This is a genomic window from Halobacteriovorax sp. RT-2-4, assembly GCF_047085445.1.
Taxonomy (GTDB): Bacteria; Bdellovibrionota; Bacteriovoracia; order Bacteriovoracales; family Bacteriovoracaceae; genus Halobacteriovorax_A.
This window is the reverse complement of the sequence record NZ_JBKIXY010000001.1, coordinates 128,266-358,951: the sequence shown is the minus strand read 5'-3', so window position 1 is coordinate 358,951 and position 230,686 is coordinate 128,266. Positions and strand designations below refer to the sequence as shown.

201 protein-coding genes, 1 tRNA gene and 1 riboswitch are annotated in these 230,686 nt (G+C 36.8%); of the genes, 91 read left to right on the top strand and 111 right to left on the bottom strand.

Features of this window, described 5'->3' with window-relative positions:
- Positions 1-170: 170 nt before the first annotated feature.
- Genes ACMAYL_RS01635 through ACMAYL_RS01625 form a run of 3 tightly spaced genes read left to right on the top strand, consistent with a single transcriptional unit; the run spans position 171 to position 2,646 of the window.
- The gene (locus ACMAYL_RS01635) at positions 171-788 is read left to right on the top strand and encodes a hypothetical protein (protein WP_412470644.1); all 618 of its coding nucleotides are present in this window, start codon (positions 171-173) and stop codon (positions 786-788) included.
- Positions 788-1,771 carry a tyrosine-type recombinase/integrase gene (locus ACMAYL_RS01630; protein WP_412470643.1) on the top strand — a complete coding sequence of 328 codons (984 nt, stop codon included), beginning with the start codon at positions 788-790 and terminating at the stop codon, positions 1,769-1,771. Before ACMAYL_RS01635 ends, ACMAYL_RS01630 begins: the two co-directional genes overlap by 1 nt.
- Positions 1,771-2,646 carry a hypothetical protein gene (locus ACMAYL_RS01625; protein ID WP_392991931.1) on the top strand — a complete coding sequence of 292 codons (876 nt, stop codon included), beginning with the start codon at positions 1,771-1,773 and terminating at the stop codon, positions 2,644-2,646. The genes ACMAYL_RS01630 and ACMAYL_RS01625 overlap by 1 nt, the downstream gene beginning before the upstream one ends.
- A gap of 72 nt (positions 2,647-2,718) precedes the next feature.
- Here the strand turns inward: ACMAYL_RS01625 and ACMAYL_RS01620 are convergent, their stop codons facing one another.
- Positions 2,719-3,381 (bottom strand): hypothetical protein, encoded by a 663-nt coding sequence (locus ACMAYL_RS01620; protein WP_103217237.1) that lies wholly within the window; start codon positions 3,379-3,381, stop codon positions 2,719-2,721.
- 184 nt (positions 3,382-3,565) lie between these two features.
- Here ACMAYL_RS01620 and ACMAYL_RS01615 point away from each other — a divergent pair, with 184 nt between their 5' ends.
- The 4 genes from ACMAYL_RS01615 to ACMAYL_RS01600 all read left to right on the top strand — a co-directional run bounded on the left by ACMAYL_RS01615 (position 3,566) and on the right by ACMAYL_RS01600 (position 6,200).
- Positions 3,566-4,117: a hypothetical protein gene (locus ACMAYL_RS01615; RefSeq protein ID WP_103217236.1), complete on the top strand. Its 552-nt coding sequence runs from the start codon at positions 3,566-3,568 to the stop codon at positions 4,115-4,117.
- A gap of 212 nt (positions 4,118-4,329) precedes the next feature.
- Complete coding sequence (locus tag ACMAYL_RS01610; protein ID WP_412470642.1) at positions 4,330-5,106, top strand: hypothetical protein; 777 nt, start codon at positions 4,330-4,332, stop codon at positions 5,104-5,106.
- The gene (locus ACMAYL_RS01605; RefSeq protein ID WP_412470641.1) at positions 5,096-5,656 is read left to right on the top strand and encodes a hypothetical protein; all 561 of its coding nucleotides are present in this window, start codon (positions 5,096-5,098) and stop codon (positions 5,654-5,656) included. Before ACMAYL_RS01610 ends, ACMAYL_RS01605 begins: the two co-directional genes overlap by 11 nt.
- Entirely contained in the window at positions 5,637-6,200 is a 564-nt protein-coding gene (locus ACMAYL_RS01600; protein ID WP_412470640.1) for a hypothetical protein, read from the top strand. The genes ACMAYL_RS01605 and ACMAYL_RS01600 overlap by 20 nt, the downstream gene beginning before the upstream one ends.
- 32 nt (positions 6,201-6,232) lie before the next feature.
- Here the strand turns inward: ACMAYL_RS01600 and ACMAYL_RS01595 are convergent, their stop codons facing one another.
- Entirely contained in the window at positions 6,233-6,541 is a 309-nt protein-coding gene (locus ACMAYL_RS01595; protein WP_412470639.1) for a hypothetical protein, read from the bottom strand.
- Between the two features lie 197 nt (positions 6,542-6,738).
- Here ACMAYL_RS01595 and ACMAYL_RS01590 point away from each other — a divergent pair, with 197 nt between their 5' ends.
- Positions 6,739-7,077 (top strand): hypothetical protein, encoded by a 339-nt coding sequence (locus ACMAYL_RS01590; protein ID WP_392991941.1) that lies wholly within the window; start codon positions 6,739-6,741, stop codon positions 7,075-7,077.
- 33 nt (positions 7,078-7,110) lie between these two features.
- Here the strand turns inward: ACMAYL_RS01590 and ACMAYL_RS01585 are convergent, their stop codons facing one another.
- On the bottom strand, positions 7,111-7,836 hold the full coding sequence (locus ACMAYL_RS01585; RefSeq protein ID WP_412470638.1) for a hypothetical protein: 726 nt from the start codon (positions 7,834-7,836) through the stop codon (positions 7,111-7,113).
- Positions 7,837-7,993: 157 nt separating this feature from the next.
- On the opposite strand from ACMAYL_RS01585, the gene ACMAYL_RS01580 reads away from it, so the two are divergent.
- Both ACMAYL_RS01580 and ACMAYL_RS01575 read left to right on the top strand, forming a co-directional pair.
- A complete protein-coding gene (locus ACMAYL_RS01580; protein WP_412470637.1) occupies positions 7,994-8,428 on the top strand; it encodes a thioredoxin family protein in 435 nt (144 codons plus the stop codon).
- Positions 8,429-8,500: 72 nt separating this feature from the next.
- Entirely contained in the window at positions 8,501-8,959 is a 459-nt protein-coding gene (locus ACMAYL_RS01575; protein WP_412470636.1) for a hypothetical protein, read from the top strand.
- Here the strand turns inward: ACMAYL_RS01575 and ACMAYL_RS01570 are convergent.
- The gene (locus tag ACMAYL_RS01570) at positions 8,948-9,832 is read right to left on the bottom strand and encodes a LysR family transcriptional regulator (RefSeq protein ID WP_412470635.1); all 885 of its coding nucleotides are present in this window, start codon (positions 9,830-9,832) and stop codon (positions 8,948-8,950) included. The two genes, ACMAYL_RS01575 and ACMAYL_RS01570, sit on opposite strands and share 12 nt — an antisense overlap.
- 109 nt (positions 9,833-9,941) lie before the next feature.
- On the opposite strand from ACMAYL_RS01570, the gene ACMAYL_RS01565 reads away from it, so the two are divergent.
- From ACMAYL_RS01565 to ACMAYL_RS01545, 5 genes are all read left to right on the top strand, one after another.
- The gene (locus ACMAYL_RS01565) at positions 9,942-10,376 is read left to right on the top strand and encodes a hypothetical protein (RefSeq protein ID WP_412469550.1); all 435 of its coding nucleotides are present in this window, start codon (positions 9,942-9,944) and stop codon (positions 10,374-10,376) included.
- Positions 10,377-10,494: 118 nt separating this feature from the next.
- Positions 10,495-10,773, top strand: a complete 279-nt coding sequence (locus ACMAYL_RS01560) for a hypothetical protein (protein ID WP_412470634.1) — start codon at positions 10,495-10,497, stop codon at positions 10,771-10,773.
- Positions 10,774-10,957: 184 nt separating this feature from the next.
- The gene (locus ACMAYL_RS01555) at positions 10,958-11,818 is read left to right on the top strand and encodes a trypsin-like serine peptidase (protein WP_412470633.1); all 861 of its coding nucleotides are present in this window, start codon (positions 10,958-10,960) and stop codon (positions 11,816-11,818) included.
- 76 nt (positions 11,819-11,894) lie between these two features.
- Entirely contained in the window at positions 11,895-12,689 is a 795-nt protein-coding gene (locus ACMAYL_RS01550; RefSeq protein ID WP_412470632.1) for a hypothetical protein, read from the top strand.
- A complete protein-coding gene (locus tag ACMAYL_RS01545) occupies positions 12,686-13,561 on the top strand; it encodes a CPBP family intramembrane glutamic endopeptidase (RefSeq protein WP_412470631.1) in 876 nt (291 codons plus the stop codon). The genes ACMAYL_RS01550 and ACMAYL_RS01545 overlap by 4 nt, the downstream gene beginning before the upstream one ends.
- 205 nt (positions 13,562-13,766) lie before the next feature.
- Here ACMAYL_RS01545 and ACMAYL_RS01540 read toward each other — a convergent pair whose 3' ends face one another.
- From ACMAYL_RS01540 to ACMAYL_RS01530, 3 genes are all read right to left on the bottom strand, one after another.
- Entirely contained in the window at positions 13,767-14,330 is a 564-nt protein-coding gene (locus tag ACMAYL_RS01540; RefSeq protein WP_412470630.1) for a hypothetical protein, read from the bottom strand.
- Positions 14,331-14,406: 76 nt separating this feature from the next.
- Positions 14,407-14,910, bottom strand: a complete 504-nt coding sequence (locus ACMAYL_RS01535; RefSeq protein WP_103217226.1) for a hypothetical protein — start codon at positions 14,908-14,910, stop codon at positions 14,407-14,409.
- Positions 14,911-14,988: 78 nt separating this feature from the next.
- On the bottom strand, positions 14,989-15,948 hold the full coding sequence (locus ACMAYL_RS01530) for a hypothetical protein (protein WP_412470629.1): 960 nt from the start codon (positions 15,946-15,948) through the stop codon (positions 14,989-14,991).
- 225 nt (positions 15,949-16,173) lie between these two features.
- On the opposite strand from ACMAYL_RS01530, the gene ACMAYL_RS01525 reads away from it, so the two are divergent.
- Both ACMAYL_RS01525 and ACMAYL_RS01520 read left to right on the top strand, forming a co-directional pair.
- The gene (locus ACMAYL_RS01525; protein WP_412470628.1) at positions 16,174-17,298 is read left to right on the top strand and encodes a DegT/DnrJ/EryC1/StrS family aminotransferase; all 1,125 of its coding nucleotides are present in this window, start codon (positions 16,174-16,176) and stop codon (positions 17,296-17,298) included.
- The gene (locus ACMAYL_RS01520) at positions 17,253-18,086 is read left to right on the top strand and encodes a MipA/OmpV family protein (protein WP_158246817.1); all 834 of its coding nucleotides are present in this window, start codon (positions 17,253-17,255) and stop codon (positions 18,084-18,086) included. The genes ACMAYL_RS01525 and ACMAYL_RS01520 overlap by 46 nt, the downstream gene beginning before the upstream one ends.
- Before the next feature lie 13 nt (positions 18,087-18,099).
- Here the strand turns inward: ACMAYL_RS01520 and ACMAYL_RS01515 are convergent, their stop codons facing one another.
- Positions 18,100-21,468, bottom strand: coding sequence for a hypothetical protein (locus ACMAYL_RS01515; RefSeq protein ID WP_412470627.1), 3,369 nt, complete (start codon positions 21,466-21,468; stop codon positions 18,100-18,102).
- Between the two features lie 98 nt (positions 21,469-21,566).
- A complete protein-coding gene (locus ACMAYL_RS01510) occupies positions 21,567-22,439 on the bottom strand; it encodes a trypsin-like serine peptidase (protein WP_412463089.1) in 873 nt (290 codons plus the stop codon).
- Between the two features lie 141 nt (positions 22,440-22,580).
- On the opposite strand from ACMAYL_RS01510, the gene ACMAYL_RS01505 reads away from it, so the two are divergent.
- Positions 22,581-23,951 carry an alanine/glycine:cation symporter family protein gene (locus tag ACMAYL_RS01505; RefSeq protein ID WP_103217221.1) on the top strand — a complete coding sequence of 457 codons (1,371 nt, stop codon included), beginning with the start codon at positions 22,581-22,583 and terminating at the stop codon, positions 23,949-23,951.
- Between the two features lie 10 nt (positions 23,952-23,961).
- Here ACMAYL_RS01505 and ACMAYL_RS01500 read toward each other — a convergent pair whose 3' ends face one another.
- From ACMAYL_RS01500 to asd, 5 genes are all read right to left on the bottom strand, one after another.
- Positions 23,962-24,768, bottom strand: coding sequence for a hypothetical protein (locus ACMAYL_RS01500; protein WP_392991967.1), 807 nt, complete (start codon positions 24,766-24,768; stop codon positions 23,962-23,964).
- Positions 24,769-24,845: 77 nt separating this feature from the next.
- On the bottom strand, positions 24,846-25,022 hold the full coding sequence (locus ACMAYL_RS01495) for a hypothetical protein (protein WP_412462596.1): 177 nt from the start codon (positions 25,020-25,022) through the stop codon (positions 24,846-24,848).
- Between the two features lie 8 nt (positions 25,023-25,030).
- A complete protein-coding gene (locus ACMAYL_RS01490; RefSeq protein ID WP_412470626.1) occupies positions 25,031-26,593 on the bottom strand; it encodes a DUF1254 domain-containing protein in 1,563 nt (520 codons plus the stop codon).
- Positions 26,594-26,684: 91 nt separating this feature from the next.
- A complete protein-coding gene (locus tag ACMAYL_RS01485) occupies positions 26,685-27,428 on the bottom strand; it encodes a phytanoyl-CoA dioxygenase family protein (protein ID WP_103217218.1) in 744 nt (247 codons plus the stop codon).
- A 7-nt stretch (positions 27,429-27,435) separates the two neighbouring features.
- The gene (asd, locus tag ACMAYL_RS01480) at positions 27,436-28,533 is read right to left on the bottom strand and encodes an aspartate-semialdehyde dehydrogenase (protein ID WP_103217217.1); all 1,098 of its coding nucleotides are present in this window, start codon (positions 28,531-28,533) and stop codon (positions 27,436-27,438) included.
- Positions 28,534-28,623: 90 nt separating this feature from the next.
- Positions 28,624-28,836: riboswitch (Lysine riboswitch) on the top strand.
- Positions 28,837-28,941: 105 nt separating this feature from the next.
- Between asd and lysC the strand changes: the two genes are divergently transcribed.
- Genes lysC through ACMAYL_RS01455 form a run of 5 tightly spaced genes read left to right on the top strand, consistent with a single transcriptional unit; the run spans position 28,942 to position 33,888 of the window.
- Complete coding sequence (gene lysC / locus ACMAYL_RS01475; protein ID WP_103217216.1) at positions 28,942-30,312, top strand: lysine-sensitive aspartokinase 3; 1,371 nt, start codon at positions 28,942-28,944, stop codon at positions 30,310-30,312.
- Entirely contained in the window at positions 30,312-30,992 is a 681-nt protein-coding gene (locus ACMAYL_RS01470) for a 4-hydroxy-tetrahydrodipicolinate reductase (RefSeq protein ID WP_412470625.1), read from the top strand. The genes lysC and ACMAYL_RS01470 overlap by 1 nt, the downstream gene beginning before the upstream one ends.
- A gap of 29 nt (positions 30,993-31,021) precedes the next feature.
- Complete coding sequence (gene dapA / locus ACMAYL_RS01465) at positions 31,022-31,918, top strand: 4-hydroxy-tetrahydrodipicolinate synthase (RefSeq protein ID WP_412469540.1); 897 nt, start codon at positions 31,022-31,024, stop codon at positions 31,916-31,918.
- Between the two features lie 5 nt (positions 31,919-31,923).
- Positions 31,924-32,679, top strand: coding sequence for a 2,3,4,5-tetrahydropyridine-2,6-dicarboxylate N-succinyltransferase (locus ACMAYL_RS01460; RefSeq protein WP_103217568.1), 756 nt, complete (start codon positions 31,924-31,926; stop codon positions 32,677-32,679).
- 12 nt (positions 32,680-32,691) lie between these two features.
- A complete protein-coding gene (locus ACMAYL_RS01455; RefSeq protein ID WP_412470624.1) occupies positions 32,692-33,888 on the top strand; it encodes a PLP-dependent decarboxylase in 1,197 nt (398 codons plus the stop codon).
- Between the two features lie 9 nt (positions 33,889-33,897).
- Here ACMAYL_RS01455 and ACMAYL_RS01450 read toward each other — a convergent pair whose 3' ends face one another.
- Positions 33,898-38,073, bottom strand: coding sequence for a hypothetical protein (locus tag ACMAYL_RS01450; RefSeq protein ID WP_412470623.1), 4,176 nt, complete (start codon positions 38,071-38,073; stop codon positions 33,898-33,900).
- 154 nt (positions 38,074-38,227) lie between these two features.
- Between ACMAYL_RS01450 and ACMAYL_RS01445 the strand changes: the two genes are divergently transcribed.
- Entirely contained in the window at positions 38,228-39,352 is a 1,125-nt protein-coding gene (locus ACMAYL_RS01445) for a succinylglutamate desuccinylase/aspartoacylase family protein (protein WP_412469538.1), read from the top strand.
- Here the strand turns inward: ACMAYL_RS01445 and htpX are convergent.
- Complete coding sequence (htpX, locus tag ACMAYL_RS01440; RefSeq protein ID WP_103217210.1) at positions 39,349-40,233, bottom strand: protease HtpX; 885 nt, start codon at positions 40,231-40,233, stop codon at positions 39,349-39,351. The genes ACMAYL_RS01445 and htpX overlap by 4 nt on opposite strands.
- 192 nt (positions 40,234-40,425) lie before the next feature.
- Between htpX and ACMAYL_RS01435 the strand changes: the two genes are divergently transcribed.
- From ACMAYL_RS01435 to ACMAYL_RS01425, 3 genes are all read left to right on the top strand, one after another.
- Entirely contained in the window at positions 40,426-41,778 is a 1,353-nt protein-coding gene (locus ACMAYL_RS01435) for a cyclic nucleotide-gated ion channel (protein WP_103217209.1), read from the top strand.
- An 82-nt stretch (positions 41,779-41,860) separates the two neighbouring features.
- A complete protein-coding gene (locus tag ACMAYL_RS01430) occupies positions 41,861-43,246 on the top strand; it encodes a TldD/PmbA family protein (protein WP_103217567.1) in 1,386 nt (461 codons plus the stop codon).
- A complete protein-coding gene (locus ACMAYL_RS01425) occupies positions 43,246-44,598 on the top strand; it encodes a TldD/PmbA family protein (RefSeq protein ID WP_412470622.1) in 1,353 nt (450 codons plus the stop codon). Before ACMAYL_RS01430 ends, ACMAYL_RS01425 begins: the two co-directional genes overlap by 1 nt.
- 42 nt (positions 44,599-44,640) lie before the next feature.
- Here the strand turns inward: ACMAYL_RS01425 and ACMAYL_RS01420 are convergent, their stop codons facing one another.
- Both ACMAYL_RS01420 and ACMAYL_RS01415 read right to left on the bottom strand, forming a co-directional pair.
- Positions 44,641-48,900 carry a hypothetical protein gene (locus ACMAYL_RS01420; RefSeq protein ID WP_412470621.1) on the bottom strand — a complete coding sequence of 1,420 codons (4,260 nt, stop codon included), beginning with the start codon at positions 48,898-48,900 and terminating at the stop codon, positions 44,641-44,643.
- A gap of 172 nt (positions 48,901-49,072) precedes the next feature.
- Positions 49,073-50,419: a KamA family radical SAM protein gene (locus ACMAYL_RS01415; protein ID WP_412470620.1), complete on the bottom strand. Its 1,347-nt coding sequence runs from the start codon at positions 50,417-50,419 to the stop codon at positions 49,073-49,075.
- An 83-nt stretch (positions 50,420-50,502) separates the two neighbouring features.
- Between ACMAYL_RS01415 and ACMAYL_RS01410 the strand changes: the two genes are divergently transcribed.
- Both ACMAYL_RS01410 and ACMAYL_RS01405 read left to right on the top strand, forming a co-directional pair.
- Complete coding sequence (locus ACMAYL_RS01410) at positions 50,503-52,704, top strand: penicillin acylase family protein (RefSeq protein WP_412469534.1); 2,202 nt, start codon at positions 50,503-50,505, stop codon at positions 52,702-52,704.
- 75 nt (positions 52,705-52,779) lie between these two features.
- Positions 52,780-54,384 carry a hypothetical protein gene (locus ACMAYL_RS01405; RefSeq protein ID WP_412470619.1) on the top strand — a complete coding sequence of 535 codons (1,605 nt, stop codon included), beginning with the start codon at positions 52,780-52,782 and terminating at the stop codon, positions 54,382-54,384.
- Positions 54,385-54,422: 38 nt separating this feature from the next.
- On the opposite strand, the gene ACMAYL_RS01400 is transcribed toward ACMAYL_RS01405, so the two are convergent.
- Positions 54,423-55,784, bottom strand: coding sequence for a S8 family serine peptidase (locus ACMAYL_RS01400; protein ID WP_412470618.1), 1,362 nt, complete (start codon positions 55,782-55,784; stop codon positions 54,423-54,425).
- Between the two features lie 153 nt (positions 55,785-55,937).
- Here ACMAYL_RS01400 and ACMAYL_RS01395 point away from each other — a divergent pair, with 153 nt between their 5' ends.
- The 3 genes from ACMAYL_RS01395 (at position 55,938) to ACMAYL_RS01385 (ending at position 58,403) form a co-directional block, all read left to right on the top strand.
- Positions 55,938-56,909 (top strand): 2-hydroxyacid dehydrogenase, encoded by a 972-nt coding sequence (locus ACMAYL_RS01395; RefSeq protein ID WP_412469532.1) that lies wholly within the window; start codon positions 55,938-55,940, stop codon positions 56,907-56,909.
- Between the two features lie 86 nt (positions 56,910-56,995).
- Positions 56,996-57,676, top strand: a complete 681-nt coding sequence (locus ACMAYL_RS01390; protein WP_158246814.1) for a response regulator transcription factor — start codon at positions 56,996-56,998, stop codon at positions 57,674-57,676.
- Between the two features lie 109 nt (positions 57,677-57,785).
- Positions 57,786-58,403 carry a response regulator gene (locus ACMAYL_RS01385; RefSeq protein WP_103217200.1) on the top strand — a complete coding sequence of 206 codons (618 nt, stop codon included), beginning with the start codon at positions 57,786-57,788 and terminating at the stop codon, positions 58,401-58,403.
- Here ACMAYL_RS01385 and ACMAYL_RS01380 read toward each other — a convergent pair.
- From ACMAYL_RS01380 to tilS, 6 genes are all read right to left on the bottom strand, one after another.
- A complete protein-coding gene (locus ACMAYL_RS01380) occupies positions 58,390-59,790 on the bottom strand; it encodes a S8 family peptidase (RefSeq protein WP_412470617.1) in 1,401 nt (466 codons plus the stop codon). The two genes, ACMAYL_RS01385 and ACMAYL_RS01380, sit on opposite strands and share 14 nt — an antisense overlap.
- 241 nt (positions 59,791-60,031) lie before the next feature.
- Complete coding sequence (locus ACMAYL_RS01375) at positions 60,032-60,424, bottom strand: glyoxalase/bleomycin resistance/dioxygenase family protein (protein ID WP_021267033.1); 393 nt, start codon at positions 60,422-60,424, stop codon at positions 60,032-60,034.
- Positions 60,425-60,427: 3 nt separating this feature from the next.
- Positions 60,428-61,366 (bottom strand): trypsin-like serine peptidase, encoded by a 939-nt coding sequence (locus ACMAYL_RS01370; RefSeq protein ID WP_103217198.1) that lies wholly within the window; start codon positions 61,364-61,366, stop codon positions 60,428-60,430.
- Positions 61,367-61,427: 61 nt separating this feature from the next.
- Entirely contained in the window at positions 61,428-62,273 is an 846-nt protein-coding gene (locus ACMAYL_RS01365) for a dihydropteroate synthase (RefSeq protein ID WP_412470616.1), read from the bottom strand.
- A gap of 6 nt (positions 62,274-62,279) precedes the next feature.
- Entirely contained in the window at positions 62,280-64,190 is a 1,911-nt protein-coding gene (ftsH, locus tag ACMAYL_RS01360; protein ID WP_103217196.1) for an ATP-dependent zinc metalloprotease FtsH, read from the bottom strand.
- Positions 64,191-64,334: 144 nt separating this feature from the next.
- The gene (tilS, locus tag ACMAYL_RS01355; RefSeq protein WP_412470615.1) at positions 64,335-65,444 is read right to left on the bottom strand and encodes a tRNA lysidine(34) synthetase TilS; all 1,110 of its coding nucleotides are present in this window, start codon (positions 65,442-65,444) and stop codon (positions 64,335-64,337) included.
- Between the two features lie 139 nt (positions 65,445-65,583).
- Between tilS and ACMAYL_RS01350 the strand changes: the two genes are divergently transcribed.
- From ACMAYL_RS01350 to ACMAYL_RS01325, 6 genes are all read left to right on the top strand, one after another.
- Positions 65,584-65,660 (top strand) — tRNA-Met (locus ACMAYL_RS01350).
- 320 nt (positions 65,661-65,980) lie between these two features.
- Positions 65,981-66,574, top strand: a complete 594-nt coding sequence (locus ACMAYL_RS01345; protein ID WP_412470614.1) for a hypothetical protein — start codon at positions 65,981-65,983, stop codon at positions 66,572-66,574.
- Positions 66,575-66,596: 22 nt separating this feature from the next.
- Positions 66,597-67,415, top strand: a complete 819-nt coding sequence (locus tag ACMAYL_RS01340) for a TIGR02147 family protein (RefSeq protein ID WP_412470613.1) — start codon at positions 66,597-66,599, stop codon at positions 67,413-67,415.
- An 11-nt stretch (positions 67,416-67,426) separates the two neighbouring features.
- Positions 67,427-68,011 carry a hypothetical protein gene (locus ACMAYL_RS01335; RefSeq protein WP_392992005.1) on the top strand — a complete coding sequence of 195 codons (585 nt, stop codon included), beginning with the start codon at positions 67,427-67,429 and terminating at the stop codon, positions 68,009-68,011.
- A 258-nt stretch (positions 68,012-68,269) separates the two neighbouring features.
- Complete coding sequence (locus tag ACMAYL_RS01330; RefSeq protein WP_412462583.1) at positions 68,270-69,460, top strand: hypothetical protein; 1,191 nt, start codon at positions 68,270-68,272, stop codon at positions 69,458-69,460.
- Entirely contained in the window at positions 69,447-72,305 is a 2,859-nt protein-coding gene (locus tag ACMAYL_RS01325) for a hypothetical protein (protein WP_103217193.1), read from the top strand. The genes ACMAYL_RS01330 and ACMAYL_RS01325 overlap by 14 nt, the downstream gene beginning before the upstream one ends.
- Before the next feature lie 40 nt (positions 72,306-72,345).
- On the opposite strand, the gene ACMAYL_RS01320 is transcribed toward ACMAYL_RS01325, so the two are convergent.
- A complete protein-coding gene (locus ACMAYL_RS01320) occupies positions 72,346-72,861 on the bottom strand; it encodes a TetR/AcrR family transcriptional regulator (RefSeq protein WP_103217192.1) in 516 nt (171 codons plus the stop codon).
- A gap of 129 nt (positions 72,862-72,990) precedes the next feature.
- On the opposite strand from ACMAYL_RS01320, the gene ACMAYL_RS01315 reads away from it, so the two are divergent.
- Together ACMAYL_RS01315 and ACMAYL_RS01310 are read left to right on the top strand one after the other, a co-directional pair.
- A complete protein-coding gene (locus ACMAYL_RS01315; protein WP_412470612.1) occupies positions 72,991-74,613 on the top strand; it encodes a YiiX/YebB-like N1pC/P60 family cysteine hydrolase in 1,623 nt (540 codons plus the stop codon).
- A gap of 58 nt (positions 74,614-74,671) precedes the next feature.
- Positions 74,672-75,427, top strand: a complete 756-nt coding sequence (locus ACMAYL_RS01310; protein WP_412470611.1) for a DUF3050 domain-containing protein — start codon at positions 74,672-74,674, stop codon at positions 75,425-75,427.
- Here ACMAYL_RS01310 and ACMAYL_RS01305 read toward each other — a convergent pair.
- On the bottom strand, positions 75,410-76,366 hold the full coding sequence (locus ACMAYL_RS01305; RefSeq protein WP_412469524.1) for an FAD-dependent oxidoreductase: 957 nt from the start codon (positions 76,364-76,366) through the stop codon (positions 75,410-75,412). The two genes, ACMAYL_RS01310 and ACMAYL_RS01305, sit on opposite strands and share 18 nt — an antisense overlap.
- Before the next feature lie 121 nt (positions 76,367-76,487).
- Between ACMAYL_RS01305 and ACMAYL_RS01300 the strand changes: the two genes are divergently transcribed.
- Positions 76,488-78,854 (top strand): Tex family protein, encoded by a 2,367-nt coding sequence (locus ACMAYL_RS01300; RefSeq protein WP_412469523.1) that lies wholly within the window; start codon positions 76,488-76,490, stop codon positions 78,852-78,854.
- Between the two features lie 136 nt (positions 78,855-78,990).
- Here the strand turns inward: ACMAYL_RS01300 and ACMAYL_RS01295 are convergent, their stop codons facing one another.
- The 11 genes from ACMAYL_RS01295 to ACMAYL_RS01245 all read right to left on the bottom strand — a co-directional run bounded on the left by ACMAYL_RS01295 (position 78,991) and on the right by ACMAYL_RS01245 (position 90,433).
- Complete coding sequence (locus tag ACMAYL_RS01295) at positions 78,991-79,398, bottom strand: hypothetical protein (protein WP_392992016.1); 408 nt, start codon at positions 79,396-79,398, stop codon at positions 78,991-78,993.
- Between the two features lie 18 nt (positions 79,399-79,416).
- On the bottom strand, positions 79,417-79,779 hold the full coding sequence (locus ACMAYL_RS01290) for a hypothetical protein (protein ID WP_412469522.1): 363 nt from the start codon (positions 79,777-79,779) through the stop codon (positions 79,417-79,419).
- Between the two features lie 142 nt (positions 79,780-79,921).
- Positions 79,922-80,440 (bottom strand): lipocalin family protein, encoded by a 519-nt coding sequence (locus ACMAYL_RS01285; RefSeq protein ID WP_412470610.1) that lies wholly within the window; start codon positions 80,438-80,440, stop codon positions 79,922-79,924.
- A gap of 20 nt (positions 80,441-80,460) precedes the next feature.
- The gene (locus ACMAYL_RS01280; RefSeq protein WP_412470609.1) at positions 80,461-81,531 is read right to left on the bottom strand and encodes an MBL fold metallo-hydrolase; all 1,071 of its coding nucleotides are present in this window, start codon (positions 81,529-81,531) and stop codon (positions 80,461-80,463) included.
- A 56-nt stretch (positions 81,532-81,587) separates the two neighbouring features.
- Positions 81,588-82,688 (bottom strand): ABC transporter permease, encoded by a 1,101-nt coding sequence (locus ACMAYL_RS01275; protein WP_412470608.1) that lies wholly within the window; start codon positions 82,686-82,688, stop codon positions 81,588-81,590.
- Between the two features lie 77 nt (positions 82,689-82,765).
- Positions 82,766-84,883, bottom strand: coding sequence for a 3-hydroxyacyl-CoA dehydrogenase NAD-binding domain-containing protein (locus ACMAYL_RS01270; protein ID WP_392992024.1), 2,118 nt, complete (start codon positions 84,881-84,883; stop codon positions 82,766-82,768).
- Positions 84,884-84,910: 27 nt separating this feature from the next.
- Positions 84,911-86,200, bottom strand: a complete 1,290-nt coding sequence (locus tag ACMAYL_RS01265) for a thiolase family protein (RefSeq protein WP_412469517.1) — start codon at positions 86,198-86,200, stop codon at positions 84,911-84,913.
- 125 nt (positions 86,201-86,325) lie between these two features.
- Positions 86,326-87,345, bottom strand: coding sequence for a hypothetical protein (locus ACMAYL_RS01260; RefSeq protein WP_412470607.1), 1,020 nt, complete (start codon positions 87,343-87,345; stop codon positions 86,326-86,328).
- Positions 87,346-87,484: 139 nt separating this feature from the next.
- Positions 87,485-87,736, bottom strand: coding sequence for a Flp family type IVb pilin (locus tag ACMAYL_RS01255; RefSeq protein ID WP_103217176.1), 252 nt, complete (start codon positions 87,734-87,736; stop codon positions 87,485-87,487).
- A gap of 11 nt (positions 87,737-87,747) precedes the next feature.
- Positions 87,748-89,076, bottom strand: a complete 1,329-nt coding sequence (locus ACMAYL_RS01250) for a hypothetical protein (protein ID WP_412469516.1) — start codon at positions 89,074-89,076, stop codon at positions 87,748-87,750.
- 13 nt (positions 89,077-89,089) lie between these two features.
- Positions 89,090-90,433, bottom strand: coding sequence for a hypothetical protein (locus tag ACMAYL_RS01245; protein WP_412469515.1), 1,344 nt, complete (start codon positions 90,431-90,433; stop codon positions 89,090-89,092).
- 197 nt (positions 90,434-90,630) lie between these two features.
- Here ACMAYL_RS01245 and ACMAYL_RS01240 point away from each other — a divergent pair, with 197 nt between their 5' ends.
- The 5 genes from ACMAYL_RS01240 (at position 90,631) to ACMAYL_RS01220 (ending at position 96,054) form a co-directional block, all read left to right on the top strand.
- Positions 90,631-91,533 (top strand): hypothetical protein, encoded by a 903-nt coding sequence (locus ACMAYL_RS01240; protein ID WP_103217173.1) that lies wholly within the window; start codon positions 90,631-90,633, stop codon positions 91,531-91,533.
- Positions 91,534-91,671: 138 nt separating this feature from the next.
- Positions 91,672-92,922 carry a hypothetical protein gene (locus ACMAYL_RS01235; protein WP_103217172.1) on the top strand — a complete coding sequence of 417 codons (1,251 nt, stop codon included), beginning with the start codon at positions 91,672-91,674 and terminating at the stop codon, positions 92,920-92,922.
- A 68-nt stretch (positions 92,923-92,990) separates the two neighbouring features.
- Positions 92,991-93,674 carry a dTMP kinase gene (tmk, locus tag ACMAYL_RS01230; protein WP_103217171.1) on the top strand — a complete coding sequence of 228 codons (684 nt, stop codon included), beginning with the start codon at positions 92,991-92,993 and terminating at the stop codon, positions 93,672-93,674.
- Positions 93,652-94,503 (top strand): hypothetical protein, encoded by an 852-nt coding sequence (locus ACMAYL_RS01225; RefSeq protein ID WP_412470606.1) that lies wholly within the window; start codon positions 93,652-93,654, stop codon positions 94,501-94,503. The genes tmk and ACMAYL_RS01225 overlap by 23 nt, the downstream gene beginning before the upstream one ends.
- A gap of 72 nt (positions 94,504-94,575) precedes the next feature.
- Entirely contained in the window at positions 94,576-96,054 is a 1,479-nt protein-coding gene (locus ACMAYL_RS01220; protein ID WP_103217169.1) for a stage 0 sporulation family protein, read from the top strand.
- Here ACMAYL_RS01220 and ACMAYL_RS01215 read toward each other — a convergent pair.
- The 5 genes from ACMAYL_RS01215 to ACMAYL_RS01195 form a co-directional block, all read right to left on the bottom strand.
- On the bottom strand, positions 96,044-96,643 hold the full coding sequence (locus ACMAYL_RS01215) for a hypothetical protein (protein WP_412469512.1): 600 nt from the start codon (positions 96,641-96,643) through the stop codon (positions 96,044-96,046). The two genes, ACMAYL_RS01220 and ACMAYL_RS01215, sit on opposite strands and share 11 nt — an antisense overlap.
- Positions 96,633-98,045 (bottom strand): asparagine--tRNA ligase, encoded by a 1,413-nt coding sequence (gene asnS / locus ACMAYL_RS01210; RefSeq protein ID WP_103217167.1) that lies wholly within the window; start codon positions 98,043-98,045, stop codon positions 96,633-96,635. The genes ACMAYL_RS01215 and asnS overlap by 11 nt, the downstream gene beginning before the upstream one ends.
- 12 nt (positions 98,046-98,057) lie before the next feature.
- Positions 98,058-99,056: an adenosine kinase gene (locus tag ACMAYL_RS01205; protein ID WP_392992035.1), complete on the bottom strand. Its 999-nt coding sequence runs from the start codon at positions 99,054-99,056 to the stop codon at positions 98,058-98,060.
- 16 nt (positions 99,057-99,072) lie between these two features.
- A complete protein-coding gene (yaaA, locus tag ACMAYL_RS01200) occupies positions 99,073-99,849 on the bottom strand; it encodes a peroxide stress protein YaaA (protein ID WP_412470605.1) in 777 nt (258 codons plus the stop codon).
- An 86-nt stretch (positions 99,850-99,935) separates the two neighbouring features.
- The gene (locus ACMAYL_RS01195; protein WP_412470604.1) at positions 99,936-100,772 is read right to left on the bottom strand and encodes a class I SAM-dependent methyltransferase; all 837 of its coding nucleotides are present in this window, start codon (positions 100,770-100,772) and stop codon (positions 99,936-99,938) included.
- Positions 100,773-100,875: 103 nt separating this feature from the next.
- Between ACMAYL_RS01195 and gcvPB the strand changes: the two genes are divergently transcribed.
- Complete coding sequence (gene gcvPB / locus ACMAYL_RS01190) at positions 100,876-103,926, top strand: aminomethyl-transferring glycine dehydrogenase subunit GcvPB (protein WP_412469509.1); 3,051 nt, start codon at positions 100,876-100,878, stop codon at positions 103,924-103,926.
- A 328-nt stretch (positions 103,927-104,254) separates the two neighbouring features.
- Here the strand turns inward: gcvPB and ACMAYL_RS01185 are convergent, their stop codons facing one another.
- The 8 genes from ACMAYL_RS01185 to ACMAYL_RS01150 form a co-directional block, all read right to left on the bottom strand.
- Entirely contained in the window at positions 104,255-106,489 is a 2,235-nt protein-coding gene (locus tag ACMAYL_RS01185) for an ammonia-forming cytochrome c nitrite reductase subunit c552 (protein ID WP_412470603.1), read from the bottom strand.
- Positions 106,489-107,664, bottom strand: a complete 1,176-nt coding sequence (locus tag ACMAYL_RS01180) for a hypothetical protein (protein ID WP_412470602.1) — start codon at positions 107,662-107,664, stop codon at positions 106,489-106,491. Before ACMAYL_RS01180 ends, ACMAYL_RS01185 begins: the two co-directional genes overlap by 1 nt.
- 79 nt (positions 107,665-107,743) lie before the next feature.
- Positions 107,744-109,363 carry a vWA domain-containing protein gene (locus ACMAYL_RS01175; protein ID WP_412470601.1) on the bottom strand — a complete coding sequence of 540 codons (1,620 nt, stop codon included), beginning with the start codon at positions 109,361-109,363 and terminating at the stop codon, positions 107,744-107,746.
- Entirely contained in the window at positions 109,360-110,253 is an 894-nt protein-coding gene (locus tag ACMAYL_RS01170; protein WP_412469505.1) for a VWA domain-containing protein, read from the bottom strand. Before ACMAYL_RS01170 ends, ACMAYL_RS01175 begins: the two co-directional genes overlap by 4 nt.
- Before the next feature lie 73 nt (positions 110,254-110,326).
- Positions 110,327-110,797 carry a hypothetical protein gene (locus ACMAYL_RS01165; RefSeq protein ID WP_392992048.1) on the bottom strand — a complete coding sequence of 157 codons (471 nt, stop codon included), beginning with the start codon at positions 110,795-110,797 and terminating at the stop codon, positions 110,327-110,329.
- Positions 110,790-111,707 (bottom strand): DUF58 domain-containing protein, encoded by a 918-nt coding sequence (locus tag ACMAYL_RS01160; protein ID WP_392992050.1) that lies wholly within the window; start codon positions 111,705-111,707, stop codon positions 110,790-110,792. The genes ACMAYL_RS01165 and ACMAYL_RS01160 overlap by 8 nt, the downstream gene beginning before the upstream one ends.
- A 5-nt stretch (positions 111,708-111,712) precedes the next feature.
- Positions 111,713-112,675 (bottom strand): AAA family ATPase, encoded by a 963-nt coding sequence (locus ACMAYL_RS01155; protein ID WP_412470600.1) that lies wholly within the window; start codon positions 112,673-112,675, stop codon positions 111,713-111,715.
- A gap of 53 nt (positions 112,676-112,728) precedes the next feature.
- Positions 112,729-114,261, bottom strand: a complete 1,533-nt coding sequence (locus ACMAYL_RS01150; RefSeq protein ID WP_412469502.1) for an arylsulfatase — start codon at positions 114,259-114,261, stop codon at positions 112,729-112,731.
- 184 nt (positions 114,262-114,445) lie between these two features.
- Between ACMAYL_RS01150 and ACMAYL_RS01145 the strand changes: the two genes are divergently transcribed.
- Both ACMAYL_RS01145 and ACMAYL_RS01140 read left to right on the top strand, forming a co-directional pair.
- Positions 114,446-116,038 carry a peptide chain release factor 3 gene (locus ACMAYL_RS01145; RefSeq protein WP_412469501.1) on the top strand — a complete coding sequence of 531 codons (1,593 nt, stop codon included), beginning with the start codon at positions 114,446-114,448 and terminating at the stop codon, positions 116,036-116,038.
- Positions 116,039-116,136: 98 nt separating this feature from the next.
- Positions 116,137-116,490, top strand: coding sequence for a response regulator (locus tag ACMAYL_RS01140; RefSeq protein ID WP_392992057.1), 354 nt, complete (start codon positions 116,137-116,139; stop codon positions 116,488-116,490).
- 45 nt (positions 116,491-116,535) lie between these two features.
- On the opposite strand, the gene ACMAYL_RS01135 is transcribed toward ACMAYL_RS01140, so the two are convergent.
- Together ACMAYL_RS01135 and ACMAYL_RS01130 are read right to left on the bottom strand one after the other, a co-directional pair.
- Positions 116,536-119,664, bottom strand: coding sequence for a hypothetical protein (locus ACMAYL_RS01135; protein ID WP_103217161.1), 3,129 nt, complete (start codon positions 119,662-119,664; stop codon positions 116,536-116,538).
- Positions 119,665-119,697: 33 nt separating this feature from the next.
- Positions 119,698-120,630 (bottom strand): hypothetical protein, encoded by a 933-nt coding sequence (locus ACMAYL_RS01130; protein ID WP_103217160.1) that lies wholly within the window; start codon positions 120,628-120,630, stop codon positions 119,698-119,700.
- A gap of 184 nt (positions 120,631-120,814) precedes the next feature.
- On the opposite strand from ACMAYL_RS01130, the gene ACMAYL_RS01125 reads away from it, so the two are divergent.
- The 3 genes from ACMAYL_RS01125 to ACMAYL_RS01115 are packed head-to-tail and all read left to right on the top strand — an operon-like array spanning position 120,815 to position 126,599.
- Positions 120,815-121,744, top strand: a complete 930-nt coding sequence (locus ACMAYL_RS01125; protein ID WP_103217159.1) for a class I SAM-dependent methyltransferase — start codon at positions 120,815-120,817, stop codon at positions 121,742-121,744.
- A gap of 25 nt (positions 121,745-121,769) precedes the next feature.
- On the top strand, positions 121,770-122,525 hold the full coding sequence (locus ACMAYL_RS01120; RefSeq protein ID WP_103217158.1) for an N-acetylmuramoyl-L-alanine amidase family protein: 756 nt from the start codon (positions 121,770-121,772) through the stop codon (positions 122,523-122,525).
- Between the two features lie 54 nt (positions 122,526-122,579).
- Entirely contained in the window at positions 122,580-126,599 is a 4,020-nt protein-coding gene (locus ACMAYL_RS01115; RefSeq protein ID WP_412470599.1) for a hypothetical protein, read from the top strand.
- 38 nt (positions 126,600-126,637) lie between these two features.
- Here ACMAYL_RS01115 and ACMAYL_RS01110 read toward each other — a convergent pair whose 3' ends face one another.
- Entirely contained in the window at positions 126,638-127,381 is a 744-nt protein-coding gene (locus tag ACMAYL_RS01110) for a hypothetical protein (protein WP_103217156.1), read from the bottom strand.
- Between the two features lie 176 nt (positions 127,382-127,557).
- Here ACMAYL_RS01110 and lexA point away from each other — a divergent pair, with 176 nt between their 5' ends.
- The 4 genes from lexA (at position 127,558) to ACMAYL_RS01090 (ending at position 132,021) form a co-directional block, all read left to right on the top strand.
- Positions 127,558-128,214 (top strand): transcriptional repressor LexA, encoded by a 657-nt coding sequence (gene lexA, locus ACMAYL_RS01105; protein ID WP_103217155.1) that lies wholly within the window; start codon positions 127,558-127,560, stop codon positions 128,212-128,214.
- Entirely contained in the window at positions 128,207-130,309 is a 2,103-nt protein-coding gene (locus ACMAYL_RS01100) for an AMP-binding protein (RefSeq protein WP_412470598.1), read from the top strand. The genes lexA and ACMAYL_RS01100 overlap by 8 nt, the downstream gene beginning before the upstream one ends.
- 91 nt (positions 130,310-130,400) lie before the next feature.
- Positions 130,401-131,147, top strand: coding sequence for a trypsin-like serine peptidase (locus ACMAYL_RS01095; protein WP_412470597.1), 747 nt, complete (start codon positions 130,401-130,403; stop codon positions 131,145-131,147).
- A gap of 139 nt (positions 131,148-131,286) precedes the next feature.
- Positions 131,287-132,021 carry a trypsin-like serine peptidase gene (locus tag ACMAYL_RS01090; protein ID WP_103217152.1) on the top strand — a complete coding sequence of 245 codons (735 nt, stop codon included), beginning with the start codon at positions 131,287-131,289 and terminating at the stop codon, positions 132,019-132,021.
- 37 nt (positions 132,022-132,058) lie between these two features.
- Here ACMAYL_RS01090 and ACMAYL_RS01085 read toward each other — a convergent pair whose 3' ends face one another.
- The 5 genes from ACMAYL_RS01085 to ACMAYL_RS01065 all read right to left on the bottom strand — a co-directional run bounded on the left by ACMAYL_RS01085 (position 132,059) and on the right by ACMAYL_RS01065 (position 136,937).
- The gene (locus tag ACMAYL_RS01085) at positions 132,059-132,829 is read right to left on the bottom strand and encodes a hypothetical protein (protein ID WP_103217151.1); all 771 of its coding nucleotides are present in this window, start codon (positions 132,827-132,829) and stop codon (positions 132,059-132,061) included.
- Between the two features lie 83 nt (positions 132,830-132,912).
- A complete protein-coding gene (locus ACMAYL_RS01080) occupies positions 132,913-134,094 on the bottom strand; it encodes a hypothetical protein (RefSeq protein WP_412462562.1) in 1,182 nt (393 codons plus the stop codon).
- Between the two features lie 56 nt (positions 134,095-134,150).
- On the bottom strand, positions 134,151-134,777 hold the full coding sequence (locus ACMAYL_RS01075; RefSeq protein ID WP_412470596.1) for a hypothetical protein: 627 nt from the start codon (positions 134,775-134,777) through the stop codon (positions 134,151-134,153).
- Positions 134,778-134,816: 39 nt separating this feature from the next.
- On the bottom strand, positions 134,817-136,097 hold the full coding sequence (eno, locus tag ACMAYL_RS01070; RefSeq protein WP_412470595.1) for a phosphopyruvate hydratase: 1,281 nt from the start codon (positions 136,095-136,097) through the stop codon (positions 134,817-134,819).
- Between the two features lie 63 nt (positions 136,098-136,160).
- Positions 136,161-136,937 carry a glutamate racemase gene (locus ACMAYL_RS01065; protein WP_412462561.1) on the bottom strand — a complete coding sequence of 259 codons (777 nt, stop codon included), beginning with the start codon at positions 136,935-136,937 and terminating at the stop codon, positions 136,161-136,163.
- 52 nt (positions 136,938-136,989) lie between these two features.
- Here ACMAYL_RS01065 and ACMAYL_RS01060 point away from each other — a divergent pair, with 52 nt between their 5' ends.
- Positions 136,990-137,718: a hypothetical protein gene (locus ACMAYL_RS01060; protein WP_103217146.1), complete on the top strand. Its 729-nt coding sequence runs from the start codon at positions 136,990-136,992 to the stop codon at positions 137,716-137,718.
- Positions 137,719-137,720: 2 nt separating this feature from the next.
- Here the strand turns inward: ACMAYL_RS01060 and ACMAYL_RS01055 are convergent, their stop codons facing one another.
- Positions 137,721-138,596 carry a hypothetical protein gene (locus ACMAYL_RS01055; RefSeq protein WP_412469495.1) on the bottom strand — a complete coding sequence of 292 codons (876 nt, stop codon included), beginning with the start codon at positions 138,594-138,596 and terminating at the stop codon, positions 137,721-137,723.
- Between the two features lie 196 nt (positions 138,597-138,792).
- Here ACMAYL_RS01055 and ACMAYL_RS01050 point away from each other — a divergent pair, with 196 nt between their 5' ends.
- On the top strand, positions 138,793-139,041 hold the full coding sequence (locus ACMAYL_RS01050; protein WP_146037789.1) for a hypothetical protein: 249 nt from the start codon (positions 138,793-138,795) through the stop codon (positions 139,039-139,041).
- A gap of 3 nt (positions 139,042-139,044) precedes the next feature.
- Here ACMAYL_RS01050 and ACMAYL_RS01045 read toward each other — a convergent pair whose 3' ends face one another.
- Both ACMAYL_RS01045 and ACMAYL_RS01040 read right to left on the bottom strand, forming a co-directional pair.
- Complete coding sequence (locus ACMAYL_RS01045; protein WP_103217143.1) at positions 139,045-140,181, bottom strand: CpaF family protein; 1,137 nt, start codon at positions 140,179-140,181, stop codon at positions 139,045-139,047.
- Between the two features lie 30 nt (positions 140,182-140,211).
- Positions 140,212-140,667, bottom strand: coding sequence for a cupredoxin domain-containing protein (locus tag ACMAYL_RS01040; protein ID WP_103217142.1), 456 nt, complete (start codon positions 140,665-140,667; stop codon positions 140,212-140,214).
- A gap of 209 nt (positions 140,668-140,876) precedes the next feature.
- Between ACMAYL_RS01040 and ACMAYL_RS01035 the strand changes: the two genes are divergently transcribed.
- Positions 140,877-141,287, top strand: coding sequence for a response regulator (locus tag ACMAYL_RS01035; protein ID WP_103217141.1), 411 nt, complete (start codon positions 140,877-140,879; stop codon positions 141,285-141,287).
- Here ACMAYL_RS01035 and ACMAYL_RS01030 read toward each other — a convergent pair.
- Complete coding sequence (locus tag ACMAYL_RS01030; RefSeq protein WP_412469494.1) at positions 141,274-141,759, bottom strand: Hsp20/alpha crystallin family protein; 486 nt, start codon at positions 141,757-141,759, stop codon at positions 141,274-141,276. The two genes, ACMAYL_RS01035 and ACMAYL_RS01030, sit on opposite strands and share 14 nt — an antisense overlap.
- Positions 141,760-141,985: 226 nt before the next feature.
- Between ACMAYL_RS01030 and ACMAYL_RS01025 the strand changes: the two genes are divergently transcribed.
- On the top strand, positions 141,986-142,876 hold the full coding sequence (locus tag ACMAYL_RS01025; protein WP_103217139.1) for an ImmA/IrrE family metallo-endopeptidase: 891 nt from the start codon (positions 141,986-141,988) through the stop codon (positions 142,874-142,876).
- Between the two features lie 70 nt (positions 142,877-142,946).
- Here the strand turns inward: ACMAYL_RS01025 and ACMAYL_RS01020 are convergent, their stop codons facing one another.
- The 8 genes from ACMAYL_RS01020 to ACMAYL_RS00985 all read right to left on the bottom strand — a co-directional run bounded on the left by ACMAYL_RS01020 (position 142,947) and on the right by ACMAYL_RS00985 (position 151,708).
- The gene (locus ACMAYL_RS01020; RefSeq protein WP_392992075.1) at positions 142,947-145,364 is read right to left on the bottom strand and encodes a hypothetical protein; all 2,418 of its coding nucleotides are present in this window, start codon (positions 145,362-145,364) and stop codon (positions 142,947-142,949) included.
- A 28-nt stretch (positions 145,365-145,392) separates the two neighbouring features.
- Entirely contained in the window at positions 145,393-147,183 is a 1,791-nt protein-coding gene (locus ACMAYL_RS01015; protein ID WP_412469493.1) for a hypothetical protein, read from the bottom strand.
- A 189-nt stretch (positions 147,184-147,372) separates the two neighbouring features.
- Entirely contained in the window at positions 147,373-148,329 is a 957-nt protein-coding gene (locus ACMAYL_RS01010; protein ID WP_103217136.1) for an isopenicillin N synthase family dioxygenase, read from the bottom strand.
- 166 nt (positions 148,330-148,495) lie between these two features.
- Complete coding sequence (locus ACMAYL_RS01005) at positions 148,496-149,128, bottom strand: YggS family pyridoxal phosphate-dependent enzyme (protein WP_412470594.1); 633 nt, start codon at positions 149,126-149,128, stop codon at positions 148,496-148,498.
- Positions 149,125-149,448, bottom strand: coding sequence for a hypothetical protein (locus ACMAYL_RS01000; RefSeq protein ID WP_103217134.1), 324 nt, complete (start codon positions 149,446-149,448; stop codon positions 149,125-149,127). The genes ACMAYL_RS01005 and ACMAYL_RS01000 overlap by 4 nt, the downstream gene beginning before the upstream one ends.
- Before the next feature lie 10 nt (positions 149,449-149,458).
- Positions 149,459-149,887: a type II toxin-antitoxin system RatA family toxin gene (locus ACMAYL_RS00995; protein ID WP_412462557.1), complete on the bottom strand. Its 429-nt coding sequence runs from the start codon at positions 149,885-149,887 to the stop codon at positions 149,459-149,461.
- 32 nt (positions 149,888-149,919) lie between these two features.
- Positions 149,920-150,873 (bottom strand): class II fructose-bisphosphatase, encoded by a 954-nt coding sequence (glpX, locus tag ACMAYL_RS00990; protein ID WP_103217132.1) that lies wholly within the window; start codon positions 150,871-150,873, stop codon positions 149,920-149,922.
- A gap of 115 nt (positions 150,874-150,988) precedes the next feature.
- Positions 150,989-151,708, bottom strand: a complete 720-nt coding sequence (locus ACMAYL_RS00985; protein ID WP_103217131.1) for a PilZ domain-containing protein — start codon at positions 151,706-151,708, stop codon at positions 150,989-150,991.
- 111 nt (positions 151,709-151,819) lie between these two features.
- Between ACMAYL_RS00985 and pgsA the strand changes: the two genes are divergently transcribed.
- The 4 genes from pgsA to ACMAYL_RS00965 all read left to right on the top strand — a co-directional run bounded on the left by pgsA (position 151,820) and on the right by ACMAYL_RS00965 (position 154,721).
- Complete coding sequence (gene pgsA / locus ACMAYL_RS00980; RefSeq protein ID WP_103217130.1) at positions 151,820-152,482, top strand: CDP-diacylglycerol--glycerol-3-phosphate 3-phosphatidyltransferase; 663 nt, start codon at positions 151,820-151,822, stop codon at positions 152,480-152,482.
- Between the two features lie 15 nt (positions 152,483-152,497).
- Positions 152,498-153,703, top strand: a complete 1,206-nt coding sequence (gene serB / locus ACMAYL_RS00975; RefSeq protein WP_103217129.1) for a phosphoserine phosphatase SerB — start codon at positions 152,498-152,500, stop codon at positions 153,701-153,703.
- A gap of 93 nt (positions 153,704-153,796) precedes the next feature.
- Positions 153,797-154,141 carry an aspartate 1-decarboxylase gene (gene panD, locus ACMAYL_RS00970; RefSeq protein WP_021267374.1) on the top strand — a complete coding sequence of 115 codons (345 nt, stop codon included), beginning with the start codon at positions 153,797-153,799 and terminating at the stop codon, positions 154,139-154,141.
- Between the two features lie 28 nt (positions 154,142-154,169).
- Positions 154,170-154,721 carry a leucine-rich repeat domain-containing protein gene (locus ACMAYL_RS00965; protein WP_412462556.1) on the top strand — a complete coding sequence of 184 codons (552 nt, stop codon included), beginning with the start codon at positions 154,170-154,172 and terminating at the stop codon, positions 154,719-154,721.
- Here ACMAYL_RS00965 and ACMAYL_RS00960 read toward each other — a convergent pair.
- The 6 genes from ACMAYL_RS00960 to ACMAYL_RS00935 are packed head-to-tail and all read right to left on the bottom strand — an operon-like array spanning position 154,718 to position 158,873.
- Positions 154,718-155,077 (bottom strand): Crp/Fnr family transcriptional regulator, encoded by a 360-nt coding sequence (locus ACMAYL_RS00960; RefSeq protein ID WP_412470593.1) that lies wholly within the window; start codon positions 155,075-155,077, stop codon positions 154,718-154,720. The two genes, ACMAYL_RS00965 and ACMAYL_RS00960, sit on opposite strands and share 4 nt — an antisense overlap.
- Before the next feature lie 12 nt (positions 155,078-155,089).
- Positions 155,090-155,437, bottom strand: coding sequence for a Crp/Fnr family transcriptional regulator (locus tag ACMAYL_RS00955; protein ID WP_392992088.1), 348 nt, complete (start codon positions 155,435-155,437; stop codon positions 155,090-155,092).
- Positions 155,438-155,452: 15 nt separating this feature from the next.
- Complete coding sequence (locus tag ACMAYL_RS00950) at positions 155,453-156,409, bottom strand: lipoate--protein ligase (RefSeq protein ID WP_412469492.1); 957 nt, start codon at positions 156,407-156,409, stop codon at positions 155,453-155,455.
- A 12-nt stretch (positions 156,410-156,421) separates the two neighbouring features.
- Positions 156,422-156,847, bottom strand: a complete 426-nt coding sequence (locus tag ACMAYL_RS00945) for a hypothetical protein (protein ID WP_103217124.1) — start codon at positions 156,845-156,847, stop codon at positions 156,422-156,424.
- Between the two features lie 33 nt (positions 156,848-156,880).
- The gene (locus ACMAYL_RS00940; protein ID WP_412470592.1) at positions 156,881-157,834 is read right to left on the bottom strand and encodes an HAD-IIIA family hydrolase; all 954 of its coding nucleotides are present in this window, start codon (positions 157,832-157,834) and stop codon (positions 156,881-156,883) included.
- Between the two features lies 1 nt (position 157,835).
- Positions 157,836-158,873: a hypothetical protein gene (locus ACMAYL_RS00935; RefSeq protein WP_412462554.1), complete on the bottom strand. Its 1,038-nt coding sequence runs from the start codon at positions 158,871-158,873 to the stop codon at positions 157,836-157,838.
- A 113-nt stretch (positions 158,874-158,986) separates the two neighbouring features.
- On the opposite strand from ACMAYL_RS00935, the gene ACMAYL_RS00930 reads away from it, so the two are divergent.
- Genes ACMAYL_RS00930 through pyrF form a run of 3 tightly spaced genes read left to right on the top strand, consistent with a single transcriptional unit; the run spans position 158,987 to position 165,069 of the window.
- Complete coding sequence (locus ACMAYL_RS00930) at positions 158,987-159,973, top strand: aspartate carbamoyltransferase catalytic subunit (RefSeq protein ID WP_412469489.1); 987 nt, start codon at positions 158,987-158,989, stop codon at positions 159,971-159,973.
- Positions 159,954-164,402, top strand: coding sequence for a carbamoyl-phosphate synthase large subunit (gene carB / locus ACMAYL_RS00925; protein ID WP_412470591.1), 4,449 nt, complete (start codon positions 159,954-159,956; stop codon positions 164,400-164,402). The genes ACMAYL_RS00930 and carB overlap by 20 nt, the downstream gene beginning before the upstream one ends.
- Entirely contained in the window at positions 164,395-165,069 is a 675-nt protein-coding gene (gene pyrF, locus ACMAYL_RS00920) for an orotidine-5'-phosphate decarboxylase (RefSeq protein ID WP_412469487.1), read from the top strand. Before carB ends, pyrF begins: the two co-directional genes overlap by 8 nt.
- 8 nt (positions 165,070-165,077) lie before the next feature.
- Here the strand turns inward: pyrF and ACMAYL_RS00915 are convergent, their stop codons facing one another.
- Entirely contained in the window at positions 165,078-166,376 is a 1,299-nt protein-coding gene (locus ACMAYL_RS00915; protein WP_103217118.1) for an inosine/guanosine kinase, read from the bottom strand.
- Positions 166,377-166,429: 53 nt separating this feature from the next.
- On the opposite strand from ACMAYL_RS00915, the gene ACMAYL_RS00910 reads away from it, so the two are divergent.
- A complete protein-coding gene (locus ACMAYL_RS00910) occupies positions 166,430-167,275 on the top strand; it encodes a hypothetical protein (RefSeq protein WP_103217117.1) in 846 nt (281 codons plus the stop codon).
- Between the two features lie 9 nt (positions 167,276-167,284).
- On the opposite strand, the gene ACMAYL_RS00905 is transcribed toward ACMAYL_RS00910, so the two are convergent.
- Complete coding sequence (locus tag ACMAYL_RS00905; protein WP_412470590.1) at positions 167,285-167,746, bottom strand: hypothetical protein; 462 nt, start codon at positions 167,744-167,746, stop codon at positions 167,285-167,287.
- Positions 167,747-167,865: 119 nt separating this feature from the next.
- Here ACMAYL_RS00905 and ACMAYL_RS00900 point away from each other — a divergent pair, with 119 nt between their 5' ends.
- Entirely contained in the window at positions 167,866-168,672 is an 807-nt protein-coding gene (locus tag ACMAYL_RS00900) for a TIGR02147 family protein (RefSeq protein ID WP_103217115.1), read from the top strand.
- On the opposite strand, the gene ACMAYL_RS00895 is transcribed toward ACMAYL_RS00900, so the two are convergent.
- The 3 genes from ACMAYL_RS00895 to ACMAYL_RS00885 all read right to left on the bottom strand — a co-directional run bounded on the left by ACMAYL_RS00895 (position 168,665) and on the right by ACMAYL_RS00885 (position 175,618).
- Positions 168,665-171,502: a S8 family peptidase gene (locus ACMAYL_RS00895; RefSeq protein WP_412470589.1), complete on the bottom strand. Its 2,838-nt coding sequence runs from the start codon at positions 171,500-171,502 to the stop codon at positions 168,665-168,667. The genes ACMAYL_RS00900 and ACMAYL_RS00895 overlap by 8 nt on opposite strands.
- Positions 171,499-174,627, bottom strand: coding sequence for a hypothetical protein (locus tag ACMAYL_RS00890; protein ID WP_412470588.1), 3,129 nt, complete (start codon positions 174,625-174,627; stop codon positions 171,499-171,501). Before ACMAYL_RS00890 ends, ACMAYL_RS00895 begins: the two co-directional genes overlap by 4 nt.
- Positions 174,628-174,772: 145 nt before the next feature.
- Positions 174,773-175,618, bottom strand: coding sequence for a hypothetical protein (locus ACMAYL_RS00885; protein ID WP_103217112.1), 846 nt, complete (start codon positions 175,616-175,618; stop codon positions 174,773-174,775).
- Positions 175,619-175,954: 336 nt separating this feature from the next.
- Here ACMAYL_RS00885 and ACMAYL_RS00880 point away from each other — a divergent pair, with 336 nt between their 5' ends.
- The 8 genes from ACMAYL_RS00880 to ACMAYL_RS00845 are packed head-to-tail and all read left to right on the top strand — an operon-like array spanning position 175,955 to position 184,065.
- On the top strand, positions 175,955-176,617 hold the full coding sequence (locus ACMAYL_RS00880) for a GbsR/MarR family transcriptional regulator (protein ID WP_103217111.1): 663 nt from the start codon (positions 175,955-175,957) through the stop codon (positions 176,615-176,617).
- Complete coding sequence (locus ACMAYL_RS00875; RefSeq protein WP_103217110.1) at positions 176,614-177,858, top strand: beta-ketoacyl-[acyl-carrier-protein] synthase family protein; 1,245 nt, start codon at positions 176,614-176,616, stop codon at positions 177,856-177,858. Before ACMAYL_RS00880 ends, ACMAYL_RS00875 begins: the two co-directional genes overlap by 4 nt.
- A 25-nt stretch (positions 177,859-177,883) precedes the next feature.
- Positions 177,884-178,129, top strand: a complete 246-nt coding sequence (locus ACMAYL_RS00870) for an acyl carrier protein (protein ID WP_103217109.1) — start codon at positions 177,884-177,886, stop codon at positions 178,127-178,129.
- Positions 178,130-178,174: 45 nt separating this feature from the next.
- Complete coding sequence (locus tag ACMAYL_RS00865; RefSeq protein ID WP_412470587.1) at positions 178,175-179,563, top strand: phytoene desaturase family protein; 1,389 nt, start codon at positions 178,175-178,177, stop codon at positions 179,561-179,563.
- A gap of 10 nt (positions 179,564-179,573) precedes the next feature.
- Positions 179,574-180,602, top strand: a complete 1,029-nt coding sequence (locus ACMAYL_RS00860; protein ID WP_412470586.1) for a 3-oxoacyl-ACP synthase III — start codon at positions 179,574-179,576, stop codon at positions 180,600-180,602.
- Complete coding sequence (locus ACMAYL_RS00855) at positions 180,602-181,468, top strand: alpha/beta fold hydrolase (RefSeq protein ID WP_412470585.1); 867 nt, start codon at positions 180,602-180,604, stop codon at positions 181,466-181,468. Before ACMAYL_RS00860 ends, ACMAYL_RS00855 begins: the two co-directional genes overlap by 1 nt.
- The gene (locus tag ACMAYL_RS00850) at positions 181,452-183,083 is read left to right on the top strand and encodes a fatty acid CoA ligase family protein (RefSeq protein WP_412470584.1); all 1,632 of its coding nucleotides are present in this window, start codon (positions 181,452-181,454) and stop codon (positions 183,081-183,083) included. Before ACMAYL_RS00855 ends, ACMAYL_RS00850 begins: the two co-directional genes overlap by 17 nt.
- 4 nt (positions 183,084-183,087) lie before the next feature.
- A complete protein-coding gene (locus ACMAYL_RS00845; protein ID WP_412462544.1) occupies positions 183,088-184,065 on the top strand; it encodes an NAD-dependent epimerase/dehydratase family protein in 978 nt (325 codons plus the stop codon).
- On the opposite strand, the gene ACMAYL_RS00840 is transcribed toward ACMAYL_RS00845, so the two are convergent.
- Both ACMAYL_RS00840 and ACMAYL_RS00835 read right to left on the bottom strand, forming a co-directional pair.
- Positions 184,042-184,839: an undecaprenyl-diphosphate phosphatase gene (locus ACMAYL_RS00840; protein WP_412470583.1), complete on the bottom strand. Its 798-nt coding sequence runs from the start codon at positions 184,837-184,839 to the stop codon at positions 184,042-184,044. The two genes, ACMAYL_RS00845 and ACMAYL_RS00840, sit on opposite strands and share 24 nt — an antisense overlap.
- 23 nt (positions 184,840-184,862) lie before the next feature.
- Complete coding sequence (locus ACMAYL_RS00835) at positions 184,863-186,524, bottom strand: hypothetical protein (RefSeq protein WP_412470582.1); 1,662 nt, start codon at positions 186,522-186,524, stop codon at positions 184,863-184,865.
- A 236-nt stretch (positions 186,525-186,760) separates the two neighbouring features.
- Here ACMAYL_RS00835 and ACMAYL_RS00830 point away from each other — a divergent pair, with 236 nt between their 5' ends.
- The 3 genes from ACMAYL_RS00830 to ACMAYL_RS00820 are packed head-to-tail and all read left to right on the top strand — an operon-like array spanning position 186,761 to position 192,873.
- The gene (locus ACMAYL_RS00830) at positions 186,761-189,943 is read left to right on the top strand and encodes a hypothetical protein (protein WP_412469480.1); all 3,183 of its coding nucleotides are present in this window, start codon (positions 186,761-186,763) and stop codon (positions 189,941-189,943) included.
- 49 nt (positions 189,944-189,992) lie between these two features.
- Entirely contained in the window at positions 189,993-192,341 is a 2,349-nt protein-coding gene (locus ACMAYL_RS00825) for a hypothetical protein (protein ID WP_412462541.1), read from the top strand.
- A 22-nt stretch (positions 192,342-192,363) separates the two neighbouring features.
- The gene (locus ACMAYL_RS00820; protein ID WP_412469479.1) at positions 192,364-192,873 is read left to right on the top strand and encodes a hypothetical protein; all 510 of its coding nucleotides are present in this window, start codon (positions 192,364-192,366) and stop codon (positions 192,871-192,873) included.
- On the opposite strand, the gene ACMAYL_RS00815 is transcribed toward ACMAYL_RS00820, so the two are convergent.
- From ACMAYL_RS00815 to ACMAYL_RS00805, 3 genes are all read right to left on the bottom strand, one after another.
- A complete protein-coding gene (locus tag ACMAYL_RS00815) occupies positions 192,863-193,330 on the bottom strand; it encodes a hypothetical protein (RefSeq protein WP_103217098.1) in 468 nt (155 codons plus the stop codon). The genes ACMAYL_RS00820 and ACMAYL_RS00815 overlap by 11 nt on opposite strands.
- 49 nt (positions 193,331-193,379) lie before the next feature.
- On the bottom strand, positions 193,380-193,682 hold the full coding sequence (locus tag ACMAYL_RS00810; protein ID WP_021267353.1) for a c-type cytochrome: 303 nt from the start codon (positions 193,680-193,682) through the stop codon (positions 193,380-193,382).
- A 76-nt stretch (positions 193,683-193,758) separates the two neighbouring features.
- Positions 193,759-194,373 carry a hypothetical protein gene (locus ACMAYL_RS00805; protein ID WP_103217097.1) on the bottom strand — a complete coding sequence of 205 codons (615 nt, stop codon included), beginning with the start codon at positions 194,371-194,373 and terminating at the stop codon, positions 193,759-193,761.
- Between the two features lie 81 nt (positions 194,374-194,454).
- On the opposite strand from ACMAYL_RS00805, the gene ACMAYL_RS00800 reads away from it, so the two are divergent.
- The 3 genes from ACMAYL_RS00800 to ACMAYL_RS00790 all read left to right on the top strand — a co-directional run bounded on the left by ACMAYL_RS00800 (position 194,455) and on the right by ACMAYL_RS00790 (position 198,419).
- Positions 194,455-195,159: a heparan-alpha-glucosaminide N-acetyltransferase gene (locus tag ACMAYL_RS00800; RefSeq protein WP_412470581.1), complete on the top strand. Its 705-nt coding sequence runs from the start codon at positions 194,455-194,457 to the stop codon at positions 195,157-195,159.
- 84 nt (positions 195,160-195,243) lie between these two features.
- Positions 195,244-196,911, top strand: a complete 1,668-nt coding sequence (locus ACMAYL_RS00795; RefSeq protein ID WP_412470580.1) for a cytochrome c biogenesis protein ResB — start codon at positions 195,244-195,246, stop codon at positions 196,909-196,911.
- Positions 196,908-198,419, top strand: a complete 1,512-nt coding sequence (locus ACMAYL_RS00790; protein WP_103217094.1) for a cytochrome c biogenesis protein — start codon at positions 196,908-196,910, stop codon at positions 198,417-198,419. Before ACMAYL_RS00795 ends, ACMAYL_RS00790 begins: the two co-directional genes overlap by 4 nt.
- Before the next feature lie 30 nt (positions 198,420-198,449).
- Here ACMAYL_RS00790 and ACMAYL_RS00785 read toward each other — a convergent pair whose 3' ends face one another.
- From ACMAYL_RS00785 to ACMAYL_RS00760, 6 genes are all read right to left on the bottom strand, one after another.
- On the bottom strand, positions 198,450-199,670 hold the full coding sequence (locus ACMAYL_RS00785; RefSeq protein ID WP_412470579.1) for a hypothetical protein: 1,221 nt from the start codon (positions 199,668-199,670) through the stop codon (positions 198,450-198,452).
- A 111-nt stretch (positions 199,671-199,781) separates the two neighbouring features.
- Complete coding sequence (locus ACMAYL_RS00780) at positions 199,782-201,644, bottom strand: hypothetical protein (RefSeq protein WP_412470578.1); 1,863 nt, start codon at positions 201,642-201,644, stop codon at positions 199,782-199,784.
- 101 nt (positions 201,645-201,745) lie between these two features.
- Positions 201,746-202,165 (bottom strand): hypothetical protein, encoded by a 420-nt coding sequence (locus ACMAYL_RS00775; RefSeq protein WP_103217091.1) that lies wholly within the window; start codon positions 202,163-202,165, stop codon positions 201,746-201,748.
- Positions 202,166-202,230: 65 nt separating this feature from the next.
- Positions 202,231-203,325, bottom strand: coding sequence for a hypothetical protein (locus tag ACMAYL_RS00770; protein WP_412470577.1), 1,095 nt, complete (start codon positions 203,323-203,325; stop codon positions 202,231-202,233).
- Positions 203,326-203,333: 8 nt separating this feature from the next.
- Positions 203,334-204,233 (bottom strand): LysR family transcriptional regulator, encoded by a 900-nt coding sequence (locus ACMAYL_RS00765; protein ID WP_103217089.1) that lies wholly within the window; start codon positions 204,231-204,233, stop codon positions 203,334-203,336.
- An 85-nt stretch (positions 204,234-204,318) separates the two neighbouring features.
- Positions 204,319-204,834 carry a hypothetical protein gene (locus tag ACMAYL_RS00760; protein WP_412470576.1) on the bottom strand — a complete coding sequence of 172 codons (516 nt, stop codon included), beginning with the start codon at positions 204,832-204,834 and terminating at the stop codon, positions 204,319-204,321.
- Positions 204,835-205,048: 214 nt separating this feature from the next.
- On the opposite strand from ACMAYL_RS00760, the gene ACMAYL_RS00755 reads away from it, so the two are divergent.
- Positions 205,049-206,140, top strand: coding sequence for a hypothetical protein (locus ACMAYL_RS00755; protein WP_103217087.1), 1,092 nt, complete (start codon positions 205,049-205,051; stop codon positions 206,138-206,140).
- A gap of 58 nt (positions 206,141-206,198) precedes the next feature.
- Here the strand turns inward: ACMAYL_RS00755 and fusA are convergent, their stop codons facing one another.
- Positions 206,199-208,364 carry an elongation factor G gene (gene fusA / locus ACMAYL_RS00750; protein ID WP_103217086.1) on the bottom strand — a complete coding sequence of 722 codons (2,166 nt, stop codon included), beginning with the start codon at positions 208,362-208,364 and terminating at the stop codon, positions 206,199-206,201.
- 258 nt (positions 208,365-208,622) lie between these two features.
- Here fusA and ACMAYL_RS00745 point away from each other — a divergent pair, with 258 nt between their 5' ends.
- Complete coding sequence (locus ACMAYL_RS00745; RefSeq protein WP_103217085.1) at positions 208,623-209,312, top strand: hypothetical protein; 690 nt, start codon at positions 208,623-208,625, stop codon at positions 209,310-209,312.
- Positions 209,313-209,585: 273 nt separating this feature from the next.
- Here the strand turns inward: ACMAYL_RS00745 and ACMAYL_RS00740 are convergent, their stop codons facing one another.
- On the bottom strand, positions 209,586-211,172 hold the full coding sequence (locus ACMAYL_RS00740) for a hypothetical protein (protein ID WP_412469474.1): 1,587 nt from the start codon (positions 211,170-211,172) through the stop codon (positions 209,586-209,588).
- Between the two features lie 414 nt (positions 211,173-211,586).
- On the opposite strand from ACMAYL_RS00740, the gene ACMAYL_RS00735 reads away from it, so the two are divergent.
- The 3 genes from ACMAYL_RS00735 (at position 211,587) to ACMAYL_RS00725 (ending at position 214,102) form a co-directional block, all read left to right on the top strand.
- The gene (locus ACMAYL_RS00735) at positions 211,587-212,222 is read left to right on the top strand and encodes a MarC family protein (protein ID WP_103217083.1); all 636 of its coding nucleotides are present in this window, start codon (positions 211,587-211,589) and stop codon (positions 212,220-212,222) included.
- Between the two features lie 68 nt (positions 212,223-212,290).
- Complete coding sequence (locus ACMAYL_RS00730) at positions 212,291-213,628, top strand: D-alanyl-D-alanine carboxypeptidase (protein ID WP_412469473.1); 1,338 nt, start codon at positions 212,291-212,293, stop codon at positions 213,626-213,628.
- Complete coding sequence (locus ACMAYL_RS00725) at positions 213,629-214,102, top strand: ankyrin repeat domain-containing protein (protein ID WP_412470575.1); 474 nt, start codon at positions 213,629-213,631, stop codon at positions 214,100-214,102. It abuts the gene before it with no gap.
- A 336-nt stretch (positions 214,103-214,438) separates the two neighbouring features.
- Here the strand turns inward: ACMAYL_RS00725 and ACMAYL_RS00720 are convergent, their stop codons facing one another.
- From ACMAYL_RS00720 to cdaA, 7 genes are all read right to left on the bottom strand, one after another.
- Entirely contained in the window at positions 214,439-215,593 is a 1,155-nt protein-coding gene (locus ACMAYL_RS00720) for a cysteine desulfurase family protein (RefSeq protein WP_412470574.1), read from the bottom strand.
- Complete coding sequence (locus ACMAYL_RS00715; RefSeq protein ID WP_392992130.1) at positions 215,577-216,137, bottom strand: Rrf2 family transcriptional regulator; 561 nt, start codon at positions 216,135-216,137, stop codon at positions 215,577-215,579. The genes ACMAYL_RS00720 and ACMAYL_RS00715 overlap by 17 nt, the downstream gene beginning before the upstream one ends.
- Before the next feature lie 338 nt (positions 216,138-216,475).
- Entirely contained in the window at positions 216,476-216,931 is a 456-nt protein-coding gene (gene tsaE / locus ACMAYL_RS00710) for a tRNA (adenosine(37)-N6)-threonylcarbamoyltransferase complex ATPase subunit type 1 TsaE (protein WP_158246807.1), read from the bottom strand.
- 80 nt (positions 216,932-217,011) lie between these two features.
- On the bottom strand, positions 217,012-217,776 hold the full coding sequence (locus ACMAYL_RS00705; RefSeq protein ID WP_103217077.1) for a pyridoxine 5'-phosphate synthase: 765 nt from the start codon (positions 217,774-217,776) through the stop codon (positions 217,012-217,014).
- On the bottom strand, positions 217,776-219,140 hold the full coding sequence (glmM, locus tag ACMAYL_RS00700; protein WP_103217076.1) for a phosphoglucosamine mutase: 1,365 nt from the start codon (positions 219,138-219,140) through the stop codon (positions 217,776-217,778). The genes ACMAYL_RS00705 and glmM overlap by 1 nt, the downstream gene beginning before the upstream one ends.
- Positions 219,140-220,072 (bottom strand): YbbR-like domain-containing protein, encoded by a 933-nt coding sequence (locus ACMAYL_RS00695; RefSeq protein ID WP_103217075.1) that lies wholly within the window; start codon positions 220,070-220,072, stop codon positions 219,140-219,142. The genes glmM and ACMAYL_RS00695 overlap by 1 nt, the downstream gene beginning before the upstream one ends.
- A gap of 1 nt (position 220,073) precedes the next feature.
- Positions 220,074-220,877 carry a diadenylate cyclase CdaA gene (gene cdaA / locus ACMAYL_RS00690; protein ID WP_103217074.1) on the bottom strand — a complete coding sequence of 268 codons (804 nt, stop codon included), beginning with the start codon at positions 220,875-220,877 and terminating at the stop codon, positions 220,074-220,076.
- Positions 220,878-220,920: 43 nt separating this feature from the next.
- Here cdaA and ACMAYL_RS00685 point away from each other — a divergent pair, with 43 nt between their 5' ends.
- Positions 220,921-221,340 (top strand): secondary thiamine-phosphate synthase enzyme YjbQ, encoded by a 420-nt coding sequence (locus ACMAYL_RS00685; protein ID WP_412469470.1) that lies wholly within the window; start codon positions 220,921-220,923, stop codon positions 221,338-221,340.
- Between the two features lie 85 nt (positions 221,341-221,425).
- Here ACMAYL_RS00685 and rplT read toward each other — a convergent pair whose 3' ends face one another.
- The 9 genes from rplT to ACMAYL_RS00640 form a co-directional block, all read right to left on the bottom strand.
- Positions 221,426-221,770 (bottom strand): 50S ribosomal protein L20, encoded by a 345-nt coding sequence (gene rplT / locus ACMAYL_RS00680; RefSeq protein WP_103217072.1) that lies wholly within the window; start codon positions 221,768-221,770, stop codon positions 221,426-221,428.
- Positions 221,771-221,908: 138 nt separating this feature from the next.
- On the bottom strand, positions 221,909-222,106 hold the full coding sequence (gene rpmI / locus ACMAYL_RS00675; RefSeq protein ID WP_021267185.1) for a 50S ribosomal protein L35: 198 nt from the start codon (positions 222,104-222,106) through the stop codon (positions 221,909-221,911).
- 198 nt (positions 222,107-222,304) lie between these two features.
- On the bottom strand, positions 222,305-222,856 hold the full coding sequence (gene infC, locus ACMAYL_RS00670; protein ID WP_103217071.1) for a translation initiation factor IF-3: 552 nt from the start codon (positions 222,854-222,856) through the stop codon (positions 222,305-222,307).
- Positions 222,857-222,972: 116 nt separating this feature from the next.
- The gene (locus ACMAYL_RS00665) at positions 222,973-223,386 is read right to left on the bottom strand and encodes a hypothetical protein (protein WP_103217070.1); all 414 of its coding nucleotides are present in this window, start codon (positions 223,384-223,386) and stop codon (positions 222,973-222,975) included.
- A gap of 3 nt (positions 223,387-223,389) precedes the next feature.
- Complete coding sequence (locus ACMAYL_RS00660; protein ID WP_392992134.1) at positions 223,390-224,292, bottom strand: cation diffusion facilitator family transporter; 903 nt, start codon at positions 224,290-224,292, stop codon at positions 223,390-223,392.
- Between the two features lie 12 nt (positions 224,293-224,304).
- Positions 224,305-226,089 (bottom strand): glycerol-3-phosphate acyltransferase, encoded by a 1,785-nt coding sequence (locus tag ACMAYL_RS00655; protein WP_103217068.1) that lies wholly within the window; start codon positions 226,087-226,089, stop codon positions 224,305-224,307.
- A gap of 32 nt (positions 226,090-226,121) precedes the next feature.
- Positions 226,122-227,183, bottom strand: coding sequence for a guanosine monophosphate reductase (locus tag ACMAYL_RS00650; RefSeq protein WP_392992136.1), 1,062 nt, complete (start codon positions 227,181-227,183; stop codon positions 226,122-226,124).
- Between the two features lie 103 nt (positions 227,184-227,286).
- Positions 227,287-228,408, bottom strand: coding sequence for a PQQ-binding-like beta-propeller repeat protein (locus ACMAYL_RS00645; RefSeq protein ID WP_412470573.1), 1,122 nt, complete (start codon positions 228,406-228,408; stop codon positions 227,287-227,289).
- A 4-nt stretch (positions 228,409-228,412) separates the two neighbouring features.
- The gene (locus ACMAYL_RS00640) at positions 228,413-229,075 is read right to left on the bottom strand and encodes a YfgM family protein (RefSeq protein WP_103217065.1); all 663 of its coding nucleotides are present in this window, start codon (positions 229,073-229,075) and stop codon (positions 228,413-228,415) included.
- 121 nt (positions 229,076-229,196) lie between these two features.
- Here ACMAYL_RS00640 and ACMAYL_RS00635 point away from each other — a divergent pair, with 121 nt between their 5' ends.
- Together ACMAYL_RS00635 and ACMAYL_RS00630 are read left to right on the top strand one after the other, a co-directional pair.
- Complete coding sequence (locus tag ACMAYL_RS00635) at positions 229,197-229,676, top strand: hypothetical protein (protein WP_103217064.1); 480 nt, start codon at positions 229,197-229,199, stop codon at positions 229,674-229,676.
- A 15-nt stretch (positions 229,677-229,691) separates the two neighbouring features.
- Positions 229,692-230,459: a hypothetical protein gene (locus tag ACMAYL_RS00630; protein ID WP_103217063.1), complete on the top strand. Its 768-nt coding sequence runs from the start codon at positions 229,692-229,694 to the stop codon at positions 230,457-230,459.
- Positions 230,460-230,686 lie beyond the last annotated feature (227 nt).

The following is a 230,686-nucleotide window of genomic DNA, read 5'->3' as shown; positions in this document are numbered from 1 at the left end:
GACAAATTTTGATCTCAAAAACATGACATGTTTCTAGGTTTAAAGTAACATATAATATATCTAGGCATAATTGGAGTTATGCCTAGATATAAAAAAATAGAAATCGACGTGGGGAAAAATTGATATATGACCCATGTGAATGATAAAATTAAAATAAGCAAGGAGCGCTTATGAAACAGCTTAGATCTCTGTCTGGAAGGACGTCTCAAGCATCGACACCTTTAATCGATAATACAAAACCGACATATGATGAATACGATATGATTGTTCTATCTAGTGGAAGCAATCAGAGTGAATGTGCCCAAAAGCATAATAATGATGAAGTTATCCATAAGACTCTCATGATTAAGTCTAAGTATATTTCTTGGGCCTACGATCTTGTGGCCTCAAAGATTACAAGAAAGAAACCAGGACTTGGGACAATTCTAAAGGCATTAGTTGAGCAATATGATAAGGAGCTTATTCGTAAGAAGAGACTCCTAACAAAGCTTAGAAACCTTTTTGATCTAATCATTGATGATACAGAGCTTTTAATCTCTAATAAGAAACATGGCCGTATCTCACAGGCCCAGCACTACCAAGAGCGTGTCCTTAAAGGACGCCATATTTTTAAGAGACTTCACTTCGAATATATGTTTGATGAAGATGACCTTTTAGAGGCCTTTACAAAGAAAGAATTGGCCCAAATTAATACATGGGTTATCTCGCCTAAGGAAAACCTTCTAGAAGCACTAGAGTCATGGTCTAAGAGTTATAAGCATACAGTTGATAAAGGATCGTTTCAGTAATGGTTGGAGTAAGCTATTCTAGGTCAAGGGCCATAAGGCCTGCTAGATCGAATGCAAAAATTAACGATATCTTTGAAGACTTTCTAACCAAGTCTAATTCTGCTCATACTAGAGATGCCTATAGACGAGACTTAAAAAAGTTTCTAACGTTTCTAAAAGGATTTGAGACCTTCTCAAACCTATCTGATGTTTCCCAGAGGCATATCTCGGCCTACCGAGACCATCTTCTAAAAAACGAAGAACTAAAAGATGCCACGGTGGCAAGACATCTGTCGTCCATAAAGCGCTTCTTTGACTTCTTAGTTGAAAAAGAGCTTTGCTATAAGAATCCAGCAACTGGAGTCTTTCGCCCTAAAGTTGTCATGGAAGTTAAAACCAATGATCTTAGTGCACCTGAAGTTATGGACCTCTTTGAGAGTGTTAATCAAAACAACCGCGATGGTAGCTATAATCTAAGTGGTGTCCTTCACTATACGATTCTACGTGTGATGTTCTATACCTTACTTAGAAAGTCGGAATTAATTGCGCTAAAAGTAGGGGACTTTGCTAGTGATAATATTGGCAATTACCTTCATGTACGAAGTAAGGGTGGCAAGAAACAAAAGGTCTACATCTCTGATGAAACCTTCAGTGACATTAAACACTATATGGAAGTCTTTAGAGTTCGCCGTGAATTTCTTGAAAATGAGCCTTTGTTTACCTCTGGCCGTAAGTCTCAGGAACTTAAACCTCTTAATCGAAATACCATCGATCAGATCTTTCAAAAATACGCAAAGCTTGCTGGGATTAAGCATAAGATATCTCCCCACTCATCACGTGCTACAGGCATTGGTAATCTCTATGAGAACGGAGCAAGCCTTGAGGATCAGGCAACGTATGCGAGGCACTCAGACCCGCGTATGACTTTTTTGTATAATAAGCGTCGAAAAGAAAAGATTAATGAAATTGCAAATATAGTGAATTACTTAGAAAAGGATAGTTGATGAGATTAGTTTTAATTGCACTACTTTTAGTGTGTGCTTCTTGCTCTCTACCGCCAAAGAGAGGGGCCAGTGAAGAAGAGATTAGTTATAATAGAGTTTTAGATTTAAAAAAGTCAGGACGATTAAATATTTCTACGGCCTTTGCTCAAATATACAAAATAGAAAATCCTGATAGCGCTCGCCTAGAAGAAATTGATTATCTTATATGTGAAAATCAGCAAAACACCAGAAAAATATATTATCAAAATAATTACCTGTGCTGGTCGGAACTTTCAAGGAAATATCCTAATTATAGGACCTCAGATGTAAAAAGACACTTAGATGAAAATAGAGGAAAAATAAATCCTAAGAAAAAAATTGGTTTATATGAATTTTCATTTGGACAATCCTTTCTAAGAAGTAGCTCATACAAAGCTATAAGTAACAGCGATAAAACTCAGCATTATTCTTTTTTCTATACTTCACATGAAAATGCTAAGTACTCTCATGCCTTATTGATTGGATTATCTTTTTTAAAAACTAAAAAATTAAAATTTAATCAAGAATACGACTTACATCAGAATGTACTATCATATGGGTATTCATTTAGAGCTCAATTCTTAGAATCTAAACTGAATGCGAATGTTGAAATTTCCCCGACATTTGTATCAAACTTTATATCTAAGGAGGAGTCCGATAAATCTACAACAAAAGTAGGTGGGCTAATCAAAATTTCTATCGACTATTTATTATATAAAGCAGATTACTCTATCTTCAATCCGTATTACTATTTAACCTTTGGGGTTTCACACTATCAAAACCCAGGTTTTGATCTCGATGGTGTTGGTTTTAAAGGCGGAGGTGATACAAATTGGTTTATTGGTATAAAGCTCTAATTAGGTACGTCTATACTTTTTGTATAATTTGTAAAGAGCCTCGAACTGAAGTCGAGGCCTTTAATTTATTAATTATTTTTCGTAACCGCGAGCTTCAATTTCTGCTCTTACGATCTTTTTAAAATCATATGCATCAATTACTCCGCCGTAAACAACTGTGAAGTATCTTGGATTTGATTGTAATTCTCTAAATGTTACAGGATCTCTTTTTCCGTTTAGAGCTGCTTGAAGAAATGTCTTATAGCCTCTTGACTCAAGGTACGCTATACCTTCTTCTGTTAAAACTGTATTTCTCTTATACCCTTCACAAAGTGACCTGCTGTCATTTAGATCCTTTAATACATCAAGGAATTCTTCATTCGAAATTTTAAAACGTTTTGCAACTGAGCGTTTAAATTTTTTAAAGTCTTTCTTATGATCTTCACTATTTTCGTTCATCGTCGACACAAATCTCTTATAGAATTTATACGTCCCTTTGTAATGAATCGACTTATAAAGAACAATTGGTGATACCAATACTGCAGCAAGTGGCGATACAATAATTGAGTATGCATCTCCACTTGCCAATAGAAATTCGAACATATCTTTATACTCACTGCCCATAACTGCTAAGACATTCTTAGAAGCTTTCTCATTGTGCTGGATTGTAGTGTTTTCATAAATTCCTACACAATTAGCTGAAACAGATGCTGAAAGTGTTGATACTAATGCTAGTGCTAATAATAATTTTTTCATAATTTTCTCCTCGTTTTTATAATCATGTTTTGTTTGTTTGATTGTTTTTCTGTGAGGACAAGATAATCGATAGCTGAATTTCTCTCATTTACATCAGGTGACGTTTTCAAAAAGTGTGTAAGCTTTACACTTTTTTAAGAATATTTAAGTACTTAGATGTTTAAACGATCCCGATAAACCCTTCATGTCATACTTGGATCTATGTAGCGAATATAAGAAATCTCGAGAGCTCTTCTTTAAAACCCATGATGATGCCTCAAATTTTGCAGCAACTTTGTTTAAAGGTTTTAAAAGTCATTTGGGTATTGCAGAGAGTGAGTACGATCTTATTAAGCTCGTTCCAACCATTCAGTTTAGTGAAGAAGATGAAGGAGAATATTTTTCACCTATTGATGAGGACGTCTCCTATACACCTCACGGGGCCGTAAAGCTTGCTGAAAATGGTTATTGGATTTTTTCAATCCTACTTAGACTTCACATGGATGGTAATAAGAGTTTGCAACCAGCAGAAAATATTAAGTTTGATTTTAGCTACAAGAAAGGCAAAGACGCAATTCTCTTTAAGTATGTGCAAGACAAGCCTGATATGCAGATCAAGTCCCAAGAGTTAGAAAGCTTCTTAGCGGAGAGTGTGTATCCAGAAATGGAGAAAACTGTGGTGGACTTCTATCGTAGCCAAGTTAAGTTTTTTCAACATGACAGAAGCCTAGAGCGAAAGATTGGGCTTATCCCATGAGCGAAACTTAGAAAATTGGCACCTTTTTCCGCTTTAGAAGCAATCAAAGATAACTCTCCTGTATTACAAGATTTAAGGCCAATAAAATATTCCAGTTACTTAGCTTGGTAACTTTAAAAGAAGCTAAAGCAGTCTTATTATCATTATGAATTGATACTCTAGAGCTCTAAACGAGGTTAAGATTAAGTTATTGTTTTCTTAAGGGGGAGTTCTTGAAATATACAAGATTATTTGTATTTGTTGCGATTATTATCTTAGGACTTAGCTCATGCTCAAATCCGTCTCGTAGGCCACTTGAAGTTTTAGATCACGAAAGACTTATCAATGTAACAGCTTATCGATCTTTTTCTATTGAATATTTTAGAATGTTGGCCAATGTGAAATATCAGTATTCTCAAATCCCTGTATCAAAATACCCCGAGCTTAAAAATAATCCGGCCTATTTATATTATAGTACTTTGGATGCCGATAAGTTATATGCAAAGTATAAGCAAAATCTCAAGTCAAAAACGAAAAGGGATGAGACTTATAGTTTCGCTTATAAGCTAAGTGATTACCCCGCTTGGAAGAATTATGATCATAAACGAAACTTCTATAATAGCGTGAATACGAATGAGATTGTTAACAGCTTCAAGAAATTTGACCAAAAAGCAAACAAGAAGAAAATTGCATATGCCAAAAAAATTCTTGAACTAGAGCTTTCTTTTAGTGTTGCCGATGAAGTTTTAAAAAGAATGACCGACAAAATTCCTAAATACGAAACAAAAACATTTCTAAAGATCAACTTCTCTAGCATGATGAAGGTTTCAAGAGAAATTTCGTTACCATATTACTTTCTTGTCATCAAAAATATCAAAGATGAAGACATAGAGAAAATTATCAAAATCTATGAAGGTCCAGAGTTTAAACTCTACAAGAAGGTTTTAATTGATACGATCATAACTGACATGGATGAATATAAGAAAAAGGGACAAAGAAATGAAGTCTAAGCTGCTACTTTTAATCATATTATTTTCATCACTATCTTGTGCAACAAAGAAGCTGAGCGCTGAAAATGAGGCCCGCTATAAACGCGATAAGAGTCGCTATGCAAAGATTTTGGTCATCCCACGCTATTATAATGGCAATGCTGATGGGAAACGTAGTTCGAAGCCTCTTGGTGTTTCGCTAGGACTTAATCCGGTCGAGCTTAAGGACTTTGAAATCTGTAGTTTAAAAAGTTGTAAGAATAGAAAGGAAAGTCGCAGGCTTAAGATCACAATAGAGGTCTATCAAGAAGCCGGTCCTGCTTCATTCTTATCTGCTATGACTTTAACAGTTATACCGGCTAAGGAAACCACATGGCTTAGGGCCACTACAATCGTTGAAGATGCTAAGGGAAATGAAATTGATCGCTTTAGTGTTGCCGACGGACTCGAAACTTATTTTCAGCTGTTCTTCGCTTTCGCTATGCCGTTTCAAATTAACCCGTCTGGTGAGGTTGTGAACAATCTAGTCGAGCGCAGTCTAAAGGTTGCGTATGATAAGAAGCTTATTTAGAGACATGTATAAGAAAAAGAAGTTCTTCTTCAGTTTTATTGGGCTATTAATATTTGCTGCTGGCGCAAGTCCAGGCACATTTATGGTAACACAAGCAATAATTAGCGAGAGAAGCTTTGTCGCAAATTTAGCTTATATTTTCTTTGCAGTCGCATTTAATTTGTGGATTAACCTTTCTTCTGTAATATTTGCCTTATTTGTTCTCTTCTTATTTTGCAAGTTATTAGAACGTATTGATACAAGTTTTAAAAATACTGAGATTTTCTACCACTTGGTTTTTGCTCTTTTCCCATGCGTCTCTATGGGGCTAAATATGTACTTCGCAAAAAAATTATATTATGTGATGCTCCTATCATATGGGACTATTTTATTGATCCTTTCATATCACTACTTAACAAAGAAAATTGAATTTAAACCTATTCGTGTTTTTCTTGTTTCAACGATTTGGTTATTAATTGGAACGCTCTTATCTGTTTCAAGTATTCTTCTCGTAGCGGTAAACTCTGTGCCTGCTGTGAAGCTATGGGATTACTTTAAAGGATAAAGAAGTTCTATTAAAAGAATAAAAGGGGCGCCCTAGAGTAAAAACTTACCGATCAAGACTTGTCCGTAAACCTGGCCATTAATTCGAAGTTGTTGAATCTGAAGGCTGATGGTTTCGGAGTTGCTGATATACTTTTCTTGATTTTGTTTTTGGGCTTTATTTGTTAGTTGAAATTCCTGCTTTAGCTGAATGACTCTATTATTAATAAGGCGACATTCATCACTAGTAAGTGAAACATCTTCGACATAGTCGAAGCTAAAGTTTTCTACACTTATTTCACATGCGTAAAGAGCTTGCTGAATAAGTAGTGATATTAAAATAGGTAATAGTAATTGTCTCATAAATCTTGTGTAATTGTGTTGTTCTAATTCTCTATAGTTAGTTGAACTATGTAAAGAGTAAGCAAGGGTACAAATCACAAAATAATAAATTCGTATGCTTACCAAGTAATTCTCGAATAATTCTTAAGGTGTTGAAATCGTTCACTAATTGGTGAATTTACACCGATATAAAACAAAAGAATTCAATAGGGAGAGTTATGAAAAAGATCGTTCTATTTTTTCTGCTTACAAGCTGTGCAAATATGTCGACTGAACCAGAGCATGTAAAAGCAAGTTATGTTTCACCACAAAAATACGCAAACTTTGATTGCAAGATGCTTGTAAGTGAGTATGGCGGATTAAAGCAGCATGAGAAGGTTCTTGTTGATGCTCAACGAAGAAGGGTTGATGATAGCTATAGCCAGGCACTCATGTTTGGAGGCATAGGAAAAGGCGATGGCGTTGAAGCCTTTGAACTTGCTAGTGTTAGAGGTCAGATTATAGCCGTTAAAAAGAATTATGAAAGTAAGAACTGTATGAAGGTTTCTTCGAAATAAAAAAGGGCCACATCAGTGGCCATATTTCATTTATTAGACAACCGGCTTAAACCTTACCTCATCCAGAACTTTGTTTAACTCTCCAGTAATGAAATCTTGATTTAGTGTACTTTCAAAAAGGATGTAATCCTTAGGTTTAAATTCAACTTTATTGTTAATCTTAACTTCTTTCGTCTCCACAGCGCCGCCTTCGTATGACATCTTCTTCACTTTAAAAGCGAAATCGAGTGAAAGAATATTATCAATACAAGACATTCCTAGATTCATCGTCTGAATACTTGTCCAGTCTTTAATATCTGGTGGAGTGATTTTTGCTTGAATCATTCCGGCCTTATTTTTAAGTGGCTTAAATTTGAATTTAAGAAAATTTTCAAAGATTTCAATGAAGCTCAAAATATTCTTATTTGGAAGGACTTCAAGTTGAAGATGGCCACACTCAAATGGTGTATCAATATCTCCACAGATAACATAAAGAGAAGTTGCTTTTTCTGTAATAAGACAATTTTCTGCTAGTTTAAAGTTAAATCTTGTCTGCTCACCGTCGGCTTTAACAGTTTCAATAACTTTAAATGCCGATTCGTCTTTGGCCTTAAACTTCTTTATATTCACTTCACACAGGTGGATGCCTATTTTTGATAGATCGGCTTCACCATGGGCCTTAATTGTAAGCTCTCCATTAATCTGATCGCCCTGGGGCCAGCTCTCGCCAGCAAGCTCTAAATTCAACTCTAATGGTTTTAAGAAGAAAGTCCCTCTCATAATATATGCCTTTTCTTTATGTAGGTTAAAAATACTATTCTACTGTAAATAGAAGGTAGACGCCACCTGAATACAAATTGTTATATCCAATTAAGTTTGTTGTAAATTTTAATGTGAATGGTTATAGTAAGATTGAATTTATCAGGGTGGTGCTTTTATGAATATAAAAAGAATAAATAATGAAAACTTTGAATCTGTTGTATCTAGTGAAAGAGGCGTTTTCGTTATCAAGTTTTATTCTGACACTTGTGGCCCATGTAAAACAATGGCACCTGTCTTTGATGCCTTAAATGAGAATAATCCAGACGTGAATGTATATGAAGTAAATACCATGGAGAGTCCTGAGATTGCGGATCACTTTGGTGTTCGTGGAGTTCCATACACGGCCATTTGTGAAAACCGAGAAGTTCTTTATGACTTCACAGGAATTACACCTCTAGGGGAAATTCAATACGTGATAAACAATATCAACGACTCACACTTTCGTTTAACAGGTGAGTTTAAGGCACCGGAGACAAAGAAGAACTACTTCTTTGAAGCAATCGTCATTAGTTTGTTAGTTGCCTTTGCTCTAGCTATCTTTTTTGCATAGGCCATCTTGTAAAGAGAATATAAACTTTTCATTAAGTTTACTAAGCAACGAGAAGTTTGCTACTTATTGCTTATGAAATCTATCATTTTCACCTTTTTCTCCATTCTTTTGGCCACGCATTCGTTTGCTGCAAATGATTGTGCTGATCTAAGTGACGACTGTGCATATTACAGCTGTATAGAAAAAGAGCGAGTATGTGGAAAACGTGGTTATCCCTTGGCCTTCGGGCAAAAATATTGCAACAAATTCGATTCTAGGGTTGAGAAGTTTTCTGAAGAGGGTAAGAAATGGATTCAGGATGTTAAGGCCTGCCTAATCTCGGGCATGAATGACATTTCTTCTAAGTCTAGTTGTCGAGAGTTTAAGAAAACTGCCATCTCTCACCACGTTCCTTGTTATCTGAGTGCAGGCTACTGTGAGCTTAGCAAAGAAGATAAGAAGCAGGTTATAAAAATTGTCAGAGCATCGGCCTGGAGACTTGATATCATTCTTGCTGGCTACCAAGTTATTTCAAGCTGTTTAAATGATTGATAATTGCTCTTTTAAGCACTTAATCCACGCCTGTGCATTTCGTGAAAGAAAGTGATTCTTCTTTGTGACAAGCTTAAGAGGGAAGTGAAATGTCCCCTTTGGATATAATCTTTTAAGCTCTTTTGCCTTGATTTCTTTTTCAACCATAATTGACGGAAGGATTGAAACCCCAAGGCCTTGTAAGACCATTTCCTTGTGTGACGTTAAGCTATTTGATGAGATAGTAATCTTAACGTTCTTATAATCCTTATTCATCTTAGAAATTGTCGGGTATTTCTTCGTTGTCACATCATCTACTTCACGTGAGCCAATGAATGATCGTATAACGTCCAAATTCTTATGCTCAGAGGCCTTAATAACTAAATCATAGGGAATTGATGCAACTTCCTCTAATTCAAGTTTGTGGGCGTATTTGGCCATCTCTGGCGTATGAAAAAAGAGTCCAAATTCAAACTCTCCGTCTTCAATCTTATTAAATAAATCAGATGAGAAACTTGTAAAACACGCTGGTTGTACCTGCGGATATTCACTAAGGAATTCTTTTAAGATTCGAGGAACAAAGTATGCAGAAATCGGCTCACTAGCACAAAACTTTAAAGGGCCTGAGCATTCAAATTTTCCGTCACTTACGATATTTTCGATATCTTCAACTGTTTTAAAAATAAGGTCACATTTGGCATAGATCTCTTGGCCAATATCAGTGAGGGTCGTCTTTCTCTTTTCACGGTTTAAGAGTTTCACACCAAGCTGATCTTCTAATAGGGCTACTGTTTTACTAATCGATGGTTGCTGGACGTAGAGCTTCTTAGACGCCTTTGTGAAGCCTCCGTACTTTGCGACGTAGTAGAAATGCTTTAAATGACCTAATTCCATAAGACTTCCTATTATTCATATTAAGAATGATAATTATGTTTATTATATATTATATCTATTGAGTGGTTTCAACTATAAATACTTCAACTTATAACTAATAGGAGAGTTTATGAAGGTTTTGGCCGCTTTATTTATTGTAAATTTAATAACTTTTACGAATGCATATGCATCAGGCTGTTTTGGTTATAATGAGTATATAGTTTCAATTAGACCAGGGTATCTCACAACGGCCAAAGTCTATCGTGAAAGCCTGCAGATCAAGAGCGTCTACACTAATGTTTCAAATATCGTATTTTGGGCACAAGTTAATGATGAAAAGGTCTTCTTTCAGTCGAAATTTATGGAGCCTTCGCTAGCGCAAAAAGCTTATGATTTCATCACTAACAGATTAAATGAATCACTGAAGTTGATTGCACAATTAAATGAAGTAGAATTTGAAATCTATGATGACTGTGATGATTACCGCGAATATGTCACACGAAACCAATACGTAATGAATATAGACTTCAATGGATATACTGCCATTGAATTTAAGAATTTGTAGGGGAGACAAGCCGTTAACTTTATGGACATAGCTAAAAACATTACAAATAAGACCTTTGGGATGAGAATTTCTGGCATAGTAAATAAAATATTGTAATTTTAGTTAATAGGAGTCCCACTTGAAAAAATTATTAATCTTAATTTCGACATTTTGTGCACTTAACGTTGTTGCAAGTCAGGCGCTTAACCAATTTCCATTAAATTGTGGAATTTTTGAAGGTAATGATATGAATGCCGTTGAAGGTAAATACACTTGTGATGAGTACCGAATTATTGCTTTTACATTATCGGCCGATGGTTCAATCAAGAAGAATGCGCTAAATGCAAAATGCTACTCGAGTTATGGCGATGCTTATTCAGACTACGAGAAATATCGTTCGATTGATGTGTGTAAATAGTAAGAAATAAAATTTAAAAAGATATAGTTAAGGCAGAGATTTTTCTCTGCTTTTTTTATCACTAATAAAGCGCTCTTGGTAAGGGGAGTGGTCGTATATTAATTTAACAGTACCAGTAAAAGCTTCAATAGATATCATTGTAATCAAGTAATACGCTATTATTTAACAAAATTGAGGAAGTTATATGTCTAAGTTGTTAAAAATTCTACCATTACTCATGCTTGCTATTCTAAGTACTAGCTGTGGAAAAGATAGCATTAACACTAATAATCAAATTATTGCAGGTAATAGTGTTATAGGTAAGGATGACAGAAGAATAAGTGCAAATAATCTCCCCCGCAGTTTAAGCAATAGAGTTGGCCAGTTAGTTTCAACAATTCCCTTAAGGAATTCTATTAGTACTTCTACTTGTACAGGTTCTCTCATTGCAGATGATTATGTTATTACGGCCGCTCATTGTATTATGAGTCTGAAAATATACATTAAGACAGATACTATTTTTTATCCTGGGCAGCTAACGAGTGAAAGTACGCCCGAAGGTGGCTTCATTGTTACTCAAGCCTATATTCTAAAGGAATATTTCGAAGAAGATTTAGAAACAGTAGATCCTAATACTGATATTGCGATCATAAAAATCAAAAAGAATTCTCGGGGTGAATCTGCTGGTAGGCTACTTGGTGAATTTCAGATGACAGCTGATGGACCCACAAAAAAGACTGATGAAATTCTGACAATTGGTTATCCTGGTGATCTAATAATAGGAACTCAGTACTTTCAAAAAGATTGTAAGGTTAAAAATCGTTTCTTTAATAGAAGTAGTATTAAGTTTGAGTGTGATACTTATTTAGGTCAATCTGGAGGGCCACTTCTTAGATACAACCAAAATTCTCATGATTATGAAGTATTTGGTATCGTTAGCTCAGAGTTACCTTCGATTAATCTTGGTGCAAAGATCACAAACTCTAGACTCGAAGACTTTCAAACAATCATAAATGGTGGAGTTCCTGATAAAAAATGGATGAAATTCACTATCAAAGGAAAGTAATTATTATAGGTCGTATTTATCTACTTCAATAAAAATAGTATCACTCTCTAAATGTTTATCATTAGGAGAGTTTTTCATGAAAATTATGCAATTTTCTATAGTTACAATTTCATTACTGTTTTCGATGCGTATCGTAGCACAAGACAGTTGTTCAAGTGTAAACGAGGTAACACAGGAACAATTTGATTGCTCAATTGAGATCCTTAAAAACACAGCAAGTAACACGAAACTTTCCCAAGTAAAGGCGCTTAATCTTTGCCGAGAATATTCACTAGATATTGAAAATATAATGTGTGGGGTAGATCTATCACCACGAGATATTAAAGCGGGTATTGAATTATGCTTAAATTACACACGTGATCAACTAGAGTGTGGGAAAGACCTGAATAAAAAAGTTTCAAATTTAAATATCAAAGAAGCTGTAAGCTACTGCGCAAGCGAGAGTCAAGAAGATATAAACTGCTCATTAGATTTATCTGATAATAACTCAATATGGATACCTAATTCATTTAAGGACAACTTAACGACTTGTAAGAAGTATTCAGGTGAAACTATTGAATGTGCAGTTACGACGAGCTCACTTCTTTCGACTTACGGTTTTAATTACAATCTAATGTTATGCCATGAGTATGATTATGAAACAGTGAAGTGTGTCGGAAATATCTCTAACGAATCATCATTTGGAAAACTTATTACTCAATTTTTTGATACTGCAGCTCTTTGTAAATCACAAGGTGAGAAAGTTACCCGCTGTGCAGTTAAATATGCTGAAGATAATTCTTCAGTAACAGATTTAGTTAGTACAACAAGATTGAAAGAGAATCTGAAGAAAGGGTTTGTTCGATGCAATATGGTTACTCAGGTTCTATGATTAAAGATAAGAAGCTTTTTAAATTTTTGTTAATTACTTTTATTAGTGGTTTTCTTTGTCAGGGATTATTTCTTTATTACAAGAATAGTTTATTCCTAATTATTGCGATGTGGACTCCTGCGATTGGCCTACTGGGACTTGGTGAAGAAGCTAAAGACGTTATTAAAAATCTAAGAGTTTTTTCTTTTAAATATATGGCACTCACGCCTATCGTTGCACTGACGCCATACATCCTGTCACAGTTAAGTTTTTATATGCTTGATTTAGGGGCATGGAATAGCGAAAGCTTTGTTTTGAGTCCCGATTTTTCCAGAATAGCTGAAGTTAAAAAAATTGGTTTAATGCTAGGGACAGGTGAGCAGTCATATTCATTCCTTGCTTTGAATCTATTTATAACAATTCTAATTGGAACTATTCCAACAACAATTATGGCCACTCTTGGAGAAGAGATTGGATGGAGAGGGTATTTACAAGATACTTTAACTACTAAGTACGGCTTTTTAAAGGGAACGCTTCTCGTTGGATTGATTTGGGCATATTGGCATATTCCTGCAAACCTAGGAGGTGTAAATGGTGCAGAGAACGTTTTTCTGACTACCTTTATTACTTTCCCTTTAATTATTATTTTTATGAGCTTTGCCCTGGGGTGGTTTAAAATAAAGTCTAATTCAATTTGGGTTTGTGCTGTTTTACACGGAATAAACAATACGGTCTCAGGTATTTATCTAATAAGGCCATCTAATCCAAAAACTGGTGAGTACATTGAAATGATATTTAGCATTTTGGTTGGGCTAACATTTATAGTTATAACAATTATGCAAAATAAGAAGTCAAGCAAACAACATAGGCAAGGCCTAAGAGTTCAGTTATAGAGATTCTGTGGTAAGGGTTGTTGTATTTTTTTATGCCAAAATTAAAGCGTAATTTTAGATCTAATTAGATAGGTATAGTGACAAAAGGGGAAAATATTTTACCCCACATAATATTCGTTATATGGGGTAAGTCCATATTATAACTTATGTTAATGATTATATCTTGAAATATCGCCTCATACATCTAGGCAAATTTTAACAAGCTTTAACGACAGAAATTTGTCAGTTGATATAGCTTCTCACATGCTCTGGCCGCTGAGAAACAATCTGACATATCACGTGAGATAAACATCTGTGATCCACATGAAATTTGACCTAGATCTTCAACAAAGATTTCGTGTGTTTTTTCTTCAACTAAACGGCCTTTGAAATATGCGCTCATTTTTATGATATTTTTGCCCGTGTGTAGCACAGGTTTTTTTCGAAGGTTTTTGGCCCATAGATTGACTGAAGTTTTCGTGCGCTGACTAGTCATATCGTAACGGAGAGTTTTCGATTTATTTCGGCCTTTTTCGTCCGTGTATGACACGACGATTTTATCGGCCTCTAGATTTTGCCCCACAATGAAGTCTTCAAATCTTACGGGATATAGATGTCGCGTTTTACATCCAAACGCCTTTACGGCCTGATTTGAGCCGTTGTCGCATTTGATGCCAACACCACCAATTAAAGTCGCAGCTTCATAGGTATTTTGCTGTGTATTTTGAAAATTTAAGCCGTATGAGTAACAGCTAAAAATAGCTGCTAAAATGACCAGGGAAAGTTTCATGAAAAATCCTTCTTTTATAAAACAATAAGTAAGCAAAAATTATTTCATAAAAGAAGGGGATTTTTCAATCACTATTTTAGACACCAATAACGATATCGTCGTCACCAGGTGCTTGTTTTACTTCAAAACATTCAACGCGATAGAGATGGTCGTTTGACTCTCCTATTGCTTTTCCATTTTTGGCACGATCAAAGTGTCTCGGACTGTATAGAACACGGGCCGAAATAGGCCATTTTGCATCTAATATATCAATTGCATGATCATCGGTTTCCACAACAGACCATTTGAAATAGCCATTTCCACCAATAATTACATTAGAAAAAAGTGCGCGCCCATTGCCATAATCCATAAGCATTTTTAGGTCTGGGCCTGTGATATTATTGTACTGTTCGTGAAATACTGAATTAATAAGTCTTCCGGCATAGGCACGGTATGAGACTGGATTAACAACCTTCTCAAAGATATCTACTTGGCAACGGAATGCAATGTGATTCGTTGTCCCAAAGTCTACGGTTGCTGCGATTGTTGATACTGCTGAAATTAATGTTAATGCAATAGAGATTTTAGTTAAAATCTTCATTTGTCCCCCAACTGTAAATAATATTTAACAATTATTATGCAAATGGGGGCGATCTTAATAGTTAAGAAAACTTAAGATTTACTTATCCGTTGGATTTAGATTTAGGTATAAATTCCCACGAAATAGGGTCATGGCACCACTAAGTGTATCCCCTACTTGATACTTGCAATTAGTACCTACGTAGCGCACGCCTCTAAGTAATAATTCGCTTTCTGACAGAGGGTTTAAGTAACTTCCCATCCATACATCGGGGTATTTCGTACGAATATGACAACCGAAATCTGTTGCTGTTACTTCAGTAATCTCTGCGACACCTTGGGCCTCTTCATATTCATAGTCATACTGATATTCATAGCGCTCAGCTTGATAAGACTTAAACCAACAATTTGGCCTTGGCTGATTTAAAAGGCCTGCTTTTAGCGTGTCCACACGGCACTGACTTTGTGGGTAATCATTAAAGATTGTCACTTTTGAGACATGATCTGACTTAGCGTTGATATTACTTCCAGGATAAATGACTGAAGCATCTTTAATGGCACCAAGGCCTCTTAGGCATGATTTATCTTGCTTGCACTCTAAAAGATTCTCAGCGCTAATACCATTTAGCTCAAAGCTATCAGAGTTATTTAAAGCAAAGTATTTCTTTAAACATTCATTAGTAGCAAAGTAATCAGACTGCGCCTCACTTGAATACTTTTGGGTCGGCATAACCTTCGGATAACCACCAATGATATGGCCAACTTCATGACAAGCAACAAGAGCAAAAGCATCTTTTGTTAATTGGTTTTTTCGAACAAACTCTCCGTGAAAGCTAAAGCGCACAGATTCTGAATTTCTCTTGTAACCAACTGACGCATTTAATGTCTTAGATTCCCAGTTAATATCAACTTGGCGCTGATTGCCTTGTGGTAACTTCTGGTCGTAGATACTTAGGACGCTCTCAATGACTTCACGAAACTCACTTTCCGTCGTGATCGCACTAGAGGCCATGATATTAGTTGATATTAGAGAAATAATAGCTAATGAGATTGTTTTCATTTTATTTATATAACAGATAATCTGAACGCAATGAGTGATGTTGAAATCTATATATAGTGGTGTATAGATTTTGTTGATTAAAGTTGGGCCGTAAGGCCTTGAAAACTCAGCTTGAAATCGCCTTTGAAATCCCCTATTTTTGACCCAAATTTAATAATATTCGCTATTCCTAAGTCATATTCTTTCCCCTATAATGTTTGTAATTACTTAAAAATGCGAGGAAATATGTCAGTTAACGGCGTACCATTTATTACATTAAATCGCTTTGAAGACGGGTTTCGTGATGAATTCCTTTCAGGCGTTGAAACACTTTTTGATAAGACACAATTTATTGGTGGACCTCAGGTTAATATGCTTGAGGAGAAGCTAGCAGCTAAGACTGGTGCAAAATACGCAGTTGGTTGTGCCAACGGTACCGATGCAATCCAGATTGCTCTAAGAGCAAGTGGCGTTGAAAAAAACGACGTTGTATTAGTTCCAGATATGACTTTCTGGGCGACTTTTGAGGCAGTTGTTAACGTAGGTGCAAACCCTGCAACTGTTGATGTTAGCCGTGAAACTCTACACTGGGATAAAGATACTTTTAAAGAGGCCGTTGAAAAATTCAATCCTAAGGCAGCTATTCTTGTTCACCTATATGGTTGGGCATGTCCAGATACAATGGAAATCAGAAAGATCGCTGAAGATAATGGCGTAATGCTTATTGAAGACGGTGCTCAGTGTTTTGGAACGACAATCAATGGAGAGTCGATTCTAGGAACAGCTAAGATCTCAACGACAAGCTTTTATCCAGCAAAAGTTCTTGGAGCTTCTGGGGATGCAGGTGCAATCTTCTCAAACGATGAAACGCTAATTAACACTTGTAAGACTCTAATTAACCACGGACGTACAAGTCACTATAGCCACGGCCTAATTGGTTGGAACTCAAGAATTGGTGCTTATGAATCACTATTTCTAAACCTATCTCTTGAGCATATCGATGCAAGACTAGATTCAAGACGTAAAGCTGTTGAATACTATCGCAAGAATCTTCAGGGGCTTCCTCTTAAGATTCAAGACGTTCCAGCTCACGTAGGAGAAAATGGGTACTGTAGTGTTGCTTTAATTGAGCCAGAGCTTAGAGATGGGCTATCAGCTGCTTTAAAAGAAGCAAATGTAGGTTTCGGAACAATTTATCCAGGTGCAATGAGCAAGCAAGAAGGTGCTCCTGCCCATAGTGTTGGATCAATTGATCACGGAAATGCTGATTATATTAGTAAAGCAGTTTTAAACCTGCCATGTTTCGCCTATATCACGGAAGAAGAATGCGAGTACGTTTGCCAAGTCGTAAAAAATTATTTTTCAAAATAATCACATTAGGGGCCGTTATTATTTCGGCCCCTGTTTTTTCTAATGGTAGAACCGAGAGGATCAACGAGTTAGAAAGACAAAGAGATAAGAGACCGCCGCCAACAAATCAAGTTGGTTTAGGAACAAGTTTCTCGTCTTCTCTCTATAAAGTTGGGGATCAATTCGATATCCCAGTTGTTCCCTCAATTAACTACAATTATAAGAGATTTTCATTTCGTGGGATTGCAGCAAGCTTTCGCTTGTTTCCTCTCACAAGCCTAACTCTTACTCCAGACTTTAACAAAGTCGAGGCCGAAGCTGGTACATATAATGACGGACTTCGTGAGCGAGATCGCTCCCTTGATTTAGGGCTAACCTTTATTCTGCCATCTAAGTGGTTTATGACGAGATTTAGTTATACGCACGATATTAGTGGCCGCTCTGAAGCTAGCAAATACTATGTTTCAGTCTCTAAGGCATTCCCAATTGAGCCTTGGAAGGGTGAAAAGATCGTTCTTATTCCAGGTATCACATACTCTCAGTATAGCGACAATTGGAGTCGCTACTATTTTGGTGTCTCAAGTGCTGAAGCTCGTGCAGATCGTCCTGAATACACTCCAGGGGCCTCTCATCAGCTAAGTGCTAGGCTTATTGTTAATTACCCTATTGGAAAGAAATACGTTTTAAATAGCTTCTATTCGTATACGAAGTATTCCGGAGCGGTAGAAGATAGCCCCTTAACTAAAAGAGGCTATCGCGAAAGTATTTTTCTAGGTCTAAATTATATTCTTGGAGAGTCAACTCGCTAGATTTTTGTGAAATCTAGTCAAGAAACTCAAAGGCCTTCTGTGCAAAGAGTGCATCAGGAAGGATGTAAAGCGTCCAATCCGTAATCTGTGCATTTATGATCTTAAGATTGTTCTCTTTGTAGCGCTTATTATAAAGTCGATAATAAGGCCCAATAAATCTTTCATCAAGCTCAGCTAAAACTCTATGTGCATTATTAGCATATGTGCTAATACCTTTTGGTTGCTTAAGATCACTTACTCTTGTTAAGGCATCTCTTAAAACCTTTGCCGCTGTGGCAATTTGCATAAGCTCTGCTCCAGTTGTTGAGTAATTATCAGCATGAGTCTCTTCTTCATTTAAAACAGAAAGCGCATTGTAGCTATCAATTACTTTAATCAGTCGATGCTTAAGTGAAAGCTTTGTGATGTCACTATTATAGAAAAGACGATCATAAACTTTTAAGAAGTCTGCAGTCGATTTAATCTTACCATCTTTTACTGATTGGGAAATCTCACTTGCTTCCTTCATAATTAAATAAAGCTCATGCTTATCAACTGTCGATGGGTTAAAGACCATCTTAAAGTCAAAGTTAATTGTCTCACTTGGATAATCCACACCAATTCCAATCTTGCGTCCCTTAAAGTCCTGGTCTTGGACAAGTAGTAGATCCCATACTGGGCCTGCAAGACGTGGATTAAGCTGTAATAAGATATCTTTTTTAGTCGTAAATACTTTTAAGTAATTATTGAGTGCAAATCCCGCTAGAGTTGCATTACCATTTCTCTCATCTGTAGGGTTTAGCATTGGCCCTGCAATCTTAAGGACTAGCTTTTTAAGGTTAGAGCCTACGATGCCATTTTTAAGGTTAACATCCCCTATCATGGCGTTTAAAACCGATCCGAATAGTCCAGGATTCTTTGCCGTGCGACCAATTGATTCTAATTCAATCTTTAGAAGAGTATTTCCTAAAAAGATTTCATCCTGATTCTTTGCAAGTAGATCACTCTTATAGTCTTTTAAAGGCACAGCATGCAGCTTAATTCTTGCACTTATTGATGAGCGATTATTCTCAATAACATAATTCTTGTCTTCGTTGCCAAAGATATTGTTAACAATTCTTGCTCCAAACCAGCGCTTCTTCTTTTCAACTTGATTTAGGGCAATTGATAAGTATAGCTGGTTATCACCTTGTGACCTTACTGTTAGGTCTTCAAGGACGTTAACACTGCCTTCTTCAAGCTTGGCAAGCTGTGCCTTTGCATCCTTTACTTGAGGAGCAATAGAGGCCGTAAGAATTGAGTTAACCATTGATTCGAATTCTCTAAGATTTATCTTAAATGAGTAATCAGTAGGTCCTTCATTATTAAAATCACCAGAAGTACCTACAAAATTTAGGCTATCTTTCTTTTCTGGACGATTATAAATATTTGATAAGAAGTCTTTTGTTCTTACACCGTGACCAATTGCTAGATCGATATAGGTCTTATCCATTAATTTATCGAAGATTGGCTCTATATTCCAAACTTGTACATTATTTTGAGCATAGAGAATCTTTTCACTTAAAATAGTCGGATCAAGATTGATCTGAAGTCTACCTGTACGGCGATCAATTCCAAGGATATTATTGAAGAACTCAACTAAGTTTTCTTCTGTCATCTCCTCAGGGATGGAATTAAATGGACTTTGAAGATCAAGCTTTTTAACCGCTATGATTTCTTCTTCTGTCTTAACAGTTTGTGCAAGTTGAAAGTTATTTTTGAAGTTTTCAAGTTTTTCGATAAGCTTTCTTTTTACTTCTGCCTCATCAACTACAACTTCATCTTCTTTTGTCGCAAGAGGATCACTAATTAGGTACGTCTTTAAAATATTTGCTGTTGCAAGCTTTGTGAACTCTTCAAGAAAGTATCCTTTGTCAGTTTTAGGAGTTAGAAGAACGCTATTTTTTCCACTACCAAGTGTCGCATCTTTAATATCTAGCTCTAAAACACCCTTATCTCTCATATATGTATATAAAGAAATTTCAAATGGAACAGAGTTACCATAAGTCTTACTATCAAGGCGAATATCTGGATTGTTAAAATCAATTCCTTCACCTTCAAGGCCCATCTCAAATAGCGAGTTTAGCTCAAGATTTACACGTCCTCTTAAGATGATTCCAGGAAGATGTGGAGCTAGCACAACATTCAATTCTTTAAATAGTGGCTCCTTATCAATTAGTTTGAAGTCACGAAAGAAATTTGTGAATTGTGAAACCGCATTTTGTGAGATGCGAGAGCTTACAAAAGGCATCTCTGAGCCTTTTCGGCCTCCATTTCGAGTTTCCCAATCAACTGCATGTCTAAGCTTTAAATCAGCAATAGAGACTCTTAAAAACTCGCCTGCTTGCTCAAAGAATTTGATATTTGCCAGTTGTGGCTCATCAATAAAATATAGGTCTTTTAGGCTTAGGGCCTTTCTTGCTTTTGTAATAGACGTTTTTAGAATTTCGTTAATAATCATTCTTTCGCGATCATTCCAATTATAAATTCCTGTCTCTTCTAGGAGTCTTGAGTGCATTTTGGAGAGTCTTAGCTCAGTATCAGCGCTAAAACCATATGTCTTATATTCCGCTTCACGAAGTTTTTTAAGCTCATCAGCAGCAACCTTTCCTTCTTCTTTCATTCCTTTGATATAACTAAGAGAAGGATTTCCAATTCCACCTTCAATTAGAAATGAAGCCCCTTGCTTTGTTCCTTTTAATTTCTTTGGGCCAATATACCAAACTTGAAGATTTTCGAGATCGCGGTAACGTGTTAGGCCGGAGAGTTTCATAAAGTTGAAACGCAGACGAACTCGGTTGTCCTTTAAAACGATATCTTCATTATCAAATAAATCTTTAATTGTTTTAGAAAGGTCTTCATCTGAATAATCTGTAGGGGCCTTATCATCGGCCATGAAGTAATTGAGTAAGCTTCGATTTCTTAAAAGCGCCGCAGTTACATTAGTTACAATATGCATACCATTTGTATAATCAACGTCATCTAAGACAAATTTCTCTATTGTTAACTCAACATATTGTCCACGCACATATGGAGGAAAGCCAAGAACAAGAGAGATTGAGTGTTCATTTAAGAGCTTATCGCCGGCCTTATCTTCCATCGATAAAAGCATCGAGTCTGGAATATTTACGGTGGCATCAAGGTGAAAAGTTCTATTGATGGGATCAAGGTCAATCTTGGAGATCTCTTTAAAGCTACCTTTACCATCTCCAACGAGTAAGTCCTGAAGATCATAGCGAAGAAATTTAAGAGGCCATTTAAGTGAAACTAATGCTTCTTCATTACCCCATTCTTCATCGGCGCGAGAATTAATTGGACCACTGTGCATAGGCTTGGCCTGCACTTGTGTCGAAAAAATAGTCACTGTCAAAAGAATAACTAGTAAAAACTTAGATTTTAACACCATATACCTCTCTCAATGATTTCTTAGAGATATATGATGCAACTAGAGTGCCAACTTTATTAATTTAGATCATTAAGAAAATAAGATGGTATTTCACGAATAGGCATCCCTCCTGCAAGGCCACCTGTGCCAGTACATGAGGGATCTTGTGGACTTTGCTCGCAGCTATTGTGGCGCATACAACCCTTATGCGTATCTTCAATTAGCGACCAAGCAGATCCAAATGTATGGATACCAATAACAGCTTGTTGCTCAATACTATAAATCGCCGATCCTGAGTTTCCTCCAAATACATCGAGGTTGTATTCCATTGTCTGGCCATTATCGTATTCAACCTTGGCATGATCTACAATTTTTAAAGGTGCTCCAAGAGGACTTCCAACAGTTAAAAGCTCTTCGCCTTCTTTAAAATTTGTCGATAATTTTAAAGGCTTAATATCTTTTACAATTTCTTTCAGTTCAATAATTGCCACATCGGCCTCTTCTTCCTCGTCAAAGAGTACATGAGATACCTTTTTGCACTCGTATACTTTCTTAAAGTTTGAATTGTCATTTGTGTAATCAAAGACAAAGACAAAATCTTCACAAAAATTATATTGATCTTTATCGTTTAAAAATACACAGTGACCTGCTGTCATCATTTTATTCTTTGAAATTAGAAATGCACTACATTCACCAATAGAATTTTGCTTGGAAAATCGTTCATTAGAACACAAGTTTGAGCGTTCTTGTATGCTCACAAATTGTTTCAAGTTGTTTTTGTGTATAATTGCGGCAGTTGCATCTGAGACTGAATGAAAACTCTTAGAGTCAAGCTCTTGGCGATTATCTTGTCCGTAAATCATTTTATGAGAGCTAACAACAATGTTAGCTTCTTGCCCATGGCAAGATAAGAGGATTGCTAATATTGTAAGGGCCAAAAGTAATTTCATCACACAACGATTATAGAATTTAGAAGCTCATTCATAGTTAAATTTGTAAACTCGTTATAGGCCGTAAACAAATTGGCCATTTACGTTATTGTGTGGAAAAATTTTAAATAAGTTTTATTACCCGCATTTTAAAGGACCTTTATGAATATTTCTGCATTTCTTGCGCAAACCGTCGATATTGTCTGGGGACTACCTTTGGTAATCTTACTCGTTGGCGGAGGTCTCTATCTTGTGGCCGTTTCACGTTTCAAAATGCTAGCAGGTTTCTTTCACGCCATAAAGCTTATCGTAGGTAAATTTCACCATGAACACGATGATGAGAGTAAGGGGCAAATTTCCCACTTTAAGGCACTAACAAATGCTTTGGCCTCAACTGTTGGAATGGGAAATGTTGCTGGTGTTGCCGTTGCTATTTCGCAAGGTGGCCCAGGTGCTATTTTTTGGATGTGGGTTGGTGCTCTAATTGGGATGAATACAAAATTCTTTGAATGTACTCTTGCGGTTATGTATCGAAAGAATGACCACCATGGAGAAATTCAAGGGGGCCCAATGTATACAATCTTAGAGGCCCTACCTAAGTATATGCACTTCCTAGCTTATTTCTTTGCTGTAGCAGGCTTAATCGGTTCACTCGGTGTATTCAATACAAATCAAATGGCAACCTTCATCGAATCAAATTACAGTATACCTACATACATTTCTGGTTTTATCACTGCATCCTTGATGGTTTATATTCTCATGGGTGGAGTTAGAAGAATTGGAGAAGCAACTTCAAAAATTGTTCCAACAATGTGCCTTTTATATGTTGGTTGTGCCATTGCTATTATTTTTATGAATCTATCAAGTGTTCTTGATGTTTTTGTTCTTATTTTTAATGAGGCCATTAATGGACGAGCTGCAGTTGGTGGAGCATCTGGACTGGCCGTTGTTCACATTTTTAAGACTGGAATTAAAAGAGCGACTTACTCTAATGAGGCAGGTGTCGGCTCTGCTCCAATGGCCCACGGAAATGCTAAGACAAGTGAGCCCGTTGCGGAAGGTCTTGTTGCGATGATTGGCCCTTTTATTGATACAATCATTGTATGTACGATGACTTCAATTGTAATTCTAAGCTCTCTGACACCACAAGAGCTTCAAGAGTCCAATGGAGTTCTAATGACTCAAATGGCCTTTGTTAAAAACTTTGGAGTTGCAGGATCACATTTACTAGGACTTTCAATCATTCTCTTTTCACTTTCAACAGTAATAGGTGCATCAAACTATTGTGAAAAATGTTGGGATTTTCTTTTTGGGGGTATCCCCATTCTTGGGGCAAGATTAACTTTTGCACTTTTCTATTCATCAACCGTTCTTATGGGAGCGATCTCGGCACCTGATGATATGGTAAATGCGATGGATATTGGTTTTGCTCTAATGGCCATTCCAAATATGGTTGCGACAATTTGGTTGGCACCAAAAGTTAAGCATAAATTAGATGAGTATTTCGCAAAGTATATTGTTAAGAAAGCATAATTCGATACTATTAATTTCTTAAAGAGTGCTGGGTTCCATAAATCTCAGCACACTCTCCAGTTGCCTCAAGTGAACGTACCGTTCTTTCCCATTTGTTTTCATAAGGAATATCTCGACAGTCATTATGATCAACACCATGTCTCATAATTGCTCTTAAGGTACCTTTACAGTTATTTGCTTCAATGAAGAATCCTTTCGAAAAGAATGTATCAATTTCTTCGATAACTTTAATATCAACTTTTGCTTTAATGCGTTTCTCAAGAAAGTCATTAATTTCTTCTAAGCAGATATTGTCATTTTTTAAAGGAATTGTTTCTTTATCAAAACCTAGCTCGACGATTTCTTGATTTAAAGGATCTTGTGGCATTTTTTTAGAAATCTCGTAGCGATCAGAACTCGATAATTCATGATAGCCTCGAATATGATTCCAACCATAGCCCCAAGCATAACCTGTATGAAAAGTTGGGTTCCCACCAATATAGACAGCAACTTGCATCGCCTTGCCAAAAATACTTGAAAATACATCAGATACACAGCTTTTTAAATCTTCATCGGCCTTAATTTTATCCATTAATGGGCCACCCATCCAATAGCTTATATCGTGTTCAATACAGCAATGTTGCCATAATTTAGGAGCATTAAAAGTACCTTGTGGGGAGATCGATGAGCAGCCATCTGTTTGAAATGGCCTTAAATAATTGTCGACATTTCTTTTTGAATAAATTGATCCTTTCACATCAAGAAGTCCATAGTCCTGAGAATATGAATAATTCACACTGAAAATTGAAAAAAGAATGAGAAGTAATAGGAATCGCATAGCTAAAATATAGCAAAAGCATGGCCCTATTTTCATTGTCTTCAAAAAATCTACATAGGTGTCAAAAACTAAGTCAGCTAATTGCGATAGAGCCGATGAGGTCTTTGTTTTGAGTCATTATCTTTCATTGAAGCAGGAATACGGCTACGATTTTCATGCTCAATATAAAGATATGAAATCATGGCCACCCATAAAATGACGGCCATGACTGAGAGAATTATATTTCGAAATTTGGAAAAATCATTTTTTGCCACATTTTCACCTATTTCATTGAAATTACCTTCGGCTCAATTTGCTCGATCCCTGGAACCTTCCACTTTAAGTCTAAAATCTCTTGAGACGGAATATATAAACGCATAATAACGTAGAAGTTTCCTTTCGGTGTGGCCAGCCAGTTCGCTTTCTTCTTTTCATCTTTTGGAACTTGGTTAGAAAAGTATAGCTCAAAACTACCATCAGAATTCTTTGTTAAATTACTACTATTGTTTAATGAGTAGCGTTTGAGATCATTTTCGATAAGCATTTTACTTACACTATCGTAAACAGTGACAGACCAAAATGCTCCAACCTTTGGCTCACGATCAAAACGAATACGATACATCTTAGAACCGCTTAGCTTATTTCCTTTAGAGTCTACTTCGGCCAAAGGATATAGAGCTTCCTTGGCCCCTTGCCCGCCTAGGTACGGATGAGAGACCATTGATCTTAAAGCATAGTCATCACCAAAATTATCTAGATCAAAGACATAGCTCCATCCATTAATGAATTTTGTATTTGCTGGATTTCTTATTTGCGCAGCAACCACTTGGGGCCCATCATTTAAAGCTTGTATTAGAACATCTTGTACTTGCTGAGAGAGCATCTCTTTTTTAAATCCTTCTTTAGTTAGACCAATTTTCTTAAATTGCCCAAATAATGCCTTCTCCTTTTCACTAACAGGATTAGTTTTTAAATACTCTCCTAATTCTTCAAAAAAACGTAAAGGGTCACTATCACTTCCAACACGTTTTGACAGAGGATAAATGCGGACACGATTTTTCTTACCAAGATATTCATCTAATTCTGTTAGTTTGTATTGGTCTTGGATTTTGTGTACATCATTTAATTCTTTTTCCATATCATCTGACTTCAGTATCTGGGTTCTTCCCCATAACCAAACCTTAGAAGTTGGAGATTCAATAATTGTTAGACCTTCCACTCCTTTTTGCTTCTGGTACATTTCTTTAGAGTTTGGTGGGACGATTAAATACTTTTGAGCACTCGTACCTGTCTGTCTAGTTCCAACATATTTGATAAGGTTGTGCCACATATCGAAAACATCAATAACAAAGTATCGATCTTTTACTTCAGGTGTCGATAGGACTATCGCTGATTGATTAAGGTCCAAAATTGCGCTGGAATAAAGAGTGTCTTGATTGGCCGTTGGCATATCAGTATCAGTAGGGCCAGGTAAGCGTCTTGAGTGACCAAATTCATTTAAGGGTGCGCGATAACTTGTCTCAGATTGTTTTTGGACGACATCAGTATATGTACGAGCAATATTCTCCATTCTTACAAGAGTTGATCCCCAAAGGTAAGCATTTAGTCCTAAGGAATAGGCCTCTTTTAATAACGGATCATCTTTAACTGGAACTGATGCAATCGAGCGCTCTGCTTCTGTTGATTGCCCATAATAAATCTTATCAAGTTCTGATCGCGTTAAATGTGTTTGAGAACTCTCAGGTGTATTAGATTGAATAAGATAGGTAACGGTGAAAATCCATGTAATGGCAAGAGTCACCCCTAAACTAGGAAGAAGATACTTCTTATAACTTGATTTGCTCATAGCTATTTCCTTGTTTTATTGTGTGCTTAGTCACAATATAGCGCAAGGAAAATAGCAATGGACTTAAGAATCGTGAATTAAAGTTAAATATTTAAAGAGTCAAATGTCTGCCGTATCCAGCACCTGGATACTCTCTCTTATTAGCTCCCGGCTGTGCATATCCGTTGATGAGAACTCTTCTTGGTGAATCTGTTTTATTAAGAGATGACGAGTGAAAAGTATACGGGCCAAAGAAGGCAACATCTCCAGCTTTAAGCTGTAAGTCGATAGACGGAAGCTTATCTAGTAATTCGTCGATAATACTTGGATCTTCTTTGTAATTAAGATGACCTTGTAAGTGTGACTTAGGAATAAACTTAAGTGGTCCATTTAAAGAATTCATATCATCAATGGCCATTACAGTTTGTACATAACTTCCTCGCCCATCAACATCTTCCCAGAGTTCAGTGCCGTAGCGACGGTGTTCACTATCTTGATGCCACTTAAACTCTACAATTTGTCCTGGTAACTTGAAGTGGGCCTGATTAATGAGTTGAACCATTTCATTTGATTCTAGAATCTTACTAACAATATTTAAAATTCTTTTATCAGCACCAATATCAAGTAAGTGCTCATCATATCCACCACACCAGACAATGCGATTAAGAGCGCTCTTATCAAAAACAAATTGAGCAAGCTTTAGCATTTGCGTCTCATTGATCGTTTGTGACGCCTCATAAAGGTTATCAAATGAGCGTTTGATGCGTTTTATTTCTTTATAGTCAAAAAGGCCTTCAACAATACAAAAACCATTTTCATAAAAATCATTAACTAATTTATCAAAATCTAATTCCATATAATTACTATAGCACGATATTAAGCATTCTTCTTAATGGCTCTGCTGCTCCCCAAAGAAGTTGATCACCACTTGTAAAAATATTCAAGTAATCATCACCCATTTTCATCTTACGTACACGTCCCACTGTTGTTTTAAGAGTTCCTGAAACATAGCGTGGATTTAGTTTTTCACGTGTTGCTTCAGGTGTATTTTCAACAAACTCAGTGTATTCAGAAAAGTTTTTAATCATCTCTTCAATCGTTTTAAGATCAACAGACTTATTTAATTTTACAGTTAATGCTTGAGAGTGTGAGCGAAGAGCTCCAACTCTTACACACGTTCCATCAATTGGTATAGGGTTTTGTGTACGACCTAAAATTTTATTTGTTTCACTAAATGCTTTCCATTCTTCACGTGTTTGGCCATCTTCAACAGCGCTATCAATCCAAGGGATTAGATTTAGCGCTAATGGAACACCAAAGCAGTCACTATCAAGCTCATTACTTTTCAAAAGATTTGAAATATCTTGATCAAGTTGTAGAATCGGTCCATCCATCAATGGCGTTGCCATATTTCCGATAACTCCCATCTGTGTTAAAAGTTCTTTCATATGACGAGCACCACCACCAGAAGCCGCTTGATAAGACATTGTACTCATCCACTCAACAAGACCTTCTTGAAAAAGGCTACCAATTCCCATAAGCATTAGACTTACTGTACAGTTACCACCTACGAAATTTTTAATCCCATCATTCAGGGCCTTATCAATAATGTCGCGATTTACTGGATCAAGAATAATTAAAGAATCATCATCCATTCTCTTTGCTGAAGCAGCATCAATCCAAAATCCTGGCCAATTAACTTTTTCAAGCTCTGGGCGCACTTGCTTTGTGTAGTCTCCACCTTGGCAAGAAATGATGATATCCATATCTGCAAGTTCTGAAATATTATTTGCATCTTTTAAAGTATGAGTCGCATTGTAAATAAGTGGACCACTTTGTCCTGCTTGAGAAGTTGAAAAGAAGTACGGATCGATCTTAGCAAAGTCACCTTCGCTTTCCATTCTCTCTAAAAGAACAGATCCTACCATTCCACGCCAACCAATAATTCCAACTTTTTTCATTTTGATCTCCACAGGCAAAGGCCTTTTCATATAATTACGCCTAAAATTATAAAAGTATAGACATCAATGTGTCTATCCACTACAATTAATTTCAATTGAAGAGGCGCAGTGTTCAGAGCGTGTTGATAAGGATGCACAACTATATTAGTCCGTTATCAGTCAACACAATGGGTTCATTGCCGAAATAAGATCAGAGTGTGCAACTTATCTTATTGGTTACTAAGGGAGAAGCCTTAGGACTGTCATATAGTAAATTTTAATTAACGAAATTAGGATTTAGTTATGTGGAGAGCTTCAAATGCAAATGTTAGCTTATTCTTTTGGCTAGATGTTTTTTTGCATTTCTTTATTCTCCTACATACAATTAACTTAATTTTAAAACTTTAAACGTTTTTACTTTGGAGACTTATGTCAACTCAAACAAATGAAGTTATTGTAGCGAAATTTGGTGGCTCGTCGATGGCAAATCTCGAGGCCATGACTCGTAGTGCTCAAATTAGTGTTAATAAAGGCGCTAATATGGTCGTTGTCTCAGCTGTCTATGGTGTCACAAACCTACTTGTCGAAATTTCTAAAAAGGCACCTGCTGGTGACGAAGAACGAGTTAATGAGCTTATTCATGAAATCGAAGACAAGCACCGCCAAATCCTTCAAGAAATGCAGGCTTCTGAAAGTTTAAAAGATGATGTAACAGTACTTCTATCTGAAGTAACGATGATTGCCAAAGGAATGCTACTGCTAAGAGAGTGTTCGGATCGCGCCTATGATTCACTTGTAAGCCTTGGTGAGCGACTTTCTTCCCTTGTCTTCAGTGAAGTTCTAGCACGCATCAATGAACAGTTAGCATCAAATAAGAAAGTTGAATTATTCGATATCAGACAAGTTCTTGTAACGGATGATAATTTTACAAAGGCAGCTCCGGATATTGAAGCGACAAAAGCTCGTGCTGACCAGTTTCTTGTGAATGCAAAATATGGCGATATTGTCTATGTATCGCAAGGATTCATTGGTGCAACGAGTGATGGGCTTACGACAACTTTAGGTCGTGGTGGTTCTGATTATTCAGCGGCCCTTGTTGCTGAGGCCATGGGTGCTGACACATTACAGATCTGGACAGATGTTGCTGGTATTGCCACAACAGATCCAAGAATAGTGAAAGAAGCAAAGCTTCTTAATGAAATAACGTTTTCTGAAGCGGCCGAGTTGGCAACTTTTGGTGCAAAAATACTTCATCCAACGACCTTAACTCCGGCATTACGTGCTGGAATTAAGGTCTTTGTTGGATCGAGCTATGAGCCAAATGAGCCTGGAACGTGGATTAAGAATGATACTGAGTCAGCGCCACTAATTCGTGCGATGGCGCTAAGACGTGAACAAAGCCTTGTCACATTATCAACACCTAAAATGCTTCAAGCACACGGATTTCTATTTGAAATTTTTAAGATCTTTAATGAATTTAAAGTCAGTATTGATTCCATTACGACATCAGAGATTTCTGTAGCACTGACATTAGACGATAGTGCTTTATTAAATAAGAAGATTATTGATCGTTTATCTGAGCTTTGTAGCGTAAAAGTGGAAAAGGACTTAACATTAGTAAGTCTAATTGGAAATGAAATCAATCACACACCAAATTTAGCAGCACGAATTTTTAATGCTGTTGAAGGAATTAATGTTCGTATGATTTGCTTGGGTGCAAGTAAGCATAATTTTTGTTTCTTAGTAGGTAAGAATGATGCTGATCAAACGATTCAAAGATTACATAAGGAATTCATTTAATGAAAATTGCACTTTTAGGAAAAGGAAAAACTGGCTCAAAAGTAATTGAGCTTTGTGAATCACCAGAATATTCACATATTCAATTAGAAGTTTTTGATTCAAAAAATCCTTTAAAGAAAGATGATCTTAATAGATTTGATATAGTCCTCTCTTTTTTGAATGGTGATGTATTTTTAGAGCACTATTTCGAATTATTAAGCGAGTCAGGAATCTGCGTAGTAACTGGTTCTACTGGTTTCACTTGGACTGCGCAATTAATTAGTCAAATTAAGTCACCATGGATTAAAGCAACTAATTTTAGTCTTGGGATGAATCTAGCAAAAGAAATGATCTGTATTGCGGCCAAGGCCCAAGCACTCTTTCCTGCCAGTGATCTAAAATATGAAATCCATGAAGTACATCATACAAAAAAAATGGACGCTCCAAGTGGCACTGCCCTTTCATGGCAAGAATGGTTAGAAAAAGACTCAACTATTACAAGTGAGCGCATTGGAGATGTTATTGGAATTCATGAATTAAAGATTGATACTCCGAATGAATATATTACAATTAAACACGAAGCTAAGGATCGAAAAATTTTTGCAGCAGGTGCTCTTTGGGCCTGTGAACGCGTAAGTAATCTTGCGCCTGGTTTACACGACTTTAGCGATATTGCACTACAAGTAATTAGAAATAGCTAAGAAAGAAACTAATTTAAGGAGCTATATAAATGGCAAATCACGACTATATAAATTCAACGCCCCTTTGGACGGCAGTAATCACTCCCCTTAACGCAGATTTAACGATTGATCTGGACTCACTTGAGTCTATTTTAAGAGAACAAGAAAAAGCAGGAAATGGGATTCTAATCTTAGGCTCTACAGGTGAGGCCTTAAATCTAAATCTTGAAGAAAGAAAAAATATTCTAAACTTCGTTATTGATCTTGGTTTAAAAGTTCCATTAATGTGTGGGGTTGGCGGTATCAACTTAACTGAAACATGTGAATGGGTATCATACCTTGATGGCCTAGCAATCGATGCTTATTTGATGGTTACTCCTTTATATGCAAAGCCAGGAGCAGAAGGACAGTATGAATGGTTTAAGGCCCTAATGGATGTTTCAAACAAACCTGTAATGCTTTACAATGTTCCTTCTCGTGCTGGAATTGAGCTCTCATTTGAGGCCGTAAAACGCCTTAATAAGCATAAGCAATTTTGGGCAATTAAAGAAGCAAGTGGAAGCCCTGAGAAATTTGCAAAATATGTCGAAGCAGCTGGTGAGTTAGGTCGAGTCTATAGTGGTGATGATGGAATGCTTCCAGAATTTACACCTCTAGGAGCCAAAGGTCTCGTTTCAGTCGCTTCAAATCCATGGCCGGCCCAAACTCATGCATACACGGTTGCTTGCTTAGGTGGCGAATTAAGTGAAGAAGAAACTAAAATGTGGGTCGAATCGAGCAACGCAATGTTTGTTGCTTCAAATCCAGTTCCTGCAAAATGGCTTATGAAAGAGAATGGGCAAATTAAAGATGCAAGTCTTCGACCGCCACTTTCAATCAAAGATATGAAATTAGAAGCTAATGTTTTAAATGCAAATAAGAAAATTAATGAATGGAGAAAAGCATAATGACAATGACTGTAGATGAAATCCTTTTAGGACTTGAGAGTGGAACTTTAAGATCAGCTTCTAAAGTTGATGGTAAGTGGGTTGCGAACACTGAAGTAAAACAAATGATCCTTGAGGTTTTTAAAGCTGGAAAAAATGTTGAACAATCTGAATTTGGCTGGCCAGGCTTTGTCGACAAACACAATATTCCAGCACAAAAATTTAGTGTAGACCGTGGTGTTCGTATGGTTCCAGGCGGATCAAGTGTACGTCGTGGAGCGTATGTTTCTAGTGGTGTTATTATCATGCCTCCTGCATATATAAATATCGGAGCTTATGTTGATGAAGGAACAATGGTCGATTCTCACGCTCTTGTCGGCTCATGTGCACAGATTGGTAAAAATGTTCACCTAAGTGCAGGAGTACAAATTGGTGGCGTTCTTGAGCCAATTGGCCTTGCTCCTGTAATCATTGAAGATGATGCTTTTATCGGTGCCGGTGCAGTTATCGTTGAAGGAATTCAAGTTTTAAAACGCGCTGTTATTGCTCCAGGGGTTATCTTATCAAAAGGTGTTCCGGTATATGATTGTGTTAATGAAAGAAGACTTGAACCAGGTGAGCCAATTCCAGAAGGCGCAATTGTCGTTCCAGGAACAAGACCTGTTAACGAGAAGCTTTCATGGGCAAGAGATATGGGCCTTTCAATGAACTGTGCCATGATTGTTAAATACCGTGATGAAAAATCAGATGCCTCACTTGAGCTAGAAGCATTTTTAAGATAAGGCAAATTTTTAATGGAAAAAGTTTTAACGAAGTTAACAAAGAGATTAGATTCATCATTTTATTTCTATGATTTAGATGCCCTTGAAGAGCATCTGCGCTATATCACAGACAATAAGGATGAAAGTATAAAGCTTTACTATGCTTGTAAGGCCAATCCCCTGTCTTCGATTTTAAAACTTATCAGAAACCTTGGAATCGGCGTCGATGTTGCTTCCAAGGGAGAGCTTACCCAAGTTGTGGCCAGTGGTGTGAAGTCTTGTGACATTATCTCTACTGGCCCAAGTAAGTCTCGTGGCTATATTAGAACTCTACTCGAGCATGAAATTAACTGTGTCGTTGTTGAAAGTATCTATCAACTAAAGTGGTTAAATGAACAAGCTAAGGAGCTAGGGATTAAGGCCCGTGCCCTTTTAAGGGTACAACTTGAATGGGACACTCAAGAAAAGTCTGTTCTTGGTGGAGATGAAATTACGGCCTTTGGACTTGATGAGGACACGTGGTCATCAATCGATTTAAATGAATACGAAAATATAGAGGCCATTGGCTTTCATGTTTTTCAATGGGGAAATATTCTTGATCCCAAAAGACTTGAAGAGATTTGGGATAAAACCTGTGAGCGCATCAATACTCTTGCTAGCAAGATGAATATCACTCCAGAGGTCATTGATCTTGGTGGTGGCCTTGGTATTCCATATCAAAATCAAGACGCGCGAATAGATTTTAAAGATATTAATGCTGCCCTTATGCGCTTGAAAGCGAAGCATAATCTTAAGAAAATTTGGATGGAACTAGGACGCTTTGCCGTTGGTGAATGCGGGTTATATTTAAGCCAAGTCATTGATCGAAAAAATGTACGTGGCCAAGAGATTCTTGTACTTGACGGCGGAATCAATCATATCGCACGACCGGCCCTTACGGATCAGGCCTTTCCTTGCCGTGTTTTAAATGAAGATAAAAAGGCCAAAGAAACTAAGGAATTTCACGTTCACGGTCCTTTGTGCACATCTCTGGACAAGCTTGGGGTCTTTGAATTACCACAAGATTGTGACTACGGAGATTGGCTAGTTTTCACTCAATGTGGCGCTTATGGCTTTACTGAGAGTATGCCATTTTTTCTTTGTCATAATCTACCGGCGGAAGTTGTTTCATACAAAGGAGACGTTATGATTCCTAGAACAATTAAAACAAGTGCCGATTGGGTTGAATAATCTACCAAATTATAAAGTATTTAAAATTGGAATATTTTCCAGTTGAATATTAGGCGGGGCCATTTGTCTAAGCTGCGCAGGAGTAAGTCTTGGAACTCCTCTACCTGGGCCATTAGAGCTTTCAGAAGCACAACTTTCTCCATCACACTCATTTACGACATACTCTGCCTTACCTTCATTTAACCCTGTAATAAATAGTTTTGGATCACTGAAGTTTTCAGTTGTAACTAATTTAAAGTCACCTTCTGTGGCCTTACACTCAACAGAGACAATATAGGCATAGTCATAAGACGATAACTCATATTCTTTACCATTCTCTAGTGAAGAATTAAGTGTGCTAACTTTCTCTTTGCGATTACCATCTTCATCTTCTTCAAAATATGTCTTTTTAAGCTTACAAGCACTAACCTTTGTCGCTTCAAAAGTTACAGAAATAGCAGGTTTGGAACCATTGAAATCAATATTAATATCTGCATCTGTACTTGCCGGTGCTGCTGGAGGTTCAGGTTGAGCTTCATCAGTAGGCTCTGTTGCTGCTGGTGGATCTGGCTCATTAATATCTAGCTCGTGCTGAGTATCCGCACCGCCACCTAAATATTCCTCAACTACTGTAGCAATAGTCGCTTCAATCGCACTTGAGCCTTGAGCAGCGTGAACACCGGCAAGTCTAACACCTGGGTTTGCAAGTAATCCAGGTCTCACTGATCCATTAGAACCAGAAGTTAATCTAGGTGCATTTACCTGATTCGTAATATCTGTAAACTCACCCTCAATTGTAATTCCATCATTAACAGCTGTCTTAGTGTCACTAGCTGTCTTTGCATCACTTGCTTTTTTATTAGCGGCCTTAATTAGCTCTATCTTATCATCTGTTCTGGCAATTGTATGGGCCAATTGTCTGGCCTTATCAACAATACGTTGTCCTGTTTCCTTTATTAGGCTTCCCGGATTTGTTGGAACAGGAAGATTAGCTTGAGTCGGAGCAGGAAGTCCGAGGGCCTTCTCTCCAGCAATTGCTCCTTGCGGAGTCCCATGTGGAGCGCGAGCTGGTCTTGTAATAAGAGCATTTGAGGTAGTTGATGCTATTTGCGGCGTCGTAGGCTTACCTGAGCTTACCGCCTGTCTTAGAACTTCACGACGAGCAGTTGAAGCAGCACTTGGGCCACTAATTAACTTATCAATGATAGATGGATCTCTTGATGTAACAAGGTCAAGAATCCCCTGTGCTCTTTGCTCACCACCTTTAGCAACATCTTTACGATAGGCCAAAGCAAGTAAGTCCATATCACTTAGGCGCTCGCCTCGAGTAATTTTACTTTCAATATTTTGGTAAGTCGTGGCCTTTTGAAGGTCACTTAAACCAGAAAAATCATAGATTCCATCCTTAACATCATCAAGACTACGAACAGCTCCATTCATTTGCGGAAGCTGAGTTTCTTTAAAAACAAAGTGTCTCTCTGCTCTCATGGCCTGACCTTGAGCAGTCTTAGCATCAGAAAGAATTTTAATATTATCAATATCAATACCAAACTTAAGGACAACACCTTTATCAGTTACTGTTCCTAGTCCTGAATCAATGATGGCCTGATAATTATCAGAACCTTTATTGATAATTAGACCACTTCCATCCTCAAGTAGCTTTCCTTCTTTTAATGTTTCCATACGCTTTCCTAAACGCGTATAGAAAACAACATTTGGGTTAGCGGCTTCATCAAATCCATTAATATAGCTTCTCACCTCTGGAATAACCTTATCAGATAAGAATCTTGCATTAGTTAACTTACCACCAGATTGGTTTTCAAGTCTTCTTAGCATCGCTGGAACTTGTGACTGATCATCAACAACAGCAACGGCCTTACTCGTCGTCGTTGGTGCCGGAAGTCCAAGAACCTTAGGTGGAGGTAGTGCAATAACAGATTGAGACTTTGGTGCGTTCAGCAATGTTTTAGTATTTAAGATTCCAATTGGTGCAGGAGATACATTTGTCGTTGTTGTCGCGACCTGTGTACCTTTAGCTGTTTTAGCGACAGCTGCACCAGTCGTAGAACCTGCACTTCGGCCAGCTCTTGTTGCACTCAGGGCCTCAGCACCATATCTTGCTACAGCTACACCATCGGTTGCAACACTAACAAGTGATAAACCAACGGCAATCTGACCACTAAGTTTTTGAGACTCAGCAGCTGCAATGGCCTCAATATTTTCTTCAGTTGAAGAAAGGCCAAGAGAGTGTTTTGTATCAGTTGTATCAAGCTGTTTATTAGCATCATTAATTTCTCTTACACCTACGGCCGCCTCACCAACAATTAGTGCAGAACTCGCTGAAGCAAGTGCAATCCCCACTGGGCTTCCGATTCCTGTCATGACAAGGGCGCCAGATAGTGCCATCCCTGCCCCGGCCATTGTGATATTTGCTAGCTTCCAAGTTTCATCATTGGCATAAATATCGCGCATCTGACTGCATAGGAATGATGCTTGCATATCTTGTAGGCCTGGAATTGCACGATTGTTCTTGAATGCTTGCGCAACAAGATATGGCCTATACTTTAGAAGATCCTTTAAATCGTCATCCATATCGTTAATATCTTTTGACGAAGATGGAATCTTGTCTTCAAGATCTTCTAAGTCTTCAAGCATATTTTCACTTACAGTCTTATCTAGATCTGCAAAATCACTTGTAGAAATTGCACTTGCTGGCTTACTTGTCCCAAATAAAGAAGTTTTCTCCGCACAGTCCTTTGCAAAGTCATTTGATGGTGCATGAAATTTCGAACGAAATTCATTTGTTGCGTAATACTTTCTAAAATCAGGGTTTTCATTAGAAAAACTCATTAAATTAGAAACATAATTATTCTGTTCCGTCGCGATAAAGTCTTTATACGCTCGAGAACTTCTTACAGTTGTACAATATGGTGTATCACCCATGTAGTAGTTTCCTACCTGAGATGAAGTTACACATGGAAATTTTGTCTTAATTTTATCACATTGATTATTGATTCCATCAAGTAGATCATTAACTTTTGATCTTAACTCTCCCTTATTAGTCTTTTTGATTTTTCCATCAGCGATGGCCTTTTTAAATTCATCTTTTGCACTATTTAGAATACCTAAAAAAGGCTCCTGTGCGAAACTTGGAGATTCCTTTAAAATTTTATCAATTGCACGATCAAGATTATTCTCACTAGCACCATCAGACTTAAGTTTATGAAGAATATAATTCTTCATTGAAAGTTCACTTCCAATTTTTAAACTATCATCTAGAAGAGATTTAATAGAAGAGTGTCTCTTAATTCGTCCAAAATCCTCAGAAAGAGTATTTAATTCAGAACTACTCACACTTTGTACTACTTGGTCATTACTACAAGCAACTTGAACAAGAGTATCACCAATATTTCTTGAACTCATAAAGAAAGTTCCAAGAGTATTATCTTCAGCTTGTGCACGGTAATCTTTTTCACAACGTGAAAGGATACCGACGCCTTTAGAAAGCCCTAGGCCAACACCCTTTTCAATACCTTCTTGATTCTCTTTTGCCTTAGCAACACTTTCTTTAATCTTAGCAATTCTATCTTTTTGTTCTAAACAAGAAGCATCGGCCATATTATCACGACAAAACTCTTCAACTTGTGAAGCAAGATCATCAAAGGCCTGCATCTTCTTTTCATCGTCTAATAATTCTTTCACAATTTGAGGAGTGGTATATTCGCTTGCAGAATTCTTACATGCTCTTGTACCAAAGTTAGAGCTACTACTTCCCTTTTGACGAGCATTAACACAAGCGCCACGCCCATCTTGACCTGGGCCAAATAGTAGAGGATTACATCTAAGCTTTAAAATTTTATTACCAAAGAAACTGGTCTCACATGAGATACTTTTTGGGATCTGACACTTACCATTTACTAGTGTAGACTTGTGTCCCGCAAGGAAGCACTCACTTGAAGCGGCGTATGCTTCTTCAATTAAGAATTGGAATGTATAACGATTTTTATACTTTCTTGCATTTTCAATTTTTTCATGAAAATCAACAATTGAATTATGATAGTACTGAAGCGTGATAAAGTTCTTATACTCTGGTTTAGTTAAATCAAGCGTATAAATACGTTGACCTACCTTAGCACTTGCAGTTGTTGATAGAACTACTGCTAGAACTAGAAAAGCTGAATATAAAAGTCGACTTATTTTTATCATCGCTACCTTATCGTCTGGCCATCAGAAATTACTTAATTATTATTTAAATTTTGATTAATTCAAACAACTTACGGGTTTTCATGTATAATTAGATGGTTATCTGTCAAATTTCGAAAATTTAGTGACTTATAAATGAGGCACTAGGGAGTTGAGCATGTCTAATTGGAAACTAGAAAAAAGCACAATTGCAATTGATGAAACAAACCACGCCCAGTACCAAATTCATATCTACGATTTAATACCTGATAAAATTGATGAGAATGTGCCAACAATCTATATCCAAGCAAATGTTCATGGAGCTGAGCTACAAGGGAATATGGCAATATTCAAACTCTTAAACCTTTTAGAAGACGAAGAGATAAATGCAAGAATTAGGATGATTCCTAATGCAAACCCATATGCGACATCGGTAAAGATGGGAACATATACTTATGGACGCTTTAACCCTATTACAGGAGATAATTGGAATCGAATGTATCTAAACCTCTTTGCTCAAAAAGAGGGACAAGGATTCATAAGTGAAGAAGAAATTAAGGCCTGTGAAAATAAGCAGGCTTATAAGGAACTTCTTAAAAGTAAATTTTCTGAATATAGAAGTTATCACAAGGCCTATGGAATCGATGAAAATAAGCAGCTCTTTATTACTCTTCAAGAATTAGCAAGTGATGCGGATATAGTCCTCGATCTTCACACAGCAGGTGTTGGTTGTCGCTATATCTACGGGCCAGATTATCTTAAAGAGAAAATGGCCGACTTTAATTTCCCTTTCCATCTCGTTATACCTCCTGAGTTTGGAGGAGCAATGGATGAGGCGTGCTTTTTTCCATGGGTAAAGTTTCATGAGGTTCATCAAAGTCAAAATGCTTTTGAATCCTACACACTAGAGTTAGGCAGTGAGGAAGTTATTGATTCTAAGGCCGGCCAAATAGATGCAATCAATATTTACAATTACCTTGTAAAGAGAGGTGTTATTGCTTCTGAGCAAATCAACACAAAAGAGAATACACAATACTTCTGCGAATTAAAGAATTACAAGGGCTTCTTTTCACCAAGTGCAGGCTTTATTGAGTATCACAAAGCTCCTGGAGAAAAGTTTAAGAAGGGTGAAAAGATCATGAGTGTCTATCACTTTGATAAACTTGAAAGCTTAGAAGAAGTTATCTCCCCTATCATTGCACCATGTGATGGTATTGTCATTAATCATGCCCCAAGTTCAAATGTGAAAAGGGGCATGAGTATATTAGAAGCTTTTACGAATTTTACGTTAAAGGAATCTTAAAGGCCTGTCTGTAGTGCGCGAATACGCTTATCAAGGCTTGGGTGAGAGCTAAAAAGCTCAGCAAAAGATGGCCCACTCGAAATCTTAAAAGCTGTAAGATTTGGATCTGAGTTATCAACCATTTTTGTACTCTGCTGAAGTTTTTGAAGAGCTGCAACCATTTTCTCACGGCCAGCTAATTTCGCGCTTCCTGCATCTGCTCTATATTCACGAAAGCGTGAAAACCACATCGTAATAGGCATAGCAAGTAGGCCAAAAATAATATCGAGAACAAAGACAAGCGCCATATGGGCAAAAGGCCCAAGTCCTGGTCCCTCTTCGTCATCAGAGCGAAGTGCATTTGAGATAACCATGGCCCCAATTCGCGATAAGATCATGACAAAAGCGTTTACCACACCTTGAACAAGTGCCATTGTCACCATATCACCATTTGCAATGTGAGCGACTTCGTGACCAATGACACCTTCTGCCTCATCACGACTCATTGTATGAAGCAGACCTGCAGAAACCGCAACCATTGAATTATTACGGCTTGGCCCTGTAGCAAAAGCATTTACTTCATTTGAGTTATAAATATAAACTTCTGGATTCTTAATTCCACTAGCGCGTGCATATTGATGAACTGCTTGAGCAACCCATCCATAATTAGGATCATTTGGAGAGATCTCTGTCATGCGATAGGCCATTTTTGCCATGAATTTAGAGAGGGCCAAAGATATAAAAGACCCACCAAGTCCCCAAACAGCACAGATGATGATCAGGGAATTATAATTCATCCCCGCTTCTGTCATATAGCCGCGGATACCAAGTAAATTAAGAACGATACCGATTGTGGCAACGACCAATATGTTTGTAAGTAAAAATAAACCAATTCTTAGCATTTTAGATTAACTCCTAAAAAATAATATTCTCAATATGATAGAGATTAATCGTAAATTTGGTCAATAAGACGAATTATTGTTTACAAAAAATTAACAATTCAAAGTAATAAACCAGAAAGGCCTAAAGAAATATAATAAATAACCGACTATTTAATAAGGAACTGTTAACGATTTTCATTTAAAAAGAGCAAAATGATCAACAATAAACACATTACAAGAAAAGAAATTTTATGGAATGCGATCATTTTTGCAGCAGTTATCTTTACGGCCATCGAAGCGCCGTTTTCATTTATCTTTCAAACTAAAATTCAACAGTGGCAACTCTTTTGTGACTTTGCAGTATCCTCGCTATTTGTTTGTGACTTGATTATTAGAATTCGTAAGAAGAGATCGCAGAATATGAGCTTTACGTCTAAGGCCCATAAGAATAAGTGGTATGCACTAATAGGGATCGATTTAATCGCCTCTATACCCTATGATATTTTAAGTTACGCATTTGGCTTTCATGCCTTTACTTATTTTAGGCTCTTTCGCCTAGTGCGAATTGCACGTCTCTTTGAGATGGTTTCAAATCTGGCCTTTGTTCCTAAGATGATTAAATTCACAGCTGTACTTACACTCTTTATGGTTGCTGTACACTGGATTAGTCTGTGCTGGATTATGATCACTCCTATTGACCAGTCTCTTGTACAAGATCGTGCAACTCACTATATCACTGCCATGTATTGGACAGTAACGACACTGACAACGATTGGGTATGGAGATATTACGCCAACAACTAATGAAGGGCGCCTCTTTACCATGGTTATTATGATCTTAGGCGTTGGTGTCTACGGTTTTGTTATTGGTACAGTCAACAAGATGGTCCAAGATGGTGAGCGCTATAAGCAGCAAAACCGTGAAAAAATGCATGATCTAGTTAGTTTTATGAAGCATTACAACGTTCCTGAACGTCTTCAGCAAAATGTTTATAGTTACTACAATCACCTTGTCACAAAAAGATTAACTGAAAATGATAATAAGATTATTAATGAACTGCCTCAAGCACTTCAAGGAGAGCTTACAGTTTATATGAATATAAAACTTATTCGTAATCTACCTATCTTTAAAACACTAAGTTCAAGTTGCTTAAAAGAAGTGGCCGCGGCCCTTGAGCAAAAATACTATGGCCCAGGCCAAACAATAATCAATATTGGTGAAACTGGACACGAAATGTACCTTATTGGTCACGGAAGTGTTGAGGTTATCCTGAGTGATGGAAATGTTGTTGCAACTCTTCACGAAGGCCAGTTCTTTGGAGAGAGTGCTCTTTTACACGACACCAAGCGAAACGCTAATGTTCGCGCCATTGGTTATTGTGAGCTTTATAGACTTGATAAAGATCAATTTGATGAAATCACAACTCGTCATAATGACCTACTCGTTAGTATCACAAGTTTAACAACTCGCCGTTCCACAGATCGTTCAGAGCGTCACAGCCCAAGCGTGAAACGTGTTCAGCAAAAGCTTAAGGATCAGGAAAAAAACGAACCAGAAGCAGCTTAAATTCAACTCAAAAACGCTTGTTGCCTTTTAATCACCCCCATTCTTTGTTAAGATATTCTAATATTTTGGAGGAAACACAATGATGTTAGATAGTACAATTGCAAAGGAAGTTATCGACTACGCACTTCTTCGCGGCGCTGACTTTGCAGAAATTTTTGTCGATCGCCAAACGTTTGAATCAATCAGCATTAAGAGTTCGAATGTTGAAAATATTGAAAACGGAATTAACTTCGGAATTGGTATCCGTTTATTTTATGGAACAAAAGTTCTCTACGGTTATACAAATTCAACAAATAAAGAAGAACTGCTCGATATTGTTTCATCTTTAAGTGCAAAAGATCTTCGTGATCCTCTCGTTACTGCAACAAATTTTAATTTTGAGAAACCAATTCAAAATCACTTTGTTCAAACTGGACTTAAAAACAATATTTCTCTTGATCAAAAAATTCCACTTCTACTTGAAATTGATCGCCTGACTCGTGGGACAACAGATAAGATCACACAAGTTCCAATTGGAACAAGTCAACGCTTCCAAGAGGTTGAAATTTTCAACTCTGAAGGACTTCACGTCACAGATGAGAGAAACTATGTACGCCTTAGAGCGTCTTGTATTGCATCTGACGGAACGATTCAAGATAGTGCTGGTTATTCACCAGGAGCGATGCTTGGGTGGGAGTTCATTCAAGGTCAAGACCCTAAGTATATTTCGGAAAAACTGGCAAAAGAAGTTTTAACTAAGCTTAAGGCAAAGCCATGCCCGGCCGGAAAAATGCCAGTAGTAATTGATAATGGTTTTGGTGGCGTTATCTTCCACGAAGCTTGTGGTCACTTACTAGAAACTACTTCAGTTGCTAAAAAAGCTTCTGTTTTCTGGGATAAGATGGATCAAATGATTGCCTCTAGTGTAGTTAGTGCCGTTGATGATGGTACTAATCAAAACTACTGGGGTTCAATCAATATCGATGATGAAGGAATGAAGACACAAAAGACTCAACTTATTAAAGACGGTAAGCTTACAAGCTTTATGGTTGATAAGATGGGTTCAATGAAGACTGGTTTTGAGCGTACTGGTTCTGGACGTCGTGAAAACTATAAATATGCACCAACTTCACGTATGAGAAATACTTATATTGAAGCGGGTAAGGATAAGTTTGAAGATATGATCGCTTCAATTGATCACGGTATCTACTGTGCTCAAATGGGTGGTGGTTCAGTAAGTCCTGGTACAGGTGAATTTAACTTCTCTGTTATCGAAGGTTACGAAATTAAGAATGGAAAAATTGGAGATCCTGTAAAAGGGGCCACTCTAATTGGAACAGGCCCAGATGCTTTAAAGCAAATATCAATGGTTTCAGATAATCTTGATTTTGCGGCCGGTGTTTGTGGTTCAATTTCAGGTGGAGTAAACACAACAGTTGGACAACCTGCCCTTAAAGTTGATGAAATTCTTGTGGGTGGAGGTAAATAATGAGTAAGAATAAAACAGAGCTACAAAAAGACTATATTAACCGCACCCTTAATATGGCAAAGGATATGGGAATCGATAACGTTGACGTTATCATCTCAGGATCTGAGTCATTTTCACTTAAGGCCGAACAAGGTGAATTAAGTGAATATAAGAAGTCAAATACTGGAGCTCTTGGAGTACGAGTTGTAAAGGATCAAAGAATCGGACTAAGTTTTACAGAGGACTTAAGTGACGAAGCGATTCGCACAACCTTATACAATGCTTCTCAAAACTCAAAGTTCTCAAAAATAGATGAGTACCAAATAATCGAAGAAGGAATCTCTGTCGATGACGCTAATCCTAGTGTGAATATCGCTCACACACCAGATGCAAATGAGATGATTGAAAAGTCTCTCTATCTAGAATCAGAAGTAAGGCGTCGTGATGAAAATTGCCAAAGTGCTCCTTATAACGGGATTGCAGAAGGTGTTTCAAACTTTGCCATTGGTAACTCAAAAGGTGTTCTTTGTACTCATCAATCAAAGGCATACACAGCATATACCTCGGCCCTTGTTAAAAAGGGAGATAAAAATGCTATGCACTACCTAGCAGATACCAAGAGAGACTTTAGGGATCTTGACTATGATAAGGTCATCAATGGATCGCTAGAAGTAGCTAATAATTTCATCGATGCTAAACAAATTAAAACTGGTGACTATGACGTAAATTTTGAAATTGATTTATTTGATAATATTCTCTCAAGCTTTATGCTTCTATTTAGTGCACGTTCGGCCATCGATAAGTCAAATCCATGGCGTGACAAGCTAGGAGAATTAGTTGCTGACTCTCGCCTAACATTTAAAGACGACCCTTTCTACGTTGGTGGTTATAGTGTTTGTCCATTTGATGGAGAGGGAAAAAAGAAACAAGTAAATACTCTTTTAGAAAATGGTAAACTTGCCCAGTTTCTACACAATAGTGCCACAGCAAAAGAGCTAGGTCTTGCCAATAACTTCTGTGCCACTCGTGGAGCGAAGTCTGCACTAGGAGCAACGACTTCAAACTTCATCATTGAAGCTGGTACAAATACAAAAGACGAATTTAATTCTAGACGTTATGTCGAAATCCTAACAGCTCAGGGCCTTCACAGTGGGATTAGACCAATTAGTGGTGAATTCTCACTTGGTGTAAGTGGGCGTGTATGGAATAACGGTGAAATTGAAGGTTATTTTAAAGATGTAACAGTTAGTGGTAACTTCTTTAAAATGCTAAGTGAAATTGAGCTAATTGGTGACAAGCTTGAAGAATCGAGTGACCACTCATTCTTTACACCAAAAATTCTTTTCAAAGATTTAATGATTGCAGGATCATAATACTGAAAGATTAAAAAAGAAGGCCGCTTATCGCGGCCTTTTTTATTTGAGCATTTTTGGAAATGCAGATTCTTGATAGCGTTGAGAAATCAGTTCAAATAGGGTTACACCTTCACGCTCCCACTCCTTATCATCTCTTTGAAAAAGGTTTTGGCGCTGGCGCTTATCTTTAATATTTGAAATATAATTTTTAAGTTGGCCTGCAGTCATCTTTTGATCACCAAGCATAACCATCGCACCATCATCCATATCAAAAAGTCCGTCAGTCTCATCAAGGTTATCAAATGAAATTGCAGCAATTGATCCATCAGCTCCGATACCATCCGTACCAGCGCCACCTGAACCATTTAGGCCATCGCCACCACTTCCAGCTCCATATCCTTTTGCTGCGCGTGCGTTCTTAGAGTTTGAAGAGAGTGCATCTGGATTGATTTCCCCTTGAGTATAACCTTCACCAGATAAACTTCCATCACCACGGCCCTGATTGGCCATACGATTTTTAATACGAGATGCCGCTGAACTTCCTAGAGTTGAATTAAGGAAAGAATCTGTAAGTGAAGAAAGGTTTGAGTTATGCTCAGCACTTCTTTTATCTGCAATTCTTTGAAGAGAAGCAAATTCACCACTCTTACCACGTTTTGCAAGGGTGTCTTTCATTAGTTGTGTATCTTTACGTCTCTTAGCATTGCGATCAAGCTGCTTTCTAATACCATTACTTAAACGAGAAATAGCTGAGTTAGTTGAATTTCCACCTGTTTGAAGTTTTCCACTAACTGTCGAATCAAGAGTTTTTTCACCCTTAAGTGCATCAGCAAATTTAACGCCTGCAGTACTAAAACCACCTAACCAATTTGTAAACTGGCCAAATCCATTATTTAATTGAACGTCTGGAATACCACGGTGTGTTTGCTTGCGCTCAACATTAGTGGAAGCATTAATACCGTCGTTAACAGTATGATAGTAATTATGCATTTTTAAAGCATATGCTGCCGTTCCAGAAAGGTTTGCTAGTGTTTGTCCCATGAAATTATTAAGTTTTGCAATTAACATTTCAAAGTACGGAATAAGACCAGGTGTTATATAGTAGTCAAGACGACTCACCTTTGGTGCATAAAAATGGTAACGATAAGCATATTGGGCAAATTCATCGGCCATTCTTCTACGGTCTTCAGTTTCTTTTTCATCACCATTATCTTCTGAAACAAGAGTCGATAAGAAATAGCCTCTTGCATGGTCACGATAGAAATTTGTGATTCGATCATTAAACACATAGTAATTGTGGATATCATTCTTTCCAGCATTAAATGGAATCTTTGTGCGTGAAGTATAATTTGTCGAATACAGGCTCGACATATCTGGTAAGAACGGATCTAGTAGTTTAAGTGCAACACTTCCCTCTTTTTTAGCATAAGTATTTCTCGTACAAGCACCTGCAGCAAGTTCCTTATTACAGACATCATTATTCTGGGAGTGAAAACTCATACATTTAATCTTGTATTTTCGGCCGACTGGAACGCGTGCAATCTTCCAAGTCGAGCTGGTTCTTGGTCCACAAATATTTTCTGGCCCTCTTTCAGGGTCAAGATCAACATCGTAGTCACTACCAAATAGTATCCCACCTGTTGTGATATTTACGAGATTTCCAATAAGACTATTCTTATGGAGTCCAAAGAACTTCATTAACTTCATAATCCAACATACAGGATAGAGACACTTCTTACCAAGAGTGTACCTCTTTCCATTGTATTTGATGTAATTCCAATTGTATTCCTTAAGCCACTGCACAGTGTATTCAAAAAGGGCCGTACCAGCGCTAATATTTTGTAGAGTTGCATCTTCAATGGCCTTAATCTTCATCAGGGCCATATCACGTAAAAAGAGAGTAAAGTCCATACCATGGCCCTTTGCTGTCTCTTTTCTTGCATCTGTAAAAGTAACCTTACCATTTTGAACAAACTCTCCGTAACGAGAAGATTTTGTACACTCACCACTTCCAATACAAGCAGTTACTTGATCTAGGGTTTGCACAAAATAGTCTTGTTCTCTATCTCTAAGAGAATATCCATCATTTTTAACAACAGCATTTCCTAGAGAGTTTTCTTCAACAGCGGACTCACCACCAAGGGCCTCAACACCTTGCTTTTCTTTTTCTGTGATTGTTTGCATATAGTCTTTATCAGAAACCTTCTTACAGTTTCCACCAGTCTCATCACAAACTTCTTTTTCATTATTTAAAACGTAAGTGTCATACTTTCCTAACCCATTACAATTAGCAAGGTAATTGGCCTCAACATCTGGCTGAAGCCAGTCTTCTGGACTCATCGGCCCTACAGTATCAACACAACGACACATCATCTCAAGAGATCTTTTCTTTAAAACAGAATAGAGTTTAAATTGAGAGTGCTTATACTTAATGGCCTCAAAACGAACCACATCGCGAATATTATAGCGTCCAGCACCAGACTTAGGATCATTGCCATCAAAAGTTTCAAGAAACTTTGCATCGTCTTTCATGTAGTAATTTACAATATTATTACGTGCTTCTGGTGTAAGCTTTCCGTTATAGAATAAGTGAAGGAATATTTTCTTTTCATTCTTTGGTAAATCTTCAATATAATTTGTGATCTCTTTTAAGGCCTCTTCACCCACAGTGTAATCAAATTCATCCCACAGCGGTTTACCACGTCCTACGATAGAGGGATCGAAGCGAGAAAAATTAAATCCACGCATTGAATTCGTTTGAATATTCCAATTATACGGTTGGTTGTCTGTTCCAGTATAACTTCCACTAGCAGGACGATATGTATTGTACTGAGACTTAATATGAAAGAAGTCACCTTCGTCCTTACCACCAGTAGTATAGTCCATTGCATACATCATCATCATAACTTCAAAGTAGTCATTTGACTGAGCAGATAAAAAGTCACCAAATAGATTTACACGACAAGACTTCATATCTGAGACGTAAACATCTTCAAATAGAGGTGAAGCATTTTGATGGCCATTATAAAGAGTGTAGTCAGGGTCAGTTGTCTCCTTCCCAGTCATCATTGAAATATAATTTGCCTCTACGACTCCATCATTAATAGTAATCTTAGCGTTATCAATACATTGATTAACAAGTTTCATACGAGTGCTATGGTCTGAACCGAGAGGAGCACCCTTATTGGCACAAGAAACAATAGCATTTTGATATGGGGCCGCAAATTTATTAAAGGCATCACTTGAGTTTTGAGGATGCTTTGGATTTGCCTGCGTCTCTTCTTTAAAGTGATCTAGTAATTTAGTGGCCTCACTTGTTTTTGCAGCAACTTGTTGTTGATGAGAGTACTCTGTTGAGACACCAACGTATAGCTGCTCAAAACATTCCTTACGAGGGTAACGAGTTGGAGCATCATTATCATATACTCTTTCAGGTTTTGATAAACATGAATTGTACTCACTATCAACAGTTGCCATATATGTACTAGCTCTAGAGCTTGTGACCTGATTATTTGATAGTAAAGCACTCAATTTTGACTTAAGTGTAGAGACCTTAGATTGAATCTCTGATGAATCACCTGCATTGCCAAAGGCATGGGCACTAGGAATTAATAAATTCATCAGCTTTGAGAATGTTGGTAGAATTGGAGCACAAACTCCATTTGAGTTTTTAAATAGAGACTCACAACACTCACCGCCTTTATCAGGTCGTTGACCAACACTGAAACAACTTGAGCACTTATAATTTGCACGACATACTTTTCGAGTCTTATCACATGAATTTGAACAACATTCGCTATCTTTTGAACAAGAGTCTTTTTCAATACTACATGTATTAATATTTGTTAGACGCTTCATCTTCTTGCATGAGCCAGACTCACAAAAGTCTTCTAAAGGAGAACAAGCTTGATTTTCTTTTTTTGAAACCAGACACTTCTCATAAACATGTTTTGAATTTGAATAAAGAGGAAGTCCACATACTGTACCTTTCACACATTGATTAGTTGGTGAATAACATGGGCCACCTTTTGGAATAAATTTTGCTTCTGTATAAATTAGAAGAGATAATTCTCTAGCACGAGTGTTTACGGGCTTTTTCTTTACTTTATCAATGAGAAATTGAATATATTCATCACTAGTGCCATCAAGGTTTTCTTTCATATAAGCTTTTAAAGCTTTCTTATCGATTTCTTTTCCCTTGCCAACAATTGCCTCTAGCTTTTTCGCTTCTTCAGTAGCAAGCTTGGCCATTTCATTTGAAGCATAGGTATGAAAATTGAACAAGGTAGTGAATGTGAATAATATTATGAGACGAAACATATTTCCCTCTTAATTCCCTTAAGATTAAATTTATATATATTTTATCGGAATAATGAGTAATTTACTCAAGCAGAATATAAATCTTTAATTTTAGGTACAAAATTCGGAAAATCAACAACTTGCGTGTGCCAACTTAATGCCACACACAAGTGTAATATTAGATACTTAGCTTTTACTTAGCTTTAGCGATTGCTTCGTCAATCATGGCCTTACGAGTGGCCGCATCTTTCCATCGATCCCTAGCATCTGGTGCTAATTTATGAATCGGATCAAAATAAGTGAATAACTTATCTGGCTTAACATAAGGTGCTCGCCAAACAGAGATTCCATTTTCTTGATCATAGTACTCATAAGAAGCAACATGGCGTTTTCCACCACCTCCAGGAAGGTCACATACAAAAGTAGGAGTATTGAAACCAGCAGTCGTACCACGAACGGCCTTTTCTAGCTCTTCACCTTCTGCAAGAGTTGTTCTGAAGTGCTCACAACCAGGAACCATATCGTGCATATAAACATAGTATGGCTGTATATTCATATAACCAAGCTTACGAGTTAATAGAACCATCGTATCAACATGATTATTTACACCCTCTTGAAGTACGGCCTGGTTACGAACAAGGATACCTTCGCTAAAAAGACGATCCATGGCCATTTGAGACCATTTCGTAATTTCAAGTGGAGAAGAAAAGTGAGTATGGATCACCATTTGTTTTCCAAAACCCTTGGCAAGATTATTAACCTTAATAAGCGCTTCCATCCACGCATCATCTGTTAAGATCTTTTGTGGAAAAATTGCAATCCCTTTCGTAGCATAACGAATACGACGGATATGAGGTATCTTTAATAAGTTTTCACCAATGTATTGAATCTGCTTAGGGTTAAGCATGAATGCATCCCCTCCAGAGATAACAACATCCTCAACTTTTGGGTGAGCTGCAAGGTATGCAAATACATTATCCCAATGCTTCTGATTTGCACCATATGATTCTTTTTCAACTGTCTCAGTAGAGCCACCAATAACACGAGAGCGTGTACAATAAGCACAGTAAACTGGACAAATTGTTAGAGGTAGAAAAAGGACCTTATCTGGATAGCGGTGAGTTAGCATTGGAACTGGTGAGTCGACATCTTCACTTAAAGAGTCGGCCATATGCATTGGGTGATCTTCTAGGAATTGAGATCCAATAGGAAGGAATTGCTTTCTTAAAGGACAGTTTACAGGGTCATCCCAATCAATTAATGCAAATACATATGGAGTGATACGAATATTCATTGGAGTTATATGTTGACCTTGCTTTAGGTCTTCAAAAAACTCATCTGAAATTTTATCACCAAGAACTTTTTTAACTTGGTCAATTTTTCGAATCGAATTCTTAAGTTGCCACATATGATCTGAGAACTCGCCTCTAGTAACATTTTCCCAAGCAGGAATTTGTTTCCAAAAGTCATCATTTCTAAAATTTCTGTGTTCTAAATCTGGAATCTTCGAGTGATCTACGCCTTGATCAATTGTCGTCATAAAATAATCCTTGAATGTAATTTTACATATTATATCCTAAAAAATTCCTTTTTAGGAAACGCTAAACGTGTCATTATTAATATATGGAAAAACCTAATTTAGATTATACCTCAGATGTTTTAGATAATGTCACTAGACAGATTTCATGCGAGAGCGTCAACTCTTTTCTCTTCGCTCAAGGTTACTATCACGGCAAAGATCGTTTAATGCAAATGGAGATGTTGCGTCTAATCGCACAAGGTCGTTTGTGTGAGTGCATTAAAGATAGTGAGGAAACTTTTGCAATTGATAAGTATATGCGTGAGTTGGGTATTAATCACTATGCTAAAGAAGAAGTACAAAATATTGATGAAGAAACAAATAGCTTATTAACACACTATGTAGATGGGATAAATAAGGCCATTCACGAAGCTTATCCCTTTGAATTCAAAATTCTTGGCCACAAACCAAGTGCGTGGACAATAAGTGATACAATCCTAACAATTAAAGCAATGAGCTTTCTAGGACTGGCCCAAGGGCAACAGGATCTAGAGAAATTAATTATTCAATTACTACAGAATGCGCAAAAATTAGACGACAAAAACGATCAACAAACACAGGTCGAAAGAATTAAGTCACTGGCCAAAGGTGCTCTTGATACAATTACAGATAGTGAAGTTAATCTTGTTAATAAAGTTAGAATCTACAATCCACTTATTCCTGAAAGTTATAAATTTTTAAAAAACATTCCAAAGATTCAAGCTTCAAATAACTGGGTTTCAAATATGCAGGGACATGCAATACATGCCTGTGACCCGCATTTAGAATGTAATCGACTTCCTGCAATTTGGTATGAAATAAAGGCCAATATAAAAAATGTTGGTAACTTTTTTGGTATTTCTATGCCTGGTGTACCAGGATTTGTTATGGGAAGAAGTGATGATACGGCCTTTTCTTTCACATACGGCTTCATGGATATGGTAGATCACTTCATTGAAGAGGTCCGTGATAATAAGTATCGTTTTGAATCAAACCTATTTGATTTCAAAATAAGAAGAGATCTCATTAAAAGAAAGAAGAAAGAAGATGTTGAAATATATATGCGTGAAACTCATGCTGGCTTTCTTGAAGTCAATAGTGAGCTAGAGAGCATAACTGATGGACACTACTTATCGATGGCGTGGTCATGTCGAAAAAGAGGTGGCGCAAAAACACTAAAGGCCATCATAGATCTTCTCTACGCAAAAAATGTCGATGATTTATTCGCATGTGTTTCTAATGTGGCCATTAGCTGTAATTGGCTATTATCAGATTCAAGCGGAAATATTGGTTACCATCAATCTGGAGTACTTCCAAAGAGGGCCCATTCTGGCCTATACCCTGTTGAAGGTTATTTTAAGCAAAATATCTGGCAAGGTTATCATGAAGGCAATCAGCTATATCATTACAAAAACCCTGATATTAAAATAATTGCAACTGCTAATAATCGAATTCAGCATGAGCAATTCCCAACGGCCATCAATGCGCCGATGGCATCTTATCGAAAAGATAGAATTGAAGAGCTATTGATTGGCAACAAAGATCATAACGTTGAAATGTTTAAAAAGATGCAATCTGACACATTCTCAAGACAAGCAGATCTTTATATTAACGTTTTTCATTCAGTCTTTGAAAAGAATGAGATAGGCCAACGCCTAATAAATTGGAAGCGCAACTATGATGTCGACAATTGTGAAGCAACTTTATTTGAAGATTTCTATCGCACCCTACTTAAAGACTTCTTTAGTGATCACCTTCTAGGAGAACAAGTCACAACTTATTGTATGGATGAAACGTCAATTATCGCTGACTTCTACGGTTTATTTGATCGTATTTTCCTAACAAATGATATTGACCATATTTGGTTTAAAGATAAAAAAGAAAAAGAACACTATATTCAAAAAGCACTAGAAAAAAGTCAACTCCAAGCACCAAAGAATATGCGCTGGGGAGATAAGAATCGTTATAAGATGAAGCATATTTTATTTGATGGAAAACTCCCTGCTTTCCTAGGCTTTGATATTGATAATGTTGAAATACCAGGCAACCGATCGACCATTACCCAAGGGGCAGTCTATGAGGCCCATGGTAGGACGACTTCTTTTGTACCTTCATGGAAAATGGTTACTGACCACAATCAAGCAGACGTCTACACAGTCTTACCAGGAGGCTTAAGTGATCGCAGGTTCTCAAATAACTACAAAAGTGATGTAAGTAACTGGATTAATGGGCTTTACCGCCACAATGTCATCACGAATGGTAAGTGACTAACCTATTAATACTTGGTCTGTAAGCTTTACAGGCCAAAGCTGCTATTCAAATAAATTTGCTATAAAGAGAGAATGAAAACTCTATTTATATCGCTACTAATTGCCTCGTCACTGCCTTTAACAATTAAGGCAAAAGAATATAATAGTTTAGACTTTCAAAAGTCTGCGGCCTCATATGATAAGCAGCTTCAAGCTGCTTTGATGGACTTCGTTTATGAGACAAAAGACATTGCCTATCAAACGACTTTTACTCCACGTTATATTGTTCGCTACCACGAGAGACTGGAATTAATAGCGGCCTACGAACAACTCGACTACTTACTACATGTACATGATGAAGCAGTAGAAAAAATCACTCATCATATAAGAAAGAAAAATAACGCCAAGGCACTAGAGCTTATAAGAATTCGTACTTCCAAGTACAAAGCAATGCTGTCACTTATGAACTACATGATGATGTCAGGTGAAAACTTTATCTCAGTCTTTTCAGATGACTTTGAAGATATAAATTACGAGTCGAAACATTTTGAAGCAGATTTCAAAGAAACAAAACGTCAATTAAGCGACTCCAATCGTGTAAATAATCAGACAGGCAGAAATCATATCTCAGCTCCTTATAATCGCTATCAACTGAGATACATTAAAGCTGCGACAATCACAGATTTTCACAATCTCGACGATGAAGTGTTAAAGCTTGCAGGTAACGATAAGGGCCTAAAGCTTCTTGTTGAAGATATTGAAAATGATATTGAAGAAGCTCGCCAAGAGCTAACTTCATTTAAAAGCTTACTTAGAGAAACAAGTTGGAATGCTGGCCGCTATACAATCTTCTACAATATCAAAGAATTTATTTTAAAAAGTTTTAGCTATATTGCCCTGCCTATAAAGCATGCAATAAAGGTAGATGAGCTTAAGAAAATTTCTGAGGCAGAATTTGAACCAGGAGACGTTGGTGCAATCCAACGATATGGAAAGTTATCTAATCTCGTATTTAAAGGTAACTGGACCCATGGCCTAATGTTTATTGGAAAGTATTCTAAATTTAATAATTACTTTAAAGACGATATAGAAACAAATGAAGTTTTTGCAAAAAGGTGCGTTAGCGAATTCATGAAATGCCAGGACTATATGTCGTATTTAAAAGAGAAATATCCTGAGTCTATGAAAGAATATGAAGATAGTGAAAAACAGGGTAGGCCATATGTAACACTTGAAGGACTAAAGCCAGGTGTTGTTTTTATGGAACTAGGTCCATCAATGGCCTGGGATAATTTGGTTATTCTTCGACCTAACCTAACAAAGAAAGATAAGGCGCTTGCACTAGAGCGTACATTTAAAAGTATTGGAAAGAAGTATGATTATTCATTCAATGGAAATTCGTATTCTCGTTTCGTTTGTACGGAACTTATTCAATACTCTTATGAAACAAATCCTAATGAAGACAAGCAAGGAATTGAATGGGATGTAAACCTTGTGATGGGCAAGCCTGCAATGTATGGCTTTGATTTAGTACAAACATTCATCAATCAAATAGAAGACCCTACTCGTAAAAATCAATTAAGTCTTGTCGTCTACATGAAAGGACTTAAGAAAAAAGAACTTGAGCAAAAGGGAAAGACTCCGGATTTTGGAACGGCCAAAAGAGGAACAATACAAGAATTAAAAGAAACATTATAAGAAAAAGAAAGGCCGCTTAAAGCGGCCTTTTTTATTAATTACTTTGACATAACAAAGTTAGATGGAAGTGGAAGAATTGAGCCTTCAATATAAATAGGCTTCTTTACACCTTTTTCAAGACGAGGTGACTCCATATCTAAAACTTCATTTTTCGCTGATGCAATTGCATTATCAACTGAAACTGTTAGAGATAAAACAGCAGCACGATGTGCACGCTCAGAGTTCACAACACCTGATGTTTTTACTTTTCCAGCAAGGAAGCCTTTTACATCAACTGTTTCAAGAATAATTCTCTTTACTTGTAGCGGCGTCAGTTCAGGATTGATATCAAATACCTTACCTGCAACACCAGCAACATATGGAGCTGCTTGAGATGTTCCTGATACTTTAATGTATTTATTTCCTGGAGCACTAGAAAGAATTCCTACACCAGGAGCAGCAACATCAACCATCTTCGCACCGTAGTTAGAAAATGGAGCTAGTTGATCGTAGTCAATTGTTGCAGCTACAGAGATTTCATTATCACCTTGAATATTTGTTGGTGAAGTTGGGAAAACATCATTATCAAGGCCATCATTACCTGCTGCAAAAACGAATAATGTATTTGGAGCTGCCTGAAGCATTGATTGAGAGTTTTTAACAAGAGCACTTAGAAAGTACTTTGCATACATATCAACTGTTTCTGGATTTGGTTCTTTCTTTGAAAAAGTCTTCATTACAGTTTCAACAATCATCTTTGCTTGTGGGTAACCTGTACCAAAAGAGCCATTCGCAACACGTGCTCCGTGGTCTGCGATATAGTAAGCAATTTCGTTAAATGTTGAAGTCTGTGCTTTTGCAAGTTGATCAATTCCTGCCTTAATTAGTTTTTCAACAAATCCACCTAAGAATGAATTAACAGCAATTTTTTGACCAGGAAGCTTAACCTCTGTTGGAATAAGCTTAACTGCAAGAATTTTAGCATCATCAGATTTTTCAGCAGAGATACCAGCGACGTGTGTTCCGTGCATAAAGTTTCCATACACAGTCATTCTCTTAATGAAGTCTTCGTCTTTTACAATCGTTCTTATCCAAGTAACCTCTTCTTCAGTAATTGTTCCTCTCATTGACTTCTCTTGAAGCTCAAAGAACTTAACCATGTCATCATTTAAAGTACCAAGGTACTTATAGTCGATAACTTGATTATTACTTTCTGCAAAGTTCCAACCGTAGACATCATCTTGATAACCATTACGGTCCTCATCTCGATCGTTACCAGGAATTTCTAGTTCATTAATCCATGCTTTTGGAGCAATCTGCTCATGCATCATATCTGTACCAGAATCAATAATTGCGATTGTTGCAGCACTTGTCGCACTTGATAAAAGTGCTACTGCTAATATATTTGCTAATATTTTCAAAATTTCCTCCAATGAAATATATTTTGATTAAATTTAAGCTCTATTATCTATTTTAAAATGTAGATTGCATATGTAAAATGAAGATAGCTTACAACGTCTTACATAGAACAAATACTATATAGTATAAAGAACTCAAATACAGCAGAGGAAGTCATGCGTCATTTAACGATATTTGCGACAGATGTCATCAAAGGTCCCCTATTCCAAGATTTAAAAGAACAAGGCCATACAGTTAAAATTTGGGATCGTTTAAAACATGGAACAATCACTCAAGATGACATAGTCGAAAATGCAAAGGAATGTGATGTTATTATCTCAATGCTGAGCAATAAATTTGATGCACAAACTTTAGAAAAACTTCCAAAACTTAAACTCATCTCTCAATATGCAGTTGGTTTTAATAATATAGATATTGATTACTGTAGAAAAAATAATATTGCTGTCACAAACACGCCAAATGTTCTCACAAAGGCCACGGCAGAGCTTGCGATGGCACTGATGCTTTGTAGTGCACGAAAAATTGAAGCAGCAAGACAAAATGTAATTAATAAAGAATGGCAAACATGGGAGCCAGCAGGCTTTATTGGAAAATCTTTATTTGATTTAAAACATGGAATTATTGGAGCAGGAAGAATTGGGACTCAATTTGCAAAAATGTGTAAGGGCGCATTTAACCAAAAGATTCTCTACACTGGCCCAAGCAAGAAAGATCAAATTGAAAATGAGTGCAATGCAACTTATGTTGATCTTCAAACACTTTTAAAAGAAAGTGATATCATCTCTATTCATTGTCCATATACTCAGTCAACACATGAGCTTTTAAGTCACGATGCCTTTAAATTAATGAAGAAAGATTTAATTCTAATTAATACGGCAAGAGGTGAAATTATAAATGAAAATGCAATGTATGACTTCTTTAAAAATAATGAAGAAGCACAGGCAGGACTTGACGTTGTTTGTAACGAGCCACTAAGTAGTAACTCTCCTTTAAGAGAACTATCCAATATCTTCATTCTTCCACATATTGGTTCAGCAAATGATGTTGCACGTTCTGATATGGCCAAGCTCATTTTTGATAATATTCAAAGCTTTGCAAATAACGAAGATTTAAAAACAAGTGTTTAAGAATTTTATATAAGGTTTACCTAAATTAAGCTGAAGATTTTTTGATATATTTATACATTATATTCATGAATATAAAGGAGTTATTCATGAAAAAAATATTAATAATCGATGACGATCAAGAAATCAGAGACCTGCTTAGGGCGCTACTAGAAAGTAATTATAATATCGTTGAAGCAAGTAATCAGGATGAGGCCATTGCGACGGCCTGGCAAGAAAAGCCAGACCTAATCCTCTTAGATATACTATTACAAAATGAATCTGGATTTGAAATTTGCTCGCAATTAAAAATGAATGATGAACTTAAAGATACACCAATTGTTTTCATTTCTTCAAAGAATAATGTGAATACAAGAGTAACTGGTTATCAACTTGGTGGCATAAACTTTATCAGTAAACCATTTGAGCCTTCAGAAGTTAAAAGCATTATTAGCACAACTCTTAAGTCTGTTAACAATGAGAATGCACTTGAAGTGATTAATTACCGCGACATTGCTCTTAATATCCCATCTCAAGAAGTTAAAATACGTGGAGAAAGAATTCATTTTACATCTTCAGAGTTCAAAATAATTCATCTACTTCTAAAAAATGAGCAAAACGTTTTGGCGAGAGAGAAAATTCTCAATCATATCGCTCCTGATAATCATAAGGTTAACGATCGCATGATTGATACTTATATAAGTTCAATTAGAAAGAAGATCAAAAATTCTAACTTTATCATCAGAAGTGTTTACGGTGAAGGTTACAAAATTCAAGAGGTATCACTGTAGGTCTTAATAGGCCTACAGACTGTTTAAATAACGTCTTACTTAATCTAAATTAAGCTAAATTTAGACGACTTATCCCTATGGTAGCACTTAAGTCAATTATACTGTTCCTATGAAAAAGCATATCATGGTTATTGACGACTGCTACGAAACTGCCAAGCTCCTTGCCACTAGCCTCGAGAACACATTTAACTCACATGTTCGTTTTCACACTAATCCATTTAAGGCCATTGAAGATATACAAACAATTAAGCTTAATCGCGGAGAGAAGCTTTATATTATTTGCGACTATATGATGCCACAGATGGATGGAATTGAATTGTACGATGAGATCTCATTACTCGATAAAGAAATGAGTTTTATCTTAGTAACAAATGAAAATGACAGCCAAGTAATAGAAGAGGCCGCACGCAAAGGTATCGATCTCTTTGTACTCAAACAACAAGGCTTTGATGTCGTGATTAACCAGATTAATAAAATAATCAATGATGAAAATAGACTCGGTCGAGATATTATAGAGGTATTTGAAATAAGTGATGTTGTTCAAGGTTATCGTGTCGTTGAAAAAGATCATAAACACTTAAAGCTTTTAACAAAGGAAGAGATTCCAAGGAATGCCATTATTAAATTAGATGGTCACTCTTCGAGAGCTCAAATTTATAAAGTTGATAGTTGTAAAATAGTCGACAATAATATTGAAGTCGAATGCAGTCCCGTTAAGGCCTCATAAGTTTAATACGATGAGCTACGACAATTGCAATAATCAAAAGAAGTCCAGCTAGCATATTTCCACCGCTGCCACTATTATTAACATCTTCAATCGTTCCGCAGGCTCCTCCACCACTTTTGCCACTACTATAGCTATCGTTTAAAGCAGCTGTTCCACCTACTAGAACGGGATCGTTATAACGGAAACTTGCATTAGGAGTTGTCGAAAATGCTAGAGATACTGCCTCGTATGCATCAACAGCACCTTTTGCACAAGAGCTGCGATCGCAATAATAATCAACAGCTGTTTTTGTGATGATATCTCTAACCTGATCTGGATATAAAGAAGGATTTGCTTGAAAGATCATTGCGGCAGTTGCTGATATAAGGCCAGCGGCCATTGAAGTTCCATTCATTCTTGAAAAGACAGCAGTTCCTTGCGTTGATTGTCCACTATTAACAGTCGATAAAATACTATCCCCTGGAGCAGCAATATCGACAATACGGCCATAATTTGAATAGGAAGAGCGAGCACGTGTTGTTGCAACGGCACCTACTCTTAAAACTCCACGGCAATTTGATGGAGTATAGAAAGAAGCGTCTGCGTTTGAATTTCCAGTTGCAACCACAACAACAACACCTTTAGAGCGCGCAAAATCAATTGATTCTTGCATGTAACGACTACAACTACCACGTGCACCTAAAGACATATTTACAACACGGGCAGGATAAGGATTGGCCGGGGCTCCGGAAACACTACCGCCAGCTGCCCATCTCAGAGCATCAGCAATATCTGAAGTAAGACCACCGCATGCACCTAAAACACGAAGTGGCACTAAATTAACGTTTTTGGCGGCCCCAACGACACCATAACTATTATTAGAACTTGCACCAATAATTCCTGCTACGTGTGTACCGTGCCACGTTGAGGCATTTGTACCAGAATTACATGCAGTAGTAGCAGAGCCATAATCCCCTTCATCATTTGGATTTGCATCACGGCCATCGCCATCTCTTGAATTATCAGAGTCGGATATAAAATCATATCCACCTACAACATTTGTATTCAGATCAAAATGGTCTGTTATCCCCGTATCAATAACTGCTACATTAACTCTCGTATCTGTTTCAGAAGTTGCATACTCTCGTGCATGATAGAAAGTATTGTCGAGGTAATTTGTGAAATGCCACTGACTAGGATAGTAAGTGTCGTTGTACTCACCACCATTAGCAAAGAGCCTTAAATCTTCTTCCACGTATTCAACGTCGTCACTTAAAGCGAATGAAGAAAATTGTGAGCTTGGATTAATTTTTGATTTTTCGACACTTCCATCTTTGTATTTAATGATAAAATCGGCCGAAATATTGGCCGCACTGAAGGCGGCCAAAGCAAGTACTAAAAGTCGCATACTCAATCCTTGAGTTCTTTGATCTTATATATCTTATATAAAGAAAGGCCTGTGGCATCCTGCCTGAGGCAACTACTATATACTAAGCACAAACCGTGCCAATTGTTCATCTTACGATATCAGCTACATCCCAGCATTTACCTGTCAAAATGACACACGCTAGGGCCAAATTGCGAAGAAAAAGGTGTCAGAATTGTGACTTAAATAAAATTTAAATTAGCTTAAAAAAATTAGGCTTGATTTAATTGGACTCAATTAAGGTAACTTTCCAACGACGATTGTCTGGATCAGTTATAAAGAAGAATTGCACACCTTCATGCACAAGTATTTCAGGTATCTTTTCATTAGAGAGAATATTAAGGTTTTCACCAGAGCTTTCTAGTCGATAGTTTACAAACTCAACCTTCTTTTGTAGCTCAATTAACTCATCGTAATTATCAACAACAAAATCAAAAACGATATTATTACCAACTTGGGCAAGTTTAGGACGTTCAACCACGAGAAATCGTAACTCATCGTTAAAGACAACAACTGAGTCAGACGCTCCTTCAACTTCAAGATCAAAAACTTCACTTAAAAAAGTGGAAGTTAAATGAGCATTTGAGCTAAATAAAACGATGTGACCTAATTTCATCTCTTAATTATTACGGGCCTTTTCGATATCGTCAATAATGGCATTGATTTTTAATACGTATTCCCCATCACAACCATCTTCTTGGCAGTGAACAACGCGGTTACATTTAGCTTTAGTATCCCACTCAAAATCATCATGGCCACGAATAAGAAGGCCAACCATCTTATTACTTTCTTTTGAAAATACTGGCCCACCGCTATTGCCACCAAAAGCGTCTAGATTGGTGATATAAAATAAAGGATCAATATCTCTGACAAAACCATTATAAGAATACTTTGATAAGAAACCGTTTGGATGACCAATCATATAGACTTCATCTGAAACTTCTAGTTTAGTTTCTTCTACTTCCACAGGCTTTCTACCACCTTCAACTGTACGATCTAACTCAATTAGTGCGTAATCAAATGTCTTATCGCGACTTTGGTTATAAGCAAGAATCTTCTTGCAGTTATATACCTGAGATTTCACAAAGTATTGAGTTGCATTACTACTTCCAAGATCCTCACGTGCATCAAAGATAAAGCTTTTACGATCACAAGCGATTTGAACATTTTGAATGCAATGTGCGGCCGTTAGAACCTGCTTTGGCCCAACAAGAACAGCACTACACTTTCCATACGCTTTCTGGTCAAGAAACTTCTCTTCCCCCTCACAAAGACGTGCATTCTTTGTGAAATCAGAACCGGTTATAGAAAATAGCCTACCGCTAATTACTTCGTTTAAACTCCAACGATTAACAACAATAGCACTCGAGTGAGCATTTATCTTTGCAACAGGAGAATGCATTAACGTTCCTGCATTGACATCAACGATATCAAGATCACCATAAATGGCCTTATCAATATTATCAATTAAATCTGAAATACTTGGCGTAAGATATGCAAAAGCATTGAATGAAATAAAAAGTGAAGTAATAGAAAATAATACTTTTAATTTGTTCATTTTGGCCCTTTATAAAATAATGTTCATATATATAGGCCAAAAAGCTGATAAACACGAGTATTTACGTAATTTTTGTAATTTTTCCAACCTCGTGAACACGGAAAATAAGATCATCTACCTCGTTGAAATCACGTGCAAACTGGCCAAGATACATCCAGTGCGGACCTTCACTCGCGGCCAGTAAGGCCTGTTTATCATCTCGAATCTCTGGGCGCTCTAAGCTAATAAGATGACGCAAGAAAGACTTCTTAGAAATACCAATGAGCCAACGCTTAGATATTGTTTGAATCTCATGTAACTCATCTAATAGATTTAGATTTTGATCTGTGGTTTTTGAAAAGCCAAAACAAGGATCTAAAATGATTCGTTCAGAAGCTATGCCTGAGCTTTGAAGCTTATCCATTGCCTGCTTGAAAAAAGTCTTTAGAGAGTTAGCATTGAGCTTAGGATCCAAGTAATTCATATGCTCAAGAGTCTTATCGCGGCCAGGAACGAGAGTGTGACAAAGGACGTACTCAATCGTTGGATAATCATTTAAAAGCTTTATACATTTATCGTCGATAACACCAGAAACATCATTCCAGATAATACGTTCAAACTCTATAGCATACTTGTCTAAGAACAGCCTCATTGTTTCAGGCTTATAGGTATCAATTGAAATCGTTTTAAATTCATTTAGATACTTAAGGTGCTGGAACATATACGAATCAAGCCTGGCCCATTCTTCTTGTAAGGAGACAGGATCATTAAAAGGAGCGCTACTTTCAGCACCAATATCGATACCGTAATTGGCGTTTTTAAACTTTTCTAATTGTTTGATTTGATAGTCTTGATCGAGATTTAAGTGGCCATCAGAGAATGAATTAGGGGTAGTGTTAACTACCCCTAAAAAAGATATTTTAGTCATTTTAGATTATGCTAATTTTGGATCGTCAATTGGTTTAGAAATTGTCGACTCACCTGCTGCTTTTTGAGAAGGTGCTTGTTGGTTATTAACCTCTTCAACTAAAGGAACACCAATATCTTCACCATCGATTAAAGACTGAATTTGTTTTGAATCAAGAGTTTCCCAAACAATTAGTCCTTCAGCAATTCTATCAAGCGCATCACGGTGATCAGTTAAAATCTTTTTAGCAACTTTATAGTTCTCATCTAAGAAACGTGTGATTTCTGTATCGATTTCACGTGCTGTCTCTTCAGAGTACCCTACACCTTCACTTGGTGCAGTTGAACCAAATGGAGAATTACCTGGTTGATGGAAGTTACGTGGTCCCATTTTAGAACTCATCCCCCATGAACAAACCATACTAGAAGCAAGTTGAGTTGCTCTTTCGATATCATTTGAAGCACCATTTGAGATTTCGTTAAAAACGATTTCTTCAGCAACACGTCCACCCATTAAGAAAGCAATGAAGTTTTCAGCTTTCTCTAGTGTTAAGTTGTGCATGTCTTCGTTTGGAAGAGTTTGCGTCACACCTAAAGCTCCTCCACGAGGCATAATAGAAACCTTATGGATAGGATCAGTCTTTGGAAGATTCATACCAACAAGAGTGTGTCCTGCTTCGTGGTATGCAGTTACTTTCTTTTCTAGATCAGAAAGTACCATCGACTTTCTTTCAGGCCCCATTAGAACCTTATCTTTTGCTTGTTCGAAATCGATCATTTGAAGAACCTTCTTACCGTAACGAGCAGCAAATAAAGCAGCTTCGTTAACAAGGTTTGCAAGGTCTGCACCTGTGAATCCAGGAGTCCCCTTTGCAATTACTTCAAGATCAACAGCTGTATCAAGTGGAGTTTTCTTTGTATGAACCTTTAGGATTCCAAGACGTCCGCGAACATCTGGAGGTCCAACAGTTACACGTCTATCAAAACGACCAGGTCTAAGAAGGGCCTTATCAAGTACGTCAATTCTGTTTGTTGCCGCAATAAGAATAACACCTTCATTTGATTCAAAACCATCCATTTCAACAAGAAGTTGGTTTAGTGTTTGTTCACGCTCATCGTGTCCACCACCCATACCGTGTCCACGGTGGCGTCCAACAGCATCGATCTCATCAATGAAGATAATACAAGGAGCATTCTTCTTACCTTGTTCAAATAGGTCACGTACACGAGATGCACCAACACCGACAAACATTTCAACGAAGTCTGAACCTGAAATAGAAAAGAATGGAACACCTGCTTCACCAGCAACAGCTCTTGCAAGAAGAGTTTTACCTGTACCAGGAGGACCTACAAGGATTACACCTTTAGGGATCTTACCACCAAGATTAGTGTATTTCTTTGGATCCTTAAGAAAGTCTACAACCTCTTCTAGTTCTTCTTTTGCTTCTTCTACACCTGATACATCAGAAAATGTAACTTTCTTATCGTGTGGAGAAAGCATACGTGCTTTAGACTTTCCAAAACTCATTGCCTTGCCACCACCTGATTGAAGTTGGCGAAGGAAGAAAATAACAATGAGGAATAGGAAAATCATCGGTCCCCAGTGCAGCAAGAAAGTTGTGATAACGTTTTGTTTCTCTTCCGCTTCGTACTCTGGATAGATTCCGTGAGTTTCTAAAATTTTAAAAGTTTCGGCACCTGTCGTTCCTGTCGCTTCAAACCAAGCTCCATTCTCATAGCCGTCCTTAAACTTTCCTAAGATCTTGTCCTTACCCTTTAGAACAACTTTATCAACATGTTTGCCTTTAATTGCACTAACAAAGTCCGGGTATGTCACAGGCTTGTATGCCTGGCGGCTTTCAGAAGAAATTTTAGCGATGGCCGCAAACATAAGGATTAAGATAATCCATAGGAGGAGTGTTTTGTTTTGTCCTTTCATTAAAATCCTTTTTAATTAATTTTCAAATTAACTATTAATCAAATATTCACTAACTAATTACAATTCTTAATAAAATATAAAGCTATATTGTAACCTTATAGTTATTAAAATGGTATCATTTTAGTGAGTGTCAAGCCTAGTAATTTAAAGCCAAACTAAAACTTTACCGCTTTTACGCCATGAATAATGAACTGGAAGACTAATTTCAGAAAAGAACTTGTTTAGGTTCCCATCCCTATCAGCTATCGGACAAATCTTAAGCGAATGCTTAGTATTAGTGTTATTTGATAGAAATGGAACGCCTTCAGGAATCTGCGAATGATTAATGCTAAAATTAATCTTATGACCTTTCTTGACCACGGCCAAATGATTTTTAAAATTAAATACTCGTAGCCCTCCGCTAAAGCTTAATGGCCCAATACTCGAAGACTTTACAAGAGAGCGTAGCTTATTAAACTGTGAATGAGTTCGCCCTTTTGATGAATGAGATTGTGAAAGAATCGCCTGCTCAATGCCCTCACTAATTTCACCATTATATGAAATCACGATCCCCCACTGACGCTGAATAACCTTGAAGTCTTGTGCACGACTAAGCTCTTTTTTAATCATTTTCAGCTTATTCATGCGATTACAATAGTGTTTAAGGTGTCCAGGAAAGCGTGGAGCAATCTGATTTGCAACAAGACTTCTTATAAAGTTGCGTTCGTAGCGTAAGTCTTTATTAGAGGCATCTTCAAGCCACTCTAGCTTGGCCAATTTAGCATACATGAGAATCTGTTTCTTAGAGAATGCAAAAAGTGGCCTATAAATATTGCCATTACGATACGGCATACCTAAATCAATCTGCTTTGCCGAAGATTTAAACTGCTGCATAAGTGACCATTCAAAGCAGTCATCAAGATGATGACCAGTAAGAAGTAACTCTCCCACTGCTAGATTCGACAATAATAGTTGATACCTTTTTTGGCGTGCAATAGATTCGAAATTCCTTGTCTTTAAAGATAAGTGTTCAACCTTATATGTCTTAAATTCGAGGCCATGTCTGTTAGCAAAACTTGATATCAGCTCAACTTCGTCTTCAATCTCTTTTCTTGTGCCATGATCAATATGTAGAAGTCTAAGTTTCTTGGCCCCTGCTTGAACCAGTAGATGCGCCAAAACCATAGAATCAACGCCACCACTACATGCAACGGCCATAGGTCGAGATAGATCAAGGCCCATATCAACGTTGAATTTCTTAAAATGAGAAATCATCTTAGCTCCAAGCGAATGTGATTTTTTTTGTTTAGGTTTTAGATTCATCGCCATTATTTTCACAAAATTTAACTTTTTGATAAATTATAATATTGACATACGAGGCGCAAGTCATTAATATCCTAATCAATCGAAATGTGCGAATGTAGCTCAGTTGGTTAGAGCGACGGATTCATATCCCGTAGGTCGGCAGTTCAAATCTGCCCTTTCGCACCATTTTCCCTTCACTCTATATCAATTAAATTTAAACTTACAACGTGCATCTTTCATTAAGACATCATGTAACTTAACTCGATTTGATTAAGCTGACTTCTTAACATTTTCCCTCTTACATTCAGATTTTTATCGTCATGTAAATATACCTACTTACGCACAACGCTCATGTTAACAAATACATGGACACCAAAATAAAATACAACGATAAATCATTATAAATACAGGCTTTTTTAAATATTTTGTTAACAAATTTAAGGCATCATATTGACTCAGTGCAAAAATAGTGGAATAATTTAGTCATCCTAATAAAGGAGGGATATATGAAAAACACACTAAAAAAAGCATTACAATTTTCATCACTAACAACTCTACTTTTATTAAATGTATCTTGTGTTGAAGAAAGCGATCTTATTGCGGCCCAAAAAGCACGAGTAAATATGCAAATGGGATCTTATAGTGTCGCTCAAAGCACATTCTTAGATATGTTTTTCCCAAAAGCTTATGCAGCTATTGGTTCACTGACTCTATGTTTTAAAAGGGTTCGTTTTAAACTCGACGATACTGATGCTGCAACTCTTGGCGAAGATAATGTTGATTTCAATATTGGAGAGATTAGCATTGATGGTGGCGTTGTCGACTTAGGCACACTTGAGCTACCAATAGGTAAAACATACAAGAGAATTGAGTTTGATCTTGAGTCGGACTGTGCTGGTGGAAAAAGTATCGATCTTGTAAACGACAATGGTTCTTATAGCACAACTGATCGAATTACGATAAAATTTTCAGGGACTTTTACTGCTAATGATGGCGCGGTGATGGTTCTTGGTCCGCAAAACTTAGCTTCGGCCCTTAACTCTTATAATGGAGTTAGTACATTGAAAGATGTAGCAGAAGGTGCCAGTGGGACATTTTAAGATTAATTAAAGAGAGTAAGATATGAGAAAGAAACCCCAAATAGACATTTTTGAATATCATGACTATAGGGAGTTTCTTTCTCATATGTTCAAGTACCAAAAACAAGTGAACAACATCTCCCTGCGCTCTATTGCATCTCAAGCAGAAACGACGGCCGCAAACCTCTCAATGGTATTAAAAGCGAAAAGAAAACTAAGTAACGAATTAGCTCAAAATATTGCTTCAGTATTAAACTTTAACAAACAACAAGAAAATTACTTATTGAATTTGATCATATTGAATGACTCAAACAACATCTCAGATAAGTATAAAGCTTATCAAAAGATGAAGAGGAATTATGCTTATCAAGATGGCCATGCAAAGAGTCTTGAAAGCTTTAAATATTTATCAGACTGGTACAATGTCGTTATTAGAGAGCTAGTAGCAACAGAAGGATTTAAGTGGGACGCTCGTTATATACAAAAGAAACTTCCTAAAAAAATACCACTAAAATCGATCAAATTGGCGATGGACTTTCTTGTTAGAAATGGTTTTGTTGAAATCAGTAATGGTCTTGCAAAGATAGATAAGGAACTCGATTGCGTAGGCGGTATCTATAAACTATCTCTTTCAAAGTTTCACGACGAAATGATGGGAATTACTGTTGATTCAATTTATGAAGTTGAATCACACAAACGATGTATTCTTGGTCATACTGTTGCTTTATCAAAAGATGACTTTCATAAAGCGACAGAATTACTTAACAATACACTCAACGAAATTAAAAAACTTGGTAACGAGGACCAAAGCAAAGAGCACGTCTACCACTTTATTTTATCAACTATCCCCGTTACAAGATAGAAAGGATTATAATGAAAACAATACTTAAAACCATAACTTTCATTTTACTATTGCTGCCTTTATCAAACTGTGGCCAAGGAGGTACGACAACTGGAAACCCAGCAAAAGTTACAATTGAACTCTCTTCTTACAACCCTATCGCTTGGACACCTATGGACATACTAATCCCTAAGGCCATGGCCGGTGTAAACAATTTAAGTTTTTGCTTTAAAAGACTACGCTTTAAATTAGACGACAGTGACTCGGCCGATCCTACTAATGACCTAGATAATATCGATTTTGACCTGGGCGAAAAAATAATAAATACAAGTGGAACTTTCCTGGGAAGCGTCACTGTACCTGCGGGAACATATAAAAGAGTCGAGTTTGATTTAGAAAATCACTGCTCTTCAGGCAACTCTGTTGAATTAAATAATGACAATGGAAATTTCATTACCAGCGATCGAATCACTATAAAGTTTTCGGGTAATTTAACTGTCTCAAACGGTGACGTCGTCAATTTAAATATTCAGATATTTATTGATGCCCTAAATAATTTTAACGGTGACAGCAATGCCTTAAGAGATACCCTTAGAAATATCACTGGTTCCTTATAGAAAACACTTCAATAAGAGCTAAGGCCAAATCTTTAAACAGTCTTAGCTCTATAAACCATCCTTATAAATGATCCCGCTCAATCTCGTACATGTATAAATAATAGGCACTGAGCAAGTTCTTAACACTCAATCAACCAAATAAATTTAGTATCTTACACCACATTTCAGCAGTTTAAACTTTTTACACCCGTGAACTTGTTTCATTACACATGGCATCATTCATGCATCTATTCTAGTATCAAAACAAATAGGAATGACATGATTAAAGCGAAAAACGTAACTAAACATTTAATTTTACTGGCCTTACTAAGCCAGGCACAAGCTTTCGCACAGAACGAATCGGCAAAAATCTTTACAGAAGGGCTTAGCTCTACTCTAAAGACAGCAGGATTCAAAAATGTAGGGCTAGAGCTTGGGGCGGATTATGGTGCTCTTGATTCAAGAACTGATAAAGGAAGTGTTTATCAGACAAAGATGAACCTAGAGCTTGAAGCAGAGGTTGTTGAAAATATCGACTTTAACTTCAGTGGTGGTTTTAGCTATCAATCAGGTAACTCTTCTTCACAAGAAGCAGAAAGAGTTAAAACTTACAAGCCAAAGTTCACTTATGACTATGGTTATTTTGATTTTAGGCCACTTAGTTTTGTAAAGATCAGTGCAGGTGCTCTTGATAACTCAACTAAGCGTCAATATATCTCTCCATTCATTAACGGTGGAACATCGTTTATTGGTGCAAGAGAAGTGATTGCAACTAAGGTTGGAAACTTCTACCTTCGTCTTCAAGCAACACAAGCTAAGCCACAAAATGCAATTTTAAGAGAAACTTTTAATATTGATGATTCAGGTGATCCACAATTCTTCTCTGAGTCAGCAGACATTAGCTACCTTACAAAAGCTTTACGCATTGGTGGTGCTGTAGGTAGTTACCGCTACAAGAAACTTTCAGGTGATCTTGCTAACAAAGACTACTACTGGGGGAACTCTGTAAGCATCGGTACACCAATTGATCAAAGTCTATACCTTTATGACTTTACAGGAATCTTTGCTAATGCAGGAATTGAAATTGCTTTAGGAGATAACTCTCTTAAGCTTTCAGGCTCATATATTAAAAACACTGAATCAGTAGTTCCAGATGATAAGAACACTGGTTACTCATACAGAGCAGATTTCAAAACAAATATGGGTGACAAGAAAATTACTCTTTCTGCCCTAGCATTTGAAAACCAAGCAGATACTGCACCAGCTTTCTACCGTGGTGGAATCTTTTCAAATGACTACAAAGGATATGCCGTAGGATTTGAATTAGAAACACAAAAAGGATTTAGCACAGAATTTAATTATATTAATCGCACTGTACTTGGAAACCTTGACTCAGCGTACTTAATTGATGGTTACAGTGACGAACAAGTTTATACAATCTCCCTAAGGAAAGAATATGACATTTTGTAAGAACATGAAGAACATCACTCTCCTAAGCATCTCAATGCTTGCACTAACAACGCTTGTTAGTTGTGGAAGTGACACTTCCAACGACGAAAGACAGCAACTTGCAAGACAGCTTAAGGCTTCTGCAAATGAAAGTGCTCTTGTGTCTGTTTCACGCTTCACAGTAGAAGGAGTAACAGAAGATAAGGCATCGATGAAGTCAAGAATCGCTTATGGTAAGACGTTTCATGTAAAAGCATGTCTAAGTTCAAAACTTGGAAAGAGCTTACAGTACCAAACTTTCTACGTATCTGGTGAAAACTTTCAAACTGTAGAAAGAACTGCTGATGACAATAGCTGTATCTTTTGGGATGAGCCAATTACTATGGACTATTCTCTTCCAAACACTTACCTTCCAATGGGTGAAAGAGTAGTAACTCTTGCAACAAGTGCTAATATTTCATACGACCTAAAACTATCGATGAATCAGTATACAAATAGCATTATTCACAGAAATAACTATGTGATGAAAACTTCTCTTAACAAGAACCGTCTAAGTGCAGACGAGATCATCAATGTTAAGAACGTAAAAATCACTCCTAAAGGTTTTGGTCAAGTTGATCCAAGAAATGATAATTTAATTATTGATCAAAAAGTTGTTGTAAATGGATGTTTAAACCTTAAGGCAAATGGTAGCTCACTATCAAACGAATTTGTTAAAGCAAGACTAATCAACCTTGAAAAACAAGAAAACGGTGAAGAGCATGCAGTAACTGAAATGTATGACATTACTGACGGTCAATTAGATGAGTCAGGTTGTGGTGAAATCAAGTTCTACCTTGAGCACGAAAGATACACAAACACTCGTCGTATTCCATTTAACCTAGAAATTGAAGTTCAAAATGAAACACTTCAAAATGCAAAAGTAACACGTGGACTATGTCTTTACCCATGGTCAAATAACGGTTGGATTTTTGCTGAAGTTTCAAGAACTGGAAAGTGTGAAAAAGATAATAACAACCAAAGAGCAAGACTATTTGTTGATGAAGTTAACTATAGCTTCCTTGGACACGATAATAATAATGGTTTCCACCTTAACAAGAACCTTGATCTAGTAATTGAGAAGTCATTCATTGTTAAGATGTACCCAAAAGTTAACTACGGTAACTACGTACACCACATGAACCCAATTGAGCCTTTCTACCAAGGAAAGCTTAAGCTAGAAGTATACTTCCTAGCGCCACTACAGGGTGATATTGATTTAACAAATGAGAACAAGCACAAGTTTAAACTTATCTCAGTTGCTTCACGTGAAGTAGAAGTAGAAAACAATTTACTAAAGGCAAGAATTGATATGCCAATCAAGTTTGTGGACATGCCATATATCCACACGAGAACTTATGCGGCAATTAAACTTTCACCGATCTTAAGAGAAGGAGATGATCCAAGAAATGCACCTCGTCCAGCTTGGGCAGCAGGTACATTCCACGCATCATCAAAGTCTTTTCACTCAATCCTTCACACTCAACTTCAAGTGACGGATAAGTTTGAAGAGCAAGATTTTACAAATACAAAAATTGATAAGAAAATGAATGAAATGGTACAACTTGAGAACTACCTAGAAAAGCTATCAAACGATGTAAAAGGTGTGACAAAGAAAGATATCATTGCAGCTAAACTAGCTCCTCGTTACAACAAAAGTTCTGAGGCGATCTTCTCTGACGAACTTAAGAAGCACGAGCTTTTTGATGAGACAATTAAAGTTGATCACACTGGACTGAACAAAAAACTTATTGAAGAAAATAAGCTTACGACGACTGAAATCTCTAAGCTATACGAAGACCAATACGACTCAGCAACACTTGCTAAGCTATGTGGGACATTCTTTAGCCAAGAAAAAACAGGTCTAATCTGGAAATCTTACTCAGACTACAATATGAAAAAGTGTATTGAGTCTCCATGGGAATTCATGATGATTACACCAGTAAGTCACGTACAAGAGATTCTTTCAAAACCAAGAGTTAGCCACTCGAATACTATTAGAATCTCTAAATCAACTGGTAGCGGAACTTACTTTACTGAAAACAGAAGAGTTGGATTCTCTCACGGATATAAAACAGGTGTTGGTGCAAAACTTGACTTCAAACTTCCATTTGGAGAAAAGTTACCAGTAAGCGGTGGAGTTGGTGTATCAGCAGGATACGACTGGTCAACGGCATGGTCACTAGATCGTTCAAATGGTGATAATAACAGAAGTGACAGCGGACAATCAATTGATCTATACGCTGAAGCAATTACACTAAACTTTGAAGCAAGAACACACCAGTGTTTTATGATCGAAGGAACATCAAAGTTTAAAGCAGAATGGATCTCTGATAAGTATCCATCAAATCACGGACTTGGTGGTAGATTAGTTTACAACACTGTTAACAATCCGATTCGTTACAAAGTATGTAAACCAAGTGCAGGAAAAGAAAGACTAGAAGAAACATGGTACTTTACAGGTGAAGGTTTCCAATTCAACTCAATCTTAAGAGATAGACTTGGAATGACTGAAAACCAATACACAATGATGTTTAGAGGAAGAAAGACACTTTATAAGTTTACTGACTTCCTAGCAAAAGCTTCAAGCTCGATGTTTAACATCAAAGAAAGAAAGACTCAGTCACCAGATGTTTATATGCTAGATGTGTACAAGAGTTATAAAGAAGCATTTGATAGCAACCACGACTTAATCGATGACCAAGCAATTCCAGGTACGGTTGAGAAGTATGACCCAATTAAAAACGGCGGAGACCACAACTTCTCAGAAGACAAGTGTGAACTTCCACCAGATCAGTACAATCACGCATCAATTGATTTTTGCTAGAAATAAAAAAGGCCTCTTAAGAGGCCTTTTTCTATTTTAATTACTTTGCTTCAAAGCTGTCATATTTGGAAAAGATATAATCAAGAGTATCATCATCCACATCGCGGTAAAGACATACCCCTAATTCCATAAGATAAATTTTTAAGTGCTCACGAGGATCAACGTTAGGATATTTCTTCTTTAGAAGTTCAAATAACTCGGCCTCGGCTTCCACAATAATATCAGACAACTCATTACCAGCACCCTTATTGATCATATAAAGTGCTAACAGATATGGCATTTGAATGATTTGCTTTCTAACTATTTTAATACGCTCACGAATTCCAACAGAGTTTTCCTGAGATAGGTTAAAGATACGAGCAATCATATACTTAACCGCTTCCTTAAGGATTACATCCTTTTCCTTACCTAAATAATAATAGATGAGTGAGCGAGTAACATCTGCCTCTTTGGCCACCTCGGCGATTTTCCAGTTAAGGTGTCCCTTAGCAACTTCTAATTTGGTTACTGCATTTAAAATTCGATAATGTACTTCTTCACTTTTATTGCTTGTCATAAATAAATCTCTCTATACCCGATAATAATACTTAAGTTTTAAAAGGTAAAATCCGATAAAAATTTATTGAGTCATGTTCAATTTTGATTATTTAGCTATTTATATTTTTCAGAATTGTGGGGGAAAACAATGAAAAATCAGAAACTTACAGGGATCGCCGGAGCGATTATCGTCTCTACCTTGCTAGTATCTTGTAATCAGAAGTCTTATCGAATGCCAAGTTCATTAAAGAGCTCAAAGTTTGAATCCCTCATGCACGAGATGCACGAACAGGTATCCAAGGGCGTAAAATCTCCTGCAGAATGTGCGACAAAGACTGAACATTACTACAATCGCCTCTTTTCCATTAAATCAACAGATATCGATTTTTCTGAATTCTCGCAGTATCAAATGCAAGATTTCGTGAATGCATCCTTTAATATTCGCCTTGATCTCAAGGAGAAATTAAAAGATCTCAATAGTACTAAGGAACTTGATCAAGATGAAAAGCAATGTCTTAAGGGTGTAAAAGATATTTTTAGGGCCCTACGCTATCTTGAGGACTACTTTATCGAGTCCTACTATGCCTCAAGGCCTAAGGGAAAAGTACCGCGCCAATTTAGCACATTAAATTTTGATGGCGACTCTCCTATTCACTTTATGGTTAATCCTGAATATAGTTTTTCAGGCCCGAGAGATCTCAAATCAGGAGATATTATTCTATCACGCGGGAATGCCTACTCAAGTGCCGCTATTGCTCGAATCGGCGATGATGATCATCAATTTTCACACTTAACATTAGTATATAAAGACAAGAAGACAGGCGAGCTTTTCACGTCAGAGGCCCATATCGAAGTGGGTAATGTTGTTGCTCCCTTTCAAGTACACCTTGATCAGGCAAATTCTAGAACTGTTGTCTTTCGTCACAAAGACGCTAAATTAGCGCATTTAGCGGCCAAAGAGATGCATGAGCGTTTCTCTAAATTTACTAAGAAACACGATAAAAATATCCCATACGACTTTGCCATGGACTATAACGATGACTCGCAAATCTTTTGCTCTGAAGTTATTTATCATGGTTACAAAGTTGCCAGTGAAAAGCTTTCTGGAACAGCTATGGATATCCCAGAGTTTAAAACGAGCTTTAACCCGGCCCTACTTTCATTTCTACAAGACTTTGGTCTCCAAGTGACAAGTGAAAATATCGCAAAGTTTAAAACATTCGGCCCTGGCGAAATTCAATTTGATTCACGCTTTGATCTCGTTGCCGAATGGAGAAACCCAGATAAACTTAAGGATACACGTTACAAAGATGCGATTCTTTCAAAGATTTTTGAATGGATGGAAAAGGAAAGATATGAATTTGATCCTAGCTTTGGAACAAAACTAGGTAATGATTTTGCTTGGCTTGCACGTCGTTCAGTTATCAGTCGCGGTATTATTAAATTTGTAGCAGGTGTAAACTTAGAAGAGAAATTTCCACTCAATCTAGGTTCAAAACAGATTGATCTCTTTGTTGTTCTAGACCAAGTTGGTGAGAAGCTCTACGAAAGGATTGCAAAGGCGGAGAAAGAAGCAGGAGGAATCCTCTCTTTTAATGAAATGTTTCAAGAACTTGAGAGTTACCGAAAAGAAGACTTAGATAAGTACATAAAATATATTGAAGACAAGAAGTATAATCAAAAGCTTCAAATGCAAGGTGGTCGACGCAATGGCCCAAGAAGACGCCGCTCATTAAGTAGGCCTGATTTCCACCACTTATTTCACAACTAAAGCTAAAGGGTTAATTCGCACTTTAAGAGTTAAGTAAATTACGCTATATTGGCCGCATATGAAAACGGTCAATATAGCAATTCAAAACGCCCACAACGAGCTATGCGCTCACCCACTTTATTCAAATATCAACGATATTGATGATGTGAAAATTCTTATGAAGTGGCACATCTTTGCAGTATGGGATTTCATGTCTCTATTAAAAGGCCTTCAACGTGAAGTGACATGTGTGTCAACGCCATGGATGCCTTCAAAGTATGACAAAGAGTGCGTTCGTTTCATTAACGAGATTGTTTTAGGTGAAGAAAGTGATGAAGATCTAAACGGTGGCCATATTGATCACTTCACAATGTACTTAAATGCGATGAAGGAAGTTGGTGCTGATACAACGCCAATTGAAAACTTCTTTAGTGATTTCTCATTTGATGAGCTCCCTCAAGAGATCGCAAAATTTACGGCATTTAACCTAAACCTTGTCACTAACGCCCATCCAAGTGCCGTTGCTTCAGCATTCTTTTATGGAAGAGAAAACCTGATCCCTGATCTGTTTCAACCATTTGTGAATGTTTTAGAAGAAAAGAATATTGATGCTCCATATTTTAAACACTACCTTGTTCGTCATATTGAACTTGATGGTGACGAGCATGGTGACCTTGCGGGAAAACTTCTTTCACAGCTTTGTGACACTGCTGAAAAAGAAGAACAAGCAACGCAAGTAGCTCTTGATTCACTTAAACTTAGAGCACAGATGTGGGATTATGTTCTAGAAGAAATTAGAGCAAACCGTTCAGAAAACTTAGAGCCTATCCACTAATTCTTTTGCTAGAGAAACTCCAGCGCTCCAACCGTTCTTATATAGAGCGTTTAGAGCGTAGACACCTTCGCAAACTTCACCACAAAAAGGTGTGCGTCTCTTACCTTTATGACGAATTCCTGTGTGAATCATTGGTTTTTCAAGATTTTTAAATTCAGGAAATAAGCCTTGAAAGATTTCTAGTTTCTCATACACTTCTTTAGGAGAATGAAGATGAGAAAGCCCCTCAATTGAATTTGCACCAAATAGTAGAAGATTATCCTGAGCACGATAAATAAGATTAAAGTGACCACGAGAAATCACAAAGGATTCTTCGTTTAAATCGATATCCCAAGTAAAGTAAGTGCCTTTAACAGGCTTGCCCTCTGGTAAACTCTTATCTTTAAAGATTAATGACGTGTAGGCACTTGTTGCTAAAATAATTTTTTGAGCATTGAAGCTTCCAATATTAGTCTTGAGCTCGCCTTTATTAACGCCACTAACTCTTGCCCTAATTTGTTCGACATCAGTTTTAAAGAAATTAAGGAATTCATCAGGATTGATAACATATGCATCTTTAGCAACAGTCTGCTGATTCTTAAACTCAATAAAGTCTGCACCATAACGGGCCTCAAATTGCTTAAACTTTAGAGGATCCTCTTTAATATTTGGAGGAAGATAGAATTGTTTGCAGCTATAAACTCCAGATGGCCTATTTATTTCAACGAAGTCTTTTAAGAATTCATGAGCATGAAAGAGAATATTTCCAAGCTTCGAAATCCCTTCTTCAAATAATCCAAATGATACAACGCTTGTCGTGCGTCTCGAACAAGCTGGAAACGCCTCGTCATCATATACTTGAGCGATTCGTGCCGTTGGATATTTTTTTGTTAAGAAATATAAAATGGCGCGGCCAGCAATGCCATCACCAACTACTAAATAATCGAATTCATTTGTCATAATAACTTCTTACATCAATATTTTTAAGTTAACCAGTCGAATTTACTCAAGTTTTCCATTGTCATTCCAAATTCAATAACTATACAATTTTAATTCAAATTTAGTTAATGGAGTATGAATTATGTCAGAGACGACAGAAAAAGCAGCAAAAAACCCAATGGATATCATCGATCAAAATGCCGTCCTATTTTGTGTAGACAACACAGATATCACAGCGAAACAAATCATGGCCGTACTTGCCATGTTACTTGTTGAAGACTGTACTGTCCCATTCATCACACGTTACCGTAAAGATAAAACAGGTGGTTTAGATGAAGAACAAATCCGTCTAATCCAAGAAAAATACGACGAATATATTGAGCGTGAAAAACGCCGTGCTTTCATCCTTGAGGCCATCACAAAACAAGAGATGATGACACCTGAGATTGAAAAGAAGATTAAAGCAGCGACAAATATCAACCAACTTGAAGATATCTACGCGCCATTTAAGTCAAAGAGAAAAACAAAAGCACAAATTGCTAAAGAAGCTGGGCTTGAGCCATTTGCAATCCTAATGAAGACTTCGAAGCTTCCTATGCCAGAGCTTGCAAAAGAGGCCTTAAAATTCATTAATAAAGATAAGAAAGTTGCAACTTTTGAAGATGTATTAAAAGGAGCATGCGATATCATCATTGAAGAAATCGCACACGATACAGAGCTGAAAGAGACTCTTCGAAATGATTACTGGGCACAGGCAATGATTAAGTCATCACCAAGAAAAGGTTATGAGGAAATCAAAGACTGGCAAAAATACAAAGACTATTTTGAGTATGAACAAAAAGTAGCGGATCTTCGTGATCCAAAAGCGGCCCACAGATTCCTAGCAATCCGTCGTGCACAAACAGAAAAAATTCTAAAAGTAGAAATCGTATTTGATGAAGAATACGCAAATAATATGATTCTTTCAAAACACTTTGCTGACACTGGTGTTACAAGCTACAAAGCACTAGTTGACTGTGCTTCAAAGGCCTACAAAAACTATATTCACTCTTCACTTGATTTAGAAATCAAGGGTGAGCTTAAGAAGCTTTCAGATGAATCTGCAATTGACGTTTTTGGTGTAAACCTTAAAAACCTACTTCTTCAACCATACCTAGGACCTAAGACGGTTCTTGCACTTGACCCAGGTGTTGTAACGGGATGTAAGACAGTTGTTGTCGATAACACAGGTAAGTTTGTTGTTGATACTGTTGTTTACCCTCACCCACCAAGAAATCAGGTTCGTGAGTCAGCAACAATTCTAAATGCCATGATTGAGCAATTCAATGTTGAGTATATCGCTATTGGAAACGGAACTTTTGGACGTGAGACTCTTCAATTTGTTGAAGATAACGTCACAGCAGTTAAAGATGGAAAAGTTAAAGCAACAATGATCTCAGAAGATGGTGCTTCAATTTATTCCGCATCTGCAATTGCAAAGAAAGAATTCCCTGATAAAGATGCAACAGTAAGAGGTGCAATTTCAATCGGACGTCGTTTCCAAGATCCACTTGCTGAACTTGTAAAGATAGACCCAAAATCAATCGGTGTTGGCCAGTATCAGCACGATGTAAACCAAATCAGACTTAAGAAGTCACTAGATGGTGTCGTAGAAAGCTGTGTAAACTTTGTTGGTGTTGATATTAACACTGCTTCAGCTCCTCTACTTTCTTTTATCTCTGGTATTGGACCGACTGTTGCGGGCAATATTGTTAAGCACAGAGATAAGAACGGTCTATTCTCAGATAGAAGTGAAATCTTAAAAGTTTCACGTTTTACAGATAAGGTATTCCAACAGGCCGCAGGATTCCTACGTGTCTACAATGGTGCAAACCCGCTAGATGCAACATTCATCCACCCAGAAAACTATGAAATGCTAGAGAACTGGGCACAATCGAAAGGCTTCACACTTGAGCAGTTAACAACAGATAATGCTGTTGCAAACCAACTTAAATCAGATAAGGACCTAATTGCAAAGCTTGGCGAGTTCACAGTTAATGATATCTACAAATCACTAACAGCTCCTTCTCAAGATCCACGTACAGAATTCAAGACGACGGAATTTAGAAAAGATGCACGTGAAATTAAAGATATTAAAATTGGTGAGCGATACCCAGGTATCGTAAAAAACATCACTCAATTTGGTGCCTTCGTTGATATCGGTATCAAAGAAAACGGCCTTGTCCACGTTTCACAAATGGCAGACCACTTTGTTGATAATGCTCTTGATGTTCTTAAAGTTGGACAAGAGGTTTCAGCAGTTGTTCTTGATGTTGATATGGATAGAAAGCGTATTGCCCTATCTCTTAAATCAGATGGTGCAGAAGAAGCAAAAACTTATGAGCGCCCTTCAGGTGGACCTCGCCAGAGTAAACCACGCGGTGGTGGAAAGCCTAAGATGCCAAAGCAAAACGATGCACCTTTAAAGAATAATGCATTTGCGGCGCTTGCAGGATTTAAAGTAAAGTAGGTGCGCCATTGTCTGCTCATAGGCCAGACTATTGGAGGCAACTATAATTGTATCTGAAGCAATAAAAAACTAACTTAATAAAAACAAAAGGGCCCGGTATGGGCCCTTTTATAATCAGATATATAACTTTTAAAAATTATTTACACGAAGAAACTTTTCTCTTAACAGATCTTAAAAGACTCTTTGTCCAAGAACCAAATAGTGGCTTCTTAGTAAGCTTGTAAGAAGACTCTACCTCTTGAACAATCTCTCCATCATTTATAACAAGATCCTTTAGCTTAACACTTGTATAAGCTCCTCTGTAGTGATGTACATCAGAGAAAATTGTCATATAACTCACACTACCTTCTTGTGGTAATTCATTTAAGTTACTGATTTTTGTGAAAGTATAACCTTTATCTTCATAAACTTTCATAACTTTCTGTGTTACATCAGTTCGTCCATCAACATCTGAAAGAACTAAGAAATAATGGCAATCATTCGAACTTGCATTAATGTTAGAAATAACCATTAAAGCAAAAACTAGTTTTAAAATATTCTTCATTTTCTGACCTCTCTGTTATTAATCAATTCTTTCTAAATTTACTCTTAATCCCATTCCAGTGTTAAGATCGATTGTGATCATATCCTGAATACCCATTTGCTTCCAAAAAACTAGATCAACTTTGTGGTTTTCTTCTTCATAGATCATACAGCTGAAAACGATAGATCCATTTTCAACACGATCTTTTTCACAAGTTGTATCAACAGCAAGCTGACCAGCATAATTCATCTTAAGATTGTATTTCTCACCAGCTACGATTTGCGTAACTTCAACATTCTCATTTCCAACGAGGGCCTTATCCATTTCATTTTGACCTGAGTATGTAGCCGAATAAGCTGAAAATGCAGTCAGTGATAGTAGAACGAGTAATAATTTTTTCATAAATAATCTCCATTACTATAATTTCTTGAATTTACTTTCTTAACTAAACAAGTTCACAATACAGTATAAAGAGAAATAGTGTGAAAAATTGAAATAAATATACATATGATCAAAAAATAAACGAATCTAACTATCTGAAATTTTATCGGTGCGGGATAAGGATGAGTTCGCTTGTGTTGTAACCAAGCTCATCTAATTGCTTGATGCCCTTAGCAACTGTTTTAGAAGCATAGTCATTGCTGTATTTTCTAGACATGATCCACAGGTACTTTTCATCAGGGACGCCGATGGCCACCCACTCGTACTTTGGATCAAGAGCAACGACAAGGTAATCAAATTTAAGAGGCCAAAAAAGCTGAATCTTCCAATGGGCATTGGTTTTTGTATCCTCGATCCAGGCCTTTTGTGTGAGGACTTTTTGTTCTCCATCTAGAGAGTCTTTATTAAAAACAAAGTTAACGTCGATACGCTTCTCTTTTTCATTCCACGTATAAGTCTCAACTGAATTATGTTGGCCTTCTTCTAGAAATGTACCTCTTGCCGCTAGTACGAACCAATCCCCCATGAAGCGATCAATATCAACATAGTCCACTGTTTTATGATAAGTAGTCGAGCTACAACTTAAGAGAAAGAAAGATACGATTAAGATAAGAAACTTCAAAAGGCCTCCTACTATTTGGATTACCACCACTTCTTTGTAACATATTCTTGTTCATCAAAAGAGACAATTTCTCCTAACTTTGGTGCCATTAGCTTAAGAACACCTTGCTGAGCATATTCATCTAACTTTAAGATCGGATCATCCCATGTATGAAATGAAAGTGAAAATGCACCCCAATGAATTGGGAAATAGTACTTAGCGTTGATATCGGCATAGGCCTTTGGCCATTCTTCAGGAAGCAAGTGAACCGCAAACCAATCTGGGTTATATTGACCTGATTCCATGAACGCTACATCAAATGGCCCTAGACGAGCTCCAATTTCTTTAAAATGAATATCGTAGCCAGTATCACCACTAAAGTAGAGATTATTATTTTGAGTCTTTACAACCCACGATGCCCACAGAGTCGTATTCTCATGGGCCTGGTCACGCCCAGAGAAATGCTGAGCGGGAGTTGCAGTAAATTTTATGCCTTCAAAATCCACATCTTGCCACCAATCAAGTTCAGTAATACGAGAGTCATCTATTCCCCATCTTTTAAGATGTGAACCGACTCCAAGAGGCGTAATAATTTTGACGTCTTTCTTTTTGGCAAAGAATTTCATCGTTGTCATATCAAGATGATCGTAGTGATCATGAGAGATAATAATATAATCAATTTCTGGAAGTTCTTCTAAGCTAAGAACAGGAGGTGCAAAGCGCTTAACGAATAAAGGTACCGGAGAAGAAGAACCTGAAAAGATTGGATCAATTAGAACAATCTTTGAATCGACATTTAAAAGAATCGTTGAGTGTCCAAACCAAATCGATTTAACGTGATCTGACTTTTCTAAGAACTTCTCCATATCAGGCTTTATAGAAGGCAAAGATTTTTCAGGATAGCGCCCTCCGCCCTTTCCTAAGAATTCAATAAACTTAGAAAAACCAAAACCATCTTTTTGAATGGGTTGCTCTTTAGTAATATTAGGTCTGCGGTTTATAAAGATTTGCTTAGAGGCATCAAAGTTTTCCGACTTTTCAAAGCTTCTTAACTCATTCTTATTCGGGTGGGCCCCGAGTGAAGACATAAACACAGAGGCAACTTTACTCATACCTGTACATCCAGAAAAACTTAATAAAATAAATAATAGAAGAAAATGTTTAAACATTAAGTTCCTACTTTTTTGACAAAACTAATGAAATTCCCATTATCCTTGAAAAATCTCCAATTGGAAAAAAGAGTGAAGATTACTGTAATAATCACTGGCACTAGAAATGAGAAGACGAACGACGATCCAGTAAAGCGTACTGGAAGTGAACGATCAACAAACATGGCCGGCATGATAACAGGAGAAAACTGCGCTAATAGCTTTAATACAATAAAACTCAGAAGATTACCTAAAGCAATTGCACAAACTGTAATAATGGCAATATTAAGTCCCCCATACTTCTTAATCTGATCCATACTCATTCCAAGGATCCAAAAAGAAGCAAAGTCATTTCTAACTCTTGCATAGAAAATTGAAAGCCCTGAGATAATCGAAAATGTAACAAGAACAATCGTTGCTAAAAATAAAAAGAGAACCACATTATTTTCTAGCGCCAGAGCATAAACAAGATTCTGATTTAACTGTTCCCATGTTTTAAAGCTTGCACCTTTTGAAGTTAAATACTGCTTGAGCTCTCCTGCTTCAGCGGCACCCAAAACACTATAAACCCTCAGTTTATTATAACGACGTGACTTTGCGATTGAAAATGCACTATAAGCATGTCCCCAGGCGTGAAGTTCGTCGATATCTGGGTCCATTGAATCAGTGAAATTTTCAATCATCAGTGACTTAAAACGAGGAAGCTCACCAAAGAAAACATCTGTATGGGCCGGAGAAATAAATTGAATCTTATCATCAAGTCCTGCATAAATCTTTCGACCTAAATAAGGTGATAAGAGGATTTCTTCTCTTGCAGGCCAATGATCAATGGCCTTAGGTAAAATCGTAGAAGTCTCACTTGCAACACCATGAAAAATAACAGGTGCTAAGTAGCCTTCAAGACGAATAAGGCCCTCTATTTCATACTCAAATGAATATCTTAATTTATTATCATCTAAGTAAGACTTTGTTTTTTCAAAGTCGAGATCTTTTGGAAGATCAATAATGTATCGGCCAAGAGTTTGCTTTCCACGCTCGATGCGATTGGTTTGAAGTCCTTTAAGAACTGACTGAACACTTAGGAGTGAAAAGCTTGATATGATAAGACTCGCCAAGGCCATAATAAGTAGCCTTTGGCGAGTCTTAGCTTTAAATAAGTAATTTAGAAAAAATCTAAAAAAACTTAGAAACATTTAAACTATAACTCGTAAAAAGTTGAGTTTTCATCAGCAAGCTTATTAATAAGTGCGCATGGAGTGAACCTGGCCTTACTTACACTTTCAGAAAACTTAAGCATTTCATCTCTTAAACGAGCGATCCCTTGAGTGTCTGCATATCTTAGAAGACCTCCTCTAAACGGAGGGAAACCGATACCAAAGATTAGACCTAAATCAACGTCTTTTGCTTTTGCAACGATTTTATCTTCAAGTGTTGTAGCAGCTTCATTAATCATTGGAAGAAAGATTCTCATTTGAATCTCTGTTTCACTCAGCTTCTTAGACGCTTTTGGAAGCATATTCCAAGCTTCCTGGTTAGGACCAGTTGGCTTACCTTTTTCATCGTATAGATAGAATCCCTTAGCATTTTTCTTTCCAAAGAATTCTTTTTCAAGCATTTGCTTTCCAATACCATTTGAAGCTTGACGCTCCCCTAGTCCGTCATAAATAATTTTAGAAACTTTATCACCAACATCAATTCCAACTTCATCAAGAAGTCTAAATGGGCCCATTGGCATACCAAAGTTTAGACAAGCATCATCGATATCTTTGATTGAAACACCTTCTTCTAATAAGAAGCCTGCTTCATTCATATATGGCATAAGAATTCGGTTAACAAGGAATCCTGGGCCATCGTTAACAACAACTGGAGTCTTCTTAACTTTTACTACCCAATCATAAAGTGACTCAATCGTTTCATCAGAGACACCATCGTGTTTAATAATTTCTACAAGTGGCATCATGTGAACAGGGTTAAAGAAGTGTAGACCTGCAAATCTTGAGTTATCTTCAAGCGCACTTGCCATCTCTTGAACTGAAAGAGATGAAGTGTTTGAAGTAAGGATCGTGTCTTTACGAACTTTAGTTTCAGTTTCAGCAAAGACCTTCTTTTTAATATCCATATTTTCAACAACGGCCTCAATCACAAGGTCTGTGTGTTCAAATCCACGGTAATCTGTTTGAGCACTGATAGATCTCATTTTGCGCTCAAAATCATCGTGAGACATACGCTTTCTTTTTACTGCACCAGCAAAGTTACTTGAAGCTTGTTTAAGACCGAGCTCAAGTCCTACCTGATTTAGGTCTTTCATGATTGGAAACATATCATTCTTTGCCATAAGCCAAGCGATACCACCACCCATTGTACCAGCACCAAGACAAGCACCACGACGAAGCTTTCTTCCAACGCCCTTGGCATCGTCCATTTTCTTAGACCCTTCCATTAGGAAGAAGATATGGCGAAGGTTCTTTGATTGTTCACCAATACATAACTCTCCAAAAGCCTGAGCTTCAGAAGTTAAGTAAGATGTGCGACCTTTCATTACTCCAGCTTCCATCACATCAAGAATTTTTAGAGGAGCTTGGTAGAAACCTTTAGTTTTCTTTAAAACTGATTCACGTGCCTTTTGAAAAATAATCTTCTTTGTGAATACATTATCAGTTGCAGCGTCTTGCATTTTATCCATGAATCCACGCTTATCAACTTTCTTCTTGAAATGGTTTGGTGCAAGATCAACAAGACGCTCTTTTGCGTATACCTCGTCAACAAGTCCAGATCTCTTTGCTTTTTTAGCATTAAGAGTTTTTCCCGAAAGGATCATATCAAGAGCAGTTGGAAGCCCTACTGCTTTAGGTAGACGAAAAGTCCCACCAAATCCAGGAATTAGGCCAAGCTTAACTTCAGGAAGGCCAAGACCTGTTGCCTTGTCATCACTTACAATTCTTGATTTACAAGAAAGAGCAAATTCAAGTCCGCCACCAAGACACACACCGTGGATACAAGCAACAGTAGGCATCTTCAAGTCTTCAATGCGATTAAAGATTGTCTGACCTGCTTCAGCTCCTGCTTGTCCATCTGCTGCAGTATGCATGGTATCGAATAATTTAATATCTGCGCCTGCCATGAAACATCTGTCTTTGTGTGAAAAGAAGATTGCTCCATCTAGCTCTTTTTCTTTTGTATGAAGATCTTCAACGATATCTTGAAGCTCTTTTAATGTTTCTTCATCGAAAACAGTCATCGAAGCTTTGTCATTATAACCAAAGCCGATATATGCTTTCTTGTCCTTGATTTCAAAACTGATTCTCTTATATGTCATTGCTATATCCTATATTTTCTAAATTAATTACTTTTGTAAGTTCTCGATAATCATGGCACCACCTTGACCACCACCGATACAAAGTGAAGCAACACCAAATCCTGCTTTTCTCTTCTTTAGCTCATGAGCAAGAGTTACAATTAAGCGTGATCCAGTTGACCCTACTGGGTGTCCAAGAGCGATAGCACCACCGTTAACATTTAGTTTCTCAGCAGGAATCTCACCCCATAATTTATCAATACCAAAGAAGTCAGCAACTTTCTTATCAGTAAATGCCTTCTTAACAGCAATAATTTGTGCAGCAAAGGCTTCGTTAATTTCAATTAGATCCATTTGCTCAAGATTCATATTAGATCTTCTAAAGACACCATCCATTGCATGAAGTGGTCCCATTCCCATACGCTCAGGCTCTAGTCCATGGAAGTGATAATCAACAACTCTTGCAAGTGGCTCTAGGTTATATTTTTTTACGGCCTCTTCAGAACAGAAAAGAATCGCTGATCCACCATCTGTAATTGGACAGCTATTTCCAACTGTAACAGTTCCTGACTTACGATCAAAGTAAGGTTTCATTTTTGCAAGACCTTCAACAGAAGATTCTTTACGTGGCCCATGATCATTCATAAGTAATTTATCTAATTTTGAACCATAGATCAGTGGCACGATCTCATCAGCAAAACGACCTTCTTCAATGGCCTTAATAGCTTTATGGTGAGACTCATTTGCATAGATATCTTGCTCTTCACGAGTGATCCCAAGTTCACGTGCAAGTAGCTCTGCAGTTTGTCCCATATTTAGGCCACAAAAAGGATCCGTTAAACCTTGTTCAATTGCAATAATTGGAGAAAGGTATGCAGGTTTAAAAGTTGAAAGAACTTTTAATTTATCACCAGTTGTTTTTGCTTTCATAAGTGAAGCAAAAAGCTCAGTCATTTGCTTCCCATAAATAAGTGGCATATTTGACATTGACTCTACACCACCAGCAACAACGACATCACAACGTCCACTTGCTACTTTAATGAAAGCTTGAGAAGCGGCCTCAAGTCCTGAAGCACAATTTCTGTGAACAGAGTAACCAGAAGTCTTCTTATGAAGGCCTGCCTCTAGTGCAATAACACGTCCTACGTTTGGATACTTTGCAGGAGTACCTGTGTTTCCAAAAATAACCTCATCAACTTCATCGTCACCGATTGAAGTTCCATCCATAATATGGCGAACAAGGTAAGCACCTAAATAAGGGGCTTGAATATCTTTAATTATAGTTCCGGCTTTTGCATGAGGAGTTCTCACTGCCTCGACAATGTAGACTGGTTTCATTGATGATTCCTTTCTTCAAATTATTTTACTTGCTTAATATTGTAAGGATAATCAGTGGCAATGAAAAGTAAAAAGGCCCCTGAGTGGAGCCTTTTTATGAGAACATGGGTTTTTTAAACAATTGTTTAGAACAGGTATGAAAGTCCAACACCTAAAGTAAATGTGTCAGCATTTTCAATATTTCTAGCTTGGTCAACTAATGCCTTCTGGTTAGTTGAACCATTGTATTGTGCTTCTTCACCAAGTCTAAAAATATTCTTTTCGTAAGTTAGGCCAACTTGTGCGCTAAATTCTTTAGCAAAATTAACTTCTGCTCCAAGAGATGCACTACCTGATACATACTTCATCGATTGCTTAGTCTCGTTAAAAGTATCAACTGGGTTTTGGATTTCAAAAGATCCAAAGTGAATTCCAGTTCCAACACTTAAGTATGGTTTAATCTTAGCTGAACGTGAGAAATAAAATTTACCATATCCACCAAAGTTAAACTCATTATATGAAATCTCATCATTTTGAGAATAAGAGTTATAAGCATTATAGTTATTATAATTGTAGTAACCATAGTTGTTGTAGTTACTAAGCTCATTACCTTGAATAGTAAGGTTCATAAATCCAGCGCTAATTCCGATTGAAACTCTTTCAGAAATAACAGTTTCAACAGAAGCTTGGAAATTGATCCCTGCTGTCCATTCTTTTTGCTCACCAGTAATACTCTTATATCCAGTCTCAATTGTTAGTTTATTGCTAAGTTCTGGAAGTACTGGTTCTGCTACAACAGGAGCGACCGCTTGTACTCTTGCAGGTGCTGCTTGTTGATTATTTATTTCATCCATTGCCTTAAGTTGTCCCTCAAGTGCCTTTTGGATCTTGTCAGCGATACGCTTTTCTTCTTGTAGACGCATATCCTCAACATTCTTTCTCATCATCTGCTCGTGTTTCTCCTCTAGCTCACGACGTAGCTTTTGGATTTTGTCAGCTTGTGATGGTTTCTTTTTCTTTTTGTAGAACCCGTCGATATTGATTTCGTCAGTATGAACAACTTGATCTGTTTCACTTAATAATGGATCGTCTTGTTGTCCATATGAGGCTGCACTTGAAATTAGAAGTGCGGCCAATACGGCCGAGTTAATCATTGTTGTTTTCATGATGTTCTCCCTGTCTCTTTTAAATAGAGTTACAGTTTCTTATAACACATTGCGAGATTAATCTGTTCAAAAGCGAACGCTGATGAAATAATTTCATGAAAACGGAAAAAGTTCTTTAAAATTAGATAGTTAGAACTGTCTAACGAAGCCTGAATGTGCGAAATTTCTTAGGATCGACCTCATTGGAGCCATCAATTCCGATAGTTTTAAGAAAACAAAGAGGATTTATACTACCTTGTTGGCATGCTTCAGGGTCGGCCTTGAAGCGAGCATCAAGAGTTTGAAAGACCGCAAAGAGAATAGAGACGACGGCCACTAGAAGTAGAAGATACTCAACTGCGGTTTGACCGCTTTGTGATTTTAGAATGGTTGTAGTGTAGCTTCTCTTCATTATACCTATACTTAAATAAAGGTTTTAAAGTCACGTGCCTCTAATAATGTTTGCGTGATACCTAAGTTATTCTTCTTTAGTGGCCCATGGTAGAAGACGCCTTTTGCAGACTCGAACTTACCAGCTTGACCCATTCTAAACTTAAGATTAATCCTTGAGCCAGAATTAATCACACTGTGATTACGAAGCATGCAAGTTTCATTTGTCAGTTTACCTTTTAAAAGAGTGTCATTTTTATCAATTATCTGGTTATCTAAAAGAAATTGATGAAGTTCTTTTTCGCAGAAATCATACTTTAAGCAGTCATCAAATTGTTTAAACATTTTAATCTGACAAGTACCATCCAAGCTTATTTCTTTCCTGATAAAGACGATATCACCACCAAATGAACTTTCATTAAAGTAGTAGTAATCAGCACTGATTAGCTTATCGGCCAAGGCATAATCCAGCTTCACACAGCGATAGAGGTCAGTGATATTATGAGCGATATTTAATTTGTCTAAATTAGAGCTAAAAATTGCGATCTTTTGAGGCGCGACGACCCCTGAAAAAGACGACAATTGTGCCGCCCAAGGTCTTCTGCTAGAAAAGCTAAATTCTTCAACGATATCCTCAAAGCTACTTCCTCCTAAACATTCAATAGTCTTTGTGGCCTGCTCTTCTTTTTCAAGTTGCCACTGAAACCTAAAGCGAGGAGATAACATAAGGATAAAGAAGTATATTGTTTCAAGATCTGAAAATGTTAGCTCTAATGTCTTTGTATAAACACAGCGAAAGCAACTAGCAAATCGTTGAAGGTCTTTATTAAGTCTTAAATGTTTTTTAAAAATTTCATAAATATCATGAATATAATTTGGAAGAGCAGATCTTAGAGTATTAACTGTCACCTGATGGAATGTTTTATAACGACACAAAGACTCTCCAAGGCGCTTAACAGAAGACATGAAATCTTGGTCAAACTTCTCTTGATCAATTTCTTCAATTCTTAAACGATTGATAAACTCATTATAAAGCTCAGGAAAATGACGACAAATCTGAGAGAAGTTTAAATAAGGACTAAGTCCTGCACAAAGCGTTTGTTCGCTCTTATATTTTAAATAAAAAGGAGCGTGAACAAATGAATCCTTATCAAAGATTGTCGAATCTAATTCGAGATCACTGGCCCAAGCTTCAATAAATGCTAAATCTAAAGGCCCAAAGAACTTAAAATAAGGATCACTTGCCTTAATTCTTTTATCCCTCAAATAGATTGCACCAAATCCACTTTTAAGAATTTGAGTTGCTGTTAAAAAACTAGCTATATTATTTCCAATGACGAGAGTATCTATTTTTTTATTCATATATTATATTTTTTTAATTCGTTAATAATGCGATAAGTTTGCGTTTGGCCATTTCACTTTCTTTAATCATATCAGAAATCAACTCATTGGCCATCTTATTGGTGCTAGTGCTTTTTATAATTGAATAGGCATCATTCATATTATTAATCACACCAACGCCAACCCCAGACTTTACAATAGTATCGTACTCTGTCGAGCGCTTTACATTTGGCCCACAAAATATATTTGCCCCAGCAACAAAGGGTTCTAGTACAGAGTGAATCCCCTTCCCATGTCCTCCGCCTACAAAGACAGTTCGGAAATAAGGATAGATCTCACATAATATGCCTCTAAGAGTAGATATAATGAGTCCAGGTCTTTGCTTATAATTTGAGATAAATGAGTCTATTTGATTATTTTCAATGATTTCTTTTGTCAGCATATGAATTGATAAATCAGGGCAATGCTTTAATATAAGCACTTTTAAATTTTCAATATTATCTTCTTTGAGTACATGCGGGGCCATAAAGACAAATAACTCACCTGCTCCTATCAGCTTGCAAAATTCTTGATCAGAAAAAGCATCCATTTCAACAGGCCAAGTCTGGGCCAAGCAGATTCTCTTTTCATATTCGGCCAAAGATAAGAGCTTATTCAAGTCCTCATATAAAGAATGTCTTCGAAAGAAGTGCTGACGAGAATCAATTTGCAACATTCTAAGCTCAATTGGGTGCTCTAGTTTATCAGCGCTAATATCTTTACCGATAATCATATAGTCTTCATTAGTTGCACAAATAATCTTACTAAACATTGAATAGATATACTTTTTAAGGCCAGGTAAGCGTAATTCACTAATATCTGTGGTCTTTATACGTGAGCTTTTAACAGTTGCTGAAAAAAGAATAAATTCTTTCATTTTAGAGCCAAGATAAAGTAGCTCTGGAAAAAAGTCATAACGAACCATCATCATTTTCTTTGCGCTCGACCAAGCAATGATATTCTGGCGTGAAAGAAGCGGGAAATAAATCATCAGAGGCAAACGTAAATAACGAATATTTTCTCTATTGGCCTGATAGTAATCAATAACCTTATGCTCAACACTTGGAGATGTGAAAATTAGCTCAACATTCTTGCCCAAGGAGATAAGCTCGTCGGCCAAAGGTCTAATCTGCTCAAACTCTCCTTCACTTGAGAAGTGAAAGACACAGTGTGCTTTTTTTCCAAATCGAGCAAAGGGCCTACAACCTTCATCTCGATAATTCTTTCTTTCAAAAGAGACTCGAGCATAGAAAGGTCCCACTTTTAATAGATAAAGCACAAAAAATAATGGATAGAGCGCAATTCTTACAATTGCCTGAATAAGAAAAATCAATAACATAGGTATATTATAATGAGGTTTTTTCTAATATAGAAGCCAAAATAAGGTCCATTTGACACCAAAGTAATTAAATCAACATATTTTTCTGACATGTTCTTACAAACTGAAATATTAATTCACTAAATTACAATCATTTGTTGCAATTCAATAAAAAAAATTCCAATATCTACAGTCTATAAAAGAAAGAGGGAGAAAAAATGGGAATTTTAAAGGGAGCAATCATTGCATTCGTGGCAGTAAGTTCTATGGCGGCGACATCAACGTCATCAGTATCTGTGCCATCGTCAAGCTCATCAACTTCAACAGCAGCATCTTCAACAGATTCTGCAACAACTTCAGAAGCTTCAACAGGAACTTCATGGTACCAAAAATTAAAAGACTCACCTTTTAATATGCAATACCTAGTTGAAGGTTCTAACAACTTTAAACAATCGATCAATGGTTACAGTTTCTACAACTACTTATACCTTGGTTACAATATCAATAAGACATTCGCAGTTAAGCTTGTTCCATACTGGCAAACAGACTTTACTAAGAGACAAGAGAATGCAGACGGAAGCCGTACAGTTCACCAACAATACGGTGCAACTCAAGCACGTCTTTACGTTAAGAATATCCTAACTGATGAAAAGAACGGTTTTGATCTATACCTACAAAACAGAATTTACTACTACCCAGCAGCAACTAGAAATGGTTCAGGGTACGATGTAAAGAATAGACTTTACCTAATTGGTGGTAAGAAAATCACTGATAACTTCAAGATTGGAACATATGCGTTCTATGAAAATTATATCAGAAATACTGGTTCATCTAAGTTTCTAGAGAACTACTATGCTGCCGTAGCTCCAACTTATTATATCAATGATAAGTGGTATACAGCTCTATCGATTGAGTACTACCGTACAAAGAGAAAAACTGGTGCTACAGAGTCTGAAACTCTTTCACTTTCACCAGAAATTGGTTACTCATTCCCAATCTGTTCTCTATCTGCAGCACTTGCTCTTGAGCCAGTTGACTTCAGAGGTGAAGACCCAGATTTCGTTGATGGTACACTAAAGAATGCTTCTTTAATCGTATCAGCATTTTTCCCAGTTTTTTAATTAACTACTCCATTTTAAATACTTACGAAGCCGACTTTAATAGTCGGCTTTGTTTTTTTAAGTCTTTATTAAACTACAGGCAAAAATTTCCGATAAACCTAATAGAAAGTGATTAATCTAATCAGGGTTTGAGGATTTATGGCCACTAGTACAAAGAAAAAAGTTACTGAATACCTACTTACGAAAGAACAAATTTCAGGAGGACTCTATGAGCCTAATGAAGTCTACTTTATCAAAGATGGTGGCAAAGAACTTGGGCCATTTTGGCAAGAAGATCTAAAGGAATTTATTGAAGAATACTCATTATTTAACCAAAAGGTCTTCGTAAAAAGCATGTTGGAAGAACAATGGTCTGTCATTACGGCCCATCCTCTATTTCAAAGAAGAAGGCCAGAGATCATTAAAGAGTTTCAAGTTGATGAAGACGACCAATTCTTTATACTAAGAAGCAATAAGAAAGACGGGCCATATAAGAGTAGTGAAATTATGGCAATGCTTGATTCTCTAGAACTACTCTACACTGACTTTATTTCTGTCGATAACGGACAAAGTTGGGGAACTATTCATGAATTTGAAGTATTTGATCGTCGCAGCCGCTCAAACGAAAGTTTACCAGAATCGCCTCAAGGTCATATCTTTAAGAACTCAATCTTAGACGCAGACAAAGCAATTGAGCTATCTAAGCAAGACTCTGAAGATCGTGAATTCATTTACGATCTTGCTTATATTGGAAATCAAAAGCTAAACCCAAATAAAGCATCAATTGACGATTTTGAACAAAAAGAAAAATCAGACCCAGCGACAATGTTTCGTTTAGGAGCATTTGCTGCAAGTTTTGTATTTGTATTTGCTATCTTCTTTGTATTTAGCAAGATGTCTGGAACGCCTGATGTTCCTGTTGCAAAAACGAAGAAAACGGCCAGAACACAAACAAAGAGAACTCCTGCAGCACAGGTGCAAAAGAAGCCTTCAGCAAAGACAGTGACTAAAACTTCAAAAAGAAGAGAAGCTCCGAGCGCCTTTAAGAAGAGAGCGCAAAATAGGCGTCAAATTACAAAAGGTAACGATTCAATTGGAAACGCTGACTTTCTATCTGAATCAAGGCAGATGAATGATGCAGTAATGGACCCTGCTGATCTTCCACCAGAGGTTATCTTCGATGATGCCAATGAAGCACTAGAGTTAGATCCTGTACGAGAGAGAATCTCAAAAGAGACATTTGATCCACCAGAGCAAGAGCTAAATAATTATGACGAGCTTGATGCGGCACGAGAAATCGTTGATGAGTATCTAGATCGCTCGCCTGCGGCCGGTGCAAACCCGGATGAATCACCAGGACTTAGTGATGAATTCACACCTGAAGATGCTATAGAAGGTGAACAATTCTAATAGGTTGTCTCCATAAAAATTGAAAGAATAAGTAGTCAATAATTGATTGTTTATGTTACTTTTAAGTTATGGAACACACTAAAGATATCACGCAACTAACTAATGTATTTCGCCAAGCGGCCTTCCCTGGATCATTCTTCTTCAGCTTTGAAGGAATTGAAGGCTCAGGAAAATCGACACAAATTGTAAAAATCAAGGATTACCTTGAAGATAAAGGCTTTAACGTTATCGTTATTCGCGAACCAGGCGGAACTGCTTTCGGTGAAAAATTAAGACAGGCCATTTTAACTTCTAATACAGATATTCACCCTGCAGCAGAAGCACATTTATTTGCGAGTGCTCGTGCACAAAATCTACATGCACTGATTTTGAAAGAGCTCGATTCACCAAATACAGTAGTAATTTGTGACAGATTCCTAGATAGCTCGATTGCGTATCAAGGAGTGGCAAGAAAACTAGGGCCAGAGTATATCTTAAATATTCACTCAAGCTTTCCATTAAATATTGTCCCTCATAAAACATTCTACCTAAGAATTGATTTAGAAAAATCACTAGAGAGACAACGTTTAAGAAATATGCCAAAGGACTACTTTGAGTCACGTGACAATAGTTTTCATCAAGACCTGATTGAAGGATATGATTATTGTGCACAGATCTTTCCTAATCGTATTGCAACAATCGATGGAAGTGCACAGCTTGAATCAGTCACTCAGAAACTAATTGAAGAGATTGAAACGATTATTAATGGATAATTCTTCAAAAGTTAAAGATATTCCATTTGAAGCGCTTTTTGCTCGCTACAAAGAGCAAAAATTGGCCCACTTCTACACTCTTCATACAGGTGGTCACCGTGAAGTTTCGTCCAAAGACGAAATTCTGCAAGAATGGGCCAATAAATTTCTAATAAATATTCTTTGCTATGAGAATGGTTGGGAGCCAGCTCACGCCAAAGAAGTTCTCGAGCGTGGACATGAGGATATTCTCTTTGTCTCAACAGACCAGAAGTCCTATAAAGTTAGCGATGACAGTATTGAGGAATTCTTCAATTTCATCCGTTTCAAACCTTCGAAACTTAAATATTCATTTACGATTTTTAAACAATCGCAAAAGATCACTCAAATACTAGCAAATAAGCTACTCAAAACACTTGAAGAGCCACCAGAAGGCCATATTTTCGTCTTTATCAAATCAAATGATGAAAAGACTCTTCCTACAATTGATTCAAGAACAATCAAAATCAACATTGTCTCTCACGATCATAGTAGTATTGAGCGTAGAACGAATATGAGCTTTTCTGATTTCATCACAAAAGAATGTGAGGATGAAGCGTTGGCCAAAACTCTATCAACGATCAGGCCAAACAATCTTCAACTAGATGAGTTAAGAGACCTAATTAAAGAAGAACCAAGCAGAGAAGCAAATATACATCACTTAGTGGCCTCACATATGAATCAGAGCAATAACTATAGCTTCGATGATGCTCAAAGCTGTCTAGATGCGACAAAGGCCTCAACTTTTGAAATTCCATTTAATGGTTCATCTAAATCACGACTAGCACGTCTACTTCAACTTGTGATTTAATGCAATTTGGCTAGACATAAGCTACCAATAATACGACAATTGAAGCTACTCAAAAAAAATTGATGGGACAAAATGACGAACCAAGATCAGCAAGATATATCTGAATCACATGACAATGATAAGTCAGGTGGTAAGAAGAAAGTAAATAAATTCAACAAGCATGATGATAAACTTGCTAAAGAGCAAGATGGTAAATTCGAAGAAGGTCAAACACTTACAATGGTAAGAGTTCGCTTCCCAGGAAATGCTAAAAGTCAGCCTTTCTTACTAGGTAAGAGAAAATTCACATACGGACAAAAAGTAATAGCGATGAGTGACAGAGGAATGACTGTTGGTTATATCAACTCTTTCCCATACGAAGTCACATTCGATAAGTCGATGCTCCCTATTCGTTCAATTTCAAAAGTTGCAACTCAGGAAGATATCGACGAACAAAAGAGTTATTTGAAAAAAGAAAACGAGGCCGAAATCATCTGCCTTCGCCTCATTGAAAAGTACAATCTAAATATGAACTTAACACACGTTGAGTTTATTCAATTTGGAAAAAAGGCCGTATTCTACTTCACTGCTCCAGAGCGTGTAGACTTTAGAAATCTTGTAAAAGACCTTGTGTCAGAGATTAAGATGAGGATCGAGCTTCGCCAAATCTCAGTAAGAGATCGTGCCGCGGCACTTGGTGCAACAGGAGCTTGTGGACTTCAAACTTGTTGTTCGTACTTCTTAACAAACTACGGAAACGTATCCATAAAAATGGCAAAGAATCAAAACCTTGCCCTAATTCCTTCAAAAATTAATGGTGTTTGTGGACAAGTTAAGTGTTGTATCAAATACGAAGATGATGTTTACACAAATAAGAGAGAATTCCTTCCAGGAGAAGGATCTTATATCCGCACTAAGAATGGTGATATCGGAAAGGTTTTAAAGCTTCATATTCTATTAGAACAATTTGAAATGTTAACTGATAGAGGATATATCCGTCGCTATTATAAGAATCAATTTGATAAAAAACGTTGTCGTCCACCTAAAGAATGGAGCTTCCCTACTGAATTTAGATCAATCACAAAAGAAACTTCGACAATTATTGGAATTGAGGAGTTAGAAGAAGAGCTACGTCTAAGAAAGCAGGCCTTCCTTAAGAGCCTAAATAACGATAGTGATAGCGATGATATTGAAGAAGATGCGCACGAGTTATTTGATGATGAAGAAGAATCAAATAATAGTGACGACGAGGATATTGAGAAGATTCCATTAGATTCAACTGAAGATGAATCGGACAATATTCCAAAGCAAAAAATTGAAAAGAAGCGCCATAATAACAATCGTCCAAAGCGTCGCCCAACAAATAGAAATGAAAAAGGTGACAAAGATAGTGATGATAGGCCTAGAAACAGAAGGCCTCAGGATAAAAATGCACAATCTGAAGATGGCCAAAATAAGTCACAAAACAAGAATCGCAATCGCAATAGGAACCGCAATAAATCAAAAAGCGGAAACTTCCGTAAGCCTTCTGGTGATAAACCAAAGAATACGGAAACAAAATCTAATCAATAATTCTTTTTAAAGATGTATAACAACGATGGTGAGGGAAATGATTTTCCCTCACTATTTCAAGCCCAGAGATAGCTTTCAAGTATTTTACATTAAGCATCTCATCTCTCTTATCAACTATAACAGAAGCGTTAATCTTCTTTAGTAGAACTCCCTCATTTAAGGCCAAAATCTCTGCGTAAACCCCAAGTTCGACATAGGAACGAACTCGAGTCTTGAGTGGCGCAAGTGATGGAATAGGAAGACGAGATAGCGCTCCCCTTGCTGATGCCTTAACAAATTTAGTAAGCAAATTACGTGGGTAAAACGCAGGGGCGACGTAAGTAATTTTACAATTTCTTATATCAAGATTCTCATTTTGAATTAACCACTCAATAAGTAAGGCCGCCAAAGAATGAGCAACGATACTAGATCGCCCGTTTTCCTTAAATACTTTTCTAATTCGCTCTAAATCCTTTTCAATATCAGGACGAGAATTCTTGTTGAAAGAAAGTGAGATAAATTTAACATTTGGGTTTGAAAAGATGAAAGATGCCGGGGCCTGATTAAGCCCCGGAAAAAATATAATCGTTTCGCGATTCTTAGAAGTCACAATTTCCTGGAGTTCTTGGAAATGCAATAACGTCACGGATATTGCTCATACCTGTGATGTACATAATTGCACGCTCGAAACCAAGTCCAAATCCAGAGTGAGGAGCTGAGCCAAATTTACGAAGCTCTAGGTACCACCAGTAACCTTCTTTCTCCATTCCCATCTCATCCATACGCTTTGTAAGTTTATCAAGATCTTCCTCACGTTGAGATCCACCAATAAGCTCACCAATACCTGGAACTAAAACGTCCATCGCACGAACTGTTTTCCCATCATCGTTTTGCTTCATATAGAAGGCCTTACAATCTTTTGGATAATCCGTAACAATAACAGGTGATTTAAAGTGTACATCTGTTAAATATTTCTCGTGCTCAGTTTGAAGCTCTTCTCCCCAATTTGTCGGGAATTCAAATTTTGCACCTGAAGCAGATAGAATTTCAATTGCTTCAGTATAAGTAATTTTCTTAAACTCACTATCGCGAACTGCCGCTAGTGTTTCAAAATGATTCTTATCAACATCAGTAAATGGCATTGAATAAAGGAATTCAAGTTCTTTACGACAATGCGTAAAGGCATACTCGATCATATACTTAATATAATCAGCAGCAAGTTCGGCCACATCTTCAAGGTCAGCAAATGCAACTTCTGGCTCAATCATCCAGAATTCCGCAAGGTGGCGCTTAGTATTTGAATTTTCAGATCTAAACGTTGGACCAAAAGTATAAACCTTTCCAAGTCCTAATGCGTGACACTCACCTTCTAGTTGTCCAGTTACACATAGTGAAACATCTTTACCAAAGTAATCTTTAGCGAAGTCAACTTCACCCTTATCCGTTTTTGGAGGATTGTGCTTATCAAGCGTTGAAACATTAAACATTTCTCCAGCACCTTCACCGTCAACTGCAGTGATAATTGGTGAGTTTAGGTAGAAGAAACCTTTATCATCAAAGAACTTGTGAGTTGCCATAGCAAGTGCGTGACGAACACGAAAAACTGCTCCAAATAGATTTGTTCTAACTCTTAAGTGAGCAATATCTCTTAAGTGTTCAAGTGAAGTACCTTTCTTTTGTAGAGGATAAGAATCATCAACTGCACCAATTACTGTACCAGTTGTCGCCTGCATCTCAATTGTCTGCCCCTTACCTTGAGACTCAACAACCTTTCCAGTAATTGATACACAAGTACCAGTTAACATAGTCGAAAGGGCCTCATAATTTTCGATACCACCATCAGCTACAATTTGTAGTAGATCCTGAGAAGATCCGTCATTTAAAACAATAAAAGAAAATGCTTTTGATTTTCTTACCGAACGTACCCATCCTTTAACAGTTACAACAGAGCCGATAAAGTCAGATGCCTGATCAAATAATTGCTTAAGTTCGATGCGCTTTAATTGTGTCATTTAAATACCTTCTTATAAAACTTCTTTTAAAATAGAATGTGTTTGTTCTTTTTCTAATCTTGGCCCGTATTGTGTTACAAGCTTTGCAGAACACGCACATGCAAGTGTTCCTGCAGCGCTAAAGTCTAGTCCATTAGTAATCCCGTAAAGGAATGCACCTGCAAATAAGTCTCCTGCACCGTTAGTATCAACAGCAGAAACCTTTGGAGCTGAAACATTAATTTGCTCTGAACCATTATAAAGGAAAGCTCCTTTTGAGCCAGCAGTAATTGCAAAAGAATGTGAAATATTCTTTAGCGCTTCAAATGCTTTCTCAACTGAATCCATTCCAGTAAATGATTTTGCTTCTTCCTCGTTACAGAAAAGAAGATCCAACTTATCATCACCAATCATTTGCTTGAAGCCATCTTTAAAGAAGCCTACAATACCAGGATCAGAAAATGTTAATGCAACTTTAACATCATTCTTTCTTGCAAAATCTCTGGCCGTTTGACAGGCAGCAATTCCCGCCGCACCAGTTACAAGATAACCTTCCATATAAAGCCACTTACTGTCGCCTAGAGCGGCAAGATCAAGTTGTTCATCTGAATATGTTGCAGTCGTTCCAAGAAAAGTATTCATAGTTCTTTCTGCATCTTCAGAGATCATGACAAGACACTTACCTGTTTCACCATCATATAGACCTTGTTCAATATTAGACTTAACACCATTTGCAAGCAGGTCATTCTTATAGAACTCTCCTGTTTCATCTTGTGCAACTTTACATGAGTAGAAAGTTTTAGCACCAAGTTGAGTAGCACCAATAATCGTATTTGCAGCAGATCCCCCACAAGCACGAGAATGACCAACATTACTTCCTCTAAGAGAGTTAAGAAGGTGATCTTGTCTTTCTTTTTCAACAAGAGTCATTAGGCCTTTTTCAATTAGGTGGTCGTTTAGGAATTCATCAGAAACTTTAAATTCCATATCAACAAGGGCATTTCCCATTCCGTACACATCATACTTCTTCATACTTAATCCTTTATATTTAAGACTCTTTTCTTTTAAAAATAAGTTCATTATTTACTTCATCAAAGTCAGCATACTTGTAACCAGCAACATCAAAGTTTTTAAGGCCTTCAATATCCTTAATTTTATTTTCAATAATAAAGCGTGCCATCATACCGCGTGCTCTTTTAGCATTGAAAGAAATAACCTTATATTGGCCATTCTTAAAATCTAAGAAGCGCACATTAACAAGTTCAGGAACGAGTTTGTCTTTTTTAACACTCTTGAAGTATTCCTCTGAAGCGAGGTTAACAAGATACTTAGACTTATTCGCTTTTGCATCTTCATTAATTTTCTCAACAATTTTTTCGCCCCAAAAATTATAAAGATTTGTTAGACCTTGGCCATTAATACGAGTTCCCATCTCTAAACGATAAGCACGTAACTCATCAAATGGAGCAAGAACACCATAGAGGCCAGAAAGAATCTTTAAGTGTTTTTGAGCATAGTTTAACTCACTCTTTTTAAGCTCACCCGCATTTAGGCCTTGATATGTATCTCCTGCAAAACTAAAAATTGCAGCGCCAAGATCATTTGTTTTCTTAAAATTATTAAAACGATCAACATTCAAATCGGCCAAGGCCTTTGAAACCTTCATCATTTTAGATAAATCTTCACTTTCAAAATTTGCCATCTTAGTAGCAAGCTCAGTGGCCTCTTTTATGAACGTAGGTTTCTCTAGATTTACATCTTGAGCAACAGTGATATCTGAGTGATCAAAATTAAGTTTCTTCGCTGGAGAAATAACGATATCCATGAAATTCCTTTAATTTGAGTTTGAGTTACTAAACGCTTGAAATAATAACAATAACTTTATTAAAAGACTATGTTTTCTTAAGAATATTAAGGAAGAAAGTAGCGCTCATAACGTGTCGATTTACCGCTGTAGACGACTCTTTGATGCTTACAATCAGTAGGAATTTGTACCTCATTTGCTTTAATTGGCCTCTTTAAGCAAACTAAAGGAAATTTGGTACACAAAGACCATAGGTATAGATCCTGATCAGTATCTTTACCTACTAAGTCCTTAAAGACTTCCATTTCCTTGCGACTAAGCGCACTCTTGGCCTTGGATTTTGTCATTTCATACATGGGATCGTAAAAGCATCGCTTAAAATCACTTCCCGTATCGGCCAAAGTTGCTTGACCATAGCTGATGCTCATATATTTTTTGAAAATATTAGAAATCTTTTCATTTTCAAAACTTATGGCCTTCTCATACGCCCAAAGAGCAAGTCCAAAAACATAGGGATTTCTTTCAAAACAATCGAGATGACAGCCAAAGCTTAAAAGTAAGCAAGCGTCTTTACCTGTACCTAGGGTTGCATCAACAACTTTATTATGCTCGATGTCACCACCTTTCAGTTTTAGGGCACGAAAAAGAGGCTCTTTTGTTACAGCATAATTCCTTTTTAAATGAGTTTGTAAGTCTGTTGCCCAATCAAGCTTCAATGAAGAATCTCGGGCCGGATCAAATAAGCACAATTCATTATCTTTCCAAACTAAATAAACCCCTTGTAAGGATTCACCTGTCATGTGCAATTGATAAGTCAATTTATAAGAAGAGAGCTTCTGCAAATAGTTGCGCAGCGCTTGATTCAGAGATTCTATTTTTAAATCTTCTTCTTGCGCGCAGTCAATTACAATATCAATATTAGTCATTAGTGAAGTCTCATTCATATTAAAATCAAGTAGATGGCCAGTTTTTTCTATGCTATATATACTTTTCGTAAATACATACTTTAGAATTAATTTATCTAGATATAACACACACGGAGAACAGATGTCACACACACAAGACGTATCAAACTCAACTATTGAGAAACTTGGTTTTGACCCAAGAAATTTAAAAGTAAACTCTGGTGATCTTAATCGTGAACTTGCAAAGAATTATATCAGTGCAAGTGATGAAGAAATTAAACAGATGTTAAACGAACTAGGTCTAACGACACTAGAAGAATTATTCTCTCATATTAAAGACGATGTAAAATTCTCATCAAAAATTCCTTTAAAAGAAGGACTATCTTATGATGATCTCGTTACTAATCTTGATGAACTATCAAAAAAGAATAAAATCCCTACAAACTTCTTAGGTGATGGACTTCCACAGTTTAAAATTCATGAGATCGTTCCATATGTTTGCAATATTAGAGGACTAACAACAGCATACACTCCTTACCAACCAGAAAGATCACAAGGAACACTAAACACTCTTTGGATCTACTCAAGTGCAATTACAGCACTAACTGGTTATGAAGCGGTTAATGCGTCTTTATACGAAAGATCAACTTGTTTATTTGAAGCACTAAAGACAGGAGTACGTCTTGCACGCAAGAGAACAAAAGTATTAGTAAGTGAAGCAATCTATCCTCAAGATAGAAGTGTACTTGAAACAAATGCTGCACATACTGATCTGGAAATCCTATGGGCACCAATTAATAAAGAAAGCGGTCTAACAGACTTCGATAAAGTAAAAGAGTTACTTGAAACAAATAAAGAAATTGCTGCATTTGCATTTGGCCAAGTAAACTCACTTGGTCTACTAGAAGATGTTGATGCCTTAACTGACCTATGTCGTGACAACGAAGTATTCTCAATTGCTATTATCGATCCAATGCTACTTGCTAAGGGTGGTTTAAAGAAGCCAAGTGAATACGGTAGTGACAAGGCCGGTGCAACAATGATCGTTGGTGAAGGTCAACACCTTTGCCTAGACGCAAACTATGGTGGACCAGGTTTAGGTATCTTTGGAATTCGTTTTAACGACGCAAATAAGAATCAAATTCGCCAAACTGCTGGACGCTACGTAGGTAATGCAGTTGATATGAATAATCAAGAATGTCTTGCGATGGTACTATCAACTCGTGAACAACATATCCGTCGTGAGAAGGCCACAAGTAATATCTGCTCAAACCAGTCATTTGTAGCAACAATTGCAGGTGCTGCACTTTTAGCACTTGGTGATGAAGGTTTATCAGATAAGCTTGCAACTTCAAGACAAAACACTCAATACTTCCTTTCAAATATTCTACACCTAGATGGTGTGGAGCTTGCCTTTGATGCTCCTTACTTTAATGAAGTTGTTCTAAAGCTAGATAAGAAAGTAAGTGACATGCTTGCCTCAACTGAAGATCTAGTTGCTGGTAAAGATATTAGTGGCCGCCACAATCTAGAAGGAAACCTATTAAAAGTCTCTTTTGGTGACCAGCACACTCAAGAAGATCTCGATAAATTAATTGCTGCTTTTAATGCAAATTTTTCAGCGCAAAGTGAATCAGAATTCTTCATGCCGGAAATCCCTCAAACATATATAAGAGAAGATGCGCCAGGGATTGCAACTTTCACAACAGAAGAAGTAAAAGCATTTTACGACAAGTGTGGAAGCTTAAACGTTTCTCCAGATGATGCCATCTACCCTCTTGGTTCATGTACAATGAAATACAATCCATATGTGAATGACTGGGCAGCAGGGCTTGCTGGCTTTACAATGGCACACCCAGACCTAGATGATAAGTATACTCAAGGAACACTTGAGCTACTTTACAATATCCAAGAAGATTTTAAGGCGATAACAGGACTTCCAGGACTTGTTACTCAAGCAGTGGCCGGTGCACAGGGAGAACTTGTTGGTATCAAGATGTTCCAGGCCTATCATGCAGATAGAGGTAACGCTGAAACTAAGAATGTAATTCTTATCCCACGCTCTGCCCACGGAACTAATCCAGCGACTGCCGCAGTAGCTGGTTTTGTCCCAGCTAAAGTTGACGGGAAACAAGTTGGTATCATTACTTTAGATGCTAATGAAAGAGGTCAAATTGATCTTGAGCAACTAAAAGAGATTATCAAAACAGATGGCGAGCGCATTGCTGGTATCATGGTAACAAATCCTAATACAGCAGGTATCTTTGAAGAGAACTTTAAAGAAGTAGCGGATCTTATTCACTCTGTTGACGGCCTAGTCTATATGGACGGTGCGAATATGAACGCTATTGCAGGGATTGTTTCTCTTGAGAAATTAGGAGTGGATGCTTGCCACAACAACCTTCATAAAACTTGGACTATACCACACGGTGGAGGTGGACCAGGAGACGCTATCGTTGCTGTAAGTAGCAAACTTGTTGACTATATTCCAGGAACTCAAATTGAGAAATTAGCTGATGGTTCATACAAGAAAGTACGTGCTCCAAAATGTATTGGAGACTTCCACCGCCACGATGGAAACGTTGCTCACAAAGTACGTGCCTACACTTATCTAAAGGCCCTAGGTCAAGACGGTGTTGTGACAATGTCACAAATTGCAGTATTAAGCGCACGCTATCTTTTCCAAAAGCTTAAGGATGTTTATCCAATGCTGCCACATGGAGCGGATGAAACACCACGTATGCACGAATTTATTATTACACTAAGTGACGATATGTTTGCTCATATCGAAAAGTCAGGAACTCTTAAAAATCAGATTATTGCAAAAGTTGGAAAGTTATTCCTAGACTTCGGGCTTCACGCACCAACAGTTGCTTTCCCAGAAGTATTTGGTCTTATGATTGAACCAACTGAATCTTTCACAAAGAAAGAGCTAGATGATTTTACTGATGTTCTAGTAGCAATCAAAAATGTTCTTTCTGATTCTCCAGAAGTACTACACACAGCACCTCACTTCACTGCTGTTAGTAAAGTTGATGAGGTATGGGCAAATAAGAACCTTAAGTTCTACCGTACCCTAGATAAACTTTGGGAGCTTCCAAGTGACGAGATTTCACCTAAGATGTTACGCACGAAAGACACACTAGAAATTGTTAAAATGATTCAAGACAAGCACAAAGAATTAAAACAATAAGAAAAAAAAGGCCTGCAATGCAGGCCTTTATATATATTAGGTGTAGCAGAAATTGAAAAACATACGAATAATTCGAGAATAACAACAACACGAAAATTAACACGAATTTGGGGAACAAAGAACAACAACACAACTTTATCGATATGTTTATTCATCAATCCCTGCTACATTAATGAGTGGTTTATACGACGTGATTTGAGATGTTACAACCTATCATTTTTGCACATGTAAATATTACAACAGTAGTTTGTTGACCTAATGGCCTTCATTAAAAATTCTTAAAAATGTAAGAGAATCACGACTTTTCACAGTAATATTTGTTTCAAAATCACTGTCTAAAACGATTTATTTTCTTACTATAGAACTTCGTATTCTCAACATCCTGAAGCTCTACACTTAAAGCAAAAAGTAATTGGTTAAAAAGGAATGATGCCTCATAGCGAGATTCGTATTTCTTAGCTTCACCAAGCGCCTGCTCAGCACCAAAAACCTGCTTATAGGTAAGTATATAGAGGTAGCTAAAATAAGCATTATCTTTATTCAAGTCACTCGCAGATTTAAAATAATCAAGGGCCTTAGGATAATCTCCTAGTCGCGTGTAATGCATACCTAGTGCAGTTAAAACACTGCCATCCTGTGGGTTTTTATTCAATGCCTGCGTTAAGATTTGTACCGTCTGTGCTTCATTACCAATTGAGCGATGAAGATCGGCCAAATTGATATAGGCCGCAATAAAATATGGATACTTCTTTATGGAAGCCTCAAGAAGTTGTGCAGGTGTTTTAGGAAATAGGCCAAAGCGAGACAAAGTTGCCAGTTTAAGAATATTATCAGGAGCATCACTATGAAGCTCTAACATAGTTAGTAGAGAATCAAGCTGAGGCCTAAGATCAATGCCTGGAGCCTTTTCAAAATTAAGGCCATGAGTTGCTAGAACATAAACCGCTGAGAAAGATAGAAGCTTAGGTCCTTTTTTTGCTAAATCGATAATGGCCGTCTGAAGCTGTGAAATATCTGGAAAGTTTAACAACAATTCCAATGTCGCTTTTTTTATCAAAATTGAATCACTACTTAATAACTTCTCGTAATCGACTTTCTTCATGCTAGGAAACTCTCTTAGAAGAACAATGGCCGCGGCCCTTTTCATCTCTGGCATGTCAACATTATTGATATACGACAGTAGTCGATTTTTATTTTTAAAATTCCCCTTCTTCATTTCACCAATTATCTCAAGGAGCTCATCTCTTGTTTTAAGATTTGGAAACTTAGTTTGGAACATCGAGTTCATCTTCTCTTTTGAAATATCGCTATGACAAGAAGTACAACTATTAGGTACACCATAGGAAAGAGAATAATCAGGCCTAGGAATGACAAATTTATGATCGGCCCTCATATCAATTCCCATAAAGGCCTTTTTAGGCATGTGACAGTCGACACAACTTGCACTTGCGATTTCATGTCCATGATGGGCCTTTTTATCATAAGAAAGATCGTGACACTGTAAACAAAGAGCATTTCCTTCTTTTTTAAGTTTACCACTATGAGGATTGTGGCAATTAATACATTTAACACCATTATGGAACATTTTTGATTGGAGAAAAGAGCCACCTACAAAAGCTTCTTCTTTCTGCTGGCCATCAATATGGTACTGATTATCATTTACAATCGTCAGAGAGAATTGATTAAAGAAGTCAGCAGCAAAGTCAGCATGATCACTCATGTCTTCTCTTAAACTGTGACAAGTAAGACAAGTCGTGTTTGCATCATGTTCTGTAATATACGTATGCACACCACCATCTTTTGCAGGAATAATCTCTTTATAACCATTTGTTGAATTACGCCAAAAGCCTTTGTTTGTCAGATTAGAGTCTCTATCTTCTAAAGGCATACTGGCCCACTTAAGGTGTGTACTAGCATCACCGTGACAAGAAAAGCATGAGACATTTTCACTTAAAGACTTAGTCTTATATGAATCAGTTTTAAAATCATAAGACTTATCTAAGCCTGAAGAGTGGCAGCTTGCACAGCGATTATTCCAATTATTAACTCTATTATCCCACTTTAGTGAATCACTAAGGTGTGGATGATTTACTTGAACTTCACTTAAAGTATTAAACCACCTCTTAGCTTCGATATCCCAAGCAATTGGAGGTACTTGGAATTTACCATCTTTTCCAGTATCAACAACATATTGCTGAAGTGGATAATGTCCAAATGTATAAAGAACTTTATAATCGAGGCCGTTGATAGAAATATAAAACTGACCTTGTTTCTCGACAAATAGATACTTTGTTCTATTTGCTTCAAAAACTTTATTATTAAAATCACCTTTTACAAATTCCTTAGTCCCCTTATTCATTGAATGAAAATGATCTGAGCTGCTCCACTGAGATGCGACATCCTCGTGACACTGAAAACATGTTGATGGATCATTATTACTCTTTAATTGTTCATAAGAAATTTTTGTGGGATCAAATTTTGTAACTTCTAGTTTTTTATTAAAACACGAAGGAGCAGCAATAAGAACGAGAACAAAGAAGATGATATTAAGTATAATTTGCACTAGTTAAGCTCACTTATGTGATTACCATACTTAAGTGATGCCATTTTGAGATCTCTCTTAAGCGATAATCTTTCGAAGTGTGGCCAATAATCTTCAGACTGCTTAGATTCTAAAAAAAGATCGGCAAATAGTTTTTCAATACCGACAATGGCCTCTTCATTAGAAATATTAGATATAGCAGAATCATCAATACCATAATTTTCAAAAAATGACATCAGAGTAAGCTCATTAGCATCATGCGCAAATCGATATAAGTAGTTGATTAGTCCAACTGCATCTCGCTTTTTTATAATCTGTTTGAAAACACGTCGATTATTATACTCTTCTTTTAAATTATTATAAAAATATGCGAGTGATTCTCGATTTAGTCGATAGAGATAAAAAACAAACACAAGAACTAAAGCGATGACACAGATTAAGAGTTTAGTCTTAGTAGAGAAGTAAAATCCTCCCAAGTGTATTATTATATTTTGTAGTTCACTATTTTGAATTTCATCATTATCTATATCAAAATAACGAATCCTTGTGGGCTCAAGCTTAACGCTACCAGCACGATTAAAGACGACAGTTATCTTTTCTCTTATAATAGATTTCGCTTCTCCACGATCAAAACGATCATCCTTTTCAAGTACTTCATAATAAAACGAGACATCATCTTGCCTCTTAAAACGCATTTGAGGTAAAAGCGCCACACTTGTCTGACTCGCTTCAATTTTGTATTCAAAAACAAGAGCATCTGAGTCTTCATTTTGTTCACTAATTTGAGTGAGGCTTTCCTCAACTCCCGAGGCAACAAAATCATAATTAGCTCCCACATCTTCAACCTCAAAAGATGGGCCAGGCAAAAAGATTTCTTCACGGCCTTTTACACCTGTCGATTTATTACGAACAGTAACGGCAAGTCTAACGCCTTCAACAAGAAGGTTACCACTATAACTTGGAAAGACTTGAATACTCTGAGATTTCAATAAAAAATTGCCAGAAGACTGAAGGAAGTACTCGCGAGTGCTTTGCTGAGTTGCTAGTCCTTTGGAAAAGTTGATATCGAGAACTCTAACATCAACCTCTAAGCCTTTTTGATATTTTGTAAAAAGATCGAAAACAACTAATTGTTTTGGAACAATCTTCCCTTCACCTGCTCTTACAAACGAGAACTCAATCTCGCCTGAGTTCAAATAACTTTTTATTCCATTTAATGCATAAGAATGACGATGAAAAACCAGTATAAAAAATGAGAGGAAATAAAATATTGATCTATTCATTATCAACCTCATCATTATCAGATTTTTTAGTTTCTATTTGCTGATCTATGATTTGAATTTTACGGGCCAAAAACTCTCGCAGAGGTGAATGAACTTTATTCATCCATAAATCGACATTTAGAGCATCTTTTGATTCCCTTGAATCTTTTGTATTTGTCTCTAATACCTTGGCCCCGCGAGATATCTTAAATTTCTCACGGTAGAGTTTTGTCTTCTCGTCCCCTTCGGCCCTTTGGGCCAAACTAGTTGCATCAATCTCAGCAACAAGTTTTTTCATAATCTCAACATTTTGCATTGCCTTCTTTGCATAAGGGCCACCACTCTTAATAATCTTTTCGTATTCTAATTGTGCTGATAAGTAATAACCCATATGTGCAATGCAATTTGCATTTGCAAATCTCGCAGCAGGAGAATCAAGGCTTGAAAAATATAGCTGAGCATTCTTAAAGTCCTCAGCCAAATAATAAGAGAGGGCCTTACTATACTGATCATCATATTCTTTAGCGGCCTTCTTAAAATAACCGAGCTTAAAAAATAAATGGCCTTGTTGATTTGAAGTTAAGAATGGATCCAATATTATATTTGCTTTTACAGTCTTTGGAGAGAAGCAAACAAAAATAATAAAACAATGAATAACGGCCACCCAACCACGCCTAAAGTACATAACAAAAGGGGCAATGCATAGAAAGAGTAGATAATAACCAAGATCATGCCAAGGAAGATCACTATCGCTATCTAGGGGGTAATACTTTGTTAAATAAGCACTCACTTGAGCAATATCACTATTATCATTAGAGAACTCTATATAATTACCATTTCCTACTGAAGCAAACTTCTGCAGTAAAGTAGGATTAAAAGTATTGCTATCTAATTCAACTTCTGGTCGGCCTACACCATACACAATTAAGTTAACATCATTGGATTCAAGACCACGGGCCATAATTGGAATCGATTCATCATCAACTTGATCAGAGATAAAAATTAAGTTTTGCCCCTGGCCATCTTTTGAAAAGGAAGATGCCACTACTTTCTCAAGACTTGATAAGCGCAAGAGTTCACCTGTTACAAGAGAGGTATCAAGTGCTGTAATGAAATTATTTAAGATATTAAAATCTCTTGTAAAGGGAAGAATTTGATATGAGTTACCAGATGTAACAACAAGAGAGTAATAAGAGCCTTGAGTAACTTTTAATAGATCGATAATTTTTAATTTTGCTCTTTCAATACGCGATGGTGATATATCAATTGACTCCATTGATTCAGAAAGATTAAAGACAAGTATTGTTTTAGATTCATTCTCATCAAAGGATGTCCTTACCTTTTCAAAACTAGGTCCACTAGCGGCAAGAATAAGCATAAAAGCTAATGCTAGCGCCCATAACTGTGGATCTTTAAGGTATTCTCCTCGTTGTTTTACAACAAGAGCATTTAAAATATCACGGCCAAAATATTGTCCAAGCTCCCCCATCTTCTTACTTCGTAAATAAAGTACAGCAAATAGAGCTACAATAATAAGCAAAAGCAGCCACCATGGCCTAATGAAGTGGAAGGCAGCAATATTAGTATAAAAGCGTATAATAAATGCTTTAGCTAGCGCCAAGATTTCACTCATTGCACACTCCTATGTCTAAAGCGTCGACTAGATATCACGATAACAATGGCAAAGAGATATAATAATAAAATTATAATAATTGGGTAATAAAAGAGGTCGTACTTTGGCCGATATGTTAATCTTGTCATTTGCTGAACTTCAATAGAGTTGATTTCTTTAAATGCCTCTTCAAGCTCTTTCTCATTCTTGGGTAAGTAAAATCGGCCATTAGTTAACGTGGCGATCTGTTTGAGTGTATTTGTATCAAGGCTATTCTCACCTACAGTAGTAGGATCTCCATACCCCAAAACATAAATTCTAATATTCTCATTTTTAGCTATTTGAGCAGCATCAATAGGACGAACTTCACTACCTGTATCATTGCCATCAGTTAATAAGATGAAAACACGTTCTTTAACCTTAGTATCTCGAAATCGCTTAATTCCGAGTCCAATGGCGTCTCCTAACCTGGTACTAAGACCGGCCATCCCGACACTAGATTGCTCAACAAGTGACACAAGTGATTTTTTATCATTTGATAATGGGGCCTGAAGGTAAGCAGAGTCTCCAAAGACAATAAGTCCTAGAAAGTCATCACTTCTTTCGTTAATAAATTTTGTGATATTCTTCTTCGCAACATCAAGTCTTGTCTCACCAGTTTGGGTATCTTGATAGCTCATCGAGCCAGACAAATCCAATGCGATATAGAAGCTCTTTGAAGAAATATTTTTTATTATTTCTTTACCACTCATGACAGGCTTAGAAAGAGCGACACAAAACAAAACCCATGAAATTATTAATAAGGAGTTTTGAATATGTTTACGTTTTCTAATATTTTCAGCACCTGCTGCTGTTTGCATACTTTCAGCAACGATATTGTAAAATGATGCTCTAATAGAAGTTTGTCGCATCCTAAAAGGCTTAAAAAGGAAATGAACAAATATTGGCAATAACACAATCAGAAAGAAAATAGGATGCTCGAAACTAATCACGATACCTCCCTAAAATAACTCCAATATCTAAAAGCATTTTCTTTTTTAAAATGATTTCATCTTCAACATCTATATTTTTAGCTGAATAGATATATTCATTAAGCTCATCTTGCTCAAGTTGAGAATACTCTCCAAGTCCATTATCAACTAAGAATCGATCATTAATTTGCTTTTTAAACCTTAATTTGAAAACTTTTTTATATAAGAGATAAATATCTTCAACTTTATCCTTATTAGTAAGGCCCTTATAGATTCTGAGATAGGGGCCATACTTTTTCAGATAAAGAATACGTTGATAAATATAGTAGAGAACAAAACTAATTATTATAATGAGCAGTAGGGCCCATCCCCAAGTTTGTGGCAACAATGAGACACTACTAACTTCAACAGAAACTTCTTGTATTCCTTTAATCGATAGATTCCCAAAATACTCATGCTTAATTGTTTCGAGGGCCTTACTCATGAAAACGCCTCTGTTTTAACTGAGTAAAAATATTCTCATGAGTATTTATTTCAAATATAGGAAACGATAATTTCCGACATAGGCCATAAAGTCTATCAATATGCTTATCCCAATTTTCTTTATAAGCATTTTGTAACTTCTCCCCTTTCGAGTTAATAGTTAGTTCATCAATACTATTTGAAATGACAAAATTACTAACCTCTGGAAGCCTTGTTTCATTTTGATCAACAATATGAGCTAAAACTAACTCATTCTTATTGGCCAACAACTTCAATTGTGTAAAAGCACCTTCATTAAAATCCAAAAAATCGGAAATAAATATAATGAGAGAATTCTGTCTAACTTCATGTCTAAGACGCTTTAAGGCTTCTTCAACCACATCCATCTTATTAGTCAAACTACTTACATCGAGTTTACGATTTGCGCTCTCTAACTCACTTAATATAGCAACAGATCTTGCTTGTGACTTTGATGCTTTTATAAAGCTATGTCCATCATTAGAAATAACAAAGGCCCCGACTGGGTCTTGGTTATTTACAACACTCCAATATGAGATACTTGCTAACTCACAGGCCACTACAGACTTCATTTTACTTGTTGAACCAAAGAACATGGTTGAGCTTTGATCAACAACTAAGTAGACCGGTCTTTCTTTATCTTCGGTATATCTCTTAACAACAGGCCTAGAAAGTTTCTGTGTAAGTTTCCAGTTCATATTTCTGATATCGTCTCCTAGACGATAATTATCCATCTCTTCAAAAATTAGGCCTTGGCCTTTTACTTTAGATGCGAACCTTCCTACATACTTGTTCCTAATCGGACGATCAATGAATGTACGAAAATGAACCATCTTAGCTTTAAGCTCCATTAGATAGTTCTTAGATATGTAAATCGTATTCTCTTGAATCATTGTTTTTACAATACAGCTACTGAGTCTATTATTTGATCAATTATATTATCGGCCGAGACTCCATCAGCGATGGCCTCATAACTAATATATAATCGATGCCTTAGAACTGGCTTCATTATTGAACGCACGTGATCGGGAGTAACAAATTCGCTGCCACAAAGCCAGGCCTTGGCCTTAGCAGCAATATCTAGCGAGAGGGTCGTACGAGTACTAAGTCCCATTGTTATATACTTACGTGTATCATCAGGGAGCTTATCGCTACTTCTTGTTGCATCGACAATATCAACAATATACTGATCAATTGCGTCCGAAGAAGTAATCTTTTGAATTTCATTTCTCGCCTCAAAAATGATCTCTTCACTTGAGACACTCTTGATCTGTGGAGCATTATAATTATCTCGAATTAATTGCATAATTTTCATTTCATTATCCTTATTAGGATAATTGAGAATTAACTTAAAAATAAAGCGATCTAATTGTGCTTCAGGAAGCGGATATGTACCATCTTGTTCAATTGGGTTTTGAGTTGCTAAAACCATAAAAAGTTTAGGTAATTTATGAGTAACACCATTTACTGTAACTTGCCTTTCTTCCATGGCCTCAAGAAGAGCTGATTGTACTTTTGAGGGGGCACGGTTAATTTCATCTGCCAAAAGAAGATTGTTAAAAACAGGTCCTTTACTAAATTCAATACGGCCCTTACCACTTTCATCAGTCAAATATAACTCAGAACCAACAACATCTGATGGGAGTAAATCTGGAGTAAATTGAATACGACCTAAATCGGCACCAATCAGTCCGGCCAGGTGTTTTACCGTTGTCGTTTTACCTGTTCCAGGATTACCTTCAAGAAGAACATTTCCATTACATAGAACTGCAAGAATGATCTTTTCAATGATCTCTTCTTGACCAATGATTCGATTATTTAATTGTTCTTGAATATTTTGAATTTCATTTAAAACAGACATAATCATTCCAAATATAAATATGGCGAACACTAGGTCCGCCATATCAAAGTAAGTTATTTCTTTTTATTTTGCTGGAGAATATTTCTTGTAATATCCTTCATACTCCATGAGTCAGCAGCTTGACTTGGTGGGTACTGCTTGAATGTTTCAAGAAACTTCGATGTAACATCCATGGCCATGTAAACGTAAGCCGCTTTGTACTGCATCCAGTCCCAGTATGTATTCGAGTTTTGGTCTGCTCTTTCATAAGGGTCACGACGAAGATTGAATACCTTTGAAACACGAAGATCAACAAATGGTTCGGCCCATAGTGCCATTGTCTTTGCTCTTTGTTCAGAGAAAACAACTTTCCAATCTCCCATACGAACGGCAACAGGAACACCCTGATCATCTAAGTAAATGAACTCATTACGAGGAGACTTCTTTTCCTTACCTTCAAGATATTTTGTAAGATCAAACCCATCTAAGTGAAGTTTAACCTTCTTTTTACCAATACGAGTTCCCTTAAGAAATTTCTTATTGATATCAGAGTATCCTGCCCACTTTGTGATCGTCGGCATCCAATCAAGTGTAGAAACAATTTCATTTGAGATTTGACCAGCTTTAATCTTCCCAGGAAACATAACGAGAGCAGGAACACGGTAAGCACCTTCCCAGTTCGTATTCTTTTCAGATCTAAATTTTGTAATACCAGCATCTGGCCATGTATTGAAGTGAACACCATTGTCAGTTGAGTACATAACAAAAGTATTATCTTTGATCTTATTCTTCTCTAAAGAATCAAGAAGACGACCTACATACATATCGTGTTGTACGAATACATCGTTGTAGTCACCTTGACCTGAAAGTCCTTTGGCCTCTGGACGAGGGTGTGTACGGTAATGCATTCCAGTTGTATTTACCCATACAAAGAAAGGCTTCTTTTTCTTAACAGCATCAGTCATGAATTTAATTGAACGATTAACAATATCTTCATCAACTGTTTCCATTCTCTTCTTTGTCAGTGGACCAGTATCTTTTACTTTTCCATCGGCAAATGAGTGAAGAACTCCACGAGGACCAAATTTCTTATGAAACGCCTTGTCTTTTGGATAGTCTGGATCTTCTGGCTCTTCCTCAGCATTTAAGTGATATAGGTTTCCATAGAATTCATCAAAACCGTGTTTTGTCGGTAGATGCTCATCTCTATCACCTAGGTGGTTCTTTCCGAACTGACCCGTAACATATCCTTGAGTCTTTAATACCTCTGCAATTGTGATATCGCGATCTTGAAGTCCAGCCTTAGCACCAGGAAGCCCAACTTTTGAAAGACCTGTTCTAAGAGTTGCTTGTCCTGTGATGAATGCTGAACGACCAGCTGTACAAGATTGTTCAGCATAGTAATCTGTAAACATCATCCCTTCTTTAGCAATTCGATCGATGTTTGGAGTTTTATAACCCATAATACCGTGACTGTAGGCAGAGATATTTTCAACACCAATATCATCTCCCCAGATAATTAAAAAATTTGGCTTTTTTGCGGCCTGGGCACTAACTGAAATAGCACCAACACAAATAAGACCAATTAAAGATTTAAAACCTTTCATCAGTTCTCCTTAAATTGTTAATTTTGTTAACTTTTCTATAAAGAAATTATTGACTAAGAGTATGCCCAAGACACTCAATTAAGTAAATTTAAAAAATAAATAAGATTTGAAGTAAGCTATTCAATTTATTCACACTGTGTTACAGTGTCGCATCATAAAATTATAAAATTAGGATACGAATTAAATGGAAGATTTAAAAAGAGCGACCTTTGCAATTATTTCTCACCCAGATGCGGGGAAAACAACAATGACAGAAAAACTTTTATGGTTTGGTCAAGTTGTACGCAGCGTAGGTATGGTAAAGAGTAAGCAAGGTAACTACGCAAAATCAGACTGGATGGAGATGGAAAAAGAACGTGGTATCTCAATCACTTCATCAGTTATGTCATTTCCATATAATGAACGTGCCATGCACCTTCTCGACACTCCTGGTCACAAGGATTTCTCCGAGGATACTTATCGTACGCTAACTGCTGTAGAGAGTGTTCTAATGATGATTGACTCGGCCAAAGGTGTTGAGACTCAAACAAAGAAGCTAATGGAAGTATGTCGAATGCGAGATACACCAATTGTGTCTTTCTGTAATAAATTTGACCGCGATTCTCTTGACCCATTTGAACTAATTGATGATGTTGAAAAGACTTGTTCTATTCAGTGTGTGCCAATGACTTGGCCAATTGGCTCAGGTGTTGACTTCAAAGGTGTATACGATCTTAAGAAGAAAACAATTATGAGTTTTAAAGATGCTCAAGATCCATTTAGTCCAAATATCATTGATGCAAGCGACTTAAGAGCTCAGCACATTGTCGACTTTGTTGGCGAAGAATTATTAGAGAAGTTAGAAAACGATCTTGAAATGATTAGTGAACTAATGCCTGAATTCGACGAAGAAGAGTTTTTAGCAGGTATCATGACTCCAATGTACTTTGGATCTGCTCTTAATAACTTTGGTGTAAAAGAAGTTTTAGATACATTCTCAAAATTTGCGCCAGGTCCAGGAAAGCGTGAAGTAATCACTGCACCACTAGAAAAAGGTGAAACACGTATTGTAGAGCCAAGTGAATCTAAATTTAGTGGTTTTGTATTTAAGATTCAGGCAAACATGGATAAGAAGCACCGAGATCGCGTCGCTTTCATCCGCGTTTGTTCAGGAAAGTTTACACGCGGCCAAAAAGTTACATTAGCAAGAACAGGAAAAGAATTAAAAATAGCAACACCGCTAATCTTTCAAGCGCAAGATCGAGAAATTACTGAATATGCAATTCCAGGAGATATCATTGGTATCCACGATTCTGGAAAGCTGCAAATTGGAGACACTTTTACAGAAGGTGAAATCATGCAGTTTACAGGGATTCCAAGCTTTGCCCCGGAACTATTTAAGAGAGTTCTCTTAAAAGACCCAATGAAAGGAAAGCAGCTTGATAAAGGTCTACAGCAACTATCTGAAGAAGGTTCTGTTCAGTTGTTTAGACGCCATAACTCAACAGAGAAAATTCTTGGTGCAGTTGGTGCCCTGCAATTTGAAGTTGTCCAACGTCGCCTAGAAGACGAATATAATGTTAAGGGAGAATACGAAGGCTTCCCTTACAACGGTATTAGATGGATAAAATTTCCAAGCGAGAAAATTAAAGACGAGTTTATTTCGCGCTATAGTGCAAATATCGCTTTTGATATTAAGGACCGCCCTTGCTTTATTTACCGCACGGAATGGGACCTTAAGCTTGCAACGGAAAAGTATGCTGATGTAGAGTTTTTCAAGACAAATGATTTCAAATAGTTAAGCTAATCAAACTAAATTGCTTGATAAACAAATAAAAATTAACTATGATGAAGTGTCTTTAAGACAACACAGCACGGCACAACAGGATTTTTAATTTGAAGTTTTTATTTGTGGAAGATGAAGTTGAATTAGTAGAGCTCTATCAATACATGTTTGATCGCATCGGATTAGATTATGAAGTTGCGTACAATGGTGAAGAGGCGCTTGAGAAAGTTAAGAATGGAAAATTCGATTATATTTTCTCTGATATTCGCATGCCAAAAATGAATGGAATCGACTTCTTAAAAAACCTTATTTTAGAAGGACTAGATTTCAAGAAATTTATTTTTGTAACGGCCCACCAAGAAGTGTCTCTTGATGAAGTAAAAGAACTAGGCGCACATGACATTCTTTATAAGCCAATTCGCCATCAAGTCTTTATGGATTATATTCAGGATTTACAAGCTTAAAAATTAATATAAAAAAAAGGGCCTCTGATGAGGCCCTTTTCTTTTCTATAAAATTTCGTTTAATAATTCTTCACAACTATTTGTTCTCACAAACTCTCCAGGTAGCTCACGAGCTGGAACAATATCTTGTCTCATCTCTTGGGCAGCAAGAGCTGCACGGATACGGTGCTCATTATCCATTGTATTTAACTCATCAGCTGGCCCTGGAGTCCACTGACGTCCAGTAGAGTTAAGAGCTTCATCGCTACTTCTTGCATCAACAGCTTTTCCCCAACCAGGTTGATGAGGATGGATTGCCATTTTCTCATCAATACTTCTAAAGAAGATTTTATCTGACTCTAGTTGAGAAATAGATAAACCTTCCATTGCAGCTGTACGGAATTGGTTAACATCAAGTCCTAAATCATCACATAACTTTTTAAGATCATCTTCAACCATATCTGGTTTCTTAACATAATCAACGTGAGTCGTATTATCAATTTCACCAGATAAGGCAGTCGTACTATTGATGGCCTTATCAAGCATTGCTCTTACAAGCTGAATCTGCATTGCTGATTCGGCCGCATCACGAGGAGCATTGAACATTCTAAACTCACCTTTTCTAATTTTTGGATCGACTCTAAAAGTTCTTCTCCAATCTGTTGTAGGATTAGAGATATCAAAGTCATCTGTTACAAACTCTTCAGGGATAACATCCTGAAAGTAAGCTGAAACATCAAGTTGGATATAACGAGTCTTACGTCCAAAGCGAGTATTAAAGTACCTTTCATTATAAAGAAGCTTTTTAAGTTCTTCTTCAGATCCATTAAAGTCCTTAAGTGCATTCTTAAGTGTATCACTTACAACGACAGGCTCTGAAGTGTGTGTACGATTAATATGCTGGAACATTAATGAAATGATCCCTCTATGCTCGTGGAAGATTGTTAAGAATCTTGCAAGGGCCTTAGGGTTACCATCAAATGCAGCAAGGTCAATATTGACGTGACCACCACCGGCCATTAATGATGGAAGAACATTATTCTTCTCAAAAGCTTTATATACCGACGATACCTCTTCAATAGTAGGAGTAAACTTTGGCGTAATTAGCTCAATCGTTCCCCCACGTGGAGAATCTGCAATGATCTCACCAGAAGGAGTATATGAGCGGCCAATACCATCCCATTCAACTTGCCATTTTCGGCCTTTAGAATCGCGAATTGCATAGGCAACATCAAGTCCGTGCCCGTGTCCATCAACTTCTAATTTAACAGGTGCCTCACCTTCTTCTCCACCAATTTCTTCATAAAGATCTTGAGCAACTCTTTTAATAATTGCTTCACGCTCTTGTGATGACAGATCAATAACAGTTTGTACCCAAGCGCGCTTACCATCTTCAAGACGATCTTTAGAAGTAATCGACTTAAGTCTTAATGGGAACTTACCAGAGTACTCGATACCAAGATCAATCTTATTAACATCGACTGGATTTGCAACTCTATTAGGAGCATCGACGTTGGCCTTAAAGTCCATTGTTAATGCATTATAGTCCATTTTCTTAGGACGCATATAGGCTTCAAGATCATCAATTAACTTAGAAGCTGAAACCCATGTACGATTCATTTCACGAATTTCTTGCTTTAATTTGTCTTGAGACATATTCGGATCAAGTAGAGCGACCTTCTGTGTATAATCTTTAACAAGATTTTTAATGATCTCGCGCTTTGTATCCCCAATGAATGCAACCTCTGGTTCTGTCCAGCCCCAGAACATCACACGGTAGTCGGCCTTAATTCCTGCCTTTTGCATATTAGCGATTGCCTGTTCGACAACACTCAGTTCAATACCAAATCGCGCTGCAATACTTTCAGGCTCTCTAAATGCAGGGCTATTTAAGTTATAGTCTGAAATACTTGCAATGCCACTAAAGTCATTGGCCCCAATACGAGCGGCCAGTGTCGTTTGATAAAATCTTGCAGGCGCAAGGTTCTTTGTTCCGGCCCTAAACTCTATACCTAAACCACCAGTCTTTTCAATCCATGGCTTCCACTGATCGTCTGGCCTAATTACACCACGTCCACCATGATAAAGATTAGTAAGGTTTGATTCTGTTTGAACATTCTTATAATTGGCAAATTCAATTCCAGAGTTACCTTTAATACCATTTAATACAATATAAGACTGAATCGTACGGTAGAACTCTGAAAGCTTTGCTTCATCGAGATCAGGGTGCTTTCTAAAAACAAGTCTCTGGTGACCAGGAGCTTGAAAGAGTTGAACTTTATTCTTACCAGTTAAAGGATCGCGCACAACTTGAGAAAGAGATTCCCTAAACCATGCAACCATTTCTTCGAATTCACCATAAGTATTTTGGGCCTTAAAGTTAATCTCCCAACCACCATTACCACCACCGTGGCCATGGGCATCTGTAAGAAATCTTTCGGCCTTACCAAAGTTAGGCTTCCACTCGCGGTAGTCTTGCTTGTTACCAAGAAATTTATGTGGTTTGCTATACCAACCACCACCTTCTGGTTGAACAATCTTTGGAAGACCAGGAAGGTTTCCAGTAAAAAACTTACGCCTAACAGTCGGCTTAATGAAAGTCATTGATCGATCTTCCATCTGCTCAAATAGATTGTAGAAAACTTTTTCTAAAGTTGCTAAGTCAGCTGTTTTAATATCAGTTGCCTTAAGCTCAGTTAAGTCAATAACCTTAGGGTTTCCTTCGGCGTCTACAACGTCTCTTGCGAGATCAATCTTTCGACCTGTCGTAACGTCTTTATAAGTACGATATCCATTAGAATCCTTTGCATAATTTTCTAAGAAATCGCGAAAGAAAAGCTCTTTATTTGCATCTGAAAGAGTATCAATATTCTTTTTAATAATTGCCGTCGAAGGAGACATGACTCTTGTTAATAGAGAAGAAGACGCTTCTTTTTCGGCACCGTAAGTTACCCCTCCAAGCATGCCTGGAAGAGTTTTATCATCTACTAAAAGCGCCTTGGCACTATATGATGCTCCAGAATACTGAAGATCGGCCCATGCTTCATAAGCAGTTTTGAAACTTCCATCAGAAGATGGATTTCGATAATCACCATGCTTAAGTTGGGATACCCCAAAAAAAGCAGCTGTCCCAATTGCAACAGTTCCAACAACTGGCAAATAAAGATCTTTAAATTTTCTATTAGTATCACTCATACGCTATACCTTCATTTTTTATTATTTATTTAATTATTTGAAAAAACACTTTTTAGCTTTTAGCTCTTCAATACTATTTGCTGTTTCAGGAGTCTTATCGCTAACTTTATAAAGTTGCTTATAAAACTCATCTTCTCTTTTAGAAACTGGCTTCTTAGCTGCTTCATTAATGGCCTTAGCTAGTTTCGCTGCTCTTTGTGGCGAAAACTTACCATCAATAATTTTCCAGAAAGATGCCTTTGCAGTAGGTCCAGCAAGAGTCACATTTCCAGCCTTGTCAGCATTGTATTTTGAAACAGCATCATAGAACTGCTTGTATTCTTTCTTTGCTCCTCGATCATTAAAACTTAAGAATAACGCTAGAGTCTTACGCTCACCTGCATCGAGGTAACGAGTGACATCTTTAGCATTGCCCTTTCGAGACATCTTGCTAATGTAGCGAGAAATAGATGTAGAACTTTTTGGAAGTCGTGAAACTTGTTTTTTTAAAACTGGATCAGCAACAACAGTAATATTTGACTTGAATCCAAGACTAGCTAATTGATCCGATTTACAATATGAACAATTTAAAATCTTACTAGAGTCTTCACCATAAACAGATGCAATATAAGCAAGATCATTTACAATATCCTTAAACTCTTGCCCTGTTACGGTATCGTGATTCATTTTTAATGCAGCTAGAATACGACCTATTTTTGCAGCATCTTCTTTTGTCGTATTTGGCCTTAGCTCAACAAGGGCATCACTCAAACTTGCATGTCCATGCGAAAGCGAAGCGACACTATTATTAATCGAATCTTTGAGGCTTGTAACAGAAGCGCCAGAGACCCCTTCTTTCACAATTTTAGATTTGATTGAGACCGGCTTCAATAAAAGCTCGCCAAAAGTAAAGATACTTGCATAAGTACTTCCAGAAATTGCTACAAACGCATACAGCGCAAGCATACTTCTACCCATAAATTTCATTAAACTCTCCTCACGAAATAGAATGTGAATCAATTGTATATATGTTAAAATTGATAAGCTTTCGTAATATCGTCTTACTTAACGGAAACCTTAGTCGCATACTTTAGTCAGGTACTTGCAAAATATTAAAATTTAAGCATAATCTTTGTGATATCAGCTGCTTGAATTTACAGAAGGAAAAATCATGAGTGCAATCAATGGCCGCATCAAAAAACTTTATCGACATAAAAAGAAATGGGCCAAGAGAAATAATATTGATTCATTTCGCCTCTATGACAGAGACATTCCTGACTTTCCTTTCATTGTTGATATTCACGCCAATTACTGTGTTATTTATAAAAGAAGCATTGATAAGATTGACGCTGATAAGAACCATCTTCCCCTATTGGTTGAGGCCATTAAGGAACACACTGAACTTAACGATGATGCCATTTTCATAAAAGAAAGAAAGGTACAAGGACAGGATTTTCAATATGAAAAATCTAAAGGTGAAACTCCCCTTATTTCTCAAGAAGGTAATTTAAAATTTAAACTAGTTTTAAATAAGTATATTGATACAGGCCTCTTTCTCGATCATAGGCCACTAAGGCAATTATTAGCAAAAGAAGATTTTCAAAATAAAAAAGTATTAAACCTTTTTTGCTATACAGGAAGCTTATCTGTTGCAAGTGCATATGCTGGAGCAACTGTAACAAGTGTTGATATGTCTAATACGTATCTTGATTGGGCAAAAGAAAACTTTAAACTTAATGAATTAGATATCAATAAACATACTTTCATTAGAGAAGATGTTTTAAAATACCTAAAAGATGAAGCTTTAAAGCAGGACAAGAAATACGATGTCATCATCCTTGATCCACCATCAATGTCAAAATCTAAAAAAATGGATGTTGTATTTGATGTGCAAAAAGACCACGAGCTTTTAATTGAGCACTGTTCAAAACTTCTTGAAGATAGTGGCGTCCTCTATTTTTCAAATAACTTACGTAGCTTTAAACTTAGTGAGCAAGTACAACAGAGCTTTGAAGTCAAGGATATGACAAGATGGAGCATCCCTGAGGACTTTCATGATCAAAAGATTCATAAGCTTTATAAAATCCATTTGCACTGCTAGAGGGATATCCATATAATAACTATACATGATTAAAAACTTACTTCTTATTTGTTCCATCTTACTCGTATCACAGACGTTTGCAGCGACTGTACTGATTGACCCTGGTCATGGCGGTGAAGACTGTGGGGCCAAGGCAAAAGTGTGGAGAAAAAAGAAGCTAAACGTTGTTTGTGAAAAAGATGTCACACTAAAAATTGCTGTTAAATTGAAAAAGTATATCAATGAAACAAAGAGGCACCGCGCTTATTTAACAAGAACAATTGATAAAACAGTCTCTCTACAAAAAAGAGCAGATATGGCCGACATTATTAAGGCCGATATTTTTATTTCAATCCACTTAAATGCGGCCGAAGACAATAGCTCAAGTGGCTTTGAAACATACTACTTAAACAATCACCAAGATGCTGCGATCGCAAAAATTGAAGCGGTAGAAAACCGAGATCTTGAAGGAAAACAGGTCATCATCAACAATATTCTAACTGATCTTGTCGTTGAGCGTGTTGCACCAGAATCTAAAAAGCTTGGGACTAAAGTTCACGATGAATTAGGAAAGCTTCTAACAAAGAATTATAAGATGAAAGACCGAGGCCTAAAACCGGGCCTTTTCTATGTACTAGCATTATCAAAAAGACCTTCTATTCTCTTAGAGGCCGGCTTTCTTACGAACACTACTGAAGCCTCTCTTGTTTTAGATGATTGGTTTCATCACCTCTATGCAAAATACTCAGCAAAAGGGATTATCAGCTACTTAGACTCAATCTCTGGCCCAAGTCTTTTTTAATACCTCAACATTTCCCTCAAGTATTAATCTAAACATTCCGAAAAGATCAATGAAATGTATCGTTTTATTATTATTTTATTCATATTTATATCTACGACCTTTCAAGTCTATGCTTCAGACGATCTGTCGGCCTGTGTTTTAAAACGTGGCAATATTAAATCAGATGCACAAAGTGCAACTCCGATATGTAGTGCAACTATCCTCGATCGAAATACGATAGTATATGAACAAAGTTGTACACGTACATCTAATCCAAGGGCCCTACAATTAACTCGCTATTATGTATCTTGTCATAACGATAGCATTAGCTATCGAATTCCCGCTGTCAGATACAATCAAAGAGATGCTGCTCATAAAACCCTAAAGCTAGACACACCCATCGCCTACTTTCCAACAAAGCATCATAGCGACGAAAAACTTTCTAATTGTAAAATTAAAGCAGCATCAAAAGAAGTTGATGTAAGATCAACACATCTTATAAGTGATATTAAAAAGCTTAAACTTTCGAAGTCATATAGCGCTTCACCTATTATTTGCCAAAATCAAACGAATCAAGAAGAGATCCTTGCTGGGATAATCTCTAGTGATGGACAGTTTATCCCTATGAATAAACTGAAAGAACAGTATGAGCTTGAGTCTGATTTTTTAGCAACTCTTGAGGACACAACTTATAGTGAAGAATCGGCAGTTATCGTTTGTAATAATGCAGCAGAGTGTATTGCAAACCTTATTACTCCTGCCATTGAATTAAATGAACAATTAAACGAAATCATCTCTAAGCTAAATGGATACGAAAAAACTTCTATTGCAAAAGAAAGGCAAGAGCTTACAAATGAATTTCGTGATCTTGAAAAAGAGTGTCATCGTAAGTCACTTACAGCAAGGCTTAGCTACTCAAATATGGAATCCCCTGACTTTGGAGACAAAACAATGGGAGTCATTGAAAGAGGTGCTATTGGTGTCTTTAACTTCTTTGGAAGCATTAACCCATTTGATAAAGAAGAATTTCTGTATACAACATTTAAGAATATTGGTGCAATTTCTGAAAACTTAACAGAGGCAAGAATTAAAGAAATATTTGATGATGTTAACAAGAAGGATATTGGTAATTTCGATAAAATAAGGGAGCTAGCAAGCGCTTACTCAAAAGAAGTTGTCAATTTACTACTTGATGACATGAAGACTTTTTCTAGTGAACAAGAAAAGATGGCCTTTGTTACACCTTACCTTAAAGACTTAGATAAGTGTCTTAATAAGGCCGTCAGAAAAGATCAAGTCATCGAATGTTCAAATATATTCACAAATAATATTGCACTAGCTATAGGTGAGAAAGAATTAGAAAAACAAATTGGCCTTAATTTCACACCAGAAGATGGCATACCGACACTTAAATCAAAGTCAACAAACGCATATATGAAGTGTGTGAGTGAAAACTTTAATAAGTTTGAAAAGATCATCGACACAACATCAGTCGTTAAAGGTTGTGTCTATACAGGAATCCTAGAAAGTTATCATCGTACTCGTGCTGGACGTGTTAATGATGCAATTAAAGGCTACACAGGAAAATCACAAAACAACGCTATTGTTGGAGATATACTAAGGAAGTCAAATAACTGTCGTTATGCACCTATTGTTAATGAAAAGGGTCAAACACCACAAGAATATCTTGTGCTTGCTAAAATGAGTACCGAACAATTCACAAAAACAATTGGTGAATGTATTGATAGTCTTAAGATGAGTGCAACTTACGATGTAGTAGAAATTGCAATCTTAACTAATCCAAAGATATCTGAAAGCCTATCTCAAAATGAAAAAAATCTTTTAATTGAAGAAATTAAAACGAAGCATCTACCGGCCTGTATGAATGCAAAGAATACAACTGACGGAAATGAATGTTCAGCATTTATTACGGCCATGGCAACAGCACAAGCTGCAAAGTCAATTTTAGCACTTGAGTTTGATAAACAATTTGATGCTCTTAATATCGACGAGGCCCAAAGAGTTCGTCTTTCTCAAAGAATTATTGGAGATTATGAAATTTGTATTGAACGAGCAAAAAGAGAAATATATCGAGACCTGACAAAAAACATTGATGAAAATCTTATTAACCAGTGCTTAACAGGGGCCATCACTTCCCTTTCAGGATCAATTCTAAAAGATAGTATTTATAAAGCAACAAGTGACAAAGGTATTACTGACACAGTAGTTGAAGCGGCAATATCAGAGCAAGAGCTATCAAGAGTAAAGAATACAATGAAAGGTTGCCTAGAAAGCGATCTTTCAAAACACACATCATTAGGCTCATATCAAGATGAAATGAACAATATTATTTCGGCCTGTACATTTAAAACCCAAAGAAGTGTCATTGGTTTAATTGCAAAAGAAATGGCACATGCTCAGGTAAAAGAGTTTAACTTACCAACAAACGAGGTTAATTCCCTCAATAGATTTATCGAGAATCACATAACTAATAGTACTCCTGATAATCTTGATAGCAACGTCGACACCCTAACTCCTCTACTTATTAAAAGAGTTGCTCCTGGAGCAATTGAAAAGACTCTAGAGGATTTTAAGTCGAAATTTACAAAAGCTGAATTTGAAGCAGCAAAAGAGAAAATCAGTACCCAACTTAACAATTGTCTTGATAAGACACTTGCAGATAAAGAAAGAAACAGTGAAATAAACGCAACAACGGCAGCGAGTATTTGTATGTCAGTGACTGTTAAGGATGCTTACCGTTCACTTGCTCCAAAGATTATAAAAGAAACGATTGCACCACTTTTTAGCAACGAACCAAACAAAGTAGCATCTCTAACTCAAACATCTTCAAGAAATTTAATGAAGTGTCTTGACTCGGTAAGTGATGATATAAAAGCACAGGATAACGCAAAAGATTGCCTTAGCAGTGAAATTGGAAATATCGCCAAATCAATTGCAAAGACTCTCCTTTCTGATCTTAATAAGTTTGCAAATCCAAATGCAACATTACAGGACTTCACGAAATCACAAGCATACCGCGAATTTGAACGTTGTATTGATGGGCCTAGAAACCCTGATCTAGAAGAGGCCACTCAAAATATGAACTCTTGTGTTACTAAACTTGAAGCACAAGCAAAAGATGAAGTTAAGAATCGTTTCATTCAAGTCTATGGAAGACAAAACCCAGAGCAACTAGGAAAGGTCATGGATATCCTCCTCACCATTCCTGCAAAAGCTCAAGAAACTGGTCACAAACAAGATTCGTCATCTTCTGAGGGAATGCCGAATGCACAACTTATTTCAACTCTTGAGCTAGTAGGATCTACACTTAAGTATTCATGCGAAAATAATACTGCTATCTGCGATCAGGCAATTCACAACACAACAATTGCAATGCAAAGGCATGGCCTTGATAATCCTTCGTCTTCAACAGCACAAAATACCCAGGCCCTCATGGAAAGTGAACTGCTTGAAAACCTCATCACTTCACAACTGGGAATGAATTTAAATGAAGTCTTTAAAAAAGAGCTAGCTTCTTATAATGGGCCAGATAATCTTGTTATCGAAAAGATTGAAGATATTACAAACAATCGTCTGCTAACAGATATTATGAGAACACCACAAGGGCGCAAGCTTAAAGAATATATTCTTAAAAAAGTTGAAGAAGGTGCAATTGATAATATTGCAGAGGATACTAATCTTAGAAAGTTACTTGCTCAAGCACTTACAAGTGATACAAAAGATGGATCATTTGGCGATCAACTTTCGTATGCTCTTGTTCAAACTGAGCTTAATCGCATGAGAAATCGCTCACGTGGCCTAAGAGGTTTCTTTAGAGAGTTTACGATAAACGCAGGAGACCTCCTAAATATTATCGATAAGAAAGATTTCAAATGGTATAAAATTACTAAAACAAGAACTGGTGCTCGTGCTCGAGAATATATAATTAAAGAAATTATTGCACCAGCGATTGAAGGGCGTGATTTAAGCGCGGAAAGGGCATCTTCTAAGAAGTATAAGAACCAGCAAGAAGAAAGGCTGGATCGTTTCAAATCAATGCTAACAGATGCTTTAAAAGAGGCAAACAAACTATAAAAAAAGGCTTCCGATGGAAGCCTTTTCTATTTTAATTCTTAATTCATTCTTTGTAGTAGGCCATCTCCATTTACGTAGAAGATATCTGTTTCATCAATCGATTTCAAAACTGATGATGCCTTGTAGTTAATATTAACTACTGCTGAAGCAACTGGTGAATCCATGCTTCCCTGATTTGCAATTGACATAATCTCACTTGAAGCTGAGAAGTTAAATCCCCAAGAAACACTTACGTTACTTGCACTTACAAAAAGGCCAGTAATATAAGATCCCTTGCCTTCAAACTTTCCACCGTATTGAAATACAACTGTATAAACGAATGAGATAACCTCAGAGCCAAATCCATTGCGGTAAGCAACTTTGAATGAGCGAACAATTGGAGCTCTCCAGTGAGACATTGAAGAGAATGTTCCATTAACATCTTCCATATTTGGGATGATACTGATTGGTTTTGTAAACTTTGTGCTACTAACAGGTTTTCCTGCATCGACAATCTTCCAAATCTTTTGCCCAAGGGCCAAAATCTTATCAACTGTCATAAAGACTTCACCAAGTCCTGCGCCACTCTTCTCATTTGTTAACTTGTTATAAACAAGTCCATAACGAGGATAAACTTCAGTTACTTCACGATCAACAATCTCAAGATACTGTTCTTGATCTCTTGCATCGAGCTTTTCAAACTTCGCTTTATTCAGCGCTCTAGCATCTAGAGAGAATGCATTCGTACTAAATAGTAATGTAGCGATAACTGCCAAACGACTTAAACTTGTAAACGATTTCATGGACCCTCCCTTTAATTTGATGACCTATAAGTAGCTATTTCAAGGCCCTACGTCAATTCAAGAAAGAGATGATTTTTGATTGTAAGTTTTTTTCACAAAAACCGTGAAAAATATTCACAAAGTATGTGAACAAAACTTATGTTGACTTACGCATATCTTACGCATAACATATTGTTATGGCATTAACAAAGAAACAAAACCAAGTTTATCTCTATATAAAGAATTACTACCTGGCCGAGGGCTATGCTCCTACGCAAAAAGAAATTAAAGAGCATTTTGGCCTTAAGTCATTCGGTTCCGTAAATAAATATATGCACTATTTGCAAGAGGCCGGAAAAATCGAAGTTGACTGGAATGCTCGTCGTGGAATTAAGTTACTGGATGTGGAGCAAACAACATCTAATGTTGATCAACAACTAGCGTCCTTAACAAATATGAGTCCACAATTTAGCGAGATTCCCCTTCTTGGTGATGTTGCAGCAGGAAATCCAATTGAGGCCATCGAAAACCCAAGTGAGCACACTCTCGTACCAAGTCATATGGTCTCAAGGCCAGGAAGATACTTTGCACTAAATGTACAAGGTGACTCTATGATTAACGACGGTATTCACGAGGGAGATATTCTCGTTTGTCGTGCGCAAGAAAATGCTAACCAAGGCCAAACAGTCATCGCTCTTGTTGATAATGAGGCCACAGTTAAAAACTTCTTTAAAAAGAAAAACTCAGTTGAGTTGCATCCTGCAAATGATCGCCTCTCACCTTTTGTCATCACAGCAGAAAATGACTTTCGAATCGCAGGTGTTGTTGTTGGTCTAATGCGAAGTTATGAATAAAATTGGTTTTATATCAAAACTCATTGCTAATGCCTCGGGGCCATTTATCTATCAAGATGGTAAGTGTGTTCTTAGCTATGAAGAATTAAAATCTCAAATACAAGAACTAGACGAAGCATCAAAGGCCGATGGTAAAAACTTAAGCTACAAAGTTTTATCCTGGCATCCAGACAATAATATTTGCTTTCTCATTGAATACTTTCGCTTAATCGAGCATGGAATAACTCCAATCCTAGTTGATGCAAGAAGATTAGAAGCTTCGCCCAAAGACTATGAGCTCGATAGTTTAATAAATGCAAAGCTTGAGGGAATTCTAAACGAAAAATCATGCGCAAGTGTCATTTACACCTCTGGCTCCACGGGCCGTCCTAAAGGTGTAAGACTAAGTCTTGAGTCACTTTTAAATAGTGCACAAGCAACCGTAGAACATTATCATATAACCCCTAATGACAACTGGGCCTTATCACTTCCACTTTTTCACATCGGTGGAATCATGATTGCTTGGCGCAGCCTTATTGCGGCCAGCTCACTTACTATTGTTAACGCCGCACAATTAGAAAATGATTTAATACTCAATACACAAATTACAATCTGCTCTCTGGTTCAACTTCAACTAGCAAGATTAATCGATGATCCTCAAATGATTTCGAGAATGAGTCAAATGAAGGGTGTCGTTCTTGGTGGATCAAAAGTGGCAACAGCATTGATAAATAAAGCAACACAAGAAGGGATTTATTTATCAAACTCATTTGGGGCAAGTGAGTCTTGTGCGCAGTTTCTGGCAACCCCCTTTACAAGAGACATAAAACTTCTAAGCACATGTGGCAAACCCATGGATGGCAAAATTAGCATTATCGATGCTAAATGTGTTCTAGAGGGAAAGAGCATCGCTCTTGGCTACCTACACGGCCAAGACTTCAATCAGAAGTATTATACTAATGACCTGATCGAAGTTGATCAAGACGGTAATTACACAATCAAAGGGCGAAGTGATTTCGTTTTCCAAAAAGCTGCAGAGAATATAAATCCTGAAATCATTGAAGAGAAACTTTCTAAATTCTTCAAGAATATTTATGTGTCACCCTTAAAAAACGAAAGGTATGAAAATCTTATTGCCATTACTTATTGCGATGACATTTCATTAAAAGATGCGCAAGAGACTATTGAGCGAGAGCTTATCTCTTTTGAGAGACCACACCTACTATTTAAGGCCATGGACCTCAAAGACGTGCAAGTGGCGGTGAAAATAAATCGAGAAAAAATAAAAGAGCTCACTAATAAACTCTTTTTAAAATTTGATGAAGAAATTGCAATCAGCGTTCAAGGAAACCCTAATGGTGATCTTATTTTCATTTCTCACGGTTTTATGGGAAATGCACTAGAGCTAGAAGAGGCCACAAATGGCCTGGCAAAGGACTACCTACTTATCTATCTCGACCTACCGGGACACGGAAAGAATTACAAATTAAATTCTCTTAAAACATTTAAGCAACAATTAATTTCTTCTCTTAAGAAAATTGATAGAGATAAGAATGTACATTTCATTACATATTCGATGTCCGGGCGAATCTTTAACGAGATTCTTCGAGACAATGAATTAGCAGATCTTACTAATATTAAGAATTTTATAAATGAAAGCGGCGCTCCAGGATTTCTAGGAAATGAAGAAGAAAGACAAAAACGTCTCGCACATGACTCTGGCCTTTTTGATGGAAAGAATGAAAAAACATTCTTCCGAAATTGGTATGATCAAGGCGTCTTTAAAGGAATGAACGATTGTCTTGGCATAGATGAAATGCTTACTCGCAAAGAGAAAGAATATGTAAAGTACGCTCAAGCCTGGTCTAAGGTATCACCACAACTTTCTGTTGCTATGCAAAGGGACTTAAGAGATCTTAACGAATTACCACAAGGCATCACATATCATTACCTCTGCGGCGCTCTAGATACAAAGTACAAGGCATACTCTAACGCCTACACACAATCTGATCACGTGAAATTTCATAGCTATATAATAGATGATGCTTCTCATAATATACACTTTATGAATAAAGAGACTTATTCAAATCTTCTTAAAAAAATATTCAAATCTTAACTTTCTAACAACTTCTTACTATCTCAAATACATATTTGTCGTTTACTTTTTGACGACCTAATATATTTCTTCACGAACTAAGGAGAGAAGAGTGAAAAAAATATTTCTACTAGCGATTTTACCATTTTCAATTTTTGCCACGGATAAGACAATTTGCGGAATGGATGATCGAGTACCTTCAAATGATCCAAAAGTTGGTCGCTCACTTGAAAGAGCAAGAGATAAAGCAGGTTGTACAGTAACACTTGTATCAAACTCATGTGCTATCTCAGTAGGTCACTGTGCTGCAACATTCAATGTTATTGAATTCAACACTCCTGCTTCAACAAGAAGAGGAATTGCACACCCAGACCCTAAAGATATTTACGAAGCTGATAAAGCGACTATTAAATATAAGAGCAATGGCCAAGGAGATGACTGGGCCGTTTTCAAAATCAAGCCTCATAGAACGACAGGTCTACTACCTGGTCAAGCACAAGGCTTCTACCCTATCGCTAAAGATATTCCTGCAGTTGGGACAATTCTTTCAATCACAGGTTATGGAAACGATAACGAATTTGAAAGAAAGTTTGCTCAACAAAATAATATTGGCCCATTAACTGAAATCGGTGGTGACTATTATGGACAGCATCGTGCTGCAATTTTAAACCACAGAGTTGATACAATGGGTGGAAACTCTGGCTCAAGCGTACTTAACCTTGAAACAGGTGAAATCGTTGGAGTACACTCTCACGGTGGATGCTACGGAAGTGATGAATCAAATGCGAATGCTGGAACTGTTCTTCAACTACATGCAGAGTTTAAAGCGGCCGTTGAAAACTGCCTAGCAAGTGAATAAAGAAAACTAATTCTATTGACTACAATATTAGGCCTCTGCTAAGTCAGAGGCCTTTTTATCTCTATAAACTCTACACTAAGCATTGATAACAATTCAGAAATCCTTTAAATTAACGCATCACGCAACAACAAGGATTTCCATGAATAGATTATTACCTATTTTTATATTACTTATCACGCCTTCAATATTTGCCTTAGAAAAGTCAATATGTGGCAATGATGATCGAATTCCTTCAAATGAACCCAAGGTAGGTAGAGCTCTTCGTAATGAAACTGCAACTGATGCCTGTACAGTCACGATGATTTCAAAAAGTTGCGCCCTATCAGTAGGCCACTGCAAGAAGTACTTTAATATCATCGAATTCAATACGCCTGAATCTGACAAAAATGGCATAAACTACTCATCTAAAGAAGACACATATAAAGTAGATCAAAGCTCAATTACTCTTAGTGATGCTGGACCAGGAAATGACTGGGCCGTTATGAAAATACTACCAAATGAGACGACACAAAAGTATGCTGGAGATGTTCAAGGCTTTTATGAATTAGATTACTCTGTTGCAGCAAGTAAATCACTTATAAGTATTACTGGCTACGGAGTCGATACTGAAGCAGAAAGATCTTTTGCTCAACAAAACGGCATCGGTTATATAGAGAGTATTGGAAGAACTGGCCTAATTCGCCATAAGGTTGATACGACTGGTGGTAATTCTGGCTCAAGTATTATTAATCTAAAATCGGGAAAAATTGTTGGTGTTCACTCACATGGTGGCTGCTCAATCAATCACTATAGTAACACAACAAATCTTGGAACAAGCGTTTCGACAAATATATCATTCAATAAAGCGATTCAAGCTTGTCTTGATTCAGAATAAAAAAAGCCTCTCATAAGAGAGGCTTTATTTTATAAATTTATTTCTTTTTCTTCTTACCTTTCTTTTTCTTAGTACCTTTCTTCTTGCGGTTCTTAGCGATAAAGATTCCAGCACCAACAACAAGCGCAAGGATCAGATAAAGAGTCATATCATCACCACCGGCACCTTTACCTTTTTGTCTTTGGCCACCAACGCCAATATCATTAAGACCTGCTTCGTTATCTAAGAAGTCACCTGAAGCACCCGGAACTGCTTCACCTTTATTACCAGCGAGCTTAAGCCCATCAGCATCATTCTTAATGCGAGAAAATACCTGCATCGTCTCAATGATCTTATCAAAAATTGGCTTATAAGTTTGGTAGTGTTCCTTTGCAACTGAGAACGTTACAGCTACACCTAACTCTCCTTTTACAGTCGCAAGATAACGAGTATAAAAGCCAGGAACCTCACTTGATAAGTGAAGTGAATCAACCCAAGTATGACCTTGACCTTGAATCTTCTTCATTCTCGTGTATGAAGGTTCTGAAATTTGTGTTTTTCCACCAGGTAGCTTAAATGTTTTGGCCTGCTCTAAATAGGCCTTGTATTGAATTAAGTCATCTTGTTTACCACGGTGCTTGGCCGCGAAAATAATGATGGCCTCTTTCTTTCTTCTATCATTTGTCGACTGACAAACATACTCACTTCCCTCAATAGAACACTCCCAACCATTTGGTAGTTCGAACTCAAGAAAGTTAGAAGTATAAGGTTTTGCAATTACAGCTGATGTGGCCAGTAGGTAGAAAGCAATTAGAATTTGCTTCATCATCGATAATATCCTTTTTATGTTTATATTCAATATTTTAGCTTAACTTACAATTATATCAATTACTAAATATTTCCTCATTTCAGCTACTTAATCCTGGCAGCAAAGCCTTTTTCTATTGGCACCTTACGGTAACGTGCCACAACTTTTATAATTGATGAAGCACTTGAAACTTCATAAACCTTGCCTTGAGCAACTAATATATTTCCGCCGAAGTAGTCTGTTTTATAAATATCAACAATATTTCCAACTTGAATATCGTCAAGAGAGCCATGATCAATCTTAATGAAAACTCCCCTAGGAGAAACCTTAATAACATTGGCCTCGACAGAGTACTCTTTAAAACTCTCTTCAAATTTCTGCTGAGCAGTTACACCACCAGTAGTCCAAGTAAGACCTAGAGTTGTATAAAAGTCTTTATCAGTTGAAGTTCCAACAACCTTTGCACCAACTGTTGCATAAGCAAGATACTTCTTTCCAAATAGAGTTTGAGCACTAACGTCTAAGTTTAGGAATTGGCGATTAATCGAATTCCACCTTGAAGTGTAACCACTAGCAACAACAGGCTTTGCGTTCGGATTATCAGTGTATTCATCACCACCCAATGAGTAGACACCATTTGCAGAAAGCCAAAAGGCCCAATCAACATAATGCTTTACAAGTCTTGCATCAAAAATGATCTCTGAAGAAATAGGGGCCCCAGGAATACGGTAACCAACCTTGAAGTCGTATGATGTCCACTTTGTTGATTCAAATTTAGCTAGGAAATTGAGCTCAAGATCATTTCCACCGTCACCTAAAATTAATTCATCACTTGGCGCTGAACCAGAATACGTATCAACAGTATAAGGCCTGAAGCGATAAAGTGCGTTTACAGCAAAATCTTTTCCATGCATTTTATCAAAAGCATAGAATGCTCCGACATAAAAAGACTCAAGCCCAGCTGTCGTTTGCGTCTCAAGAGTATCACCACTACTTACATATCGTCCTTTAAGGCCAGCAAGAAGTTGAAACTTAGGCATGATGGCATATTGATAATCAATATTTGCATCAAGTAAATTGTAGCTTACATCATCATTGTAAACCACTTCATTACCCTCACTGTCAACTTGAGAAAGAGTCGAAGAAAAGCTGCCTTCAATCTTAACTTTGGATGCACCTTTATTTAGTGCAGTAGCGTCTGATTGATAGATTCGAGGGTTTGCTAAGGCCTGTAGGCCAGAGGCAAACAAAATCGTTAACGAAATAAAGATCTTTATAAATTCCATATGTTATATAGAATAACCTTCTTTATTACTTTTTAATATAGATAGAATTCTTTTACCTAGCAGGCGATATTTTGTTTAATATGTCCGATTTTATTAATCAGGATTATCGTTATCCATTTCTCTTTCTCTAAGTAACTTTGAAATGTAATGCCATTTTCACTAGCAAGACGCTTCATTGAGAGTAGGCCAATGCCATTTGATTGTTGTTCTAAGTCTGTGTGCTCATTAATTTCATTTGAGAAAGTTAGTTGAATCTTCTCATCAACTTCACTGATGCGACACTCAATCATACTTTTGGGACTCGACCAAAGATATAAGTTTTTTGAGATATTTTTTATTAGGCGTTCAAAAATTTGTCCATCACAAGAAAATTCAATAGGGGCCAGATCACTTTGAAAAATTGAAACTTTTAAGTCGACCTTTAATTGATAAATTTCAAATTGTCTCTTACAAGTATCAATAAGACTTTCGACACTATATGAATCTGTATCCTTTAAACGCTTAAATTGGGATGATATTTGATTTTCTAAGGCCTGCACTTCATTATAAATAAGATTAAGACTTGCTTGCTCCATCTGACCATGACGAGACTCTAAATAGAGCTTCAGGCCATGTGTGTGATTGAGAAGATCATGGAGAAAATGTAGTGCTTCGTTATCTGACTTAGGTATATTTTTAGACATAAAAAAAGGCCTCTTAAAACGAGGCCTTTATATTTTGACTTAGATTAATCCGTCGTACTTTGCTTCACTACCAAGGGCCTCTTCAATTCTTAGTAGTTGATTGTATTTTGCAAGACGATCACTTCTTGAAGCAGAACCTGTTTTAATAAGTCCACTCGAAGTTGCTACAGCAAGATCAGCAATGAAGGCATCACTTGTTTCTCCTGAGCGGTGAGAGATAATTGCTCTAAAGTTATTTTCAAAAGCTAGCTTTAACGTATCAAATGTTTCACTTAGAGAACCAATTTGATTAATCTTAACTAAGATTGAGTTTGCCTGCTTTTTCTCAATACCTTCAGCTAGGATCTTCTTATTTGTTACAAATAAGTCATCTCCAACTAGTAAGCATTTATCCCCTAACTTTTCAGTTAGTTTTACCCAACCAGAATAGTCAGCTTCATCAAGCCCGTCTTCAATTGAATATATCGGATATTTTGAAACTAAATTTGAGTAATATTCAACCATATCCTCACTTGAATAGCTCTTACCTTGCATTTTGTAGCTTCCATCTTTATAGAACTCTGAAGCAGCTGCATCAAGGCTGATCGAGATATCTTGACCTGGTTTATAACCGGCCTTCTCAATAGCGCTGAGAATTAGATCAAGGGCCTCTTCGTGTGACTTAAGAGATGGTGCAAACCCACCTTCATCACCAACATTTGTTGAATATCCTTTTTCTGTTAAAACACCTTTTAGAGCGTGAAAAGTTTCAACACCAGCTCTTAGGTTTTCACTAAATGACTTTTCCATATGAGGAATAATCATAAATTCTTGAATATCAAGATTATTTGAAGCGTGCTCCCCACCATTGATAATATTCATCATAGGAGTTGGTAAGCGATACTTATCACTTGCCACAGGAACACCTAGATCTTCTCTTAAATAAGCATAAAGAGACTTTCCTTTTTCAAGAGCACCTGCACGAGCAACACACATTGAAACAGCAAGAATAGCATTAGCTCCTAACTTTTCTTTATTTTCTGTTCCATCAACATCAAGCATTGCTTGATCAACAGCTCTTAAGTCAAAAACATCCATTCCGATAATTTTTGGCGCGATATATTCATTGATATTTGAAATTGCCTTTCTAACAGATTTTCCAAGGTAGTAAGACTTGTCACCGTCTCTTAACTCAAGCGCTTCCTTAGAGCCAGTTGATGCCCCAGAAGGAACTGCTGCACGGGCCATAAAACCATTTTCAGTTACTAAATCAACTTCAACAGTTGGGTTTCCTCGTGAGTCTAAGATTTGACGTGGAGTAATAGATTTAATTTTAGACATATACCAATCCTTCGTTAGTTTAAAATTTGCCATATTTTAACTTACGCTTTTAAGGATCGTCACTTAGAAAAAGGGAAAACCTTCTAAATTTTGCTTTTTAACTTTGCGCCATAAATCTGGGCTTCGACTATCACGATAATAGAAGAAATCGACGATTTGAGCATCTTCGTTTATGACACATTGATCTGCCATATGCTTGGCCACATGATAACAAGGAGAAATACTTTGGGCCCCAACATTGGCCTTAAATAGCTCTTTGACGAAAGGATAGTGAGTACAACCTAAAATTATATAATCATAACTCTCTTTCTGGCCTGAAGGAAAAATTGAATCAACTATCTCTTTAGAAATCTCATCTTCATTGAGCCTTCCACTATCAAAACTGTCTTCAATAATTTTAGCTAAATTCTTTGATACGCGGTAAACCAAGTGTTCTTTTGGATCATAGCGCTCTTTCAAGCTCTGAAAACGCATAGAATCTGCAGTAATCTTAGTTGTTAAAACCACTCCCTTTTGCTTTTTAAGCTCTGGGCGCAGGTTAATGACATTAATAAATGGTTCAATCCCAAAAAAGCGAATACTTGGGTAATTAGTGCGTAATTCATTAATGGCCATGGCCGTAGCAGAGTTACATGCAATTAAAATGGTATCAATTCCATGAGAGATAAAGTCTTCGACAATACTCTGACAAAAAGTAAATACTTCTTCTTTTGTCTTATTGCCATATGGTGCATTCAGGCGATCTGCAAAGTAATAAATTTCGCAACGATCCATAAGTTTTGCGACTTCACGCAACACGCTAAGTCCACCAATGCCAGAATCAAAAATACCTATCTTCAATATTTCACCTTAAATGCTAGACATCCCTAAAAAAGTCGTTATTTTATCCCTTATGGGTATTAAAAATAAATTCGTAAACTTTTTCACTAGAATTAATAAAAACCGTCTATCTAATGATGATAGCAGAGACAAGCTCTTAAAGTCTATGCAAGAGTCGCTACAAAGTCCGGTGAGAATTTGCTTGGCCCATAATGTTTTTGAAAAGACACCTTTGCGTGATGATCGAAAAAATCTTCATGATATCTATCTTCACGTTGAGAGCAATGACCATAATTTACTTTTGCACTTTGATCAAATGAACATTCTCAATTTAGTGGATAAAGAATTTATCGAATATCAAAACGAAGTCGAAAATTTTGATGCAAAGAAATTTGAACAATATGCCGTTAAGGCCATGATCGATGGTTCAATTGAGAACTTAAAATCAATCCCACCAAAGACAGGACTAAACGAAGACAAATCACTTGAGTGGCTAAAAGTAACTCTACTAACGCTAAAAAAGTCACTGGCCCGTATTGATCATAGAAATACAATTTTAAGTTACAAGGTGTTTTTTGGACAATGGGAGCAATCCCCTATTCTTAGAGTCATGATTTACAATCTTGATATTAAGCTAATTTTCAATAAGGATCAGTTAAAGCTAGAAGTTAAAAATAAAGAGAATCGAGCTGAATTTGATTCTCAAGCAAAAAAATATGAAGCTAGTTTTGGCCAGCTTCATAATGATGTATTAAATGAAATAATTAATTTATTTGTGAGTTTAAAACAAAGCGTCAGCTAGTTTTAGTTAAGCTTTGAATTAAGCTTTGTTAGGAAGTCCCTTGCACTTGATGTTGCAATCGCAGTGTACTGGTACGAATCAAGAATTTCTGATTGAACATCTTTTTTAAGAGCGTAAAGCTTCTTTAGATCAACACCCTTAGGCTTACCTTCCGATAATTTATTAAGCTGCTTATTGATTGAACGAAGTTCCCCAATATATGCATTAATATCAATTTCAGAACCAAAATTATTCAAATTCTTAGTAGAGTTAATAAGGATCTCTGAAAGATTTGAAGTCTTCTTCTTTTCATTCTTTAATGTAGCAATAACATCATATTTACCACGACAATTTGTGATACGCCCTTTTAGTGAAGGACAGTTAAATGCAAGGTTTTTAATCTCATAACTAACTTTTGTATTATCGCGAAATCCAATTTTTGCAATAACACGATTAAGATTTGCAATAATATCTTTCTTTAGTATTTTTGCCGCCTGATTTTTATCAAGGCCAAGTCCGTTATTTTTAAGCTTTGTTAAAACCGCCGCCTTATCATTGGCAGATTCAATATTTACTAAGTTATTTTTTTCTAACTTTATGTGAACAAGAGAATTCTTTTCAACTAAAAGAGATTCATCAATTGCAACTTCTAGTGTTTCTGTTGCAGATTTCTTATTTAGGCCAACTTTAAGATTTGGTTTTTCAATTCGAGTAAAAGCAAGTTCTTTATATTGTCCCTGCCCATAATTTTTAAGAGTGTAGATCTGCTCAGACTTAAGCTGAAAGCGAATAGAATCAATATCATCTTGAATTGTTTCTAGTGCAAAAATATTTGCAGATAGAGCAATCGCTGTCATCACAAGAGTTGATTTGATGAATGAAGTAGTTCTATTTCTCATTTAATTTTTCCCTCAAAAATAAAATTAAGCTATTTGACGCCTTCAATAATATCAGCAGAAATGACTTTATTGGGCCTAGTTGAAAAATAGTAATGCCATGTTCATTTTCTATGCACCAAATTTTAGACAGCACTACAGGAATCTACGTAGTTTAAATTTTATTGCTTTTTACTCTAATGTAATTACAATTAATTATATGAAAATAGACGTGGATATTGACAAGTTTTCAGGGGGTTACAAGGTAACATTCCCCCTATCTGAATTCAATGACTTAAGTGATTTTAAGATGAGCATCGCTATCATCAAGGTTTTTAGCGCTGATATGGAGCTTGAACCAGAACTTGAAGTGGATGATATCAAGGAAATCGTCGACAAGACTAAAGAGCTAGATCAGAACCGATTTATCGTTGAAATCTATGAGGATGGTATCGAAGTTGATATCTAATAATTAAGCGACCTTTTTCTTAACCATATCCTTCACCCAATCTGGGGCAAGGAAATTAGATTTTGGAAATGGTAGCTTATGGACAACAATATCTTCAAAGAAAGTTGGTACATAATTACACGGCACCATCTCTCCTATATACTTACCAGTTTGCGGATCCTTACCAGTTTGAACCCAGCGAAAGATATCGCGAACAATATAATTCCCATTATTATCGACACCTAATACTTCTGAAATATGCGACGTACGACGTCCCCCATCATGATAACGACTACACTGAACAACAATTTGCAGAGCACTCCCAACCATTTTCCTAACAGCATCTGGTGGAATTTTTGTATCACCCATAAGGCAAAGTGTCTCAAGACGAGTACAGGCATCGATTGGGTTGTTGGCGTGAACAGTTCCCATTGAACCATCGTGACCAGTATTCATAACTTGAACAAGATCCAGGGCCTCATCTCCACGAACCTCCCCAACAATAATTCTATCAGGGCGAAGCCTCATGGCAGAAATAACGAGATCACGAATTGAAACTTCCTCAATCCCCTTTAACTCATCCGCCTTTCTCGTTTCAAAATTTACGACGTGTTCGGCATCAACTTGTAGTTCTGCCGCATCCTCAATAATGATGAGACGTTGTGTTTTAGGAATTCTTCCCCCTAAAACGTTTAGCATCGTCGTCTTCCCAGAACCCGTACCACCAGATACAAGAACATTCTTTCCAAGATACACGCATATATCCAGAAACCTTGCGGCCACATCAGACATAGAACCAAATGAGATAAGGTCCTTAAGAGTTAGACTTTCCTTAGAAAATTTACGAATGGCCACCGTCGTTCCATTCTTTGCCATCGGAGGTAGTACCACGTGAATACGTGAACCATCTGGCAGACGCGCATCTAGGCGCGGGTTATCTTCATCAATTGTTCGATTTACCGATTGAGCAATGGCACGCATTGCAGAGATAAGTGATGATTCATCTTCGAATTGATTTGGAACTTTAAAAACGAGACCTTTCTTTTCAACAAAAATTTCATGGGGCCCATTAATCATAACTTCGGAAACACCTTCATCTTCCAAAAGGTCGCCTATTGGATAAAGTAAATTCTTAATCGCATCGTTAAATACCGAAGACATAATCCCTCACAATCAATCTCTAAATATAAATCAGTCGTCTTTTGGACGCCAAACACGCACTCGCTCACTTTCACGAGATGCGATTTCTCTTTTTTGCTCGTCTTTTTTTGCCTTCTCTCGTGGATGTTCAATAACAGTTAAAATTCCACTGATTTGTCCTGACGGGCAGTAAAATTTGAAGCGTCCAGGCGTATCAAGAAAAACTGAAGCTTCCCTAACTTCACCAGTCTTGGCCTCAACATATACTTCGTGCTCTTTTAATATTAGACAACTAGGCTGTTTTGTCGCTGATGTAACATAAAGGTTTAACTTCTCACCAACGAAGGCCGTAACCTTTGAAGGAAAAAAACCTTTATCTGTAGCGATAATCGACAGATCTCTCTTAGGAATCTCAAATTCCTCTTTCTTATGAAAGTAAGTCTCCTGGATGCCAAAGGCAAAGGATGTAATAATCAATGTCAATAACGTCACAACGAAGCTTTTCATAAATTATTTATCGGTATCTTATAGTGGATACTTTAGTCGTCTGCTCAAATTTAGCCGACTACTTTGCTCGTTATTTCAGTAGTTTAGTAACATTAACAAATATTATAGATTAATTTAGTTATAAAAAATAATGTGACGAATTAAAATAAGCTCATATTGTTTATAATTTTGAATCAACGCTGCATTTGTAACTGATAAGGAAATCACCTATGAAAGCTCTCATCATTGACGACAAAAGAACAATATCAGAATCCCTTAAGTCACTAATTGCAAGCAGTGGCTATTTTGCAAATGTATCAATGGCCTCAAATGGAGTCGATGCCTGTCAGATGATTAAAAATGATAATTATGATCTCATTGTCATCGACTTAAATCTCCCAGAAATGGGTGGCCAAGAAGTATTACAATATATTGAACGACTCTATCACCTCGAAGAAAAGCAACGTGAGAAATATCCACATATCATGCTCATTTCGGGAGATATCGATGTCGACAAGATTCATGATGCTTCAAAGATAAATGTAGAAGAAGTTCTGACAAAGCCATTTAACGCCCAGGACTTCAATCATAAGCTCTACGCAATTCTCGAAAATTTAAATGGAGAAATTATCGCTGCTTAGATTTCTTTAAAGGCCTAAAGTCCATGACGATATTACCATCCTTCATACTCATCTTAACTGAAGTCGAGTCAAGATTAGCTCTTAATGGGATACTCTGTGAAAAAGATGATTTTGAAATACCATTTGGCGATTTAATGACCTTTTGACCACTAATAACTATGATGTTTTCTTTCACTTCGACATTGACTTCATCATCTTTAGAAATTTTGATAACGAGAGTGTCAGCATCCTGCCAAAAGTATTCCACCATATTCACATGACGATTGAAGCGATCAGGAAGCCCTTTGATCTGGCCTAACTTCTGCATTCGCTCAAACATCTTTTGAATCTCGGCATCAAAGCTATCCCCTGCTTGCATCTGCTTAAACATCTCATCACGCATTTGTGTGATTTGATCAACCAGTGGATCATTAGTTTGGCCATAACTTACAACTGAAAGTAGAAAAAAAGTGATACAAATTATCTTCTTCATAATGCTAAAACTTTATCATAATTTTAATGACTTAACCAAAGAGTGGTGAAAAACTTTAACACATTCACAATGCAGCACAGCATCTAGAAACCAACAAAATCTTACATTAAGGCCCAAATCAAAAAAAGACTTTTACATAGTGTAAAAAATTCAGAAAAATCATATCTACGCTAAACCAGAAAAAAGAATTGGCAAATCAATAATATACTTTTCAGGGAGGACTGATTTGAAAAAAGGAATTTTAGCTCTACTACTTGCATGTGTATCGACTTTTTCTTTCGCATGTGACGAGCACGGAACAACAGGAATCGTAGAAGACAACAACCTATGGATTCCTTCAAATGTTAAAAGTATCAACACAATTTCAGAAGGTGAGTTCAACTCAATCATTGATAAGATTGAAGCGATCTATGCACCGATTATCGCTGCTAAAGGTAAAACTTTAGAAATCGAAAGAAAATGGGAAGATGGAACTGTTAACGCATACGCTCAGCAAATTGGTAACACTTGGCGTGTTAGTATGTTTGGTGGTCTTGCAAGACACGAAACAATCACAAGAGACGGATTTGCAACTGTTGTATGTCACGAGCTTGGTCACCACCTAGGTGGAGCACCTAAGAAAGCTAGCTGGTGGGGATCTTCATGGGCTTCAAACGAAGGTCAAGCTGATTACTTCGCTACTTCTAAGTGTCTAAGAAAGTTCATGGAAAACGATGATAACGCTTCAATCATGAGCGAAGTTGAAGTTCCAGCTGTAGCAGTTAAGAACTGTGAGAAAAACTTTGTTAACGAAAACGAATATGCAATGTGTCTAAGAGGTTCAATGGCAGGTATGTCACTAGCTAACCTTTTCAGAGCACTAAGAAGCATGACTTCTGAGCTTAAGTTTGACACTCCAGATCCAGCTGTAGTTTCTAAAACTAATGACAACCACCCAGCACCACAGTGTCGTCTAGATACTTACTACCAAGGTGCTCTATGTACTGTTGACGCTTACACAGATGTAGATCAAAACGATGCAAACATCGGTACTTGTAACAGAACTGAAAACTTCACAACTGGACTAAGACCACTATGTTGGTTCAAACCAGGTCAAGCTGTAGTTGAAGCACAATAATTAAAAATTAAATTATTGAAAATAAAGAGGCCCGCAAGATGCGGGCCTTTCTTATTTAATGGACTATGAATTAGTCTTTCTTACGATCTTTCTTTGAACGAGTCTCAAGATCACCGTTGAATACTTTTAATTGATTGATGTAATCTTTGTATCCAAAAGTCGAGTCATATAAAGCTTCTAGTTCTTGAGCTAGTACTTTATATGTTTCTTTTGCTTCTTCATTAAGCTTACCAGCAGCTGAAGATGCCTTGTATTCTTTCTGTAGAGCACCGATCATTGTATTAGCAACTTTTGCGTTGTTATCCCAATCAGTTTTAATTTCTCTTTCAGTAGCAGTTAAGATGATAGAGATTAAAGTTTCAACTCTATCTTCTTTATACCCATCATCACCGTAGTTAGTTGTTGAGTTTGTAAGGATTGAGTTGAAGTAATCCGCAACAGACTTATCAAAGTTCACATTATCAAAAGAAGCACTACGTGTATTCATGATTCTTCCACCAACTTTTGATGTTACCTTACCAGAAAGCCCATTATTGATAATGAATAATGGATCAACTCCTGTAACACGAACAGGAACTCTCTTTGACTCACCTGCTTTTAGAGCTGTTGTTGTAGCTGTATAAGTCTTACCATCATTCATTGCTACAGAGATATCAACAGAGGCTGAAGTTTCTGAGTTTGAAGGGTTTTTAACAGTTACGTATACTGTTGCGTCCCCAGCTACTACAGAGTTAATCTGAGTTTGTGCATGGTAAACTGGTGCTACATCTAAGATTTCGATAGTTTTGCTATCTGTACTCTTAAGTTCGTAAACCTTCTTGATATCGCTTCCATCAATACTTACTGTAAGTCTTGCTGAATCAAATACATTTAGGTTATTTGAAAGCTTACCTTGAGCTTTTGCTGAAGTGTGAGTAAAGTTCAATGAAGCTGGAGCAGTTACGTACTCTGAGCGACTTGAACCTGATTCAAATGAAGCTGAATCAAGAGAAACTTTAATATTTCCAGACTTAAGACCTAAGTTTCTTAAACCTAATACAGACTTAAGTGACTCACCTCTTGTAAAGATTCCATTTCCGTCACCAGAAAGATCGAAACCAGTGATCTCAACCATTGGGTTATTTACAAAGTAATCGAAATTCTTATTCCAAGAAGCTACAAATAGGTTTTCGTATTCTTTAGCAAATGAAGTTGCCGACTGTGCCTTGTAAACTTCATCATAAGCTTGTTGCTTGGCAAGATCACGTGCAACGATTAGACCTACGGCCTTCCCAGAATCTTCTCCAAGGTTGCGTGCCATTGTATGTGTTGATACGAAGGCCTTACCAAAGTGCTCTTTTGCAAGATTTCTATAAGACTCAGCAAATGCGTCAGCATATACGGCCTTTAGGTCTTTAGCAGACTTTCCAGAAACAGTACGGTAGCGAGTTTCAAAGATTGGACGATTTAAGTCATCAACTTGCTTATAAACGATATTTCCGTTTGCATCTCTTTTTACTACTTTGCGTCCTGTTGGCTGTCCATCAGCACCGATCTCATCGATTTCAACAGCTACACTTTTTTGGTGATAACCAATTCTTTGCTGATATGCTTCTTTAACATCTTGGATATTACGATAAGCAATTGCTTCTTGTTCATCAGATGCTTGAAACTTATTCCATGCGCGAGTTGTTGACTTCCAACCATAGTCTTTGAAGTTATACTCTCCGTATGCAGAGAATAGATCCCACATTGAAACAGTGTGTAGACCTTTATCGAATAGAATAGGTGTTGAAGAACACTTATCTGCTAAACTTGATCTAAGACCAAATTGTCTAGCAACAGCACGAGCGTGAATTCTCTTAGAGATTGCAGATGAAGAAGAAACCCACCCAGCGTTAATTACATCACTAAATGATCCACCTTTTCCATCTCTTGCATAACCATCATCAAAACCTTCAAAACGTGGAACTTTAAGAACATTAGAGTAATCTTTTGATGGAGCTGTTACAGTTTGAGAAGCATCATCTCTTACATTATCTCTAAAACGTGAGATGATTTCAGATTCTGTTGAATAACGTGAATCCTTTGCGGCCTTATCTTTACCAAGTGCTACAGCGTTTTCAATTGTCACACCTTTAAGAGCACGTTGTTCGTCTCTTAAGATATCAACCGACGGGTTTGAAGTCACATTAAACCCACGATATAGACCTTGTTGATAACCATCAACACAACCTAAATGTGTCCCTTCTCCAGCGGCATATACAGCGGCCATGCGTTGAGCAGACTGAACTCCACGCTCACACATTTGAGTGTGTTCTTTATCCATATTTGGATCATCATAAACTTTCTTACAAACAGTTTTAGAAATATTACTTAGGTTCTCCGGTGTATAAATACCATCTAAAGAAATCCCTTCGATTGAAGAATTGTAATAACCCGCGATAACAGCAGGTGCTTGCGTCATCAAGAACGCGGCAACTAGAAGTTTTTGTTTTTTGTTGTTCATTCTCTTCTCTCCTTTTTCGTTTTTATTCTTACTTTGTTTCAAAATTAATAACGTCATAGTTCAAATTTAATTCGTTATCCATTATATTTTTCTTAATTAATTCATTTAACGTATTCTTCGCATGAGTGCTTATCGCAGGGTTTTGCGAATTTAAGTCTCTCAATACCTGATCCTTTAAATGGTGGGCATTGATATAATGTGGATACTTAAGTTTTCTTCTTTCCACTTCACAAATAACATCAGTCTTGTAAGAGTCATAAAGATTATCTGGTGTCTGCAATCCTTCTGGAGGATAAATAATCTGAATAAGATTTCTAACTATTGGAATCTGGTTCCAATTTGAAGTTATGACATTTCCAAATGCCCAATTCACAAAGTCAGAACAAACACCTAGCTTTGAATAATCCTCTTTATTTTCAACTTTCTTTAATGCCTTCTCTTTCGTACGAGTCATCTTCTTTGCACTCTTTTCATTAACTCGAAGCCATGCAAAATTTGTGCGATAATCATCATAAGTATCGCAGCCATCAGAATGACACTTGCGATATCCCTTCTTTATCTCGAGAAAAGGAGGCATTTTATCTTCCTCTTCCTTTCCCCAATTAAAGCTAAGAGGGTAAAATCCCATCGTATTTATACGCGTATCACGCTCTATTTCTGTAATGATCTCAGCGTGTCTAAACTCTAGACTTCGATCATTAAACTTTAAAAACTCGACAAGCTTGATGGCCCCTGAAGTTCGAGGACTAAAGTCTTCAAAAAGATCGATATCACTTTCTAGTGATCTTCTAAGGAGAATATTTCCTGGCCCGCCAAGTAGTGAGCATACTTGGGTAGCACGATAATACTTAAACTCCATCTCTTTAAGACCAAGCGTTGGATCAAGCTCAATCACTACTAATCTCTTATTTAAGCTTTTAGCTTCTAAAGAAAATAAGTTGAACGTCTTATATACACGAGATAAAAGTACACGCGCATTTTTTGTATTTGTCTTTGTAAGATTTACTAGCTGTCTAGTCTGTGACACTAACTGTGTAAGCTTTGCAAACTGTGCTCCATCATTGATATCAAAGTCTTCGAGAAGCTCTTCTACTTCCTTTAAGATCTTCTTATATTTGATATAGTCATAGGATTCGGCAGTATATGGACGACGATATTCTTTTCTTGGCCCATGATTCCTTTTAATAAACAGTGAAAGATGATCAATCATTCTTGTTAGTGAAATCTCTAATTCATCTTGTGCATTATAGAAGTCACCTAGTAATTCTTCTTTTTGCTTAAGGAATTCTTCCTGCTTTTGATATACCCTTGCAACCTCTCTAAGTGGTTTTGAAATTTGAATATAAATATCTTCTTCTTTTAACATTTCTGCTAAATTAAGCACTGATGCTGAAATTTGAGAGATAAGAATCTTACGAGAAGATGGGAGCTTCTCGTATCCCTTTGTCTTAGAAAATGTTGGGATAAGCTTATCTAAGTATTGAATGAACTCGAGTGTTTCTTTATAGGCAAGCTCATCTGTGTACTCACCTTCTTTATCTGTGCCTAGTTGGCCCTTCTTTAAAACTCTCTTGTGAAACTTTCTAATAGCAGAATGAATATTCTCATATTGGTAATAGGCTTCTGTATATCCATTTCGCTGATATTCTGAATTATGGATTTTGGCCATATTTCTTAAGCGAACAAGAATCTTAGAAGATGCCCTCTTCATTGATAAAACTTCACGATTAAATTGCGTTGAAGCAGATGCTAGGATCATGAAATTGAATACAAGAATAGTGACGAACTTGATTAAAGTCGATTTCTTTAGGTTTTGCATGGCAATTAATATGCAAAAAAAGTGCCACCCATTTTGATTAAATTATAAGCATTTAGAGTTTAGAAAGTGTTCAGAATTTAGACAAATAGACATTTATTCAACAAATAAAAAAAGGCCTCACTATTGCGAGGCCTTTACATTCTTATTATTCGTAGTGTTGTTGTTCTGGTTCCCCAGTATTTATTAAAATTACTTAATTAGACCAATTTCTCTTAGTCTTTGATTTAGGAAGTCTCCAGCAGTGATATCTTCCCACTTCTTGCCTTCACCTACACAGCTTTCTAAACAAGCTAGAGATGCTTTTGAGTGCGGGTGCACAAAGTATGGCATAGAGTATCTTTCTTCACCAGAATTGTCTGGGTTGATTACTCTGTGAGTAGTTGCAGGAAGTACATTATTCGTTAGCCTTGCCATCATATCTCCAGAATCAACAACAAGTTGTCCTGGTTTAGAATCTACATCTAGCCAAGTTCCATCACGATCTAAAAGCTGTAAACCTGATGAAGTTGCACCAACAAGCATTGTGATAAGGTTGATATCCTCGTGTGCACCGGCCCTAATTGAGTTTGTTGTATCGTGACCAGTTGTTGGCGGGTAGTGAATCGTTCTTAGAATTGAATTTCCATCATTAACCATATCTGCAAAGAAGCCTTGTGGTACGTCTAGCCCTTTTCCAATTGCTTCTAAAAGAACATTTGCAGTAGCATCCATAGATTCATAGAGAGAAAGAAATTTTTCTTTAAAGCCAGGAACTTCTGCAGGCCAAATATTTTCAGGATAAACCCCTTTGTATTGTGAAGTCGCTGCAAGCTCACGCCCAACGTGCCAAAACTCTTTTAGGTCTGGGTGCTTGCTATCTTTTGCGTGCTCCATTCCAAATGGAGTGTAGCCACGTTGACCACCGTTTTGTCCTTGGTAATTAAGCTTAGTTTCCACAGGTAGAGAGAAGAATTTCTTTACCATATCATATGCTTCATCAACTTTATTTTGATCAACAGTGTGATTATCTAGAATGATAAAACCGTATTCTTTTAGGCCGTACATTAAGTCGTCGACAAATTTAATCTGATCAGCAGTCGAGCCTTCAGTGTAAGAAGTAAGGCTTAATTCTGGAACTCTTCTTTCATTATTATTTGCAGTACTCATAATGACTCTCCATTTTCGATGTCGATTTATTTTAGTAGATAAAAATTTATTACAGTGCGCATAAATTAAAGTCAATAATGACAATTATAAGCCACGACTAATACACAATGCAATTACATATAGTTAGAAAGGGATTTTGAGAAATTAGATAGTAAGGATACAATAATTATGCCTTAAAAATAGCACTTCCTACACGAATACAATCACTGCCTAATGCAAGAGCATCGGCCATATCACCGCTCATTCCCATTGAAAGCTTTAGCTCTTTATCGACAGCATCACGAATTTCTACTAACTTTTTAAAGCTATCACGAGGAGCAGCTCCATTAGCAGCGGCCATGGTCATAAGGCCCACGATATGAATATTGCTAAGTTCTTTGGCCTCGTCGATAAAATTTCTAACAGAGTCAAGATCCCAAAGGCCGCCTTTTTGTTCTTCACCACTAGTGTTAACTTGAATATAAAACTCGCAAGGAGACTGAAGCTTTTCATTGAAAAGGCGCATATGCTTTAAGCTATCAAGAGATTGAATACATTTTAAATTTGGAACCTGACAAATTTTTGAAATTTTATTTGATTGGATATGACCAATGAAGTGCCATCTAATATCATGAAAACCTAATTCATGTGCCTTTTGGGCCTTAGGCATAAGTGACTCAATACGATTCTCACCAAAGTCTCTATGTCCTAATTCGTAAACAGTTATGATATCTTCAAACTCACTATACTTGGTTACCGCCAAGAGTTTATTCTTGTCACCAACTTGAGTAAGAATTTTTTGATAATTTTCAGAAATCATTTTTCAGATTTTTTCTCTTTCTTCTTAAAACTTACAGTAACTTCATAATCCTCAAGTATTGATTCTACAATTGTTTTAGGATCAACATTCTTTAGGTAACTACGAAGTTCTTCTCGAACAGAAATGACAAAATCCTCTTTTGTCTTTTTAGCGTTTGTCATAAGTCCAGATACAATATCTTTTGGCAAAGGCAGATCATCTAGAACCTTCTTTACAGATTCTTCTGTCATAAAAGCTGCCCCAATGCCAATTGAGACAACTTTCTTTATCGTATCACCTAAAATTCCATCTGACTTATCTGTTTTCTTAGACTCGCTCATAATCGACTCACTAGTTCTTTGCGCGCTCGTAGAAGCTTTTCATCATAGAAGGCAGTGATGTTTCAGTAAGCTTATTTACGATCATCTTAGCGCCTGGGATAAATCCTTTGACTTCGATCTCTAAACTATATGTTACTTCAGTTTTACCTTCACCAAGATCTTTTAAATCCCATCCACCGTCGTTAACTTTAAATAAATCACCTTTCTTGAATGTCCAAGCAACCTTATTAGGACGGCTCATTTCCATATCAAGTTGGTAATTTAATTTTTTAATCATATCGATTGAGTATTCAACAACACCACTTGCTTCAGTCATATCATGAACTTTAATTTCATTCACACCAAGAACAAAGTCTGGGTAAGATTCAAAGTCAACAATAACGTCATATAGTTTATTAATATCAATATCAAAAACTTCAGTGCGGCTTGCCTTTGCCATAATCAACTTCCTTGTAATTATTATTTAAAAAATTAGTAGCGTGGTTTTGTATCAAATCTATGTTCAGCAACGATTCTTCTAATCGTTCCCGACTGACTTCTCATAACGATTGATTCAGTAATCGCACCCCATGACTTGAATTTTACACCATTTAAAAAACTTCCATCTGTAACACCTGTTGCACAGAACATTACATTTCCAGAAGCCAGCTCATCGATTGTGTAGATCTTATTGATATCATCAATTCCCATTGTTTTAGCACGAGCGATTTCTTCATCATTTCTTGGCTTAAGTCTTCCTTGAAAATCTCCACCAATACAACGAAGGGCCGCTGCAGCGATTACACCTTCAGGTGCACCACCTGTCCCAAAAAGGATATCGATACCACTATCTGGTTCACTACAAGCAATTGCAGCAGAAACATCACCGTCACCAATTAATTGGATACGAGCACCAGCGTCTCTTACCTGTCTAATTAATTCTTCGTGGCGAGGGCGATCTAAAATAACAGCAGTAAGATCTTGAATACGACACTTCTTTGCCTCAGCAAGTCTTTTTAAGTTCTCGGCAGGAGTATCATCAATATTGATAAGACCTTTTCCTTCAGGACCTACAGCGATTTTTTCCATATAAGTATCAGGAGCATTTAGGAAATTACCTTTTTCAGCAATGGCCATTACTGCGATTGAGTTCCAACCACCATTTGCACATACTGTCGTTCCCTCTAAAGGATCTAGAGCAATATCAAGCTCTGGGCCATTGCCCGAACCAACCTTTTCGCCAATGTAGAGCATCGGTGCCTCATCGCGCTCACCTTCACCAATAACAACAGTTGCATTACACTCAACAGAGTCTAGCATTGTTCTCATGGCATCAACTGCTGCTTGGTCTGCGGCCTTTTCATCACCACGTCCCATTAGCCTAGCTGAGCTAATAGCGGCCATTTCAGTAACTCTTACAAATTCTAAAGCGAGGTTTCTATTCATTATCAATCCTTTTAATTCAAAACATTTAGCATTATTTTAAGGAGATAAACCTCAATTGAAAAGCTTCGTTTTGAAATAAATGAATTAAACTAACGATTAAGCGCTTAAGGTTATATTAACCAATAACTTTTCGCGTTAGAAACTCAAGATCACCTTCGGAAATAAGACTCTTTGGAACGTGGGCAACAAGTTCACGTGCAAAGTCTAAACGATCCTGATCGACTGGAGTATCAATAAGGAATTCAAATTCTTCTTCGTGCGTTAATGGCTTGTCAGAGCTTCTAACATTAAGAACTTTTCCTGTCTGAATCCCTTCGCCATCAGTCCACTCTAGAATAGAGTCCATCATAAGGATTTGAATTTTTGAAATTTCACCATCTCTGTGGTGCCATATGAAAATCTCAAATGGCCCGTCACAACGAAGCCAAGTCTTAAGTCCCACAGGAAGCTCAAGCTGCTCATCATATTCGTGAATTGGTCTAAGATTTTTTGAAACATTAGCAACTGATAGAAAGTTTAAAAGCGTCTTGTCAAAGATATCATCTTTAATGAACTCAATTCCAAGATTGTCTTTTTCAACTCTTCTTACAATACATTTTACTTTTACTTTTTGGTCATACCAGTGAATCTCTCCAGAGAATTTATCTTCCATCTGCGCGCCTAAATCACCATCACTAAGTGTTAGACTCATTCCACCATATGAAATATCTCGAACTTGATAATTTTTCGAATTATCTTCTCTTTTAAAAACTAAGTAACTAAAAGGAAAACGTGGAAACACACGCTTTTCAATAGATTGGTGACCTGTTTTAATAAGATTGAGATGCTTTTTCATAGCTCGAGTTATCCTTTTATTCGATTTAAGTAATTTATGTTAATTATTATAGACGTTTATGGGCCGAAGGTTTAAAGTTTAATAAATAGGAAAAATCTTCATTGAGTAAATATGTCGGAAAATAAAATGCAAAACTCACATAATACTGTCTCGCAAAAGGAAATTCTCAGTGAATGGGAAATCGATAATCTCCCCAATCGCCTTACAATTTTCCGAGTTGCACTCATCCCCGTTATTTGCCTGACCCTTTACCTCTGTTTATTCGAAGAAAATATTTTTAAGGCCACTGTTAAAACACTTGGCTATATTGCGGCATGGACATTTGTCCTCGCATCATTCACAGACTTTCTAGATGGCTATATAGCTCGCAAAAGAAATATCGTTACTGTGTTTGGCTCATTTCTTGATCCAATTGCAGATAAGTTCCTTGTTGTCTCATCTCTTATTCTTTTACAGGCCCTCGATCGCGTCAACGTGATTGTTGTCATTGTTTTAGTTGTGCGTGAAATGTATATGACAGCGCTTCGTCTACTTGCGATGGAAAAAGGCCTAAAAGTAAGTGTTAACCAACTTGGAAAATGGAAGACAACATTTCAAATGATGGCCATTCCAATGCTTATGGCCTGGGATAAACCATTTGGTTTCTCATTCCCATTAGTAGGGACAATACTTATTTACCTTTCGTTCGTTTTTTCTGTTTTCTCGGCCCTAGTTTATACCTTTGGCTTATTTAAGAAGATTTCAGAAGTAAGAAAAGAGCGAAAGCAAAAATAAATAGAAGGATCAGCCATGCCAAATAGCTTAGAAAACGGAATAAAAGAAATCATTATCACCGTATCAGGACAAGACCGTCCAGGTATTACAGCTGGCCTCATGAAAGTTATCAGTGAGAACAATACTGATATAACTGATATCAACCAAGCAATTACACATAACTTATTGTCGCTATCTTTTGTTATTAAGATGAGTGAGAAGAAAGGTGAAAATCAAAATGTTCTTAAAGAACTACTTTTCACGGCCCATGAAATGGGACTTAAACTTGAGTATTCGATTGTAAGTGCAGAGACAACTTATAAAACTCCTTATAATAGCTTTATCTTAAATTGTGTTGCGCCAAAGAAGATCTCTGCAAATTTTATCGCTGATGTTGCCCAATGCTTAGCACATAACGATATTAACATTTACCGAATTGATAATGTATCAAAAGAAGGCTTTAACTCTCTTGAGGTTCTAACTGACGTACCTGAGAAAGTTGGCTTAAATAAGGTAAAGTCCGATCTACTTAATATAAGCAATCGTCATCATACAGATATTGCTTTCATCCGTGATGACGTCTTTAGACGCTCAAAAAGACTTATCGTCTTTGATATGGACTCAACACTAATTCAGGCCGAAGTCATTGATGAGCTTGCAAAGGTGCACGGAATAGGGGCCAAGGTTTCAGAAATCACAGAAAGAGCAATGAATGGTGAGATTGATTTTAATCAATCTCTCATTGAACGCGTCTCACATTTAAAAGGCTTAAGCGAGAAGACACTACAAGATATTTCTTTAAATCTGCCTCTTACAGATGGTGTTGAAGACTTTATTCGCACAGTAAAGAAATATGGATACAAAGTTGCTGTCATCTCTGGTGGCTTCACTTACTTTGCTAATTACCTAAAAGAGAAATTAGACCTCGATTATGCGTTTGCTAATGAACTTGAAATTGAGGGTGGCGAGCTCACTGGACGTGTAAAAGGAACAATTATTAACGCTGACCAGAAGGCCGTTCTTGTTAACCTTATTGCTCAACAAGAAAATATTTCGCTTGAACAAGTTGTTGCTATTGGGGACGGTGCAAATGATCTTCCAATGCTAGCGCAGGCCGGCCTAGGAATCGCCTTCCATGCAAAAGACATCGTGCGTAAAAATGCTCAAAATCACATGAGTCACGGACCAATGACATCTATCTTGTACTTCCTAGGTATTCCAGGGCCAGATTCAAAACAATAAGTATTGTGATTGTTAGAAATTTTATAGGTGAACTAGTTAACAAAACCTTAATTTTTCATTGGCGGGCCAAGACTAATTTGATAAAAAGCTCTTATGCGTGAAATGTTACAATCAAAAATTCACAAGGCCGTGGTTACACAGGCCGACTTAAATTACATCGGTTCAATTACGATTGATGAAGAGTTGCTTGAGCTTGTCGATTTATGGCCAGGACAAAAAGTTCTTATCGTCTCTAATACGAATGGAGCGCGCTTAGAAACTTATGTTATCAAAGGCGAACGTGGTTCAGGAGAGATTTGTCTAAATGGTGCTGCCGCTCATCTTATAAATGTGGGCCACGAAGTTATCATTATTGGTTTTCAAATGACTGACCAAAAAGATATTAGACCAAAACAGATCTTAGTCGATAAGAATAATAAATTTATTCAATACCTCTAATTTTTTTAGCTATGCTACAATAGTAGTTATGTTACTAAAGCTAAGTAAGAAGCATGACCTCTTTGAGGCCAGCAAAAATATTGATAATTACTTATCCGTAGAAAATCTCGAATTCTCACTTAAGCACTCGTGTCACATCATAATCGACTGTGCAAAACTATCGTCTTTAAGAAAGCTATATATCTACGCCCAAGCTCAGTGCAAACTTACACTGAGTAATGCTCAAGAGCTTGAGATCTTAAAGCTCAAGGGTGTATGCAACTTACAAGAGCTAGCAGGAAGTCATCTTAAAAACTTAAAAATACTCCAATTAGCAAATTGCAATCTTACAATACTTCCTAATTGGTGCGTGGAACAAAGCAAGCTTGAAAGCCTTGAGCTACAAAACAATCAACTTACAACTCTTCCTAATGAGTTTGAGTGGCTCAAAGAACTTAGACGCTTAAATATCGATAACAACAAATTTGAGCAAGTGCCACGAGTCCTTGCAACAATAGAGAAGCTACACCACCTTTCATGTGACAATAATGAAATCACTGATGAAAATCTTTATGATTTTAGAAGACTCAAAAATAGCTAAACTTCTGGCCTAATACGACTTGATGCTTTTCGGATTCGATCAATTAAAGTTTCTAATAAATCTCTAAACCACTTAGGTTGCTTACTTAAATAAGCTTCAAATTTAACTGAAGGGATGACTATTAGCCTTGAGTTTGTCAGTGCCTTGATCGTGGCACAACGTGGCCCTCGATCAAAGAAACTCATCTCACCAACTAACTCTCCAGGAAAGATCGTTCCAATCTTAACCTCTTGGTCATTTCTAACTTTATAGACCCCAAGAGTTCCCTCTTCGAGGATATAGATTTCTGTACTCTCATCACCTTCACGAATAAGATATTGATTAGCATTAATGAATAAATTAGTTGGGCTACTCATATCACTATCCTTTTAAACTTTTATCTTTTCATTAGTTGAACGAAGGCGATCGGCCAAGGTCTTCATCATACTCTGTAACCATTTAGGCCTCGACTCGATAAACTCATTGAATTTTTGTGCATCAAAAATCTCAAGCTCACAATCAGTAATGGCCTTAACAGTGGCACAACGAGTTCTCTTATCAAGAAAACTTACTTCACCGACAAATTCACCACTATAAATCGTTCCTATCTGTTTCTGTTCACCTTCAACATCTTTATAGACGGCCAGCGTGCCTTCTTTTAAGAGGTACATACAACTACTTTCCTCGCCTTCATTGATGATGGCCTCACCTGGAATAATATGAATAGTCTCTCTCATTTCTTCTCCGATAAGCTAAACAAAGAGAATACGGTGACATTCCTTAATAAATTCGCTTTGCTGCTGAGTAAGTTTAAAATCTGGTCTTGATAAATAATAATCCTTGTCGACGATTAGATCAATTAAAGAAGGATTTTCTGGATTACAAGCAATAACTTTAGCGTACTTAGCTGTTACCAAGTAGTCTGCGACCTTGAATGAAAACTTAGGAGTTGCACCGTAAACCCAGTCCCAACTCATATTTGACTGAATCTTTTCCATCAGGGAATCGATCATACAAATATCTTGTTCAGCTAATTCAAAGGCCTCGCTCTGGGTATTATAATTGAACTCAAAAGACTTCTTAATGGCAGAAACAATAACTGACTCATTAATATCAGCATTTACTTGCTTCAGATTTATCACCTGTGAAGGAACAGACTTAACTCCCATGGCCGCTTCGGCCGTAAGTTTCGAGCGCAGAAGATCATTTAACTGATTAAGGTTAGCATCAATTAAAAGCGTTCCATGATGAAGGGCACTATGTTTTGTTTCTTTAAAGGCACAACCTGATATTTTATAATCCACTTCATTATGTATAAGCCTAAGATCATGACGATGATTTTCAAAAGCATCAATGCCCAAAGACTTAAGTCCTGATACAATAATGGAAGCGTTCTTAGATTTATCGTAAGCAGACTTAGGGCAAATGAAGGAGTAGTTTAAATTACCTAGGTCATGATAAACACAGCCCCCACCACTTTGTCTTCTAACAAGATTAATCCCAAGCTCTCTTATTTTTTTTACCTGACACTCAATCCATGGATTTTGAAATTTCCCCATCACAATACTTGGAGCACTCTTCCAAAGAATGAGAATTTGCTCATGACTATTATCAAGCTGATGTTTACGAAACAAATAATCTTCAAATGCTAAATTGACATAGGGATTAGTTGAATGGATATAGTAGAATTTAATTGGAGTAGAGGCCATGTGATGAGCTTATTATTCCTCACTTAAGCGTTCAATGACACTTGCATCCAGGCCACTTACATCAAATTCCTTAAGCGCACGAGTTGACTTACGACATAAGTTTAGCTTTTCAAGTAATCCTTCACTCTGATCAGGAAAAGACTCATCCTGTAATTGAATCTCTTCGATTGTTTGCTCAAAAGGTGCACAACCATTTTTTAAGATAACGAAAGAAAGATACTTAGATATAGGAAGCTCTTCAAGATTAGTGCGAGAACTAATAACAGAGATATACTCTTTACTTTTTTCTTTAAGAGAGTCTAACTGACGTGATAACTCGAGCTCAGTATTCATTAGAGGTCGAGCAAAAGTTGCAGAAGTTATAAATGTTAAAAATAGGGCAAAGAGAGTACTTAAATTATTAAATCTAGCTAGGCCCATAGAGTCTATTATTTTCATATGTAATTCCTTTTACATAGCTGCTATTTTGACTCAATTTGTCTTATTTGGCAACGTCTTGGCAAATTTTAATACTTCCGCAAAATTATTTGCCAAATATTTCACACCTTCTAAAGGATAGCGATTCTTTAGATGAATCGTTTCGAGAAGAGGAAAGTTGAGTTGATCACTTTGTTTATCCCCTACCATATATGATTTTTTCAAATCAACAGCAAAGTCAAAACAAGCTTCTAGCAGCATCCCAGGGTGAGGTTTTCTTAAAAGAGAATGGTACTTATACTGACCAACACCCTTTAGAAACTCAAATGGAGCAATATAGAAAGCATCAATTAAATGATGAAGTGATTCATTTAATGCACTATTAAATTTTTCAACATCAGTATACTCAAACATACCTTTTGATACACCTGACTGATTTGTCAGAACAATCTTAAGCCTAGTCTTATTGTAATCATCTAGTAGAAACTCGTAGGCCCCTGAGACTAATTCGAGTTCTTCAATTTTATGAACATAAGAATGGTCGATATTTAATACTCCATCACGATCTAGAAAGAGCGCCTCTTTATAATCGCTATCTTTAAAGTAGCGCTTTAGAACAGGCATAATTTCTTTTGAAAAATTTGGCATTCCCACTGGATCAATTTGATCGATATAAAAAACACCACTAGCACTATAATAATCAGCACAAACAGAGATATCTCTCACATCTGGAAAGAATTTTTCACAGGCCTCAAGCTCATCTCTATCGAGATTTAACTTAGAAAGGTAGTAGTATTCGCAATTACCTTTTTTTGGCATTTCAAAAAGATTAAAAAGATCAGGTTTCACACTACTTTTTGTCGTAATTAAGAGTACTGCTTTATTATCATTCAAGTATGCTCGTAATTGGGAGTCGCCAGAGAATTCATGAATTTCAAATTTTCCAGAGTCACCAAAGCATTCTTTAATTTCTTGAAAGTCTCTCTGACATAATACAATATCAAACATATTAATCCTTTTTGTAGTCAAATTTCATCGAACAATTAATCTTGTACGATGGCGCTGTAAACTTATTCATAGGTTTTACACGAATCTGTAGTTTATCGTTTTCAATCTCAATATTAAATGAAGAGATCTCCGGATTAAGTTCACAGATAGAGATTTTAGCGGCCTGGGCATAATTGACAACGTGGCAAAAATCTAATTTATAACTATTGTGTTTATAAAAACATATCCCTTGAACAACATCTTTATTGCCTAGGCCCATAAGTGGCAATAGCGACGAAATAAATTTATCTTTATCCTTTTCCAGTAATCCTGAAAATATATCGTGATAATGTTTGATTAAGCTTCGATACAGTTCAAATAGATCCTCGCGGTCCTCTCCTTCAAGCTCCCCAGGAAGTTGGGTCATCTCCCATTGCGAATCAAAACGTCCACTGTACTCAAGATCATAGCGTTCATAGAGCTTTCTATTAAAGCGAGAAAATTCCTGATCGATATATTCATTCAATGTATGTTGAGTAAAATCAATATCTGAGTAAGACTTGAAATACTTTTGGAAAATACTTTTAGCTCCGGCCGATTTAGTTGTGATATTGGCCCCACTCTTAACTAACTTTAAGCTAATAGGAATAATTCGCACTTCATCATCAATTTTCACTTGAGCAACAATATCTGCTTCATGGAGTTGTGACTTTATCAGATGATCACTTAACTTTCCAACAACTGTAATATTGGTAATATCACCTTTTATATTTACATTTATAGCCCTGGCCATCTCTCTAGCAAGTTTTGGAAGTTCATCCAAAAGAGTACGCGCATGAAGCCTTAACCAACTTTCATATTCGCGCATCATTCTCATTAGCTCTTGATCAATATTTTTAAGAAAATTTGCTTCTATTTTATTTAAAACGGAAATTTCCTTGGCAACGAGAAACTCAAAAAGATTACCTTTGATCTCGTTTTTCAAAGCTTCAAGTTGTGTACGGTTATGAATTTCTTTGAAATTATTAATGAATTGGTTATTGCCAGAGCTCGTAGACACTTAATTTCCTTAACTCGTTAAGCTGCAAAAAAATATGTTTTTTTTTGTGGCCAAGTGAGTATCTCTTTATTATTCTTTCTTCAATAAATGTATCTCAACACTACTGGAATGTCATGATTGGATTTCCATCTATTCTGGAAGGAATAGAAGATTTAAACCGCGAGCAAGTTGAGCAACTCCTCCACCGCGCCCAGGAACTTAAATTAGGTTCCCCGGCAAGACTTCCCCTTAAAAGAAAAATTTCAGTCGCAACATCTTTTCTTGAGAATTCAACACGAACAAAATTATCATTTGAAATGGCCATCAAGAAACTTGAAGGTATTCATATTAATTTCGATGCTGAGAAATCTTCTCTCAAAAAAGGCGAATCTCTCGAACAAACTCTATTAACTCTCTTCTATCAAGGTATTGATATTTGTATTGTTCGTACAACAGAGACAAAGCTACTGGAGCAATTTAAGGATTACCCGCCAATTAAGATAATTAATGGTGGAGATGGAACAAATCAGCACCCAACCCAGGCCCTTCTCGACTTATTCACGCTAAAAGAATATTTCAAAGGCGAGCTTGCTGGTAAGAAAGTTTGTATTGTTGGAGACTGCACTCATTCAAGAGTAACTCATTCACTTATGGATTTACTTCCACTATTTGGCATCGAGATCACACTGTGTGGACCAAAAGAGTTTATGCCTGCCCAACTGCCAGATAATAAACTAATTAAAATAAGTGATGATCTTGATGAGACGCTTAAGAATAGTGATGCGATTTATCTTCTTAGAATTCAAAATGAGCGACATGAGAAGAGCTTTGATATGTCGACATATAACCTTCAATGGGGAATCAATGTGGAGCGTCTTTTAAGTATTGGAAAGACCGCACCAATTTTTCACCCAGGCCCTGCAAATATCGGAATTGAAGTTGACAGTGAAATCGTTAACTCAGACCTCTGGATGGCCCATAAGCAAGTTGAAAACTCTATCTATATTCGAATGGCAATTATTGAGGCCATGATAACTAATGGCGACACTAAAATTGGTGCTCGTTATAATCATATCTCAGCACTAAAAGGACTAACGGAAAATGACGAAAGCAAAGTTTGATAGGCACGCACTCCTATCTCAATCCCAAGAATTACTCTTTCAAAAATCTCTTAAAACGACTCCTATTTTCCTTCATTTTCCTGACCAAACAATTTTTAAAGCCTATATTAATCTCGACAAAAATGACACTCGTCTAAAAGATGGCATCTTTGGAGAGGCCGCATTTACAACAGGAATGAGTGGGTATCAAGAAACAGCAACTGATCCATCTTTTCTAGGTCAACATATTATTTATACAACTGCTCACGTAGGAAATTATGAATTCAATGAAGAAGTCTCTCAAGGCCTAAACTCCACAAAACCTTATGCCACAAGCCTAATTGCAAGAAACTTCTCTTATAATAAATTTTTAGAAAATTGTGACTTACCACTTATAAGTGATGTCGATACAAGGGCGCTAACAAAATATCTTTCATGTAAATCAAAAGATCATCGCTGCCTAATAACGACAACAGAGCAAGCGCCAAATTTTTCAGATTACAACCTAGAGTGCAATGAGCTTTCAAAAGTTTCATCTAAAGTGAAGAAAGTTATTAGAGATGGAGATAATCCAATTGTCGTTATCGACTACGGAATTAAAAAGGCCATCGTAAATTATATAAAAGATTTAGGTTACCCTCTTGTGGTTGTACCACATAATACGCCAGCACATGAAGTTGAGGAATATAGACCAAGGATGGTCTTCTTATCTAATGGCCCAGGAGACCCTAAGCTTTATAAAGAAGAAATCAATACTGTAAGAGATTTACTTAAAACAGATATTCCAATTCGTGGAATTTGCCTAGGCCACCAACTAATAGGTCTGGCATGTGAAATGGAAACAATCAAGCTTCCTTTCGGACAAAGAGGCGCTAATCACCCTGTCTATTCTCATTATAACCAAGAACTTCTTATCACAAGTCAAAATCATGGTTATGCAATTGAAAAAGAATCTTTTGAGAGCAAGAGATTGGAAAATCAATTTGGGCTTAAGTTATTTTGTGAGTACACTTCACTATTTGATCGCTCTCTTGAAGGACTCAGAAGTTATGACTCAAGAGTTAGAAGTGTACAATTTCACCCAGAATCAAACCCTGGCCCAAAAGATGCGTCCATATTCTTTAGTGAGATCAAGGAGTATCTCCAAAATGGAGCACAGGAAATTACTCCTGAAGAAATCACGGATATTCCTGAGTATCACGAAGGAGAACTCAACTCACCATATAAGAAGATCCTATTAATTGGTTCAGGCCCTATTAAAATTGGACAAGCTTCAGAGTTTGACTACAGTGGGACACAGGCCCTTAAGTCATTAAGAGAGCTAGGTTTTGAAGTAGTACTTCTTAATTCAAACCCTGCAACAATCATGACAGATAAGGATATGAGTCATCGTACTTATATCGAGCCAATTACCAAAGAGACGATTAAAAAAATCATACTAAAAGAAAAGGTTGACGCTGTTCTTTCCACAATGGGAGGCCAAACAGCACTAAATATGTGTATTGATCTAGAGAAGGAAAACTTCCTAAAAGATCACGCAGTTGCGCTCTTAGGGGCCAATATTGATACTATTGAAAAAACTGAAGATCGTGAGCTCTTTGCAAAAGAGCTGGATAAGCTTGGCTACAAATCTGGAAAGAGATTTAGTGCAAAAAGTTTTAATCACGCACTAGAGTTAGCTGATGACCAAGTGAAGTTTCCACTGATTATAAGAAGAGACTTTGCCCTTGGAGGTAAAGGAGCGGCACTTGTTCACAATTTAGAAGAACTGGCACAAACTCTTTCTTCAAGTGATATTAAATTCCCAATCACTATGGAGAAGTCATTACTGGGCTGGAAAGAGCTTGAGCTTGAAGTTATGGTTGATAAGAACCGCTGTGGTGTTGTCATTTGCTCAATTGAGAATATCGACCCTTGTGGAATTCACACAGGAGACTCAATTACTGTTGCACCCGCACAAACGATTTCAGATCACTGCTATCAGCAATTAAGAACAATGTCGCTAAACATTGCCAAGCATATGAATGTTGTTGCAGGTGGCGCCAACGTACAATTTGCAGTTAATCCAAAAGATGAAAATGATATCGTTGTTATCGAAATGAATCCTCGCGTTTCACGCTCATCGGCACTTGCCTCAAAGGCAACAGGATATCCAATTGCAAAAATTTCGGCCGGACTTGCTGTAGGTTTAACACTATTTGAAATTCTTAACGATATTACACGTATCTCACCTGTTGCATTCGAGCCTACGCTAGACTATGTGGCGATTAAGATTCCAATCTTCCCATTTAATAAGTTCCCTTCAAGCTCTCAAATCCTCGGTCCCCAAATGAGATCAGTTGGAGAAGTTTTAGCTCTTGGAGGAAGTTTCAATGAAGCTTTTATGAAAGCTTTAAGAGCAACAGAGCAAGGACTTGAGATTCCAAGTCTTGAGCAGCTTAAGACGACACCATATCCGATAACACAAGACTACTTACTAGAGCGATTAAAGAATCAAAGAGAATTATCACTACTTACTGTTTTAGAAGCGCTAAGATTTGGGATATCGCCACAAAAGATTCATGAAGTAAGTGCGATTACTCCTTGGTTTATCGATCAAATGGTTTGCTTCTTAGATAAGGAATTGCAGTTAAAAGAAGATTCACAAATAATCAACAACCAAGACGAACTCTATGAATTAAAGAAATTCGGTTTCTCAGATAAGTACCTGGCCCTTCTTTCTGGAAAAAGCCAGGAGCAAATTCTCGACAAAAGAATTGAAGCTGGAATAAGGCCAGTCTTTAAGGCCGTTGATACATGTTCGGGGGAATTTAATGCCCTAACACCATACTTCTACTCGACTTATACACAATTTAATGATGTTCAAAGAATTAGCGAAGAGAGTTGTGCAATCTTTGGCTCAGGGCCAAACCGAATCGGACAAGGTATTGAGTTTGATTATTCATGTGTAAAAAGTGCTAAAGAGCTTAAAGAGCAAGGTATTAAATCAATTCTTCTTAACTCTAATCCTGAAACAGTTTCAACTGATTATGATAGCTCAGACAGACTCTACCTGAGCCCACTATTTTCAGAAGATCTTTATGAGATTCTAACTTTTGAAAACCCTACTCATGTTATTACATCATTTAGTGGGCAGACAGGAATAAACATACGTGCTCATCTTGAGGCACCTTTTAGAACAAAACACCAAGAATTTAATTTTCTAGGCCCAAGTCTTGAACTTCTCGATACAGTTGAGGACCGTAAGCGCTTTGATCTTCTAACCAAAGAGATCGATCTTGCACATACAACATCAAGAGAAGTTAGAGGTTATAAAAACCTTATCAGTACAATTACAGAAATCGGTTATCCAGTTATTATAAGGCCTAGTTATGTAATTGGTGGTGAAAGTATGTTTATCTTTGAAGGGCCACAGGACATTGAAAACCTTCCAGAAGAAATTCTAAAATCCCTTCACGAAAACACTATCACTTTCCAAGTTGAAAATTATATTTCGAATGCTCTTGAGTATGATGTCGATCTTATTCGAGACAAAAATGGAAATACTGTTTTTACTATTTGTGAGCATATTGAATATGCAGGTGTTCACTCAGGGGATTCAGGAATGATCTCTCCTCCTGTAAAGGCCAGAGATGAAATAGTGGATAAAATGAGAAAACTTGCCACTGATATGGCCAATACAATGGAGATAACGGGACCAATTAATTTCCAATTTGCCCTTAAAAATGACGAGATCTACTGTATCGAGGCCAACCCAAGAGGTTCAAGAACAATCCCATTTCTATCAAAGGCCTATGATGTAAACCTTGCGGCCATCGCAACAAGAGCACTTCTAGGCAAAGAGATTAAAAACCATCACAATTTCAAAAGTGATTATAAGATTATTAAACAATCGACTTTTCCATTTGACCGTTTCGTACAAGACTCAATTATTCTTGGTCCAAAAATGAGATCAACTGGTGAAACTTTAGGGATTGATAAGAATGGGGATATCGCCATGATTAAGTCTTATCTTGGAAATTACCCAGATCTTCTAACTAAGAAGTCTGTTCTCCTATCTCTTGCGAGAAAAGATGATGAGCAATTGATTCAAAATATAAAAGAGCTAAATTCTCTAGGTTTTAAATTCTTTGCCACAAAGGGAACTTACTCATTCTTAAGTGATGAATGTGGAATCAAGGCAACACTAGTAGATAAACTTTCAGATGATGGGAGTAATATTGGAATGCTAGAGGCCATTAAGAATGAAGATCTTGCGATGGTTTTAAATACGCCTCTAAATCAAGGACGCTCAAAATCAGATGGTGAATTCATTAGAAACACGGCCATTCAATATGCAATCCCTTGTTTTACGAGAATTGAAAATATCAATGCTGTCTGTAAGGCCATTATTTCGGCCAACAAAGCTCAGGCAACACCGGTTAGCCTTCAGGAGATGACGAATGAATAAAACCTTTGTTGCCCTTGATGGAATGAATAGACAAGAGGTCTTAGATCTCTTGTCTAAGTATCCACAAATAAAAAATGTAAAAATTGGCCTTGAGTTATTTCTCCGCTACGGACGAGAGCTAGTTAAGGAAATAAAGGAAAAATTTAAAGTACAAATATTTCTTGATCTAAAGCTACATGACATTCCAACAACTGTTGCTAAAGCATGCAATGCTCTTGAGGGATTAGATATTCGCTTTCTCACTGTTCATGCAACGGGAGGCGCCGCGATGCTAAGTCTTGCTCAAGAAAGTATTTCAAAAGTAATTCCAGGTTGTGAGATTTTGGCGGTAACAATCCTAACCTCTCACGATCAAGATGATATTCAAAATATCTGGGGAAGATGTCACAAAGATGCGCTTATAAACTTACTCCAGGAAGTTAAGGCCTCAAGTGTTAGAGGGATTGTATGCTCAGGTCTTGATCTTGAGATTGTTAATTTCTTTGAAAATGAAAGTAATCTCAACTTTTCTAAAGTATGTCCGGGAATTAGACTTGATGGAGACCATGACGATCAGGTTAGAGTCATGACACCAGAGGCGGCCATAAAGGCGGGTGCTAACTATCTTGTGGTTGGCAGACCGATTACAAAGAATCCAGAGGTTTTACGAGAAAACCTCTTTCCTTGAAAATTTTCTTACATATCCCAGTAGCTCTCTTCTAGACTTTGTTCCTTAACAGGTAGGTTATGAGAAAGTCTAGGAGACTTCTGTTTCAAAACTTCATAACTTGTTCGGTTAGCATACTTACAAAGTTGGTGAATCGAAGAATAAGTTAGGTATTTCCCGTCATGCTTAATTGAATGAGGAAGCAGCTTTTGGTGATAAACATTGGCCGCAATATCGTGAAGAATGGCCGATAAAGCAGCATCCCCTGCACCATTAGTATTTTCAATATTCTCAGGCCCTCCCATAAAAGGATTAATATGAGAGTAAATTTTCATAGGCTCTTGGCAATCAACTTTTAACTGAGAACGTGAATATTCGAATTGGTTATAATTTTCAATCGACTTAGAATGTAGCTTATCTTTTGTTTCACGGGCCCTTGTCTGACAGGCCCAAGAGGCAATATAAAGCCCTCTTTCCCCATCTGTGATTAGAGCAAGATCAGTATAATCTAAAATTGATTCTCCTATTAGAAGTGGATCATCAATATCAAGAAGGGCCTGGGCCTCATCACGGTTCATCGCTAGAACATTTACATTCTCTCTAATGAATTCTTTGAAAAAGTGTGTATCACTTTCAATAAGAGAGCTTGTTCCAAGAGCAAAAACGACAGGTACATTATTTTCCTTAGCAATATTTACGGCCTTAAGAGTGGCCTTGAATAGAGGCGCATTGCGATCTCTTAATAAAAAAGCCGTCACAAGTAATGCACTAGAATTTTTAATAAGATCATCAGGAATAAACTCTTCAGTAAGTTGATTCATAATCCCCTTACCAATTGCAAAAGTTCGCTCCTTATCTGGAGTAATAAGACACATTGCCCTCGCCATCTTACCTGCACATGGCTGAAGATAGCTAAAGTCTACTTTTGAAGAAGTGCTACAAATATATTTAAAGGCGTAGTCACCTACTTTAATCGTTTCACAAATTGTTCCAAGAGCAAAAGATTGGTCGTCCGATAATACCGAGTAATTATGTAATGTATTACCAACGGCTCCACCAGCATACTGGCCAAGTATTCTTCCCTCTTCGTAAGAGCGCTGATACAAGTCTTCCACGTCCTTATCTGATAGAACATAAGACTCTCCGGCCTTAAGCTTAAATTCTTCGAGAAGCTCAAATGAAGCGTCGACTTCGATATCAACAAGCAGTTGATCGATACCAACAATATAAACATTTTCTTTGCGGTTAAAATCTGTTTCAAAAGAAAGTCGACCTTTAGCACTTACTGGGAAATAATGCTTTGATCTTCTCTTACCTGGAAATCTCATAAATAATCCTAAACTAATGTAGTCAAAAATTCTATTTTGATTATAATAGATATATGAAAAAACTTTTAGTGTTAATTTTTTCTCTTACTCAATTAAGTTCTCTCGCCTATCGTTTTGCTGTGACAAAATCACGCCAAACAATTGTTTATGCTGATGTAAATTTATCGGCACCAATTGGCTACATTCGAAGTGGCCGTAAAATCAAAGTTGGTGACAATGACTTAAAACAAGGCACGATTGTACCACTAGTTGTATCAGGAAAGATTGCATATGTGAGAACTAATGATATTAGTTACTCAATAGATGGCACTAAACTCGAGCACGTTCCAGAATTAACAGACCACGATGTAAAAACGATTTTCACTAATGATGCTCAAAGATTAAGAGAAAATAGCTTCTTCTCGCTAGACTATTCTAGACTTGAAGTTGGAACTGACTGGGATAGCTTTCAAGCACAATATGCCAACGAGACTTCACCTGCTTTTAATCGTATAAATCTTGCGATTGAATACAGAGACCCAAAACATCGCCATGGCTTTAAAATTTCTCTTGGCTATCTTTTTGCCTCCGCAACTTATAGCTCAATCAACAGCATTCTCGGAGAACTACAGTACCAATATCGCTTCATTAATCGAAATAGCTTTGTAGCAGAAGGCTACTTTGGTGCAATCTTAACCGGTGATTTTGAACAAGAGAACTTCGGTGAAAAAGCAACAGGTATGGCCTATGGTTATAATATTGGTGGCCGTATAAGGATTGCTCCGTACTCAAGAATTGGCTTCTACGGACAGGCCGGGATATCGACTTTATATACTAGTTCAATGGATACTCTTGTCACAGAGACTGTTTCATCTGTAGGTGGTGTGACAATCGGTGCTGGAATAAGCTTTCGCCTCTAGCTCAAAGAGCTAGAAGCATTTAATTGAATTATTTTCGCCGTTTTCATTTCTATAACTAATAAAAATCTGATCAAGATTCTCATCGTAATCTACTTTAACAAGATAATTGTCAAATACACCTGAGAACATATAACGACTTTTCATTGAAACAAAAACAGAAAGATAAATTGTACTATCACTAGGACTTTCTTGATCGAAGTTATTAAGAGAGTAAATATTAAATTTCAGCTCATCTTCGGCAATCGATAAAGCTGACTTCTGTCCATCTAAACATACTTTCTTGTAATCTCTTTTAATTACATCGATTACAATATCTTCAATTTCATCAGCACCCCAACCAGTCTTAGCACCCCATCCAGTTTTAAAATCAATATCAATTTGATTTCCTTTGTACATGAAAGGGTTCTCACTTGAAATAAGTGCGAAAGTATTAAATGAGATAAGAATAGATAGTAAAATTGATTTTAGCATTTCAGTCCCTTATGTATGATGGGGATATTTATCCTATATTCAAGCATTTTCATCAAGTATGTGTGTAATATATTTAGGTACTTACTAAATGTTTTCTAAGAGATGTCGATACGTAAACCATGGAAATTAGGGGTATAGACCTATTTAGCTATATTGATTATCGTCAATACTTAGAAGATATCTATCTAAGTCGTAAAGCAGTCGATAAAAAGTATACATTTGGCCGTTGGGCCAAGGAGCTTGGAATATCAAGTGTCTCAGGCCTAACCATGATTATAAAAGGCCAAAGGCATCCAGGGCCACAAATTACGGCCATGCTCATTAAGAATCTTGAACTCAATAAGAAAGAGGCCGAATTCTTTCAAACCTTAGTTGATGCTAAAAAGAATTCTAAAGGAGATGAAGAAACCTTTAAGGCCATAGTAGAAAAACGTACTTCTGATGTAACAAGATCTGATCGACAGGTTGAATTTAAATGGGAAATGGCCCTTTTAAGAGAAATGCTTAAATGGAGTGATTTTAATACGATTAAAGATCTTAATTCTAAAAAATTAATCTATAAAGGTCATGAAGATTACGCACAAATCATCAAACAAATGAAGAGTGCAAAAATCATCAATATAGAAAATTCTAAAATCTATCTGAACAAAGATTATACCCCACAATACAAACTTGATATGTCACAGTTCTTACCTCTTCATAAAGAGATTTGTGAACTATCAAGTGACAGCTATTACCTTCCAAAAGAACAAAGGGTCTTAGAACACTTTCTAATCAATGTGAAAAAGTCTGAGCTTTCAAATGCTAAGAAAAAGATCATGCAGTTTATCGATGAATTTACAGAAGAGTTTGACTGCGAAAATGGCAACAGTGAAGAGCATCAAATCTTTACATTATCGACACTCTTCTTTCCTTTCACTAATTAATTGCACCATTTGAAATGAGTACAGATGACAAATTACCAGGGCCAAGGCAATGAAGCCTTATTTGCATATACTTTTCAACTTGTGTGTGCCCTATCAGTGCACATTGAGAAGGTACTGCATAATTATATTTTAGCATCCTACTTAAACTCTGATCTTCACTTGTAATCAAACGAATATTATCACCGAAAAGTCTTTGCATATCAGTATAGATAGCACCTTGAGTCGGACTGATTTGGCCCATTTGAAAGAGCTGAGAAAAATTCCCCCCCGGAAAACTTGATTCACGGTTTATGGCCGTTTTCGAAGTTCTAATAATTTTTTTACCATCAGTAACAACTAAATGAATATGATAACGACCTTCAATGTAAACAGAGTAGGCTTCATCTTCTTTATAGACGGCCAGAATTGAAGCTAAAGGATCATTCCAGTCACTTTGGAAACGAAGAGTTCTTCCCCCATCAGAGAGCTTAAATGAGAGTTTATTCAACTCCTGCTGGCGTGTAATAAGATACTCATCAATAAAATCACCATTGGCCGTCGATCTTATTGTTGCAATATTAGATTGATGAATCTGGAGAGATCTTCCCTTTTTATCAATTGTAAAAGAGTCGATATCATCAAATACGATTTCATAATATTCATTAAATGTAACTTCTCCAACGGCGTAAACAAGCCTAACTCGCCCACTATTTTGAGAGGATTTATCTTGTTCAAGATAAGATACGAATTGTAGTTTTTTGAAGAATGGAAGATCAAGCATCTTTCTTAATTTAGAATCAAATTTATATGATTCTAGAGTTCGAATCTGCAGTTTCAATTTTTCCTCTTCAAGAGAAGGTAAAAGGTAATATGGCCTTTTCTTTTGGATATTATTCATAAAATCAATTGGATCTGCATTATTATCAATTTGTGGTAATTCAAATACCTTACTTACAAGCGGAACCAAGACTGTTCCCAACTCTTTAGTTTGGGCCTTGATAAAATTGAAATATGGCCTACCACGATTAAAATCAAGCCCACCAAATTGAGTCGCGTTTAAGCTCCAGCTTGAATATTTGCCAAATAACGGCCTACCTCTTGAGTCAAATGACTCAAGAATATACTCTCTATTATTAGCAGAAGTTCCATAAACTAGAATATCTAATTTACCATCAACATTCATATCGACTTTCATGACACTAATAACTTTTATGTCTTGCGAGAAATTGATTTGAAAAGGCTCAAATGATTTATTCTCTTCAGATAGATAGAATATGCTTTTTAATGAGCGACTATTTAAAACAAAATAGTCCTGTTCACTCTTGCTAGCATTGAACTCGATAACTTTTTGAAGTTGGGAACTCTTAATATTTGGAGCGATTCTTAAAAGAGCACCTGCTGCAATTTTAGAAATCTTCTTACTTTCAACAATAGGTAGTGGAATGAAGAATTGAGCTTCAAAAGATTTTGAAGAAAGAGATACTCCATCATGAATGAGCTCCAAATGAAGATTTTGCCAGCTCTCAATATCTAGGCCACTTAAATAAGAACTTAACTCTATTCGATTAAGGCCTTTATTTAAGTTATTCTTTTTACAACTTCTTGTGGGATCAAAGACAATTGAGGACAAACAAATATCCACATTTTCTAAAATTTGATTTGAATGAATATCAAAACTCATTTTAGCGAAAGGCTTTTTATTCTTATCAAATGAAACTGAAATACTATCGATATTCTTTGTTAGAAATAAAGGAGAAAGAAAAGTATTAGAAATCTCATTAAATGAATTATGAAAACGTTGATAATCAGGAGAATTCAATTCTGATGTCTCTAGAGTTCTTGAAGTTGCTTTAAGCCTTGCAAGAAACTCATAACTATTAGTCTTAACTTCTTTAAGCTTTGCTGCTGCAGCGAGGGCCGTGACATGAGCAATAGAAAATGATGTACCAGTTTTAATATCATAATTTCCGACACGTAGTACAGTCGACTCCATACTAGATGGAATCGTCCCAACAAGCTTCTCTCCAGGAGCAAATATATCTACAGTTTGTCCATAATTTGACGAGGATACTTTTTGTCCCTGAATATCATAACCTCCAACACAAACAACACCATTATAATTACATGGAAATATATTTCTTCTCTTATTATTATTTCCTGCTGAAGCTACAATTATAACGTTTTTCTTAAGTGCATATTCAATGGCACTTACTATCTGTGGAGTTTCAATGACTTTAGGAATACCAAGTGATAGATTGAGAACTTGTGCACCATTATTAACGGCAAAGGCAATGGCCTTTGCAATATAGCTAGAAACAACACTTCCCTCATGCGTAAAGCCTCTAAAGTTAGTAATCGCTTTAATTGGCATAATTTCAATATTTTCAGGAAGGAGTCCGTCAACGCCGATCCCATCTTTTTTAGCGGCCAATAGCCCGGCCACAAAAGTACCATGTCCAATATCATCTGAAACATTTCCATTTCCATCAAGAACATTGTAGCCACGACATGGTAGTGCCTTTTTCTCTTCATCACTCTTACCGATACAGCTTGGATAATTCCAAATATTGTCTTTTAGCTCAGGATGATCAACGTCTACACCAGTATCTATAACCGCTACGATAATTTTCTTAGAACCAAATGAAGCTAATTGCTTCTCTGTAAAGTAATTTACATCAACACCTTTTATACCCTCTATATTTTCAAATCCAAGCTCAGAAATTTTCCTAATATAAGACTGACCAGTATTTTTGATATTCCACTGTCTCCCAGAAAGATCTACTGCAAAAGCCTTCTGACTAGATAGAGCATATAACATGATAAAAAGGAGCATTATATTTCTTATTATCATTTTAGTGTCTCCCTATACCAAAGGCCTAAAACTTCGGCCTTAATCATTCCAAGGACAGTAACTAATTTATTAATTGGCCCACCAAAATTTCGAGAATTAATCTTCCCATACGAATTTCCAACAATAGGCTTAGTCATTAGCTCACTTCCAACACGGTAGCCAGAAAGTTGAGATTCAATATACATATTATCTTCACCGAAAAATTCGAGTAAAGTTCTTGCATCAACGTATTTAGCAAAGTAGTGACCAACATGAGCTAGACACTTAAGGCCTTTTTCAGTCTTTGCCTTATTTAAATACTTATTACACCAATAGAGCTTACTCTTAATTGGATCAAGGTCGCCACAACGTAGCTTTTCAGATATCGTTCGCCCGGAGTTATCATTGTCTCGATTTCCACCTCTAAAACAATTTCTGACTTTCATTTTTTGAGAAATCTTATCTAAATCTCTTGAAGTAATTGAGAGAATTTTTTTAACTGACTTATCAAAGAAGTGAATTTTACTCTCAAGACGAACAAAGTGCATATCACCAGCATCATTCGCATCTGAAGGCGTATAGAAATCAAGATTAAAAGCTTCATTCTCTTTTTTAAGATACTTCTTAATTGTCTTCTCCTTCATGATCGCCTTCTCATGAGTTTTACGATAGTGAAGATAAAGCTCATTCATGTTATCAAAGCTTGCCTTGGCATTTATATCACTTAGTTTAGATTCAAACTTAGTTTCATAAGTCGTTGCGGCCCCAAAAAGCTCTTTACCTGGATTTTGATAGTAGTGCTTGGCCTCTTCAATCATAGGGATATAGCTCTTATCAAAGCTTACTTCTAAATTATTAATAAATTTCTTTAGATGATAAGAGGCAATATTCTTTAAGAATTTTCCAGCAGCGATCCCATCCATTTCACCATAAGTCGATGATATTAACTTAATATTGACTTGATCCTTAATTTTCACAAAAAGCTCTGTAATAGACTTTAAAGTACGTGAAACAAAGAAAAGTAGATTTAGGTTAAAAGTAGAATCCTTTGAATGATTGTACACTTGAATATCTTCTGGCCCCATTGCTTCATTAGAACGATCTCTTAGAATAGAAAGGAACTTAACCGCATTTTTAGAAAATTCTAAATCTTCTTGTTCAGGGTCCATATTGATTTCATAAAACTTTAAATCAAGCTTTGACTTAATTGCGGCCGCTTCACTCATAATAATTGGAATTAAATATGAAAGGCCACCACGTGCCCTAACCTCACTAACATTGGCCTCATCATAGTAGACTTGAAACTTGTACTTTGACTTTCTTGTAATATGAATTCTTGAAAGTTCCTTATATTTTGTACTGATTGAACCATAACCGTTTGCAACTCCAAATAAAGGAGCATTTAGAGAAAGAGTTACATCAGGTACAACTGAAGTCGAAATAATAATGGACTCACCAACACCAAATTGCTGAGAAATTTCATTATAAATTGCGTGAAGATCCTCTCTTCTCGTTTCATTATCAAGGTCTGAGATATTGATTGACTGCTTAAGCTTTTCTTCAATATTACGAAGTGTCTTACCAACTAGCATATTCTTATATGGAGTCTTTACGGCCACTCTTAGGTCTTGAACTGGCCTTACATGCGTGTAACTTGTATTGATCCCAATATTTGGAAAAACTGACCCACCTGTTGTTTGAGAAATAAATCTTTCTAGGCCAATAAATAGGCCAAGGTTTGTTGTGAAGCCAATTGTGTCAGCAAGCTGAACAAAGTTGTCCGTACCAAGGCTTTGACCAACAACGATGTCTCGGCCAAATATAATATTTCCTCTAACAACTGGAGACTTCCAAGATGAGAAAGGTAGAGGTGGAAACTCTCCATGTTCCGCAAAATAATCAATAGCGTAGTCTTTATTTGCAAGGAAATCTTCTTGTAACCACTTAACCTTGGCCTTTGATAGATCAAATGCGCTAAGTCCTTCACTAATTTTGCCCGTAATCCATTTGAATGTACTACTTTGCGCTTCAGAAAAGAGAAAGGCCGGAATATCATCCATTGGCGACTTACTAGCACCGAAGCTAAACTGGCCAGCGTAACCTTCAAATTCATGTGGAATTAGAAATCCATCTTTAACAAGAGGGTCTTTAATATCCTTACTATATTCAATAAGTGGTGCATTTAATTTAAGTGTTGATATAAGGTTATTACGACGGCCAATAATCTTTTCAATTAATAGTTTTTCAACGACGGCCGGATAGTGTGACTGCTTTACGACTTGGGTAATCTCGTGGCGATTAAGATCACCGATTAATCGCGAAATCCATTTTACATCATCATAAGTAGCACTGAAATCAGTTGAACTAGGATACTCAAAAAGTAAGTGATCATTTTTTATTTTTAGAAAATTAAAAGAATACTTATTAATCGATTCTTCAAGATTTAGAAGTGAATAAACCACGATAAGACTTCTTAGTGTTCTTAAGTCTTTTGTGTCATTAATTGATGTAAGAGCAACATCATAGAAATCGTCTTCTTTAGGCTGCCTTACAAAGATATCTTTTAAAACAAGAAAATCACTTCCCTCTTCAACTAGCCAGTTTTTATAAGAAGCACCCAACTTAATTACTAGCTCAACATCTTTGAAGTAATCTTTTTGCTTTTCATCTTTGAAGTTAATTCTTATATTTTTAAGATACTTCGAAGCTGGAACAACATAACCTAATCTTCTAAGCATATTCTTTCTAAGAAGAATCGTATGAAGTGTTTTAGATAAATGTACCTGAAAATTTCCTTCTCCATTTTGTGCATTAAACCTCAAAACTCCCGCAGGAGAGCTAATCACACCAGAAAAATTCAAAGTTTCAAAGTCGTTAATTGGTAAGTTGAGATCATCTTTGTAATCGGAGAAATTATTGGCGCCATTCCAAAGATTAGATAAAACGGGAGATAGAGTTGAAAGATCAACTCCTTCGGCCTGAAGCTCATATGCTTGTTCTGAATCAATTGGCCCATATTCTATACTATAAAGATCACCTGCTGGAAGTGATTCACCATTAATGGCAACAAGTCCATCGGCGGCGTAAACTTTGGCCGTTAAGATCGAGATCAGTAAAATCAATATACTTAAATTTAATATTTTCATTACGTTATAAAATAACAATATTTGGCGCATGAGACCGATCTTTTGAAAGATCTACAAGTGCTGTTTAAGCGATGTACAAGTTCAAAATAAAAGGGCCTATTCAGGCCCTCTTAAATGTGTGGTATTTGGATATAATTTCAATTACTTATAATTCAATTGAAAGTAGCTCTGGAAGAATTACGTCTTCGATATTTTGAGTCGTTGTTCCTAGGTGTCCAGCTACATCATCAATGATTTGTTCACGTGCATTTAGATCATTTTTAGCTGCCATAAACTCTTCGATTGATTTACCTGTGAAGTGCTTGATATTGTTTGCGATTGCTTGTTGATCTTGCTCAAGTAGCTCACCATCTTTTGCATTATCAAGCATCTTTTTAACTTCTTTTTCCATCGTTACTAGAGAAAGTGCCTTATCAGCAGGAAGCTTGAAGGCCTGAGAGTATAGAGATGCTTTATTGAACATCTGTAGCTCTTCATCATTTGCGGCCATAAGACCTGTATCCATTGTCTCTTCTTCATCTTCATAGTAGTAACCAGTATCAAAACCTTGGAATACTGGATCACCAAATACATCAGATCCTACATAATCAACGATTTCATAGTTATCACCCCATCCATCACCGATGATTCCATAGTCCCAAGCATCATCTGATTGAATGTCACGGAACTCATCAGCTAAACCTTGGTTATTCGAATAGTAATCCCAATATGCAAGTGTTCTTAGGTATGTAATATCAACTGCTACGAACTCATTATACTTAGCATCGAAATAAACAAAGAAATCTTCTCTAAGAGAATCATACTGATCCTTCTCAAGAGTGTTTAGGTCATAGTAATAAGGATCAACACTATTAAGTGCCGATACAAAACCTTGTGCTGTCACATATGGAGAAGTGTATCTTCCATAAGTAGACGATGAACTTGAGCCTCCGCTCCCACCGCAAGAAACAAGTAACGTACCAAGTGCTGCAACCGCTAATAATTTTTTCATTTATACTCTCCCTCAAAAAAATTGATACCTCTGCTATTCAGCAAGGCCAGTCATTAATAAAATCTTCGTGATTTTAAAATTAGAATAATGAAACTAGTTCAAGATTCATGCCAACTTTTGTCTCATAAAGTTGATGTTTTTAGTACCACATTGGCCCTAAACTGGATTATTTACTGGTGCTTTAAGAAACTGTTAGAAATATCAGGTCCAAGATGCACCTTGCATCGCAAAATAAAGACACTGTGCACACCAATAAAGATTTAGGATCCTTTTAAGATTGACCACTTAGACAATATTACTTATATTTTATTTTTAAAATATAAAGGTTATTTCAAGATGAAAGAAGCTGTTGATATGGACATTGAGATTGTTGAAAAGAAGCTACTTGAGTACTTACCTCATTATGAAGCATTTTTTTCAAAAGTTGGCTTTAAAAGAATTGAAGGTGCCATCTTTGGTGTACTTGTCTATTCATCTAGGCCACTAGCTTCTGATGAAATTGAAAAAATCTTAGGCTTATCTCAGCCTGCAGTCTCTAGTGCTCTAAAGACTCTTGCGACTTATAAAATGATCATCACTCATGATCACCCAGAAATTAAACGTATGAAGATACATGAGGCCAATGATGATGCCATCAATATTGTCTCAAATATCGTAAAGAAGCGTGAGCTCGAAATAATCGAAGAATTTGAAAATATCACACAAGAATCTCTTAAATTTGTTCACGATGAAAAAAGAAAGAAGCGCTTAACTAACATCCTAACAACGACTCGATTTGCTAGGTCTCTAAGTGAATTTATCATCTCTATTAGCAAGGAGCTTGATAATCCTTATATGGCCATTGAAAAGTTTCCAATGGTCACTAAAGTGCTGAAGAACTCACTGACAGATATTAATCAAATAAAGTCAGGGATCACATCTGGTTTAAGGAACTCTTTCCTTAATATTGTTTCAAAAATAGAAAATGAAAAACATAGTAATAATGGAGTTAATGAATGAACTTATCTCGTGTTGTCATCACGGGTGTAGGCCTTACTGCACCAAATGGAAATAGCTTAAATGAATTCCGCTGCGCTCTTTTAGAGCAAAAGTCGGGAATCACTTATGAAGAAGTACGTTTTATGGGCCAGATCCCTGTAGGAAAATGTGACTTTGACGAAAGAAAGCACCAAAAAGGAAAAATGAGAAAACGTGGAACTCGCGTCGGTGGAATCTCTGTCTACTGCTCAAAAGAAGCGCTCGATGATGCTGGACTTGATCTTGCAACACTTGATAAATCAAGAATTGGTATTTACTTAGGTATTACAGAGCACGGACCTGTTGAAACTGAAGAAGAGCTTTTCCAATTTTATAAAAACAATGAAGAAAAGCCTGAGCTTTGGACTCATCACCATAACCCAAGAACAGTTGCAAATAATCCTGCAGGGGAAGTTTCACTAAACCTTGGAATTACTGGACCTCACTATACAATTGGAGCTGCGTGTGCGGCAGGAAATATGGGACTAATTCAAGCAGTTCAAATGCTTCAACTTGGAGAAGTTGATCTTGCACTTGCTGGTGGAGTTTCAGAGTCATCGAACTCATTTGGTAACCATGTATCTTTCAAAGCACAAGGTGCACTAGCAGATTTTCCAGAAGATCAAACGCGTGCCTCGCGCCCACTTGATAATAATAGAAATGGAATCGTTATCTCAGAAGGTGGATGTGTCTACACTTTAGAAAGATTAGAAGATGCTCTAGCTCGTGGAGCTAAGATTTACGGAGAAGTTGCAGGTTATCATACAAATAGTGATGCAACAGACTTTGTTCTTCCTAATCCTGAGCGCCAGATGGAATGTGTCCACAAAGCAATAGCAAAAGCAGGTATCACAATTAATGATATCGATATTGTGAACCTTCATGCAACTGGTACAAAGATGGGTGATATCCAAGAAGTAGCAGGAATAAAAGAAGCTTTTAAAGATGCACCAGAAGTTGCAGTAAATTGCACCAAAGGTTTAATTGGACATGCAATGGGTGCGGCCGGAGCACTTGAGCTTGCAGGGAACCTACCTAGTTTTGAAGATGGCCTAGTACACCCATGTCACAAGATTGATGAAATCGATCCTGAGTGTGCAATGGATCAGCTTGTACTTGAAGCACCACTAAAGAAAGACGTTAAATATATCCTTAACAACTCATTTGGGATGTTAGGAATTAATTCAACTTTAATTATAAAAAAATACGAAGCTAAGGCTTAACTTTAAATTATCACAGGAGAAAAATATGACACCAGAACAAGTAAGACAAATCGTAGTTGATATTATCGCAGACATTGCAGTTGATGACGATGTAACTTCAATCGATGATGCAACTCCACTAAGAGATCAACTAGACCTAGATTCAATGGACTTCCTTGATATCGTAATGGAACTTAAGAAACAACACTCAATTGAAGTACCTCAAGAAGATTACCCTGAGCTAGCTTCAATGAACTCTTGTGTTGCTTACCTAACACCAAAATTTCAATAAATTTAATAAGGGCCACAACCGTGGCCCATTTATAAAGTAAAAACTATGACACAAAAATATGATGTAATTGTAATTGGCGCTGGAATGAGTGGACTTGCAGCAAGCATTCGCCTTGCTATGTTTGGCAAGAAAGTTGTGTGCTTAGAAAAACACTCAATCTCAGGAGGGCTTAACTCTTACTACCGTCGCGGTAAAAGAAATTTCGATGTTGGCCTTCATGCCCTAACAAATTTTGCGACCAGAGGAGAAAGAGGAAAACCTCTAACAAAACTTCTTAAACAACTAAGAATTCCTTGGTCAGAACTTGATCTTATTGAACAGAAACAATCAAAGATTATATTCCCTGAGACAACACTGACATTTACAAATGACTTTGCAGTTCTTACGCAAGAAATTGCAGACAAATTCCCAGCATCAATTGATGAGTTTAATCAATTTGTTGCCTATATTAGAGACTTCAACGAAGTCGCCCTAAATAATGAAACTTATATGGCAAAAGATGTTGCCAGAAAATATATTAAGAATGAAAAGCTAATTTCCATGATTTTTGCTCCGCTATTGATTTACGGATCAGCATGGGAAGATGATATGGATTTCTCTCAATTTGTTATCATGTTTAAGAGTATCTACCTTGAAGGTTTTGCAAGACCTGATGGTGGGGTTAGAAAAATCATTAACCTCTTACTTGATAAGTATGAAGGACTTGGCGGAGAACTTCGTTTTCGCGCAGGTGTTGCTTCTATTAACACTAACTCAGATAAAGTAACGAGTGTTACTCTTGAAAATGGTGAAATCCTTGAATGTGACAAGGTCATCTCAAGCATGGGACACCCTGAAACCATGGCGATCACGCAAGGCCAAAGCGCACAAAAGGTTGCAGTAGGACCGATGACTTTTTGTGAAACAATTCTTTGTCTTGATGAGCGACCAAAAGACTTTGACATGAATGATACTATTCTTTTCTATAACGAGAGAGAAGATTATCAGTATCGCGGGCCAACTGAATTCATCGATAATAAAAGTGCCGTAATCTGCTTTCCAAATAATTTTGCAAGTGATGATAGTAATGAGGGAGTTATTCGCCTTACCTATATGGCAAATTATGAAAAATGGAAAGAGTTAGTAAACTCAGATCGCAAAGCCTACCTTGCGATGAAAAATGAAGTTTATGAGCAATCACTTCAAACTTTAAAAAAGATATATCCAAATGCCTCACTTGATGTGAAATTCAAAGATGTTTTCACTCCACATACAATTGAGCGCTACACTGGACACCTTCGTGGATGTGTATATGGATCAACAGATAAGCTAAGAGATGGAAGAACTCCAGTTGAAGGACTTTATCTATGCGGAACGGATCAAGGCTTCCTTGGGATTATCGGATCCATGCTAAGTGGAATTTCCATGGCAAACCTACATGGATTAATGGAATAAAAGGCACCATATGAAATATAATAATGTTGTAATAGAAGACTATGCATACATCGAACCGCCAGAGGTTCTAACAAGTGATAAACTTGAAGAGCTGCTCTCACCTCTTTACACGAGACTAAAGCTTCCACAAGGAAGGCTTGAGCTTATGACGGGAATCAAATCACGTGGTTTTTGGCCTAACTCAACTAGGCCAAGTTCAATTGCAACAGAAGCTGCAAATAAACTCTTAGATAAATTATCTAAGAAAGGAATTAAAAAAGCAGATGTAAATCTTCTTATCAACTCAAGTGTATGTCGTGACTTTCTTGAGCCATCAACAGCATCAGTAATACACTCAAATTTAGAGATGCCTAGCGAGTGCATGCTCTTTGATATTTCAAATGCTTGTCTTGGAATGGTGAGTGCTTGGGAAGTGGTTGCCAATATGATTGAAACAGGTGCGATTAAAAGGGCCATTATTGTTTCAGGTGAAAACAGCGCTCCTCTATTAGAAAATACTATCAAAACTTTAAATGAAGACGAGTCAATTACAAGAAAGTCTGTGAAGAAATTCTTTGCAAATTTAACAATTGGTTCAGCAGGTGTCGCCTACTGCCTTGCTCACAAAAGCGAAGCACCAAGTGCGCCGCAAATTACTTCTATTACAAATCGTAGTGATTCAGCGGCAAATAAATTATGTCAAGGTGATGGGAATCCAGAATCTTTAGTAATGGAGACGGATTCAGAGGAATTACTAAAATATGGAAAGGCCCTTGCAAAAAAGACATTTACTGACTCAGGACTTAATCAAGACGAGATTGATATTGTGATTGGCCATCAAGTAGGAAAGGCCCACAAAGAAATAGTCTTGGGGGAACTTGGTCTACTTAATCATAAAACTTTTGATACCTTTGATACATTGGGAAATACCGGATCTGCCGCACTACCAATCACTCTTGCAATGATGAATGACATTGAAGGAATTGAAAAAGGTAAGAAAATTGCCCTTGTAGGCATTGGGTCTGGGCTATCATGCTCAGTACTAGGAGTAAGTTGGTAATGAACTGGAAAACAGAATATCCATATAAGAGTAACTTCATCGAAATTGAGAATAAGAATTATCACTATCTAGACGAAGGAAATAAAGATGCTGAAGTCATTGTTATGCTTCACGGAAACCCAACATGGTCGTTCTATTACAGAAATATTGTAAATGAATTAAAAGATACATACCGCTGTATTGTTCCAGATCATTTTGGTTGTGGACTTTCAGATAAGCCACAAGATTATGACTATACATTAGAGAATCATATTAACAATGTATTGACTCTCCTAGATAAATTGGGAGTGAAAAAATTTAAACTACTTGTTCATGACTGGGGTGGTGCGATTGGAATGGGTGTTGCAACATCACGCCCGCAAGATGTAACTGGTGTAATCTTACTAAATACAGCAGCATTCAGATCTCTTGATATTCCAAAAAGAATTGCCCTTTGTAAGCTGCCTGTAATTGGAGAGCCAATGGTGCGTGCATTTAATGCATTCGCTTGGCCTGCAACTTTTATGACGACAACAAAGCCTTTAGCAAAGCATATTAAAGAAGGATACCTTCATCCTTACAATAACTATGCAAATCGTATTGCGACAGCTCGCTTTGTAAAGGATATCCCTTTATCAAGTAAACATCCAACATATTCGAAGCTTTCTCAAATTGAAGACAATTTGAAAAATGTAACATGCCCTAAGATGTTTCTTTGGGGAGCTCAAGACTTCTGTTTTAATATGGATTTCCTAAAGCGTTGGAAGGATTTTTACCCTGACAGCAAGTATGTAGTATACCAAGATGCTGGCCACTACGTGATTGAAGATGAGAAAGAAAATTGTCTTAAGGAAATAAAAGGTTTCTTAAATGAATATCGCGCATAGGATCGAAAATTGGGCCCAAAAGACGCCTGATAAAATCTGTTTAAAATTCCCTAAAAAAACTGGTAGTGGTTATCACTATGATGAGCTGACATTTAAAGAATTTAATCAATTAAGCTCTCACTATGCAGCTGCATTAAACCAGGAAGGAATTCAAAAAGGAGACAAGGTTCTTTTATTTGTAAGGCCATCTTTTGACTTTCCTGCCCTAACATTTGCACTTTTTAAAATTGGAGCAATACCAATTTTAATTGACCCTGGAATGGGACTTAAAAACCTTTTTAAAGCGATAAAAGATGCAAAACCTGACTACCTAATTGCAGTAAATATTGTTCATATCCTAAGAATGTTTAAAAAGGATAGCTTCAAAAGTATAAAAAAATATTTTACGACTGAAGGTAAACTATTTTCACATTTAACAACAATCAAGTCACTAAAAGAAAAAGATCAGCTAACATATGATACTGAGAAAGTTGAAAATTCTGATCTTGCAGCAATTCTTTTTACATCAGGCGGAACAGGAAGACCTAAGGGTGTAGAATACACTCATGAGATCTTTAATCGTCAAACTGATGTCTTACAAGAACTCTTTGGCTTAACACCTGAAGATGTTGATGTACCAGGCTTTCCCCTCTTTTCATTTTTTACAATGTCGATGGGGATGACGAGTGTCATTCCAGATATGAACCCAAGCAAGCCTGCAAAATGTAATCCTGAGGCACTTGTTAAGAATATTAATGATAATGGTGCCACTTTCATTGCTGGCTCACCAGCAATTTGGGAGCGCGTTGGGGACTACCTAGAGAAAACCAACCAAACACTAAAGACGGTGAAATATGTCGTCATGTTTGGAGCGCCAGTTAGAAATGAAGTCCATGAAAAACTAATCGCTCGCCTTGAACGAGAGGATGCTGACACTTATACACCTTATGGAGCAACTGAGTGTTTGCCTGTGAGCTGCTTTAATGGAAGAGAAGTCTTAACGAACACACAATTTGAGACGGCACAAGGTGGTGGAACTTGTATAGGCCTACCTTGTCCTGGTGTCGAAATTAGAATCATTAAAGATGTTGATGGTGTTATCAAAGACATTCAAGATACTAAGCAATTAGCAAAAGGTGTTGTTGGGGAAATTATTGTTCGTACAAAAACTGCGACAGCAGCCTATCATGAGCTTCCAAACAAAACGAGAGAAGCTAAAATTTATGATGGTGATACATTCTGGCACCGAATGGGAGACCTTGGAAAGATAGATGCACAAGGGCGTGTATGGTTTTATGGAAGAAAGGCCCATCAGGTAAAGGCCCACGCTACGACATACTACCCTATTTCAACGGAAGCGATTTTCAATAAGCACCCTCAAGTAAATAAATCGGCACTGATTTGGATTTTAAAAAATAACCGTGTTCGTCCTGCCCTGAGTATTGAACCGAAAGGACGAGTTCTTAATAAATCACGCCTTAAGCAAGAGCTTAAGATTATGGCAAATAAATATAGTCATACTAAAGATATAGATGAGATCTACATCTGTTCTAAATTTCCAGTAGATATTAGACATAATATAAAAATTGATCGCAAAGCACTGGCCCAAATGGCACAACAGGGAAAACTTAGGTAATTAAATGAAAATACTCGTCACAGGTGTAACAGGCTTTTTAGGCTATCATATTGCAAAGGATCTTTTGGCCGCAGGTCATGATGTATTTAACTTCTCTAGACGTGAAACTGATGAAGTTAAAGAGCTGGGTATAAAAACACACCAAGGAGATCTTACCAATTATCAAGATATCAGAAACGCATTGTCTGAAATCGATGCTGTTTTCCACGTTGCCGGAAAAGTTGGGATGTGGGGAAGAAAAGAAGATTTTGAAAGAATTAATATTGAAGGAACAAAAAATCTTTTAAAAGCAATGAAAGAAGCAGGCGTTAAATATCTTGTCTACACGAGTACCCCAAGTGTTGTCTTTGGAAAAGATGAAATAAAAAATGGTGATGAAGCCTTAGAATATCCAGAAAATTATTTGAATGAATATGCCAGGACAAAATCTATTGCGGAAAAGCTTGTCCTTGCAGCAAACACTCAAGATCTTCTAACAACAGCAATTCGCCCTCATTTAATCTACGGAGAAAGAGACAAGAATATCATCCCTACTCTAGTTGAAAGGGCCAAGAGTGGACGATTAAAAATAATTGGTCATGGAGATAATCTCGTCGATATTAACTATGTCGAGAATGCCTCTTATGCGCATGTAATGGCCCTTAATGAGCTAGTTGGAGAGGCCAAGAATAAAGGTAAAGCCTATTTTATTGGTCAAGAGCGACCAGTAAATCTATGGCACTTTATTAATGAACTACTTATGGCAAAAGGAGTTGCTCCTTTAACAAAGAAAGTACCATTAAGGATAGTCTACATTATTGGTGCAATTTGTGAGTTCATCTATAAGTTAATCGGTAAATACGATGGCCAACCGGCAATGACAAGATTTGTGGCCCTTCAAATGGGAACATCTCATTATTTTAAACACAATAACGCATTAAATGATTTTGGCTATTCTCCAAGAATTTCAATCGACGAATCAATTGAGAAGATAAAAAACTAAAGCACTTAAGATTAAGCGATAGATCAGAAAGTAGCTGAATTGAATTCGCTTAATCAATTTCATAAAGAAATGTATTGTCGCAAGGCCTACAAGAAAAGAAACAAGAACGCCAATAGCACAATTTAAAACCTCAAATTGAGCGTCTTGTGGATTGCCAATCAAGTTGTAAGACTTTAATAAGAATGCGGCAAAGATTAAGGGAAGAGATAAAAGGAATGAAAAAGAAGAAGCATCCTCTTTTGAAAGCCCTAGAAATCGAGCTGCCGTTATAGTTATTCCAGAACGAGAAACACCAGGAAAGATTGATAGAACTTGCGAAAGGCCTATTACAATTGAAGAAGATGCCCTAAAGCCTTCCATATTTTTATTCGTCTTACCGATTCGATCTGAAATAAAAAGTAAAATACCAAAGAACGCCAAATTAAATGCAATAAAGACTTCGTTTCGGCCATAAGTTTCGGCCGTAGATTTTAAGATTAGGCCAAAAAAGCCCGTGAAGAAAGTTGCTATAATAAAGTTCTTAGTAAAGTTATCGCAGCTTTTTCCGGGAATAAAAAATAAGAAAGAGTTCTTAGCAATTCTTCTCACATCGTGATGAAAATAGATACCAACCGCAAGAGCAGTCCCTACGTGCATGGCCAAATCAAAGAAAATACCAGGGTCTTTAAACTCATAGATAAAAGGTAGTAGAGCGAGATGTCCAGAGCTAGAAACTGGTAAAAATTCTGTTAGCCCCTGAATAATTCCATAGACGACTGCCATCCATAATGTCATCTCTCAACTTCCTTTGTTACTTCTTAACGCTTGCGTTTGCGCTTACTTTTATTCTTTTTAGTATTTTTTGACGTATCTTTTTTCTTGTCTTCAGAATTACTCTTTAATTCTGAAAGCATTTTTGCATCCTTTAATTTTAGAGCAAGTAAGATATCATTAAAACCTTTTATTGTTGCCTTTGAATAAGAATTTACATTTTTTTCCATTGCTAGTTGAAAAACTAATGCAAATCGCTGTAAGGCCGAACGTACACTAGAAATATAATTATCATTTCCAGACTCTATCGCTCTAATTGCATCTTTCTTGTAATATTCAACTAGGTAGTTCTCTAGTCCACGGGAGTAGTTTTTCGAGATCTCGACTTGTGAATTATTAGAGATAAGATCAAAACCTGCCAATGGATTAAAAATCTGATCTTTTACCCAAATTGCTAAGCGTTCACTTACTTGCTCTCCCCATCTTGCTTTAAAAAAAAGAGCATTTGCAAAAGCAGTTTGCGCTTTATCATTATCAAGGTTTCTGTCCCAAATGCTTTTATAAACGACAGGCCTTAGAAGTGAAAGGCTGAAAAAAGTCTCACGGTAAATTATATTTTCACCTGAATAATCTTTTTTTCTAATCAGGATATTTTCACCACTTTTAATAAAGTCGATATAATTATCATTAGTTATTTCAAGTAACTTCTCTAATTCTAACTTAAGTTGAAGATAAGGAAGGAATTGAAAATGACCCCTTAATAGTAAACTCGGAATACTTTTATAGTTAACGAGAAATGCATTTGAAATCAATTCAAATAACTCCAAACTAGCTCTACTACTTAAATAGTAAAGTTCATCATCTCCCCTTTTTGATAACTCCAATACTTTACTCAACTCGGGATAATACAGATCAAATAGAAACAGATTATCACGAGCAATCTTAACCAACGAATAAAGATCAAAGCGAGAAGAAATTTTAAAGATTCCCTTATTATTAAGCTTCGTATCCCAAATAGAAATTAGTGGACGATAAATCGTTTTCGAATCAACTTTTCTAATTTCAAAACTAGGCCTAATTGTAAATCTCGAATTATCTAAATTTGTAAAACTTGAAAATCCCAAAGATGTTGAGCCAATTTCAGCAAAAGATTCAAAATCAGTTATTTCACCCTCAACAAAAGTTTTTAGGCCGAAATCAACAAACTGCGAGCTAAACAATTGTTGCTTATACATTAAGGCACTAAATGGAGTTACTCCAATTGCAACAACACAGATGATTGTGGCCATGAGATAAGAGACTACTTTTGACTTATATGTAATTCGGGATGCTGTAAGCCTCACACTAATTGGAGACTCAATCCCCTTTGCAAAAACATCAAGTAATAAGCGTACTGGTAAGAGAATCAAGCGCATGATTGCACCCAATCTCTTTTGCATGGCCGTATTAGCAATGATCCTTACACCACAAAAGTATTGTCCAATTGTTATGCTGAAAAATAATGAGCAATAGAAAACGTAGAGAAAATACGTCATCAGATAAACATAGAGATGCTGTAGTGAAGCGCTTAGATTTTTTATCGAAAAAATAGCATTTGTAATGGATAAGATAAATTCACTACCAAGTAGAGCATAACTTATAAATAAGCACAGGCATAAATCGATGATGGTAGCAGTAATTCTTAGGTAGCGATTTGAATAAAACGTCATAGATAAATCAACCAACGGCCACTATTTTTGGCACTGAAATTTTAAATATTCTCAATTATAGAAGTATTTTAACACTATGAAATCTCATGTTCCATCACATAAAATCAGCGACTTATTTGCACCCCTGGCCATTTTATTAACCAATTTATTAGGTCAGGCATCGATTCATTAATAAAATAAAGAAAATTACTAAAATGTCGATAAGTATAAAGCATTGAATTGACAGGGGAAGTAAAGTGAAAAGATTAACGAAGGCCAAAGAGCAAAATAACTTAGGAAAGAAAGGAACGAGTTCCTCTTTCAAAAAAGTTAAAGTTAGCGTAATGGCACTGACTCTTATTCATTCATCTATTCCAATGAGCGCATTCGCTTTTAAGAAAAATGGTGAGTCTTGGTCAGAGTTCACGTCTGGTTCAGGTATGAAGACGGTTATTGGTGGTCTAAACATGATTGGGGATATCTCTCAACAAATGTACAACCAAGGACGTCTTTCAAATACAGAGATCCAAGCACTTCAAGCTTTCAACAAGTCAAAGGCCGATGCTCAACAAAAGCTTCAGTCTAGAAGAATGCACCCTGCATTTAATTGTCCTCTTGCACCTGAGCCAATCCTTGCACCAAACGGAGCTTGTAATATTGGTGGGAATCTAAAAATTCCAGAGCAGGCACTAGAGTTTGGACAAAATATTTTAAACGAATATACAAGTTTTCTAAAACCAAGAAACACACCTCCTTACATTGGATCTCAATGTATCGAAGATGGTATGAAGAGTATTCAAGATAACTTTGCTTCAATGACATCTCAGTATGATCGCATGATTGAACAATTCGAAGCAGAGCTTAAGCAAGTAGCAGAAATTCAAAAGAAGAATAGAATCAAAATTAAAGAAATCCATGCCCTACTAAATGGTGGTGGAAATAACGTAAGTCAGGACTTTATTAATACTGACTTTAACAAATTAATGCCTGCTTCATGTGTAGAAGCATATGATGTAAATAAAATCATCAAGAAGCAAGGTGGCCTAGTAGGATTAAAAGATAGAATGAGCAGTGATGACCGTAAAGCAAAGCGCTTTAGAGGAAGCTCTCTTATCACAATGAGAAATCAAATTGAGTCTGATAAGAAGAAAGTTGCTCAAAGACTTGCTACAGGTGGATATGATGAAGCATTAAGAGAAGACCTTTTCAAAGGTACTCAATTTGCTAACCTATTCTCATCTGCAAGAACTTTTGCTGCTCAAAATACAACAGCAAAACTTAAGAAAGTTCAAACAATGCTTTCTAGTCTTGGTGTAAGCGATGCAGACCTTCCAAAATTTGATGATCCAAGTTTTTTAATTAAAGTTGATCGCTTAGCTTCAAAATCAGAAGACTCATACAAAGAAAAATTCATTATCGAATGTATGACAGGTAAAAATGCCGCGGCCTACTCGACTCCAATTAACCAAGCAGTTAACTCATTTGATAACGTTAGACTTGGGAACCAAGGTGATACACTATCATCTTTTAAAAGAGCTGCTTCAAATGCCTTCTCTGATCCGACTTCATTATCTTCTTTAGATAGCGTAGCAAATTCATTTAATAATAATGATATTAGAATCACTGTTTCTAATAGCAGTGGAAAAAGTGTGACAAAAACAGCTAGAGAATACTATAGCGATATTAAAAATGAATGTGTGGCCATCTACAATGGTGACCTTAAGCCAGCTGGTGATGTAGCAAACCTTGAAACATACCGTGCTGAAGCGAAAGCACTTAAGGCAGAAGCTAAAGAACTTCAGTCTCTTACAAAGAGAACACTTGCCTCTGAAGGAAGTGGAAGTATCATGGCCGAAATCGATGAGCTTATTTACAACTGTAATGGAAATGCAGTTGAGCTTAGCAAGTGTGGCCCAGATGTTTACGAAACTTCTAGTAAATCATTTTGTGTAACACAGGCCGCAGCTTGTTCAGACAATGTTAATACATGTGCTACTTTTACAGAAACACTAGTAAACGCAAAAACAGCAGAACTTAAGCAAAAAGCAGACGTCTACAACGCACAAATGCAGCAATACGAAAATAAAGCAAAAGCACTTATGGCGCAAATGCAAGCACATATGCAAAAAGTTTCGGATCATGCATACAAAAATATGTTCCCTAACCTAACACCAGAAATGGCAAGAGCATATGGTATTCCAGCTTCTTCAGGTTTAACTTTTGGAAAACTTCAAGACCTTGATCAAGCAATGGATGAAGCTGAAACGAAAGGTATTCTATTAGAAAAAGATCCTGAAGTCTTTATGCGTGACCTTCTTGCAGGAATGAATGGTAACAGTGCAAGCATGAGAGCAGACCTTAACAAATGGTTTGAGAATCAAAATACTCACCTAGCTTCTCAAGTTGAAAAAATTAACCAGAGCCTTCAAGAAGAAAGAGGAAAATGGCAAGAGTTCGTATCGAACTGTGCCACTGCAATTAACGACAGAAATCAAGCAGCTCAAAAAGCAGCGAAAGAAGGTGCAGAGAAAGCTGCCGAGGCATCACAACAACAGGTTGAGTTCTGTTACAAGTTAAAAGGTCTACAGGACTCTAGTCCAGGACCAGGTTGTACTGGAGACAATAATGCAAGTGATCTTTATTCAGATGCAACTGAGATCGCTTCAATCCTACAGGCCCAAGCAGGTGGACAGTCACCTCTTCAAATGGCAATGAATGGTGGATCATCAAGTACACTAATTTTTGAACAAATCTCTGAGTATAAGAAGTTATGTGCAAGTGCATCAGCGGAAGGAAGTATTCCATCAGATGGAGATTCTAAAGAGTCAACAAATAGTGGTAAATCTCTAGCTCAGCTACAAAGCGCTTGTTCTAATAGTGGACAAAATGATGAGCAACTTATTACATCTCTAACAGACAAGTTAACAGACAACCTATCTGAAGATGAGAGTAAGTATAAAGAAGAGATTCAAAACTTTATCAAAGAAGATACTCAAATGAGTGAAGATGCTCTTAAGGAGATTTCTGATAAGAACCTAATTATCGCTCAACAGATTCAGTCTCTTAAGAATAGAGCATCAGAAATTAGTGGTGATTATGATGGAAAAGGTCTTTGTAAAATGCTCTCTTCTGGGCGTGACCAATACGTTGGTAAACTATGTGACAGCAAGGCCGATACAGCAAAAGAAGAATGTATTACGAGAGAAAGAAAAGACTTTGAAAAAGATAAGTTAGTCGCTTTAGGAGTTGCTTACGAGGCCAAGATTATTACTCAAATTAGCTCTCCAGGACTACAAAGTGAATGGAACCGTATTGGTGAGAAATATAGTGGAACTGCTTGTGCGGCCATCAATGGTTCTCAATACGGTCAAAAAGGATTTATTCCAGGACTTATTGAAAAGATCGATCGTGACCTAGCGTCAGATGGAATGATTCAATAAGACGAAAAGAATAAAAGATTATATTGATTCAAGGGCATGGGAGGCCTAATTGAAATTTGCGGTACGTATAGTTAAAAAAAGAAAAGAAATACTTCATACACTAGGGACTTTAGGGTGTATCAGTATCCTTGCAACTTCATGTGTAGTCGATCAAGCATCTTCATCAAGAGAAGGATCTGGTGGATCAGCATTAAATAATACACAAGACACTGTATCAGCAAATTATGGCCGTATCTTAACGGCCAACCCACTAGTTCTAAGCGATTATGCTGCTGATGAGAATACTGATTTATCAACGCTAATAACTCGCTCACCTGTTTACATTACAAGCAATGAATACTTAACAAAGTCGTGCTCACTTATTGGAGATTGCCTCGAAGTAACTGAAGATGCTGGTGTATCAGCTTTTCAAAATGAATCGAGAAAATGGGCATTTCCTGTTACGACTACAGAGTTCTTACAAATCAATGCTTTCTATCATACAGCAAAAGTAATCGATACTTATCTAGGTGATGTGACAACTTATGTCTACGACCGCTTAAATGAAGTTTCATATGATACTTCAGTACCGACAAACACAGACCTACACAAGGCCTACTGGAATGCTTCTAATAAGGCAAAACTGGTTGTCCACGCAGATGCTAGCCTTAGAAAAAATGCGAGTTTTGATCCTAGTAACTTCCTAATCAAATTAGGTTATATTCCTGGTTATCAAAATATTAAGATGGCCCAAGACCCTTCTGTCATTTATCACGAATTTGGACATGCTATTGTTGATCGTTTAATGAACCACAGAAACAGAGCATTTAACGCTGCCTTTTGTTTAAATACATCAAATCCAATTTGTCTTGAAGAATCTGCATTAGGCTACTTTGGTCACGATGAAGCCTACTCGATAAATGAAGGTATTGCAGATTACTTCTCATACTTCACAAATAATAGAGAACACATGGGTGAATGGGGACTAGGTAAATTTGCAAATGCTTCACGCCCGATCTCAGAAGACGATTCAATGCACATTGCAGGTATTTCAACAGATGAAGACTCAAGACTAAGCTATCCTGAATACTTAGGTTACGACGTTTACAACACAGAAAGCCGTGTTGACGATATTCACGTCGATGGCCAAATCATCAGTCACCTTCTTGTTGCTTTAACAAAGGAACTTAGTACACGTTGTACAGGTAATATTGACGGTGCAAAGAAACTTGTTTTCTACGCACTTGTTGAATCATTAGGAGAATTAGGAGATCTATCAGCACAGGCAAAAGATGGTCTTAGTGGCCAAATCAACCTTGATCAACAATATGCAAAAGAATGGCTTAAATCAGTGAATCCAATTAACTTCAGACGTTTTTCGCAATCACTTGCTAGAAATGTTTATAATATTACAAATAGCCAATACAACCTATGCACATACCAAAATTTTTCTAAAGACAATTTAGAACAACTATTTGATTCATACGGGCTGCTACTTTTTAGAACTTACAATAATAACTTAAACTCAGTTTCAACGACAAATATTACTGTTAATCCTCTTAATCGTAAAAAGTCAGAGCTTATTAACAAGAATCTACTTATTAAAGACACACGCTCTTCTTACTCATCATTAAGTGTATTTGATATTCGCTCTTCAGTGTATCAAACAATTCAAAATCAAATGGATGTTGGAGAAGTTACAACAGTAGATGCACGATATAATAATGGAAACGGTAAAGTTTCACCTGGAGAGATCGTAGGTCTATTTGTTAGCGTCTATAACAATTCTAGTTCAATCATGGCAGGAACACGAATCCTTGCTTCAGATTGGGCCCATATGCAAGATGGAGTTCCATGCTCAAATCTAAGTGATGGCTACCCTTCTGTTTCACAAGGTGGAAAAGCTTGTGACCCTATAAATGAAACTAATTACAACGATACAGGAAGAATCATGCCTGTTTGTATGCTTACTTATAATGATGGAACAAGTACAAAACTTTTAAACCAACATGAATTCTTAAAGAAAATGAAGTCAGATATTGGACTTCTTGAAAAAGACTGTTTAGGTCAAGGTGAAGACCGCACTCAGAATGACTTAAATAATTGTTTCGTAAAAGCAATTCCAAGCACAAATGTTCAAAACATTCCATTCATGGCACCAAAGTCAAACTGGCAAGAAACAATGCAGGCCGAGCAAGGAGCGCCACTATTTACTGACTCAAATATTATGTTCTTTGAAATCAATAAAAATATACCACTAGGAACAGAAGTATCTTGTCGTCTACGTATGACATTTGCAAATTGTGAAGACTGTTACCATGATCTTAGTAGTTCGAACTATGACGATTTTAAAGACTATGAATTTGCGGGTGAAGAACCTTTTAGTATTTTAAATATTAACTTTACGATTGAGCAATAGACGCAATCAAAAGAAGGCCTCGATGAGAAAGTTCTTAATATTTTGCAGTATTTCGTTAGCAGCATTATTTATTATTTCTTCATATCAAAATGATGCAAAAACGATCTCTAAAGAATACTCACCTACAGACAGTATGAAGAAGACACGCTTTAAAGCGCGCAAGCATCACCACGGCCATAGCGATCACTCACGAAAAATTGCATCAATCCCTTCTACAGCAACGCCAAATACAGAAGTGAGCGAATCAGACTCACTCGTAGAAGTTGCTAAAGAGCTCACAAAAGAAGACATCGCTGTAATTAAGAAAGTTAAAAAGAACCTGCCTATCCTTGCAGATAGTGAATTCGAAATCGTAAAGAGGTTAAAAATAACAGATAAGAGTATTTATATTGTAAATCGTGATGTAAATGGGATGCCGCAATCATTTACAGCAATTATCGATAATAAGACGGGAAGAATCGAAAAGAGTTGGGGGAAGACTCGCTACGAGTCTCCCCTAAGCACAAGACATTATCCTGCTACTACTTACTAATTTGCTTAATCCACTCAGTAGTGTGTCCGTTATTTCCAAGACGACGGGCCGTCTTCTCATAACCGTGACTTTCATTTAGTGAATACTGTCTGAAATTATCAATTGAACAGAAGTGAACAATTTCCTTCACATCAAACTCTCTCGCTGCTTGCTCAAAAAAGTCCATGATTCTGTGAGAAAAACCACTTCCACTATGTTGCATCTTAATCGATGTATTCTTACAAAGAAGTTTGTCACCCTCTTTCTTAACGAAAGCAGCTGCAATAATCTCCTCAGATAACTTTACTGAATAAAGCTGCCAACCATCAGACAACTCTTTCTTAATATCATCTAATGTCCACTTGAAATCTGGACTATCAGAAAATGCCTCAACGTTATAGTCGTAAACGTCTTTTACTTTCTTTTGAGATGTAACTGACTCAAAACTTAGTTCACCTAATTGAATGGCCTTTACCATGATTCCTTCCTAGTAAATAATATTGTAAAAAACTGAGATCTTTCTACAATTATAGCGTAGAGATATAAGCAGCAAGATCTTTAAAGTCTGAGTCGTTCAGACCTTTAATAAATGGTAACATATCTGGGTTCTTTCTTTCACCAGTTTTAAACTGAACAAGTGATGAATAGATATACCAGTCGTATTGTCCAGCAATACGAGGAGCGTTCATCGACTTCTTTCCTTCCCCATTATCCCCGTGGCATGAAATACAACGTGAATATAGAGTCTTACCTTTGGCCGCGCTTTGAGCGTGAGCAGTATTCATTGAAAAAATACCTAGTGTGATAAGTGCAAGGGCCGTTAACTTCATTCTACTTCCTCTTTTATAATATCTAATTTGTTAATTTTCTTTACCGTATAGCTATCTAATATTAACTGCTTATACATCACTGCGCAACTAATTTTATACGCTGAGATTGAAAGCTAAAGTTCAAATACTTAGCGATTCCATCGTAAATAATTTCTTTTAAACTATCGGCCTGTAACTGACGCAAGCCACCAAAAGCTATCCCATCATCTACACAGACCTCATTTTCTTCAATGCTAAATAATTCAATTTGACCTAAATTATAACTCTCCAATGTAGTATTCACATTATCTATAAGTAGGGCCATTTTCTGAATTCGCTCTTGCAAAGACAATTTCTCCCAATTAAGAATCTCAATCTTATTATTCATAAGTGCATTTTCAAAAAATTCTTTTTGAATCTCTTGCAAGATTGTTTCAAACCACTTTTTTAAATCCAAAACATTAGGCCAGCTATGCTCACTAGCATTATCTCTTAGAAAACTTTCGGCTTCTCTAAAAGTCATAACAAATAGTGATGCCGGGCCAACTTTTTTTATAATAGTAAGAGCACTATAAAGTAGGGCCTTTTTCTTCAATGCATCCTCTTCATTTGCCATAAAGCTATCATCAAAGAAGTTTGCAGAAATATATTGATTAAATTGTGCAGGATCGAGCTCCCTAAGAAGCTCATGTGCTTTATTTGAAATTGTCATTATCCACCTTTTTGTATGGATCAAATTATCAGCTTTGAATACTTTTGACCATAAATTAAGAGATTATGCTATCATTTAGAAATGACACAAGATTCACAAACAGTAAAAAAGAGATACCACCTAATTGACCTGACCAGAGGTGTTGCCGTCATTTTAATGATTATCTTCCACTTTACTTATGATCTTGATGTCTTTGGTTTTGTGGATGTTGAATTTTTTAGACCAGGGTTTTGGTACTATCTTCCACGCCTTATTGTGACTCTCTTTATGTTTTCAGTAGGTGTCTCAATGTGCATGGCACACCCAGGAAAGATTCACCCACGTCCCTACCTAATTCGCCTCGCAAAGATCGGAATAGCGGCACTAATTATCAGTGTCTCAACATATTTTATGTTTCCAAAAAATTGGATCTATTTTGGAACATTACACTGTATCTTCTTCACAACAATCCTAGTGACTCCTATAAGAAAAAAGCCTTGGCTTAGCGCATTACTTGCATTGGTAATTCTCGTGCTTCAAATGACTCCATATGCCATTCCATTTCCAGAAATGAGTCACGCTTCACTAGATTATATAGCAGTCTTTCCATGGGCCGCAGTCTCGATGCTTGGTATCACCTTTTTTCATCTAAAATGGCATCAAATCGACTATCCTCAATGGAAAATTATGCGCTTTATTCAGTTCTTAGGTAAGCACTCATTCATCATTTATGTTACTCATCAACTCTTTCTCTACTCAATTGTTTATATTGCGTACATGATCATAAAAAGCACGCCACTTTTGTAAGGTTTTTGAAAACTTTTTGAAATCCATAGCCTCTCTTTACCAACTATGCTATTTAATTTAGCAAAGGAAAAAGGCTAAAAAGCAATGGTAAGTAACAAGTTCAATTACAAGTACTTTGAGCGTTCGATTGGCTCAATGAAATTCGCAGTTTTTATTATCTCACTATTTTCACTTGCAATGATTGTAGGAACATTCGTTGAAAGTTATTACGGAACAGATTTTGTAGGAAGACTTATCTATAAGACATGGTGGTTTATGGCCATCCAATTCTTCATGGGCCTAAGTATTCTATTTGCGGCATTAATCAGACTTCCAGTTAAAAAGAGACTTTACGGATTCTATACAATTCACGCCGGCCTTATCATTATTGGTATTGGTTCTTTTGTCACATATATCGCAGGTATCGACGGGACAATTCACTTACAACCAATGAGCCCATCGAGGCAAGTTGTTTTAAATGAAGATGTAATTGAGATCACTCGTCCAGATGAGAATACAAGAGCTGTTCTTCCCCTACCTTATAGTGCATTTGATAGTAGTATTGATGTTACATATAAAGAAATTGAAATTAAAGAGTACATTCCATTTGCTGATAAAGTTATGCGTTGGCAGCCGGCCAAAGATAGCGTAAATGACTCTGAGAATATGCATTCATCAAGCTATATCATCTCTAATGATAACGTGGCCCAAGACTTCACTCTAAGTCTTCACCCTGAAGCATTTGATTTTCAAGCCTCTCTAAGCATGGGACTTCTAAGCATCACTTACTTACCAAAGACACTTGCTCCATGCTTTTCTACACCAAGTGATAGTGGATTAATTCTATGGGACTCAAGAACATCTCAATGCTACACAGCTGAAGAGAAAAATATTAAGGTAGAAGAGACAGCAACAAATAAACGATTCTTTGTCATTAAAGATGGAGAAAATGTTTACTCGTTTCTTCCAGACTTAAGCCCATGGGCACTTGATCAAGAATTAAAGCCAGCAATGAATGCTCCAATTAGAGTATTTTCAAAAAATCTTTTTAAAGAAAAACCGAACCTATTCCTTTTTGGGGATTCAGCATCTTTCTTTGATAAGGATGCAGATAAATGGGTAAGCCAAAGTTTTGATGGCCAAGGCCTAATGTCACTTCCTTGGATGGGCTTTACTTTAAAACTTGTACGTAATGAACAAAATCTTGTTCCAACAATGGTTCCACAATCAACTCTTCCTATTCAGCAAAACGGAGGCCTTGTAAAAGGTATTACGAGAGCTGCAAAAATCCAAGTTAGAGACAAGGAATATTGGCTAACAGATGACAAGCCTGTTTCTGTTCTAATCGATGGTGTAAAGACTAATGTTTACTTAACAAAGAGATCGTTTCTTCTACCATTCGAGTTTACGTTAACTCGATTTAAGATGGATAAAGACCCTGGTACTAACCGTCCAGCGAGTTATGAGAGTTTTGTTAACTTATTCACAGACGGAGAGACATCTCCATATCATATCTATATGAATAACCCCCTTAAGTATGATGGCTTCACATTTTACCAGGCCTCTTACTCACAGGACCCAGAAACTGGACAATATAGTTCAACCCTATCAGTTAACCTTGATCAAGGACGCTGGATTAAATACCTAGGCTCAATCCTACTCGTATTAGGCTCTCTATGGCATTACTACTTAAATTATCGCCCAAAGAGAAAAACTAAGGACCTATTAGGTCTTGAAGTAGCAGATAATGGCCAACTAGGAGATAAGAAATGATTAAGATACTACTAAGTTTACTTATTGCAACAAGTACACTTGCAAACGTTAATTTTTGTAATGATGAATTAGGTAAGCTTCCAATTCTTCAAGATGGAAGAATTAAGCCGCTTACTGTACATGCAAAGGAAGTAATTCATCACCTAACAGGAAAGTACAAGGCAAAAGGATACTCATCAGTAGATACATTTTGTCTTCTTAGCTCTAAGGCATTTGGCCTAGAGGCTCCATTTAAGCTTGAGACAAAGATTGAACACAAGAACGCAAAGGAACTTCTTGGCGGCAAGAGTTCAATGGCACTTGATGACTTAATCGATGAAAATGTAACGATTAGAATGGCCTACCAGAAAGAAAAGGTTGAGTCGGGTTACAAGAAGGAGCTTAATAGACTCCTTAACAAGATCGCTCTTTATCAAGATATAACAAGTGGGAACAACTGGCAGTTACCTGTAAAAATGGGTAATGAGATAAGCTGGGAGCCTGTAACAAACTTTCTAACAAAAGAAAAAGTAGACGCTCTAGCGCAAGTATCTTCAACTCCATTTAAAGATGTATTTGCTAAAGCAAAGAAAGACTATATCGAAGTTAAAGGAGAGAAGTATTTAACAGAATTCTTATTCGATAAGCTACAACTAACTAAAATCGCTTTCGCTCTTACTTTAATTGGCTTGGCAGCATTAGTTCTTTTCAAGAAATTTGGTGTAGCTCTTGCTCTATCAACACTTACAATCATTGTTCAAACTGTTTATATCGCATTAAGAGTTTATATTTCAGGACGTGCGCCAATTACAAATATGTATGAAACAGTGATCTTTTCAGGCTATGGTGCTCTACTTCTATCGATGATCATTGGTCACCTGAAAAATGAAAAGACTTACCTATACATGGGACTTGCATACAACCTATGTACACTTATGATGATTACATTTGCGACAAATATGGTTTCACCATCGATTAGTCCACTTGTTCCCGTTCTAAGAGATAACTTCTGGCTAAGCACACACGTTACGACAATTATCATGTCTTATGGTGCCCTTGCTCTTAGTTGGATTCTAGCAAATACAATTCTTTTCAAAAGAGCTTTCACAGACTTTAAAGTTGAAGATGAGACATATTATAACGATCTAATCTATACGACTCTTAAATACGGTATCATCATGCTTGCAGCAGGAATTATCCTTGGTGGTGTATGGGCCGATTACTCTTGGGGACGTTTCTGGGGATGGGATCCAAAAGAGACATGGTCATTAATTGTACTTTGTATCTACATGGCAATCCTTCACGGAAAGTACACAAATTGGATCACAAATAAGAGCTTTTCAGTACTAGTTGCAGCAGCTTTCATGAGTGTAATGATGGCATGGTTTGGAGTTAACTACATCCTAGCAACAGGACTTCACTCTTATGGATTCTCTCAAGGTGGTGCCTACTTCTTAGGAACATTCTTTGCAGTGCAAACGATCTTTTTAATTCTAACAGTCATAAAATCAAATCATAAAGCAGCATAAAAAAAGGGCCTTCTAAGAGGCCCTTTTTTATTACATAAATGGATTGATATATTGAGATCTAATTTCTTGAAGCATAAATTGGTCATCATTCATTTCGAAGTATCCAATCAGCGCTCCTTCAGTGATTTGTTGCTGCTTATAGTATGACTTAATAAAACCATCAACATTATCCTTAATAATTGCAGGAAGTGGTACAAAACTTAGGCCAAGGCTAGCAAGAGTAAGTACGCTTCTAAGTCTCTTTACACGATTAGGACGATCAAACGAGTAAGCAATCGCTGGAGACTTATCAAATGTATGATTACCGTCGAATAAGTTAACGATAACTCTTTCGCCATCTAGTGTTACCTCTTGGAAACCATAGTTAATTCTTTCGCCAACCTCTGAATACTTTGACTTATAAGATCTAAATCGATTTGTAGCTGTTCTAAATTGAGAATAAAAGCTTGCTGTTCCATATCTTGACCAGTTTAACTTAGCACTATTTGACTCCCAAAATGCAATCCAATCAATTCTTGATTCATAGATAGAAGAATAAATAAGATCAGCTTCTTCCTTAGATAGACCAAGCTCCACAGGAGTTGCAAATTCAAGATAATGTAATAGAAGGTTTTGGTGATAAAAGCGTCTTGTTCTAAAAAGCTTTTCCGTCTCTGTAATTACATAAAAAGCTGTATTTAGAGCTGGAACAGTTGATAAACGCTTACGCGCTTGATTTAGCGCCCAATTTACAATCTTATAAGTTACATTTTTACGATAAAAGAAAGTTGCATTATCAGGCTTAGCAATTATTGTTGGATCAATATAATAGAAAGCATCTTTAATCTTTGAACCAAACTCTTCAATTAAGTTATTAAAGTTTTCATCAGCAAAAATTGCATTGAAGTCAACACCTTCAAATGCACGCATAGATGTAACAACTCTTTTTACATTTTTTTGAGTTTGAAAATCATTTCCTAAAAAGCTGTGACCAGTTTCAAATAGACCTTCAACTTCTGCTTCATAATTTCCAGTTAAACCACTTTGCGACATCAGGGCCTGTTCATTTAGGATTGAGTTTTTAATATACTCAACGTAATCCTTGAATTTGAATTGTGTACGAATAGTACGGTCTCTTACAGCAATAAGCTTTCCAGAGTCATCTCTTTCAAAAGAGAATCTATTATTGAATTTCTCATTTACTGTATCTGAATTTAGCGCAAGAACATTGCACGATACTAATAGCATCAATGCTAGCATTAGATTTCTCATTATCTTCCTCCATGAAAATATCCTTTCATTTTAATGGCAGTTGGAAAATAAATCACAAGATGTAAGAAAAGAAGAGAATGTTTAGCAACTTAGTTGAACAAACTACTCAGACTACTGTCCTGATTTTTTAGTGATAGCAGCATCAAGATCATTTAAAAGATCCATATTCTCAGGGGCCGTATTCTTAAGCTTTTCTTCCTTAAGAGCTTGCTCCTGCGCTTCAGCCTCGGCCGCGGCCTCTTCTTCAGTTAGACCGGCCTTTCTTTGTTCTTCTAAGAATCGAGCATTGGCCTCTTGCATTTCAAGTGCTTCTTTTTCTCGGATCTCTTTCTTATGTTGAGTGTAGATATCATTTACAAATTGTCGAAGACGCATCTTTTCTTTTTCGCCAATGGCGTGTATCAGCCCCTTATATTTGTAAGTATTGCCGTCCTTGATAAAAACATTACCATCTTGAGGAATGATTTTTACTGCAAAATTAAAAGGATGAGTTAGATAGTAATTCCCTAGAACAAGTTCTTGATCTAAAGAAAAGAAACATATTGATTCAGAAATTTCAATTAACTTAGCGTCTCTTATAATTAGAGCATGACTTAAAGGTGACTTTTTACTAATGAAGTATTTAGGTGGATCAAAGTATGACTTATTCAATTTAGCATACTTAATTGGATCTTTCTTTCTTAATGCTGCAATTTTAGTATTAAGCTCTTGTTCTTCTTTAACAAGGCGTCTTTCTTCTAACTGATGTACCATTTGAGATAGAACATTCATACCAATCATTGTTGGATTTACGAGAGCAAATTGATAATTAAATCTTTCTTGAAAGGCCTTTGAATCATATCGATCACAATTTATGACGATAAAATAAGGATTGTTATCACTTATTTTTTTAATATTGCTAATCGCATCTTTAAGAATCTCGTCTTGCCTCTTGTGGAACTCTTCAAGATTTTGAGCAACATTGGCCATCTGCTCTACATCTTGATTATCCTTAGCATCCTCCATCTCAACATCTGAAATAAAATCAGGATAACAATAGACAATTATATCTGGATTTAAACGGCCCACATAAGTATAGTCCTGATCAAATTTTTCATTGATACGGAAAACAAAATCATAAGTATCGATTAACTTTTCACTTTGCTTGAAATAATGTAATTGAGGATCGACCATAAATAGCTTTGTACGCTTTTGTGACCCATATGAAGAGTTATCATTAACCCAAGACTTAAACGTTTTACCAATCTTTAGTTTTTTATTAAGCTCATCTTCTGATAAATCTTCTACATTAAAACTAAAGCTTCCATCTTCACGCTTTGCAGGATCAACGAATAAATACTCTAACTCTGACCAGCCATTTGCTCCATAATAGATATTATCAAACCCGTGCTTGCGAGCAATGAAGTAATTTGTCGCCATTAAATTCTTTTCTAAAGAATGCTCGACTTCAACAAGCTTACCTTCTTGTGCGATATTATTACTTTCAATGTGCATTGTGCTTAGTCCGTAAAAACCAACACGAGCAATCTCTTTTAATTTAATAGGTGCTGTTAATTTAGCTAAAGCAAACTCTGAAGAAACAGCTTCTGAAGGATAGCGAAGCTTATAAGGGTGGTGTACAACATCGTGAACTTCAATCCCCTTAACAAATACGAAGTCAAAATGAATTGATATTAATTTTTTAACTTCATCTAAATTACTAACAATTGCAACGACAGGTATCGATCTAAAAAAATGAATTCTTTTAAGAATCATTCCTAAATTATGTCCAAAAACTTCTTCTTTCTTTATGTCGATATAGATAATTGAAGGGGCCAACTCAAAGAGATCATAAATACAAAGATTGATATTTTTCTCATTATAAGAAAAATGATGAAAACTCTTTTCTTCATCAGGATAAGTCTTGGCGTAAACTTTCTTTAGGTCATCCCAATAACCAAGATCCTGTCCTAGATAAGCAATCTTTTTTGACACAAATTAGCTCCAGCAAATTAATCTTATCTACATGATATCATGTTTTAAAAAAGAGTACACAACATATTGGTTTTACAGGGATTATAAGTTTGACACAAAATCTAAACTTCAAAGTCATCATAATTTTGACCATAATACTCGTCATATTCTTTCGTAAAGAATCTTCTGACAAAATATTGGCCAACTCTGATAGTAGAAATGAATCCAAAGTTTTCAAGCTTAAGAATTGATTGATGAATTTCCTCTAAAGATATTTGAAGCCTTTCAACTATTTCAGACAAAGACATTAGTTGAGAGATTCCATGTTCACGATATGGATTTGTTTTCGCCCAAACACGACGATAGAGATACATTAAAACAACTATTTCAACTCTTGTTAAACGATAGTTAACAAGAATCTCATCAAAAAATATTTCAGGGATATCAGAAAACGTAGGAATAGGATAAGAGTTCGTATCGATCTTACTTGAATCAACTTCTTTATTTTTATGAGTTGCAATTATTGAATGTATGTCAACCATAACTCCCCCAAGAAGGATTTTCCTTCTTTTATTATGACATGAAATTCCTGTAGAAATCTAGTGCATTATTTATTTAGGAGGTTTTTGCCTAGCTCACTTTTGGCCAAAGAGCTGATTGCCTTATTTCTAGCATCTTTCGAACGATGTTCACTTAAATAACTTCTTATCTTTGTAAACAAGTCGTAGTTTTCTAGTCTACTATCATCATCTAAACGACAAATAGAGTTGATAAAATCGATTCGAGATTCGATGCTATCACATTTAGAAAGCTCTTCTTTAGCAGTGATAAAGCTTAAAATTTTCTTGTATTGGTTTTTCTTAATAGCAAAGAAAGAGTAAAGTTCTTCACTAAAGCCTGCATAGTTATACAAAACAACTTCCTCAATCGAGTGTAGATCATTTACAAGATAATGATTCTCTAACAAAGGAAGATCCTTTAGAGCAATTGGTAGTTTTATATTAAAACGTTTTATTAATTTCACTAGTGTTTCAACAAAAAGCTGACAATTAATGCACTTTGATGATTCATATTTTAGATAATGAAGAGAAACTTTTCTCAAATCAAACTTTCGATAGTTATCATCTTCAATAATTTCAAATCCTGTATTGATACTAAAGCGAATTGTTCTAAGAAGCCTTACAGGATCATTAAAGAAATCGGAATCAATATAATTGATCACCTTATTTTCAATATCTTTAATGCCTTCAAATGGATCTATGGTGTTCAACTGAATTTCGTCATTAACGATATTAAACTCAACACCAATGGCATTTAGCCTAAGATCTCTTCGTTTAAATGAATCAGCATAGCTTAAATTACTAGAGAAAAATGGAGTAAAGTTTTTATGACCTATATCTTCATTAAATACTTCAAGACGAGCAGACGAGAATTCGATTTCGGCCTCACCGAGATTGATACGAAAAACTCCCATTCCAATATACTTGGCCTCTGGAAAGCTTTCAGTTAGAAATTGAATCCAGCTCTCCCCTTCGTAGCGATCAAGATGTCTGATTTCAAAATCAAAGTCTGTAGATTTCTTACCAAGATACCAGTCCCTAACATTTCCACCGACAAGACAAAGCCTAAAGCCTTTTTCCCAACTCTTTCTAATGAAAAGTTGTATCGAGTTTGGAATATTAGAGAGGTCATATTTCTTCATAGCAGAGTCTAAAGAAATGGATTTACCTCTTTAGTAAGCATTTCAATTGTCTTTCTAATACGTACTAGCTCTGTCGATTCCTTATGATAGACAATGTAGAAACGGTCATTAGAAACTTCAAATGCTTTGCCTAAAGTTTCGATTTCATCACTATAGTACCAACGTTTTAAAACGTGATTAGGAACAACAGCGATACCAAGGCCACTCTTTACGGCCTGTAGCATATTTCCATGTGAGTTAATTGAGTAGCGAACATTTACCTTTTTAGGCTTCTTCCCATACTTTGCAACACACCAGTTATAGTAAAGACGATCACCTTGCTCAAAAAGAACTGTAGGCATCTTAGTGAGCTCATCAAGAGAAGTTTGCTCAGTTATATTAAAAGGATTCCCTTTCGGATAAACAAGAGTAACGGCCTCTTCACTTAATAGTAGCTTCTCACCGGCCTTCGGTAGTGCTCCTTCAGGAAGAACTAAAAAGTCGATTTTATTTTCTTCAAAACTTTTAATTAGGTCTTCTTGGAAACCTAAAGAAATATGAATTGAAAGGTCTTTCTCTTGCTCAGCAAATGTTAGAAGCTCGTTAGCAAGCCAGGATTTACCAACACCGGTAAGTGTCCCAATACGAATCTTTCCCTTCATTTCATCTTTATTATCTTTAATCTGGACAAGAGTCTCATCCATATCATTTAAAAAGTTAGTCGCAAGCTCATAGAGCTTCTCACCTTCTTGAGTTAGAACAACTTTCTTACCAGTCCTCTTGAAGGCCTTAACGCCTATTTTAGTCTCTAAATTCTTAACTGATTGAGAGATAGCAGATTGAGTCACATTGAGATCCTCAGCTGCACGAGAGAAGCTTTCAGCACGGGCCACGGCCACGAGAGTTTGTAATTGGCTTGTTTCTAACATAATTTCAACCTTATCTTAAGTATAAGTTATACCTTATACCAAAAATGAACATTTGTAAATAAGAACTCTGTCAAATAATTGTAAATTAGAAGAAAAACGTTACTCCAAAAGAATGATTTGTAATAACCGGAGTAAGCAGGTTCATGAAAGATATTTGAAAGTCCTTATCTTTGTAAAGACTAAAATTTACTTCCGCACCTACGATTGGAACAAAGTAGAAGTCACCAACATTAGCAAAGTATGCACCCTCGCTAAAATCGAAACCATTTTCATCGAAGTGATAAAACCCTACAGTTCCATTGATCTCTACATATCTATTGCGGTAGAAGTTATAGCTTTGGGTTACTCCCCAAATTGGCTCACAGTACGAATTCTCACCAACAAGTAGTCCTGTGGACCAGTCATGGGCATAGTTGAATCGTACTGAGTGCAATTCATTAAAAATTACTCCACTACCTTCTGATAACTCATTACATAGTGGTCTTGCATTAGGCCCTGTTGGCTTTTGAATATGCGGTGTAATGCCTCCATAAATATATGTAAGATTCATTGCGTATGCATTAGTTGCGACCAAGAATAGAGCGATAATAAGTTTCTTCACATGGATATATAAAGCAATGCTAGTGCCAATTTATTATAAGGCATTCAATCACTTAGGCCGTCTAAAAAATGAACACTATCGCAAAAGAGTCAATAATATAAACGCTTTTATAAAATGACATTAAATTTGAAATGAGTTCTGTCTTATTACTTAACACGCTAGAAATTTCTACATCAAACAAAGAATAGAAACTATTCCACTGTATATTTATCAAATGATAAAAATAAAAAAACTATTCATCACATCACTAACACTCCTATCAACAACAATTTATGCAAATGATTGCCAAGAGATACGTCTTGATAAAGGAGAGAATGCTCCTTTTAAAGACCTCCCTATACACGACCAAATGTATGGGAAGAAGACAGACTCTCAAATGTGTTATGCATTTGCTGGCTCACAATTTATTGATGCTGTTATTCAAAATGATATGAAAGCAAAAGGGCATATAACTTCCCCTATCACGACAGCTTTACAAACAAAGCTATCACCAACAAGAGACAATGGTAGTAGCGTTAATCTCCTTTCGAATATATCAAGAGGGGCCGGTCGCTCAGGCCTTGGTGTCGGACAAATTAATATTCTCTTTAAACAGATGAAGCAAGGATATAGCTGTGATCAAAACTTTCTTACGTCAATTGGAATCAAAGACCCTAATACTTTTTGGGAGCCGTTTGTTTACGAATTCTATGCAAATAAATCAATTGAAGAAAAAGTTTCTACTTTAAAAAACGAACTAAAACTTCGTGGTGTAGCAGATGAATTCTTTAATATTGTTGAAGATGAAACGTTGGCCCAGGCCGTTTCGAAAAAAGGTTTTTACTTAAGAGAACAACTTGTTTTTGAAAAACTATGTGAAGGCCACAAGATAAACTTAAATCTGCCAGAGCTTGAATACCATGACTACTCTCCAAGTGACATTGGTTTTCATGAAACTGATGAAGAATTCAAACAGCGATTTCAAGTTGATGAAATTAACCAAAACGCTATCCAAAACATAAGTGATAGTCTTGAATCAGGAAACAACTTACCAGTTATCGTCGATATCTGTGCAGAAGTTTTAACAGAAAAAAACAAAAGTTTTAAACGCTCTCTTCCTGCTATGAATGGAAGTTGTAGCAATCACTCTGTCCTTGTTATTGGACAACGTAAGGCCCAAGATAACTCATGCCAATACCTTGTTAGAAATAGCTGGGGTGATTATCGTAAATATGATCAGGCCTGGGAAGTTGATGAGAAGGGACAGATCTGGGTTGATGCTAAAACACTTTCGAGTAGTATCCTAAAAGTAATTCACGCAAGATAAAAAAAGGGCCGTATAAATACGGCCCTTCGAATATAAATCAATATTTTTAAATATCGGCTTAATCTTCGTTCGCAAGTTTCTCTTTACGTTCTTTCATAACTGTCTCTTGGATGTTTGAAGGACAGTCTACGTAACGAGCAAATTCCATCGTGTATGATGCTTTACCTTGAGACATAGATCTTAGGTCATTTGAGTAACCAAACATTTCTGAAAGTGGTACTTCAGCATTGATGATAACTTCTCCACCTGGATCAGTTTCTGAACCTTGGATCATCCCTCTTCTTGAAGAAAGGTCACCAATTACAGAACCTTGGAATTCATCTGGAGTTGTAACTTCAACTTTCATAACTGGTTCCATAAGAACTGGTTGTGCTTTGTTGATAGCTTGTCTCATCGCTTGTCTTGCAGCAATACGGAATGCCATATCTGAAGAGTCAACGTCGTGTGACTTACCGTCTCTTAAGAATACTTCACAGTTAATAACTGGGAATGCAGCAAGAGGACCTTTATCCATAACGTCTTGGAAACCTTTTTCACAGGCACCGATGAATTCGTTAGGAATCGAACCACCTTTAATTTCGTTATTGAATTTAAATACTTGATCTTCTTTATCCTTGTCTTCGTCAGCAAGTGGCTTAAGTAGACCAACAACTTGACCGAATTGACCAGAACCACCTGTTTGCTTCTTGTGAGTATAATCAAAAGTAGCTTCAGTTCTAATTGTTTCACGGTAGTTAACTTGAGGAGCACCAACTTGTACTTCTGCACCGAATTCACGCTTTAATCTTTCTACGTAAATTTCAAGGTGTAGCTCACCCATACCAGCGATACGTGTCTCACCTGATTCTTCGTCAGTGTAAACGTGGAATGTCGGGTCTTCTTTAATGAATTTAGCAAGACCTTTAGACATCTTCGCTTGCTCGTTCTTATCCTTACAAGAAATCGAAAGCTCGATAACTGGGATTGGAACGTGGATACCTTCAAGAGAAAGGTTTAAGTTATCGTCGTTACCTACGAATGTATCCCCTGATGCACAGTCGATACCTACGATAGCGATGATATCACCTGCGTGAGCAGTATCGATATTTTCTCTATCGTTAGAGTTCATACGAACCATACGTCCGATACGTACTTTCTTACCAGTTCTTGTATTATAAACAGTATCACCTTTATTTAGTGTACCTCTATAGATTCTTGTATAAGTCAGCTGACCGAATTGCTCATCAGTGATCTTGAATGCCATAGCAAGTAGGTCACCAGCTGGATCAGGGATGATCTCAACTTTAGTATCAGTATCAGCATCTTGTGCAGTTGGAAGTGCACAAGTAAGTGGTGAAGGAAGGTATCTTGCAACAGCTTCTAGAAGTGCTTGTACACCTTTATTCTTGAATGCTGAACCCATATATACTGGAGTTAACTGAAGTGATTGAACACCTTTCTTAATACATAGGTGAAGTTGTTCTTCTGTTGGCTCATTACCTTCTAGGTATGCTTCCATAACATCATCATCGTACTCAGCTACAGCGTCGATCATCTCAGCTCTTAGCTCTTCCATTTGATCTACTAGATCAGCTGGACATTCTTCGATTCTAACGTTTTCACCGTTATCACCATCAAAGTACATTGCTTGTTTAGTAATTAGATCAACAACACCTGTGAACTGATCTTCTGCTCCAATAGGGATTTGCATAAGAACAGCATTATGGTTTAGTTTTTCCTTAAGAGCGTCACGTCCATTAAATGGGTTTGCTCCCATACGGTCCATCTTATTTAAGAAGGCCATTCTTGGAACGTTATATCTTTTCATCTGTCTATCTACAGTGATTGACTGAGACTGAACACCTGAAACAGAACAAAGAACTAGAATCGCACCATCAAGAACACGTAGTGATCTTTCAACCTCAACAGTGAAATCAACGTGACCCGGAGTATCGATTAGGTTGATACGAGTATCTTTTTCAATACCGTCAGCAAAAGTTGTCCCTTTACCGCTAATACCTTTCCAGTGTGCTGTCGTAGCAGCAGATGTAATTGTAATCCCTTTTTCCTTCTCTAGTTCCATGTGGTCCATAGTTGCACCAGCTCCACCACCACGAACATCTTCGATTTTGTGGATCATGTCACAATAAAAAAGGATACGCTCTGAAAGAGTAGTCTTACCAGAGTCGATGTGCGCCGAAATACCGATGTTTCTCGTTTTCGCCATCAGCTTGTTGTTAATCATTCTTAACTCCGTTTTGAGGTTGTTAATATTTAATTGAGTCCAAATAAAAATGGATGACCAAATTTATAAAGTAACGTTCATAAGATAAAATAATCAGTGTTGCATATTAGAGAAAAAACCCATTCAAGTCAACGAGTTATAAGGCTTTTTTGAGCTTAAAATAAAGAATATTTAAGTATTTATTTTTGACAAACGTGTTGACAAAAAATGACCTAATTCTTAAAAAATCTTTCGCACAAAATAAAAGGAATAAACTGAATGTCTTCACAACTTAGCAAACAAGACCTATATGAGTCTGTTAAAACCCTTGTCGAAAGCGACGCGTCACGAATCCACTTAGGTCAACATAAATTATATACGCTATTTAGTGTGGCGTTCCAATATATGTTATTTAAGTCTACGAAGGAAGCTGGTGCCTATATTATCCGTGTCCAAGACGCAAAACTGGCCCAAAAACTTGCTCGAAAATCAAAAGATGAATCAACGCGTAAATTCCTTACGCAATTGCAAATTCCAAGAAAGATCAAGTATGGAAAATCAACTTTCTACTTAGACTTCTTTAATATTGCTAGTTGGAATATCACTAGAGATTTAAACCCGGCCAATATCAAGGGATCTCTAATCGTACGCGATACTAGTGAAGAATCTCCTGCTAAACAAATCATGGCCCTCCAAGCAGAAGCTGCAATGAATGAGGCCATTCTTGAAGGACACGAAGAAGCGAAAGTCGATATCCCTGAGCTACCAGAAGACTTTTACTTCACACACCTTGTTGATGCTTCACCAAAGAATATTTTAATTGCATTTGATGAGGTCATGGAAGAAGGCCTGTTGAATGAGTATAACTTTGAAGCAATCAACTTCCCTTTTATTAAGAAAGAAATCCAAAAAACGATCTCTGGTGTCACAATCTCGAAAGACCTTGATTGGGACGCTATTGATGAATAGGCGCGGCATTGATTGCCCAAAGGCAATCTATTGGACGCGCCGATAGCGCACGTCGCCTGAAATGAAATATATCTTCAACAAGCCGGGTTCAAGCCCGGCTTTGTTGTCTCAGCGCTGACGAATGGGAAAGCAATCGAATAGAAAAAGCGCCATTTTTCACGAAGTGAAAAATAAGCAACAATTCATAAAACAATTCATAAAACAATTCATAAAACAATTCATAAAACAATGCATAAAACATTTCATAAAACAAACTGATAAAACAGCAATAATCTAATTCAACCCACTAGCATTCGGATTAAAGTATTGATCCACACTAAAGTCATAAGGACGCACAACTGACATCCCATCAAGTAGGCCAACGATATATCGAGCATATCCCTGTGCTGCATTCCCACCTGAAATATCGGCCATAATATCGGCCAAATCGACCTGTGTAAGAACTTGTGTACCGGCCAGCGTTCCGTCTGACTGCAACACCGTTAACATCATTGCAGCATCATTTACCAAATAGACAAAGGTTCCTGGTGTAGTCGATCGGTACGCACTATAAGACGTATAGAGATTGATTTGAGTAATATTTGGATCAGTACTAAATGGATAGATTATATTATCAATTTCTGTAACCACTGAGTCCTTGATTTTAACAAACATATGTTTATCACCATCATCAGTATGATCATACTTAAGATAACTTATTGCCCCGTTACTATTGTCATAATTAATTTGACTCGTTCTAAGAATCTCTACAGGAACAGACATTTCATGAATTTGGCTCGGAGCCTGTGATGATATCGCTCCAGAAGTTTCATAAATATAGGCCGTATAGTCAGTCGCTGCAGTAGGGTCTACATCAACAACATCAGCAAAGTAGATTTTTCCTCCATCCTCACCTAGAAAATCTGCCGATCTCGTATAAAGCCTAGACTCTGCAACTTGAGTATCTGTATTGATGCAAGTGAGATACTTAGTTGAAGAAACAGACAGCTTAAAACAGAAATAGGAATCATTAGATACGACCTGTGCTTCATTAAAGGTTGCAGAAGTCATTGATGCCGGAAGAGATGTAACTTCAGAAATAACTTCATCTGCTCCCATTTGATAAATTGTCTGATTTGTTTGTGAAAAGATATAGAGATTATTATTAGCAACGCTAAACCTACGAGGATCAAGTCCAGAAGCTCCAGCAATATAATCATCAACCATTTTCGTTCCACTAACTGTTCCATCTGTAACCCATAACTCAGGTCCATTGACAGCGTCGCCACCTTTAAAATACATCTTGTTATTAAAGAGGACATTTCGTTCCCTGATATTTAAAGTACTATAGTAAGTATTTGAAACAGTTTTTAGCATCTTAGTTCCAGCAACTGTCGTATCAGTCACCCAAAGATCATAAGTTGTGGCAGTAGACTTGATGATAAAAAACAGCTGATTTCCAACTCGATTGACAAAGATTGGATCAGACTGTGTATCACCAAAACCAGGAATTGTTGCCAGAACATTAAAGTTATTACTCTTATCAATTAGAATGATGTCGTAATTAGGAGAATTAAAACCAGCTACAATCATTCCATTTGAAAATGTGTAGTGATTTCCTACTGAGTCAGTTGCCTGCGTGTCTGGATTAGTCATCTTTGAATAAGCAAAGCTAGCATTAGGGACTTGAACCGTGTCTGCTGCTAGTCCGTAGCTTAGATAAACTTCATTACCAGATCCAGTATCGTTAATCATTAAGAATGAAAAATCTGATGTTGTAATAACCTTTCCAACTCCATCTCCAGAGGAAGGGGCCGGCTTATCATCATCAAAATTAAAATCGACATGGGAAACACAAGAAGTTAAAAAAAGGACAGACAAAATAAAATTTAGATATTTAATAGATACCTCTGCAGATGAACATGTTATTTCTTTATCGAACTAAAATAAAAACTCTTGAAGAAAATATAAATTTTTTTCATTTCGAAATGTTTAGAAAACATTATTTATTTTCATTGTTTATGTACTATTAGATGGTTGAGGCACAACTCTAAACTTTAGCTCAAGAGAGTTAATAAGGTGTCTTTTAGGTTCATAACCGAATCACGCGAGCTGCGCTCTTATCTAGTTGTGCATATAAATTCATTCAATTTAAAGTTATTTAACTTTGCAAAGAACTCTACCCGACTCGTCCCTTCCTGGGACTCGCTGGGTTGAATAGCGTCATCTGCTCCTGCAGATGACGCTAACAAAAAACTAACTTGAATAATCCATGAAAGTAGTCATAATGAACCAATGGAATCTAGTATCATGGCCTCTTTCTTTATTGCTTTAATCTCAGTTGTAAATCCTATTGGTGCCCTGCCAATGTTTATGTCATTGACTCAAAACTTGTCTGAGACACAAAGAAGAAGCATGGTTCGAGTTTGCTCGATTGCTGTTTTTGTCACACTTGTAGTTTCTCTTTTTATTGGAGAAAAAATTCTTAGCTTCTTTGGAATTTCGATTGCCTCATTTACAGTTGGTGGAGGGATTCTTATTTTTTCCATGGCAACTTCCATGATCAATGCCAAAGATGTTGAATCAAAGCTAACACAAGATGAAATTGATGATGATGAAATCCGTGAGATAGGAATTGTCCCCTTGGCCATTCCTCTGCTAGCAGGTCCAGGAGCTATTTCAACGACAATTATCTACGCGCAAAAATTAGATTCTCCAATTGACTGGGCCCTTAGTATTCCAATTATCTTTGTTAGTGTCCTAGCTATTTATGTTGTTCTTATTAATGCAAATCGTATTAGTCAAAAAGTAGGAACGCTTGGAGTAAACGTAACAACACGAATTATGGGGCTAATTCTACTGGCCATGTCAATTCAGATGATCACTCATGGACTTTCAAATATTCTCCCTATCTTAAAAGCAAAGCTCTAGCTCGATAAATAACACAGAGCGCTCCCCTTTCTTGACCGACTTATTCTAATTCTTTAGAATTAAACTTCATGTTTATTATTAAGTATTTACTCCCACTATTCTTAACTTTTACCAGTGTCCTTGGAGCTAATCACGACACTATCGAAAAGAAATGGTTATCACTATCTAAAGAGTTCAACTTAAATCCAAATGAGCACGGTTTTTGTTATATGTACCAAGGTGAAATCTTTGGAACAACAGCACACTTAAAAAGCCGACTTGCCTCAACGACAAAGCCCATAACTTCACTAATGGCACTCGAAACTCTAGGGCCAAATTTTCAATATGAAACAAAAGTGATTTCTGATGGAGAAAATATCCATCTTGAAGGAGCAAATGATGGAATGTTTAGTGAAGAAAAAATCTTCTACTTAATCGCTGCCCTCAATGCAAATGGAATCGTTAAACTCAACACCATAAGCTTTGATGCTAATACTCCTATTTTTGCAATTGCCCTAAGGCCTTATATGAGTATGAGCGAAGCCTGGTATTCGAAAGAATATAACATCGAACAGCTTAAAGAATACTTTAACCTTGATAACAATAAGAAAATAAAAACAAGACTTAAAGAGTTTTTAAAAAATACCAAAGAAGAAAGACTTAAAGAACTAGGTCTTCCTTTAAAAGTATCGGCCTATAGAATGACTGTCGATAATGTTGTGTATTCCGCAGCGAATCCTATTAAAGACATCAAAAAAACTTACTTAGTTCAATCTCCTAAGCTTCTAACTTATCTAAAGTTTCAAAACTCAGTTTCTCACAATTGGCTCTCTGACATAACTTATAAAAGTTATGGAGCTCAAGAATACTCAAAGTGGTATCTTCAAAATCTTATTGAAGAAAAACTTGGTAATGATTACTTTCAAAAAAGAATTGGGTTTAACGATACTGAAGAAAATACTTATCTTTATACAGGATCAGGCCTGGATTCAAAAATAGATGGGAAGCGCGTCGACAACTATGCAACTTGCGCTATTGTAATTAGCTCTTACCAGGAACTAGAAAATAACTTGAATCAAAGTGGCCATAAGCTTGAACAAGTCCTACCTATTGCAGGAATTGATATTGGGACTCTATCGAAAAGATTAAACTCTCAAAGAAACTTAGGCTCTATCCTTGCAAAGACAGGCACTCTTATGAATACCAAGTCTTTGGCAGGTAAATTGTCGACAAAGTCAGGAGCGATCTACTTCGGCTTTTTTCATCAAGTCTTTAAATCAAATGGACAAGATCAGTACAATGCTAAGATAGTTCAAGATCTTATGACAGAGTTTTTGATTGAAGAATTCGCTGGTGCAAAGAAAATAACAAACTACACCAAACCACAATCTTTCCTGCCTCTAGAAGGACCAATAGAAGAGTTATAAATGAACAAATCAGTTATCCCCATCGTCGTAATACTTTTGGCCCTTGCTACTTATATCTCAAAAGAGAGCACACAGTCTGTTCAAAACAAATACGATGAACCGGCCCCGATAAACGCAATTGAATCACAAATCGTTCACAAAAGAGCAGCTCTTGCACGAAAAACTCCAACGGCCTTGAAAGAAAACAAAGAAGCTAATCACATCCTAATGGCCGCACTTGCAGATGAGCGCGAGGATTTGGTTATAGAAGCTCTAAACAAAGGAGCAAACCCAAATATCATCTTTAACAATAGACGTTTTACAATGGCGATGGACAAGAGCTTAAATTGTAACCCCACTGTTCTAAAAGCTCTTATTGATGCAGGAGCAGATCTAAAGATAAAAGACACTCACGGAAGAAGCGCTCTTGACTATGCAAAAAGAAATGGCAATGAAGATTGTATCAAAATTCTAAACGACTCAGGTGCGATCTAAAGAAAAAAATTGGGCCTTGGTTTTTACTTTAAAGAAGAAAAGATAGGATTTTAGAACAAGAGAAAAAAACAGATTCCTGTTTTTCAGCATGGCCGGTAGAAGTGTTATTGGGACTCTTTTTAAAGAACCAAGGCCGTCCAACCATTGATACTATTAATAAAGCAATGATCGTGCCAACTTTTGAACAATATCCAAAGACATCAATTTCAATAAAATCAGACACTTATTACTGGAGTAAAAAGGTCACTGAGGTCAAAATGAACTCGTTACAGTAAATACAAAAGAGCCCAAAGTGCACACTGCGCCGCATCGTTCGTATATCTTTTAAATAAAGAATTAAGATAGAAATTTTGTTAGAACAGGTTCTAATTTTGAAATAATCGGGGCCGCTTCTTCTGAAAATGGAGATAAAGAAAATCGAATAACATTAGTTGCTGCCTCATCACTGAGTTCATATGCCTTTGCAACTCGTGAAGGTTTAATGATTCCAGATGCACAAGCAGAACCACTAGAAGCACAGATTCCGGCCATATCTAGGGCCATCATAACAGTATTAATATTCTTATCATGGACACTAAAGAAAATAGTTGTCGCATTTCTCTTCTTTGCCTTGGCACCGATAAGAGTAATTCTTTCACCAAATTTTTCAAGAAGCCACGCTTCAAGCTCATCTTTTACTTTTTGAGCTCGCTCAATATTTAAGTGTGACAGATTGTAATCAAGAGCGAGATTAATTGTATGAACACTAAAAGCATTCTCAGTTCCTGAGCGCATTGCCTTTTGCTGACCACCACCACGAATAAGTGGAGTCCAACTCGCATCCTTTGAAACAAGTGTAAAGCCTACACCTTTAAGAGCACCAAATTTGTGTCCAGAAAAAGTATAGTAATCAAGTCCTAGGGTAAGCTCATTCCAATCTTTGATTTTTCCAACAACTTGTACACAATCAACATGAACACAAGCGCCTGTCTCATCTTTGATTTTTAAAACATCGGCCAGATCCCACACGACACCATTCTCATTATTCACATAAGTGAAATTAATGAGCTTCTCTCCTTCAAGCTCGTTTAGAGCTTGTATTACTTCTTGTCTATCAAAGTCACCTCCATGTGTTTTTAACACGTGAAAAGTACCACCAAGAAGCTCTACATGTTCTCTTTGATTCACCATACTCGAATGATCAACATCAAAGCAGAATACGTGGAATTTTGATTTAAGCTTTAGAGCATTAAAGCAAAAACCTTTTACTACACTATTGATTGCCTCTGTGGCACCTGAGTGAAAAAAAACATCGTAGCTTGTCGCATTGAAAGTATCTTGAATCTTTTTGATTGTTTGATTAATGAGAGATTTTGACTTCTTTCCTACCTGGTGAATCGAAGCTGGATTACCAAAGTAGACGGCCCCCTCGCAAAGCCAATCTTGGACTGGTTTAACTAAGGGGGCCGTAGCATTATAATCTAAGTAGAGATAATTATTGATTAATTTCACCTAAACCTGATCTGATTCCTGAAGCGTACTCGCTAAATGCACTTTCATTTGAAGTGTTTTGAGTAGCTGCTTCTACTGTTTGAGTAGCTTGTTCATTAGAAGCTTCTTCACCTCTAACTTCTGACTCAACTTCACCAGATTTTCTTACAAGGTCACCTAAAGAAGTAGTTGTTAGGTATTCGCTCATAATGAAACCAAGGTTTTGAAAGTAATTCTTAGACAGGTGGAATTCAACAGTGCTAGCTTGCTCTGCTTCTGTTCCTAGGATGTCTTTTGCTGGGTTGATATTTTCACCAACACATTCAAGTACATCTTTAATTGTAATTTCTTCCATCGAACGAGCAAGAACATAACCACCACCTGGTCCTCTTACTGACTTAACAGCTTGGCCATTTCTAAGCTTTCTGAAAAGTTGCTCAAGGTAGTGAAGTGAAATGTTTTGTCTTTCTGAAATTTCCTGAAGTCTTACAGGGTTTCCGTTGCTGTGAGTAGTTAGGTCAAGCATTGCTCTAACTGCGTAGCGTCCTTTCGAAGTGAGTCTCATTGGTCTTCCTCCATAAATCCAAATGTTAAATAAAAAAATAGTTTTAAACTTAAAGCAAATAAATTGTGTGCTAATTTAGGACTCGCATTCCGTGCTATCCTTTCTGTTGAAAGATTTATTCCGTTAAAATCTTTCTTCCTAAATATTATGTCAGCCCACAAGTCTTAAAGTCAACTTGATTTAATCAATTATTATAAAAAAATATTTTTTCTTTACTGGAGACAATGCTGGAGCACATAATATCAATAATATCTATATGTTAGGGAATTATTCAACTGCGATGACAAGATATGCCAAACAGAGTTAATCGGTTATTTCTGCCCACTTGTTAGAAGATGTTAAAAAATAATTTTCTTCAAAAAATAATTACGAGATGCACTTTCTTCATCATCTTTCTTGTCATTGGCCTCAATGCTTAGTTGAAAATAATTGAAGTCATCAGAAAGTTCACGGTAAATATCTCTGATATAGTCCTTGCCCCACTCAACAAGAAAGTATTTTTTCTCATCGAGGTACATTGCAAGTTCAAGATGAATGATCTCTTCTGGCGAATCAAGACGATAGAAGTCTGCATGGACAACATCGCCGCAATCATTGATAAGGGAATATGTTGGAGAACCTGACTTGTCTTCACCTAAGAAGACATTAGTGAATGTTGTCTTTCCCGCGCCAACTGCTCCATCTAAAATCACAACAGATGGCTCATTTAACGACTCTTTTAGTTCGACAATAATATTTGAAATATCACTTTGGTATACTTTTTTCCAATGCCTAACATCTTGATAGTCAAACAACAGGTGCTCCTTAGAATTAATTGCTTAGATATTTATTTTCCACGATAAAAATCAATTAGCAATCAAAGGCAAACCATACCTTACTTAACTGGATGGTTTCTAAACAAATTTAACATATCTCTAGTCACATTAGAGATTCCACTAAATACAGCTTGAGACACAATCCAGTGACCAATATTATATTCAGCAAAAAGACCTTGCTCAAGAAGAGGTCTTACACTCTCCATTGTTAATCCGTGGCCAGCATGGAAAGCAACACCTGTCCCCTCTAGAACTTTAAAACAATCAACATAGTTATTAAGATGAGGATTAAGATCTCCTTCTTTTAGGAAGTCGATAGCATAAGCTCCCGTATGAATTTCAACAGCATCTGCTTTTAATTCGATGGCCTTCTTCATTACATCTGTCGAGGCTTCAACAAAAAGAGAGATTTTTGTTTTTGGAGAATGCTCTCTTAGGTATGACATAGTTTGTGATACTTTATCAAAATTAGCTGCAGAAAGATCTAGTCCACCTTCTGTTGTCTTCTCTTCTCTTTTTTCTGGAACAAGACAGATCCAATCTGGTTTAAAATCAGCTGCAATTTCAACAATCTCTTTAGCACAGCCAATTTCAAGATTTAATGGTTTTTCAAAACGCTTTGTTACGGCCATAACACTTGTTAAGTCCGTATCTTGAATATGTCTTCTGTCTTCACGTAAGTGAATAGTAATTTGATCAGCACCGGCCATTAAAACATCTTGAGCGGCGTTTGCAACACTTGGGTAGCCTTCATCTCTTTGTTGTCTAAGAGTTGCTACGTGGTCAATATTTACACCAAGTCTTGGAATCATTTTATCAGTCATTATGCAATTTCCTTTTTAAGAGCGCTCACAAGACGATCACAAACTGTATTGATCTTATCTTCACAACGTCCTTCAACCATAACACGTGCTAGAGGTTCAGTTCCTGAGTATCGGAAAATCACACGTCCTTCTTCACCTAATTCTTCTTCACAGGCCTTAAGTTCTGCTGCAAATGTAGGCATTTCTTCAACCTTCTTCTTTTGAGAAACAGATACGTTCTTTAAAACTTGTGGATATAATTCTACTTCTTGAGACAGTTCATTAATTGATTTCTTAAAGAAATAAGTGGCCTCAATTGACTTAAGAGCTGCAAGAGTCCCGTCTCCAGTAGTTGCATGCTCTAGAAAAATAATATGCCCAGATGGTTCACCACCAAGAAGAGCATTTTCACTTCTCATATACTCCATAATATAGCGATCACCAACTGCTGTACGATGAAATTTAAGACCTAACTTCTTAAGGTAGTTCTCAAGCCCAAGGTTAGACATAATCGTTCCAACAACAGTGTCACCTTTTTTAAGCTTGCCTTGCTCAAGTAAAAGCTTCGCAAAAATTCCAATCAGCTTATCACCTTTAATAAGTCCACCGTCTTTATCTATTACTTGAATACGATCAGCATCACCATCAAGACAAAAGCCCATATCTGCACGAAGCTTTACTACTTCTTGACTTGCAAGAGCAGGGTGTAAGCTTCCACAATTTAAATTAATATTTTGGCCATTTGGATTTACACCTAATGGAAAAACTTCTGCACCTAACTCACTCATGACAAGAGGAGCAACTTTATAGCTAGCACCATTTGCACAATCCACAACCACACGCATACCACTTAGGTCACACTCTTCATCAATTGCTGACTTAACGTGAACAACGTAGCGGCCTTCAACACCTTCAAGTCTTTTTGCACGACCGATTTCGGCACCAACTTTTGGTGGAATAAGTTTAGGATTAAGAACTAACTCTTCAAGCTCTAACTCAACTTCGTCTGGAAGCTTGAATCCGTGGGCATCAAATAACTTAATACCATTATCATCGTAATCATTATGTGAAGCTGAAATCATAACACCAGCATCCGCTCTCATAGAAGTTGTCACAAAAGCAACACCAGGAGTTGGAAGAGGTCCAGTAAAAATCACTCGTCCACCTTGAGATAATACACCTGCCGAAAAAGCTTGCTCAATCATATAACAGCTTAGTCTTGTATCTTTACCAACGATAATTAGAGGTGTTTTCTTATTCTTATTCTTTTTTTGAAAATAGAAAGTTACTGCACGTCCAAGTGCTGTCGCAATTTCAGGAACCATTGGATAAATATTTGCTTTACCTCTAATTCCATCAGTTCCAAATAGTTTTCTTTCAGTCATTATCTACTCACTTTAATTATTTCTGGATGAATTTTTAATAAATGAACGTCCTCAGGAAGCTCGGCCCTTAGACGAATATCTGCACTTCTTCCCATATCAGAAGGAATTTCTGCATAAACCTTAACTTCGCTTGCCTTTATATCATCTCTACCAGTAGTTAGTACATCTAAAGAGACCTTTCTTATGCGAGAACGAAATTTCATATTAGGCGCAATAAATAAAATTGGGATATTCTTTAACGTGAGATTAGCTTTTTGTGGCCTAATATCATACTTAAACGAAAGAGTGTCATTCTCACCGTAACGAAGAAACTCTGGAAGATCTTCAAGTTGAATCGGAACTTCCCCCTGACCAGATAACTCCGATAGATCAATTAGGCGTGTTTTCACCTGCCCCACATTTCTCATGATATCACGTGCTCCCTCAATCTTAACTTGATTACGACTAAGAGATGAAGAAATGAGCTTTAATTCCTTAGGTAAGTTATTCATGTAATTTACCTTAATAGGAACATTCTTATAAATTAATTTATCTAGCTTGATGGCTATATGCTTTGGCTTAATATCCACAACCTCAACACCAAAAGGAACAATTAAATCCGTTTCGCTAATCGAATATTTTACTTGTTTCGTTGTGCGATTAACTTTCATTTTCTTAAGGTCAACTTGAAGCTTCAAGTGATCATCGCCATGAAAGTCTTTTAGGAATGCACGAGCTCCCTTTAATGTCACATGAATTTCGTGAGCAGACACTGAAGTAACATCCATACTTGTTGCTGGAAGTACTTCTAGGTTATAGATTCTTTCAGTTGTAATTGGCTCCGAGTTTACAACATAGAACCAAAGAAAAATTGCAAGAATAATACTCAGTAGAGTTAGTAGCTGATTTTGAATTAATTCAAATAAATTATTGCTTTTAATTTTCTTTAACATCTTATACCTGCCCTACGATTTGAGATTGTAGATCAAGTCTCTTGCCTGCCCACGCCTTCTTAAGCATCATACGTAGCTCATTCTCGTTATGAGAATAGAAGAACTGGCCATTAATACACAGTTTAATCTTTCCGGTTTCTTCACTTACAATTATAACAATGGCATCTGATACTTCTGAAACACCAAGAGCTGCACGGTGGCGAGTTCCGAAGTGGCGATCAATTTCAATATTCTTAGACAATGGCAAGAAACAACCTGCGGCCAGAAGTTTTCCATCTCTTAAAATAATGGCACCATCATGAAGAGGCGAAATTGTTTGGAAGATAGAATAGATTAAGTCTGAATGAATCGTTGCATCGATAATTGTTCCAGTATCGATATAGTTTTGTAGACCGTTTTTTCTTTCAATGACAAGAAGAGCACCTGTTCTCTCTTTAGAAAGGGCCGTTACACTCTTAATTACCTCTTCGATGTCATAGTTAACAGGAGAGCGATCAAAGAAGTTAAACATCTTTCTTCCCGTACCAACTGTTGCAAGAGCAGCACGAAGCTGGTCTTGAAAGATAACGATGAAAATAATGAAGATATAATCAAAGAAGTGCTCAAGGATCCAATTTACCGTGTAGAGATTGTACTTAATCCCAAGAGTATAGAGGATAGCGAGAAAAACCATACCAAGTAATACCTGAATGGCCCTTGTCCCTTTTACGATCTTTAGAACCTGATAGATCATCAGGGCGACAATGCCCATGTCGAAAAAATCTTTAATGCTTAATTGCTTTAGAAGCGTTGAAAATAATGTCATAATATATAAACTGCTAAATATTTAAAATGTTAGGAGTTTAATGATGCCTATAAAAACGCAGATAGTAAACACATCAGGTGAAGGCTTTTACGACATAACGGCCCAGATGCGACAATGCTTAGAAGAACTCAACCCTAGTGATGAAGATGGTATCCTAGTGTGTCAAATACAACACACCAGTGCTGCGCTATGTATAAACGAGGCTTTTGACCCAAGTGCAAAAGTTGATATGGAAAACTTCCTCAAACATCTGGCCCCAAGAAGCCTCTCTTTTATCACTCATACAGCTGAAGGGCCTGATGACTCACCTTCTCACATGAAGTCAATTCTTATGCAAACTTCCCTTACGATGATTATTGAAAATGGTGAACTTGATATTGGCCGATGGTCTGGAATTTATCTTTGTGAATTCAGAGATGCTCCTCATACGAGGAAAGTGAAAGTTAAATTTATTGCAGGGTAAGCGCAAAAAGACAAAGGCCTCAAAAATGAGGCCCAAGCACTATATAGTTTTGTTTGTGTTTTATTAAATCAAATAGTTTAATGAATTATTTTGTTGATTCGTAGATTGCTTTGAATCCGTCGAAATCTCTTGCAGCGATTTCAGCAAGCATCTTTCTGTTGATTTCAACATTGTTCTTCTTAAGCTGTCCCATGAACTTTGAATAAGAAGTACCAAGAAGCTTAGCAGCTGCAGAAATACGTACGATCCAAAGTCTTCTCATATCTCTTTTAAGAAGTCTTCTACCGATGTATCTGTAGTGTAATGCTCTTTTTACTGTTTCAGAAGCGTGATAGTACTTTTGTCTTCTAGAAAAGTGAAACCCTTTTGCTAGTTTTAAGACTTTATTTCTTCTCGCTCTTGCTTTAAAACCTCTTCTAACTCTAGACATAATTTACTCCATTTTTTTGACGTTTGGGGACCAAGCTAATGGTTCTTTCGTTCTTTCCCAAAAATCAGGTTAAAAAAACAATTTTGTCGATTTAAAGTTTCGACCAACTCAATCTTTTTTTTGAATCGCTTGCGCTAATTAAGCGTAAGGTAGACATCTCTTTACACGAGCAACATCTGAAGCGTGTACGTAGTCAGTTTTACCTGCTCTCTTCTTCGCATCAGTTGGCTTCTTTTCAAGAATGTGTCTTAGGTTAGCTCTTTTTCTTTTGAACTTACCGTTACCTACTGGCTTAAATCTTTTAGCAACAGCTCTTCTAGTCTTCATTTTTGGCATTTTTTACTCCTTGAATTTTACTCACTCGAAAGCAAGTTGAGAATTCAACAAAATACAACAAAACTATAAGTGCATATTTTTAACAGCTTCAAGCTATTAATGCAAAGGATTATTTAAAATAAGTGAAAAAATATCGGGTACTTAGACAGAATAAATGGAATGTGCCTGAAGTAATATCAGGCACTTATAAAAGAATTATTATTTTTTCTTTCCTGGAGCGACGATTGTGATAATTCTATTACCCATCATCTTAATTGGAGACTCAATAACTCCATCAGCTTCTTCGCATACGCCATTAAGAATCGCTTCAAATTTCTCTTTTCCCATGTCCTTATAGGCCATTTCACGACCTCTAAATTGCATAACAAATTTAACCTTGTCACCACCCTCTAAGAACTTATAGGCTCTCTTAAGTTTAGTCTCAAGATCGTGTGCTTCAATATTTGGACGAAGTTGAATTTCTTTTAGCTGAACCTTGGCCTGCTTCTTCTTAGCTTCTGCAGCTTTCTTTTGAAGAGCATATTTATACTTTCCGTAGTCCATTAGCTTTACAACTGGTGGTTTAGCTGTTGGAGCAATCTCAATTAAGTCGACACCAAGTTCTTCCGCAATCTCACGTGCTCTATCAATTGATACAACTCCGTACTGCTCTTCATCACTCATTAATCGACATTCAGAAATTCTAATTTGCTCGTTAATTCTTGGGCCTCTTTCTTTTTTAACCCTTCCACCTTTAAAATTGTTGCTAATAAATCACCTCCGGAAATAAACCAATTATTAGCGAATTAGTTATTTTCAATAATTTCAATTCTAATATCTAGCTATTAGGATTGCAAACATAACAAAAAATATACCCACAGTATACATTATTGAATGAGATATTTCTCATAAAATGACAGATATTGCCCGCCGTGAGACGTAATTCTTATAAAATACTCTTCAGATAAGCAAAGATCAGTATATAAATTCTTAATTCTTTCGAATTCCTTTAGTTTTTCGATACCAAACTCAGTACTCTCAACTTCACCAGAGTGAAGATCAAAGCTTTCTAGATATTTATCTTTAAGATTACCTATCATTGGAACACCAACACGAAAGTTTTTAAGCTCTTTATCAGCAAAAACAAAGATCTCGTCACTTTTGAAATGAATCAGCTGTCCATGAACAATTAGTGCCATCAGCTTTGCAGCAGATGAAAATAATTTCGTAAAATCTTCTTCCCACGGACCGATTGCAAGTCTAATATTTCCAACTTTTCTCTTGTTTATTTTATTTCTCATCTTCTAATCCTTATGACCTTCATCATCTGGCTCCATGTGGATCAGTATATCGATATCGCGACAATAATCCTTTAGCATCAACCTAAGTCGATCTTCTACTGTGTGAGCTATATCATGGGCCTGACTCAGCGATAAGTCAGGTTCGAGTAACAAGTGAAAATCAATTTGCATCCACGTAGAATTTCCACGTGCTCGAAAATTGTGAATATCTCGAACATATTTAATATCCTCAAGTGAAGAAATGTACTTATCTTTTAATATAGGAGCTACATCTAAAAGGTCATTTAAATTTTCTAAAGTTATTTGAATACCAAGGTAAATCAAATATAAAATAATCAATCCACCGACAATATAGTCAATAATGTAAATTTTAAAATATGCAGCAATAATTGATATGAGAACACCAAAGCTGATAATCATATCGCCAAAGGTGTGATTACTATCTGCAGTTAATATTTGAGAATTAAGCTCACGCCCTTTTCTACCTTCGTAGGTCGAAACTCCAAAACTCATTGCCATTGAAATAAGAATTGATAAAACAGGAACAAGTCCGAATTGTCCGTACTTAGTTTGTGTACCAAGAATAAGATCATGGTAATCAAGCCCTAATTTAATTGCAGAGCCAAAAAGCATGAAAGCAATGATTAATGCCCCAATATTTTCAAATTTATGGTGGCCATAATTATGTCTGCGATCTCGTGGTTTTGAAGCAAGTGCTATAGTCACGATGCCTAGGAGATTTGAAGTTCCATCAAAGATAGATTCAATACCTGAAGAACGTAGAGATATAAAATTAAACTCGATTCCAGCAAGAATCTTAATTAGAGCGACAATTAAATTTAAAAAGAAAGTAATAATTAAAACCTTCTTTATTTCTTTTTCTCTCTTAGATAGCTCTAAATGCAAAAGATCTCCTATTTAGACAACTTTAAAATTTAATTTTAGTTGGTCTTTCAATGTCTTTTCTGTTGATTCAATAAAATCATCAAGTTTTGTTCTATCAGCAATTACATAAGAATTATCTTCGTAACCAAGAACACCAATTTGCTCAAAATAAGTCAGAGCAGTTTTCATAAGCTCAACATTCTGACTTTCCGCAAAGCGGATAATGCGCTGACTTTGAATCTCGGCCTTAAATACTTCAACAAAACGCTTCATATAGTCTGCCGACTTAAAGTGATCCACACCATCTTTTTGAAAACTCTCAAGTGTTAGTGCTGATACAAAATAAGCTTCGTTAATATAAGTTAGGCTTCGAGCAAAAAGGCTAAGCTTTGAAGCAACTTCATATAGGTCTTTATTTGTGAATTCGATGGCATCCTGGAGATTTGTAATATCTCTGCCAACGGCGTTACTTAAAATGCGTAATGTCTTTGCATAGTATTCTTTGACAGTTGGAAGATAGAATTCCATCTTAAGCATATCTCGTTGTTTAACAAAGAATGCTTTAAGATCATCAACATTATCAATTTCGCCGCTGAAGACATTAAACCACGCTAGTGAAATCGTCCAAGGAATGATGAAATGATGAACAATCGTATTTTTAAAGAATAAAAGTTCGCCGCGACAATTCTTTTTAATCGCATAAAAAAGAGATGTTCCTTCACTTTGTCCAATAACATCAACTTTATTATTACCAATAAGAATATCCATAGCGCGACCTATAGAATCTTCTAATTTATTTGCCTTTAGACCTTCCGTAAAAGGAATATCATAACGCTTACAATATTCTAAAATAGCTTGTGCTTTTAAAATAATATCATTCCACTTTAAGGCACCACTTGGCTCATCAAGTAAGATTAAAACCAAGAGATTCGTTGGTGTGATTACCATTTGGTCACCAACACTTCTGAAACACTTGAAAGCAAGCTCTCTCACGTTAACTTTGTTTTCATGCTCATCATCAAGTTTATGTGCATATTGTGGTTTTCCAAGAGAGATATGAATTTTTCCAAACTGATAGGCCATAAGTTTAAAAAGACCAAAAAGTTGCCCTGTTGATTCCTTAACCTTTTTGCCACCCATCATCTCTTTAGCTAATGCTTTTTGTTCCGGTACATATTCATGTGCGATACTTACAGGAACGAAGGCAAGACCTTTTTCTTTCGCATCTGGAAGATGCGAGTGGGCCTCAAGTAGCATTTGATATAGCCCATACTTTGGAGGTCTAAGTTTTCCAGATCTTGTTCTTCCACCTTCAAAGAAGAATTCGATGGGCTCCTTACGCTTTAACAACGCAAAGAGATACGCTTCCATTGTGAACTTGTAGAGAATGTCGTTTTGAAAACTTCTTCTAATGAAGAAGCAACCTGACTTTCTAAAAATCTTTCCAATTGGGAAAATATTTAAGTTATCACCACCAGCAACATAGAGCATTCGTTTATATTCTTTAAAGAATTTATAATTGATAGCAATGTAGTCAGCGTGAGATTGGTGATTGGGAACTAGAACAACACTGGCCTCTTCTAAGAGTGCCTTAAGGTCGGTTCCATTTTCATTGAAACTCACCCCATCGTATAAACGAGGAAGAGTTGCATCGAAAAACTTGGCCATCGACTTTAGGTAAGATGGAGAATAATCTGCTCGCATTTCATTAAAGTTAGCAACAACCTTCTTCTTAGTTTGTTCAGGGTTATCACTTTCTTCAATTCTTTTAATAAGTTTTGGATAACTTAATAAATCGTCAAGAATAGTATTTTCCATAATCGATGACCTTATCGTCTTTTTTAAATTTATTAGTGTTTACCGTGTGGTTTACTTTCGGCCATACCAGATGAAGACATTTCCATAAATAGTGCTGCTTCACTCATGTTTGCAAGTTTATCAACACCTAGGTAAGTCATTCCAGATCGAATACCACCAGTTAATTCATTGATAATATTTTCAACTGGTCCCTTACAAGGAATCATTGTATCAACACCTTCTGCGGCCATGCCTTTAGGAAGCTCTCCACGCCATGAAACTTGAGCGGCCTTAGACGCCATCCCACGATATTCTTTCATACCACCCTTAACTTCACCTGGAGTTTCAAGTGCACCAGATAAGAGAGATCCGGCCATACATGAGCTAGCTCCAGCGCAAAGGGCCTTTACCATGTCACCTGAGTTCTTAAGTCCACCATCGGCAATAACAGGTATTCCCGCTTTTTGGGCCTCAGCAACACACATTGCAACAGCTGTTAACTGAGGAACACCATGTCCTGTGATGATTCTTGTTGTACACATACTTCCTGGTCCAATACCAACCTTTACAGCATCTGCACCCTTATCAATCATGCGTTTAACACCATCTGGAGTCGCAACGTTACCAGCGATAACGTCAATTTGAGGATAGTTCTTTTTAATATACTCAAGAACCTCCATCATCATAATAGAGTCACCATGAGCGATATCAACGGTAAGAATTTCAACACCAAGTGCAGCTAAAAGATCTGCTCTTTTCATCCCCTCTTCCTTAACACCAACAGAAGCAGCAATAGGTAGAGTAATCGAGTGTTCCTTAAAATATTTTTGGATCGCTTTTACATCCTCAACTTGTTGTTCAGGTGACATAAAGCGATGAAGAATTCCAACACCACCAAGACGAGCAATTTCCATGGCCATCTCTGGCCCAGTAATTGTGTCCATATTGGCCGCAATAATTGGAATATCAATAGTATGATTCTTAGTAATTTTTGTTTTTAAATCAGTATGTCTTCGAGAAGAGATTTCAGAATATCTCGGAACTAATAAAACATCGTCAAAAGTAAGACCTTTACCACGACTTAGAATACCATTTGATTTGAATGTTAAATCCATTACTCTCCCCTGAAATTAGAAACTTGTGTGTGTTATAACGAGCAAATAATAACATTGTCGAAATAACACGCACAAGGTAATTTTTAGAGTTTATGTCTTGGATTTATTTGAAGGTGTACAGACGAAATCGCGATGAAATAAATGCGATAAAATCTTCGTCCTGTGTCATATTTCCAAATACTGCTGAATAAGCAGATCCTAGATCAAATCGTTGAGAAATTTGCCCACGAGAATCGATATAGTATACAGTTTTTCCAACTGTCGTTACAACAAGTCCATCTTTCCAAGCAGCTAGAGAAGAGATTGCAACATCATCAACCTTAACTCTTTTAACTTCATTAAAAGTTGAATCGATATAAACGACTTCACCATTAACACTACCGAAAGCAGCAAGCTTTCCACCATCAATTAGAACGCCTTTACGATTAGACTGAAAACTTAGCTTCTTAAAAAGAACCCCAGATTTCTGATCAATAACTTCCATTTTATCGTCAACAGATCCTACAATAATTTTGGAATTAAAGATTGTTGGCCTCATATCGACATCAACAAATTTCTGTCCAGTACTCATACGTCTTTCCCAAAGAACTTGTCCTTCTTCTAGTGAGAAACAAATGAAGTAGCCGTCAGCAAAGCCTGCATAAACCTTGTTACCAGAAATTAAAGCAGTCGATGTTCTTTGTACTGTTGAGTAGTAAGGAACAGATCTTTTATAAGACCAAATGACTCTCCCAGTATAGGCATCAATATTAAATAGCTTATGATTTCTTGTATGGATAAAGAGTCTTCCGTTATGAACAATTGGAGTTGAGTCAACACCTGCGTCTAAGTCAAACTCGTATGCCAACTCACCTTTGTTTAGATCGTAAGCATAAACACGGCCTGTATTGTCTCCAAAAATCAAAAGATTCTCGTAAACAATAGGTGCACTTGTCATTTGTCCTTTAATATTTAAAGTCCAAAGGAGTCTACCTGATTCAACATTATATGCATTAAAGTGGCCACGGCCATCAGCTGCAAATAACTGTCCATCATGGATTAAGGGAGATGCTAATGAAATTGGAAGATTTCCACTTTCATATCTTGGCTCTAAATTCTTTGCCCAAGCAAGTGTTAGCGGCTTTTTTTCTAACTTATCAGCAGAAATTTTAGTCTTAACACCATTTAGTGTTGAACAAGAAGTAAGAAGAATGGCCACTGCTGTGGCCGTTAGAATTTTTATCATAGAATTACTTAATTTTTGCTAAATAGCTCTTCGCTAGTGATTTGTAGACGTTTTGAGTAGTTAATGTAAGAACTTTTTCAAAATGAGCTTTGGCCTGTGCCATATCATTTTTAAGAAAGTACATACGTCCTAAGTCTAACTCTACACGTCCCATTGTTAGGTTATTTTCATTATTCTTAAGTTCAGTTAATGAAGCAATTGCACCATCAATATCATTTAAGTCTTCTTGAACTACGGCCTTTCTTAAGTTTACAAAGTAAGACTGAAGAGAGTTTACCGGCTGCATCTTCGTAAGAACTTCAAATGCAATCTTGTTTTCACCTTTATTTGTAAGGTAATCAACAGCAAGTAAGCTAGTTGCGAAAGAAGCCGAAGTACCTGCAAAGTCATTTAGAAGCAGCCCAAGTTCTGCACTCATTGCACTCGCATCAAGTCCACCTTCTTGATATTTCTTTAATGACCCTTGCTCAAATTGATAAAAAGCAGTTGCGGCCTTTTCATTTGTTTGTGCTTTTGTGTAAGAAAAGATTCCGTATCCACCAATAGCAGCTACAACTAATAGAATCAGTCCTAGAAATAAAGCTTTGTTTTGAGCGATAAACGCTCCAAGCTCAGTTGAATTTAATTCAGAATTAAGGCCTTCATTTGGCGCTACCTGTGTTGTCATCCATTACCCTCTGGTTAAAAATTTTTATCATTTTAATAAAGAACATTGAAAGTTGTCAAAAATACATGAGTATTGTTAAAATATATTTACTCATAATTAGGAAAAAGGAAAATTACGCACCATGAAAAGGATTTCACTAGTAATAGCAGCTTTTATTATCTCACTAAACACTTTCGCTCTAGAGCGTGTTGGACGTCTGGGGATTGGTTTCTCTAATACAGTTAACAATGATATCCCATCGTTGTCGATTAAAGTTCAACGCAGTACAACGTTCGCATATGGCGCGATTTTTGGTGTAAATACGGCGGAAAATGGTGGCTGGCACGGTGGTGTGCGCCTCTACCGCAATATCTTTGATGAACCATACTTAACTTTCTATGCTGTTGGTGCAGCTGTTCTCTTGAATAACAAAACACCGGGACAAGATTCAGATTCAGGTTTTCAAGGAGACCTAGGCTTTGGAACAGAGTTTTCGTTTCAGGGAGTGGATAGCATTGGCCTTAGTGCAGAATTTGGTATTCGCTTTGAGAATATCGACGAGTTTGAAGTGACAACAATGGGTGAACACTTTATCACAGCAGGTTTTCACTTCTACCTATAAAATACGGACAATTTAATGTTTAAAAATAAAATTATTTTCTTCATCACACTTTTTTGCCTGCAAGGCCTATCTCTTGCCCAAGAGGGAATGGTCGGTGCTGATGATGACCTAAATATTGGTGGAGATATCTTCTCTGATTTCAATGAAGACCTTGAAGAATCTCAAATTTATGAAGACGAACGCTATTATAAGTACGGGCGCTTCTTCTCTTTCTCAATGGCAATCGGTTTTACAACTTGGACAGGAAACCGTGGAATGTTATATGAAGACCTACCTCCTACTTTTGGTTTAACAATCCAATATTTTTCTGATTTTCAATCGGCCTGGAATATAGGTTTTGCTTATTCAAAACACAATATTACACTGACGTATCCAACTCAGGGGATCCAGCAATTTCCAACTTCTGTTGATATCTCAATGCTTAGATTTTATTTTGGTTACCGCTATTATATTGATACATCAAATTTAGGAACCGCCATCACTTATTCAAATCCTTACTTAACAGCTCGATTTGAATATTGGTATGAGCAGGAAAAAATCTCAAATCAAGACGGTGAAGTTGAAGACTCTTACGGAGGGGTCGGTATCGCTCTTGGTGGAGGACTTGAATTCCCAATTAAAATAAAAGAATCATACGTAAATGTTGAAGCACTTGTTCACTCAGTTGCTCTTCAAGATGTACGTACAATCAAATATGCCCCAGCAACGAAGGGTGGTCCAGGCGTGAGTGATCTGACTGGTTTTGCATTCACGCTGATGGTTGGATATGTTTGGAATTGGTAGCGCATCCGCTGCAAAATGATTAATAATCATTTTGAGCGGTGCGTGCGCAGTGGTCTGCAATGACGTAGCAACATTAATCTCAACGAGCTTTAGCGAGTTGATGATTGCAAAGCGCAAACTTAATATGCACCATTTTGAGCGGTGCGTGCGCAGTCGTCTGCAATGACGCAGTAACATTAATCTCAACGAGCTTTAGCGAGTTGATGATTGCAAAGCGCAAACTTAAT

Coding starts and splice junctions, on each gene's coding strand:
- ACMAYL_RS01635 (WP_412470644.1), top strand. CDS start 171: ATGAAACAGCTTAGATCTCTGTCTGGAAGGACGTCTCAAGCATCGACA.
- ACMAYL_RS01630 (WP_412470643.1), top strand. CDS start 788: ATGGTTGGAGTAAGCTATTCTAGGTCAAGGGCCATAAGGCCTGCTAGA.
- ACMAYL_RS01625 (WP_392991931.1), top strand. CDS start 1,771: ATGAGATTAGTTTTAATTGCACTACTTTTAGTGTGTGCTTCTTGCTCT.
- ACMAYL_RS01620 (WP_103217237.1), bottom strand. CDS start 3,381: ATGAAAAAATTATTATTAGCACTAGCATTAGTATCAACACTTTCAGCA.
- ACMAYL_RS01615 (WP_103217236.1), top strand. CDS start 3,566: ATGTCATACTTGGATCTATGTAGCGAATATAAGAAATCTCGAGAGCTC.
- ACMAYL_RS01605 (WP_412470641.1), top strand. CDS start 5,096: ATGAAGTCTAAGCTGCTACTTTTAATCATATTATTTTCATCACTATCT.
- ACMAYL_RS01600 (WP_412470640.1), top strand. CDS start 5,637: ATGATAAGAAGCTTATTTAGAGACATGTATAAGAAAAAGAAGTTCTTC.
- ACMAYL_RS01595 (WP_412470639.1), bottom strand. CDS start 6,541: ATGAGACAATTACTATTACCTATTTTAATATCACTACTTATTCAGCAA.
- ACMAYL_RS01590 (WP_392991941.1), top strand. CDS start 6,739: ATGAAAAAGATCGTTCTATTTTTTCTGCTTACAAGCTGTGCAAATATG.
- ACMAYL_RS01585 (WP_412470638.1), bottom strand. CDS start 7,836: ATGAGAGGGACTTTCTTCTTAAAACCATTAGAGTTGAATTTAGAGCTT.
- ACMAYL_RS01580 (WP_412470637.1), top strand. CDS start 7,994: ATGAATATAAAAAGAATAAATAATGAAAACTTTGAATCTGTTGTATCT.
- ACMAYL_RS01575 (WP_412470636.1), top strand. CDS start 8,501: ATGAAATCTATCATTTTCACCTTTTTCTCCATTCTTTTGGCCACGCAT.
- ACMAYL_RS01570 (WP_412470635.1), bottom strand. CDS start 9,832: ATGGAATTAGGTCATTTAAAGCATTTCTACTACGTCGCAAAGTACGGA.
- ACMAYL_RS01565 (WP_412469550.1), top strand. CDS start 9,942: ATGAAGGTTTTGGCCGCTTTATTTATTGTAAATTTAATAACTTTTACG.
- ACMAYL_RS01555 (WP_412470633.1), top strand. CDS start 10,958: ATGTCTAAGTTGTTAAAAATTCTACCATTACTCATGCTTGCTATTCTA.
- ACMAYL_RS01550 (WP_412470632.1), top strand. CDS start 11,895: ATGAAAATTATGCAATTTTCTATAGTTACAATTTCATTACTGTTTTCG.
- ACMAYL_RS01545 (WP_412470631.1), top strand. CDS start 12,686: ATGATTAAAGATAAGAAGCTTTTTAAATTTTTGTTAATTACTTTTATT.
- ACMAYL_RS01540 (WP_412470630.1), bottom strand. CDS start 14,330: ATGAAACTTTCCCTGGTCATTTTAGCAGCTATTTTTAGCTGTTACTCA.
- ACMAYL_RS01535 (WP_103217226.1), bottom strand. CDS start 14,910: ATGAAGATTTTAACTAAAATCTCTATTGCATTAACATTAATTTCAGCA.
- ACMAYL_RS01530 (WP_412470629.1), bottom strand. CDS start 15,948: ATGAAAACAATCTCATTAGCTATTATTTCTCTAATATCAACTAATATC.
- ACMAYL_RS01525 (WP_412470628.1), top strand. CDS start 16,174: ATGTCAGTTAACGGCGTACCATTTATTACATTAAATCGCTTTGAAGAC.
- ACMAYL_RS01520 (WP_158246817.1), top strand. CDS start 17,253: ATGCGAGTACGTTTGCCAAGTCGTAAAAAATTATTTTTCAAAATAATC.
- ACMAYL_RS01510 (WP_412463089.1), bottom strand. CDS start 22,439: ATGAAATTACTTTTGGCCCTTACAATATTAGCAATCCTCTTATCTTGC.
- ACMAYL_RS01505 (WP_103217221.1), top strand. CDS start 22,581: ATGAATATTTCTGCATTTCTTGCGCAAACCGTCGATATTGTCTGGGGA.
- ACMAYL_RS01500 (WP_392991967.1), bottom strand. CDS start 24,768: ATGCGATTCCTATTACTTCTCATTCTTTTTTCAATTTTCAGTGTGAAT.
- ACMAYL_RS01490 (WP_412470626.1), bottom strand. CDS start 26,593: ATGAGCAAATCAAGTTATAAGAAGTATCTTCTTCCTAGTTTAGGGGTG.
- ACMAYL_RS01485 (WP_103217218.1), bottom strand. CDS start 27,428: ATGGAATTAGATTTTGATAAATTAGTTAATGATTTTTATGAAAATGGT.
- asd (WP_103217217.1), bottom strand. CDS start 28,533: ATGAAAAAAGTTGGAATTATTGGTTGGCGTGGAATGGTAGGATCTGTT.
- lysC (WP_103217216.1), top strand. CDS start 28,942: ATGTCAACTCAAACAAATGAAGTTATTGTAGCGAAATTTGGTGGCTCG.
- ACMAYL_RS01470 (WP_412470625.1), top strand. CDS start 30,312: ATGAAAATTGCACTTTTAGGAAAAGGAAAAACTGGCTCAAAAGTAATT.
- dapA (WP_412469540.1), top strand. CDS start 31,022: ATGGCAAATCACGACTATATAAATTCAACGCCCCTTTGGACGGCAGTA.
- ACMAYL_RS01460 (WP_103217568.1), top strand. CDS start 31,924: ATGACTGTAGATGAAATCCTTTTAGGACTTGAGAGTGGAACTTTAAGA.
- ACMAYL_RS01455 (WP_412470624.1), top strand. CDS start 32,692: ATGGAAAAAGTTTTAACGAAGTTAACAAAGAGATTAGATTCATCATTT.
- ACMAYL_RS01450 (WP_412470623.1), bottom strand. CDS start 38,073: ATGATAAAAATAAGTCGACTTTTATATTCAGCTTTTCTAGTTCTAGCA.
- ACMAYL_RS01445 (WP_412469538.1), top strand. CDS start 38,228: ATGTCTAATTGGAAACTAGAAAAAAGCACAATTGCAATTGATGAAACA.
- htpX (WP_103217210.1), bottom strand. CDS start 40,233: ATGCTAAGAATTGGTTTATTTTTACTTACAAACATATTGGTCGTTGCC.
- ACMAYL_RS01435 (WP_103217209.1), top strand. CDS start 40,426: ATGATCAACAATAAACACATTACAAGAAAAGAAATTTTATGGAATGCG.
- ACMAYL_RS01430 (WP_103217567.1), top strand. CDS start 41,861: ATGTTAGATAGTACAATTGCAAAGGAAGTTATCGACTACGCACTTCTT.
- ACMAYL_RS01425 (WP_412470622.1), top strand. CDS start 43,246: ATGAGTAAGAATAAAACAGAGCTACAAAAAGACTATATTAACCGCACC.
- ACMAYL_RS01420 (WP_412470621.1), bottom strand. CDS start 48,900: ATGTTTCGTCTCATAATATTATTCACATTCACTACCTTGTTCAATTTT.
- ACMAYL_RS01415 (WP_412470620.1), bottom strand. CDS start 50,419: ATGACGACAATTGATCAAGGCGTAGATCACTCGAAGATTCCAGATTTA.
- ACMAYL_RS01410 (WP_412469534.1), top strand. CDS start 50,503: ATGGAAAAACCTAATTTAGATTATACCTCAGATGTTTTAGATAATGTC.
- ACMAYL_RS01405 (WP_412470619.1), top strand. CDS start 52,780: ATGAAAACTCTATTTATATCGCTACTAATTGCCTCGTCACTGCCTTTA.
- ACMAYL_RS01395 (WP_412469532.1), top strand. CDS start 55,938: ATGCGTCATTTAACGATATTTGCGACAGATGTCATCAAAGGTCCCCTA.
- ACMAYL_RS01390 (WP_158246814.1), top strand. CDS start 56,996: ATGAAAAAAATATTAATAATCGATGACGATCAAGAAATCAGAGACCTG.
- ACMAYL_RS01385 (WP_103217200.1), top strand. CDS start 57,786: ATGAAAAAGCATATCATGGTTATTGACGACTGCTACGAAACTGCCAAG.
- ACMAYL_RS01380 (WP_412470617.1), bottom strand. CDS start 59,790: ATGCGACTTTTAGTACTTGCTTTGGCCGCCTTCAGTGCGGCCAATATT.
- ACMAYL_RS01375 (WP_021267033.1), bottom strand. CDS start 60,424: ATGAAATTAGGTCACATCGTTTTATTTAGCTCAAATGCTCATTTAACT.
- ACMAYL_RS01370 (WP_103217198.1), bottom strand. CDS start 61,366: ATGAACAAATTAAAAGTATTATTTTCTATTACTTCACTTTTTATTTCA.
- ACMAYL_RS01365 (WP_412470616.1), bottom strand. CDS start 62,273: ATGACTAAAATATCTTTTTTAGGGGTAGTTAACACTACCCCTAATTCA.
- ftsH (WP_103217196.1), bottom strand. CDS start 64,190: ATGAAAGGACAAAACAAAACACTCCTCCTATGGATTATCTTAATCCTT.
- tilS (WP_412470615.1), bottom strand. CDS start 65,444: ATGATTTCTCATTTTAAGAAATTCAACGTTGATATGGGCCTTGATCTA.
- ACMAYL_RS01345 (WP_412470614.1), top strand. CDS start 65,981: ATGAAAAACACACTAAAAAAAGCATTACAATTTTCATCACTAACAACT.
- ACMAYL_RS01340 (WP_412470613.1), top strand. CDS start 66,597: ATGAGAAAGAAACCCCAAATAGACATTTTTGAATATCATGACTATAGG.
- ACMAYL_RS01335 (WP_392992005.1), top strand. CDS start 67,427: ATGAAAACAATACTTAAAACCATAACTTTCATTTTACTATTGCTGCCT.
- ACMAYL_RS01330 (WP_412462583.1), top strand. CDS start 68,270: ATGATTAAAGCGAAAAACGTAACTAAACATTTAATTTTACTGGCCTTA.
- ACMAYL_RS01325 (WP_103217193.1), top strand. CDS start 69,447: ATGACATTTTGTAAGAACATGAAGAACATCACTCTCCTAAGCATCTCA.
- ACMAYL_RS01320 (WP_103217192.1), bottom strand. CDS start 72,861: ATGACAAGCAATAAAAGTGAAGAAGTACATTATCGAATTTTAAATGCA.
- ACMAYL_RS01315 (WP_412470612.1), top strand. CDS start 72,991: ATGAAAAATCAGAAACTTACAGGGATCGCCGGAGCGATTATCGTCTCT.
- ACMAYL_RS01310 (WP_412470611.1), top strand. CDS start 74,672: ATGAAAACGGTCAATATAGCAATTCAAAACGCCCACAACGAGCTATGC.
- ACMAYL_RS01305 (WP_412469524.1), bottom strand. CDS start 76,366: ATGACAAATGAATTCGATTATTTAGTAGTTGGTGATGGCATTGCTGGC.
- ACMAYL_RS01300 (WP_412469523.1), top strand. CDS start 76,488: ATGTCAGAGACGACAGAAAAAGCAGCAAAAAACCCAATGGATATCATC.
- ACMAYL_RS01295 (WP_392992016.1), bottom strand. CDS start 79,398: ATGAAGAATATTTTAAAACTAGTTTTTGCTTTAATGGTTATTTCTAAC.
- ACMAYL_RS01290 (WP_412469522.1), bottom strand. CDS start 79,779: ATGAAAAAATTATTACTCGTTCTACTATCACTGACTGCATTTTCAGCT.
- ACMAYL_RS01280 (WP_412470609.1), bottom strand. CDS start 81,531: ATGAGTAAAGTTGCCTCTGTGTTTATGTCTTCACTCGGGGCCCACCCG.
- ACMAYL_RS01275 (WP_412470608.1), bottom strand. CDS start 82,688: ATGGCCTTGGCGAGTCTTATCATATCAAGCTTTTCACTCCTAAGTGTT.
- ACMAYL_RS01270 (WP_392992024.1), bottom strand. CDS start 84,883: ATGACATATAAGAGAATCAGTTTTGAAATCAAGGACAAGAAAGCATAT.
- ACMAYL_RS01265 (WP_412469517.1), bottom strand. CDS start 86,200: ATGAAACCAGTCTACATTGTCGAGGCAGTGAGAACTCCTCATGCAAAA.
- ACMAYL_RS01260 (WP_412470607.1), bottom strand. CDS start 87,345: ATGAAAACAACAATGATTAACTCGGCCGTATTGGCCGCACTTCTAATT.
- ACMAYL_RS01255 (WP_103217176.1), bottom strand. CDS start 87,736: ATGAAGAGAAGCTACACTACAACCATTCTAAAATCACAAAGCGGTCAA.
- ACMAYL_RS01250 (WP_412469516.1), bottom strand. CDS start 89,076: ATGAATAAAAAAATAGATACTCTCGTCATTGGAAATAATATAGCTAGT.
- ACMAYL_RS01245 (WP_412469515.1), bottom strand. CDS start 90,433: ATGTTATTGATTTTTCTTATTCAGGCAATTGTAAGAATTGCGCTCTAT.
- ACMAYL_RS01240 (WP_103217173.1), top strand. CDS start 90,631: ATGGGAATTTTAAAGGGAGCAATCATTGCATTCGTGGCAGTAAGTTCT.
- ACMAYL_RS01235 (WP_103217172.1), top strand. CDS start 91,672: ATGGCCACTAGTACAAAGAAAAAAGTTACTGAATACCTACTTACGAAA.
- tmk (WP_103217171.1), top strand. CDS start 92,991: ATGGAACACACTAAAGATATCACGCAACTAACTAATGTATTTCGCCAA.
- ACMAYL_RS01220 (WP_103217169.1), top strand. CDS start 94,576: ATGACGAACCAAGATCAGCAAGATATATCTGAATCACATGACAATGAT.
- asnS (WP_103217167.1), bottom strand. CDS start 98,045: ATGACACAATTAAAGCGCATCGAACTTAAGCAATTATTTGATCAGGCA.
- ACMAYL_RS01205 (WP_392992035.1), bottom strand. CDS start 99,056: ATGAAGAAGTATGATGTGTACGGAATGGGAAATGCCCTTGTTGATATG.
- yaaA (WP_412470605.1), bottom strand. CDS start 99,849: ATGGATATCGTTATTTCTCCAGCGAAGAAACTTAATTTTGATCACTCA.
- ACMAYL_RS01195 (WP_412470604.1), bottom strand. CDS start 100,772: ATGAATGAGACTTCACTAATGACTAATATTGATATTGTAATTGACTGC.
- gcvPB (WP_412469509.1), top strand. CDS start 100,876: ATGTCACACACACAAGACGTATCAAACTCAACTATTGAGAAACTTGGT.
- ACMAYL_RS01175 (WP_412470601.1), bottom strand. CDS start 109,363: ATGAGTGAAATCTTGGCGCTAGCTAAAGCATTTATTATACGCTTTTAT.
- ACMAYL_RS01170 (WP_412469505.1), bottom strand. CDS start 110,253: ATGCGACAAACTTCTATTAGAGCATCATTTTACAATATCGTTGCTGAA.
- ACMAYL_RS01165 (WP_392992048.1), bottom strand. CDS start 110,797: ATGAGTAAGGCCCTCGAAACAATTAAGCATGAGTATTTTGGGAATCTA.
- ACMAYL_RS01160 (WP_392992050.1), bottom strand. CDS start 111,707: ATGATTCAAGAGAATACGATTTACATATCTAAGAACTATCTAATGGAG.
- ACMAYL_RS01155 (WP_412470600.1), bottom strand. CDS start 112,675: ATGTCTGTTTTAAATGAAATTCAAAATATTCAAGAACAATTAAATAAT.
- ACMAYL_RS01150 (WP_412469502.1), bottom strand. CDS start 114,261: ATGAAAGGTTTTAAATCTTTAATTGGTCTTATTTGTGTTGGTGCTATT.
- ACMAYL_RS01145 (WP_412469501.1), top strand. CDS start 114,446: ATGGAAGATTTAAAAAGAGCGACCTTTGCAATTATTTCTCACCCAGAT.
- ACMAYL_RS01135 (WP_103217161.1), bottom strand. CDS start 119,664: ATGAGTGATACTAATAGAAAATTTAAAGATCTTTATTTGCCAGTTGTT.
- ACMAYL_RS01130 (WP_103217160.1), bottom strand. CDS start 120,630: ATGAAATTTATGGGTAGAAGTATGCTTGCGCTGTATGCGTTTGTAGCA.
- ACMAYL_RS01125 (WP_103217159.1), top strand. CDS start 120,815: ATGAGTGCAATCAATGGCCGCATCAAAAAACTTTATCGACATAAAAAG.
- ACMAYL_RS01120 (WP_103217158.1), top strand. CDS start 121,770: ATGATTAAAAACTTACTTCTTATTTGTTCCATCTTACTCGTATCACAG.
- ACMAYL_RS01115 (WP_412470599.1), top strand. CDS start 122,580: ATGTATCGTTTTATTATTATTTTATTCATATTTATATCTACGACCTTT.
- ACMAYL_RS01110 (WP_103217156.1), bottom strand. CDS start 127,381: ATGAAATCGTTTACAAGTTTAAGTCGTTTGGCAGTTATCGCTACATTA.
- lexA (WP_103217155.1), top strand. CDS start 127,558: ATGGCATTAACAAAGAAACAAAACCAAGTTTATCTCTATATAAAGAAT.
- ACMAYL_RS01100 (WP_412470598.1), top strand. CDS start 128,207: ATGAATAAAATTGGTTTTATATCAAAACTCATTGCTAATGCCTCGGGG.
- ACMAYL_RS01090 (WP_103217152.1), top strand. CDS start 131,287: ATGAATAGATTATTACCTATTTTTATATTACTTATCACGCCTTCAATA.
- ACMAYL_RS01085 (WP_103217151.1), bottom strand. CDS start 132,829: ATGATGAAGCAAATTCTAATTGCTTTCTACCTACTGGCCACATCAGCT.
- ACMAYL_RS01080 (WP_412462562.1), bottom strand. CDS start 134,094: ATGGAATTTATAAAGATCTTTATTTCGTTAACGATTTTGTTTGCCTCT.
- ACMAYL_RS01075 (WP_412470596.1), bottom strand. CDS start 134,777: ATGTCTAAAAATATACCTAAGTCAGATAACGAAGCACTACATTTTCTC.
- eno (WP_412470595.1), bottom strand. CDS start 136,097: ATGTCTAAAATTAAATCTATTACTCCACGTCAAATCTTAGACTCACGA.
- ACMAYL_RS01060 (WP_103217146.1), top strand. CDS start 136,990: ATGGGTATTAAAAATAAATTCGTAAACTTTTTCACTAGAATTAATAAA.
- ACMAYL_RS01055 (WP_412469495.1), bottom strand. CDS start 138,596: ATGAGAAATAGAACTACTTCATTCATCAAATCAACTCTTGTGATGACA.
- ACMAYL_RS01050 (WP_146037789.1), top strand. CDS start 138,793: ATGAAAATAGACGTGGATATTGACAAGTTTTCAGGGGGTTACAAGGTA.
- ACMAYL_RS01045 (WP_103217143.1), bottom strand. CDS start 140,181: ATGTCTTCGGTATTTAACGATGCGATTAAGAATTTACTTTATCCAATA.
- ACMAYL_RS01040 (WP_103217142.1), bottom strand. CDS start 140,667: ATGAAAAGCTTCGTTGTGACGTTATTGACATTGATTATTACATCCTTT.
- ACMAYL_RS01035 (WP_103217141.1), top strand. CDS start 140,877: ATGAAAGCTCTCATCATTGACGACAAAAGAACAATATCAGAATCCCTT.
- ACMAYL_RS01030 (WP_412469494.1), bottom strand. CDS start 141,759: ATGAAGAAGATAATTTGTATCACTTTTTTTCTACTTTCAGTTGTAAGT.
- ACMAYL_RS01020 (WP_392992075.1), bottom strand. CDS start 145,364: ATGAACAACAAAAAACAAAAACTTCTAGTTGCCGCGTTCTTGATGACG.
- ACMAYL_RS01015 (WP_412469493.1), bottom strand. CDS start 147,183: ATGCAAAACCTAAAGAAATCGACTTTAATCAAGTTCGTCACTATTCTT.
- ACMAYL_RS01010 (WP_103217136.1), bottom strand. CDS start 148,329: ATGAGTACTGCAAATAATAATGAAAGAAGAGTTCCAGAATTAAGCCTT.
- ACMAYL_RS01005 (WP_412470594.1), bottom strand. CDS start 149,128: ATGATTTCTGAAAATTATCAAAAAATTCTTACTCAAGTTGGTGACAAG.
- ACMAYL_RS01000 (WP_103217134.1), bottom strand. CDS start 149,448: ATGAGCGAGTCTAAGAAAACAGATAAGTCAGATGGAATTTTAGGTGAT.
- ACMAYL_RS00995 (WP_412462557.1), bottom strand. CDS start 149,887: ATGGCAAAGGCAAGCCGCACTGAAGTTTTTGATATTGATATTAATAAA.
- glpX (WP_103217132.1), bottom strand. CDS start 150,873: ATGAATAGAAACCTCGCTTTAGAATTTGTAAGAGTTACTGAAATGGCC.
- ACMAYL_RS00985 (WP_103217131.1), bottom strand. CDS start 151,708: ATGAAAAAGCATCTCAATCTTATTAAAACAGGTCACCAATCTATTGAA.
- pgsA (WP_103217130.1), top strand. CDS start 151,820: ATGTCGGAAAATAAAATGCAAAACTCACATAATACTGTCTCGCAAAAG.
- serB (WP_103217129.1), top strand. CDS start 152,498: ATGCCAAATAGCTTAGAAAACGGAATAAAAGAAATCATTATCACCGTA.
- panD (WP_021267374.1), top strand. CDS start 153,797: ATGCGTGAAATGTTACAATCAAAAATTCACAAGGCCGTGGTTACACAG.
- ACMAYL_RS00965 (WP_412462556.1), top strand. CDS start 154,170: ATGTTACTAAAGCTAAGTAAGAAGCATGACCTCTTTGAGGCCAGCAAA.
- ACMAYL_RS00960 (WP_412470593.1), bottom strand. CDS start 155,077: ATGAGTAGCCCAACTAATTTATTCATTAATGCTAATCAATATCTTATT.
- ACMAYL_RS00955 (WP_392992088.1), bottom strand. CDS start 155,437: ATGAGAGAGACTATTCATATTATTCCAGGTGAGGCCATCATCAATGAA.
- ACMAYL_RS00950 (WP_412469492.1), bottom strand. CDS start 156,409: ATGGCCTCTACTCCAATTAAATTCTACTATATCCATTCAACTAATCCC.
- ACMAYL_RS00945 (WP_103217124.1), bottom strand. CDS start 156,847: ATGAAAATAATAGACTCTATGGGCCTAGCTAGATTTAATAATTTAAGT.
- ACMAYL_RS00940 (WP_412470592.1), bottom strand. CDS start 157,834: ATGTTTGATATTGTATTATGTCAGAGAGACTTTCAAGAAATTAAAGAA.
- ACMAYL_RS00930 (WP_412469489.1), top strand. CDS start 158,987: ATGATTGGATTTCCATCTATTCTGGAAGGAATAGAAGATTTAAACCGC.
- carB (WP_412470591.1), top strand. CDS start 159,954: ATGACGAAAGCAAAGTTTGATAGGCACGCACTCCTATCTCAATCCCAA.
- pyrF (WP_412469487.1), top strand. CDS start 164,395: ATGAATAAAACCTTTGTTGCCCTTGATGGAATGAATAGACAAGAGGTC.
- ACMAYL_RS00915 (WP_103217118.1), bottom strand. CDS start 166,376: ATGAGATTTCCAGGTAAGAGAAGATCAAAGCATTATTTCCCAGTAAGT.
- ACMAYL_RS00910 (WP_103217117.1), top strand. CDS start 166,430: ATGAAAAAACTTTTAGTGTTAATTTTTTCTCTTACTCAATTAAGTTCT.
- ACMAYL_RS00905 (WP_412470590.1), bottom strand. CDS start 167,746: ATGCTAAAATCAATTTTACTATCTATTCTTATCTCATTTAATACTTTC.
- ACMAYL_RS00900 (WP_103217115.1), top strand. CDS start 167,866: ATGGAAATTAGGGGTATAGACCTATTTAGCTATATTGATTATCGTCAA.
- ACMAYL_RS00895 (WP_412470589.1), bottom strand. CDS start 171,502: ATGATAATAAGAAATATAATGCTCCTTTTTATCATGTTATATGCTCTA.
- ACMAYL_RS00890 (WP_412470588.1), bottom strand. CDS start 174,627: ATGAAAATATTAAATTTAAGTATATTGATTTTACTGATCTCGATCTTA.
- ACMAYL_RS00885 (WP_103217112.1), bottom strand. CDS start 175,618: ATGAAAAAATTATTAGCGGTTGCAGCACTTGGTACGTTACTTGTTTCT.
- ACMAYL_RS00880 (WP_103217111.1), top strand. CDS start 175,955: ATGAAAGAAGCTGTTGATATGGACATTGAGATTGTTGAAAAGAAGCTA.
- ACMAYL_RS00875 (WP_103217110.1), top strand. CDS start 176,614: ATGAACTTATCTCGTGTTGTCATCACGGGTGTAGGCCTTACTGCACCA.
- ACMAYL_RS00870 (WP_103217109.1), top strand. CDS start 177,884: ATGACACCAGAACAAGTAAGACAAATCGTAGTTGATATTATCGCAGAC.
- ACMAYL_RS00865 (WP_412470587.1), top strand. CDS start 178,175: ATGACACAAAAATATGATGTAATTGTAATTGGCGCTGGAATGAGTGGA.
- ACMAYL_RS00860 (WP_412470586.1), top strand. CDS start 179,574: ATGAAATATAATAATGTTGTAATAGAAGACTATGCATACATCGAACCG.
- ACMAYL_RS00855 (WP_412470585.1), top strand. CDS start 180,602: ATGAACTGGAAAACAGAATATCCATATAAGAGTAACTTCATCGAAATT.
- ACMAYL_RS00850 (WP_412470584.1), top strand. CDS start 181,452: ATGAATATCGCGCATAGGATCGAAAATTGGGCCCAAAAGACGCCTGAT.
- ACMAYL_RS00845 (WP_412462544.1), top strand. CDS start 183,088: ATGAAAATACTCGTCACAGGTGTAACAGGCTTTTTAGGCTATCATATT.
- ACMAYL_RS00840 (WP_412470583.1), bottom strand. CDS start 184,839: ATGACATTATGGATGGCAGTCGTCTATGGAATTATTCAGGGGCTAACA.
- ACMAYL_RS00835 (WP_412470582.1), bottom strand. CDS start 186,524: ATGACGTTTTATTCAAATCGCTACCTAAGAATTACTGCTACCATCATC.
- ACMAYL_RS00820 (WP_412469479.1), top strand. CDS start 192,364: ATGAGAAAGTTCTTAATATTTTGCAGTATTTCGTTAGCAGCATTATTT.
- ACMAYL_RS00815 (WP_103217098.1), bottom strand. CDS start 193,330: ATGGTAAAGGCCATTCAATTAGGTGAACTAAGTTTTGAGTCAGTTACA.
- ACMAYL_RS00810 (WP_021267353.1), bottom strand. CDS start 193,682: ATGAAGTTAACGGCCCTTGCACTTATCACACTAGGTATTTTTTCAATG.
- ACMAYL_RS00805 (WP_103217097.1), bottom strand. CDS start 194,373: ATGACAATTTCAAATAAAGCACATGAGCTTCTTAGGGAGCTCGATCCT.
- ACMAYL_RS00800 (WP_412470581.1), top strand. CDS start 194,455: ATGACACAAGATTCACAAACAGTAAAAAAGAGATACCACCTAATTGAC.
- ACMAYL_RS00795 (WP_412470580.1), top strand. CDS start 195,244: ATGGTAAGTAACAAGTTCAATTACAAGTACTTTGAGCGTTCGATTGGC.
- ACMAYL_RS00790 (WP_103217094.1), top strand. CDS start 196,908: ATGATTAAGATACTACTAAGTTTACTTATTGCAACAAGTACACTTGCA.
- ACMAYL_RS00785 (WP_412470579.1), bottom strand. CDS start 199,670: ATGAGAAATCTAATGCTAGCATTGATGCTATTAGTATCGTGCAATGTT.
- ACMAYL_RS00775 (WP_103217091.1), bottom strand. CDS start 202,165: ATGGTTGACATACATTCAATAATTGCAACTCATAAAAATAAAGAAGTT.
- ACMAYL_RS00770 (WP_412470577.1), bottom strand. CDS start 203,325: ATGAAGAAATATGACCTCTCTAATATTCCAAACTCGATACAACTTTTC.
- ACMAYL_RS00765 (WP_103217089.1), bottom strand. CDS start 204,233: ATGTTAGAAACAAGCCAATTACAAACTCTCGTGGCCGTGGCCCGTGCT.
- ACMAYL_RS00755 (WP_103217087.1), top strand. CDS start 205,049: ATGATAAAAATAAAAAAACTATTCATCACATCACTAACACTCCTATCA.
- fusA (WP_103217086.1), bottom strand. CDS start 208,364: ATGATTAACAACAAGCTGATGGCGAAAACGAGAAACATCGGTATTTCG.
- ACMAYL_RS00745 (WP_103217085.1), top strand. CDS start 208,623: ATGTCTTCACAACTTAGCAAACAAGACCTATATGAGTCTGTTAAAACC.
- ACMAYL_RS00735 (WP_103217083.1), top strand. CDS start 211,587: ATGGAATCTAGTATCATGGCCTCTTTCTTTATTGCTTTAATCTCAGTT.
- ACMAYL_RS00730 (WP_412469473.1), top strand. CDS start 212,291: ATGTTTATTATTAAGTATTTACTCCCACTATTCTTAACTTTTACCAGT.
- ACMAYL_RS00725 (WP_412470575.1), top strand. CDS start 213,629: ATGAACAAATCAGTTATCCCCATCGTCGTAATACTTTTGGCCCTTGCT.
- ACMAYL_RS00715 (WP_392992130.1), bottom strand. CDS start 216,137: ATGAGACTCACTTCGAAAGGACGCTACGCAGTTAGAGCAATGCTTGAC.
- ACMAYL_RS00705 (WP_103217077.1), bottom strand. CDS start 217,776: ATGACTGATAAAATGATTCCAAGACTTGGTGTAAATATTGACCACGTA.
- glmM (WP_103217076.1), bottom strand. CDS start 219,140: ATGACTGAAAGAAAACTATTTGGAACTGATGGAATTAGAGGTAAAGCA.
- ACMAYL_RS00695 (WP_103217075.1), bottom strand. CDS start 220,072: ATGTTAAAGAAAATTAAAAGCAATAATTTATTTGAATTAATTCAAAAT.
- cdaA (WP_103217074.1), bottom strand. CDS start 220,877: ATGACATTATTTTCAACGCTTCTAAAGCAATTAAGCATTAAAGATTTT.
- ACMAYL_RS00685 (WP_412469470.1), top strand. CDS start 220,921: ATGCCTATAAAAACGCAGATAGTAAACACATCAGGTGAAGGCTTTTAC.
- rplT (WP_103217072.1), bottom strand. CDS start 221,770: ATGTCTAGAGTTAGAAGAGGTTTTAAAGCAAGAGCGAGAAGAAATAAA.
- rpmI (WP_021267185.1), bottom strand. CDS start 222,106: ATGCCAAAAATGAAGACTAGAAGAGCTGTTGCTAAAAGATTTAAGCCA.
- ACMAYL_RS00665 (WP_103217070.1), bottom strand. CDS start 223,386: ATGAGAAATAAAATAAACAAGAGAAAAGTTGGAAATATTAGACTTGCA.
- ACMAYL_RS00655 (WP_103217068.1), bottom strand. CDS start 226,089: ATGGAAAATACTATTCTTGACGATTTATTAAGTTATCCAAAACTTATT.
- ACMAYL_RS00650 (WP_392992136.1), bottom strand. CDS start 227,183: ATGGATTTAACATTCAAATCAAATGGTATTCTAAGTCGTGGTAAAGGT.
- ACMAYL_RS00645 (WP_412470573.1), bottom strand. CDS start 228,408: ATGATAAAAATTCTAACGGCCACAGCAGTGGCCATTCTTCTTACTTCT.
- ACMAYL_RS00640 (WP_103217065.1), bottom strand. CDS start 229,075: ATGACAACACAGGTAGCGCCAAATGAAGGCCTTAATTCTGAATTAAAT.
- ACMAYL_RS00635 (WP_103217064.1), top strand. CDS start 229,197: ATGAAAAGGATTTCACTAGTAATAGCAGCTTTTATTATCTCACTAAAC.
- ACMAYL_RS00630 (WP_103217063.1), top strand. CDS start 229,692: ATGTTTAAAAATAAAATTATTTTCTTCATCACACTTTTTTGCCTGCAA.